The following is a 230,686-nucleotide window of genomic DNA, read 5'->3' as shown; positions in this document are numbered from 1 at the left end:
GGGGATCAAAAGTATCCTCTGTCAGAGGGAATGTTCTATCTAACCGGACCAGGTGTTATGCATCGTCAAGAGGCAGCTGCAGATGAATCCATGGAAGAGTTATGCCTGCATGTTGACATCAAAAAGAGGATCCGGGATGATGCTGATCTTTGGGAGGTTGCGGAAGCTGAGACCTGTGTGGAGAAGCTGAAGTGTTTACCCTTGGTCCCAGCACAAGACTATCACGGGGCTATGAAGTGTTTTCGAGAAGCGTACGAAGCATGCGATGGGAAGTTGACCGGATATTATACTTCAATTAAGCATCTCGTGATCAGTATTTTATTAAAGGCCGTTAGAGCGTATGATTCAGGCGGGATCCGCACGGAGGCGCCGGTTAGAGATATGCTGACTTACCGGTATCAATACGCAATGCAATATATGGAAGCGAATTATTCAGGAACGGTTACCTTAGAAAATGTTGCAGAAAAGCTGAATATTAGTTCAAGACAGCTGCAGCGGGTGTTTAAGCAAGTAAATGCAGAACAATCATTCAGTAGGGCGCTTGAGGACATTCGATTGCAAGCGGTCTGCCGCAAGCTTGAAGAAAGCAATTATCCGATAGAACAAATCGCACAATCGGAAGGGTTCACCAATGCTACCTATTTGCATATTGTCTTCCGCAAGCGGTTAGGCATGACACCGGCAACTTATCGAAACAGTAAACAAATCCATTAGAGGTGAGGGTGAAGGATATGAGTAAGGTTTTTCGTGTAGGGATTATTGGATGTGGTGGTATTGCGAATGGCAAACATCTTCCAAGCTTGAGCAGACAAAGTAAGGTTGAGATCGTGGCTTTTTGTGACATTATTAAAGAACGTGCGGAAGAAGCAGCGGAGAAATACGGAAGTAATAAAGCTACTGTCTATACGGATTACACTGAACTATTAAAAGATCAATCCATTGATATTATTCATGTGCTTACGCCTAATGATGTCCATGCGGAAATATCAATCGCTGCACTAGAAGCCGGAAAACATGTGATGTGCGAAAAACCAATGGCTAAGACAGCGGCAGATGCCAAACGAATGGTTGAAGCAGCGAAACGTACAGGCAAGAAGCTGACCATTGGATATGACAACCGGTACAGAGAGGACAGCTTATATTTGAAAAAAGCCTGTGAGTCCGGAGAGCTTGGTCATATTTATTTTGCAAAAGCACATGCCATCAGACGGAGAGCTGTACCGACCTGGGGAGTATTTCTTGATGAAGAGAAACAAGGCGGCGGTCCGCTTATCGATATCGGAACCCATGCACTGGACCTAACTCTTTGGATGATGGATAACTATAAACCAAAGGTTGTGCTGGGTACTAAATATCATGAGCTTTCACAAAAGGAAGAAGCCGCCAACGCCTGGGGACCGTGGGACCCTAAAAAGTTCACCGTGGAGGATTCAGCCTTTGGAATGGTCGTAATGGAGAATGGTGCAACAATCATGCTGGAAGCGAGCTGGGCTCTGAATTCACTAGACGTACATGAAGCGAAATGCAGCTTAAGTGGGACGGAAGCAGGCGCAGATATGAAGGACGGACTTAGAATTAACGGAGAGAAATTCAGCAAGCTGTACACTAATAAAATTGAGCTTGGGGCAGGCGGCGTTGCCTATTATGAAGGAAAAGCTGAAAGTGCTCCGGATATAGAATTAAGAAAGTGGATTGAAGCGATTGAACAGGATAAGGACCCGGTTGTAACTCCTGAACAGGCTTTTGTTGTTTCGCAAATATTGGAAGCTATTTATGAATCGGCGCAGACCGGCAAAGCTGTGTATCTGGATTAGATTTTGACAACTATAGTGATTTAGAGTAATATCCACTTGTGATTTAATTATAGGGATCTGAGACAAGACTCTCTCTTTACCGGGAGAGTTTTTTTGTTTTTTTACTTGTTTAGACTCTGGGTAATAGGGGTGGAAAAGTGGATACTATTGATCGCAATCATGTGCTTATTGTGGAAGATGACGATAATATTAGACGTTTTATATCTATAAATTTAACGAATAAGGGATTTGTGGTTAGTGAAGCTGCTTGTGGAGAAGAAGCATTGCAGAGCTTTGAGGCGAGCCGTCCAGATGTTATGGTTCTGGATATCATGTTGCCTGATTCTAATGGGTTCGAAATATGCCGAAAGCTAAGAGAGAAAGACGCTGGGGTCATCATCATTTTCTTAACCGCACGTGGACAGGATTTGGACAAAATCAATGGCCTTGAAATGGGTGCTGACGATTATATTGTTAAACCTTTTAATCCATTAGAATTGGTAGCACGTATTAAAGCTATTTTGCGCCGTACAGAATCAGCTCTAAAGCCGCAAAAAACGATACTTCAAGCTGGACCGATTCGGCTGGATCTGAATGCAAACAAGATGTTTAAGCAGGATGACAGCATTGAATTAACTCCGAAGGAATTTCAGATGATGAAGACCTTTCTGGAGCATCCGGATACAGCACTCTCTAGGAATGAATTAATGAATCTTGTCTGGGGAGAGGATTATATTGGAGATCCTAAGACGGTAGATGTTCATGTGCGTAAGTTAAGAGAGAAAATTGAGGTGGATCCATCTAATCCGCTTTGGATTGAGACGGTATGGGGGCTCGGATACCGCTTTAGAAAGGATGGTTGAAGAATGGGGATTCAGAAAAGATTAGTAGGAAGCTATTTTGTAGTCATCTGTCTTACTGTGCTCATTCTTGAAATCATTCTTAATGTATCTGTGCGATATTATTATTTTCATAACATAGAGGAAACCCTGATGAATCAAGCAGAGCTATCGGCTTCTTTTTTTCAGCAATACTTTGGGGACCAGGATTTGGAGGAACAATCGGATAGGTTACTGAAGGGTTTTGCTAGTCATTCCGATGCACAGGTACAGATTATTAATGTTGAAGGCCGGCTGTTGCAGGATTCAAATGGCCTTCAAGGCGATCTAACGATGACTGAGTACATAGATGTGCAATCAGCAATAAAAGGGCAGCCCGGCAGTTGGAAAGGTGCGGACCCTAATACAGGGGAAGCGATTTACGCGGTATCTTATCCTTTACAAGCGAATGGAAACATCGTGGGGGGAGTCAGATTTATCACGTCCTTAACGGAAACTATACATACAGTTAAACAGATTACGGTTTTACTGATCGGGGTGGGGATCATCGTCATTGGCATTGTCACCTTACTTGGATTATTACTGTCTTGGACCATAACCAGATCAATTAAAGATTTGAAGCAGGCAGCAGATCAGATGACCGAAGGTGATTTCAGCATCAGAGTGCATAAGCGCTATCAAGATGAGCTTGGTTCATTGGCAGATACGTTAAATATGATGGCAAGCCGGATTTCCAAGAGTGAACAGCTTAAGAATGATTTTATCGCTTCCGTATCCCATGAACTGCGAACACCCTTGACCTCGATCAAAGGTTGGGCAATTACCTTAAAGGCGAGTGAGGTGAGTAATCAACCTCTGTTTTATGATGGGCTTGATATTATTGAATCCGAAAGTGACAGGTTAACTCATATGGTGGATGAATTGTTGGATTTCTCCAAGTTGGATAACGGAAGAATCGCCGTTCACTTCACATCTGTGGATCTAACAGAACTGCTGCAGCATATCGGCAGACAACTTACCCCTAGAGCGACCCGACAAGGCATCTCACTAGATGTGAAAATAGAAGAAGATCTGCCAGTGATTCAAGCTGACGAGAATCGTGTGAAGCAAGTCATGATTAATCTCATTGATAATTCACTCAAATTTACTGGTTCATCAGGTCGAATCTTTATCACCGCGCATACGGTTCCAGGAAAAGTCGTGGTTTCTGTAGAGGATACAGGCTCAGGCATCGCAGAGACGGATTTAGAGAATGTGCGGCAAAAATTCTACAAAGGGGATCAACAGGCTTCGGGCAGCGGCTTGGGATTATCCATCTCGGAACAGATCATTAAATTGCATCATGGAGAGCTGCGAATAAGCAGCACTTTAGGTAAAGGAACGATTGTTCAATTTGACTTACCGATAGAATAAGAATTCAAATTTAACTATTTCATAACCACTTTCATCTCTTTCACAGATAAAATACTATATATGCGGACAAGCGAGGAGTCGATGATCCAAATGCCGAGCAAATTCATAAAAATAGGTACCCTGTTGACAACTTTATTTTTGCTCGGTGGATGCGGAGTCCCGGCGACACCCGGAGAGCTGATTAAACCTCCATCATCAGAAGCAAACCTGCAGCGAGACAAAACGAACCAGGAATTTATTAAGTGGCTTCCAGACAAAGCTCAATTGATAACTCCGATGAAGGGACAAGAAGATAATGCCATCTCCTTTGGCGATATGGATGGAGACGGAATTGACGAAGCTGTAGTTGTGTATGAGTACAGTAAAAACAAAGGATACACTATAAAAGCAATGTTGTTGAGGCAGGAAAATGAAGCTTGGCAGAAGATTTCCGAGGTTGAGGGGTTTGGGTATGGTCTGGATTATGCCGGATTCTTTGATGTTGATGAAGATGGCCATAACGAGCTTGCACTGGGCTGGTCATTGGGTGAGGCTGGGAATGGTCTGGATATTTATACGCTAAGTGAAGATAAACTTAAGCTGTTATCGAAGAAAGCATATCAGGGCAAATATGATCTGAGGTAATCATTTAACCTAATCATCCGTAGCGCTGCATTGAGAAAAAAGAAGTAAAAGTGCTCAGCGGATTATTTATAATGCCCATTTTCATGTATATATCCCGTACACAACAAGAAAACTACAGAAATTAAATAGAGGTTGTAAATGCTTATCTCTACCAAAATTGCAAAGCTGGACAGATCCGTACTTTTTCTCACCACCTGCTTAGTTGGCATGGGTACTGTTGCTATTTATGAAGCGACTTCGGATACGCGGTTAGACGGTCTTTACATAAGTTATGTGTATTTATTTGCTTTATTTTCCCTACCCATGTTATTCATTGCTTTGGTAGATTATAAGATTCTATTAGGCAGATTAGCGTATCTCTTTTATGGCGTGGGCATAGGTTTACTAGTACTAGTCAAGCTGGTTGGAGAAAACCTCAATGGTGCCGTGCGTTGGTTAAGCATTGGGAGCTTTCAGCTTCAGCCCTCCGAGCTGGCTAAAATATGTACGGTGCTGCTCATTGCTCATCTATTAGGTACACGAGAGGGCCAGCGGCTGCGGTTTTTTCAAGATTTAGTGCCGGTCTGTTTCGTTTTTTTAATTCCTTTCATTTTAATAATGGATCAGCCCGATTTGGGTACAGCACTCGTATTTGCTGGCATATTACTTAGTATGCTGTGGATTGGTAACATCCGTGCTCTATATATGATTCTGATCCTTGGTGTTGTGATTATTTCTATCGGCACGATATTATGGCTGTATTATGCTAACTTCGACTTGTTATCCAAGATTGTCGAGCCCCATCAACTGTCACGAATCCAAGCCTTTTTGGACCCGCAGAGCGATCCTGATAAATCTTGGCATGTGAAAAACGCAATGATAGCCATTGGCTCCGGGGGATTATCGGGCAGTGAGGGTATTTTTTTGCGAAAAGGATATATTCCATATGCGTATTCCGATTCGATCTATGTAGTCATCGGGGGGAAATACGGTTTTATAGGTTCATCCGTGCTGCTGATGCTTTATTTGCTGCTCGTGTACCGAATGATCTTTATTGCGCTGGATAGTAGGGAGCATGCGGGTACCTATATTGTCACCGGGTTTATCGCTATGTTCATCTTTCAAGTTTCCGTTAATCTTGGGATGCATATTGGCTTGCTGCCTCTGACGGGGATTTCATTGCCTTTTATTAGTTATGGAGGCAGCTCATTGCTTACTAATATGATTGCGATTGGCATAGTGCTAAGTGTTAAAGTTCATAAGGATGAAAGCGCTGATTGAATAAGCTATTGGAACTGAGTGGAGGAAATTATGTCTAACAAACGCAAGTGGACAACAACCCGTAAAATTCTGACGAGCATTGGTCTTGTCTTAGGCGCAACTATTATAGCGATTGGAGTATATGCAGGGTATTTATACAAAAAGACGGATGATGCGATACAGCGTATGGCAGCTCCAGTCACCGTCCAACCCACTGCTGCTCCAGAGGAAAAAAAGGAGACCGTATCGGTTGAACCTATGATTTTTCTGCTTGCCGGGGTAGATAGCCGGGACGGTGGCGGTGGGGTAATGAATACCGATGTTCTGATGCTTGTCAGCTTCAATCCGGACACGAAGTCGACGAGTTTCTTATCTTTACCCAGGGATTTGTTGCTAAAACCTAAATCGTTACCTTCCCGTAAAGCCAATTATTATTATGCTTATCATTACATAAAAGACAAAACAGAGGCTATTCCGAATACAAAAGAGTTTTTCAGCAATTTGCTCGGTCTGCCGATTGATCACATGGTTGTGGTGAATTTTGATGTGTTGCAGGAGACCGTGGATTTGCTTGGCGGACTGACTATAGATGTCGATATGGATATGAAATATACCGATACGGCAGATGGTACACACATCGATTTAAAGAAAGGCTTGCAAAAGCTGGATGGCCAACAAGTTCTTGATTTTGTGCGGTACCGTAAATCGAATCAAGGAACGGCTGAATCCTCCGATTTCCAGCGCAATGATCGGCAGCAGCAAGTAATCAAGCAGATTCTGGATAAGCTAGGAAATTTCCAAGGCGTGTCCCAATGGGGAAATATATTGGATATCATTGGTGAAAATGTGAAGACGGATATTCCTCAAGCAGATCTGCAGCAGTGGTTATTCAACTTCCCTAAACTTAAACCAGAGAGTATTAATTCCTTACATGTGGAGTCTCTTTGGAAGAGTCCGTATGTCTATGTGAATAAAGAGGATCTAAAACAAGCACTTACTACTCTGAGTACGGAAGCAGGCGTCAGCTCCGAAAGCTCATTACACTTGGAGAATGTTGGGACGGTGGATTAACATCTATAACCCTGCTCTTAAGAGCAGGTTTTTTTATTTGTTTTACTATAAATCCCGCTAACCAGTAAAGTAATCCGCCAAGAGGTAGAGGCCTGGCTTCCATGCATAGTACCATAAACACAGCGATTATGACGAATCGTATATTGTTTCTGGTTTACTTGAGAGGAGAAGGGGATTTTATGAAATACAGACGGGGGATTATGTTTCTCATCGTACTTACAGGGATGATCTCAATAGCTGCTTTTAATCCGATTATTGGTCCGCTTGCGCGAAATTTGGGGCTGAGTGATTTTCAATCAGGATGTTTAGTATCGGTGGCGGGGTTATGTTGGCTGCTCGGAGGATATTTCTGGGAAAAACAAACGTTTATGAGCCGAAAGTGGCTGCTTGCTTCGATTATGTTCGTCTATATGGCGACACTCATCATTTTTGCACTATTAGCTGATTATGCAGTAAATGCACAGAGTAAAGAGAGTCTGTTTTGGAGTTTCTTTTTACTTCGCGCAATAGCTGGCTTTTTCTTTGGAGGAATTCCGGCATTAGCACAAGCTTATGTTATGGGCTGGAGTACAAAAGAAACCCGTACACAAGGAATGGCATTATTTGGTGCGGCCAACGGTCTTGGTTTCGTAGTAGGACCCGCAATGAGTGGAGGAATGGCTTCACTGGGCCTGACCTCACCAATGTACGCGGCAGCTATTTTATTGTTCACCTTGGCTATATTGTTTCTGGTGTTTATTCCTAAAGAAAAGAATATTGAGATTGAGCGGCAGGCGATTTCACTTTCCCCCAATGATCGACGTATACGCCTCTATTTATGGATTGGACTTTTGCTTTCGTTTGCTCTGAATATCGTGCAGGTTACTATCGGATTTTTTGTGCAGGATAGCTTGGGTTACAGTACTCAGCAAGCCACTCAGTTAATTGGAATGGGGCTGGCGATCTCGGGAATAATGGTAGTGCTCTCGCAAATTGTAATCAGTAAGTATCTCAAATGGCATCCTAAAAAAGTGCTGCTTGTAGGACTCTTATTTGTTGCCTTAGGCTTGCTGGGATTGTTATTGTTCATCAGATTTGCGTATGTAGACTTTACATTCTTGGGTATTGGCATCGGCTTTACACTGCTCGGCTACAGTGCGGGGGCTTCAATGGCGGTTCAAGACCATGAGCAAAGAAGCGTTGCTTCCTTTATTGCTGCCCTGCAAGGTGGCGGGTCATTCATAGGGCCAGTTATAGGTACGGCCTTATACACCGTTAATATGGCGCTTCCTTATTCTATCTGCGTACTGTTGATATGTATTGTAGGTCTCGCTAATATGAAGAAAAGAGCGGCGGATCGTGTGGAGAGTTGTTAAAGAAGAAAGGCTGCTCCTAATAGCAGCTTCAGGCTGTCGAGGGTGACTCGACAGCTTTTTTTGTAGCTTTCTGCTGGCAGTGAGTTTATGTAGAAAATAAGGAGAAAGAGTTTTTTACCTCGTATTGAGCTTCCAGTTAATAGTATAATAAGAACTCGTAGGAGTTATTTCAATATGTTGTAGAGAGGTTATCCAGAATAACTGTATACGATACATACTCATATTTTTTTGAGGAATAAGGAGATGAAAGCATGACTGTAAAAACTACAGCGGAACAAATCCGCATTATCGAATACGATTCTTCTTATGCTGGGGCGGTCGCAGAAATGTGGAACCGCAGCAACGAAAGCTGGGGCGGAGGCACCAATCAGAGAACTGAGGACAGTGTGCGCCGTGAGATGGAGATCTCGTCCAATCTTAATGCCTTTCTTGCCGTTGATGGCAAAGAGGTAGTCGGCTTCTGCAGCTTCGCCCACTACCGTCAAGATGAAGGGGCTTTATATGTCCCGCTATTGAATGTACGCCCCGATTATCACGGATACAAGGTCGGCCGCAATCTGATTCTGAACGCTGTTCGCCAAACAATAGAAGCGGGCTGGCCACGTCTTGATCTGTTTACCTGGGCAGGTAATACGAAAGCCGTACCGATGTATAAGAAATGCGGATTTTTTTGGGAGAAAAATGAAGATTACGTCCATCTGATGAACTTCATTCCAACAGTACTGCAAACGGAAGCACTTGCTCCTTATTTTGAGGAACTGGATTGGTATGCAGACAGTACCCGTGAACTCCCAATCCAGCCAGATGGCCGCCAGGAGCGTGGCTTTGATTTCTTTGATTACACTTGGCAAAAGGGAGAACTCTCCTTGCGGGCGGAATTCGAGAAGACTGGCCGTGGTCTGACCGCTCTTGATACACCAGACTATGAAATCTCTACAGAGATTGATGATCATGATCTAGTGTTTGGTTCGACCTACAAGATCCGCTATCGCATCAAGAATCGTTCGACGTCTGAGCTGGCCATTGAGATCGAAGGCCAGAACGATAAAAATATCCGGTTTGCTCTATCTGATGCGCGAACATTAGCACCAGGTGAAACGGTTATCGTGGAAGGTGATTTTGAGCTTGATTCGGTTAGGGAAGAGCAGAACGATAAGAAGACACACCCCGTTGTTATGAGTAAGTGGATCATCGGTGGCAAGCGTGCTGAATTCCGCATTGGCGTTGCTCCTAAATTCCCACTCAAGATGAAGATAGCGCTGCCACACAGGGAACTGTATCTGGGCCTTCCTTCGGAACTGTACCTTAATGTGGAGAATAATTTTGCTGCAGAAGCAGAATTTTCTTTTGATTTGCCCGAAGACGAATTCCTGATGTGGGCGGATCGTACTGTAAGCTTTACTGTTCCAGCTAAGAGTAAGGCTTCTATTCAAGTACCCTTTACCCTAAATTCATACGGTCTTTATTCACAGGCTATTGAGGTAACGGCCGTTCCGGTTGGAGAGAAGGCAGTCACCTTTATCAGCAAGCTATCCGTTCTAATGAAGGGAACGCATGGCCGCTTTGGTGGGGAAAACGGGGATCAGTGGGTGGCTGTGAATGGCGCCTACTCTATTCATCTTAATAATACAGACAATGGAATGTGGATTGAATATCCCGGCTCGAGCCATAATTTCTGGTTGACCCATCCGAAGTTAGGCAAGCCGTTCGCAGAAGAATTCTCTAAGAAACAGGCCAAAGAAGTAAAGATCTATTCTGAAGGGGAGAGTCAGGTTCTCGAAGCTCTTTACGAGTCGGAAGAATTTCCGGGTCTTGAGATAAAAAGAGTGGCTAAGCTATTTGCTAACGGAATCGCTGAGTTTTATAGCGAGGTCTGCAATACCAATAGTGACATCCTGGAAGAAGACATGTATCTGTTGACGAATTTCGGCTTTTTCGGTAAACAGCTCATCTTGCCATATCAGGGCCAATACGTGGACATGGGCGATGCGTACTCAGGCGATCCAAGTCTTTGGGACAGTGCACAAATTACGGAGAACTGGTTGTTCTGCAAGGAAGAGAACGTCACATGCGGAATCTGCTGGGATTCTTCGCTAAAATTGCTTCGTCCGGAATACCCGCTTGGGCTGGAGCATAATCTTGGCCGAATCTCCGCTGGAGATGTCGTACGGACAAAAACTATGGTTTTTGCTCTTAACACCTTCCTTAAGTGGTCGGAATTCCGCGCCTTTGCCCTAAAACAGCAGAATTCGGTCATACCGGTGTTGGATGACCATCTTGAGCTAACGCTTGGCGGTGGAAATCCGTTTGCGGCAGGGGCACTTCATGCCGAGCTAATCGAACGAAAGATGACACCGCTTGATGGAAGCCTTGAATTGTATGTACAGGCTGATGGAGAAGCGGAGCGAAGTGTCGCAGAGATGGAGTTGCAAAGAGGACAAAACTTGCACTCCGCGGGTTTTGAGCTCTCTACTGAGGATACAGAATCACCAGAACACAACGAATCTGGCCGTAAGGTCCGGGTCGTCTATCGCGGTGAGGACCGCATTCAAGAGCGAACAGGCCTCTGGTTTCCACAATCGGAAACAAGCATTGTTTGTGAGATAGAAGAAGGACCTGCGGGTCCCATTTACACAGTGAGCAACGGTGTTCTATCTATTGCAGCTGCTCCTGATTTCGGCAGCGTTGTGCATTCCTTGAAGCACCAAGGAGAAGAGTGGCTGGACAGCACCTTTCCGAAAGCTGAACCACGTTCCTGGTGGAATCCTTGGCATGGTGGACTCGGTGTGGGTATTTCTGGCATAGGCGGATTTAGCCGGTTGCAGGAGCCAAGAAGCGCAGCTTGGACGGAGCAGATGGATGATCACGGTAACGTCTGGAAGGGACTGAGACTGACCACTTCGATGGAGAAGCAGGAAGCAAACCGGGGGATCACGATCAATCAGCATTACCTCATGCTGCCCGGAGTTCCTGTGCTCTGTGTGTTGATTTCAGTAACCAATGAAAGTGGAATGACGCTGCCGCATTATTCGCTATCCGAGGATAGTTACTTTAAGCCTTCACCAATCTATTCGGAAGGCTGGATGGAGCTCCCAGAGGAAGGCAACTTCCCTATCGGGAAGGTCGAAGCCCATCTGGAATCCAAGGGACTTATCCGAATCGGTGCAACTTCGCGTAAAGACATGCTGCATGTGGTGCATAGTTATCCTAATCAGAGAGCTATGTCTTACGTGAACAATAAGGTATTCACATATGGTGTGAATCACCATCTACTACTTCTGAACGGAGAAACCGCTTGGACACAGCCGACCTTCATGATCATGGGAGAGCTCGCTCTGGATCCAGAGATAGTTCGTAATCTTATGAAGGTGACCTTTGCTAGTGCTTCTGACAAAAAGGAGACTATAAATGCCAATCATTGATATTCACATTCATCTGTCGGACATCGATAGCTTTCATCGGACAGCACTGGACCTCTCCAAAGTTGATTACACAGCTGCTGGGCTCAAAGCGGAGTTTGACAAGAACGACGTTGTTCTCGGCATTGGTATGGGGGTCACGGAGCAGACGAAGGGAGCCTTTCCTGACTCTGCCTCTCCCAATCCGATGGGACTCGACTTGGAAGCCAGTGTGCCGCCATTCTTAATGGAATGCGTGGGCATTAATCCGAATATGCTCGGAGGAAAGGATGCTTTGGATGAGCTGGACCGAATTGAGGCAAGGCTGCAAGCTCCTGAGGTAGCTGGTATTAAGCTCTATGCCGGGTACTATCATCATTACGTTTATGACAAAATCTACTCGCCGATCTATGAGCTGGCGGCCAAGTACGGCATGCCTGTGGTTATTCATACCGGTGATACGTATTCGATGAATGGATTGCTTAAGTATGCGCATCCGCTTACCGTGGACGAACTAGCGTTCCAACGGCGCGACGTGAACTTTATGATCTGCCATCTAGGCGATCCATGGGTGATGGATGCTGCTGAAGTGGTCGCCAAGAATCCGAACGTCTATGCCGATTTGTCTGGTCTCGTTGTTGGTGATCAGCCTCATTTTGAGCGGTTCATGAATGAACCCCTGTTTATGGATCATTTTCGCCGGGCGTTGGTGTACTCTGATCACTATGAAAAAATGTTGTTCGGTACCGATTGGCCACTCGCGCCTATTGATCTCTATGTGGAGTTCGTTCGCCGACTTGTGCCTGAGCAGCACCACGAGAAAGTATTTTATGAGAATGCCTTTGCATTATTTCCACGCATCCAGCAGAGAATTGCAGCGCTCTGAGCGGAGCGGGACAGTATATCTGAAGCGCAGGAAAATAATATAATTACGAACAAGCCATCCTTAGTTAGTATTAAAGGATGGCTTGTTTTTACATTTGTATGATAACCATGCCTATTTTTAGATTGAGTTTCCAAATTTTAATCTTCCTTTTTTTTACTTAACAGATCAGCTAGCTCAACCGAATTCTTATTTCTTAAATCCAGCATCTTTTCGCTATTGCTAGCTTTAATCAGGAAACCATCTTTCGTTGTAAAATCCATATAAAGGCTGAATCCGACCACCTTTGAATTAGCGTAAGTAACAGTCATTCGATAAGTTGGTTCACCTACATCTACAGACCCGCGTACTTTTTTTACAGTTCTTATAGCATCTTCGAAGATTTGAAGGCTTTCACGGTCAGTATAAGTGATTTCTGTTGTTTCGGATACAAGATGGACACTTACGATCTTCTGCGTGGGTCTGACTAATACAAATAATAAAATCAGTAAAATTATCAGTGAAAATGATAGAATACTAAATTTTTTCATAACTGACCTCCTTACTTAAGAATAATGCAGACCCATCACTTAGTTTCCAAAATAGTTATAAATTTCAACTGAGTGTGCGTTGGTTATTTCATTGTTGGAATCTTATAAAAGTTCCTAGGGTTCTATTTATATTTGCTACTGGACTGGTGAAACCTTTATTAAAATAATAAACGTCTAAGAAGGTATACATATTTTAGAAATAATGTGCTTGCTTTTTAATTACACGTTTGTATAATGAATGTATTACACGAATGTATAACAAGGAGAAATAGGGATGAATAACAAAATCAAACGCTTGCCAGATGCTGAACTGGAAATTATGCTGGTGATTTGGCGAGCCGAGAGTTGGGTTAGCTCCACTTATATTTTGAATCAACTGGGGGATAAACGTAACTGGGCGCTTGCAACTTTGATGACAGTGCTGTCACGGCTGGTTGAAAAGGGTTTTCTATCTTGCGAAAAAGAAGGGCGGAGCAACCGTTATCTCGCTGCAATTTCTGAGACAGATTATAAAGAGAGCGAAGGGAAGTCTACGCTTGAAAAGCTGTTTGGCAACTCTGTGCAGGATATGGTAATGTCCTTATACAACGGGAAGGCGATTGATAAAAGCGATCTTGCTGAGTTGCGGGAAATGCTCGATAGAGTAGATAAGGAGGAATCCTGATGATAACAGGTCTTTTTACAGATTTTTTGGTTATTTCTGTGACCCTAAGTTTAGTTATTATCGGCTTGATCACATTAACTCCCTTGTTAAGAAAACATTATTCGGCTAAGCTGAGCTATTGGATATGGTTGATCCTAACCTTGCGATTATTGTTGCCATTCAACTTTTCCTTTACCAATCCTCCTGTGGCGATTCAGCTACCCGAAGGCCAGGCCATAGCAACAGTCTTTCAAGGATCAGCGTCCCAGAATTTGCAGGCGGATGCGCCAGTAATCTCTCAGCCGGTCCAGACAGGGGATGTAATCCATATCCCTTCTATAATTAATATTTTAGCTTACATCTGGGTTATTGGAGCTGTGCTTTTTTTAGGGTATCATTTGCTGAGTTATTTCTTTTTCAGAAAACAGGTATTACGTTGGAGCAGCCCTCTTCAGAGTGAGGATATGTTCTCCAAGCTCAAACAAGTCGCTAAAGAAATGCATGTAACACCCGCCATTCCGGTTCTGATAAGCAGTAAAGTTCCGAATCCGATGCTAATGGGTTTTTACAAGCCAACACTATTCTTGCCGCATGATCAATATAGTGACGAAGAGCTGGAGTTTATCTTAAAACATGAGCTGGTCCATTACAAAAGGCATGACATCATATATAAGCTACTGCTACTGATTGTGCAGGCACTGCATTGGTTTAATCCATTGGTCTGGTTCATGGCACGCGAAGCTGTCCGCGAAATTGAAATTTATTGTGATGACACCGTTGTACGTAAGCAAAATGCAGCATATCGAAAGAAATACTGCGAAGCTATTTTATCGGTTATGCAAAGTAATACTACTCGGCATGTAGCTTTATCAACGAATTTTGCAGGAGGAAAATACTCGATGAAGCAGCGATTCGGCAGTATTTTAAATATGAAAGAAAAACGAAACGGAGTAGGTGCATTTCTTGCGGTCTTAATGGTGGTTGGTGTAACAGCAGTGCTTGCAGCCTGTACCAACCTAACCGGCCAATTTACAGATATCGCGCTCAAACCAGGTACTATCTATTCCTACAGCTCTAGTGGCGAACAAGTTGTTGTGCATGACGCTGGGAATGCGTATTCCATGGACGAGGATGGTAATGTCTCTGTCTCCTATCGGAAAGGGGAGATCCAAGCGCAAACGCCTTTAAAACTTGATACGACTGGAACTGAAATGGGGATGGGTCGAGCGGATACCGGATTTTATATCTCCGAGGACAAAACTGCAATTGTATATGGATTTGCGGATGGTAAAGAATCCCCTCTACATGTATTAATCAGCAATGACATGGGAAAATCATGGAATAACTACAACATTGAAGGTGCAAAGGGTTATGATGCCAAGTTCATCGGGTTTACTGACAAGCAAAATGGTTGGATCGTCTCCGGAGGTTCTGCAGGTGTGGGACGTTCGCTAAATTATGTATACCAGACCTCTGACGGCGGGAAGACATGGATGGAGCTTGGAAATCCTAACGATTTATACGCGGAAAGTTTAGCCGGGGCAGGGTTTTCTAACAAGGATATCGGATTCTTAGGGTTCAGATATTATGAAGATAATGGGCCTGTTATTTATTGGACCAAAGATCAGGGACAGTCAATGGAAAAGCTCGTGGTAGCCCTTCCGGAAACCTTTAACGAATATCAAAAAACGCCGCTTTCTCCTATTTTTAATGGAAAAGAAGGATTGTATCCTATTCTGCTCAGCAAAGAGGGCAATACTGTAGGTACCATCTATCTGTCGAGTAAGGACAACGGCCTGAAGTGGACGTATGATCCAGCATATGATCAAATGGGCGATTCAAAATAGGGGCAAGTGGAGCAGGGGGGGATCTACAAAGATCTCGCCCCTTTTTTATGTGGAGAGCCGTCGAATTTAATATGTATCGGCTTTTAATTGTATTTTGTACAGCTATTTTCGCTCGAAAAACTCGCTCATGAAGATAGTTGTATTTTGTACACCTATTTTTTAGTTTTTTGCCGCTAAAGCTGATAACGGTGATTTTTAATTGTATAGAATACAGTTAAAGTGAGAACTTAGCCTTTTACAGACGAAATAAGTGTATAAAGTGCAGTTATCTCATAGGTTGCATAAAGTTACAGCGATTTTTCTCCGAGGATTGCCCAAAGAAGACCTTAAAGTCGGATAGCTACGATTTATCATTATCTGCTTAAACTTCCGCTACAAACCAAAAACACCAGGCAGAGCTTTTCCAATAATCGGATAATCAATGCCTGGTTGTCTTTTTACTATTTTTTTAATAATGAGACTTTATTTGAATCTATCATCATCTGCATTAGTATAACGCCTCGTCACCGATAAAAGAGGAATACATTACTTTTTCCAGCCTCCACCGCTATGTGAGGAGGACTCTACATAGTCTACGTTGATTTTGCCAGTGCTCGTTCCTACCTCAGTGTTGAAATTATATTGTCGCAGGTTCCAATCATCGAAGGTTCCCTGCCAGTCATTATCTACGATGAAGGCGTAACGTGTTGTAGCGGAATTAGTGCCTCGAATATGAGAGCAGACTGCTCGTGATCCGTAGATACCCATTTTATAGCCTTTGGAATTTTTAGTACTGCTGTCTAGCACTGATTTTATGCCTTGAAAATAAGGCACTATATTGTTTGTGATTTCGGTAGAAGTCATATCGCGGTCTATGGCAAAATAAATCGGAGTGCTGCTGGTTTGTCCCAAATCACTTGCTAAGCCTACAGCCGTTTCAGCATCTTTAACACCATTGGCTTTTGTAAAATGATCGAGTGATTTGCTGATTTGATAAAGGGATATGATATATAATCCCCCATCTGAAATTCGTGTAATCTCAGCTGAGGTGAGACCATCCTGGTAACCTTCAACGCGATTCAAATATCGGCAAACGAATGTGAATTTATTATTTTTAAGTGTAGTTAATCTTGCTGCTGTTACATTTGTAGCTGTATCACAACCTAAAGCCATTGTAATTGCCTTCTTTCAATTATTTTGTTTAAGGTTTGGCGCCAACCTCCTTATCAATATATGAGAAAACTTTCACATATTCTTGGGAGAACAACGAAATGAGAGAAAAAGAGGCAGATTGAGAGGAAGAATAGAAGGAGAGACTTCGATTTTGGAATTTACTATTATTGTTAACTACTAGGAAACTTTGGAATTAAATTACATCTATACTTCGCAGTTATTCGATGCTGTTCAGTTCGATTTTCAGAAGACGCCAAAAGGTCTAATCTATCTAACCGTAACAGATGTTTACGAAGAACCACCTATCAATAATAAATGGTATACGATGATTATTAAGGATGGAATGGTCATTCGCCACGCAAGTGTAGGATACCATCTTCGTTATGGTGACAATGTGAAAATAGCTGGCGATTAGCTCCTGCTTACCGATGGGAAAATATTACGATTGATAGAAGATGGAACAGGGAAGGTAACGGAGACGATTAATCTGAACACTCTAGGTGGTAATTCGGATAATTATTTAGTGGAGGGAATGGACGAGGATTTTCTGCTGATTCGGTCCAATCAGCAAGGTTTCCTCATAATGATAGATCGTAAAACAGGTGCCAAAACATTGTTGTACAAGGCACTTTTTGACGTAGAGCAGCAAAAATATGCCGAAACAAACGACCTTCCTTTTTTTGGAGACAATATCATAGTAAGATTTGATCCCAAGGTTTAAAAACCTTGGTTTTATTGCTAACTAGAATAGTATAAGATCATGCTTAAACGGGTCAATGATTGTCCTGGATTATAATATACATGGGGTTTGTCTGCGTTAAACGTGATAGAATCACCAGATTTTAATAGATATTCATTATCATTAACACGCAAAGACAATTCACCATCAAATACAGTGATTAATTCTTCAGTTCCTTCCATATGCGGATTGGCATCAAGGTATCCACCTTCGTCTATCTCGACTGTATACCCCTCAAATCGTTTGCTTTCATCAAATGGGAAAGATGGATACACCCGATATTTTCCGTTGTCTTCAAGCAATGGTTGAATTTCATTTCTTAATATTAATCTTGTGTCAGGTTTTGGGTAATCTATCAGCGCAGAAAATGAAATTTTTAATCCATTCGCGATCTTCCAAATGGTTGTAATGGTAGGTGCCGATTCGCCTCTTTCGATTTGACCAATCATCGTTTTGCTTACCCCTGTTAATTCTGCGACCTTTTCCAGGCTTAAATCTTTACTTCTTCTAATCTTTTTTACATTCTCCGCAATGATTTGATTTATCTCTTCCACGGTAATCCTCCCATCCCTATTTACTTTATAACGACCAAGATATACAATAAAACGCACGTAAGGACGTTATAACGTCCAATAAATACATTATAACATACAACGAGGTGTAATTCAGTGATTGTTTCTTTGTTTTTATATGCATTTGTGGCTAGCTTTACTCCGGGACCTAATAACATTATGGCAATGACTTTTGCAAACCAGTTTGGTTTACGAAAAACAATGAGATTCAGTTTAGGAGTGGGCACAGGTTTTTTCGTGATTATATTATTATGTTGCTATTTTAATATACTTCTGATTAATTTTATCCCTAAGATTGAATCTAGTATGGCTGTGATAGGCGGAGTCTACATGTTTTATTTAGCATTTAAAATTATTACAAGTAGACATCAAGAAAGTGATGGAAGTGGCGATAAACACAACAGCTTTATTGCGGGTATGCTTTTACAATTTATTAATCCAAAAGGGATATTATATGGAATCACAGTTACATCTACATTTATTCTTACCTCTCATTCTTCCTATTTTAGCTTATTGAGTTACTCTATAGTCTTAGCTTTCATCGGTTTTATGGGCACTTTTAGTTGGTGTTTATGTGGTTCTCTTTTCAAAAAAATGATATCTAAATATAGAAGTCAATTTAATATACTGATGGGATTGTTGTTAGTGTATTGTGGAGTTTCGATAGTGATAGGATGAATGAAGCCTCATGTCAATAACGCCATAACATTGAACCGGCTTGATAACCTGATCCCAATGTCCAAAATAATAAGTTATCGCCACGTTTGATCAAACCATGTTCAATAGCACAATATAAGGCCAGAAAGGGACTGCTTGTGCCTGTATAGCCATATTCGTCGGCTACATAAATAATTTTATGTTGATCCAGGTTCAGCTTAGCTTGAAGTAATTTAATATTAGCCAATGTGAATTGTGAAAAACAATAAACTTGTATATCCTCGAATGTTAGGTGATGTTTGTTCAATAATTCAATAATAGACACTTCCGCAAATCGTACACTGTCTATACCGCTGAATTTCCCCCAGTGTAAGTAGCGGTGTTCAGCCCCGTCACGCAAAGACTTAGCTAATCCTTGAGCAGGGTATACAATTTCCTCTGTAAAACGGCTGTCCGAAAGATACCTTACGTCAATTAACCCACTCTCTGAATGATCTTTTTCTAAAATCAGGGCTACGGCGGCATCGCCAAAAATTGAATATGTTATTGGATGTGAAGGATCAGCCCATAAATTTAAAAAATCCGAACCGATAACCAACGCTCTATCTCTATCAGGATCATCGTATAAAGTACGAGCAGCCTGTTCAACCGCAATAAACATTCCTATACAATTTCCATTTAAGTCATAGCAAAGCGTATCATCTTTACCTTTAATAGCTTTGTGAATAAGCAAGGAATTCGTTGGTGATAAATATTCCGGAGTTGAGCTGGAAAAAAGTATCAGATCTATATCTGCAGATTTTAATGAAGCAGCATCAATGGCTTGTTGAGCGGCATTAATCGCCATCGTCAACGAGTTCTCCTTTGTTCCTTCAATTACATGGCGTTTTTTTCTGCCTGTCTTTTTAAGAATCCGCTTAATATCTATGCCTTGCTTTTGAAAATGGTCAATAAAATATTGGTTGTTAATCACGCTTTCAGGACAATAAATGGAGACTTGTTTTATCGAGATACCTTCTAACATAGCATGATCACTCCTTGTAATAATTTTGAAATCACATTACATTAAGTAATCTAAAAGTATCTGTTTACCTAACAACGCCCGCTCATTTCTATAAGCTTGTTTGTCCAAAACTTATTTGATGTTATCGTTTATTATCTTAGCAAAGCATAACACTAATTAGTAAAAAATTCTATAAATTACTAAAAATGTAACAAAATCAACGTATCTAAAATATCTACTAAGATTAAGTCCACAGCAACCATGTTGCGAGTGGACTTTTTTACTTTTTATATTTTTGTATTAAGGATGAATAAATCAGTGGCACTTTACAGAAACTTTATTCGATTAAGTCACTACTTTGCCAAATCAGGAGGGGTTCTTATTAAACCATTTATCGTAATAGTAGCGCTATTACTCGTTACTGCTTGTTCGGGTAATAATTCGGACAACAACCAAATGACTACTCAACAAACGAAGGTTGACAATCATGCTCGTAAAACTACCTCAACGTCAACTTTAACGCAAGCATCTTCCATTTCCACGGAGAATGCAGGGAATTCAACAATTAAGACTAAACAAGTTCCAGGCGATGTAACGAAATGGCTGGATGGGTTCATTCGGACCAATCCACCTACAGGAAGCACAACAGATCAAACAACGTATCCGCAGCAGTCGGCCAAACCACAATATTCTGCAAATCCGCAACATTCTGCTGTCCCACAGAAATCTGCAAATCCACAACCATCTACCAATACATCTCAATCGGTACAGCAAGTATTGGATCTGGTGAATAAAGAAAGAACGAATGCAGGCTTAAAGCCCCTTAGTTTAAATAGCGAACTTTCGAAAATGGCTTTGGCTAAAGCGCAGGATATGTATGACAATAATTATTTTGACCATCAGTCTCCTACGTATGGATCTCCGTTCGATATGATGAAAGCATTCGGGATCTCATATAACTCAGCAGGGGAAAACATCGCCAAAGGTCAGTCGAGCGCAGAAGAAGTAATGAACCAATGGATGAACAGTCCGGGTCATCGTGCCAACATCCTGAATAGCAGCTTCACAGAAATTGGAATAGGTTATTATAACAGCGAGTGGGTTCAAGAATTTATTGGTTAGCGGCGAGTAACTTAATAACCTTAACAGGGGTGTCCTAATAAGCTAAAAGTGGCTGTTGGGCATCCCTTCTTTGCTTAGTTTGATCCAATAACACTTGAACATACCAAACCCATAGGACACAGCTGATCTTAATCGTGGCATTGGTCCATATTTTGCATCCTCGCGGACTGTATAGCAGCTATTCCCGCAAAAAAAGCAATTATGTAGAGTAATACTTTTGCTGGCGGACTGGATTCAAGAAAAGAAGAAGCCGAAGTCTGCGAAATGAGATAGGGGATATTGAATCCGTTTAGAACGGGTTATTTTTTGTGTTGATTTATATGATAACGAATGAAAGTGACCAACAGAATCAGAAGAAACGGCAGAATGTAAGCTAGGTTAGTGATCAAGGGCCATGTAGTATTCACGATTTCCTCAAGCTCAGACTCCTGTGTGTAAGTCGTTACAGATAACAGCAGGCAGACAAAAGCAAGAGGGAAAACAATTAAGCGTTCATCGTTCAATCTCAGAAGCTCCTTTAGTACTTTAATAAGAATAAGCAGCAAGATAGAAGCCTTGAAATAGAAGCCGATAATGAGTGAAAAACCAATCACGGATTCGATTCTTTCAATGGTTTCCTGAAAATAAATGAGTCTCGCCAACTGATATAATGAATATTTCAAGCTGCCGGACAGTGGTCCCAGTACCAGAATACTGCTAATGACAGAAGCAATTAATGTCAGGGCATTGATGATGAGTGCAAGATACATCTGTTTTCCCAGTTTAGAATTGTCTTCTTTACGCACGAACGGTAAAATCATCGAAAAAACGATAAGCTCGGAATAGGGAAAGCCATAGACTACATATGTTGCACTTAGGATAGGCCTAAATCCATCAGGCATGATGGGCAGTAGGTACTCGGGATGATACAGCCCTGCTACGAGTATCCAGACTAAGATGATAAATCCGAACATTAGTGACATTAGGACGGCTGCCATGCGGGCAATCACTTCGATTCCAGCTAGAGCTGTCATCGCAATCGTTATAAAAAACATGGTATTTACCGCGTAAGTGGGCGTTTCTTTCAACATCGTACTTTTGAAAAAGGTTCCGATCTCAATTACAATTCCTGCGACATTCCAAAATAGCACACAAGTGAAAGGAATCAGGAGGACGAGGGTCAGTCCGTTTCCAAGTACGGAGCGGCTTTGTTCCACAAGCGAAAGATCTGGCGCTCGTCGGTTCAAATATAGAATACCGGAAAGCAGAACCATTCCTATGGCCGAGGCGATTAAGAGGGATATCCAGGCTCCGTTGCCGGCAAAGTTAGTTAGTGACGCAGGAACGATGACGATTGAGGAACCGGTCATAAAGAAGAGAAACAGCATGGACATTTGGATCGAGCTAACACGTTCTTGCTTATTCATACGTTCCTCCTCATTCTTTAAGCTTATGAAATAGCAGGGTTGATCCAATGGACGATATGCTCAGCTGGGGCCGTAAGTAAATTGAAGATGGAGTCTAAATTGGGCCATGGCTTAGCTGCAATAAAGATAAATCCGAGATAAAGTACGGGTAGTAATAATACACCGTAAACTACTCGATCGCGGATGGAGGCTTGCCTAAACCTTGGGAGGTCATGGGCTAACATAGCGGAAGCTAATAACAGGACGCAGATAATTTTTCCCACCATAGCTACTTCTCCTTTGTTCCGAATATTGTACCTGAGTTCATTCCAGTGCTTAATACTTTGACATCAACGTTGATATCGAACTGAGTCTGGGCGAAGGTTTCCTTCCATTGTGGCTCTAGTTGTTTCCACAGCTGCGGATTTTTCCGGTAAATCTGATTGCCAATTCCGAGTGCATCGATCTTTTTTGTTTTCAAAAACTTGGTTGCATGCTTTACCTGTTGCTCAACCTGAGTTATGATACGCTGCTCAAAAAGCTTCATGTCCTTATTGTTTTTTAAATGTGAGCAACGTAATTCTCCGATCATCCCTTCAATAGCAATTTTCACACTGACGGACACAGAACCATTTTTTACGATTGGAGTAAGCGTACTGTTGAAGGTAAGTACTTCAAGTGTTTCTTTTTTTCGCAGCGGTGCTTCGGTCTCATCCGGGCAAGGAAATTCTAGTACTCCATAGATATATCTATCCGTCAGCATCATGAATGCTTCTGTATCCTTCTCCTTTAGAATGTCGATCATTTTCCCGTCATGAATTACAGCCAGCCCAGATATCAATGGTTTATGATCCAAACTGCTCTTATGCAGGTAGGGGATGATAGAAGTATTAGAGGGGCTACACATTTGTATAGCCAGCTCATAAAGAGGAATCTTGGAAGTTTTTGCGGCATATAGAGCACCGCTCGTCTCCATTCTCTTATACTGTTGACCAATGGTCTGCTCGATAAACGGGCTGATATCTAAAAATGGTGCCGCAGATTGCTCAGCGATGAGAGGAAGAACGGTACCACGCGGTTCTTGATCCCTGGAGAAGAAATCAAGTACCTCCCGGATGTTCGAAGTTCTGGCTAGTTGCTCCCCGATTAATATGACGCGCATATGATCCCATTTGGCTTTTCGACCAAATTTTGCCGGGATCTCCCTTATGGCTTCAAAAAAGGTTTCTCCACTAGTAACAATATTAATTCCCTTGGACGCTGGATTCCCTGCTTGTCCCATTTCTATTTTGGTGGAAGGATTATAGAAATGTGTCGTAATCACAAAATGATTGTCTTCGCTTTGGTCAATGGCGACTGCCTGCACATACCCATACTCGTCCAATTCTTTATTATCCCAGCATCCGCTAGTTAGAGTGAGTACAAGAAGGGAAATTAGTATAATAGTAAGCCGCTTCACTATATCTACTTCCTTCCTGAAGTCTTTTTATATAGGTGTCGATTTCGTGGTGAATGAAGCAGCAGTCTTCTCGGAAGTAGAAAAATAGAATCACGTACTCTTTTAAGATCTAGCGGAGCTAACGAATCTAAATACGGTTCTCCTAAAGAGCGCAAGGTAGCCAGATGGAGATAAATTAGAATAAAACCGACCATGATGCCAAGTCCTCCGAACGTTGCCGCGAGAATCATTAAAGGAAACCGTAAAATCCGCAGTGCAATTGCCATATTGTATTGAGGTAGTGCAAATGAGGCAATGCCCGTCAAAGCGACGACAATGACCATGACCGGAGAGGCAATCTGCGATTGAATAGCTGCTTGTCCAATGACCAATGCCCCGACGATACTGACGGCCGATCCAATCGGTCTGGGTAAGCGTATGCCCGCCTCTCTCAATAGCTCAAAGAAAAACTCCATGATCAAAGCTTCAACCATCGCCGGAAAGGGGATTCCTTCGCGTGTGTTTAGAATGGCAAGCAGCAGAACCGTGGGAATTAGTTCGGAATGGAAGTTGGATAAGGCAATATAGGTACTGGGTAACAGCAGGGCGATGATGAAGGCCGCGACCCTAATCATTCTTATCAATGATGAAAAAATGGTCCGGTAGTAATAATCTTCGCTATTCGTAAAAAACTCCATGAAATTCCCGGGACAGATCAGAATGGAAGGACTTCCGTTAACCATAGCAATAATCTTCCCGTCTAGCAGAGCTGTTGTAGCTGTATCCGGTCGTTCTGTATAGCGGACTTGTGGAAATGGTGAGTAGAGCGAATCACCGATCCACTCTTCGAGATAGGAGACGTCAAGAATTTCTTCCTGATCAATGCTCGCTATACGTTGTTTGAATTGATTTAATGTTTCTGGTTTGACTACTCCATCCAGATAACCATAGGACAACGTTCTTTGAACCTGCTTACCAGAGGTAAAGAACTCGAACTTAAGATTGGTAGATTTCAGCAAACTACGAATAACACCCACATTACGCTCCAAGCTTTCTATAAAGCTGACGTGGGGACCTTGAACAGTAGGCTCTGAAATGGGCTCAGAGGTTTGGCGCTGTTCTACATCGAAGGCATAATAGGCAACGGCTTTTTGCCAACCTGTAAAAAAAAGGACAACTTTCCCATCAAGAATCCCCTTAATGGCTTGACCGATATTGTCCATTAATTCAAGCAGCGGTGATGAAACACCATTTTTTTCAAAATAGGAGATTATATCTTCAACGGTCACGTCTAAGGTAGGACCCAGCTCATGCGGAACTAAATTCTGCAAGACATCTTTAAAATAATTTGTAGGGTCAGACTTAGTAAGTGTATTGAAATAGACGGATGAGGCTTCATACTTAAGATCCGGGCCATAATGCCATGGAATAACCTTTAGGTCTGAGCAATTGGCAAAACAGTTATTAATAATCTGCAAGTTGTCTTCGAGAGACGCAGAGATAGCATGGGAAAAAAGATCCTTCATTGAAAGCTCATTTTCGGCTTCGAATTGAGGGTGCACCTTAGGATTAGACGAAGGTGTCTTGGCGTTAAAAAATTTCCGCATGCAATTCTCCTTAAATAAATGAGATGTTAAGTGATTTTTATCTTCTCCCTTATTTAGGAATTTATTCGGAAGAACAATTGGAACTGGCTCATGGAAGAGATGCGATGTTATAATGAACATAATTTTTTCCAGGAGGTGCTCCTTGTGACCCATTCCATTCGTTTATGGTAATCAGTGGTGCAAGACAAGTGGACTCATTCATTTTTTTGAGATAAGGAAATGAGTTTATTTGTGATGCGCCTGTTTCAGTATGCCTATGCTCATGGAATGAGTTTATTTGAGTTTTTAATCAAAGGAGATGACCTTATGCAAATACAATGGAAAAAAGCCTTCGCCCTTATTTTTAGCGGACAGATTTTCTCGATTCTCACGAGTTCGATGGTTCAATTCGCGGTGATCTGGCACTTGACGGAATCGACAGGGTCAGCGGCAGTTTTGATGATTGCTGGGTTGGCAGCGTTTTTGCCGCAAGCGGTCTTGGGTCCTTTTGTAGGGGTCTGGCTGGACCGTTGGAATCGTAAAACAACGATGATTATTGCTGATAGCGCAATAGCGCTTTTCAGTCTGATATTAGGTATTTATTTCATGTGGGGGGAACCGGGACTTGGTTTTGTGTATGTCATTCTGAGCTTGCGTTCAGCGGCTTCGGCCTTTCATGCCCCGGCTTTTCAGGCGGCTGTTCCGTTGATTGCACCTGAAGAAGAATTGACAAGAGTCGCGGGCTGGCAGCAGATGGTGTTCTCTTTCTCGAATGTAATGGGTCCTGCACTTGGGATAGCGGTTTACTCGGCAACTTCGCTTGGGGCAGTATTGCTACTCGATGTGGCCGGGGCTTTGATTGCGAATCTGATGCTGTTCATGGTGAAGATCCATCAGCCTAAAGTGCAGGCTACAATTGCTCCGTCTTTCGTTCAAGAATTCCGTTTGGGTTGGAACGCACTCATTCAAGCGAAACCCATTGTGTTGATTACGGGGGCTACTGCGGTGTTTAGTATCGCATTTATGCCCTTAGCGACACTATTTCCTTATATGACATTGTCTCATTTTGGCCGTGGAGGATACAGTGCCAGCCTGGTGGAAGCGGTGTTCAGCATCGGGATGATTTTAGGCGGTCTGCTATTGTCGATGTTCTCATCTAAATGGAGCGACATTAGCTATATGAGCGTAGGTCTGCTAGTCATCGGTCTTACCTGTGTGATCAGTGGTTTGATTGGGCCAAACGCATTTGTGATCTTTGCCATTCTCTCGTTCTTGATGGGCAGTGCGGCACCCTTCTTCAATGGTCCCTTCATGGCGATGATCCAACGTTCTTTTGAACCCGAGATGCTTGGGCGTGTCATTTCACTTGTGACAAGCATTATGATGTTGTCTTCGCCAATTGGACTGCTGTTGGCAGGACCTGTAGTGGATCGATACGGAGTGCAGCTATGGTTCCTCGGTTCAGGAATTGTGGTGATGCTGACCGCTCTGTTTATTTTCATCCAGTTTCGGCGGCTGGCGTCCGCGATTCCGATGAATTGATTAGGGTAAAAACTTTCCTATGAAAAGAGTTTATTGGCCGGTCCGAGAGGATCGGCTTTTTGGCGTTTCTTCATATTTTTCCAAATTATAATATGATAGAATTACGTTCACTTGGAGGGATACATAATATGAATCTTAACATTGCTATCTGTGACGATCAGAGGCAAGATGCCTCGCGGTTGGAAGAATTACTCATGAAGCAGATGACTAGCCTGCAAGGGATGACCGCCTCTATTGAGATTTATGAATCAGGCCAAACCCTGCTTCAGACAATGACGTCTACCGCATACGATATAGTTTATCTGGATATGGAGATGCCCGAGTATAACGGTATAGAAGTCGCAGAGAAGATCCGGCTCAAAGATGCCAGGGTATTAATTATTTATGTCACCAGCCATACAAGTTATATGAGAAGAAGCTTTGCGGTTCATCCCTTTCGCTATTTACTGAAACCTATTGATGAACATGAACTGCAGACCGCCACAGTCAAAGCCATTCAGCAATGCTTGCAAAGAAACAATGTGCTGACATTCTCAATCCATCATATGAGCTATAATTTAAGGGTAGATGATATTATGTATATCACGGTAGAACGAGGCAAAAAGTTGGTCCTTTATACTGAACAAGAGACTTACTCGTATTATGGCAAACTGGGAGAGTTGGAAGGACAGCTGGGATCACATGATTTCTGTCGCGTACATACGGGATTCCTGGTAAATTGGCTGCATGTTCGTTCTTTAAGCAAGGAACTTATTCAGCTGAAGAACGGGGTGGAACTTCCAGTCAGCCGCAGTAAAAGCTCTGATTCTTTACGGTCTTACCATGCCTTTATAGAAAAGAGGCTCTTAAGATAAATGTCTTTCATCCGGGAGATTAGTCCTTACTTTTTTGGTGTATTTATGCTCATCCTTATCTATGTTCCGCAAGGGGTCACATTTTATATTTTTCTCAAGAAATTTCTAATCCTGAACAGGAGCAAAAAGTCATTTATAGGCTGTCTTATTATCTTTTATATGGTTAAATCGCTTACTGCTGCCAGCTTATCTCTAGTTGATTCGGTCATCCTTCACCTGATTGTGTATAGTCTGATTACTATTTTTTATTTCCGTGGCAGTGTGCTACAAAAGCTGTTCTTTAGCAGTTTCTATACAGTGTTTACGGTGGTTATTGAAATGCTGGTATGGTATGGGATTCAGCATATCCCACTCAATGGAGAGGGAATAGATACAGTTAATTTCTGGTGGTTATCTTTTGCTTTCCTATTAGTTGTTTTGCTAAGCATCATGTTATGTCTGCTATTGCTGCGGTTGTTCAAAGTGGACACCACTACGTTACTGTCGAATCAGGATTGGGCTGTGTTGAATCTTGTTTCGGCGGGTTCTTTGCTTATTATTATTGTGAATCTGAGACATTCCAGTGATAAACCTTTTAATATTCCGCTTGATTGTGTATTCATCCTGCTTGGGATTCTTGTAATTAATGTGGCTGTAATGTTTATATATCAAAAGTTAATGAAACGGATGCAGATCGAATTCCATAATCATGTGCTTCAGCAGCAAGTGAAGGATTACACGAGTAAACTGAAAGATAATCAGGAAGCACAGCGTTTGCGGCATGATCTGAATCATGTGCTGATCCTTATTCATTCTCTGCTGGATGAAGGCGCTTTAGAAGAAGCCAAGCGATATATTGCAGAGGTTGCTTCGACACAGGAGGCGGGAGAAAAGTTTATTTCTTCTGGAAATATTGCTATTGATGCCATTTATAATGAGAAATTCGCAAAAGCTGAGCTACATCAAGTTACAATGCAATCTCATTTTCGCATCCCGCAGGACCTGTCACTTGCAGGCAAAGAGGTTGATATTGCAATTATTCTAGGCAATGCATTAGATAATGCAATTGAAGGGGTTCAGAGATTACCAGAGTCAGAGCAGAATGTTATTGAGCTGGAAGTAATTTATACCGAAGGGTTATTGGTGATTTCTTTAAAGAATCCTGCATCTCTGCTTACAGAGGACGGGCAGGGCTCTTTTTTGTCCAGCAAGCGGAACTTTGGGCGTAGAGGGTTCGGAATCGAAAGCATTGAGTATGCGGTTCAACAGCTTCAAGGAAGTGTCAGTTTCAGATATGAGAATGGGCAGTTCATGATGTTGGCGGTATTACCACTGCCTGAGTAGCAATCCGAAACCAACTACTCCACCTAACCTGCAAGTTACGGTCTCTTCCCGCGGGCAAGCAGCGGTCCATGATATATTGAGGCTGTTCTTATTAAAGGGAGGGTATTCCGTTGACATTGTCATTGCTCATCAGTGCAGTCCTTCAGCTCATCTTATTCAGCATCATTCCCTATACATACTGGTTTTTTACAAGCAGAAAAACATCATCCTTTGCCATGTGGATTGGCTGGAAGAAACCCCAATTGATTTCTAGGAAGCAGTTCATACTATGTTTTATACTTACGATGACTATATTCACCAGTCTGGGAATGCTTACAGCAATCTACATGCTGGATAGGAATACTTTGGCCAGCTCACAGTTTTATGGTACAGGTCTTAAGGGTTTGATTCCGGCATTGATTTATTCTTGGTTGCAGACTAGCTTGTCCGAAGAGATTCTGTTCCGCGGCTTCATTGGAAAACGGTTAAGTTCGAAATTCGGATTCGGAATTGGAAACTGTGCTCAAGCTTTATTATTTGGTGTCGTACATGCTGTGCTGTTATACAGTAGTGCCGGATTTTTGAATTCTGCTGTTGTAATGCTTCTTACGGGTCTTGTGGGTTGGAGTATCGGAATATTGAATGAGAAGTTATCCGGCGGTTCGATCATTCCAGGTTGGGTCCTGCACGGGCTGACTAATCTGATTTCCTCCATTTTTATGATGTATCAATGGATGTAGCGATCAAAGTTTTTAGAGAGTACATTTTAAAAATATGGTAAACTAAAAAAGTCTTAAATTATAAGATTAAAGTTTATATACCATTTTTATTGGGAGGTAGATATTATGAAAAACAATGTCACCTTGCAAAATGATATGGGGAAAACGTTTAACTGATCAAGCGTGTTAGCGTTCCCCACCATTCGAAAGGGGAAAATCATTTGAATCAGGTATTATTAATCATCGATGCACAACAAGAATTAATGGATGGAAACGAAAAGGAAAGTGCGGTATTCAATAAAGAGCAGCTTATCCGGAATATTAATAAAGTGATTGAACAAGCAAAAGAAGCCAATGTCGAAGTTGTGTTTGTTAGGGATCTTGATGTCGCTGAAGGAACAGGTGCAGGCTTTCAAGTGCACAATGAAATCAATAGGTCTGCAAATGCCAAAATCTTTGATAAGCTGGCAACGAATTCTTTTCACGGAACTGAACTGCTACAATATCTGAAAGATCAGCAGATTGAGCATGTGGTCATTATGGGATGTAAAACTCAACACTGCATCGATACTGCGGTTCGGACGGCCACGGTTAGCGGCATGGATGTTACATTGGTCGGAGATGGTCATTCTACAACGGACAATGATGTTTTAAGTGCAGAGCAAATTATCAAGCATCACAATAAAACATTACATGGGCACTACAATGTCGAACACTTTTCTATGGTTAGAAGTTCCGAAGAAGACTTGTTTCGCCCAACGCATGACTCTTATAGATAATAATTCAGAGGCGGCACTTAAATGTGCCGCTTTTTGCTGTATTGCATTACCTCTGATTTTCCTCACCTATTCTGAAAGACATATTCGCCTAAACCATTTCCATCCCATCTTTATGGGATTGTTCTTGCAAGGGATCTACTTATAATTGTTAGTAATTCTTAAACAATATGAGTAGGGACGGGGTCAACATGATAGCAGCAAAAGATATAGAGTTTAAAAGCAGACACGGGCAGCGGCTGGGGATGATGGCGGCTATTTGTATGGGGGCGTTTATTTCCCATTTTACAGCCGGAATTGTGAATGTGTCGCTTCCTTTTATTGTGAATTATTTTCAGACAGAGCTTGGGAAGGGATTATGGATCACAACAGGGTATCTGCTAGTGATTACGGCACTTCTTCCTGTTATGGGGAAACTGGGCGACCGTTATGGTTTTCGCCGGATCCACAATCTTGGATTTGTGATTTTTACTGTGGGTTCTATCCTGGTCGCTTTTTCACCAAATCTGCCAATATTGCTAACGCTCAGAGTTGTACAGGGAGTAGGAGCTGCGATGTTCCAAGCAACTAATATTGCACTCATCACCATTCATATGCCGAAAGAGCAAAGAGGTCGTGCACTCGGAATTTTAAGTACAGCTGTCGCGCTGGGCGGGATGACGGGACCTATAGCGGGAGGTTTGATTGCAGAGTGGCTGAGCTGGAAATGGTTATTTTTAATCCATGTTCCTGTGGCGATTGTGGCTACAATTATGGCATATCGGTACATCCCGAACCGTGTGCAAGAGCGCAAGCCGGGTGCTATCAGCTTCGTGGGGGCCAGCTTGTTTATGTCATTCATCACCTTGGTTCTTCTCGTAATAACAAATGGGAGCAAATGGGGCTGGGTGTCCGTGCGGACAATGACAAGTTTGGTGGGAGTTTTCTTGTTTTTGATTACTTTTCTATTCTGGGAACGGAAGCAAAAAAATCCTTTTCTACCTTTACAAGCATTGAAAATTCCAACTGTAGCGGGAGGCTTGATCGTTAGCTGTGCCTCTTTTATTTTATCTAATACATTGCTTGTCCTCATTCCATTTTATTTGATGGGAGCGTCGGCTCCGTTCTCGTCATCTACGACAGGATATATTATGGCGGCTTATCCCATTGCCTTGGCGTTTGCAGGTCCTCTCGCAGGCTACTGCTCCGACCGTTATGGCTCTCATCGTCTGATGCTTATGGGACTGGGCTGTATGGGAAGCGGGTTTATCTTGTTGCTGGTGTATTTAGACCATATACCGATTTATGGAATCGCGGCGATTCTATCTCTTATAGGCCTTGGTATGGGGCTCATTGCCTCTCCTAATAATAGCTTCATTATGCAGCAGACACCTCGGGAACACGTGGGTTCGATTGGCGGATTAATTGCTTTAACAAGAAATGCGGGGATGGTCTTTGGCTCAGCACTTGGACTTGGTGTGATGAGTGGAGAGACAGGACAAGGGAGTCAGTTGCAGGGGTTCAAATTGGTTTTTGAGATTAATATTTTCATTTGTTTAAGCGTTATTGTATTAATGGTTGTTATAAATAGAAGGACATTTAAATCTGCTTGATCTAAAAAAATGTGTGTGTAATCACAACTCAAGCTTTGGTGTTCTGTTACGTTGGAAGTAACGAATGATTATCTAGATATGGAGGATAACGATATGTTTTGTTACCAATGTGAACAGACACCAAATGGCGGATGCACCGTTGTAGGGGTATGTGGCAAAAATGAAACCATTGCGAGTTTGCAGGATACGATGATTTTTGCATTAAAAGGAATTGCAGCTTATGCGACACATGCCCGGCAGCTAGGATATAGCGATCCCGAGGTGGATCGTATCACCCACGAAGCTTTGTATATGACGTTGACCAATTCCAACTTTAATACGCAGGAACATTTGGAGATGGCGATGAAGGTCGGGGATGCTGCGGTTCGCATCATGGATGTACTGGATCGTGCGCATACGGACCGCTTTGGCATTCCGCAACCGATCACAGTCAGTCAGAACAAAATTGAAGGTCAATGTATTGTTGTAACCGGACATAATTTATATGCGCTGGAGGAATTACTGCAGCAGACAGAGGGGAAAGGCATCAACATTTATACCCACTCAGAAATGTTGCCTGCGCATGGATACCCTGCACTCAAAAAGTATAAGCATCTGAAAGGCAACATCGGCAAAGCATGGTATGATCAGCGTAGATTGTTCGAGCAGTTTCCTGGTGCAATTCTTGCTACCACAAACTGTGTAATGCCGATTAAAGGCACGTATGCAGACCGCTTTTTCTCATATGAAGTAGCGGGGCTGGAAGGTGTAGAGAAAATAACGGGCGACGATTTCTCCCCATTAATTAATCGTGCGTTGTCCCTGCCTGCGGCTGATGTAGAGTCAGATCTGGTACTTACGACCGGATATCATCATGAAACAGTAATCGGGTTAGCACCAGAGATCATTCAAGCTGTCAAAGACGGGCATATCCGCCGGTTTTTCGTCATTGCTGGCTGTGATGCGCCAGGTACTGGCGGGAATTACTACCGTGAGTTGGCGACTTCCTTACCGAACGATACTGTCATTTTAACTACTTCTTGTGGAAAGTTCCGCTTTAATGACGTAGATTATGGCACCGTTGGAGACACCGGTATTCCGCGTTACATTGACCTTGGGCAATGTAATAATTCCGGTTCTACAGTGAAGATTGCCATGGCTCTGGCTGAGGCATTTGAGTGTACGGTGAACGAGCTGCCTGTCAGCATCGTGCTATCTTGGTTTGAGCAAAAAGCAGTAGCCATTTTGCTAGGCTTGTTCAGTCTCGGCATTCAGGACATTCGCATCGGACCAAAGCCACCCGAGTTCATTTCCCCAGGTGTACTGGATGTTCTGGTAGAGCTTTTTGGATTGAAGCTAATTACTACTGCTGAGGAAGATATGAACGCGATGTTGGCATTGTCGTAGAGTAAAAAACAAAGGTTGCCGCCCGGAAGGGTTTGGCAGCCTTTGTTTGATAGGGGATTTAGGTGATACATCATAGTCGAAGCATGGCGATCCGTAATGGATGGTCATGCTTCTTAACTTGCCATTATGAGATGAACTTATCGCGTGCTCGCCACATAATTATAGAGGGTATCTCTCAACTCGAACTCGTACGTCAAACCATTAACAATCCCCACAACATGATCGTTGTCATACAGATCAAGCATGAATCCAGCCATTTCCTTCGCGGTATGATATTTCGGCACAGTCCCCTGATATTCGAATTCGGGGACATCGAAAGAAAGCTTCGCGAATTCTGTTTCTGTTGCGGCAGGTGCCAGCACTTTAGCCTGCATAAGTGCACCTTGACTCTTCAACTCATGAGAGAGTCCTTCAGTAAAGGCACTCACATAGAACTTAGTCGCACAGTACGTAATAGCATTTCCCACAATAGTATAGCCGCCACCGGATGAAACGTTGATTAATTGTGTTCCTTCAACATTGGAGTAATCACGAACGAATAGAGAGGAAAGGATCGTCAATGATTCAATGTTCAGATGCAACATTGCAGAAATTTTATCTAAATCTTGCTTGGCCACTGAAGCGAAATTTCCAAATCCCGCATTGTTGATCCAAGTTTCGATTTCGAACTCTTGTAGATCCTCATAAAGCTTATAAGCATTACTAGAAACGGATAAGTCAGTCACTCGAATAACGACATCTACATCGGGGTAGTTATGATTGATTTCAGATTTTAGCTCCTCCAGTTGCTCCCTTCTGCGTGCTGTAACAATTAAGTTTTTACCACGAGCCGCAAAGGCAAGAGAGGTTTCATAACCTATACCTGAACTGGCGCCTGTAACTACAGTATATTTCATGTGAATTCCTCCGTTTTTACAAGAATATTTAGTGTTTCAGCAACGATGTAATCATAAAGCTTAGAGTTTACTCTAAGTCAAATGTTTTTTATAATTATGGGGACTCTTAAAATCAACATAGATTCGGGGGCTTGTATGTATACGATCAGCGATGTAGCTAAATTACTAGGGATTACCGCATATACACTGAGATATTATGAAAAGGAAAAGATTATTGCTCCGATACGGAATGCGAATGGAGAAAGAATATATGATGACTCCAATCTTGCTTGGCTGCGATTTGTGATGAGGTTGAAACAAACCCAAATGCCGATCTCACAAATTAGAGAATATGCGCAGTTATATTTAGAAGGAGAGCATACGGCCCAAGCCCGCTTGAACCTTCTTGAGAATCATAGTAACTCTATACAGAGCCAAATCAGAAACTTAACAGCCACAGAGAAGATGTTGAAAGACAAAATTGCAGCCTACAAAAATTCCCTTGCGAAATAGACCGGCATTCACTAAGCAGGCGACATAAAAGTATGCTAATGATTAAGATAATTGTGAGATCAAAAAAAGGGCTTTCACGTTTCATTGAAAGACGCTAGTTCCGCACGTATGTTTGCGGAACTAGCGTCTTTTGCTTTTGGGCTAGACTCCGGCAAAATAGCCGTATGCCTCGCTATTCGCATCCTCGTCTCATTCGGCAACACCTTATTGACAGCGCTAGACGTATTCGTTATTGTGTTTAGAAACATGATTCAATTGAGAATGATTATCTCTTGAGAATTTAAAGGGAGTTTGCGAATCAGCTATGGATGTTCTGAAACTTATACAAATATGGAACCAGGTGATTATGAGTGTGCTGGATGTACGGCTAAAGCAGGCCGGAACCGAGAACGATTTGAATCAATACCGTTTGCCGGCAAGCGCATTTTTATTCGCTTTCCAAGGACAAGGCGAGTTGTGGGTTGATGATGAGGTGTGGCTGTGCGATCGTTTTCATGTACTGCACGCCGGCAAAGGCTCTCTGGTGACGGTTCGGAGCCGAGAAGCGCTGAATGTATATATCGTACTCTACAAAGCGTCTCTCCCCGCTTCGGCCTCGCGCGAATTTCATATGATGTTGGAGGAATCCGACCCGTTTCTGGAAAGCTGGGGGTTCCCGCCTGGCGAACCGCTGGCCATGCTCGAGCTGCTTCAAACGATACGCGACGGTTGGCTTAATTCTGACGACGGATTGACCCGGCTGTCGGCCAAGGGAGACTTTATCCACTTCGTTCACGCTGTCCTGAGGGAGCGTCTGTTCGGAGCCGGTGAGCCATCTTTATCGGAGCAAGTTATTCGGCATTTGTCCAGGAATTACCGCCAGCCGATCTCGTTTGAGGAGCTTGCTCGGCAATTGAATTACAGCCAACAATACATTTCGCGAAAATTTAAAGAACAGACGGGACTCAGTCCGCTGGACTACGTCATTCGTTTCCGAATGGAAGATGCGAAGACTCTGCTGGCCGGCACGATAGCAACGCAACAGGAAATAGCATCACATGTCGGTTATCCGGACCTCATTTATTTCAGCCGCATGTTCAAAAAGTATGCCGGCATGACGCCAGGCCAATATCGTAAACGATACGGTCAGTTCGTTTCAGATTATGCAAGGAATAGGTCACAATCGTCCGTTGTTCTAAGCCGGTCATTAAGCTATCCTTTTTATGTGAGTGATATTGATTATCAATTTCAACAGGATGGGGCGAATAAAATGACTAGAGCAACCAGAAGTTTTTATACAGTGATGCTGTTATGTTTGACCGTGACGTTAACAGCTTGTGGTGGGTCGGTGAACAACGGAGGCGCAACGAACAGCCAGGTTGCCGTCAGCACTTCTCCAACCATGATCACCCAAGAGCCAGAGGTTTTGACATCTTCGGAGATGAAGGTAGTCAAGACTGCTTTCGGCGATGTCGAGGTTCCTGCACACCCTCAGCGCGTAGCGGCAATTTCTTATCTCGGTACCGTACTCGCGCTGGAAGTCCAGCCGATCGCAGCCGAATCGTTCTTGATGTCGAGTCCTTATCTTGAGGGAATGCTGGACGTCGTGACGGATGTAGGGGACTCATTAGAGAAGCTGCTGGAGCTCAATCCGGATTTAATCATAACGCATAATCCACAGCCTGAGGTAGTCGATAAATATCAGATGATCGCACCTACGATATCTGTTCCTTACAATCAGTTTGCATCCATTCAGGAGGAAATGCTGTATTTCGGCGACTTGCTGGATAAACGCGAGGAAGCGGAGAAATGGAACGAACAATTCGAGAAGGACATTGCAGACATTCGGGAGAAAGTCCAACAAGCCGTTCCCGAAGGAGAGACGCTTTCGATTATGCAAGAGTACGATGGAAACGTGAGCCTTTTTGGTCCGAAGTCGGGACGAGGCGGCCGGCTAATGTATGAAATAATGGGGCTGAAGCCGCCAACGACGGTTCCAGAATTTATGCTGAAGGAATCCTACTATGAATTTTCGCTGGAGAAACTTTCGGAGTACATGGGGGATTATTTGATTCTGACGACAGAAGACAGCTTGGAATCGCTGCAGGCTGATCCGATCTGGGGGACGCTCGAGCCGATTCGCAACAATCGGGTATTTTTATGGACGGAGAACCAATCCTGGTACCGCGACCCAATCGCCGTGAAAAGACAAATCAACGAATTGACCGACTGGATCATCGAGGCAGCGAGTCGGTAACTGCCCACAGTATGGATTGATCGAACAACGGTAAGTTAAAATCAGAACTTGCCGTTACAGCCAGCGCGCTGAACCGTACCATTAGGGACGACAGGGGATTTTTGAGCGGAAAGTTGGAGAGTGCTGTAATAAGGATGTGGAATAGTTCGACAGAGGGTGTCCTAAACGTCATGAAATGGCGGAGGGATACCCTCCTTTTTTTAAGAGCGGAGTGGGGAAGGGAATAGAGATTGTGCTGAACGGTCAAGGTTAGATCTCTTTCTATGCAAAAGTTATTACCAAAATCCAGGTGAAAAGTAGGTAGACTCAGGACAAGCGATCACTATAATGGAAATATGAGACATTCATAGAACCGATCAATAGGATATAAATAAGAATCCGACTGAGTAAAAAAAAAGCGATTTGAGGAGGCCATTACGTGGGAAGATCATTCGCAAATTTGCATATCAAGTCGAACAACCTTGAGAAGACTGTCAAAGCATTAAGAGAGCTTAGCGAAGGGCATGCCAAAGTATTAGGCCAGTCAAATCATGAGGCTCCAGAGAGCAAAGTTGTCATGTACGTAAGCAAAAGCAACGAGAACTGGATCAGCGTGCTCCACGATTACTTTGTATGGGGTACGGTGAAGGAGGCCGGCAAAACGTTGTCCCAGCTTATCGGAGAGCCAGTGATGACCGCCGGATATATGAATGAGGAAATATTCGAGTTGTCGTTGTTCGAGAATGGAGACATTCAGGCCGAAAAGATCTTTTGTGAGCAGTGGACGAGGGATGAATATGAACAACTCCGGGAAGAGCGTCTCAATGACGACTACCTGCGAAAAGCGTTGGATATCCGTAATGAGGATTTTGACGGCTTCATTGACATAACGAGTCCGGGACAAGCCGTAGATAAGCTGTCAGAACTCGTAAGTATGTCTTTATGGAGTGATTGGGAGTGGATCCCGTACGAAGAAACTCTCAGAAAACGATTTGTGAAATATGAATTTTGAAAATACACGAGCAAATGGCTAAGGACAGCTGAGATGACATTTTAGTGCATGGCGGTGAGCGAAAAGAAATGGATAGATTAATGAACAGCGGATTTTATAAGCTTAGATTCTTCATCAGGCCGGAAGAGTTTGAAAGCGTTTTGAAGCTTTTTGAACATAAGCAAGCGCAATTTCATCTAACCAATTATGCCCAGACAGAGCATGATCTGAATCAGGTGTATGAGGCGTATCAGACCTTTTATCATTATTTTACGGCAGAACAAAAAAGGGATGGGGGTTCCCCTTTCCTTGTTTATTCCATTTCTGTTACGTCTGATAATGAAAGCTCTGGATTTTTTGCGAGAAATGAGAGTGTCTATTTTCCATATTATGGACAATGGGCAGAGGATGAACTGCCGTGTATCTTGCTATCATTTCCTAAAGGCTTTCAAATAGATTTGGAAGATGAAAAAGGGAAGTATTATATTTATGAGGATATTAGGAACCATAAGCCGTTGACATATACGTTTTTCGATGAAATAACGGGTGCTATTAAAAAAATGACAAAGCCGCTTCGTTTCTCGGCGCATGATGCAGATGCTATGAAGGAGCAAAAGCCTTCTGTGCGTATAAGCCATGGTGCGATGCAAGATTTGAGCAAATCGTGGATTTTCAATAAATATGGGCTTGTGATGGGTGGAAAATAGTTCAGGGCAAATTACACCGAGGCATTGGCCAAGCTGGAGAATTCAAAAATTGGGGTTTGATATGTTGCACTCTCTAAAATTTCAGTATTATCTTGGATAAAAAAGCTGCTCAACCTGCAATATTTTAAAGAATTCTCTTATCTGGAAGAGTTGCATGTTGGGGGCAGCAGGAGGAGTATTTATGTACATCGTATCTCGGCCAAAACCGCTGTCTGATGACCAAAACCAAGTACTTGCGAAGGAAGACGGCACTGTTTATCCACCGGGCTACCTCCGGTTTTTGCGGCGATTCGGCGAAGGGACTTACAGAGGGTGGCTGAATGTTCAGTTTCCGGATGTGGAGGTGCTTAAACCTTTTGCAGAGTACGGATTATGGGAGCATGACGAGAATAGCCCCATTACTGAGCAACAGATCGGTGAGTGTATCGTTATAGGTACAACGGTTGACGGAGATTTTCTGGCAGTACATTCCCAGACAGCTGGGCTGCTCTGGCTACCTCGGCATGCGGAGCACGTGAAGGCGATTTTCCTGCAGGTACGGGAGCAGGAAGACGAGGGGATGTACGCTTTGGTGCTGGACGAAATATATCGTCAGGTGTATGGAATCAGTCAAGGGGAGAGTGTCTATTATGAACCGTGGACGGGCACTCGAAGCCATCGCTTTTTGCGCTTGCCACAAGGGAAGGACCAGCTTACACTACCCGAACTGGCCGAATTGTGCCAACATGAATTTCCGCCGGATTTGTCCATTGAGAATGCCTATGTTTGTTTCCTGTTCTACCGGCAGCTGGGAGGCTATGTACGATTGAATTATGCCTACCAGCAAGAGGTGGCGGTCTTCTATGAACAGGATACGGGGCAGGCGTTTGCCGTAATGGAGCGGTGGTTCTTGTCGAAAGGCTGCGAAGCGATTTCAGAAAATAACAGCTGATCTGGGTGCTCCGTAAGTCTGGGAGAGGGAGGTATGCATGAAACTATTTTTTACTTTGGATACACATGGAACGTGTGTGGGTCAATTTGTCAGAGTCAGTTGCTAAATATAATAAGCATGCAGATAAAATGGATGCTCGAAAACAATTGGCTAAATGGAAAGTTAAATCAAGCACGGAAACTACTTTCGCAAGACATGGAGCTTTATGAAGTCAGCCAGAAATTGCAGATACCATTGGAAGAGATTGAGTATATCCTTCTCCGTATGAATGACTATGAGCCAACTGATGTTCATCCTGATAACCTTGTAGTAGAAAAAGCACCGCCATATCATTTCTAGAAGACTGGAGCAAATAGAAGACATCCTGCCTGAGCGGATCCACTAACGGAAAGGAGGAAGCCGATGCAAGAAATAGAGAGGCTGGCGATAGAGATCGCCGATGCTGCTAGAACGTCTTTTCGCACTCTTTTTGAAAATGGCGAACGTTACTATTACTGTACTCTATACACTACTGGCGAGGGACATGCGCCAAGTATCTCCGCCTGGTCGTGGGAAGCTTTGGAGGTAGAATCAGCCAGGCAAGGATTCGAAAGTGACACACCGGCATCGACTATTGCGGAACTTATCCAATGGTCTTATGCGGATTCGCCCTATTGTTGTTTCGGCGATGAGAACTTTGATAATGTTAAACAACGATTTACCGAGCGTTCTTTCATTGCGGATCTTGAGGGTGACGAAGGGAATCGCGAGTTTGATTTGAGGCTGAAGGCCATGGAGCTGGCGATGAAAATACTCGATGATGAAGGTATGTTTGCCTTGAATCAACTGCGAGAGTCAGTATGCGTCCTTGTCGAAGTCATGCCGCCGGATGAGATCAATACTGAAATTGCCCTCCGTTTGAATCGGGCGGAATCTCCAGCTATGCAAGTATGGTTGGCGGAAGCGGCGGAGTAGAAGCCTCCTCTTTCGGAAACCGTCTACTATATTCGGATTTAAAATGGTCGAGATTACGCAAGGGGTAAGCCTTGCGGTATGTGAGAAAATAATAGAAATTTTAAAATGAAGGGAAAAATAATTTATGAGCAATCTTTTCCGATTCATTCCTATTAGCCAACTAGCAGATAAATTTCCCGAAGGATCTTGGTGGGCGAAGTTTTACCAAGATTTTAGTGACGAGCAACTTGCCGCTTACTATGAAGGGGATTTGACGCTGTCTTCTCTTAATTTAGATTGGGAGCAACCTTTCCCGCAACAAAAAGAGGTAATCATCATTTTTATAGAAGGAAATTTTACTGTAGACAATCTTTATAATAAAGAAACGGATGGCGCCATAGGGCTTTTGGTGACCGGTAATATGAGTGCAAAAAATATAGCTGTAGGCGGTCAGGAAATTTATGTTTCGGGCAACCTGATGATTGAGGAAATATTATGCGGCTCCTACAATCATGGGGAAACGATTGTTAAAGGTGATCTCAGCGCTGCGGTTTTAGTTCAGGATGACGAGTACAGTTTCAATGTGGACGGACATAAATCGATCGCCTGCTTAGTAAATGTGTGGGAGGGGGACGGCGTATTTCAGGAGCTTCCTGTGGACATACATGAAGTGTTGATCGATGAAGTTTTTTTAGATATGGAAGAGGAAGAGGAGGACTTTTCCTTTGGCACACTGGTGAACGTAATTAAAGAAGGCCGTTCTGCTCTTAAAAAAATAAATGAATCCCCCACTAGTAAGAACGCAGTTCATTTATATTTCACCCATAACACGATCAATGAAGAAAATATATTGAAGTTGACGCAGTGTATTTTAATGCCAAATGATAAACCTTCTTTTAATTTTCGGGAGCAAGACGTTTTTTTTAAAGTTCAACTGGAGCATATTGATGCTGACGGGGATGAGCGGGATCTTAGCGTTTATATGAATGATAACCGGCATCACTATTATATTTGGCTGGAGCAAGATCATTCTGTCGGTTTGTTGAAAAGAATCATAGAAGAAGGGTCTGAGTGGGAGGACATTACAGAAGAGTCTCAGGAACAACTAGCAGAGATTAGCGATTGCTGGACGATGTTGTTGACCTGCGTTAATATGGCTGAGCTTTATTTACGAAACATTGAGGTACAGTATGTGGAAGACATTTTGCAACACACTGTAATTCAGGAATTATATTCGGAAGTGGAGGAGAATGGCGGGTTCTGGGACGGCTCCAAATGTTACAGCTTCCGTCAAACGCATACGGACGAGGACGGAGACCTTCTACATGGTCGGATTGAAATCAGGACTCCAGATGAAGCGTTTTATTTTTACACAGTGGACAATGGAACTTATGTTTCCCGGCATTATCAGCCGCCCGATCAATATGGCAAGCAGGACATGTCCTATTTGGATCTTAGGCGCTGGGAAGCATCAGAGCGGTATTTTACAAGATTCAAACAATTTATTACTGAGAAGATAGAGTCAGGTGTGAATAGTTAGATCTTGAAATGCATTAGAGGAAAGGATGATAGAAATGCCAAATGATAGCCAAGCTGGTCCTTCAGCTGGTTCTGTTAGAGAAGTTGGTAGTTATCCTATCAATCTGACAGGTCCACTTAGTCATACTCTTGTCCTTAAGCCCGGTGTGGGCAGTCTATCCATGGGTCCGTCGCAATTGGGGAAAAAGGTTGACCTTCATGTCGCGTCTGATGCGCCAATCGATTGGACCGTATTCGATGTCTTTGCCACACCGGCTGGCTCTCCCTGGCCGCGATTTCTGCATTATACAGGCAGTGATTCAGGCTTTTTTGACTGGGCACAGAAACGTCCCATAGAAGAGATGACATGGACTCCGATCCTGTCTGCAGACACGGTGGCGGATGCCAGTCAGTCCAATTTGCATGGCTTGCATGTCGAGTTGGAACCAGCCGGGAGGTCCCTCAGCCTAATACTTCCGAAGCAGCCTTTCCGCCTGAGTGTGTCCGGTGATCTCTCGCGCTTCTCGGCCACAGGCGATATGCCATCTTCTCTTACACTTGCACCGCGCACCGGCCGACGTAAGAATGATCCCCCTTTTTTGCTGCCCGATATGGGGGAGCTGCACCAGGTAACGAGTTTGACGCTACATAACGCACCGCTGGGACAGCCTATCTCGCTAGAGTGTCTAAACCGGTACCCAAACCTTAAATCACTGAGTTTGTGGGGAAACTTCTGCGATTTGAATCTATTGGCTCATCATACCGAGTTAACGAATCTGGAGCTGCGCTTCATGCCTGATCTGGGGGACTTTCCGACCTTGAACGCGTGGCCGTTACTTGACAGATTTATCGCCTACAATGTCGAAGAAAGCGCTGGCAAGCGTCTAAAAAAGCAAATGAAAACTCGTGCTGAAACCCGTCCTTGGACCGACCATGCTTCAGTGAGCCAATTACGAAAGCCAGAGTGGTGGACGACCGAGTTTGGCCGTCCATTCTCCTCCTGGGCTAAACGTCTAGCCAAGCTGGCTAATGAAGCTTACAACGTTGCACAGGTAACCTTGTCCGAGGCCTGTAGCTTTGCTGAGGCCGAGACCGCCATTACCGCTTTCACCGTGCGCTTCAACAATCTTAAGGGCATCGAAACCACCGAACGAGAAGATCTTGGTGAAGCGGTATGGCAACTTAGCCAGTCTGACCACCTGATTGGCCAGCCTATCACAGAGGAGATGGCTCAACGCTGGTTCGATGCAGCGCGCGATTACTAAATGAATTGAAAGTCACACCCCTAGAATAGAAATCGGATTGACCAGAGGATTATCCAATGTCTATTCTAAGGGGTGCACTTCACTATACTGGCGGGGTTTTGTTATACGATCATCCCCATTTCTCGGAGTCTATCTTTAATTTTCTTTAAACGAGCTTCTTTTTCGCTGTCTTCAGTTAATACCTCTACAGATGTTTCGTTATACTTCTTAATGATCCTCTTTAAAGTTAATTCTTTCATTTCTTTTTTACTGTGGATGGGAACATGAGGGAAAGCTGTATAGTTTTCTATGGTCTTGGGATCTGCAGAAATTCGTTCGAGTAAACTAAGTAGAAGCACTAGTCTTTGCTGGCCCAACCTCGGAACTTGGTATAGTTTTTTCCATGTGGAATTTAATAGATGATCAAGGTCTGTATATCCCTTTGAGTATAAAGCATTTATGAGGCCTGTTAAATTTGGACCCCGTTCTTCTGCATGAGCTACAGCAACAATACAAGCAATATTCTTAGAATAAAGATGCGCCGGAAGTGGAAAAAAATGTATTAATGCCGCATTTCCGTCGATGATGTCAATCATGATGATATACCTCCATTAAAATATGTGTTCACTATACACGTTTAGAATTCTGATAAGGTTGTGAGTCAGCAGGGTGAATTTTCCTGACTTGTACAATCGATTGATACACTCTGCCTTATTAAACCCCAGGCTACTGATCATTTTCTGAACACCAGCAAAACCCATTACATAAGCTCGTAGAATATATAGCAGATATGAGTTCGCTGCGCTTCATAATCATTGCTAAGTAATGATATGATATAGGCATCAATTTTGTGGGGTGCACTGATATGGATTTCCGAATCAAAGAACTAGTTAATGCTACACAGCAAACCTATGGATTGGACAACTACTACTTACATACAAATGAAATTTATCGCGAAGTTACGATGCTGGGAGAAACCGACTATTTGCTTAGTATGGAATGGTTTCCTTCTCACATTAAGGAATGGAAGGAAGATTATAATCCGGAAGGAACTGCAGTCATTACGCTTGACTTGCTATCCAATAACTATAAAAGTGTTATTTTTGTTGGAGGGAAATCTTATGCAAATCGAACACCATTCCAAAACATTGAATTAAACAGCGTTATTCAGTGGATGGAAGCTGAAGTAGGGCTTGAATATGGTAAACAATTCTATCTAGTGAAGGTAGAAAGAGGAGAATATCATTTTGCCGAATGTATAGACGGTATACCCATCTCTCTTGGCGGGCGAATGGAGTTACGCTTCGATACGGAAGGTAGAATTATTTTTTATAGTGTATATGGCCAGTTTCCTTCCAGCTCCCTTGTGCAAAAAGAGTATTATTCTCTCACGCTTCAAGCGGTAGAGCCACTGGCGAAAAACCAACTACAGCTTATAGAATATCCAGTGTACGAGATGAAGCATCTCTTGCCGATCTATGGGATAGAAGAAATCTACATTACAAATGATGGAACAACCACAATCCCATTTGAGATGATATCAGGTACGAGAGCACGACTGAATATTGATCAAGTAATGCAATGGGAGCAAGCGGACACGAAACAGTTCGCAAGGACGGAGATTCGTCTGCAAGAGGTGGTTACAATCGAACAGGCAATAGCACGTGAGCCGCACCCAGATTCATTTTCAATCACAGACATAGAACAAGCCCAATGTATAACCGCAGTCGAAGTTGGTTTAAGCCAGCTCTATCCGGATGAGTCCGGACAATGGATATTGAAGACTTTACATCGGGAAAGAGGACATATTCAAGCGACATTGAGGATGAATGCGCCAAGTAATCGTATTTTTCAGCGTAAGCTTTTCCTGTTCATCGATACGAACAATTATAAGGTTATAAATTATATGGATAACAAGCTAATGCTCGATACGTTTGATGAATTCAAGAGCGAAGGGGAAATTGCTGTGAGCCATGACGAAGCTTATGATAAGCTCAAGGGATGGTTCGAATTAACACCCGTCTATGTGTATAATCCTGGGCAGACGAAGTATGTGCTGTGCGGGAAGCTGGATTGTAATTATGCCGTGAAGGCTACTAGCGGAGATGTGGTAGAGTTGGGTAGCTTGGAATGATAGTGAAACCAGATTGATTTAGTCAAAAAGATAACATCCGAAACTCATGTCCAAGAGACATGGGTTTTTCTTTATGTAGTTGGATGCCAAAAATTTAGACTTATGAAAATAATTGTATGGAAATTTGATTTACACGCAGAGAAACTTCGGTGTACAGCGTCAAATAAAAGTAGACGTTAAGAAAAAAGAAAGCTCCGATAGGTAAATTGTATAAATGTGAGACTATAACCGTTTTAAGGATGGTGAATGAGTTGGGTTTCAAAATACGTAAAACCACGGTGCAGTCCGTCTGGATGATGTGGGAAAAAGCTTTTGCGTTGCTTTCACATTTTCGCGGATCGCATAAGTCACGCTTTGGTATATGTACCGTGATGCTAAAAAAGCACCGGGGACAGCCTATTGTATGCCAAGACGCCACGGTCATCAATCAAGGAGAGTGGGTGGGAGAACTCCACCTCGACAATGAAAGAATCCTGAAGTTGATCCGGTCCGAAGGATCGGATCGTGCCGCACTGCAAACGGCTCGCATGCTGCGCAAATCAATGCAGCAAATCAACGAAGCCTTCGAATCGCAGTCCGAGTTCAGGCAGGTCAAGGCTTTATTGGGGATTACACTGCTCCATCGGGGATTAACACACGGTCTTGGTTTTGAACAACAAAACATAAAGTCCGGCGTTTTCGAACGCATCACCACCATCTATCTTCGATTGCTGCTGTCTGCCATGCATCCAGAAGGGAGACAACGAATCAATCGGCGAACAGAGCAACTGGTCCCGATGTTACTGATCCATTCACGCGCCTCACTGAAAAATCGATTCTCACCCGGACAGAACTACTCTGGATAGGACTTAAGCTTGTTATAAGGAGGTGTAATCATACTTACTTATCTGATAGTAGGAATACTATGTGCCGCTACTCTTTACATGTTTATTCCAAGTTTAATTACGCGAGTGAGCGGCTTGGGTGTCTTTCGTAAAGGAACGGTAGAAAAACAGGTGGCATTCACTTTCGATGATGGGCCACATCCGAAATATACACCGGAATTGCTGGATTTATTGAAGTTACATCAAGTGAAGGCTACTTTTTTCGTGCTTGGATCGCGAGCGGAGCAGTATCCAGATCTGATCAGAAGAATGGATCGGGAAGGCCATCAGATTGGCATCCATAATTACTGCCATACCTCTAATTGGCTGATGCTGCCCAGTACTATTAGGCGAGAACACCTGGAACGCTCCGCTGATATTATAGAGTCTATTGTCGGAATCAGACCCAATCATTACCGTCCACCCTGGGGATTAATTAATCTATTTGATTTCTTTCGGCACAAGCAGTATCGAATTGTTTTATGGTCGCTGAAGGCGAGTGACTGGAACGTCCGGGCCTGTCAAACCTGGATGCAGGCCATTCTATTAGGTGGAATCACCGATGGCTCCGTTGTTTTACTTCACGACAGTGGAGAGACTGCGGGCGCGGACCGGCATGCTCCTTATTTTATGCTGCAAGCTTTAGAAGAAGTGCTAAACCAACTGCAGACAAGAAACCTGCAATTTGTTCGGCTTGATGAAATGTCTTAACGTATTCCAGTGATTTGTTATTAAGACTTAAATTGTTTGCGGAAGCAGAGCGGCGAGATGCCCATTATTAATTTGAAGGTTCGTCCAAAGTGGGAGGTGTTATCGAACCCAACCATTCCTGCAATTTCTGTAACATTAAAAGAAGAGCCAACCAGCAAATCACGCGCTTTTTTAATGCGGATGTTATTGATATATTCAATGAAGCTGAACCCGGTGGATTCTTTAAAAGTGCGGCAAAGGTAGGAAGAGCTTATGTCGAATTGCCGTGAAATCTCACAGAGCTTAAGCGGTTCCATATAATGTTGATTTACATAATTAACGATATCCAGGACTTTCTTATGTGTACGATTGGATTCTACAAATGAAGCTACGCGGCTGTCAAATAGTTTGCGATTAAGATAGAGAAGCAGCTCCACCAATAAGATTTGTTGGTACTGTTCATATCCGCGGGCTTGCTTCTTCCCCTCCTGGATCATTTTCTGAAAAAGCTGTTCGATGAAATATTGATCCATCCCGGTCATCTTCAAAGCGCGGTAATCACTTTTGAACAATTCGAGCAGTTCCTCACATTGACTGCCGGTGCAGAAATGCTGCAGGAATTCTTTTTTAAACAGGAGTGTAACCCGTTCATACATATTGCAGCCGGAATTGACCAGTTTGTGCATTTCGTGAACATCCATAAATAACAGTGTTCCGCCCGCAACCTGGTAAGTTCTGTCCCCTATAAAATAATAAAAATCTCCGGATATTAAATACAGAATCTCATATGCATCATGATAGTGTCTTGAAGGCATGCTGGTGTATACCTGTTTCTTGCGGCTGATGTCAAAAAGAGTAGACTCATAAAATACCGGTTTCATTCAGCACCTCCTAAGAGGATTGTAGACTTAATCTAGGGTTTGTAGCAACATATGTATAAAAATTAATATTTACAAGAAAATACGTGCTGTTTGGACAAAGTTTTTGAGATAAGCTTGAATTGAATTACCAAGTGTTGGTAAAAGGAGGACTGTCATGCTCAGATAGGTTAGGGATAAGGTTCACTGCCACTAAAAGTTAAAGCGCTTAAACTATTCAATTAAAGGAGAGATTGCGGTGCTAAATTCAACGAAGAGTAAGGTTTTCAAGAAGATGAAATTTTCATTGATGATTCTGCTCAGTTTTTCAATGATTTTTTCTTATGCCAGTCTGTCCATTTCATCTCAACAGAAAAGTTATGCGGCAGGGAACCCTGATTCTAATTTCTCACCGGCTACACTTCAATTCTTGCGTGACAATACAGGTCTGGATGGTGAGCAGTGGAACAATATTATGATGCTTGTCAACAAACCGGAGCAGGACGATCTGAACTGGATCGATTTTTACGGATATTGTGAAGATATTGATGATGACCGCGGGTATACGATTGGAATATTCGGTGCGACTACAGGCGGCTCAAATGATACTGGTCCCGACGGTCCGGATCTGTTCAAGGCATATGACGCTGCCAAAGGCGCGAGTAATCCTTCGGTTAAAGGCGCATTGGCCCGGATCGGTGTTAAGGGTTCGATGAAAGGGAAGATCCTCGAAATCAATGAAAGCGAAGAGAGCTTCTGCAGAAAAATCGGCAATTTGCAAAATGATCCCGAGTGGAGAGAGGCTATGTGGAAAACGTTCTACAATATCTATATTAAATACAGTGTGGAGCAGGCCCGCAAACGCGGCTTTAACTCGGCATTAACTATTGGTTCCTTCGTGGATGCAGCGCTGAACCATGGAGCTACCGGCGGCTCCGAGACCCTTCAAGGGCTTTTGGGTAAATCCGGAAGCAGCACAGATGAGAAGACTTTTATGACCAAATTTTATAAAGAACGGACCAAGATTGTGGATACTAATGAGTACAACTCTCCACCTAACGGCAAGAACCGTGTGAAGCAGTGGAGCAATTTGCTGAACATGGGAGAGACAGACCTGAAGGGTGCAGATTCGGCAATTCTTCAAGTCACCGACTGGGAACTCCAATAACAGTAGGTAAAGGTAGCAGAACCGCCGTTCTTCTCGGAGACGGCGGTTCGATGATAAGTGAGATTAAGGAAGAGGGAGATGGGCTGAATGGATAACAACCAATCTTATCTCAAAAATAGATTTTACAAGGTAATCAGTCTAATGGTTATAGGTTTGCTGCTTGCCATGGAGTTGACCGGTTTTGTCTCAGCAGGAAGGGAAGAAATTGAGGAAAACCTTGTAAGTGAAGCAACTGCAGTTCAGGAAACGATTGCCCAGTGGATTTTTAAAGACAAAGGCGAAAACGGTGTATTTCCAGCTACAGGCGGGGTATATCAGACGTCTTCATCCATTCGTGATGTAGGAACTAATACGGATGCGTACACCTATGAGTCAAGTGAGAACAGCGTACGTAACCAGGGCTGGCATGAAGGAACGGGCCTAAAATACTGGCTTGCCACGCTTTCGACCAAAGGCTTCGAAGGTATCTTCCTCTCTTCACAGCAAACCTCTTCAAGTACAGGGCCCAGGGATTTTAAGGTGCAATACAGTATAGATCAACAGGAATGGACAGATGTTACGGGCGCCAACCTTGTTCTAGCCCAGAACAATTTTAATTGTTCCAATAATTCCTGCAAATTAACTAACCTCGCTTTACCTGCCGGAACAAACAATCAAGATGTACTCTATATCCGCTGGGTGGTAAACTCTGCGAAAAGCGTAAGCGGGGGAACGGTGTCCAGCTCAGGCTCAAGCAGAATCAAAGATGTGATAATTAAAGGAACACGCAGCAGCGGCGAACCTGGGGACACTCCTACACTTGAGGTAAGCAAAGCTCCCGCTTCAGGGGCTGCAGATGTTTCCCTTAATGCAGAGATCATAGTGAAGTTTAACAAAGCCATCAGCCTCGACAGTAGTTATCAAGTTGTAATTACAGAAAACAATCTTCCTCTTACCAACATTTCTGCTTCACTCCTCGGTCAAGACACAGTCAAAGTCAGCCACCCTAATTTCACTGCCGGCAAAACTTACAACGTGACCGTCCCTAAAGAGCTTGTTAAGGGGACTACGGATGGCCGGACACCTGAGAACGATATTACCTGGAGTTTTAAGACGAAGTCTCCGGATACCGGGATCAAAACACCAACGCTGCTGAATATGACTTTTAATGGAGATCCAAAGACAAGTATTGCCTTTGACTGGTATACAGCCGAAACCGTCAGAGGTACAGTAGTGCAAGTAGTGGAGGCCTCCAATGCGGGAGGAAGCGAGTTCCCGGAACAACTGGCAGCTTCTTATGAGGGCAGCGCAACAGTTATTGAAACCTTAATGACATCAGGAGACAGAAGCTCCAAAAAGTATAAAAAGTTCGCCAGCCACAAGGTTATTGCAAGCGGTCTTAAGCCTGGAACCAAGTATATCTACCGGGCCGGTAACGGTGATGCGGACGGCTGGAGCGAGGCGGGTTCTTTTACCACGGACAAGGCGGATAATCAGGATTTCCATTTCCTCTATGTAACCGACACCCAAGGCTCAAGTAAATCGAATTTCGATCTTTGGCAGGATACTTTTAAGAGAGCTATTGAGAAAACGGTAGATCCCAAGTTTGTTCTTCTTACAGGGGATTTAACGGATGACGGTGATCTGGAGCAGCTGTGGCAGTGGTTCTTAGGTGTGCCAAAAAAAGAATTTGCCAATGTGCCATTTGCACCGATTATCGGCAACCATGAGATAGAGGATTATCCGAATAACAACTTCTATAACCATTTTAATCTTCCAAAAGATGTCGGAACGGGTGCTCACGACGGTTCGGTATATGCTTTCGAATACGGTGATGCCCTGTTTATGCAAATCAATTCCCAGTACGAAGGGGAGGTCAAGCCGTATAAAGCGGATATTCAGTTCACGAAGCAATTGGAATGGATGCGGAATCAAGTGGCAAAGACCGACAAGAAGTGGAAATTCGTCTCGATGCATAAGGGAGCGTATTCTTCAGGGGATAATGCTTCGGCAGAAAGCGACCGGGTAGAATTTTACCGGAAATATCTAATTCCTGTATTTGATGAGCTGGGTGTGGATATGGTGTTTGAGGGACATGACCATATGTATATGAGGTCTTTTCAAATGCTGAACAACGTTCCGATTAAGAATGTTATTACCGATGAGCAAGGAAATGTGCTGAATCCCAAAGGGACCGTGTATCTGATGGGCAACTCGGCCGCTTCGAAATTTTATGCCATTAATCCAGATGCAGACACTTTTTTTGCAGCAAAAAACGATCAGCCCAATAAGAAAATGTTCGTAGATGTTTCCATTACAAGCGACGTGCTGAAATTCACATCCTACACAGCAGTTAAAGATAAACCTCTTGCCGTCTATGATGCTTACAGTATTAAACGGACTGACGTCAAACCCGGCATTGTCGAAAATCCAAGTGCAGTAAGACAGTCAGGGAACCGTGCAGTTCTTTCGTGGAAAGCGCCAGTAAATAGCTCTGAGCCTGTGCGAGGTTATCGGATTTACGAGAAAAATGATAAAGTCAGCACAAATTGGAGCGTGTATGTGCCGACGGTAAGCGGTCAGACGAGTTACAGCTATACATTAAATGGTGTAGATTCTAATAAAGTCTACAATTTCGTTATTAAAGCAGTGGGGATAAGAAATAACTCGCTTCCAGTAGAGGCAGAAATGAAATGAATGATAGAGGAGACGTTGACGGAGCTTGGGCATCCGTTAACGTCTTTTTTTCATAGTTGTTGAAGCTGTCCATTCTTCCTCCGGTAACTCCTCGGAAAGATAACTTCACTTTTTACCAGATCATGATTCTTGCGCATTGGCGTGACTTTTGTCCCTTCAAAGTATAACGGCAGACCTTCGGCCAGAATCGGCAAGAGGGTTTGGGATGGGGCCTACGAAACCTAGAATTGGGATGATAAATTTAAGTGCTATCCATGCATAGACACCAAGTAAGCCGTGAATCAAAAATACGCAGATCCATGAAAGTATAGCTGCAGCTAACATTGTACTACCTAAATACCCGAATGCATGAATTATTCTTTTCATATTCGCTCCTAACATATAAGAAAGTGCCTAATAGTTAGACGAATATAACTGGAAAATTACTTCGACTGCTAACATATCCATGGTTCGACTCGGTGAGTTGGATAATACCACTGTAGGGAAATCTGAAAAACAAACATTTGTGCAACTATATTTGTCTTGTACCGTTCTTTGAAGTTGTTAATAGACTATATCAATCTCAGAGAAGGAGTTGATTTAGTTGGCCAACAGTGATGTACGTCTTGCTCTATGGTCAGGTACTAATTTTACCAATCGCCGGATTCGATTCAGACGTGGAGGAGTTGCGGTTCGTGATCTTGGAGCGTTTCGGTTTAACAACGTTCTTTCGAGTTTCCGACTCAGAAATGTTGTGGAGAGCTCTCAAGTAACGCTTGTACTATTTTCACGAATTAACTTTCAGGGATCGTTCCGTGTGTTCCGTGGCAGCCAAAACGTAGCGAACTTGAATAATTTTAACTTTAATAATGTCACATCTTCGTTGATATTGGTAGGCCGTATCCTTACAAGCTCCGAAATTTCCCAAATTCAAAGCAGGGGTAGAGCACCTCGAGATGTCCTCGTAATAAGACAATAATAATGCAAGGGGGGCCCTTAGGGCCCCCTTTTTTACAAATATCAGTAGCACAGTTCAAGACAAAATATGCATAGAATTTAATATAAAATAAGAGAATAGGTGCTGCTCCCGCAAACAATCCTCCTTTAAACTAGTTACGTACTTAACAAAATCTGCTAGAGGAGGATTCAAATGCGCAAAAAGGTTATCGGGAGAATTTGCAGTACAGTTATGGTTTGCAGTCTGCTTGCAGCAGGCAACGGAACGACCTACGCCGATGGAGTCAATAACTCTGATGCTGCTACCAACAAATCGGTCAAAAACGTAATCCTGTTTATTACGGATGGGATGAGCTTATCCGATGTGAACTTGGCCAGATGGTATCAGGGAGGTCAGGCGCTTGCGATGGATAAATATTTTAGCGGGCTGGTGAGAACTTATTCTACGGATTCACTGACCACAGATTCCGCTGCGGGAGCTACGGCTTATGCCACAGGACATAAGGTTAAGAGTGAGACGGTATCCATACTTCCAGACCGAATAACGATGCCTTTCGTAAGCGCAGTTAAACCAGAGGACATGAACAAACCTCTGCCTACCCTTATGGATGCAGCGAGAATGGCTGGGAAAAGTACAGGAACGGTATTCACTTGTGAATTAACGGATGCGACGCCGGCTACATTTTTAAGTCATGCATATACGCGTGACAATGCGCAGTCTATTGCAGAACAGATGGTGTATAGTGGTGTAGATGTTCTACTTGGGGGCGGTTCGGGGTATTTGGTACCCGGCAAAGAAGACATTAACCGCAAGGACGGAGAAGATTTAACCAAAATCCTGAAATCAAATGGATATGAATACGTAACGGATAAAGCAGGTTTAATGACTTCTAAAACCAATAAAATCTGGGGTCTATTCAACCCCGAAGCACTGGATGCTGATTTTGACCTGAACCCGCAAAAGCAGCCGAGCCTTGCTGAAATGACCAATGTAGCGATAGAGAAGTTGTCACAGAACGAGAATGGTTTTATTCTGATGGTCGAAGCAAGCCAGATTGACTGGTATGGTCATGATAACGATCCAGTGGGGATTATGAGTGAGACCTTAGCGTTTGATAAAGCCTTCAAAGCCGCTGTTGACTTTGCAGAAAAAGACGGAGATACAGCAGTTTTATCGGTTTCGGATCATGCTACCGGCGGGCTCAATATGACGAACTATGATTCTACTAAAGACCTAATCTCCGTGCTGAAGAAAGCGAAGCATACCAGTTATTACATTGAAGGCAGTATTAATGAGAGCAATTTCAAAAAGGTCCTTGCGGATAATTATGGACTAAGTGATCTAACCAAAGAAGAAGCGGATCAAGTCAGATTGGGAATGCAGGATAACCTTTCGCCGGTCATCGGTAAAATTTTGGGGGATAAAATAGGTGTAACCTTCTCTACGGATGATCACACATCGGAGGAAGTTGGCTTATTCGCCTATCATCCGGCTAATTTTAAACCGACCGATTTCATGAACAGCGGTGTAATCCAGAATACGGATGTGAATAAGTATATTCAAGAAGTGACCGGACTCAATCTGGCGCAGCTTCAGGATACATTATACGTATCCAGTGATAAATTCAAGGCCAAAGGAGCTACGATTACCCTAGATAAGACCGATAAGAATAATCCGGTGGTTGTAGTGAAAAAAGCAGGCCAAGTTCTCAAGCTGCCTATAGATAAAAATATCGCCATACAGGATGGCAAAACAACGAAACTAAATGTGCTGACAGTAATGATTAAAGATAAAGTGTGGATTTCGCAGGATGCTTTAGACTTAATTCTCTAATTCTTAAAGTTCATGTTGTGATCTGTTGCCTAAAAGTTAAAGCGCTTAAACTTGAAAACCCCTTTTTAAAAGGGGTTTTTGGGTTGAGATAAGAAATTTCGACTTGAATTGTGCTGAGGAAAGCGAAGCTTTTTATCGTTTTATTGCAGGCTTTGTTCCATAGGTCATCAAGCGCCAAACCTTTTCTAAAGGTCCCATGGAAAAAAACTTGAACCAGATGTTACTAAAAATGATTTGAATAAAATAAATCAGAACTGCGATGTAGAGAATATCTTTTGGTGAAACGACTTCTAGACCTATCATTGAAATGATTGCCGTCCCTATAATGCTTTGTGCCACATAATTTGTAAACGCCATTTGACCCACCCGTGATATGGGCTTCAGGAATTTCACCGTTTGTTTATTTTCTAATAGTAGAAATAATGTTGTTAAGTAGAACAAAGTAGTTGGGAGAGATCCTAAGCCCGTAACTGAATCTACATTGCTGTTCCCATTTTGAGAAGCGTTCCAAATCCATAGTGAAAAACCAATGAACAACAGAAATGATACCATTTGAATCCATCGAATTGGTCTTGATAATTCTTGTATGTGTGTCAGCCAACCTGACTTTGCGGTTAAAAAACCAGCTAAAAACATAATAAAGATTTGTATAGCGTCATTTGAAAAAATATCAAGAATAGATGAGATTGCCCCTTGAGAAGGTAGGAATATTTTTACCACTAAGGAAATGATGTAAATGGATGTCATACCCACAAGCCACTTTTTAAGTGTAGAAACCGTTGTGTGATAAAAAGGGATCAGAAACAATCCGATAATGGCGTATGCGGGCAGAATGGTTCCCCAAAAGATAAATACATGAATGATTCCCAGCAGCAAAAGGATTAGTAAACGTCTAGCCATACGCCATCTGGGTTTATCTCCCCGGCTTTCGGCTCTTGAGGCGAAAATGTATAGACCTACACCAAATAGGAATAAAAAAATAGAAAAGAACTTTTTTTGTACGAAGATGATTATCAAGCTATGGATGATTCCATTAATGCCACTATAGTCTGGTAAAGGATCTCCTTCCATAATAACTTTAAAGGCTCCTACATTTATAAGCAGAATGCCGAAAAGAGCAAGTCCGCGAATGATGTCGAGTGAAATGATTCTTTCTTTTTGCGAGATGGACGGGTTCATTAATAGTGCTCCTTTGAAAATATTTTTATTTGCCTAGGAGTCAGTATAAGTTGCGAACCTTACATTAAATTGATGCCAACATTACAGGATCCTTAAATTTGATAAATTGTTCCAACTCCAGTTGAATTAGAATCAGTTTTATGGTTAATATGAATACTAAATCATTTTGGGGTGTGAACTAGAAATGTCAGCATATACTCAACCGATCTTTGTGGCAGCGATCTTTTTTGTGGTTTTAGCATTTGCCCTTTTTATCCCATGGCTCATTTATACCTATAGAAAATATAATTACCTTCCCTTTTCTACCACGTTAATTTCGTTTTCGTTTATCTTTTACTTTTTAGCAGCGTTATTTTTAGTATTGTTGCCGTTGCCGGAAATACGTAACACTTGTTCGCTACAAAAACCGGGCACACAACATTATTCACTTATGCCATTTCAATTTATAGTGGGCACCTTTGGGAATAGTGGCATCGTGTTATCACAGCCAGCTACGTATAGACTGTTATTTAGCCAACCCTCATTCTATCAAGCATTTTTTAATTTCTTGCTATTATTACCTTTTGGTGTTTATCTGCGATACTTTTTTCAAGATAAAAAATATTGGAAGAAAGCTCTAGGCTTCACCTTCCTATTAACTTTATTTTATGAGATAACACAGGTAACCGGCATTTACGGGATTTATAATTGCCCTTATCGTATTTTTGATGTGGATGATTTATTGTTAAATACTTCTGGCGGAGTACTGGGGTTCTTTATTGCTCCAGCCGTGTTGGCGTTATTCCCATCAAAAAAGAAAATTAAGGAGAAAGCGGAAAGATTATTAGCTCTTGATGAAGTAAGAGGGATGTCTGTGTTACTGGCTGTTCTTATTGATCTATTTATCAGCAACCTGGTAGTTAAAGTTGTGTTGAGTATGACCAACGTTAATATGGTTAGTGAATTTATTGCGAGCACCATTACACTTTCTGTAACCTTTTTTATTATTCCGATGATTTGGAATGGATCGACAATCGGTACGAAAATAATGCGTTATCGCTACGACAGTAAAATAAGTCGAGTGGAAACGAACAAGCGGTTATTTAAACGCTTTGGTGCCATTTACGCGATGTACTTCATTACAGTCATTGCGAAAACGTTGAATAATGTGGAACTATCAATGGATTCACCCTTTTATAAGGCATCTATATTCTTAACGTTAGGTGCAGCATTGACCTCTATCATTTTAACGATCGTGTTGTTCATTCATGTTATATTAGTCGTGTTTGGCAAACAAAAACGCCGCTTTTACTTTGATGAAGCTTCTGATTTATATACAACCAGAAAAAAATGAATGCTATTCATTAGCAAAGGGATACTCCGTAGTCTTAACTGGCTACAGGGTATCCTTTTTTTTGTAGATTTAAGCTTGTTGTAAGGTTGGCATGAATTTGCTGTAAGGTTCGGTGCCTATAGTATAAGTATCAGCAAATTTATGAGGTGAAATGAATGGAACCATTATTAAAAGTAGAAAACGTAAAAAAAGTGTACGGGAAGTTAAGTGCTGCTTACACAGCGTTGGAAAACGTGTCTTTTGACATTCATGCAGGTGAGTTTGTAGGGATTATGGGACCTTCCGGAGCGGGAAAATCAACCTTGCTAAATTTGTTAGCAACCATAGATTCTCCAACAGAAGGAAAGATATATATGAAGAACAAGAGTATTCATGATCTGAAGGAAGCAGCTTTGTCAGACTTCCGGCGTGAACATCTCGGGTTCATCTTTCAAGATTACAATTTACTCGATTCCTTGACGGTAAAGGAGAACATATTGCTTCCCCTGGCGATTGCCAAAATTCCAGCGAAGAAAATTAATCACCTCGTGACTCAGATCTCTAAAGTATTTGGGATTGAAGATTTACTGGGGAAATATCCTTACCAAATCTCTGGGGGTCAAAAGCAAAGAACCGCGGCGGCTAGAGCGCTCGTGACAGAGCCAGCACTGATTTTGGCTGATGAACCAACAGGTGCACTTGACTCCAAATCAGCAACAGATTTATTGGAAAGCTTAAGTACTTTAAATGAAAATAACAATTCGACCATTATGATGGTGACCCATGATGCCTTTGCCGCAAGCTTCTGCCGCCGGATTATTTTCATCAAGGATGGTTCATTTTCAACAGAAATCTATCGTCGTGATCAGACACGCAAAGCCTTCTTCCAAGAGATCTTAGATGTTCATGCGGCCATTGGGGGTGAGGTAGATGACGTTATTTAGTCTAGCAAGAAAAAATATAGCCAGAAACTTCTCACAATATTTTTTATACATTGCATCGATGGTGTTTAGTATCATCATTTACTTTACATTTGTGACCTTAAAATATAGTGATACGATAGCAGAACAGACGGCTTCATCCCAAAAACTGGGTTCCCTAATGAGTGGAGCGGCAGTCATTCTTATCTTTTTCGTGTTCATATTTATAGCTTATTCCAATTCATTTTTTATGAAAAAACGTAAAAAAGAAGTCGCACTGTATGCGTTGCTGGGGGTACGTAATCGTCAAATCGGTTTTATGCTCTTTTTTGAAAATTTATTATTAGGATTATTCTCTTTAATAGTAGGGATTGTATTTGGCTTCCTTTGTTCAAAAGGATTTATGACGATTTTGATTCATTTAATGGGTTATGACGTTGTAGCACCCTTTACATTTTCAATGGCGGCAGCGATGAACACGGCTATCGTATTTCTGGTTATATTCTTAGTGACATCGTTTCAAGGCTACCGTTTGATCTATCAATTTAAGCTGATTGATTTATTTCATGCTTCCAAAAAGGGAGAAGTGGCGCCTAAACCATCTATGATAGTAGCTGTTCTTGGAGTGTTACTTATTGTCTTGGGCTATTGGCTTGCAATGCAGGACCTGTTCACTTCTAAGGTATGGGCAAAAATCGGATTTCTCATGACCGTATTAATTATTTTAACAACGGTAATTGTGGGTACATTTTTATTGTTCCACAGTGTGACTGGCTTTGTGTTAGCAATGATTAAGAAAAATGAAAAGTGGCTGTGGAAAGATCTTCATGTAATAACCATATCTCAGCTGCTCTATCGTATCCGTGGGAATGCACGTACATTAACTGTGATTGCTGTGTTGAGTGCTACAACAGTAACTGCTGGTGGAGCGGTCTATAGCCTGTATTACAATACGAATGACTCGGCAAAAACGATTAATCCAAATACCTTTATGTATCAATCCACAGATGCAGAAATGGATAAACAAGTAAGTGCTGTACTGCCAGCTACAAAATACGATGAAAATATCGAAGCGCTATCCATTACGTTTCATACGAAAGAATTAAACGCGTCATCCTCGTTCGATAGCTCTGATAAAAGAGGGTATACAGTTATCGATGAAAAAACATATAACAACTTAGCCAATGTACAGCATAAAGAAAAATTAAATGTAAAGGATGGCTACGCGGTTATTTTAGATATCGGATATGACAAAAGGTTCTCACCTATGTATACAGGAAAAACTATAACAACAGGCAACGGCCACGCACTCACATTCCAAAGCTTTAAAACACAAACCGTATTAAATGCAGGAACAGCAGGTATAACAGTTGTAATCTCGGATGAACAGTATAAAGGATTACGGAATGATGGAAAAGTGATACGCTATCGTGTTCTTGGGATAGAGGATGCCTCTGTGGATGTATCTGCAAAAATTGCAAACCATTTGCCTGAAGAAGCGCTATTTTCAAGTAGGCCTCAAGATTACCAAACAAGCTTGGAAAGTGTGGGTTCTCTACTGTTTATAGGAAGTTTCCTTGGTCTCGTATTTCTGGCTGCAACAGGCAGTATCATTTACTTTAAAGTTTTAACTGAGGCAGAAGAAGATAAAGCACAGTACAATATGCTGCATAAAATGGGTGTCAGTGCAAAAGAAATGCGGAAATCCATTGCGTCACAGGTATTCGTTATCTTTGTTGTACCGCTTATAGTAGGGTTATTGCATAGTGTAGTGGCTTTAAAAGCATTCTCTAGTCTACTGATGATAGATTTAGCAAAACCTGTGTTGCTCTGGATGATTGCTTATACCGTAATTTATGGGTTGTATTATTTCTTAACCGTGGCTTCATACAATCGTATTATCAAACTAAATAATAGAACAGAAGGATGATTGAGATGAAAAAATTTCTAATTACAATGGGTATTTTGTTTGTTATTGGGGTTGTAGGTGTCTTTGCTCTAGCAAAGATTGATTTCAATCGCATGAATGCCGAAAATTACTATTTACAAATTACAGAGGATGGGGAACCCCATGAATATAAACTGAGTGATGGTACAGTGATGACTTCCTATTCGTATACACTAGAGGCTACAAATGCTAAAGGGAATACAATTCCACTGGAATTTAATGCACAAAAAAATCTTCGTAAAGGCGCCTACTTAAAAATGTATGTAAAAAAAGGTGATCAAGTCTCCTCATATGATGAAGTGAAAGTAGAGGATATTCCGCTAAAAGCAATAAAAAACTAATAAATTGAAGAAGGGCTGTCTCCAATAATGGTAATGGAGCACAGCCCTTTTCTCTGCCTAATGAGTAAGTAAGGCATTTGTATTATAAAAGTATAGTAATGGTTGTTCCAATATTTTCAGCGCTCGTCAAATCGAGTTTCCCCTCATGAGCCCAAATAATGTCTCTTGCGATGGCCATTCCTAACCCAGTACCATGCTTGCTGGCTGTATTTGTACCCCGATAGTAGCGTTCGAAAATCTGTTCCAGATCTTTAGCCGAAATACCCTGGCCATTATCAGAAATCGAAATTTGGGTATGAGATTCGGGACTTGTGTCCACTCGAATCTTCACCACGACATTTTCATCGTTATGCACCAGCGCGTTGTAGATCAAGTTAAGGATCGCTCGTTTTAGTAACTTCTTATCTACTTTATACATTGCTTTAGCCACATTCGCCTCAAACTCAATCTGCCGTTCACCAAAGGTCGGGTCATTTAAAAGTTCAATCGTCATTTCTCGTAGAAACTGAACGAGATTCACCTCTTCAAATTGCAGGGATAGCTGGTGATTACGCAAACGTGTCGTTAGATTGAGGTCATCTAACAGATCTTTCATATACATCGATTTACTTTTGATAATTGACGTGTATTCCTGTAATTCTTGGGCTGTTAAATCTGTGGCACTGTCGTTAATAAATTCTGCATAACCTTGAATAGAAGCAAGTGGTGTTTTCATGTCATGTGAAACATTGCTAATCCATTCCTCACGCATTTTATCGAGATGTTTACGTTCCTCTTCATGCCGATCGAGCTTTTCAGATAGCTCATTCATATTACGAAAAACATCTTCATAAACACCTTTGGGAGTAGGCATTTTCTTAAAACGTCGTTCCCTGAGCTGTTGAATACCCTCTATTAATGTATGAAGGGGTGCAGTTAACTTTTTCCCGAATATAAATCCAATGAGGATTACAATAAGCACATCAACGATTAAAAAAATGGAAAGAAAAACATTAACATCTTTGAAAATTTTAGCGTAGTCATAGGTCATTACATACCGGCCTATTTTAGGATTATTAACCCCTAAAAAGTAACTGAAATTTTGGGCTTCGCTGACAAAAACCGTCGTGCGTGCATCTAATTCTTTATATTTATACATTTGGACAATTTCAATAGGAGAATACTCTGTTTTCAATTCTTCAGGGGTATAAAAGGCTGCTGCTTGCTCCCCTTGGTCATTCAAGAATTGTACCCAGGCGCTCATTTCTTGTAGTTTTTTGAGACCTTCTTCGTTCACAACAGGTTTGCCAGCCTGTAATTCTACGTATTGTGAAAAGGTTCGGCTAAAGGTTTCTGCAGATGCTTCTTCAGTGCCAAAGTTATTATTGTTTACCTTTATAAAGAATAAGGAAAGGAACAAAATCGCGTTTACAATACCAACGATCACAACAATAGTCATAACCGATCTTAAAAAGCGGAGTGTCAATTTCCATTTCAACTAGTCTCACTCCTTGGTATGTAATTTATAACCTAACCCTTTAACCGTCAAAATAAAGGAAGGATTTGAAGGGTCGGCCTCAATTTTTTCGCGTAAGCGCCGAATATGTACCATCACTGTATTATCGGAACCAAAAAAGTCCTCACCCCACACCTGTCCAAACAAGGTTTCTTTGCTTAGAATCTGATTGGGATGATGCATAAAACAGCTCATTAAACCGACTTCTTTGGCGGTTAACACGAGGACCTCGCCATTTTTTTTTAATTCTGTCTCATTGGCACTAAGCTCAAAGGGGCCAGCTTGCAAACTTTTCGGAGCCTTTTTTTCTTCTGTAAAGCCAGCTCTTCTCAGTTGTGCCTTTACCCGATAAGCGACTTCTTTCGGACTGAACGGTTTAGTAATATAATCATCGCCACCTATCGCCAGTCCTAACAGCTTATTAATTTCCTCGTCTTTTGCAGACATAAATAAAATGGGTGCATTTGATGTTTCCCGAATTTTTCTGCATAAGTCATATCCTTCTCCATCTGGGAGCATAATATCTAGCAATATAAGCTCAGGATTATACTCCTGAAACTTGTCCCAACCCTCTGCAACGGTCCCGGCAGTTACAACGTCTGGAACACCTTCTTTATGTAAAACAGCCTTCATCAGACGCGCTAAATCATCTTCATCGTCTATGATTAATACCCATTTACGACTTGCCATTTATTTCCCTCCAAATCCGTCTTTATGTACATTATTACATTATAAAGGACTCTTTATTTCTTGCGCAAAAAATTGCAAAAGAAAGGCTTGCATGAAGATGGGTATTACTTAGACGAACATAGCAAAGCAATATTTGGTGATTTATTAAAATTCATTCTAGATAGATCCAAATCAGGTAAGGAGTTTGGAATGCCGTTAGATGACAGCGACTTGCAAGGAGTGCAAGCAGCCTTAACAGGAACAACTGCAACCAATGCTGATTTGCAGAATATTTCACAGGATGACTTTGTACGTACAGCCGTGATTATGCTGGTCGGAATCATAATTGTGCTAATAGTCATTACGCGCTCTGTGTCCAGCTCTCTGTTTATTATTGCTTCCTTGTTGCTAGAGTACTTACTTCTCTTGCAGTGAAATCTTGAGCTGGATCGTTCCATTTTTCAGCTTCATTATGATTGCAGCCCTGGGCGTTGATTACAGCATATTCCTGATGATGCGGTATAACGAACTTGAAGGGGATGTTGGATCATCTGCGCCGCGTTGATTCCTTCGGGCGTAATGACACTTTTACAGGTAGCATTCGTAATAATCATTGCACTATGATTACTAAGTGTAGCGGCCATGCCGATGTTCTTGACTGCATTAAAGCAGCTTGCTAGCCAATTAAATGGTTCAAGCACCGGTGCTACATCAAAGAATGTAGTTGACAAATTGAGTCATATTTAGGCGGCAGTAAAATTTAAAAATACATGCGTATTACGTATGCTGAGAACAATAGAAAGAATCTTTGGGGACCTTTGTGGTCCCTTGTTTCACCATATCAGAAAGTATATAATTATCGACTATACCTTACAACTTTATTACGCTATAATCAACGTAAAGTCATCATATGACCTAAGAGTAGGATGATTTTAATAGATTAATTAATATTAGCTTTTGATATGCCGAAACGTATTTTGTTATTGAAATAGGTTGTTTATATTGTTTATGATATTATTAAAGGTGTTAATTAAATCTAGAGTAGGTAGATTATGAGTCTAAATGACAACGTATTAATTAAAATTCGTGATATGCGAGAGAGTTTTACACCAGTTGAACGATTGGTCGGAGATTACATTTTAGAAAATACGGAAGAGATCCCTCATTTGTCGATAAAGGAATTGGCTCAATCGAGTAAGACAAGCGATGCATCTGTCCTTCGCTTCTGTAAGACGATGGGTTACAGCGGATACCGCAATTTTATTGTCAGTATATCGGCATCTTTGGGTTCTCGTGATGAGGATTCAAAGGCTCAATATACAGATATTCAGCCGGGTGATGATCTCTCGACAATTATATCAAATATTTCATTGAATAATTGCAAGTCCATTGAGGATACGCTTAGTGTTATTGATCGAAAAGAAATTACAAGAGCTGTAGAATTACTATGTCATAGTAAGCGAATTGTTTTTTTTGGAATAGGTGCTTCGGGACTCGTTTGTATGGACGGGGAACAGAAGTTCTCGCGAATTAATAAGATGTGTCATGCCTATACAGATGGTCATAGTCAGCTCACGGCAGCAACTTTACTTGAGAAAGATGATGTTGCCATTTTCATTTCTAACTCTGGAGCAACTAGTGATATTATTGATGCACTGGAAATTGCCCAAAAGAATAGAGCGAAATGTATTGCGATTACGAAGTACAATAAAAGTGAGCTTGCGGAGCGGGCGGATATTGTACTGAGCATATCCACACCTGAAATAACAATCCGCAGTGGGGCTATGGGCTCGCGTATTGCAATGCTTACGATCATCGACATATTATTTGCTGGTGTCGCAAGTGCAGAATATGAAGAAGTAAAAACCTACTTAACAAAAACGCATAATATATTAAAGAAAAAACTTAGAAATTAGGTTCTGATAGAATGAATGTGGAGGAAAGCATTGATCATGGATCAATGCTTTCTTTTTTTTGTATTTCATTCACTTATTCGTGTACTAAAATGTACTACTTATCAATCCATGTCAGATTATCTACATGATGAATACGTTAATCTAATGAATATAATAAGTAGTTTAATTCAATAATTAATAGCTTGGCACACAATTATGAGGAAGAAAATGAATGGAATCGAAGACGAAACATCATCCGGTTGAACACGGATGATGTAACTTTATGTTTCGTTTGGAGCGATAATCAGCAAATAATACATTTTTTTAAATCGCTTTAACCTTAGAGCCATAGCGATCAAAGCATTTGGTAAAAATTTAAATTGTATCTTGTAAGCGCTTTATAAATGTGGTATAACATAGTATGTAAGAGATGAAATAAAACATCAGAATTTAATTTCTTTATGAAATTATATTTCAAAATCTATTGACGAAGCGATGGTGTTGTATTAGTATAAGAACATAATAATTGTAAGTTAATATAACATGTTTTGTTAATTCTATGACAGATTAAGGCTGGGAAGAAGGAGGATGGCTATGAATGACTACCTTGCGGGATTGACAACAGAGGCTGTGAATCCAGACACATTAATGATTGATGAATGTACTACGGAAGAAATGATCCAGTTAATGAATCAACAAGATGCACTGGTCCCCAGAGCTATAGCTGAGGAGATTCCGCAGATTGCAAAGGCGGTAGATATTCTACATCATAGGTTGTCTAATGGTGGAAGAATGTTTTACATAGGAGCTGGCTCATCAGGAAGATTAGGTGTTCTGGATGCTTCCGAATGTCCCCCTACCTTTGGTACAGATCCTACCTTGGTGCAGGGCTATATTGCTGGTGGTGATATTGCTTTGCGTACTGCGGTTGAAGGCTGTGAAGACGATATGGATGAAGGGATCGCATTAATCGAAAGCATTGGTGTAACAAACAAAGATGTACTTATTGGGATTTCGGCAAGCGGTAGTGCAAACTACGTTATTGCAGCTTTAGCGAAAGCAAAGGAACTTGGAGCAGCCACTATCGGTGTTTGTAATAACAGAGGCTCAAAGTTCGAACCCATTGTAGATGTTTGTATAACACCTGTTGTAGGACCTGAGGTCATTAGCGGTTCGACTCGATTAAAGGCAGGAACTGCTCAGAAGTTGGTGCTTAATATGCTGACAACATGCACAATGGTCAAGTTAGGAAAAACGTACAACAACTTGATGGTTGATCTGAAGGCTAGTAATTTTAAGCTCGTAGATCGCTCGATTCGTATCATCATGAACACGACTGGTGTAGATACATCAACCGCCGAAGAAACACTTGAAAAAGCATCTATGAACTGTAAGCTGGCAATTATGATGATTAAATCGGGGTTAGATGCAAAAGAAGCAGAACAAGTACTTAACGCAAACGGAGGACGCTTGAAACAGGCAATCGCATCATTGGTTTAGGTGAGAAAAGTGGAATAACAGGATGGATGCTATTAATAATTGAGGAGGCTGTTTTCGATGAAAAAAAGATCACGTGGATTAACTCTGTTTTTGTCAGGAATCATGATGGTATCACTATTATCGGCTTGCGGAGGAAACGGAAATAACGCTCCAGCTTCTACAGATTCCGGTAACACAGGATCTAGTAACGGTGGTTCTGAGCCTAAAAAGGATACGATTACAGCACTTTTACCTCCGATATCAGCGAACTATCAAACACGTTTTGCTGATATGGAAAAAGAATTTAATACACTACATCCTAACTTGACTTTGAAAATCGAGCCAGCGAGCTGGGAAGATATGACACAAAAACTTGATACTCAAGTAAATGCAGGTTCTCCTCCAGATATTGCTTTTATCGGTGCTTCAGGAATTTCGAAATATGCAGCACTTAATGTACTAATCGACCTTAACGGTGCCCTTTCTGATGAAGCCAAGGCAGATTATGACGAAGTTCCATTGAAATATTTCCAACTAGGTGACGCTCAATACGGCCTACCAGCGTATATGGAAATCCACACTATCGGTGGTAATAAACAATTCCTTGAAGAAGCCGGAATTGATTGGAAAAGCATTCAACAAAACGGTTGGACTTATGAAGAGTTCCGTAATGCAATTTCTAAAGGCGTAGTGAAAAATGATAAAGGTGAAACTACTCGTTATGGTTTCGTGTTCGCAACATCTGGTGTAGCATCTAAAGACTATCTAGCTATTCTTGCTAAAACTGCTGGTTTACCAGATTACTTCGATAAAGATCTTAAATATACGTATACAAGCAAAAACTTCTTGGGGCTACTTACATCTATTCGCGAAATGATCAACGATGGTTCTATGCCTAAAGAGCTAAGCTCTATCGATGCAGGTAAACGGTGGAACATGTTCCTAACGGGTCAAACGATGATCACAGGTAAAGGTTTATCTGCATTTGAAAACTCTGCTCGTCTAAACAATGAGAAGATTAAAGCGAACGATGGTTCAGCTGTTGCAGATTCTATTGAAGTTGATTATATTTCACTTCCAGTCCCAACATTCAACGGTGCCGATTATGTCCCTACTTCAATCGTTGATGGTTATATCGCACTTCGTGGTAAAAAAGCTCCATCTGAAGAGCACATCAAAAATATTGCCCTAGCAACGAATTTCTTGTCTTCTGGTTCAATTGCTGCTAACTACAGTAATGAGCTGTTCTTATCACCAATTACTGAATCTGCACGTAATGCGGAAGTACTTGAAAAATTCCCTCGTAACGAAGATAACGTTGCTGCAGGTAAAGCTATGATGGCAAAAGCGCTTCCGGCTCGTACAGATATTCCTACTGATCTGGCTGCTGAAGCATTGAAAATTGAAACAGAAGTTATTATTCCTAAACTACAAGCCTTACTTGCAAATGAGATTGCTCCACAAGAAATGTATGATGCAGTTAAAGCAGCTGCAATTAAATCTTTCGGTAAAGATGGTATTGTAGTTGACTAGTCTGTCGTAGGCTGACATGTGAAAGCTGTGCGTAGCTAGAACGTACAGCTTTCCTTCTAAATTAGCTAGAGTTTGTACTGTTTTTAGAAGAGAGGTGCGACCCAATGAATCAAACGTTGACTAAAAGAAAAAAATTGAAACTCGAAAGTGACTCAGGTTGGGGATACGCGTTTATCGCAGTAGCACTTATTGCGTTTTCTTTATTTACCGCATATCCAGTCATCAATGCTTTTATTATCAGCTTACAAAAATATGGTCCATTAGGATCCACTTTTGTCGGCATGGATAACTTCGTTAACTCGTTTTCAGATGAACTTTTCTGGAAAGCGCTGAAAAACACGTTAGTATATACGCTATTAACTGTTCCGTTTAATATTCTTCTATCATTTTTAATTTCAATTTTGATTATTCCTTTCAAGAAAAAAACACAAACGATCTTTAAGGCACTATATTACTTGCCAGCCGTAGCATCTGGTGTAGCGCTTTCTGTTGTGTGGCTGTGGATCTTCGATCCGTTAAAATCAGGTATTGCCAATAAGCTCGTAAGTTTTTTAGGTATTGAAAATCAAAACTGGCTTGGTTCCAGCGCAACTGCAATGTTCTCACTTGTGTTAATGTCATGGTTATCAAGTCATGGTACAGCAATTATTATTTATATAGCCGCATTACTCGCTATTGATAACAGCTATTATGAAGCAGCTGAAATTGATGGCGCGTCTTTCCTGCAAAAGCTTTGGTTTATCGTTGTCCCTTTCCTTAAGCCAACAACGCTATTCCTACTTGTTACTGGTGTTATCGGTTCCTTCCAAGTATTCCAAAACGCTTATCTTATGACAGGCGGTGGACCAGACCATGCAACAACAATGGTAGGTTTGTTAATCTTTAACAATGCGTTCACATATTTTGAGTTTGGTGAGGCAGCGGCACAATCATTAGTTCTAGCAGCGATTATCGGATTTATCTCATTCCTTCAATTCAAGTTTATAGGTAAAGATGTAGAATACTAGGAAAAGGAGCAGAATACTATGGGTTTGTACAACAATAGCTTAAGAAGCAAAGGGTATCTGTTTATGCGTAATGGTGCAAACATTACGTTCCTTATCCTATTTGCCGCAGCTACCATATTCCCGATATACTTTATGGTCATCTCCTCGTTCGGTGATCCGGTAGAAGCTGGTGCAATGAGCTATTCTATCCTACCAACGAAGATTTCATTTGAATCTTATAAATTCTTCTTTAACTTCAGCCCACATACATGGGACTGGTTATTGAACTCCTTTATAGTGGCAGCGTGTATCACGGTATCTAACGTATTTTTTGCTACACTTGCTGGATATGCGTTTTCAAAAATGAAATTTAAAGGGAAAAACATTTTGTTCGCTATTTTGCTGGGATCTATGATGATTCCTGTTCAAGTTACTCAGGTTCCACTATATATTTTGATCGTAAATATTTTTGAATTACAAAATACGTACACAGCGTTGATTATGCCGAGCATAGTAACGGTATACAATATCTTCTTGGTTAAGCAGTTCATGTCCTCTATTCCAGGTGAAATTATTGAATCTGCTAAAATCGAAGGTTGTTCCCAGCCTAAAATCTTCTGGTATATCATTATGCCTCTGTCTAAAACAATTATGGCAGTACTAGCAATCCTAACGTTCATGGCGGCATGGAATGACTTTTTCTGGCCGTTCCTAGTAACGAATACGATGGATATGCAAACCATTCAGGTCGGCTTGAAAAACTTTCGCTTTGCGAATACAACTTACTTTGCACCGATGATGGCGGGGGCAACCATTTCAGCAGTTCCAATGTTTATTTTGTTCTTCAGTTTACAAAAATACTTCCTTGAAGGGGTAACAGTTGGAGCGGTGAAAGGTTAATGGACAAACAATCAAAAGTTGATGCAACATACTTAGTTGGCTTGATGTCAGGTACATCAGTAGATGGTATTGATGCAGCAGTAGTTAAGCTTTTCCCATCAGCCGAAAAAGAGCATGGAGTAGAGATTGAATTACTGGCTTTTGAAAACACACCTTTTGAGGTGCAAGTTAGAAACTCCATATTTGAGCTTTTTGATCCCGCTAGCGCTACGATTGATAAGGTTGGCGCAATGAATATGTGGCTTGGCGAATTATACGCCCAAGCCACATTATCCGTTATAGGGAAATGCGGCCTTTCGCCTTCGCAAATATTCGCAGTAGGATCGCATGGTCAAACAATCTATCATGCTCCGGATGAGAATGTTATGGGCGGTTATAATCTGCATTGTACCGTTCAGATTGGGGATGGTGCAGTTATCGCCAATCGCACAGGAATTCCTTGCGTATCAGACTTTCGAGTTGCTGACATGGCAATGGGTGGACAAGGAGCTCCGTTAGTACCATTTACCGAATACTTATTGTTTAACAATCCAAAGAAAACACTTCTGATGCAAAATATTGGCGGAATAGGCAATGTGACTGTTTTGCCTGTAAATGCCTCACCGGATGAGGTATTTGCTTTTGATACGGGTCCTGGAAATATGATTATCGATGGCCTTGTATCGCAATTATTTGCACCAATGACAATGGATGTTAATGGCGAAATTGGTGCGGGCGGTCAAGTGATTGATGAGCTAATGAAATGGATGCAGCAGGATAATTATTATACGATGCCGTTACCAAAATCGACAGGCAGAGAACGGTTTGGCCAACAATACGTGGCACAAATTATTGAAATGATGAAGGTTAATCACTGGAAAGCAGAAGATGTTGTTGCAACAGCTACGTACTTAACTGCCTGGAGCATCGTCGATAGCTATGAACGGTATATTGCACCGCAGCACCAGGCTGAGCAATTGTTAATTGGCGGCGGTGGAAGCTATAACAAGACGCTTTTGCGTGATTTACAGCACTTATTTGCACCGCATAACGTGCAGGTGCTGACGCAGGAGGATATCGGTGGTAATAGTGATGCTAAGGAAGCAATTGCTTTTGCTCTGCTAGCGTGTTACACGATGGAGCGCTTACCAAACAATATCCCGCTAGTAACTGGAGCTTCACAGCCAGTAGTAATGGGCAAAATTTCCTGGCCCTATATTGGACGTTCACAGGAGGCTTAAATGTTGCAAATCAGACCCTTTTCAATTGAAGATCACTCTGCAGTTGTAGAGCTTTGGAATCGTGAGGCTACAAAATATGATTATAAGCCATTTACAGAGCGAGAGTTTCAAGATACATTCATCGACCATCCTTATTTTGACGCTGACTGTATATGGGTAGGCTGTGACGAAAAAGGGATTGTTGGTTTTGCAGCTGGCTGCTGCGGTGACGATCTCCCTCTTGGAGATGTGGCCGGTTATATTACGAGTGTTATTATAGATACCCATGTGGCTTCTCTGGAGCTTTACGATGCTTTTCTATTGCGTTTAGAAAAAAGATTCCAAGAACTTGGGAAAAGACAAGCTGATGTATTGTTTTTCAACCCTGTTAAGCTGAAGTGGAGTATACCAAGTGCACCTCAGCATGAGCATAATAATGCCCCGGGCATCAGTAAGGACCAGCCATTATATGAAGCTTTAATGGCTAGAGGCTACGAAGATCGAGCGACGCAATGCGGCATGTATTTAAAACTCGGAAGCTTTATTGTTCCCGAAGATATTTTAGACAAGGAAACCAAAGCAAATAGCAAGGACTATAACATTGGGCGCTATGTCCCTGATTTACATACAGGGCTTGAAGCAACGCTTGCTGCCCTGCAAAATCCGCAGTGGAAGAAGGATATTGTTACTTATGTGAAGGTTGGCGCACCCCTTGTAGTAGCTGTGTACGGCAACGAGGTTGTGGGCTTTGCAGGTCCAATTATTTCGCAGCCTGATGGAAGAGCATTTTTTTGCGGTATCGGAGTGCACCCAGAGCATGAGGGTCATGGCCTTGGCAGTGTATTATTTTTCAGAATGGTTGAAGCTTTTCAAAATGTGGGCTGTCAATATATCTCTCTATTCACTGGAAATAATAATCCGGCTCTTCGAATCTATCAAAAAGCGGGCTTTACTATTGAAAAACAATTTTCTATATTGCGGAGGGAACTTTAAAGATGAGCGAAAAATTCACAGTATTAGCAATTGGAGCGCATGTTGGTGATGTGGAGCTAGCTTCTGGTGGTGTGCTCGCTAGTCATAGTTTAAAGGGAGATCGCATTGTGACACTAGCGTTAACTGCGGGTGAACGAGGGGTCCCGGCAGGACAGGATATGAAGGAATATCGTCAGCAAAAAGTGAAAGAGGCACAGGTTTTTGCGGATATGCTAGGCGGTGAAGCCATTGTATTCGATGATTATTGTGACGGAGAGTTGCCTGACAATCAAGAAATTCGTATGGAGGTTTGTGATGTAATTCGTCGCGTGAAGCCTAATATTATTATTACACACTGGAAAAACAGTATGCATAAGGATCACGCGCTAACGCATCATATCGTAAATGATGCCCGTTTCTTCGCAAGTCTATCATCCTTTGAACGAGCGCTCCCCGCGCACTTTGCAGCAAGATTATATTACTCCGAAAACTGGGAGGATGCGGTTGATTATGTCCCTTACGTATATGTGGATTTCGATCAAGCGGCATTTGATCTATGGATAGATGCATTAAGCAAGCATTGGTTTGTGACGAATAGCAAATCTTTCAAATACATGGATTACTATAAAGCACTAGCAGTTGTTCGCGGCTGTGAAGCAAGAAAGACATATGCAGAAGCATTTATGGTGCCTGCTGAAACGGTGAAGGTTAGGCAGTCTAGTCTTTGGTAACTATTAAACTAGCTCTAAGAGGGAGTGTTTCTATGTATAGCAGGAAACATTCCCTTGTTCTATCCATTTATGCGAAAAAGCAGCTAGGAGGCAGCTTCATATGGTGTTAAATGGGATTGATTCTATAACGAATTATCGTTATTTGTTCGAAGGTAAGCGCGTAGGATTGATTACAGCGCCGACAGGTCTTACGAAGGATTTTGCATCAACGATTACTATATTACATGAAAATTTTAATCTTGCTGCGATGTTTTCACCAGAGCATGGCGTGCGCGGAGATTTGGATGCAGGGGCAGTAGTAGACACTTACATGGATCCTTTTACGAATGTTCCAGTCTATAGCTTGTACCGTAAAGACTCCAAGCGTTTAACAAAAGAAATGCTGAATGAAGTAGACATCATTGTATACGATATTCAAGATGTTGGTGTACGCTATTACACATTTATTTATACGATGCTGTATGCACTTGAAGATTGTGCAAATGCAGGTGTAGAATTTGTTGTTCTTGATCGTGTTAATCCGCTTAACGGGGTAACGGTAGAAGGGAATGTCTTGAAGCCCGGCTTCAAATCATTTGTTGGAAATTACGAGCTAGCCGTGCGATACGGCTTAACAGCAGGTGAGGTAGCAACGATGGCAAATGATCAAATGAATTGGAATGCATCGCTGCATGTCGTTCGTTTGGAAGGCTGGGAACGGAGCATGTCCTTCCCGGATACAGGATTAACTTGGGTTCATCCTTCACTTGGAATGCCACGATATGAAACAGCGTTATTATATACAGGAACATGTTTATTTGAAGGCACGAACTGCTCGGAAGGACGAGGCACAACGTTCCCGTTTGAAATGATTGGTGCTCCGTTCATTCAAGCGCAGCAATTGGCAGATGAGATGAATGCAAAAGGTATCCCGGGTGTGCTTTTTCGTCCAGTTCATTTCAAGCCAACGTCATCTAAACATTGTGGCGAGCTATGCGGCGGGGTACAAATTTACATTACAGATCTCCAAGTGCTGAGGCCTTTAGAAGTTGGGGTAACCTTATTATTTACGATAAGAGATTTGTACGAGCAATTTTCATTCCTGCCTCCTGTGAAGGAGGGCTCTCGTCCATTTATCGATTTGCTGGGGGGAGACAACATGTATCGTACGGAAAATATGCAAGCCAAGCAGCTGCTTGAACAGTTTGCAGCGGAAAGCAAGCAATTTGCAGAAATAACACAGCAGTATCATTTATATCGCTAGAGGAAGGTGAATAATTGATGAGAACAATAGAACATATGAGCTTGCGCGAAAAGATTGGACAAATGTTCGTAACAGGCTTCCCTTCAACCGAGATCACTCCTGAGCTGAAGGAAGTTATTGAGCATTATAAAGTCGGCAATATTATTTTATTCTCACATAATATCGACAATAAATATCAATTAGGCGAGCTTGTTACTGAGCTGCAGCAATGGTACACGACACATACTGGTATCCCGGGTTTTATTACGATTGACCAAGAAGGCGGTCGAGTCACTCGTATGCCTAAAGACGCGACCAATGTTGCTGGAGCCATGGCAATTGCTTCTTCAGGACGACCTGAAAATGCGTATGCAGCAGGCAGAATGACTGCCAGAGAATTGAAAGCATTAGGTATTAATTTTAATCTAGCTCCAGTTATGGACGTTAACAATAATGCATTGAATCCAGTCATAAATGTTCGTTCCTATGGTGATTCTGTTGCAACAGTATCCCAGTATGGAATTCAAATGATGAAAGGATTGCTCGATGGAGGCGTCATGTCCTCACTTAAGCATTTTCCAGGTCATGGTGATACAAATGTCGATTCACATATTGGCTTGCCTACCATTGAAAAAACTCTTGAGGAATTAGAGCAGCTTGAGCTGCTGCCGTTTAAGGACGCAATTGAGCAAGGCGCTCAAGCGATTATGAGTGCACATATTTTATTTCCGAAAATTGAAAAATCCGGTGTGCCCGGAACTATGTCTCATACCATTATTACAGAGATATTAAAAGGAAAATTAGGATATAAAGGGTTAGTTGTATCGGATTGTTTAGAAATGGACGCGATCAAACGATACTATGATACGGCAAAAGGAGCGTTAGGAGCTGTTAAAGCAGGTATTGATTTGGTATTCATTAGTCATACTCCTGAGACAGTGAAGGAAGCGATTCATTTGATCGAAGAAGCTGTAGCCACCGGTGATTTGGATGAAGCGCTAATTGATGCAGCTGTTACAAAAATTTTAGCTTATAAAGCACAATATGCGACGATTGAGGAGCTAGATTATGAACTAGTTGGCTGCGATGTACATCGCCGAGCAAATGAGCTAATGCGTACGGAAACGATCTGCCTCATTAAAGGTGAGCTCCAGTCCATTCATACCGGTGACGAGCAAGTGTTATTTATGGGTTCCTATTCATACCGCACCGATCTTGCGTCCAGCAGCTTGAATCAAGCTCTTAGCTTTCCGCAATATATGGGGGAGCATTTTAATACAGCTTATGAGATTATCGACATTGACCCGAGCGAGGAGCAAATCAACGCTGCGCTGCCAAAGGTACAAGGCTACAAGCATATTGTTATCGGCTTGTTCAATGCGCGTGAAAACAAAGGTCAGCTTGCGCTTGTTCAGAAGCTGCTGGCAGCAGGCTGCAAAGTAACGGCCATTACATTAGGTCGCCCGTATGATTTACCGTTAATCGAAGGCGAGTTCTGCGGAATTGCGGCATTTGAGTATACACTTGATGCATTCAAATCACTCCTTCCAATCCTAAATGGTGAGGTTGTACCCACCGCCAAGATTACGATACAGATGTAGAAAAAAAGTACAACAAGGGGACATAGGTATGGCATTTATCGTTGGAATTGATGGGGGTGGCACGAAAACAGCTGTCACCATTACGCATGACCAGGAAGACGCTTTATTCACCTTTACTGTAGGGCCTATTAATTATAACGGTGGTGATACTGATGCTATTGCCGCCTCCTTTGAGGAAGTTTTTAGTCAAACGAAGCTCTACTGCGGTAATTTACAAGAAGTTGCTCATATATGTATAGGTGCGGCAGGAGTAAGTAATCCGCTGGTCATCAATTTTTTGGAGCAGCATGTGAGAAATAACGGTTATATCGGGCCATTAACGATTACTGGCGATCAAGAAACCGCATTATACGGGGCACAGAATGCAATGCAAGGCATCATTCTCATTGCTGGTACAGGATCGATTTGCTTTGGGGTCAATGAAAAAGGAGAGCGGCATCGCACAGGAGGCTTTGGTCATCTGATTGATGACGAGGGAAGCGGTTATAGCATTGGGCGCGATCTATTATCCGTATTAGTTCAAGTGGAGGACGGAAGAATAACCGATACGGTCATCCCAGCGATGGTGTATGAGCAGCTTGGATTAAGCACTGTGAAAGAGATTATTGGCTTTGTTTATGATAAAAATACGACGAAAAAAGATATTGCGCAGCTCGCACCGATTATGACGATCGCATACGAGAAGGGCGATGCACATGCAATAGCGTTAGCGGAGAAATGTGCAGCCAATCTATATGAGCTTGTTGTGCCTGTTATTGAACGGCTTAAGCTATATGAAAGTCCGATTGCGATTGCAGGAAGTGTGCTGCAAAAGTCTCGCTTTGTGAAAGAAGCCCTGGAGCGAAAACTTGCACAGAGCTACCCGCAAACAAAGCTGATTTTGCCGATTAAGGATGCAGCCTACGGTGCTGTCCTGTTAGGAAGATCAAAAATGAACAACGACTAGTTTTTGTCGCTATGGAAAAATAAGGGTGTGTCATAAGTCCGAGCAGTTGGACTTGCGACACACCCTTATTTTAAAATGGTAGGAATCAAAAATGGCTTAAAATTTATCGGTCAAATAAAAAACGGCTTGTTGTTTCGGAAATAGAGCTTGAAGGATGTTAGCGTGCTCAGTACTGTCCTTTGCTGCGCCTGCTTCATTATAGCCGAACATGATATAAGTCATTAGCTCGCGTTCATCTACTTCTATTGAAGTATAGGGATTGGTATGATTACTAGCATCGGAAACAGAAAGCCGCTTTTGCTTATAATCCAAGTAGATACAGTCCTCATTGCTGCGAAGTGCAATATGCAGCTCCTGGTCTGCAATGATGTTGCTACGGTTTAGGCGATCTTCTAATTCAGGCTGAAGCTTATGGAAAGTTGAACTGAGATTGATCATTTTCCACATCGCCATATTGATTTGAATTGAATTTGCTTGATGCTGTTGGTAATAGGAATATAGCTTATGGTCCTCTGGGAGCATCGCTAATATTTGCTTTGCATTTTGGCGCAGCTGACATAAGGCATGAAACAAAGCTTCAACGCCGTTTTCGGCTTCGTTCAAATACAATAATTCATTAATAAATACTTGTTCAGTATCTTTCTTTTCAATGATGCCATAAGCGACGATTTTTCCATTTCTGCGAAGGAGCAAGCAGTCAACTTTCTTCCATTCCGGCCAGGTCAATAAATCATTCCAATACGTTCTACTTCGGATCACGGTGTAGGTACGATTCTTATTGAATTGTTCATAGATGAAACGGATATCATCGAGATAACAGGCTTCAAAAGGGATGATTTCATCACTGTTTTGCTGCTGCTCCAAACTTGCTGGTTTTTCAATTGCGAAAGCAGTCTCCGGAATAAGTCTCCAGCCAGCCTTTTCATAAAACGCATGCTTGCTAGCCAAAAGCAAGCTTATATCATAATCGGTTTCTTTCATATAGTTGGTCTGCGCATGAAGAATTTTGTGTGCAAGCCCCAGCCCGCGGTAATTTAGATCTGTACCGACACTCCCCATTGCACCCGTTTTCAAGATCGCTTGACCGACTCTAATATGAAACGGAAAAATTTGTACATTGGATGCAATCTTACCGTCTACCATCGCAAACCAGGTTGTATCTGGATCATATGTGGTGTCGAGGTCTAATCTTTCTTGGAAAAAAGCTCGGCCTACGGAAAAGCATTCATCTAAAATATCGTAAATCTTTTCAAGCTGCTCTCTAGTTGGATGGTTCATTACGATGATGTTTGGTGTCGTCGTCATCTTTCATTTCCTCCTGCGCCGTAATGTTGGGATAAATTTAATAAATGAAAAAAATGTTTTTTGAAATTTAATTTCTTACATATAGTTTAATATTGAAAAAAAAATTCGTCAATAATGGAACGTGTGGAATCATAGATAAACCGTTCAAGAACTTTTTGTGAAAAATCGGAAATATTTTCATACCAATGATTCCTGCATTTGTTGGAGCGGGTTTAATTGCGGGGAAGTTTGATTTCGCAAATTGAGCTAGACTTAAATGAATTGCCAGAATCAGAGAAAAAAGTAGCGGAGTACATTCTTGCAAATGCTAAAGAAGTGCTGCATATGACCATACATGATTTAGCAACGAAAGCGGAGGCAAGCAGTGCGGCGGTTGTTCGTTTTTGCAGGTCGCTAGGAATAGGTGATTTCCCTGCACTGAAAATCCGATTATCAGCGGAAGTAGAAAATACGCCGTATGTTGGCTATTTTGATGTTGAATCGAATGAAACGGTGCATTCTATCATTGATAGTGGATGAAATGAAGCGTCCGATTTATCGAGCGATTGTAGAGAAATATCTTAATGGAACAAACCTGAGCAAGTACTATTTTAATCATGGAAGGACTTATTTATACTCTGACGCAGTAATCCACACCATTGCAGATACGCGGCGAGTCCTTTACCTTCACAGAATTTCAAACAGATGTACTTGCCATAATTCAGTTGTCAGATGAGTAGCACTGCGTAGCAAAAAAACTGGATAAATTGTTAATTTGACCCCTATAGTCACTAAAATCTATTATAATAAAATTTATGTTCAAGTCGATTACCTATCCTAAGTTAATAGGATAATCATACGCAAAAAGGCATAGTGATGAATCGCCTATGCTATAAGGGTTACAGAGTTTTCAAATACACACTTATGTATAAGAGGAGGCGAATGATATGACGATAATGCCTGTTATAGTAATGATCTTAGTATTTGTACCTGCCATTGTACTCATGGTAAGCATGCCTTATTTAACAAGAGAGACGATTAGTTTTGGGGTCACCGTCAGCCCTGTACAATTCCATAGTGAGCCTCTGCGCCAGATGCGGAAGTCATATGCTAGGATTAGTGCTACCTTACATACCATCCTATTCATTGTTTGTATCCTCTGTCTAATATACGGTGATGAACATTCCAAGCAACCATGTTGGATCATTGTCACTTATTCACTCGCCATGGTCGTAATCTCCCTAGTCATAAACATTAGCTATCATTTCAAAATGAAAAGTTTACTACCTATGCTGCCTATTGCTCTGGAACCATCGATCATGGCAGTGGACACTGGATTTCGGAAAAGAAACATTGGCTTGTCTAATAAATGGTTCCTCATTCATGTTTTAATTATTGTTGTTACTATTGTAAATGTGCTACGCAACTACGATCAGATTCCTGATCAGATTCCGATCCATTACAACAGCAGTTGGAACGTAGACGGCTATGCGGCTAAATCTTATAGTTCTGTGTTTATGCCTACGATCATGCAAGTGTTCATAACACTTTTGTTCATATTTGAGAATTGGAGTATTCGCAGAGTAAAGCAGCAGGTTCAACCCAATGATCCTAACCGTTCCATCAGACAAGACGCAACTTACCGCCGTACTTGGTCATATTTTATGCTTACAGCAAGCTTCTTAATAGTTATCCTGTTTTCTGTTGTGCAACTAAACATGATATCTCTGCTTAACATGAGTTTCGCTATCCCTATTATCCTAATCATAATAGCCCTTATCATCCTATACGCCTTGGCCTTAACGTTCTGGGCTGGTCAGGGCGAAAGCCGCTTGGAGCGATCTGCCGATAGCTCCAATGCCAGACCTGTCCATGATGATGATAAATGGCTATTAGGTATGATTTATTTCAATCGCAAAGATCCAAACCTAATCGTCAAGAAAAGGCTCGGAGTCGGCTGGGGATTAAATTTCGGTCACCCAGTAAGCTGGCTGTTCTGGCTCGGAATTATTGTACTGTTAGTTGTGGTGCGGTAACAAGGCTTGGAGGTTAATACTCGCCGGAGTATTGGCGAAGTTAGAGTTTCGAAACAGAATATTTACCGAGAAAAACGCCTAAAGGGCGTTTTTTATTATCTTTAAGGTTCTTAGTAATATCTTTTTTGAATTAAATCGCATATTAAAGAGTATTTCTCGTATTAATAACCCTTTGTTACAATCAGATTGTTATCTAAAGGAGGGTATAAAATGAACTATCGCAAATTAGGAACGAGTGGCTTACATCTAAGTGAAATTGCTTATGGTAATTGGATTACACATGGTGCTCAAGTGGACAATGATACTGCCCATGCTTGTGTTCGCGCTGCATTGGATGTAGGGATCACAACATTTGATACTGCGGATGTATATTCCGATACGAAAGCTGAGATGGTGCTGGGTCAAGCATTAAAAGGAGTGCACAGAGCTGATATCGAATTGTGTACCAAGGTGTGCCATCCCACAGGGACGGGACGTAACGCAAGAGGTCTGTCTCGCAAGCATATTATGGAGGCGTGCCATGCTTCGCTGAACAGATTACAGACGGATTATATTGATATCTATTATGCGCATCGCTTTGACGCAACAGTATCCCTTGAAGAGACCTTTTTGGCCTTTTCGGATCTGGTGCGTCAAGGTAAGGTTCTCTATGTCGGGATAAGTGAGTGGACGGCGGATCAGATAGCAGAAGGTGCTATTTTGGCGAGGGAATTGAAGGTGCCATTGGTGGCTAGTCAACCTCAATATTCGATGTTATGGCGTGTGATGGAGACGGAGGTGGTTCAAGCTTGTGAGCGGGAAGGGATTGGACAGGTGGTCTGGTCACCGCTTGCTCAAGGGATTCTTTCAGGTAAATATATGCCAGGGCAACCATTGCCAGAGGGTTCTCGTGCTTCAACCGCTGCGGGCTCACCATTTATGAATAAATTGGCGGGTCAGTGGCTTCGGACTGAGGTGCTTGCGGCGGTCTCGAATCTCTCTTCCATCGCCAGTGAAGTTGGGTTGACGCTTCCACAGTTGGCTATAGCATGGGTGTTGCAAAATCCACAAGTCTCCTCTGCAATTATTGGGGCATCCAAGCCTGAGCAGGTTATAGAAAATGCCAAAGCTGCAGGAGTTCGTCTGGATAGGGAAGTGATGTTGGAAATCGATAGGGTGCTAGAAGGACTCATTGAACGTGATCCTAGAAAAACGGGCTGAATATTATATTATTCACCATTAATAGCTTCTGAACTCATTTGTCCTATGATCTCTAGTAACGCGGATAAGGAGGCACGTTCGCAATCGGTTCTCCAAGCGGCATAAAGGGGAATCGATGGTGTGCTTTCTTCAAAGGGACGAAATGCGATACCTTCACGCTGGAAAATAGCAACTGAAGAGGGCACAATGGAAACTCCAAGATTTGCAGCTACCAAATTTACAATGGTGTACATCTGAATAGCTTCCTGTACAACATTCGGATACATGTCGTGTTGGGCGCAGAAGCTCATAATGAGGTCATGAAAAGGAGCTCCTAAATGACGTGGGAACGATATAAACGGCTCTAAAGCTAAAGAGCGAATGGATAACACCGGTAATTGAGCTAGGTGATGCTGTTCTGGCAAAACGGCAATAAGCGATTCATTGACTAAGGGACGATGGTCGATATGCTTACCCGACTCTGTATAACGTACAAATCCAATGTGAATCGTTCCTTCATGTAAAGCCTGCCACTGCTGAGCAGACGTCATCTCATGTAATGAGAGTTGTACTTGTGGATAACGTTCCCGAAACATTTTTAACATATTAACCAATACTCCACCAGCTGCAGAATCTATAAATCCAATGTTCAAATGTCCGATAATTCCTTGATCGACTAATTGTGTTGTTTTAATAGAGCGTTCCAGTTGAGATAAAATGGATTTAGCTTCCTCTAGAAATACCGCCCCCGCTGGCGTTAGACGAACTTGTCTTTTGTTCCGTTCTAATAGTTTCACACCAATCTCATTCTCCAGAGCTTGAATTTGCTGGCTTAAGGGAGGCTGCGTCATATTCAGCTTCTCTGCTGCACGGTTAAAATGCAGTTCCTCTGCTACTGCGATAAAGTATTGTAACTTTTTTATGTCCATACTGTTCAATCTCCCTTGAAATGTTTCTCCAAGCAAGTATAAGGATCTTTAAAGAAAAATGAAAGGAATGACATGTCCTCTGAGGTGTTTTATTCGAGTGCCAAATGCGCTAGACTTGGAATGGGTACCCAGAACAATGATGTACTGTTTGATTGGTCAAAGGGGGAGAACGACGATGATAAGAGGATTAACAACAGCAGGTTTGGGTGAGATTAGTTCCAATGAAGAATACATCAGACTTGCGAGCCAATTCGGGTTTAGGTCCATAGACGTCAATCCATTAGAGTTGGTACAGCAGCATGGCAAGGGTGGGGCAGTTCAATTGTTGGAAAGTCATGGCGTCATGCTAGGATCTTTTGGTTTAGAGGTAGATTGGCGCACGACAGAGGATAGCTTTAGGGAGAGCCTGAAATCGCTTACCCAGATGGCTGAGGCCGCTGCTGACTTAAAGTGCACCACATGCTGCACATATATTTTACCTTCGACAGATCTTCCGGTCGCACCGTTTATGATTGCAGCCACTAGACGTTTAAGACTATGTGCAGAAATATTAGGCGCTTATGGTATTTCGCTAGCCTTAGAGTTCGTTGGCCCTCATCACTTACGTACACAATGGGCAAATCCGCTGATCTGGACGATGCAAGATACGTTGAACTGGATGGACACCATTCAAGTGAGAAATATCGGCTTGTTGCTGGATTCCTATCATTGGCATACAAATGGATTAACAAGCGAGGATCTGCTGAAATTACAACCGCATCAAATCGCGTATGTCCATATCAATGATGCTAAACCTCTGCCCATAGAAGAATTGCTTGATTTTGATCGATTGTATCCAGGGGAAGGGGCTATTGATCTAACAGGCTTCCTGGGAAGCCTTACAAAGATCGGGTATACCGGCGTTATCGCCCAAGAAGTGCTGGCACCAGCCTCCGCACACAGTTCATCTGAATTATTTTCCCGTTCCAAAGCAGGTTTCGATAAAGTATTCTCATTGCTAGAAATCTAAACACATCGAACCCTACATTAGAAGAAGCGTTAAGGAAGGAATCAACTATCTGCTCTATGGGATAGTTGATTTTTTTCCTCTAAACATAGGATTACATACGTCTATAGGCCTCTTAATATAGTATAATCATACTGTATTGCTCAAAGTTGAAGATAGGGATATAGCACTATTAAATACTATTTGCGAATGAGGAGTCTATGAGAACTTCGGAGAATAAAATTAAGTTAAGTCATATGTTGTACATAGTAGTATTCATCTGCCTGCTGATTGCAATACGCTGGAGCTGGTACAATCATTTTACTCTGTCTAATCCTCCTGTAGTGGAGCAAGGTGTGCTCGATTTGCGGGGAGTAGACCTTGAATCACTAAGCTCCTTTCCACTGGATGGAGAATGGGAGTTTTATCCTGAACAATGGGTGAATGCCGCCAATATGGATCGTATTTTAAAAGGTCGGATGCTTCAGGTGCCGGGTAATTGGAGTACCGCATTTAATCCTTCAGAGCAAAAGAAGGCATATGGATACGGAACTTATCATTTGCGGATTCTGCTAGATCGCCCCTTGTCTGAGCCGCTTAGCTTTTGGTTCCAATCCATCTATACTTCTTCTGAAGTGGAGATTAATGGAACAATTCTCTCACGGTTTGGAGTGTTATCTGACGAGAAGGAAGAGCATGTTTATGTGACGAAAGCATTCTTAATCAGTTATACACCTACAGATCAGAAGCATCTGGATCTATTTGTCCGGACGTCAAACTATGAGTCTCCACTAAAAGGGGGCATAATTCGGTCCGTGGAGTTTGGCATTCAACATGAAGTAGACACTATATACTGGAATTCCATTGGCTTGCAGCTAGTCGTAGGGGTCATGCTTCTTCTACATGGGTTGTATTTATTGATTATCTATCTGATGGATGTACGAAAAACAGAGCTGATTATTTTTTTCCTAATGATGGTCGCTGCGGCTGTATCCATTGGGGTTGAACATAATGGACTAATGTTCCGGTTTCTTCATGTTGATTTTGCCTGGATGTTGAGGTTAAAGGTTCTTTCGTATATAGGGTTTTGTCTGTTCCTTTTATTGATGGGAAGAGAACTATTGGGGAATCGACGGAAAGGCAAGGCGTTTTATAGTTACATCCTGTCAGTTCTCATTTTTACTTTATTTATTATTGTAGGTCCTGAAGAGGCAGTGTTATATATCATCGGAAAAGGGTATTACATGATCCTGTATTACGTTCCAGTGTGTTGGACGGTATATTATTTTTGGAAGATGGTATCCTTACGAGCTGAAGGTGCTCTATTTTTATTGTTTTCAGTGTTAGCAGTACTAAATAATATGTTGTGGGGGGCTGTCTACTATGCCGGTAGCTCACAATTTATGTTTTATCCCGTAGATTTAATAGCTGCCCTTGCCGCATTTTCCGCTTATTGGTTTAGGAGATATTTTCATCAATCCCATCAAAATGTGTTACTGAACGCTCAATTGGCGGAATCCAATAAATTAAAGGACCGTTTTCTAGCCAATACATCACATGAGCTGCGCACTCCACTGCATGGGATTATGAATATTGCCCAAAGTGTGTTAACAAGAAAAAAACATGTGCTGGATGAAGAGAGCCAGCGTGACATGGAATTGCTAATTATGGTCAGTCGCCGGATGTCGCTTATGCTGAATGACTTGCTTGATGTTGTGCGATTGCAGGATAAGCGGATTGTGATGAATATAAAGGTCTTGCAAGTGAGGTCATTGGCTGAAGGTGTACTGGATATGTTACGCTTCTTAACCGGTGGGACGAAGGTAGAGCTTCGAATGTCTATAGATGAGAAACTGCCTCGTGTTTATGCGGATGAGGAGCGATTGGTGCAGATTCTGATTAATTTAGTTCATAACGCACTAAAGTACACCGAACAGGGAAGTGTTGAACTGGCCGCAGAACAAGTGGGTGGGGATGTATGGATACATGTTACGGACACAGGAGTAGGTATGGATGAAGCTTTGAAAAAGCGTGTTTTTATGCGCTATGAACAAGGGGCTTACGGTCAAGGCGGCATTGGGCTGGGACTTAGCATCTGTAAGGAGCTGGTCGAACTGCATGGCAGTGAATTATTGCTGCAATCGCAGCCGGGTCAGGGAAGTAAGTTCAGCTTCAAATTACCTGTAGCCAAAGGGAGCCTGCAGTCATCTATTCCAGATGTTCATACAGAAAAAGATTCGGATCCATTGTCACCATTCAGCACGTGGATAACTGCTGAGAAATCAGCTATGGTGGCTGCCACCTATAATACAAAGGAAGTAGAGGCACTCTCGAAGCTCGATACAGACGCTGACATCATACATGTGCTGGCGGTTGATGATGATTCGGTCAATTTAAAAGTTCTGCAAAATATTTTATCAGATGGAGCTTATCGGATTGATACAACGACTTCAGCCCGTGAGGCGCTGGATATGTTGCATCATGAGCAGTTTGATTTGGTTATCGCTGATGTGATGATGCCTGGCATGTCTGGTTATGAATTGACAAGATTGATACGCGAGCGGTTTACGATGTATGAACTTCCTATTATTCTATTGACCGCCCGCAGTGAACAGGAGGATGTCTACGCAGGTTTCTTGGCTGGCGCTAATGACTATGTAACTAAGCCAGTAGATGCCATAGAATTGAAGTATCGTGCTTCGTCGCTCACGTCAATGAAGCAAGCAGTCAATGATCGTTTGAGAATGGAGGCTGCTTATTTACAAGCGCAGATCCATCCACATTTTCTCTTTAATACATTAAATTCGATTATGTCCTTGAGTGATTTTGACACTGTCAAAATGAAAGATCTTTCAGATGCGTTCACTACTTATCTGCGGATCAGCTTTGACTTCTTAAATGCAGGCAAACTTGTTTCGCTGTCGCAAGAGCTGGAGCTGGTCGAGAATTATGTATATATCCAGCAGCAACGTTTTGAGGAGAGGCTGCAAGTTGAATGGGAGGTAGACGCGAATCTCCAGCTTCTAATTCCTCCGCTGACGATTCAGCCACTGGTCGAGAACGCCGTCCGGCATGGGATCTTAAGTCGGGCAAAAGGTGGAACCTTGCGCATTCACATCGAGACACATGCGGAGGCTGTTCATTTTATCATTGCAGATACGGGGATTGGAATGGATGAAGCTCAAGTCAGTAAGTTATTGCAGCCAAAAAGCCTTAAGGATCAAGGAATTGGGCTCCTTAATACAGATCGGAGATTAACACAATTATATGGACAAGGCTTGAAGATTCAAAGTATTCCTGGGGTGGGAACTACAGTGTCTTTCATTATTCCTGATTAGGATGGTTGTAAAACCATCCTTTTCTGTCCAGCTGTAATTGAGTGGATGTGATTTGGATGATCAATTCTTCCACGGCGGATAAGGTTGCAATTATACAGACAATGGTTGTCCAAATGGTGTGGGTACTATGGGAAAGCCATAAAGGAGTTATAAATAAGAGGAGCCCGGTGAGTTTATTACCGTAGGTATGGATGCTTGCGTAAGTTTTGAATTTCCGGAGGGCGATCCCTATCGATGTTATGCGGATGACCGCGATCAAGAAGATCCATAAGATAAATTCGAGTGTAAGACCCAGAAACGGATACAAAGTAAATAAGCAGATCCCGATTAGTATCGTGTCGGCAGCAGAATCCAGCTTTGCTCCGAGATGACTTGTTGTGCCTGATTTTCGGGCAATTGGACCATCTATCAGATCGGTGACTCCGCAAAGGATATAAATTACAAGAAAGGCCGAACTTAGGGGCTCGAAGAATAACAGCATGATTGCCAAAATAATTCTGCCAAGTGTAATACAATTAGGTATAACTTTCAACTTCAATCCCACCTTTGTTCATGACCTCATTTAATTTTATTGTACCAGAGGCAGAGTATATGCTATATGCTATATGCTATTTGGAAAAGGATTATAAGATAGTATTGAAGAAGTAGTGAAGTAGAAGTGTAGATTAGGATTCTAGTGGTAATTTAGGAGGGATTTTATGAAGCAGAATACAAATTTAAAGGTACATCCATTAGCTGATATCGAACATCTGAAAATTCACGGCAGAACAACAGGTTTACTTTCTCCACTAACGTTATTTTGGACAGGAAGTGCGGTCGAATTAAATGTTAAAAGTTCTGAGCTATGGCTTGAAGTAGAAGCAGATTATGATGTTTATGAACCTTGGATTAGCATCCTGATCAACTCTGTTCCTGTTAGCAGACAAATGTTAGTAGCAGGCCGGTATTGGATTTGTGTATTTAGAGGCATGAATGAACGTGTTGTGAAAAATGTACGTATTGTAAAAGATGTGCAGGCAATGAGTGGAGACCCTGGCTGCTCTTTGCAGATACATGCGGTGAAGATGGATGGGAAATTTCTGCCGGTTGCGGACAAACCCCACAAGATAGAGTTCATAGGTGACAGTATAACATCCGGTGAAGGAAGTATAGGTGCCAAGGCTGAAGAAGACTGGATTCCAATGTGGTTTAGTGCCATTAACAACTATACTAGCATGACGGCAGATGCTTTAAATGCAGAATATAGAGTTATTTCTCAAAGTGGCTGGGGCGTCCTTACTAGCTGGGATAATAATCCGCACGGTAATATCCCTGATGGTTATGAACAGGTTTGTGGTCTTCTAACTGGAGCAAAAAACGAAGCTTTAGGAGCTTTTCAAGCACATTCTTTTGAATCCTGGCAGCCAGATGTTGTGGTAGTTAATCTAGGAACAAATGATGGGGGCGCTTTTCATTCGCCAGAATGGAAAGATGAGGTAACAGGGGAAAGCCATAAACAACGCTTAAATGAAGACGGGACCTATCATGAGGATGATATACAAGCTTTTGTCGATGCCGCCGAGAAATTTCTGATGAAGCTTAGAAAAAATAATCAACATGCACATCTCGTATGGGCATACGGGATGCTTGGTATCCCTATGATGCCAGCGATCTACCGAGCGGTCGATGCTTATAGCAAGAAAACAGGGGACAAGCAGGTTTCTGTGTTGCAGCTTCCGAATATGACAGATGAGACCATAGGGGCAAGAAGTCATCCGGGAGCAATAGCTCATGAACAAGCGGCAAAAGAGTTGACGGGGTATTTGAAACGGATTCTAGCGGGCGAAAGTTAATGAGGAATTCATAAAAAAACAAGCCGGAGCGAAAGGAACACGCTCCGGCTTGTTTTATTTACTTTAGTCTATTTGGTGGATACAGACTTGAACCATTCGTTAACTTCTTTGGTGATTTGATCCCCACCATTTGCTTTCCAGTTGGAAACAAAGGAGTCAAAGGCATCTACTGGAAGCTTGCCGTAAATGATTTTGTTGAAGGTTTCCATTTCGGATTGACGAAGCAGATTCCATTTCGATACCATCGTTGGTGTCGCAGCGCCAGTGAAATAGTTCTGTCTACGAATGTCTATTTGTGACATAACAACTTTTGCAGCGGCCCAGTTTTCCGGTTTACGGAACTCAGCCATTTGTTTTTCATAAGGAGTTACAGGGGTTTCACCATCAGCAAGTTTAACCAATGTCTTCATGAACAGATCAGGAATACGAGCCGGTCCAGTTAAGAAAGGAAACTCATTGGAGAAGTCTTTAATCTTCTCTTTATCACTAGTAGGCTTTCCATCAATCATGTCCCAATCGTAGCCTTTAGCAAAGCCATATTCAAATTCACTACCAGCTGCAGGATTAGCTAGGTTATCAAGCAAGTAGTTGTAGTATAAGAAAATTGCTTCAGGGTGCTTCGCATCTTTGTTAATCATGATACTAGCGTTTACCCCAGAGTTCTGCCATTTGGTACCGATGAGTCCGTCTGGACCTGCTGGAACCGGATAAGCTTTGATCTTCGCTCCAGGTACATTTTTCATAAGATCGGGAGCCGGCCAGTCTGGAACCCAGTTTGCCCCTGGTAGAATACCTGCAGCACCTTTTGTCCAGCTTTCAGCAGATTTACCTTCATCCCAAAGTGCGGAGTCTGTGTGAATATAACCTTTTTCCATCCATTCACTAAGCTTAGCAAGGGCTTGTTTAGCTCCTGGATTAATGGAACCGTATTCTAGATTGCCGTCGGCATCTTTATTCCATTGTTCCTCAATCGTACCATAAGCACCGAATAACCAGTCGAGTTGGCCCATCCAGGTGTTGGTATTATTTTTCAAAGAAATCGCAAGTGGGAAAACATCTTTAGGTGCTAGACCGTCAGGGTTTTCGTTCTTAAATTTGTCCATGATATTCTCAAGATCGGCGATTGTTTTTGGAGCCTGAAGGTTCAGCTTTTCCATCCAATCTTCACGTAACCAGAGAAGGGTATCGTCATTATCAGTATATTCAAGGATCGGCATATTGTATTTCTTACCGTCTTTTGTGAATGGATACCAAAGTTCTGGGTGTGCTGCAGCATGATCTTTTAGAATTTTATTAGCATATTTGTCGAACAACTCATCAATAGCAATGAACTGACCGGAATCAATCAGTTGATTGGTCAATACTGCATTTGTTGGTACAGAAACGAAGTCAGGCAGCTTTTCGCCAGAAGCAATGGCAAGCTGAAGCTTTTGTCTGTATTGATCGTCATTGGCAGGATACCAAGTATCTTTATGCTTCATACCCAGTGTTTCCAGCATCCAGCGATCGTGAACATTGTTTTCTTTGGTATCGCCTTGAACATATTTCTTCGGCATCAATACCGAACTGAACTCGATGGGTGGATCGTATTTACCTTTTTCAAAAGCAGCATCTGCTTCAGATAAACTAGTCTCAGACGATGTGGTATTGTTTTGTTTGGCGTTTTCATTATTTCCGCCGCCACTGCCACAGGCTGTGAGTGTGATAAGTGCTGTGACCGTTAACAACGACCACATTTTTTTGAACTTGATCATTCTTTAATTCCCCCTACTGTGTATGATCTTTACAAGTGTAACTTTAACAACTAGTCGGGGATGGCATCTATATGAGATTTTTAGTTTCGATAGGACTCTATCATGCTATTTATTATTGTCTCGATATTCCTGCGGTGTTACTCCGAACTGTCGTTTGAATACTTTTATAAAATAAGCAGGGTCCATATAGCCAATCTCCATGCTGATTTCATAGACTTTTTTAGAGGTAGTCTTCAGCTTATGACAGGCGCGATCCATACGCAGGCGCGAGATATAATCGCTTATTCCTTCACCCGTTTCAATCTTATAAATTTTTGATAAATGAGTCGGATGGAGGTTTACATGGTCAGCCAGAACCCGTAATGAAACATCTAAATGCAGGTTTTTGTCTGTGAAATCTTGAATCTTTTTCACATATTCAGATCTGATGTCTTTAATTTCGTTGGACGTTCCTTCTTTCAATTTGCTCAGGATGCTGAGGGACCATTTTCTAAGTTTACCGATGGTAGAGAACGCTTCACCGCTTTGCAACCAACCGAGATCGTCTCCCACTAAGTTAGCTAGAGTATGCCCATTTCGGTGTGCGAGATTCGTGAAGGATGCAGTGATTAAAAAACCGGCCTCCATGCAATGCTCCCACGATTCAGACCATTTCTCATCCAGCTCCGCGCAGACAGCAAGTAGTTTCTCTTCCGCAGCATCCCAATGCCCACTTTCAAGCAGGTGAATTAGTGTCGGCGGGGTGTAAAGGGCATCCAAAGGACCTTGGGTAGTGGAAGGTTCAAATTCGCTGACCCGCATTACGAATTCGCGCTCGTCTCCCACGATCTGCCGGAAATAAGCTGTAGCCTGACGGAAACGGCTCGACACCTTCTCGGGAAACTGGAACCACTCGGTGATTACTATGGACAGGGAACCTTTCAGAAATTGCTTAACCTTATACTGAAGCTGTAAGGAAAGCTTTTCTAGGATGGTTTCTTTGCCGATGTCGGATCCTTTCTCTTTAAGCTGAAGCAGAAACACAAGATATCCATGTTCTTCTTTAACGCCCCAGACCTGCATGAATTCACCCATAATCTCTTCAGCCATATTGATGATGGCATATTCAATTAAGGTTTGATCATTATTGTTATAATGGCTAAATTCTTCTTCCATGCGTACAAGCATCAAAGCGCAATCGCCAGAATGGAAGGGCAAATCATAATTTACGAGCTTCCGTTCCCATTCGCCAGCTTGAAATTGATGACCTTGCAAGGCATCAAGCAGCAGTTGACCACGTAAAAGCGGCAGATTTTCCCGTAGGGTAAACTGGGTTCGTTTAAGCGAACTGATAAGTTCCCATTCTGTGTTCAATTGCTCGATGGCAGTTTTGACTGCACCGATGATTTCATCATCGGTAGGTGGCTTAAGCAAATAATCGACTGCATTATGCTGGAGTGCTTTTTTGGCATAATCGAACTCCGAATGGCCTGATAAAATAATGCATTTAATCTTTTTATCACGTTTTCTTATCCGCTCTATTAATTCAATTCCCGTCATTTCGGGCATTTGGATATCCGAGATCACAATATCAATCGGGTTGGTATCGATAATTTGTAGCGCCTCACGTGCCGAATACGCTTTATGCACCTGTTCAATTCCTAGCGTATGCCAGGGTTTAGTCATGGCAAGATTATCTACCCAGTGCGCTTCATCGTCTACTATAATCATTTGCATGTTGTTATTCTCCTTGATGATTCTTAAATTTAGAATATTCATCCTCAGTAGGGATTTCCCAGATAATCTCTGTTCGGAAACCTCCAAGAGGGGATGGTTTAAAGGTTAGACAGGATTGATTACCGAACAGGTGCATGATCCGCTGATTCGTATTCCAGAGCCCACAGCCCATTTCTTCCTGCAATGGCTCCTGCATTTTACGATTCAAAGCTTCTAACTGCTCCGGATTCAAGCCAGGCCCGTCGTCATCAATATAAATCTTGCAGAAGCCGTTCGAAATCTCACCACTAATGCTAATCTCACCCGATGAATACGATTTGGCCACTCCGTGAATGACTGAGTTCTCCACAATAGGCTGAAGCATTAGACGTGGCACAGACTGGCTTAACATGTTCTCAGGGATTTCGATATGATAATCAATTCTGGCATTGCGCAGCTTTTGAATATCCAAATAGTTGACGAGCAGCTTGATTTCTTCATCCAGTGACGCGGTTTCCCGTTCCATTCGGGTAGTATAACGATAGTAAGCACTTAAATTATAAGCCATTGAGACAACAGCGTCCTCATCCTTCATCTGGGCCATATTGATAATATAACCAAGGCAGTTATAGAGGAAATGCGGATTGATTTGCGCCTGCAGCTGCTTAAGTGTAGCTTCGCGGGCACGGATTTTCTCATTGAACACATTCTCTATCAGGTCTTGAATTTGATGGGACATATCATTAAAGCGATGGAATAGAAACGAAAACTCGTTCCGGCCCTCGTTATGAAGACGTACAGAATAATCTCCACGCTGCACGCGCCGTAAGCCTTTAATTAGCTTTTTGATAGGGTACTGAACATTTCTGTATAGTAATATGGAAGCGGAAATTCCCATAACAAACAGCAAAATCATCGAGATATAGAACAAATCCTGACTGAGCGAAATGGGTTTTAGGATTTGATATAGAGGGACAACATCTATTAAATTCCAATCCAAATAGGAGGACTTCACAGAGCTGACCAGGTAGTTCTTGCCATTGAGTTTGACTACATCCTGCGTAGTGTTCTCAGGTGAGTGTTTATCCAGGTAACGAATGAGTTCTTCAGATAACTGCTTGTCCGCACTGCGATTCAGAATTGGAGAGTTCCCTTTATGATAGAGAAAAGGATCACCTTGCCCACCTTCTTTGTACGTATCCAGCATGTTCTGAATATTCTCATAACTGAAGCTGGCTTCAATCACCAAGTTGCTTCCCGTCAACATCCCCGGCTGAGCTAAGGAATCTGTATAGAACCAGTAGAAGGATTTTAGCTCGTCTTTAGATTCCAAGCTGTGATCACCATACGTCCATTTTCCACTCATATTTCTTTTTAAGTAATCCTCATCATACCCAAATGCTCGATTGTAGTTGGAGATGACATCTTTATTTTGCTGTGAATGTACGGCATATCTGGCAGGCCAAATATCTGCAACCCCGGATTGAAGCACCATCTTTTCCTGAATGACATACCGGGTCTGCATCTGATCATATCGATCCGCCCAAATGTTTAATCCGTTGAAGGCTCTGACATTGGGATCTCTAGAAAGGATAAGGGTGAAGTCCATCATCTGATTAATACGCGAATCAATTTGACTGGACAGAAAAGTGAGCTGCTTCGTATTGGACACCTGCAGCTCTTTGCTTACAACATCGTATGTGACGTTATTTGAAAAGGTATACATGATAATAATGGGGATGAACAAGAGTATGATCAGGCAGTTTATTTTGGCAAACAAACTAAACCGGGATTGTATTAATTCTCTCAGGGATGTAAAGCGCTTCCATATATTCATAAATGTACCCTCCAGATGATGTCCTAATAAAACCATATCAAGCCTAACAATGTTATATAGTCAAACCTGAGAAACGCCTGATACTATTTATAGCAGAGATCCCCATCACACACAAAATATTTTTTTTGGGAACAGGAGAGAGCTATGGAGGCTAATTCAATACAGCAGGTAGGCCTGGAAAATAAACCAAGTATAAAAAGAAAAAGAAAAAAAGGCTATAAACAACCATGGGTGCTCCACTTCATGGTATTACCGGCGGCAATTATGGTTTTTATTTTTTCTTATATCCCCATGTCAGGAATACTCATGGCATTTCAGGATTATAAGCCTGCATTAGGATTTTTTGATTCCGAATGGGTCGGACTTAAGCATTTTAGGTACATGTGGGAGAACGATTATTTCCTGCAAATTACCTGGAATACACTGTTTTTTGCTTGCTCCAAAATTGTTTTGAACCTGATTATTCCTTTTATATTCGCCTTGTTGCTCAATGAGGTAAGGAATATGGGTCTTAAAAGATCTATTCAAACACTCGTCTATCTACCGCATTTCTTGTCTTGGGTTACCCTTTCAGGAATTCTGATCGATATCCTAGCACAAACAGGGATCGTCAATCAGTTTATTTCGTCCGTTTTCGGCATAAAACCGATCTTTTTTCTAGGAGACGGCAACTGGTTCCGATTTACCATCATAGCCAGTGATGTTTGGAAAGAATTTGGTTTCAACACGATCATTTTCCTAGCTGCGCTATCCGGCATTAATCCATCACTTTATGAAGCTGCTGAAGTGGATGGGGCAGGTCGCTGGAAGCAAACGATGTATATTACCATACCAGCACTTATTCCAATTGCTATTGTAATTGCGACCTTGGCACTGGGCAATGTATTGAACGCCAACTTTGACCAGGTATTTAATCTATATAGTCCTTTGATCTATCAACAAGGGGATATCATTGATACCTTTGTGTACAGAGAAGGTCTTCTCAGCGGACAATTCAGCTTTGCGACCGCAGTTAATCTTTTTAAATCGGCAATTAGTTTAATTCTAATCGTTATTTCATACCGACTTGCCTATAGATTTGCAGGGTACAGAATTTTCTAGAAAGGATGACAACAAATGTACCATAAAACCCTTCCATATCGAATATTTAGCATATTCAACAATGTGCTCCTAACTATCCTTTCGGTGCTCTGCTTGCTGCCATTGTATCACTTACTTATGGTATCTCTTAGTGCGTCCGCCCCAGCCAATGCTGGATTGGTCACCTTTTGGCCAATTGGCTTCACTTTGGAGGCCTATGCAAAAACTTTTAACAACACTAATTTTCTTACATCCCTGTGGGTGTCGGTAGAGCGGACGATCCTAGGAACAGCACTTGCACTGGTTGTAAATACGGTTGCAGCCTATGCTCTTTCTAAGGAAACTAGAGTTTTCCGGGCGCGTAATATCTATCTTTGGTATTTTGTCGTAACCATGCTGTTCAGTGGGGGTCTGATTCCGGGGTATATCCTGATTCTAAAGCTCGGGCTGATGAATTCTTTGATGGCACTTATCCTACCTGGATTGGTAGCCGTATTTAACATCATTTTGCTGCTGAACTTCTTCCGTGGTGTACCTAAGGACCTTGAAGAAGCAGCCTTTATTGATGGAGCGGGACATTTTAAGACCTTTTTGAAAATATATTTACCAGTCTCCTTACCAGTCATTGCAACGGTATCCCTATTCATGATGGTGGGTCATTGGAACTCTTATTTTGACGGTATAATCTATATCAGAGATTCGGATAAGCTGCCGCTGGCGACGTTTATGCAGACCATTATCGTTCAGGCAGATATGTCCAAGCTTGATCCGTCAGCTGTAGCTAACTTGTCTCAACGGACCATACGGGCTTCACAGATTTTCATAAGTGCACTACCGATATTGTTGGTTTATCCATTCCTGCAACGTTATTTTGTGACAGGGATCGTAGTCGGCGCTGTAAAAGAATAGTCAAAAAAGAGGGAGTTACTGGACTAGTCCATGTAGCTCCCTTTTTTTGTAGGTATGGCATGCAAAATAGTGCTGATGTTTTCTAATCGCTATCCTTAAGTGCAGTGCATTAAGCGTGGTATTGTGTAAATGATGTTAGTATGAGGGCGGGTCAACTATGAACCTGGCGATAATCTTTGGGTGTCATCTCATAAGCAGATCTGAATTTTTGATAAAAAGAATTCAAATTACTTATCTGAACCTTTTCTGCAATATCTTGAATTGATAACGAGGTATTAACTAAGTAGTAACAAGCTAACTTTAATTTTAAAGAAACTTGAAGCTCTTTGAAATTCTTTCCGGTTTTTTCTTTGATAAGATAAGAAAGATATTTGGGATGGTATCCAAATTGTCTGGCCAAGGACGTTAATGTGCACTGCAGGTATTCCTTTTCAATGTAACGCAGAATATCAACAATTTTGCCTGAAGCATCATTGGATAACTGAATTTTATGATAGACAGAATCATCCTGATAAATGCGCAGCAGCTCTGTAAATATAATCACCAGATAAGAATTGATAATCTCGGATGAATACATCCGTAAATTATAATACTCACAAAGTAGGTCGGCAAACAAACGTTTGATTTTTTGATTTGCTTTTGTACGGAAGATCAAGAAATTATCATGATTTTGGCTATTAGATATTGCGGAAAGAATTAAGTTGGAGACAATGCTTTGGCTAGCTAGTCGGCTTAGGAAGTTGGTTGATAAAAAATTATCACTCATACTTATATTCATCACGATGTCATTCTCACCGATCTTGTTCTTCATACGTATTACGTCTTTATCAAAAATACAAACATCCCCCTCCCTTAAAGTAAGGGTTTTATCATCCACCACATAGGTACATTCCCCTGAATAGATGTAATTCATATTAACATTGGAATGAATGTAAGGAGGCACACTTGTAAAACGGGAATCCTTGCTAATGACGATTCCGGTTTCATTTACACTTAATGGTTTGAGGCGATAGACTTTGTGACCTCTTATATTGACTTGACTCATTTTTTCGTAGATCGAGCTTACTGTATCCGGATGAGTAAGGTATTTTTTTTCACTATCCGTGTATGATTTTAGAAAATGCTCTAATTGGTTATAATCCATATCATTCACCTTACTTTTTGTTATAGTATAGCTTTCTTTATGTTATTGTTACCGCTTCCAAATCGTTCTACAATCTAATTGTAGCATTAGTTATACTTTTTTCACAAATTGAAAAGTGATATTACATCAAGAACAGGGGGAAAGACAATGGATTATAAAGGCGCAGCAAATACCTTAATAGAAGAGGTTGGAGGAAGAGGAAATGTCGACCAGTTAACGCACTGCGCTACAAGATTACGATTCACACTTAAAGATTCAGAAAAAGCAGATCAACAGAAAATTAAGGCGATACCGGGTATCCTCGGGGTTGTTAACAGCGGCGGACAATTTCAGGTGATTGTGGGACAAGATGTGGTTCGAATTTACAATGAGGTCGTTCCCTTACTAAACGAAAATACTTCTGATCACAAAGAGACCAAGAAAGTAGTTTCAGATGTTCCTGAAAAAAAGGAGTCCGTAATTTCGCGATTACTCGGTACGATTTCAGGAATTTTTACTCCCATATTACCTGCAATCACTGGGGCAGCGATGCTCAAAACGCTCCTCATTATTTTAACAATGACCCATATTATGTCCAAAGAAACACAGACATACGCCATACTAAACTTTGTATCGGATGCGGCATTTTATTTCCTGCCTGTTATGCTGGCATTCTCCGCAGCAAACAAATTCAAGATGAATCCAATGATGGCTGTATCATTAGGCGGCGTTCTGTTGCATCCGAGTTTTACAGCTATGGTAGCGGCCAAGGAGCCTGTTCACTTTCTAGGAATGCCTGTATCTTTAGTAGCCTATGGTTCCACCGTTATTCCGATTATTTTAGTGATATGGATAGCTTCTTATGTTGAACGGTTTGCTGATCGGGTAACGCCAAAATCAGTGCGCTTCTTTATGAAACCGTTAATAACGTTACTTGTAATGGCACCTGTTGCATTAATTTTTATAGCCCCGCTGGGTAATATTGTAGGGACTTATGTTGCACTGGGAATCGAATTTTTAAATAACCATCTCTTATGGGGGTTACCTTTGATATTTGGTATCTTCGGCCCGGTATTTATCATGCTGGGCATGCATTACGCAGTTACCATACCCATTGTAATTCAGTCTCTTACATCCTATGGGTTCGATATGATTGGTGCTGGTTTCCTGGTTGCCAACGTTGCACAAGGAGCGGCAGCTTTTGCGGTGGCAAGACAAGTCAAAAATGATCCGGATTTTAAAGTTTTGGCTAACTCTGCAGCTTTCACAGCTCTTTTGGGTGTGACGGAACCTGCGATATACGGAGTTAACCTAAAACTGAAAAAGCCATTTTATGCAGTGATGGTTGCCGGAGGAATTGGTGGATTATTTGTTGGCCTAATGGGAGTAAAAAGATTGGCGCTTGCTCCTACCGGCTTACTGACGTTACCAATTTTTGCGGATCCGAATAATACAATGAATATTATTTACGCAATTATTGGAGCTGCTATCAGTTTTGTTCTGGCCTATGTGTTAACAACCGTACTATTGAAAAAATCAAAAAATTAATAAAAAAGGCTTGAATCATCAAGACTCTGTCTATCTCGATTCAAGCCTTTTTATCATTTGTAGATATTAACCTTACTTTTTGTTATATTCTCTTGATCTTTTGACATTGTTGGAACCCCTCTTACCTTTATATGATTAGAATGAAGGTTCTACTTAGACCTTTTTGAAAAATAGAAAAATGTAAAGAATTGATTGGAGGATAAAAAAATGAAAACAGGATTCCCGGAAAATTTCTTATGGGGCGGAGCTATTTCAGCATCCCAAGCGGACGGAGCTTATAATGTAGGTGGAAAGGGTCTGGATACACAAGACTTACGTTATTTTGACAGTAACTGGACAAAAGAGGAGCGGGACCATAATCGGAACATCAACATGACAGGCGAGCGGTTCAAGCAAGCTTTAACGGACACGAATATGACTCATTACCCTTTTCGCAGGGGAATTGATTTTTACCACAATTATAAAGAGGATTTGAAATTGATGGAAGAACTAGGATTAAAAATTTTTCGGACATCCATCAACTGGGCGCGGATCTTTCCGAATGGTGATGATGCAGAGCCAAATGAGGCAGGTATTCAGTTTTATATAGATTTGTTTGATGAATGCCATAAAAGAGGAATGAAGGTCTTTGCAACGATCCTGCATTATAACATTCCTGTTAATCTGGTTACAAAATACGATGGCTGGAAAAACCGTAAGTTAATCGATTTTTACTTGCGTTACGCTGAGGTATTGTTTAAGAGACTAGGAGAACGGGTAGATTTTTGGTTACCCTTCAATGAGATTAATGCCGGAAAATTCAACCCATATAACGGCGTCTGCTTGATTAAGGATCAGGAAGAAGATTATGAGTCTGCAATCTACCAATGCCTCCATCATCAATTTATAGCTAATGCCCTGACCATTAAGCTGGCGCACGAGATCATTCCAGGCTCTAAAGTAGGCGGTATGATTGCCCGGTTCACAACTTACCCGGCCACGTGTAAGCCTGAAGATGTAATGCAGTCTATTTTAGACGAACAATATGCCAACTACTTCTATACAGATATCATGGCACGAGGCAAGTATCCCGCTTATATGGAACGTTATCTTAATGACAACAACATCAATATCCATAAAGAAGCTGGTGACGACAATGTTCTGCGGGAACACACCGTTGATTTCCTGAGTTTCTCTTACTATATGTCCATGGTGGCGACAACCGATAAAGATTGGGAAAGAACTGGTGGAAATTTGGTAACAGGCAATAAAAATCCGTATCTCAAAGCCAGTGAATGGGGCTGGCAAATCGATCCGGTTGGTCTGCGGGTATCCTTAAACCAAATGTATGATCGTTATCAACTCCCTATCTTCATTGCAGAGAATGGAATAGGTGCTCTTGATGAATGCACTGAAGGCAAGATTCATGATCCTTACCGGATTGACTATCTCAAGGAACATTTTAAACAAATGAAAGAGGCAATTATTGACGGAGTTGAATTGATCGGATATACCATGTGGGGAATTATTGATATTGTTTCCTGTGGCACGATCGAAATGAAAAAACGCTACGGTGTAATTTATGTTGACGGAGATGACCGCGGACAGGGAACGAATCAGCGTTACAAAAAGGACTCTTTTTATTGGTATCAGAATTGTATTCAGACTAACGGAGAGAATTTGGAAGAGCAAGTGAAATGATGAGAATCGGCACAATAGGGACGGGAAGTATTGTTAATACCTTTCTTTCCGCTCTACAAGAAATTGAAGATGCTTCCTGCGTTGCGATGTATTCTCGTAAAGAGAGCACGGCGAGACCGTTTGCTGATAAGTACAACATCCCAAATATATATACAGATTTGAATGAAATGCTGAAGGACCCATCCATTGATTGCATTTATATCGCTTCTCCCAATAGTTATCACTATGAACATGCTTTTAAAGCCCTCTGTTCGAACAAACATGTCATTTGCGAGAAACCTTTTACATCGAACGTACGTGAACTTGAAGACCTAATGGGATTGGCAAAAGAAAAACAGCGGTTGTTATTTGAAGCCATTACTACCATTCACTTACCCAATTACAACTTAGTAAAGGAAAATATAAAGAAGCTTGGGCAAATCAAGTTTATCCAGTGCAGTTACAGCCAATACTCCAGTAGATACAATGATCTACTTAACGGGACAACACCGAATGTATTTAATCCAGCTTTTTCGGGTGGTGCGCTGGCAGATATAAATATTTACAATTTGCATTTTGTGATGAATGCATTTGGATCACCTCTGTCGGTCAATTACACTGCTAACAAGCACATAAACGGGATTGATACCTCTGGCATATTGGTATTAAAGTATGATCATTTCATCGCCCAGTGTGTTGGTTGTAAAGATACAAAAAGTATGAACTTTGTACTTGTACAAGGTGAGCAGGGATATCTCCATGTTGAACATGGGGCAAATGGTTGCCGAAAGATAAGGATTCATATCGATGATCAGCAAGTGGAGCTGAATGCTCAAATAACGGATCATAAAATATACTATGAGCTGATGGCATTTATAAAAATATACAATGAAAATGATCTAAAGGCTTGTTATGAATTATTAGACTATAGCCATTCAGTTATGAAGGTGTTGGATGCAGCAAGAGAAGTGGCGGGAATTGTGTTTGAATCCGATAATAGAGCCTTATTGCAGCGTACCAGTACCTAGGTTCTAATTGTTGAAAATCTAAATATGCGGAGGATATACTATGTTTGGATTTAAAAAGAAGGCAGGAGCAGAACTTATACTGGAGATTAATTCTCCAATTCAAGGCATACTCCATTCGCTAGATGAGGTGGAAGACGAAGCCTTTTCCAGCAGAGCGATGGGGGACGGATTCGCAGTTGATCCTATCGAAGGGAAAGTAACAGCACCGTTCTCTGGAACGATCGCGCATATCATGGAAAAGAGTAAGCATGCGCTTATTCTTGAGCATGAATCCGGAATTCAGATTCTAATTCATGTCGGAATGAATACGGTATCTCTAAAAGGTGAAGGGTTCACTGCTCACGTAAAAACCGGAGACCTTGTTGAACAAGGACAATTGCTGCTGGAGTTTGACATGACATTAATACGGACAGCCGGTTACTCCCTGTTAACGCCAGTTATTGTACCAAACGGCCAAGACATCGTGAAAGAGGTCCGAGTACGGATTGTATCTGATGAGCCGAATGCAGCGATTAAGGTTGTTTATTGAGACAACCCGAGATGAATTGCGCCTTCTAAAATACGGTGCTATACTTTTGGCATGAAATATGCTCGGAGGTGGTACAGTGCTAATGTTGAAATGCCCATTAGCTAGAAGTTCCTCACGCAAAGCCTAATATAGGGCGATACTTTGCGTGAGGTGCGATGGATGGATATATCGCCCAACTTAATTTTATCGTTTCTATAAATGGGCTTTGCACCTTATGAACTTTTAATATAAATAAGGGGCTGAAAAGCGATGTGTACACCATTTATTAGAAACCATCAATATAACTTAATTAAGAAACAAACGAAATTTGTTCTGCATACCCTGCGAACCGTTGCGGATCGCAGAGTCTTGGAGACTGTAAGATATAGTGCTGCTACGAACATTATTGAGGCATTTCCTTTTCTTACGGAGAATCACAAGCAGATACTGGAACAAATATCGACCTTCGAAACTGCAGAAGATTTCCAGAGATATCTTAGTGAATTAGAACCATACCTAGAGTCATATCCGACGATTACGCTGAAGCAGATTCAGAAGCTATTCCCTAAGAATAAGAAACTGAAAGTACCTGATCTACAACTCATCGACTATCGCAACATAACGTATTTGAGTTGGATAGATATTGCCAGTAATAAATTATTCATTATCTATCCGTACGAAGGACAGTTCATAGGTATTGAGGGTAGAATCACACCAACGCACAAAAAAGGGTACTGCATGTTCTGCAATCGGCATCAAGAGCTTGCATTCTTTTATGTTAAGACCAAGAATGTGAACGTTTCGCCGGATAATATTTCTGCTGTGGGTCAATACGTATGTCTGGATAATCAGGAATGTAATCGGAGCATAACCGATACAGCTAAGCTTGAGAGGTTCATTCTCTCTGTCCGTAAATAATGTTTAGAAAAGGCTCCCTTAGTGGGAGCCTTTTTGTTAAAAATATCGTCAGGATATAGATAATTCGTTTCATTGAAACAATGAGGCACGACATTAGTGGATATCATGAGATTCAAGAGCTGAATGAATAATATAAGCGTTTACAAACAGAAAATTTGAGTAGTTATAAGAATAGTCAGAAAATTTCCATATGACGTGCTTTGTTACTTAAGCTATAATGAGGTCTAAAAAAGAAAACGGGGCGTTATAATGAATCAAATTAAGGGTAACAAAAATCTTCTCTCGGAGAAGGAGGAACGCTTCTCTTCCGCGGGCTTTATTTTTGCCGCCATCGGCAGCTCGGTTGGACTAGGAAATATGTGGAAGTTTCCTTATATTACAGGGGAAAATGGGGGGGCAGCTTTTTTCCTTCTTTTCATCGTCTGTTTGGTGCTGATAGGGTTACCGGTGCTGTTGGCAGAACTGGCTATCGGACGCAGCGGGCGTGGTAGCGCGGCGACCTCTTTTATGCGGGCTGGAGGCGGGAAGAGTTGGTTTGCAGCTGGAATGTTGCAGGTACTTGCGCCGTTTCTAATTCTCTCCTTTTATATTATTGTTGCTGGCTGGACGCTGAACTATTCGATGATTGCTTTTAATGGACAACTATTCAGCACTACTGATTATGCAGGCGAATTCAATTCGTTTGTCTCCGGATATATGCCGATCGTTTGGCAGGGGATAGCCATTCTGATTACGGCGGGTGTAGTCATCCTTGGTGTATCAGGCGGGATTGAGAAATTTAACAAAGTATTAATTCCTGGTATGGTCGTACTCCTTGTAGTGTTAATGATTCGCGCGGTAACCTTACCGGGTGCATCCGCAGGGGTTTCCTTTTTCCTAAAACCTGACTTTTCAGTGTTGACAGCGGAATCTGCGCTAGTTGCATTGGGACATGCCTTCTTTTCATTATCGCTCGGGATGGGGATTCTCCTGACATACGGATCTTATGTTGATAAAAAACAATCGCTAGGTACCGCTGCCATCGCAATCGGTGCGGGAGATTTGTTATATGCTTTTATCGCAGGCTTGATTATTTTTCCGACGACGTTCTCATTTGGTATTGCTCCTGATCAGGGGCCTTCGCTGATTTTTATCGCTTTGCCAGCCGCTTTCTCGGCTATGCCTTTTGGTGCGCTCTTCGGCGGTTTGTTCTTTATCTTGCTGGCGATTGCTGCTCTAACCTCAGCTGTATCGCTGCTTGAAGTGCCTGTATCCTTCACAATGGAGCGCTGGAATTGGAGCCGGAAACGTTCGGTTTGGATTTTGACGCTGATCTGTTTCCTTCTTAGTATTCCTTTAGCGATGTCACTGGGAATGTTCCCGGAGCTAACGATTGGTGGCAAATCTCTATTTGACGGGCTGGATTTTATCACCTCTAACATTATGCTGCCGCTTGGAGGTCTGCTGATTACCATCTTCGCCGGTTATTTCTGGAAAGGTGCAGCGGAAGCCGCTGGACTACAGGCGCGCTGGTTCCGTGTTTGGCTGTTTATGCTCCGTTATGTGGCGCCGATCCTAGTGTTCCTAGTGCTGCTCCATACCTCGGGGATTATTTCCTTCTAATTCTGAAATTTATTTATCCAAAAATAGCTCTACGACCCTTGTTGGTTGTAGGGTTTTTTTGTGTTGAAAAGAGGGGATTAAATTGAATTTTAATTCCTACTTGACTAGGTGGAATAATTGGAATATAGTATAAAAAAGCTTGAACGGTATGGAAGGGAATGTAACTAACTAATCCATTCTTAACTAATAATTGTATACAATTATACAAATATATTATTGGGGTTCGGACCCCACAGATTAACGATGAGGAGCAGTATAGAAATGGCGATACGATCACGAAGGTTATCCAAGGATAATACCTACTATGAATTAAAACAAAAAATTATTGATAGCGAGTTTGAACCGAATCAACCTGTAAATGAAGAAAATTTGGCGGCCTTGCTCGGAGTCAGCCGCACACCTCTAAGAGAGGCGATACAGAGATTGGAGAACGAGGATTTTCTGGTTCGACAGCCAAATGGAAGACTGCGGGTAGCTTCAGTAACCCTTAAAGAGGTTGAAGAAATATTTCTTATTCGCAGCATGCTTGAAGGCTATATTGCAAGAAATGCAGCTAAGCATGCCACAGAGAAAGATATTGTGAATTTAACGACGATGATTACAAAAATGAAACACTCGTTCCAGCTTGGTGATAATCAGAATTTTGTTACATATGGATTTGAGTTCCATGATTATTTATCAGAAATCAGCGAACTAAAAACCTTCGAGAAGGTTCTGAATCAATTAAGAGATCATTCGCTTCGTTATTGTCGATTCGTCTCTATGCATGGGGATTGGAACACACAAGCGGATGAAGAACATGATCTTATTTTACAAATGATCGCTGCTAAAAATGAAGATGGTGCTGAAAAAGCCATGCAAGATCATATTTTAAGCAGTCTATCGACTGCGCTTGATCGCATCAAAGGGATTGAAGAAAAGCTGGAAGCATAACGAAAGGGGAGTACGTCACCTATGAAACCACTAAATGAGGTTGAGCAAGCTTTAGCTAATCAATTAATAGAGGTTCGCAGAAACCTGCATCGTGAGCCTGAATTAGCGTATGAAGAGTTTAAAACCACAACAAAATTACGGGAATGGCTGACCCAAGCCAATATTCACATCCTTGACTTGCCTCTACAAACCGGACTCATCGCAGAGATTGGGCAGGGTCACGGACCCATAGTGGCCATTCGTTGTGATATTGATGCACTTCCCATAGAGGAACAAACTGAATTGTCCTTTGCCTCAGAGATCCCAGGAAAAATGCATGCCTGTGGTCACGATTTTCACACGGCTACTATTTTAGGTGCTGCATTATTATTAAAGGCTCGTGAAAGTGAATTACCTGGAAAGGTTAGAGTATTGTTTCAACCCGCGGAAGAAACAGGGCATGGGGCGGAAAGTGTCTTAGCCTCGGGAGGACTCCAGGATGTGGCGGCTATATTTGGTCTCCATAATTCACCTGACTTACCTACGGGAGCTTTTGGAACAAGAACAGGAGCTTTAACAGCCGGTGTTGACCGGTTTGAAATTACAATAAAAGGTGTCGGCGCTCATGCTGCTTATCCTGAAAAAGGTGTGGATACGATTGTAACTGCGGCTCAAATCATTACCGCACTACAAACCATCGTAAGTCGTCAAAACAGCACCACGGAACCAGTTGTGCTAAGTGTTACCCGAATTAATGGAGGCTTCACATGGAATGTATTGCCGGAAAAAGTCGAATTAGAAGGTACAGTAAGAACTTATAATGAAGAGATTCGCCGTAATATTCCAATACAAATGACTCGTCTTATCGAAGGAATTGCGGCGGGAGCTGGGGCAGAGGCACAGTTACATTGGTATCCAGGTCCACCCGCAACGATAAATCATGGGGAATGGGCGGACTTTACCAAAAAGATCGCCTCAGATTTCGGCTATGAAGTACATGATATTCCTCCACAGATGGGTGGAGAAGATTTCTCTTTTTATTTACAACAGATACCGGGTGCTTTTGTGAATATAGGATCAGGTCCAGCCTATCCCTTACATCACCCTCGTTTCGATGTTGATGAAGCTGCGATATTACCAGCTGCTAAGTATTTCGCTTTATTGGCAGAACAAGCGCTGGTGAAGCTGCAAGAGGAAGCTTAATCCTATATATGATTGAGGGGAATGGAAATGATTGAATTAAAGAATGTTTACAAATCGTTCACTCGGAAAGGGATCACTATTGATGCTCTTAAAGGAATCGATTTAAAGGTCGAAAAAGGCGATATATTCGGGGTTATCGGCTATAGCGGTGCTGGGAAAAGTACATTAATTCGTTTAGTCAATTATTTGGAAAGACCCACCAAAGGACAAGTTATGGTCGATGGACGTGATTTGGGAACATACAACGATAAAGAGTTGCGTACCGCTAAGAAAAATATCGGAATGATATTTCAACATTTTAATCTATTAGAATCTAAAAAAGTATTTGATAATGTGGCGATCCCTCTAGTTCTCCTAAAAAAGAATAAAAATGAAATCCGCCAGCGGGTAATGGAGCTGCTAGAGTTTGTTGGATTAAGTGACAAAGCGGGGAGTTACCCGAGTGAGTTATCAGGTGGTCAGAAGCAACGTGTCGGGATTGCCAGAGCGCTTGCCTCGAATCCGTCTATCCTTTTATGTGACGAAGCGACCTCTGCCTTAGATCCACAGACCACACATTCTATCTTACAGCTATTAAAAAAAATCAATGCTGAATACAACATTACCGTGATGATCATTACACATGAAATGTCCGTGATTCAAGAGATTTGTAACAAGGTAGCGGTCATGGAAGAAGGCCGGATTATTGAGCAAGGAAGTGTTCTAGATGTATTCGGAAGTCCAAAACATCTGACCACGCAAAATTTCGTGAAGACGGTTATTCAAAATAGCATGACCTCTAGCGTGCGGAAATCTATCAAAACAGAACCCGGAAGTCAGCTGTACAAGCTTAATTTTGTGGGAGCAAGTGCCTCTGAGCCTATCTTATTTGAAATGATTCGCTCCTGCGATATAAAGGTCAATATTTTATTTGCGAATACGACGGAGATTCAAGAAACAACACTGGGAACAGTGATCATTCAATTCGATGGTGAGGCAGCAGAGATTAACAATGCATTATCTTTCTTAACAAGAAATGGAGTCGGTGTAGAGGAGGTAGAATCTAATGTTTTCGACCACAGTAACAGGTGATCAATTTCTGCAGGCGATTATAGAAACCATTCAAATGGTAGGGTTCTCCTTGTTTGTTGGCTCCCTGATTGGGATCCCATTTGGGATATTGCTTGTCATCACTCGTCCGGGTGGGGTTTTGGAGAACAAAGCGCTTTACGCCGTACTAAATCCGATTATCAACATCATTCGCTCATTGCCTTTTATTATTTTACTGGTTGCGATTGTGCCTTTCACACGATTGATTGTTCATACTTCAATTGGGACAAGCGCAGCGATCGTACCCTTGATTATCTATATCGCACCTTATATAGGGCGGTTGGTAGAGAACTCACTGCTTGAAGTGAATCCGGGAATTCTTGAAGCCGCTGAGGCGATGGGAGCCACTCCTTTTCAAGTCATTTGGTACTTTTTATTGCCAGAGGCGGTTGGATCCTTAATCCTGTCTCTTACAACAGCGACGATTGGTCTGATAGGTGCAACTGCAATGGCTGGAACGGTAGGGGGAGGCGGCGTGGGAGACTTGGCGATCGTATATGGATACCAACGCTTTGACACTGTTGTCGTAGTAGCCACCGTGATTATCCTCATTATTTTAGTGCAAGGGATTCAATCTTTAGGCAACACGCTAGCAAGAAAAATTCGCCGTTACTAGTTACTACATATTCTGGGAGGGACTCGACAGATGAGTGAATGGAGTAAGCAAGATCGTTTTAACGCATTATTATCAGGAGAACGGGCGGATCGTCCAATCGGAAGTGGTTGGCGCCATTTTATCGACAAAGAACAAACTGCAGATGATTTAGCAGAAACTACGATTTCTTTTACGAAAAAATATGATTGGGATTGGGTCAAGATTAATCCAAGAGCGACTTATCTGGCGGAAGCTTGGGGGAATCAATACGATTTTACGGATTATCAGACCGTATTTCCGAGACAGCAAACGACGGCAATTCCAACAGCGGCTAGTCTGTGGGACATCGATGTCAAAAAGGCAGTCCAGTCAGCCCCTTTGGCAGAGCATTTAGATGCGGTTAGAAAAATTCGTCAAGGGTTACCAGACACCCCGTTAATCCAAACGGTATTTTCACCATTAACAGTGTTGCTATTTATTGTAGGGCGTTCTGCTTACGTTACTAAAACGGTGTTTGGTATCGAGCACCCGGTAACTTTGGAATCCTTGTTTAAAGAACATCGAGCGGCAGCACATCATGCGCTACATGCGATTTCCTTAACCTTAGCCGATTATGTACAAGAGTTACAGCAAGCGGGCTCTGACGGTTTGTTCTACGCAGTGACGGGCACAGCTCACCCAGGATTATTTGATGAAGCTATGTTTGACGAACTGTCCAGACCTTATGATTCTATTGTTTTAGAAGCAGCAAGCTATGGAAAAAACATTCTTCATACTTGTGGAGCTTACGCTCAGCCTGAGAAGTTCAACGATTATCGGATTGACGGGATCAGTTGGGATACGATAGCCGAGGGGAATCCAGGGTTAGAGGCAAATCTCAAAGCTACTAAAGTGGGTGGAGTCGATCATGGGTTGTTTGCGGTAAACGATATTGCCCAAATCAAGCAGCAGGCTGAAGATGCATTAAAGTTAATGAAAGACCAGCCGTTTATTCTATCTCCAAATTGCGCAATCCCACTCAATGTGACGGATGAGGCGTTGGCACAATTTAAAAAATCTATATTGGAATAGGGGAAGTAAGTATGAAAAAGTTAATGTTAGTGATGATGATAGGTGTTCTTGCAGTGTTGACGGCTTGTGGCAATAAAGAGGCGGGGGATTCTGGAGATAAGAAAAAGCTTACCGTTGGATTTGGTGTTGGAACCTATGAGGAACAATTCCGCCAATCGATCCTACCGATTCTAGAGAAACAAGGGTATTCCGTTGACATTAAAACCTTCTCGCAAAACATGCAGGTCAATCCAGCAATGAAGGAAGGCTCCATTGACGCAAGCATATTCCAAAGTACAGCTTATATGGAGGCCATTAACGAAGAAATCAATGCAGATATGGTCGGAATTGCTTATGTTCCAGGTGCTCCACAAGGTCTTTATTCTGTAAATCATACCACGCTAGACGATGTTAAAGACGGTACAACCGTAGCTGTTCCGAACGATCCGGTAAACCAAGAGCGTGCACTGCGTATTCTGGAAGAATTGGGCTGGGTCAAAATTAAAGAAGGGGCGGGCGTAGCGGATTTTAATATTAATAGTATGGAACCGGATAAATATAATATTGATATTAAAATATTGGACCCCGCTCAAATCCTTGTCTCTCTTCAAGATGTTGATTATGGCGTTGTAAATGGTAATTATATTGCCAATTCGGACAGAAAGATTACGGATGCTTTGAAAATAGAAAACACACCTATGGAACACAGAATTATCGTATCGGTTAATAAAAAGGATGAAAATTCTCAGTGGGCTAAAGATTTGAAAGCTGCTTATGAATCCAAAGAGTTTGAAGAATATATTCTTGGATTAGAAAAATATGATGGTTTCATTCTACCTGAAGCTTGGGACAACAATTAATTAAGGAAGTGAATGGTGTGACCAAAGAAAAGATTCATTTTATTGGTGGCGGACAGATGGCCGAAGCGATCATCCGCGCATGTATAGCGAATAACACCTTGTCTGTAAATCAAATTAGTGTATCGGATATTAATGAAGCGCGTCTGCAGTTTTTGAATACCAAATACGGTGTAGATACGGAGAATTCGCAAGAGCATAAGCTGTCTACAGCAGATGTGATTGTAGTGGCAGTTCGCCCACAGGATGATTTAACTACCCTTGGTCAAAACGTACAACAATTCGCTACAGCTTCTGCCGCAATCGTATCGATTGTAGCAGGTGTGACGAATGATCAATTAGCTGGGTATTTTGGAGCTGAACGGTCCATTATCCGGGTTATCCCCAATACTTTAACCGATACAGGATATGGCTATAGTGGTGTAGCGTTAAATGCATATGCTACTCGTGATCAAGTGGAGCATTTCTTACTCGGCTTTGGAAAAGTACAATATCTGGATGAGGCGTTAATGGATGTTTTCACTGGATTTGGTGTGGCGGGTCCTAACTATATCTATTATTTCATTGAATCTCTCGTGGATGCAGGTGTACTCGCCGGACTGCCGCGTGAGCAAGCCTGGAAGGTTGCACTGGAGAATCTGATGGGATCGGTAGCAATGCTGCAACAAACAGGGCTGCATCCACGACAGCTGCTGGATATTAATAATTCACCTGGCGGTGTCGGCATGCATGGCTTGTACGAATTAAACAACAGTGATTTCGCAGCGGGCCTGCAAAGAAGTGTTCTGGCAGCCGTAAAACGTACTACTGAGCTGGGAGTGAAGTAAGCATGGCAACGATGAAATGGGATCATTTAGTTCACTATGTCAATGATTTGGCCAAACCGGTTGAGATCTTTGGAGCTCATGGATTGCTTGCTTTTAAAGGAGGATCTCATAAAGATTGGGGAACCTATAATGCCTTAAGTTACTTTGGGCTAACCTATCTCGAGTTTCTGGGCATTGAGAATCTTGAGCTGGCAAAGGCAACTGAACATAATCTAGTGGTGAAAGATGCAGTTGAACTTTTACCAGAACATGAAGTTCTAAGTAGAGTAGTTATCCGGACGGATGATATTGAAGAAGTAGCGGCTTCCCTGAAAGCAGCAGGCTTATCATTATCTCCAATTATCGATGGTAAGCGTCTAGATAACGAGGGCAGATTAATAGAGTGGCGGATGATGACCATTGCTGGTGACTTTGGGGGACTGGTCTATCCGTTCATCATTCAATGGAGCGGAACGGATACAGAGCGAGTGGAAAGATTAACATCATCTGGAGTCATTAAACCTCATCCTGCGGGAGAAGTCGAAATCGTCCGTGCTGTATTTCATGTCTCCGATCCTGAAGCTGCAGCCAACCATTGGGAAACGATATTCGGACTGCCTGTTACGAAGCCAGAGGATGATACCTTCAGCCTTAAGATTGGCGATAGATCATTTGTTTTCGTACAAGGAGACGAGAACCAATTCAAGCAGGTGGTTTTTGAAACGGATTCGTTAGAGCTGAAAGGGAAGACGATTCGGATTGGTGATGGGGAGTATGTTTTCGTTTAAGGGACTAGTAACGTTATAACTTTAGAAATAAAGACTTACTTGAAGGGAGTGATACCTCGAGTAAGTCTTTTTGCTGTTCATCGAAGGAACTAGTGAGGCTGGGATTTTTTTGTTTTAATCAATTTGTAAGACTTATTGAATTCCATTATATGGTACGATATCCATGGTATAAAAGGAATGAAGATAATTTCTCTTGCTTGGCACTATGGATTTTGATAAACATAATGGATAAATTTAAATATTACATATGGAGGTAATTACGGATGAAAACTCACTATTACTTAGATTGGTTTTATGATAAGGGTTTTTCTGAGAAGTTAGTCAATGTGTTGCATGAGGATATAACAGACAGAAAATCGCTCGTTATGATTAGCGCTGAATCGTCTGATTTTAGTGATGAACAAGTTAATATTGATAGTGTTTTTGAAAGGACATGGTTTAATCAGGCTAACATTTATTTTGATGAATATCATTTCATTGATGACCGCACGCAGAAGGAAGATGCCCAGCGATTAATTCAAAACGCCTCTGTCGTTTTTTTATGTGGTGGAACCGCTCGGAACCAAAAGCACCTTTTGACGGAATATGAATTATCGGATTTGATTAAAAAAAGCAATGCTGTTGTAATGGGAACAAGTGCTGGTGGGATGAACATGTCTGATGAATATGTGGATGAATGCACTGTTTGTGAAGGTATGGCTCTTAATCACTTTTCTTTTGAAGCTCATTTTGATCATGATAACACCGCGATGATTGGGGAGCGTTTCCCTTTATCGAATAAAATGGATATTTATGTGGCGGCAGACAAAGATGGTGCTGTTCGTGTGAAGGACAGCAAAATCGACATTATAGGCAATGTATATTTAATTTCCCACTCAAAGATTCAGAAATTGGCTGAGACGCTCTAATTATGGTTGAGTGGTTGTGACACTGACGGTTAACTGAATGGTATTTGTTTTGAGTCCCTATTTGACAGCACCTTACGAGCAAATCGAGTTGATTACTATTTTGAATTAATATCATTCCAGATCCACGTAAAGTTATCGGATTCCGCGATGGTAAGGATATGAAGTTTTAAGTGAAGAAGCGTTTGATACACTGAGAGGAGAAATCAAGTCTCTTTTCTTATATACGGGGTCTAGAAAGGAGTGAATAAGCAATGGAGTGGAAAGGCTATGCAAATGCCAATAAAATAAGAGAGTCTCAGTTCACTGAGGAACTATCGGAGTCACAATTATCGGCTTTAGAATATGTTACGGATTACGCGCGAACTAGAAAAAGTGAAGCAGTTCAGACCATCCATGAAATTCTTCAAATGTCTAATGTGGATCGGGAAGAGTTTGAAGATGCTATGGTCAAAATAATGTCACATGCGAAGATTGCTCTTCATTTCCATCCAGATCGACTAGATCCGGTAAAGAAAAGTGTTGCAGAGGCGCTATTGGAGCAAGGCGTGTACAAGAGCCAATTTGAGACCTTGTTATCCAGTGGTAGTGTATCAGCCTATCCTGGCGGTCCACGTGATTTGTGGGAGGAAAGACTATTTGGAGGGGCGTACCAACAAGAGAGTGCTTCGAATAGCGAACGCCCTAAATATGGCGCTCTTGATTTGATGCTTCATTCGGATGGGCCAGCTCCGCGCTTTGGCTCCTGCTATTTCCTCCTGTCCCCTGAGGTTTCTTATCGCAGTACATACACCTATATGGATTCGCATCAAAACCCTGTACCGAAAGGCACATATGCAGAATTTGATGATATGATGGCGGCATTATTAGAGGAGATTTTCTTAAGAGATTCCGCTCTAGGGGAAAAAGATCTTCAATCACAAAAATTAGTCGACCATCTTCAGGTCAACCTCACAATGCCGTTTTCAGACCCTTCAAAGTGTGAAGCTAAACGTAATCTTAACCATTATATTGAAGCGCAAGTTCATGGAAACATCCGTCTAAAGGAAGATGTGGAAATTTTAGTTGCCGATCCTTCATTCAAGGGTACTCCAACAGGGCGAGTCCTGGAGCAAATATGTTTACAGTATGCCATCCAACTCTATTGGCACAAGGGATTCGCGATGTGGGTAGACGAAGTACCTTCAGATTTTAGAGGGCCTACGATGCCCTCCTTGGCTAAGCGTATTGCTCATCACGGTTATATCGATGCGAGCATGATTGGATCTGCTGCTATGCACTTAAAGCATGATCCTTCAGCATGGCGGGACCGAGGAACCGAAAAAGATGTACTTCAAGAATTAAAACTCTTATGGCATGTTTTGGTACGGTACGGAAAGCCGCTCCGAAACTTTAAGTTGTAAGAAGAGTTGGTACGCTTGAAGTGAGGGGGATTTAGGTAAAAGAAACAAAAAAACCGAATTTCCCTCCGTATGGGATATTCGACCTGTCATTGATGAGATGTTCGTGTGAATCAATTATTATTAGAGCTTCTGCTGAAAAAACGGCAGAAGCCTTTTTATCGGTAACTAACTTTATACAACATCCTTAAATGTTCTATAATAAGACTATCTTATAGAAATATGGTTTTTATGGAGGTTAGTTCCTTGTTGGATGCTAGAACCGTACTTAGGTATTTTATTGAATATGAGAAAAAGACAGCGTTAATGGAAAATTCGCTTTCTAAGGTGGAAGGTGAACTCTTTAGTGATGATCATTTGAGTAATACCAGTACTTTAAAAGAACATTCTTTCGATAAGAAAGTTTTCACTATATTCAAAAAGCTTACGGATTACAAGGATATAAAAGATCAGCTTAAGAAAGGAAAGTACAACGACGATGAGCTTAGATCAAGTATTAAACTTGTTGTCTCAGGAGAAATGGAGGTAGCCGATTTTTTATCCTGGATATCCTTCGTATATACGGATAATAGAGCAAATACTGAAGAATTTATAAAAAGTTTACTAGTAGATACCACAACAATTTGCTATCCACTTTTAAAGAAAAAAACGAAACAAGAGACAACGATAAAGCCCTTGATTACTTTTATGTGCAGATTTGAGGATCAAAACCTTAAGGTAGATAGTTTTTTTATCAATCGGGAAAGCTTAGAGATCATTATCGCTAAGCTCACAAATTGTGCAACATCTGAGATTGCTGAGCTTGAAAAAAATAATTTACAGGAATTGCTAAGTGCAAATGACTATGCACAACAAACGAATATGTTTGAAATCATAAATATTCTGAATAGAGAGTTATCGTCAAGATACGGGAAAACCCTTGAACACTTTAAATCTTATGAAGGCTGGCAGAAACTCAATCAGGCGTTTATTACATTCGAAACATTGGAGGAGATGACAAGACCGATTTTTCAAAAGGAGATTCAACGTATTATTGAATTAGTTTCAGAGAAAGTAAAGTTTCCGGAGTTGTTGTCGACTTATTTAATAGGGGGACAGTCCACTGTAGAGTATAACAACTCAGAAGATGGCAAGTTATTTCATTATGGAAGTTATACTGGTTCTTATCCGATCAATGAGAAGCAATGGCATACGCTTGATGCAGCTCAAAACTACACTCTTCTATCGGTAAACGGTCCCCCAGGTACAGGGAAAAGTACACTGCTCAAAGAAATTTTTGCCGATAATATGGTGAAAAAAGCAAGGGGCCTGATTGAGGTATGGGAGCAGCCATGGGAGCGGTTTAAGGAAAGAAGTAGCGAACTATATCGTTATCCGATCACTGGTAGTGGACGAACTTACTCGATGGTTCTAACTAGCACCAACAATAAAGCCGTGGATAATATTGGGTTAGAGCTGCTTAAAGAAGTGGCATACTTTTCTCGATTTGTAACAAACGAAGAAGAAAATGAGCAAATTAACGGCTTCTTTTGCGCAAGATTAGGAAATGCCACTAATAAAGAGTCATTCATGAAGAAATTTGTTCCAATGTTTCTTAAAGGGCTGGAAACTGAGTACAACCAATATCCCCTGCCTGAAGTGAGAACTCAATTTAATGATACATATAACAAACTTGAAAATATCTATGGTGATATAGAGCGATTCATTGAAGTAAGAGAGGAGACAGTTCGTTTCTATACTGACAATAAAATAACATCTATAAGCACCGCTGAAGATAGATCGAGATTTATAAGCGAAAGGGAGGAGTCCGAAAAAAGGGTTGTTGAACTCGAAATTTTAATGAATGCTTTGAAGGATAGACATACAGACTCCGAACAGAAAATCAGAAATTTGGAAAAGAAAGTGGAAGAAACCAAGTTGCGATTGCGAGTCATACCCGAAGAGATCAAGGAAGGCTACAGCATTTTAGAGAAATATCTAAGGTGGAAGAAGAGTAGTTGGTTTGGTTGGCTTATTCCAAAAAGAAAAAAATTTTTTAAGGTATATCCCTCTGAAACTTATATTGAAAATCGTTTGATCAAGAATAAAGAAGCCGAGGAACAAGAATTACTAGATAAGCGATTACCATCCTGCATAAACGATCTTAATGTTCAGAAATCGATTGTATTAGAGATTCAGGAACAACTTGCTGATCAAAAAAAAGAACAACTGGCTTTGAACCGGAAATTGCAATTTCTTTATAAGGTGATTGAATTGTTGGAATTACAGATGTTAAAGGAACAGGAACTCTGTGATAAGTGGGAGTTTGAAGAAATCTCATTAAACAGCAGATTTGACTTTTCGTGCAATCCTATTATTCTAAAAAACCGTCACGAGCTGTATTTACTCTCCTTGAGAGTGACAGAACAGTACATTTTACAACATGCAGAAGAAATAATACATAACTTGAATTTGATATGTGAAGGCAGCTGGTTCAATCCTTTTTTCAATGAAGGAAACAAAAGAGACATTCAATATGCAAAAGGGATTCAGAGTCTCTGGGACACAATGTTTCTTTGTTTTCCAGTCGCCACTTCTACCTTACATTCCCTCGGGGAGAGAACCTTTCATTTGTTGCCGCAACTAATTGACACCTTACTTGTTGATGAAGCAGGGCAGATTATGCCGCATTATTTGAGCAGTCCTTTGTTTCGATCCAGAAGAGCTATAATAGTGGGGGACATTGAGCAATTGGAGCCTATAAGGCTCTTAAAAAGCAATGTGATTGAGCAATTTCAGCCTATACCGGAGACATATCATGATACGCTCTGTGTGCAGCGCAATAGTGCACAAAGTTACGTTGATCTTAATTCTAATATATACGAATACGATTACCAAGGAAAAAGAAAAGGAATGATCTTAACCGAGCATCGCCGATGCGAGGAAAGTATAATGTTATTTTCGAATCAATATGTTTATGGAAACATACTTTCTATCATTAATAAAGACAACCATGACAAATTGTTTAAACGAAATTTGGTAGCAATAGACGTGCGAGGTTTAAAGGATCGCAGAGCCCACTTTAACCTTTCAGAGGTGCAGGTGTGTAAGAATTTAGTAGATGCTTATGTGAAGGAGTACGGCGAAGATGCTAAAGAACAAATCGGAATTATAACTCCATTCAGTAAACAAAAGGAAAAGTTGCAAGCAGCTATTGCTGGAGTAGATATCGGTACTGTACATACCTTTCAAGGGCAGGAAAAGAAGTATATAATTTTCAGCTCAGTCATCGATAGTAATATTTCTAAAAAACAAGGACTTACTGCATTTATTGGTGGTCGGTCTAATATGCTAAATGTAGCTTTATCCCGTGCCAAAGAACAGTTTGTGTTGGTTGGGAACCTTGATATTATTTCCAATCTCGAACATAATTATTTGCATCATGTTCTTAGGATTATTATGGAAAAGGGCGTAGGCATTAGCCCCTATGACGAACAATTTCATACTGTAAGTCCAGATATGAAAGCTATTTCTTTTGCGTTGTTTACTACTCCAACTGATAAGATGGAGAATGAAAATGATGTATTTTCAGCATATATTCGTGAGCATATACCGCAACATCTAATTATAACACCAGAAGAGCACTATCAGGTATTAATAGAAGCAATGCGTTATGCCACGAAGTCAATAGTAATCTTCTCCCCTTGGATCATGCCGTACGTGGTTAATGAAGAGTTTATTGACATTGTTGAGGCGGCGATAGCTAAAAGCGTGGAGATCCGAATTGGTTTTGGATATAGAGGGGGGAAAGGGATCGATATCCATGATATTAATAGTATTGTTATGAAGGATTATGCATTTGGAAGAAAATCAGATATTGAACTATCAATTTCAAAGCTGAAAGAGGTAATGGGGGAAGCACTTCAATATATTCCTCCTATTCATTCTAAAATTTTGTTAGTTGATGATAAGTATTTGTTTATAGGTTCTCATAACTGGTTATCCAAGATTGGGAAAGTTAGCAAACGTGATGAAGTAAGTTGTTTGATCGTTGAAGATAGTATGATTCAGTATTTAAAAGAAAGATATATTCATATTAAATTGAAATAAGAATGTATTCTGAATTTCACTGAAGTATTTGAAAAAAGCGGACCGGGAATTCATTCAAAATAACTTGAAATAAAAACAAGCCGGAGTATAAGTGGTCATGCGCTCCGGCTTATTTTATTGTGTTAAGTTTCCGGCCTGTCTTGTGTGGAATGGAAGAGGTATGTCCATTTTGGACTTCGGCTTGGGCGTTTTTGCGGATGATTTCGGCAACATGCTTATGAAAATGAAACTGTCTTAACACTTTGCCGGATGGCTGATTAATTTCTTAAACTACATACTCATATTTCTTCATGGGACTCCTTCAAAATTTTACAGTTCTCATTTTCGATAATGTGTCATCAAAAAATGCTCAACATTCTACTTGGAAGGCGGCAAAATCCTCCTAATAAATATTGGTGGGAGTTTTTTTGCATGTGGAAATTTTCTCGATTTGATAGATTTACAAAATATGGAATATATGCTATCTTATCTATGAAAGCGCATCCAAGAGATGGTATATTGAACTTTTATTTACCATATATAACATAGGGAGGAAAGGTGGAAATGAAAAATTTGCTCAAGAAGGCAATCATAATGATGCTGGCATTTACTCTGCTACTTGGATTGATGACAGCGCCGGCCGTTCATGCAGACAACGCACTTTTCACAATTGAAAGCGAAAACGCTCAGCTCACCTCCGATCTTCAAGTGACGACCCAAATTTACGGACAGCCCAAACCCGGATACTCTGGAAGCGGATTTGTCTGGATGCAGAATTCCGGTACAATTTCCTTCACAGTGACTGTCCCAGAAACCGGCATGTATACGATCTCCACACGTTATATGCAGGAGCTCAGTGCTGACGGCAGGCTTCAATCTTTAGCCGTTAACGGCGTTACGAAGGGTTCGTATATGCTGCCCTATACGACCACATGGTCGAATTTCGATTTTGGCTATCACAAGCTGAATCAAGGCAGCAACACTATTCAACTGAAGGCTGGCTGGGGTTTCGCTTATTTTGATACCTTCACTGTGGATTATGCCGATCTTGATCCCCTGGATGTGCAACCTGTCCTTAGCGATACTCAAGCCACTCCGGAAACTCAGCTTCTGATGAATTATTTAACGGACGTTTACGGCAATCATATGATTTCCGGCCAGCAGGAGATTTACGGAGGCGGAAATGACGGCAATTCTGAGCTGGAGTTTGATTGGATTCACAATTTAACAGGAAAGTATCCGGCGATCCGCGGATTTGATCTGATGAATTACAATCCGCTTTACGGCTGGGAGGATGGTACGACCGCCCGGATGATCGATTGGGTGAATAACCGGGGCGGGATCGCGACAAACAGCTGGCATATCACTGTGCCCCGAGATTTCACCGCCTATCAGCTCGGGGAATTTGTAGATTGGAAGAAAGCCACCTACAAGCCGACAGAAACCAATTTTAATACAGCCAATGCGGTAGTTCCAGGTACGAAAGAATACCAATATGTACAACTGGCCATTGGGGATTTGGCGGAGCAACTGCAGATTCTGCAAAATAACAATGTGCCGGTTATCTTCAGACCCTTCCATGAGGCGGAGGGCAACGGCGGATTGAATGGAGAAGGTGCATGGTTCTGGTGGGCTTCGGCAGGCTCGGAGGTGTACAAGCAGTTGTGGGACCTGCTCTATACCGAACTTACAGAAACGTACGGTCTGCACAATTTGATCTGGACCTACAACAGCTACGTCTACAGCACTTCTCCCGCATGGTATCCCGGCGATGATCAGGTGGATATTGTAGGCTATGATAAATACAACACGATCTATAACCGCTATGACGGTTTGTCTGGTGTTCCCAATGAGGACGCGATTACCTCGATTTTCTATCAGCTTGTTGATTTAACGGGCGGTAAGAAAATGGTAGCCATGACGGAGAACGACACCGTTCCAAGCGTTCAGAATCTGACAGAGGAAAAATCAAGCTGGCTCTATTTCTTACCGTGGTATGGTGAGCATCTCATGAGTTCCGCCTTTAATTATCCGGCCACCTTAACAACGCTGTACCAAAGCAATTATGTAATCACGCTCGATGAGCTGCCTGATTTGAAGGTTAACAATCCAATTCCAAGTGCGTCTATCACACCTGCAAACATCGAATTTGATAAAAATGCCTCCAATCAGAGTGACAAAGCCATCACCGTGAATTCAAACGGCAATACGCTAACCGCTCTCCGGGCAGGCGCAAATACATTAATAGAGACTCAGGAATATACCTTGAGTGGAAATACGCTGCTGCTCAAAAAAGCATTTCTGGCGACACTGCCGGTTGGCGAGCATTCGATCATCTTTGATTTTAATAAAGGACAAGATCCCGTATTAAAAGTGAAAATTATCGATTCCACGCCAAGCGCATCCATTGCACCCGTGAGTGCTGCATTTGATAAAGCGGCGAATCTAGCCCAGGATATTTCCGTAGCCCTTAACTTAAATGGACACCAGCTTGCAAGTATCACAAATGGAAATTCCACACTTTTAGCGAGTCAGGATTATACGGCATCAAGCGCTGCTGTTGTTCTGAAAAAATCCTATCTTTCCACGCTGCCGCTGGGACAGAATACCCTAACCTTTCATTTTAATGGGGGAAATAATGCTGTTCTTACAGTGAACGTAACGGATAGCAGTGTTCCAGTACCCACTGGAGATTTGACGGTCCAAGCTTTTAATGGCAACACAAGTGCCTCCACCAACGGGATTTCACCCAAAATCAAAGTAGTCAATACCGGTGATTCAGCGATTCAACTAAGTGATGTGAAGGTCCGGTATTACTATACGATTGATGGCGAGAAAGATCAGAGTTTCTGGATCGACTGGGCCAGCATCGGAAATGCGAATGTAACCGGCAATTTCGTTAAGCTGGCGACTCCTGTTGCCAGTGCAGATTATGTTTTGGAAATTGGTTTCACGAGTTCGGCTGGAACACTTAATCCAGGTCAGAGCGCAGAAATTCAAACCCGTTTCTCCAAAACCGACTGGTCCAATTACAACCAGGCTAATGATTATTCGTTCAAGGCATCCAGCAGTCAGTTCATCAACAATGAACAGGTCACCGGGTATATGAATGGTCAGCTTGTGTGGGGGATTGAGCCGTAAGCTTTTAATGAAAAAAGGTATCTTTGTGTAATACAAAGATACCTTTTTTCATTTTGGGAAGAAGCAGGGACTGCAATGGGAGAACCATTTCTGAAGTAGCCAGATTGCTCGATGATCAGTTTCTGGAGAAGGAAAAGCTAGAATTGAGCGAGATTACCATCGACTTTGTTGGCTATTTTCAGAACAGGAGCAAAGAAATTATGTTGAAATTAGGGAATTGGGTGCTTGTGTGGAATTTTTGTAGTCAGTTGCGGTTCTCCTGAGTCGTTCCTATGGTGTGCAATGTCGCATTAATCCGGCTGCAATGTCGCAAAAGTACATGGAAATAGAGTATGAAGATAGATTATACTCGCTTTATTGATCTGACAATGAAAATCATTATCATACATAAGGGGGAGTCAGCTTGAAAAGAACAAAGAAGAGGCAAGCAACCGGTAGAAAGGTAGATGCTGCCCAAAAAGCAGGACTATTAATGATATGGATGATGGCACTGGTACTTGTGCTAACGGCTTGCGGTACTGGAGGTGGAGCAAATGCGGGCACTGCCGCACTGCCATCTGCTACAGCCGAGCCGTCACCTACATCTGAGACACAGGCTCAGACTGCAGCCTTCCCGGTTACCATCTCGCATATGAAGGGTGAATATACGCTGACTGAGAAGCCGAAGGTCATCGCCGCGCTTGATGTGAAATTCGTCGATCAATTGTTAGCGATAGGCGAGCATCCGGCAGGCAGCGTTGTGGCTGGAGCGAAAGATGCAAAGTTTCCAGAATATTTAAGTGAACAATTGGGTGATGTGAAGGTCCTGGGCACACGCGATGAGCCCAATCTTGAAGCTATTGTAGCGATGAATCCGGATCTTATATTGATGACCGACTTTCAGGAGCAGGTGTATGACAGCGTCAGTAAAATAGCGCCCACAATAGTACTCGACTTCTATGAAGATTGGCGGGATACATCGGCTACCATCGGTATGATAACGGGTAAGCAGGCGGAGGCGAAGGTAGTGCGTCAAGCCTACGAGGACAAAATCGTCGGACTGCGGGAACAGCTGTCGGCGAAGCTGGGTGACGAAACGGTAGCTCTGATTCGCCCAAGACCGGAAGGTATTCGCGTACACGGTCCCGAACATCGGAACGGAAGCATTCTTTATGAGGATTTGGGATTGAATATCCCTGCATTCGTTCAGGAGATCAAAGATGATACCTCCGTTGAAATTTCGATGGAGACCATCGCTGATATCGGAGCAGATCACTATTTCCTGTTATCGGATGAATTGTTTGCCAAAGAGGCAGAGGCAATGGCGAACAGTCCGGTCTGGAAATCTCATGATGCCGTTAAAAATAACCGCGTATACAATGTGAATTCAACGCTCTGGATCGCTTATTATGGCCCAATTGCCCTCAACATTATTGTAGATCAAACGGCGGAAGCGTTGTTGGGATCACATTAAAATGGACAACTATCTGTCGTCTGCCTCTTGGAAGCAAATGGCGGAGGAATATCGTCTGTGGGTAGGTGAACCGCCTGAAGGCAACGTTCGGACAATTGCTCTTAGCCAGTTGCACGAAGAAGCTGCATGCCGCGAGTATGTAAGCTGGCTTAAGGGTTATATCGGTGCGCCTGATATGCAGGTTGCCGCTTCCATGCTGGCCAAGCGGATCGGTTATCTGTGGATCGCGCCGATGCTGACCGCTATGACCCTTCATAACCGGGAAGTCTCCATCCCGCTGGAGAACTGCTTCCTCTATCATCCGGCTTCCCCAGCTTTTAAAGGGGATACGCGTTTTCCTTTCCTTGCGCTGAACGGGCTTCGAGCGACGGCGGCACCCGAAGACAGGGAAGCGTGGCGAGAAGAGATCGTAGAGGAAATTTTCGCGGTACGTCTTGCGCCGATGCTGCACACACTTGCTGCAATTGGTCCCGTCTCCATGGCAGTACTTTGGGAGAATATTATGGTACGCATTGCCCCGTTGTATTCTCCTGGAACAGATGAATTTGGGCAAGAAAGGCAACGAATGCAAGCCGATTTTGCCTTCCTGACCCGGATAGCTCCCGGACAGTTGTTCGGCGCAAGACGCAATCCGTTTACCCGGTTCACAGAGAACAATGACTTGGCTCCGGTTGCAAAAAACAAGCGTATCACCTGCTGTTTTTATTACAGGATGTCGGCGGAATATTGCGGAAAATGTCCGAAAATTGACAATGAGAATGAATCTCAATTAAAATGACAACAGCAACGCACTCACTTATGTTGCGGACGCGCTTTCTCTAAAGCATGTAATCCTATTCAAGTGCGCCCGTTAAACAGAGGATGCTTTTGTCAGGAGATGAGAGAAATGCCGCTCAAAGAACAGGAAAGTTTATGGAGTGAGACAACGATCAAGATGCTTGATGTGCGCAGCGGTACTTTGCCACCCGGCGGCGTTATGAGCGAAACCGGATTAACAGCCAATGTGTTGCTGCTGGCAGGCGGCGGGGAAGGTAGGCTTGTGATGAATGGCGAAATTTGCCATATCCAGGCCTATTTCGTTTGTCACGCAGTCAAGGGATCAGCATTTACTTTGACTGCTGGATCAGAATCCATTCATTATACCGTTATTATGTACAAGGCTTTTCCAATGTTGGGGGCTGCCCATGTTCTGTTTCCGCAGCGCAATCACCCATTACGAACTTCATTTGTTCACCGTCCTGTGCTCCTGGCTGAACTGCATCAGACTGCGGAACAAATCGAAGCCAAATGGAGCCGGGGCGAAGGGCTGGAGCGTTTCCATGCGAATGCGCTACTGCAAGGAATGCTTTACGAGCTTATTATGGAGTATGAATGTGGTCAGAAAGGCACAGAGGCGGATATGGTGGATGTTGTCGCTGCCTATATAGCGGGGCATTATCGTCAGGAGCTGGAGCTTAAGGAGCTGGCAGCGCTTGCCGGATGCAGTACAAGACAGTTACAGCGGCGATTCAAACAGGAGAAGTTACTAGGACCGATGGAATATGTAATCCAGCTGCGGATGGAGAGTGCTGAGCGGATGTTGCGTCATACGGATGCTCCCATCGGCGAAATTGCAGAAAAAACGGGCTATCGCGACATGTATTACTTTAGCAGGGCATTTAAGAAATATCATGGAGTTCCCCCGCAGATCTACAGGCGCACTGCCGCTTCAGGGATCGGTGCTCTCTCAGCATATTCTGGGTTGCAGGATCGTCTGGCCTCATCGTACGAGTCGCTGCAAGGCCCGGTAATTTGTCATATGCGAGGCGAATATTGCGTCACCGCTTCTCCGAGGCGTATCGCCGTACTCGACGTTCAATATGCAGACCATTTGCTTGCGCTTGGGATATCTCCGGCAGGGAGTGTAGGAACGGGCAGTGCAGTGTTGAAATTCCCCCAATATATCAGGGAAAGGCTTAAGACAACGGAAATGCTCGGAACTTATGAGTACCCGGACCTGCAAGCTGTCGAACGGCTGCGGCCGGATTTGATTGTCTGTACTGAGGTGCATGCCCAGCATTATGAACGGTTAAGCCGGATTGCGCCAACCCTAATGTTTCAACGGAATGAGAGCTGGCAGACGATTTTGAGCCTGTTCGGTGAATTGACGGATAAGCGGACAGAGGTGGAGCGTATGATTGCGGATTACCTGCGCCGAACAGCATTGCTGTCTGAGCAGCTTGCAACGGCGCTGGCGGGTCAGAGCGTGGCCTTGATCCGTCCGCGTGAGTCGCTGGTACGGGTACATACTGCCTCCCATCGCACAGGCGCCGTGCTGTACCGTGATCTTGGTCTGCCTGCTCCTCTATTTGTCGCAGACACTTCCGACACGGCTTATCATATTACAGTTGATAGACTGCCAGCTGTGCATGCCAGCCATTATTTTTTACTTAGTAACGAGATGATGCAGGAGGGGGTATCTGCGACAGAGCAAAGCGTCCGAGGGATGTTGGATTCCGATGAGCGGCCGTATATATACCCGGTAGATGCCGCTACATGGATCGGCTGCTACGGACCGACAGGTATCAATTACATTGTGGATCAGGTAGCCCGTACCTTGCTGGCCTGAGCGGTATTTAAGAGCATCCCCTAATTTCAGGCTGTTTTTAGCCTAAACGTGAACAGCTCCTGTGATTATCACAGGAGCTTGTTTGTGCTGCGGATTATTTTTTGTTGGGATAGCGCTTAGAACTATCTGTTGGCTCATGCAGGTGCTAAGGGCAGGGCCTCCTTTATGTTATTCCAAACCATTGACAATTATTGTAAAGATGGTGTATTGTAAGTAGTAAGTAGTAAGTAGTAAGTAGTAAGTAGTAAGTAGTAAGTAGTAAGTAGTAAGTAGTAAGTAGTAAGTAGTAAGTAAATCAAACGCTCACCATACGGAATAAATATCATCCTGTTAATAGGAATTAATGGATAGGGGTGGATGGTTATGATGGATCTTAAATTAGCACCAAGTTTTTCATTGATCGCGCTTAATGCACAGAGAAGTCTTCAGATGACTACTGTTAAGAAAGTGTCTTTGCGCTGCATGGCAGCAGCGGTTATATTGGAGCTTTACTTAGAGGGATGTTTTACACAATCAGAGAACAAGTTAACTTTGCAAAAGGAAGCACTTGATCAATCTTATTCAACACTCTATAGAGAAACTGTTCTACAACCCTTACTTCATAATAGTGCTGAGGTAACGGGTGACCTAAATTGGTGGTTAAAGAAGGCTTCGAGGAAGTCTAACCATCAATTAAAAAAGTTCGAAACCGCGATTTCAGATTATCTTCAAGCCATGAATTTGCTTGAAGATATACCAAGCCTGATAGGGAGCGACATGTATTTTGATTCTGCTGAAGTTGAAATTAGAGCCTATCGCAGTAATATGGAGGCGTACACGAGCATTACAGAGAATATGCGTGCAGAGATTTTGGAAGAGGGACCAGTTACGGATGAGGTCATTTGTATGCTATGGCTACTTCGTGAATGTGGATGTATGCAAGATTTCTTCTCACTGAACGAATTAGAACAGGTGAATATCAAATTACATGATCTATACCAAAGTAACTTATGGGCAAAGGCATTGTTTCCTATACAAATCCGCCAGGGAGTTGAGTTAGGCATCAAACGTTTTTTAGCATTGAAGACAAAGTTTGCGAAGACCTTTATCGGCAGCAGTCTCAATCTTATCTTCCCTGCCCTAGAGCGATCACGAGCTGTCTTTATAGAAACAGAGTCTTGGTTTGATAATTCTAATCAAAGGTTAGACGCAGTTATTACAAGATTAATGTCCTATGGACATGAAGTTAAGGTGCTGGAGAGAGGATCGATTGCGACTCTTAAAATTGATAATTTGCTCTACGATGCGATCCCACATTTTGTAATGATGAAAGTGCCAATTCAAGGTGTGCGTCTTATTCCGAAGCGCCCGCTGTAAAGGAGTTGGTTATCAATGTCTAGACAACGATCCATGGAGAATATTATGGCGTCAGAATATGTATCGATAGGGGAATTAGTAAGAATCACAAATGCTCGTTATAGTACACTCAAACATTACACAGAAGAAGGCATGCTGCCCTTTGAACAGGCAGAGGAGAACTTAACACGCAGATATAAAAGAGAAGAAACCGTCGCGCGCATTCTTTGGATCAAAGAAATGAAAGCAAACGGTTTATCTATCCCACAAATTAAAGAAGCTTTAGGAATGAATTAAATATTTCTTCACCTTGCTGTCAAATCTAAACCTAACTCCGCGGGAGCTTCCCCCCATACTGCGCGCGCATTTGCTGCAATTTATCCAGCTTGCTTAGACTACTGTCCCTGTTCGCTAATCCCACTCCAAGGATCAGATTCTCAATAATATAGGTGGGGCCAACCATGGAGTGGAACTCCCAAACCTCACCTCTCCCGGCATAAAGCACGATATCTGCATCTTGGGACCGCGGGTAGACGAGTCTATCTGTGATCAGGATGACCTGGTAATTTACTTCGCGTGCATGGTTCAGTATGACTTCAATCTCAGGCAGTATTTGCACAAATCCAAAGACAAGCAAGACATCTTGTTTGTCAGCATGCATTAAGGTCTCTAGCAGCTCATGGCCGCTGGGGGCCATTTTTTTCATTTGAAGACCAAAACGCGCCATTCGATAGATCATTAGCTCGGCTAATCCGGCGCAAGGGCCAGGGCTGTATACATAAATAATCCGAGCTGTAGATATTGCATCTACTGCACGCTTTAGTACATCGTCGCTTAAATAGCGGCGTGTTTCTTGCAAATGATGTGAGCAATTGTCCAGCAGCAGTTGAGGGAGTGAGGTATCGTCTGATCGCTGCATGGCATCACGCATTTTTACAGAAGGTGTGGATTCAAAGCGGAAACGGAGCCGGTTTTTAAAATCTTTGGCATGTTTGTACCCCGCAGCTTTCCAGAAACGTGAAACAGAGGCGATGCTCAAATGCAGCTCGTCTGCCATTTCTTGTTCGGTCATATAGACCACACGTTGCTCATTTTTTTGAATAAAGTCGGCAATTATCCGTTGATTAGGCGAAAAAGCGCGATGGTTCCAATCTTTATACAATCTCTCAATCCTCCTATGATGATGCGATAGATAGAATATAACGTGCGAATATGTTGTAAATATTTTTACAACGTTAAAAATATTGAAAAAAATATTACTCTCATTTAACAAATGAAAAAAGCTGTGATGACATGGCCTTCTTATAATGAAGATAAATTCTTATTGGGAGGCCAAATATTTCATGAGCACGATAAAAACGCGTTACACACTGACTCAGTCACAAAAAATGATGATTTTTGTACTGTCGATGTCGCTTTACGGGTTGTCCAATATGTTTACCGAGCTAGTGCCTGGGATCAAACTGGGCCCGATTGAATTATCCATTGAATATTTCGCTTTTATTCCTTTGACATTATGTATGTTGTTTCACCCCTTATATGCGGCGGTCGGAGCAGCTGTTGGTGAGGTAATCTTCGGGGAATTGATGTTAGGCCAATTTGGAGGTTTAGGGGAGCTGGAGAAATTCATTACCTTCTCACTGGCGATGTATACCGCAGGCCGCATGGTATCTGATCCGAAGAATCGTAGACAGGTTGGAGTGGCTGCGATTACCGGCGTGGCGATTCACCAGTTTTTTAGCTCCGTTATAGATATTGTGAAGGTATGGGTAGGGGTAGAAGAGCTAGAGGCTGTTAAAGGGCTGGCAGAAAGTATCGTTGTAATTGAGGGAGTAGGGTTCCTGAATGATGTCCTCTTCTCCGGCATTTTGTTCGCGCTGATTCCTACCATGTATCTGGTTCCGCGTTTATATGGAAAAATTGAACCATTGCTCGGCATGAAGCCACGTGAGCGGAATATGAAATATGCAACAGGAGCATGGCTATCTCCTAAGCTGGTCATTGCCGGAACCTTTCTAGTAATGGTAGCGGTGGGGTCAGAATTGTTATCGGAATCGGGCTGGAACTTCGGTGATTTTGAGCTTGCAGGGGCGGAATCGAATGAAAAGACCTTGATTTGGCTCAGTATGTTGGTAGCGGCTGTAGTAGCGGCAACGGCGATTATTGCACTGCTTCGGCGTTCGGCACGAAAAAGACAGGAAGCGGGTCAAGCAGATGCGTAATACAATTCTTGAATTGAACAAAATTAACTTTACGTATCCGGGAGCTGAACAACCAGTACTGCAAGACGTAGACTTACGACTGGGAGAAGGGGATTTTATTGCGATCATCGGCAGTAATGGCTCCGGGAAATCTACTCTCTGCAAATGCTTTAATGGCTTAATTCCTCATTATTACACGGGTGATTTCAGTGGAGAGGTGACAGTTTGCGGCCAATCTGCGGATGGAAAAAGTGTAGCAGAGCTGTCCAAACGTATCGGTTATGTTTATCAGGATTTCGAGAATCAATTGGTACGGCCGACGGTACTTGATGATGTGTCTTTTACACCTCTGAATTATGGATTTACGGATTACAAGGAACGGGGAGAGCGTGCGCTGGCGTTAACCGGACTTAGTGACTTGAGGCATGAATTTATTTGGCAGTTAAGTGGTGGGCAAAAACACCTGCTCGCTCTGGCCGGAGCATTAGCTATGGATCCGGAAATTCTGGTGATCGACGAACCCGTAGCCCAGCTGGATCCGCAGCATGCCCGTCATATCTATGATATTTTGCAGCGTTTGAATGAAGAGCATGGAAAGACCATTGTAGTGATTGAGCATCATGCGGAATTTATTGCGGATTATTGTAAAAATGTTGTCCTGATGGATCAGGGTAAAATGCGCTGGCAGAAGCCTGTGCGTGAAGCTTTGTCATCTGTAGAAGAATTGCTAGAGCTGGGCATTTACCCACCGGATGTGACCCGGGCGGCTTGGCTGTTACAGCCTGATGATCAGAAGTCAAAGCTGCTTCCCTTAAATGCTGAGGAAGGCAGTACCCGCATGATGCTTCGTCAGGATGCCAATGTGGAAACACTTCCAATCGGACGTATTCAAGAGCAGCTCCCCATAGCAGCAAAAGAAGAAAGTTCTATCGTTCAGCTGGAGAATGTCCACCTCTCTTACCGTACGATTCATAAGGTGCTGCATCCTGTACTGAATGGAATTCAGCTAGAACTGCGGCAGGGAGAGTCCATTGCTCTTATTGGCAACAACGGAGCAGGTAAATCTTCATTAATGAAGCTGATTGCTGGTATTGTCAGACCTACAGCTGGAACCGTAAAGGTTAAAGAAATGACGGTGAACGGGTTGCCGCCTGAACGTCTCTCCGGTACGGTAGCTTACGTATTCCAGAATCCGGAGGAAATGTTTATCGAGGATTCTGTGCGTAAGGAAATTGCCTATTATCTGAAGGCGCGGAAACTACCAGATACGGATGAAAGAGTGGATGAGATGCTAAAGGCGTTTCGCTTAAGCGAGCTGGCTGAACGGGATGCCCGACTGTTAAGTGGAGGGCAGCAGCGCCGGGTATCCTTGGCAATTGGTGCCGCGTTTAAACCCGCCATCATGCTGCTTGATGAACCGACAGCTAATCTGGACATTTCGACCAAACAAGAAATGGTACATGTGCTGGAAACGCTTCGTAATCATGTGAAGACGGTCGTCATCGCAACTCATGATATGCAGCTTGTCTCTGAATGGGCCAGCAGAATAATTGTAATGCATCAAGGACGGATAATTGCGGATGGAACGAAGGATGAAATTTTCGCTGACGGCCTTCTTTTACGGCGTGCGGGTCTGGCTCAGACCCAATTGATGGAGCTAAGTCGTATGCTCGGTCTCCCAAGAATTTGTAGTAGCTTAGAAGAGTTTGTGAGTTTAGTGGAAAAGAAGGAGGTAGCTGCAATCCATGGAAGCCGTTAAACGGGCACTTGACCGTATATCTGTAGAACAAATCAAATTGGAGTTACTCGGGACCGCATATAACAGCAGCAGCACTTTTCTGGGCAGGCTGGACCCGCGAACCCTGCTGCTCTGGTATCTCTTTTTTGCCATCGTGCCTTGGTTTGTACATAACCGGACAATCCTGTTAGGGATGTTCGTGCTTATGGTTTTAACGACCGTCCTCTCCCGGGTCAGCCCCTATATTATTTTTATATTATGTCTCGGCTTAATCAGCCAGATTGGCTGGATGTTTATATTGTCGCTCTTTTTCGGCGGGGGAATTGAATCCTTGCTGCCTATGCTGACACTGACGCTTAAGCTTTCGGTGATTTCGCTGGCGAGTATAACGGTTTTCTCTAGTCTTGATCCGGAACGACTTAGTGACGGCTTACTGTCTTTAGGAATCCCTGATACCTTTGCGTTCAGCTTATCTTATGGCTATCGTATTTTGCCTACTTTACTAGAGGAATTCCATCAGATTCTACTTTCCTTTAGATTGAGAGGGCAACGACCACTTCAACATGGAATTTTCTATTGGCGAACAATAACGTATTATTTGCGAATCGTGATTCTGGCATTTTACCCGCTTATGTTGAACACAGCTAAACGTTCTCGAACAACGATTGAAGCTCTTGAGACTCGGGGATTTAGCTACGGGCTTAATAATAAGAAAGTGAAGAAGATTAAGCTATCTTATTTGAAAATGAAGCGGTCCGACTGGTACTTTTTATCCGGGTCCACTGCTTATGTCATCTTTATATTCTGTATTGGTTATCTCTACCCTGAACTGGTGTATTAACATAACTTACAAGCTCAAAGGAGACGAATTAGACATGATGAATATTGATCTGCATACCCATGGTAAATTATCTAAAAAATCTACGTTTTCCCCCGAATATTTTGCGGAGATGATGTTCGAAGCCAAGGCAAATGGATTACAGGCTGTAGCATTGACCGAGCATTTTAATACTTCTAATTTCTTTGCGATGTATGATGCGCTGGATCAGACTTATCCCTATAACGGGCATTATTACGATGTGAACGGACTTAAACTGTTTCCAGGCATGGAAGTGGATATCGCGGAGACAGGTCACATCCTGTTGATCGGACTAAGGGAGAATGTTCTAGCTGTCCGCGCTTTACTAGATGAGCATACGCAGGAGGGGAATTTCATACCTTTTAAGCAGTTGCTTGATATGGCCGACGAACATAATCTTTGGAAAATCGGAGCCCATCCCTTCCGAACTTCTACACCTTTACATCAACTGGATCCGGCATTACTTCAGCGATTAGACGCTTTTGATTTCAACGCTAAGGATATTTACATGCAGGGGGTGGAGACCTATAAAAACCTGATCACGCCCTTTGCTGAGAAGCTGGGTGTGCCTGTGATTGCTGGCAGTGACAGTCATCAGTGTTTGCAATATGGCAGTGTTGTGAATCGTCTGCAAGACTCCTGCTCAACTGTGGAAGAATTGAAGGAAGCTATCAAACAAGGGAACTATGAAATAGAGGTTTCTCCGTGTCTTCATACCAAAGTAAAAGCTTCGGTAATGATGAAGAAACTATTGAAGCAGTTAATTGGCGAAGCCCCCTCCAGAGATGAAGCGGAGTTAGGATATATGGCGTAGAAAATAGAAGAGGGTTGTTCCATAAGCCATGAAATGATGAAATGGCTACTGGGACAACCCTTTTTGTTGTTCGCTGGATTTCATTACTTTTGCATGTACAAGGATACAATCGGACACAGATGATCTTAAACGCAGTTTTATTCCGCATTTGGGATGCTAACGGACCGCATAGCCACTAATGGCACGAATAACACCGTATATGAACCTCATTCTACAGAATAACGGCTCTGGAGTCCGAAACTCTGCTCAAAAGGCTGGGAATTTGCCAATAACGTCATCTGGGTCCTCAAATCTTAGAATGTATGAATTATCGTTTGTCTTTCGAATCTTTATTGCTGACACGGGTGGGTCTGGTCACCCAATTCGTGCGATTCATCGGTTTTACAGTATCAATTCTTGAATTGGAAGGTTCCTTCGAAGGTTCTGTGGATTCAGTTTCAGTAGAAGCTGTACCCTCTTGATCTCCGGTTTTTTTCCTCGATAGTCCTGTACCATCATGTTTGCCTCTGTTCCATACTCTTCCCTTACTCATACATACACTCCATTTCTATACGCTTATTCATAAACCATATCATATAAGGACAAGTTAAGGAAGAAAGACATAGCACAGATCGAAGAATTTTTCAAGTTATAAAGGTTACTGGAGATTTCATTTTATGGTGGCTATAATAGTACTGATATTGAAAGGAGAGTACTTATATTATGGCAATCAAGATCATAACAGACAGCGGTTCAGACCTGCCCCTTGACTACATGGAGAAGTATAATGTTTCCGTGATCCACCTACCGGTTCATTTTGGGCATGAGTTAATGCCGGCAGATACGGACACGAAAAGCTTTTATGCTCAAATGCGCGAATCCAAGGAGCTGCCTACCACAGCTAGTCCAAGTCCCAACGAGTTCCTTGAGAAGTTCAAGCAAGTGGAGGAGGGAACTGACATTATGGTCATTTGTATGTCCTCTAATATTAGTAGCACTTATCAGACGGCTATGATTGCTATGGAAATGTATAAGGATGAAGGACATACCAATGCAATAGAGGTTATAGATTCCAAAAACTTCTCAGGTGGGCTGTCATTGATTGTCGGCCTGGCGGCGCAGTGGTCCTTAACTTGTTCAAGCTTGCAAGAGCTTAAGGAAAAGGTACTTCAGCAGATAGAGGAAGTTAACGCTTATTTTACGCTGGACACTCTGGAGAATGTAATGAAAGGCGGACGTCTAAGTCGGCTTTCGGGAGCCGTAGCGTCTGTACTCAATATAAAGTTGCTGCTCAAAATCAGCGAAGAAGGCACTGTCGAAGTAGTGGAGAAGACCCGGGGTCTTCCAAAAGCACTGAATCGTCTGCTTGCGCATTTGGATGAGAAGCAGCATGATTACGAGAAAGCGGTTATCGCTATTGTACACAGTAATTGTGAGAAGCTGGCACTCGAGATTAAAGAACGCATTTTACTAAAGCATCCCTTCAAAGAAGTCTTACTCTCAAGCATGGGTCCGGTAATGGGAACCTATGCTGGGGAAGGCGGAATTGGCGTAGCTTTTTAAAGTAGTGATCCTCACAATCCAGACAAATTACGATCGTACATGGGACGGTTTCCCGTGTGCGATTTTTATTTTATTCCTATGTGATAATTTAGCTATTCTTTAGATTGTGTTTAGGCTCTGTTAATAATCACAGAATATAGTTAGATGGGGGGATTATCATGTATACAATATTGATCGCTGATGATGAAGCAGAAATTGTGGAATTGCTAAGATTATATTTAGAGAAAGAGTACAACATTTTGGAAGCGAACAGTGGAACTGAAGCCTTAACGCAGGTGCAGAACCATAAGGTTGATTTGGCAATACTAGATATTATGATGCCGGGTCTGGATGGACTGCAATTATTGAAAAAGATCCGCGAGGTGCATCATTTTCCAGTGTTATTTTTATCCGCAAAAAGTGAACATCATGACAAGATTCTGGGTCTTGAACTAGGAGCCGACGATTATATTTCGAAACCGTTTAATCCATTAGAAATAGTAGCCCGTGTTGGAGCACTGCTGCGGCGTGTACATCATTTCGATGCGCAAGTCGTTGAGGAAAAAGAAGCTGAGCAGATCGTATTAGGTGAATTAATGCTGGATCAAAGCCAGTGTCTGCTCTATCGATCAGGTGAACCTGTGGTGCTTACTTCTACCGAGTACAAAATTTTGGAACTAATGATGAAGCAGCCTGGACGAGTCTTTACACGCAAAAAAATATATGAGGCCGTGTGGGAAGATTTCTATGTGTACGAAGATAATAGTATCATGGTACATATCAGCAATATCCGGGAAAAAATTGAGGAAGACTCCAAAAAGCCAGTATATTTAAAGACTATTAGAGGGCTGGGATACAAAATTGAAGCGCCTATGGAGCAATAGAGATCAACGACCTTTACAATCATCGCTGACGCTGGATTTTTTGTTGTTTATCTGTATTTTGTTTTTTCTTGTGATTGTATATTATTTGTTTATTAATCTTGATGTGACCCATATTTTCGAAAAAAATAAAATCGCTGATCCTGATTTGAAGGTGGAAGCTAGTGCTTATCGAGAAAATCTGGAGCATGGGGTAGAAACCAAACGTCTTCTGCGTAGCGGGGGATGGATCGAGGTCTTGGATCAAGACATGAAGGTCACCAAGGTTGTTGGAGAAAAAAAAGACGGTGTAACCCAATATACCAGTAACCAGCTTTTAAAAAGTTTGGAAAATGGAGAAGATCAAGCTTACTTTTACTCGTTGACCACGCTAAATGCTCAGAGCGAATCGGAGTGGCTGCTGCTGAAGCTGCCGCGGGAAGCTATCACCATCACCATTAATAGTGATCCCTTCGTGGCCTACTTTAATCATTCGCTTTCATACTACGTCTTTTTGGGTGTGGGAATGATTCTTTTGCTAATTATCGTGTACAGCTATTGGGTAGCGCGGCGAATCAGGAAGCCACTGCGTATCATCACGCTTGGGTTGAAGCAGATGATTCAGGGGAATTATGATACTCGAATCGCTTTATATGCAGAGAAGGAATTTTCGCAAATTGGAGAGACTTTTAATTATATGGCAGATGTAATTGAAAAGACGACCAAAGAAAAACGTCAGGCAGAGGAAAGTAAGAAACGGATGATGGTTGATCTGTCCCATGATCTGAAGACGCCGATAACGAGTATACAGGGCTTTGCACAGGCGCTTGTGGAAGGTAGAGGCGAGGATGAAGAGCGCCAAAAAAGATATCTAAGCTATATTTATAATAAATCCTCACAAGTTACTAAGCTGATTCAGAACATGCTGGAGCTGTTAAAGATAGATTCACCGGATTTCTTGCTACGAATGGAGCGTCAAGAACTGGGCGAATTTATTCGTGAAATCATTGCAGATACCTACGGAGAGATTGAACAAAAGAACTTTGTTTTGCATCTAAATGTTCCCGAAGAGGATGTGTTCTTGAACTTTGATGCGGAGCTGCTCTCGAGTGTGGTTCATAATTTGATCTCCAATGCACTGATCTATAATCCTCCAGGTACACATTTGCGTGTGGAGGTGATCCCTTTGGAGAAAGAAGTCACGATTGAAATCGCTGATACTGGAGTGGGTATTCCAGAAGAGCTGTGGTCCACAATGTTTGATCCGTTTGTTCGGGGAGATAAAGCGCGGACAGCTTCGGGAGGAACAGGGCTAGGTCTCTCGATAGCTATGAAAAATACAGAGAAAATGGGTGGTACACTTCATCTCAGTCGCCGAAAGAAGGAACCTACGGTATTCACCATCCGGATTCCGAAATAACGAGCTGGAAGACATCCAAATCAGAAGACGGGAGAGAAACTATGGCTAAACTGAACAATTTCATCAGAGTTTGTCTAGCGATCCTTTTAGTGTTAGGCATTGTATTTTTAGGCTCACGCGTAGATTTTTTATTCACACCGATCCTGTCTTTGTTCAGTGTCATTATAGTGCCTTTAATGCTGGCGGGTTTCTTTTATTACCTGCTGCGGCCACTGATCGATACCTTGGAGAAATATAAGCTGAATCGTTCTTTGGCGATTATCATCGTATATGTAGTTATTTTAGTGCTTCTGTTTGCTTTTATTATCGGCGTTTGGCCTTCACTTCGCACACAATTAGTTAATTTCGTCGATAATATGCCAAATCTCATTGCCTCCTTGAATCAACAGCTATTGAAACTAGAAGATAATGAATTTCTGTCTGCGTTGATCCCTGCTGATGCGAATCCAGCCTCCACATTGACGGATTATTTGAATAAAGGGTTTACGCTGTTAACGAATTATGTTTCAGGATTGTTCTCTTTTGTTTCGAATTTCGCGATCATTTTATTTACCTTTCCGATTATGTTATTCTACATGCTTAAGGAAGGTGGGAAATTCGGACGTAAGATTGTAAGTTTCTTCCCAAAGAAGTATCGTGAAGAAGGAACTACAATGATGACTGAAATCGACAGTGCGCTTAGTGGCTTTATCGTGGGCCGGGTGCTTGTTAATTTAGCCTTAGGTGTACTGATGTATATTGGTTTCCTTATTATCGGCCTGCAATATGCATTGCTGTTGACTGTAATCGCAGTTGTGATGAACTTCGTGCCTTTTATTGGTGCGATACTGTCTAGTATCCCTATTTTCATCATCGGATTCATTCAATCCCCGTCTATAGCCGTCTGGTCCATCATCATTGTTCTGGTAGCGCAGCAGATACAGGATAATTTAATCGCTCCCTACATCTTTGGGAAAAAGCTCGATATTCATCCACTGACAACGATTATCCTGGTATTGGTTGGCGGTGATTTAGGCGGGATCATAGCGATATTGCTGATTATTCCACTGTATATGATTGTTAAAATCGTCTTGACCAAGGCCTATTATTTGTTTGTCAAGCAACGCCGGGTAGAGATAGAGGTAGAGGAGAGTCCGGATATCTCTTAAGTTAATAAATCATTATGGAGGGATTTCTATGAATGAAGGAACGGAGCAAGGACTGATTCATATTTCAGATGATGTGGTGACTTCGATCGTCGGGCAAGTGGTTCTGGACACACCGGGTATTGCCGGCATGTCAGGAAGCAGTATCTCGGACAACTGGGCTAAACGTCTAAGCGGTAAAAATGTAAAAAAAGGAATGTCCGTTGAAGTAAAAGAAGTGGATGTTGCCATCGATCTTCAGGTCATAGTTAATTACGGATGTGTGATTCAAGAGGTCTGCTATATGCTGCAGCAAAATGTAAGAAATGCTGTTGAAAATATGATGGGACTGTCTCTAGTTTCCGTAAATGTTAAGGTTGAGAAGGTCGCTCTGCCATTCTAAGAATAGCCCATTTAATAGGCACCGTAATCTAGGCTTCTGCATAGAATGGAGCAAATCCATTTACGGAGGTCAGAACATCCATGTCGACATTTAACACTGGGCAGCAACAGAATGTGATTTATCAGGCCGATCCTGCTGTGATCCGGCACCTGCACGGTGTCCGTGATTCCCTACATCAATCTTGCAAGCCATACCTTAACCATAAGGTGAACGTACAGACAATAGATGGCTTTGTACATGAAGGCGTTATAGCCGGAGTAGATAATAAACACTTGTATCTGAACGTTGCAGCTAATGGGCAAATGCCCCGCGGGTTTTACAACCCTCATCAGCCTTATCATCCTCATCCGGGCCCCGGACCTGGCCCATATCCAGGACCATATCCAGGACCTTATCCAGGTCCCCCATACAATAATAATGTGATTTTACCGCTTGTGTTGTTTGAACTGCTTGCTATCTCTTTAATCTAGTGCTTGGGTTTAATTGAAGAAGGACATGTGCAGGATTTGTGGTCATACGTTGACGCATCCCGCCAGGTCCTTTTTTTGTAGGCGTAAAGTATGTGTTAGAAGGAGGTGTTCTCATTATCACTTTAGGGATATAATGGGTACAAACTCTGGGAGGTGGCATATGATTAGATACCCTTTTTTGAAAAAGAATGCGACGATAGGCGTTACAGCACCTTCATCTGGAGTAGGCATTCAAAATGCAGAACTTCTTACACTGGCCTCCAGCCGGTTGAAGTCGCAAGGATTTAATGTCATTATCGGCGAAACGGCATGGAAGCAAGATAAGGCTAAATCTGCACCAGCCAATGTTCGTGGTCATGAGTTTAATGAGATGATCAATGATGACGGAATCGATGCCCTTATTCCGCCTTGGGGCGGGGAATTGTTAATTGAAGCTCTGGAATATATTGATTTTGATGCTTTGCAGGACAAATGGATCGTGGGATATTCAGATATAAGCGACTTGCTGCTTGCTGTCACGCTGACAACCGGTCTGGCTACTGCCCACGGAGCGAATCTCATTGATTTACGGGGAGAGTATTCAGATGATACTACAGCCCTCTGGCAGGCGGTTCTAGAGACATCAGTGGGTGAGTCCATTATCCAGCATTCATCTCTTAAATATCAGCGGGAATGGCAGCATGATGTGCCTTCGCCATGCGTTTTTCATTTGACAGAGGAGACTTATTGGAAGTCTCTAACTACAGATGCTGTAACGATGAAAGGACGTCTGTTGGGTGGCTGTATAGATGTAATTAGGCATTTGATCGGCACACCTTATGGAAAGCTCCAGCATTTTCAGCAAGAAATGATTCATGACGAACCTATAGTTTGGTATTTGGAAAATTGTGAATTGAATACAGCGGATTTACGCAGATCTTTAGTGCAGATGAAGCTGGCAGGGTGGTTTGAGAATTGTTCGGGGATTATGTTTGGCAGAAGCCCAGCTAATCGGCCTGTGGATAACTATACTGCCGAGGATATCTATGCTGAACTATCTGAAGAGCTTAAGGTACCGATCGTTTATGATATCGATTGTGGTCATGTCCCGCCGCAGGTTACTTTTATTAATGGAGCTTATGCAGAAATTGAAGTGGCAGATGGAGTAGGGACGGTAAAGCAATATTTCTATGAATAGCGTTATATCAAAAAGGACAACCCCTTGGGTTGTCCTTTTTACTATCATTAGTTCCCTGTATTTACAATCGCTGTGATTTCCTCATCCAGGTCCAGTCTCACATCTTCACGATAGGCACGAACACCATATTCGCTGAGCATGTAACGCAGGATCGCTTCAATCATATTGGACTCTACTAGAAATTGACTGCGGCCCTGTACCCAAACCTCTGCAGAGTAACCGGTATCTTCTTCCCAGCTCAGTTCCACCTGAACATCCTCTGGGCGAACAGCCTTTCGTTCCGCCATGTGCAGACAGAGGGCATTGATGATCTCATCCATGCTTAGAACGATTGTAGACATTAGTAACGACCATCCTGTTCTTCTAAGCGGCGACGTTCTTTTCTACGACGGAAGAAGGACATCACGAGCATAACCAGTACATAGATAGCTAGCATATTAACGGCAAAGCCTAGGAAGTCACCAAAAGCTCCCATTCCACCAAACATTCCACCGAATAATAATCCGGCCAAACCACCGATCATCATGCCCTTCATTAAGCTGCCGCCGCTGAAGAAGCCACGTTTCGTATTAGCAGCAGATCCTGCTGTGGAGCTTTTAGTGCTGTCACTTTTTTTGATGTTATTTGTTGTTGTTGATTTTTTTGGAGTTGTTGAATAGCTGCGAGTGCCGGATTTGAAACCGCCGCCACCTCGACGTGCATCGGCAAAGTCTGGAGCAGCCACTGCAAAAAATAGAGTGAAGGCCATTAGAATCATCATTACGCGTTTCATTGGTTTCATTTAGTACGAAAACCCTCCTGTGAGCATGAATTTTTGTGTATGGTCGGTAATACGCAGACATGCCCCACAAGGTTTCAATTTTATTTATCATAATTTATACTTTTATGCACAAAAAAAGCGTGGATCCAGGATCCACGCAAACAGCAGTTAGAGAGTCGTCATTCGTTACTTATACCCGTCAGCGACAAGCTCAAGCGCTCCGGTTGCCGGATCGATGATCATGCCATGGATAGGTACATTAGGGGGAAGCAGTGGATGACGTTTAATCAGGTCCACAGTCTGAATTACCCCTTCTTCGACATTGTCAAACCCACGCAGCCATTTTGTAAGTTTGATTCCGGAATTCTCCAGTGTAGACAGCACTTCTTCAGATACGCCACGTTCTTTAATGGAATTGATCATATGGTCCGCATTGAGGGATGCCATACCGCATTCATAGTGTCCAACCACGATTACTTCTTCAGCATCTAGTTCATACAGAGCTACCATTACACTACGCATAACACTACCAAAAGGCTGAGAAATAACCGCACCAGCATTTTTGATGATTTTGACATCACCGTTTTTGAAATTCATGGCTTTCGGCAATAATTCAACGAGTCTAGTGTCCATACAGGTGATGATCAGCATTTTTTTGTCGGGATAACGACTGGTTAGATAGGCTTCATAGTCCTTATTCTCTACAAAACTTTTATTAAAGTTAATAATTTCTGATACGTGGCTCATATTAGCTTCCTCCCTTAAAATCCTTGAATTGTACTTACGTTGCGCATATCTCTTACCATGATATTGTTGCCATAAATCTGAGAATCACTGACCAGCTTATAGGAAGAGAAACGTTCCTCTGCATCGAGTCGCATCTTGTCTTCATAAAAGATTTCCTGTTGCCGGCTTACGATAAAGGGGAGAGAATTCGTCTCTATCCTAGAATCGCCTTCCTCCACTTCAGAAACAATTAGTAATACATTAATTCCGTCACACCCGCAGCCTACCGTATCATAAAAGAGCTTGAAAAATCCTGGCTGATCTCCAAGCCTTTCCTTCAACTTCCTTTCTGCGAGAGGTGTAACTTGAATCATCATAGCCCTGTTCACGCTCCTTAATTTTTGTTCGAAGCAAGCTCTGCTTCTTATGTAACTCATTAAATATTTCAAATTAGAGATGTAATCTCTGAAGTTGATTATACTCATTCAAAAAAGTATCATCAAGAGGAGTCTGTAAAACAGAGAAAGCAGGTGGAGTAGAATGGAACAACAAGTAAAGGAACGATGGGAACAATTCAGTGAGTTATTAGCAAAAATTAGTGGATATTCAGAGGCCATAGAATTAATGCACTGGGATTTGCGCACAGGTGCACCGCGTAAGGGAGTAGAAGTTCGTTCCGGTACGATTGGGATGCTGAGTGGAGAATTGTTCAGACTTGAGATTTCACAGGAGATGGGTGACTTCACAGCATTTTTCAGCCGTCCAGAAGTGTTGAGCCAGCTTACAGCTAATCAACAAAAAATCGTCAACGATTGCCGCAAAGAGTATGAGCGCAGTAAGAGTATTCCTTCCAAAAGATTTGAAGAGTACGCTGTCCTGTCTGCTCATTCTCAAACGATCTGGGAAGAAGCTAAGGAGAATAATGATTTCGCTACATTTGAACCTTATTTGAGCAAAATCGTAGCTCTGAAACAAGAGTTCATCGATTATTGGGGTGTAAATGGCACACGTTACGATACGCTACTAGATATGTATGAGCCTGATCTCACGGTAGAGAAGGTGGATGAAGTGTTCAGTCGCCTCCGCAGCCGCTTGGTTCCGTTAGTGGAAGCTATCGCTGCTTCACCTAATAAACCAGATACCCGCTTCTTGCAGCAGATTTTCCCTAAAGAGCAGCAACAAAAGTTTGGTAACTTTATTCTGAAGCAAATGGGCTATGACTTCGACGCAGGCCGCTTGGATGAGAGTGTGCATCCTTTTGCTACAGGGCTGAATCCAGGTGACGTTCGTATTACGACCGCTTATTTACTTGATAACGTGACTAGCGCCGTCTTCAGCTCACTGCATGAAGGTGGACATGCGCTTTACGAACAAAATATCAGCCAAGATTTAGTGGGAACACCACTGGCTCAAGGCGCATCGATGGGGATTCATGAATCTCAGTCGAGACTATGGGAGAATATGATCGGCCGCAGCCGTGCGTTCTGGCAACGTTATTACGGTGATCTGCAGCAGCATTTCCCAGAGCAGCTTGCTAATGTAGATGTAGAGGATTTCTACCGGGCTATTAACAGTGTGGAAAATTCATTCATCCGAATTGAAGCAGATGAGCTTACATACAATCTGCACATTATTGTGCGTTACGAGATCGAAAAGCTTATTTTTAATGAAGGTCTATCTGTCAAAGATCTGCCTCAGGTATGGAATGCTAAATATCAAGAATATTTAGGTATTACACCGCCTAATGATGCGCTTGGTGTATTGCAGGACGTGCACTGGTCCGGTGGAGACTTCGGATATTTTGCATCCTACTCTTTGGGAAATATGTATGCTGCCCAAATCTTGAATACACTCCGCAAGGATCTGCCGAACTACGATGAATTGATTGCTGCGGGAAATCTTTTGCCGATTAAAGAATGGTTAACAGAAAAAATCTACCGTTTCGGAAAAAGTCTGACCCCTTCGCAAATTATCGAACAAGTAACAGGTGAGCCGCTCAGTCCAGATTATCTGGCTGATTATTTGGAGGAGAAATACACGGAGATTTACAAACTGTAATCCAGTGAGGTCCGCGTGGTATAATAGAAAGAAAGCTTAGACGGAAGGATATGGATATGGCAAATACTCACACCTACACCCGGAGAGAAGAAGTCGCGAATGCGATTACGCACGGGATCGGAGCTGTATTAAGCGTTGCTGCACTTGTCCTGCTTGTTGTTTTTGCAAGTCTGAAAGGAACGGCATGGCATGTAGTCAGCTTCTCCATTTATGGAACGACAATGCTGCTTCTGTATCTCAATTCAACACTTGTGCATAGTCTCAAAGAGGGCAAGGCGAAGGATTTGTTCGAATTTTTCGATCACTCCTCTATTTATCTGTTTATCGCAGGCACGTATACACCCTTTTTGCTAGTAGCTATTCGGGGAACACTTGGCTGGAGTTTATTTGGTGTTATATGGGGAATCGCAGTATTTGGCGTTTTCTTCAAAGCGTTTTTTGTTAAAAAGTTCTTGTTCATGTCTACGGTATTCTACATTGCTATGGGGTGGCTGATTGTTATCGCCTGGAATCCTCTTTCGGCAGTTGTAGCGGACGGTGGTATGATTCTGCTTATGGCTGGCGGAGTGCTTTATACTTTAGGTACAGTTTTTTATGTATGGAGAGGGTTTCCGTTCCATCACGCAATCTGGCATGTATTTGTTCTTGCAGGCAGTGTCACACATTTCTTCGCCATATTGATTTATGTACTGCCAATCCAATAATTTCAAGCGGATTTATCGCGGAAAATATGGATTTTTAATAAAGAAAGAGATGACAAGCAAAAGTGCTTGACATCTCTCTTTCTTTTAGGTATCATAAGGGACGTTGTGAAGGTGTAAAGTGTTTTTCCTTGACGAAGGGGTTGTCCTTAATGAGTCAGGAGAATAGGCTCGAGAAAACGAATCGTATCAATTTGCTTTTTGCCTTCTATGAACGACTGCTTACAGATAAGCAGCAAACGTTTCTTAAATATTATTTTCACGATGATTTTTCCTTGGGAGAAATCGCCGCTGAATTTGAAATCAGCCGCCAAGCTGTTTATGAGCATATTAAGCGGGCTGAGCAAGTCCTTGAGAATTATGAAGAAAAACTTGGACTATTAGTGAAACATGAGAGTCGTACTAAATATTTAGAAGAGCTGCGCAGACTGCCGGAGAATGGGATGCTGCCTGAGCAATATAAACTTCGGTTCGCGGAGATCGTGGATCGCTTGCAGAGGTTAGAGTAGCACGAAGGGAGAAATCTGCATATGGCGTTTGAGGGTTTAACCGGAAGATTGCAGAATGTGTTCAGCAAGCTACGCGGTAAAGGTAAAGTATCCGAAGAAGACGTAAACGAAGCTATGCGTGAAGTGCGGTTAGCCCTTCTGGAAGCCGATGTTAACTTCAAGGTAGTTAAAGAATTCGTAGCTAAGGTGAAAGAAAAGTCCATCGGCAAGGAAGTCATGGACAGCTTTACGCCTGGCATGGTAATTATCGACATCGTCAACAAGGAACTAACCGAGCTGATGGGCGGAAGCCAAGCGAAGCTGGCCAAGTCGAACAAGCCACCGACCGTCATTATGATGGCGGGTCTACAAGGGGCTGGTAAGACAACCACTTCGGGTAAGCTAGCTAAGCTGTTACAGAAGGGCAATCATCGTCCGCTCCTGGTTGCGGGAGATATTTACCGGCCTGCTGCTATCAAGCAGCTGCAAGTGCTGGGAGAACAGATTAAGGTTCCTGTATTCTCGCTGGGTGATCAGACTAGTCCGGTAGAAATTGCCAGACAAGCTGTACAACATGCGAAGGATAACGGACTGGATTATGTTATTATCGATACTGCAGGCCGCCTGCATATTGATGAAGAACTAATGGAAGAACTCAAGCAGATTCACAATGTTGTAAATCCTGATGAAGTACTTCTTGTAGTAGATGCTATGACGGGTCAAGACGCCGTGAATGTAGCCGAGAGCTTTAATAAGCAGCTTGAGCTTACAGGGGTCGTATTGACGAAACTCGACGGCGACAGCCGTGGTGGTGCTGCACTGTCAGTAAAAGCTGTTACCGGTTGCCCGATCAAATTCGCCGCTTTAGGGGAGAAGATCGACGCGCTGGAGCCGTTCCATCCGGAACGTATGGCTTCGCGGATTCTGGGTATGGGCGACATGCTGTCGCTGATTGAGAAAGCCCAGGCGAACATTGATACTGACAAGGCTAAAGAAATGGAACGTAAGATGCGTAATGCAGAGTTTACGTTTGATGATTTCCTTGAGCAAATGGATCAGGTGAAGAAGCTAGGCCCTATCGATCAAATTCTTGATATGCTTCCGGGTATGAACAAAGCCAAGGGCATTAAAGATTTAAAGGTCGACGATAAGCAAATGGGACGCGTTGAAGCCATAGTTCATTCTATGACTAAGGCGGAGAAGCAACAGCCTGAGATCATTAACCATAACCGCCGCAAGCGTATCGCAACCGGCAGCGGAACCTCAGTCGCTGAGGTCAACCGCCTCATCAAACAATTTGATGAGATGCGTAAGATGATGAAGCAATTCTCCGGCATGATGGGCGGAGGCGGCAAAGCCTCCAAGAAAAATGCCATGAAGCAGCTTAAAGGTCTTGGTGGTGGAAAAGGGCTGAAATTCCCTTTTAAATGATCTTGAATGTCTGTCCAACTAATGTTGGAAACTATTATAAGGAGGTGATTTTTCGTGGCAGTACGTATTCGTCTAAAAAGAATGGGAGCGCATAAAGCGCCTTTCTATCGTGTAGTGGTTTCCGATTCCCGGTCCCCTCGTGACGGTCGTTTTATCGAGGAAATCGGTTATTATAATCCGATTGAACAACCGGCAGTAGTTAAGATCGATGAGGAAAAAGCTCTTAAATGGCTTCAAACAGGTGCGCAAGCATCTGATACCGTCCGCAACTTGCTTTCCAAAGCAGGCGTGATGAAGAAGTTTCATGAGCTTAAGCAACAGAAATAATGACTGATTGCGAGGGTCCTCTATGGAAGAATTAGTTGGAGTAATTGCTAAGGCTTTAGTGGATCATCCAGAAGATGTGACGGTACGGGCTGTGGAGAAAGAACACTTGATTGTCTATGAGCTGTCCGTACATCCAGATGATGTAGGAAAGGTCATCGGCAAGCAAGGCAGGATCGCCAAGGCGCTCCGTACAGTAGTCACATCTGCAGCAGTCAAGAGCGATAAACGCGTAACTGTAGATATTTTATCTTAAATAATGCGTACAATGAGGGGCTAGGGATAGTATATCCCGGCTCCTTTTTGTTCAAATATATAGATGAAGCTTGTAGAGGAGAGGGTTATATGACGGAAGAATTAACCGTAGGCCGGCTTGTGAATACACATGGAATTCGCGGGGAGATTAAAGTATTATCCCATACCGATTTTCCTGAGGTTCGTTTCGCTAAAGACAAGAAGCTGTTCGTCATCCCTGCGGATGGCAGTGCAAAATTCGAAGTGACTGTAGAATCCGCTCGAGAGCATAAGGGTATGTTTATCGTTAAGCTTAAGGGATATACCAATATTAACGAAGTGGAAAAATATAAGGGAAGTTTGCTTAAGGTGCCAAGTAATGATCTGGTTGATCTGCCAGAGAACGAATATTACTTCCATCAAATCGTTGGCTGTGAAGTTTATACGGATGATGCTGGTAGTGAACCGCTTGGCACAATTACGGAAATTTTACAGCCAGGTGCAAATGACGTTTGGGTTGTTAAGCCTGCTAAAGGTCAAGACATCCTTATCCCTGTAATTAACGATGTAGTGCTGAACGTCGACATTGAGGCCAAACGAATTACTGTTCACTTGATGGAAGGACTATTGCCATGATCAGAATTGATGTGCTAACGCTCTTTCCGGAGATGTGCGAAGGCGTATTTAGCACAAGTATTCTTGGTAAGGCACGCGAAAAAGGGATTGTATCTTTGAATACTGTGAACTTTCGTGATTTCTCAGGCAATAAGCACAACAGTGTGGATGATACACCGTATGGCGGGGGCGGGGGCATGGTACTGAAGCCTGACCCGATCTTTGCAGCGGTAGAACATGTATTGGGGATCGAGGCTAGTCCTTTGGAGAAGGGTTCTGAATCTGCAGTCCCGACGCCTTCCTCTGTGAAGCCGCGCATCATTCTTATGTGCCCGCAAGGAAAGACGTATAATCAGAAGATTGCTGAGGAACTGGCACAAGAGCAGCATCTAATCTTTATATGTGGTCATTATGAGGGCTACGATGAGCGGATACGGGAGCATCTGGTTACAGATGAACTGTCGATTGGCGATTACGTGTTAACAGGTGGAGAATTACCGGCACTGACGGTTATTGATTCAGTAGTTCGGCTACAGCCAGGAGCGCTTGGAAATGAAACCTCTGCGATCACGGATTCGTTCAGTACAGGGCTGTTGGAATATCCTCACTACACTCGACCCGCTGAATTTCGCGGCTGGAAGGTACCAGATATGTTGCTGAGTGGCCATCATGCCAACATCGAAGTATGGCGGAGAGAGCAAGCGTTACAGCGTACACTTGAACGTAGACCTGATTTGCTCGAAAGTGCAGAACTAACGTTGAAAGACAAGAAAACACTGGAACGTCTGAAAAATGAAATCAAGCCGGAGTAAAATTTTAATAAAACAGGCATATTTTACGTCTTTTTAACGTATCTTACGTTAAGGAGGCGTTTTTGTTATGTTTACTTAAATATAAGAAGGGCTATAATCTCGTATTTTTTTGCGTAATTTCCAAAACAAATGAGCATAGGTGCGTTGAACTCTTCTATTTGGGGTAATAGATAGAGGTGGCGTAATACTATATGCAGCTTACGATGCAGCAAGCTTAACTATTGAAAGGAATGAACTGAAGTGACTACGAAGACGCGTGAAGAATTCAAGCCTAGCGTGGACACGATCCACAAAGATGCGGAGCCGCTCCGCACCGTGAATGATATTATCGATTATTATACAAATCGCAAATCGTAATTCCCATTCGCCCTTTAAAGCTTGAACATATAAGATTAATAATTAAGTATGAATAAGCAAGTCCAATAAAACCATTAGAGCGTAGCGAACGAAAGTTCACTACATCTAATGGTTTTATTGTTCCTACTAAGAGAGGTCAAACCCTGTAACTCTGATCAGAATGTAAACACCCCCTCTTCAAGGAGAATTAAAAACTCTTAGGAAAGGGGGTGTTTGGTTAACTATAAAAATTCGTGGAGGCGCATTCTACTCTTTGCGAAAGAGGCGATATACTCCTGTAAGTAGAGCGTAAAGCGCAAAACATACGAGAACAGTAACTGCCCATGCATAGTTGCGAACGGTATAGGTAAGCGATGATAAAATAATAAAGATGGTAATACGCAGTACGCCTTCCTTAATAAACTGTTTACGTGCTACATTCATTCGATTGGCCTCCTTGAATGGATAGGATGGTACGGATAACAAGCCGGAAATATGTCTTTCCTTATATATAACCTTTGGGAATACAAAAAATGCAGGGAACGGAAAGTAAATATCGGTCCAAACAAATGACCTATGTAACTTAGCCGTTACCGACCTGTACTCCTCACCATAGAGTATATCATTACGAATGAGGAGGAGTACACTAGTGGAGGCTTATTATAATTGCTTACGTTGTAAGAATAGAAGGGTACGTATCCTGACTACTGATGGCAGACAGCATGAAGGTGTGATTACAGATGTGGACAGATATAATGTTTACTTAAGAACAGGATCCAATGGACCTGTGCAGACTTCTGCATTTTTTGGTTACCCTTATGCTGCTGACAATATTTTAACTCTCAGCTTGTTCACGCTGTTGGCTATTGCATTAATCTGATATGATGATGTAAAAACAGACCGTCCGCTAATCCGGACGGTCTGTTTTTAGTGGTTGGTTACTCTACAGTAATTGCACCTATATCTGAGCTTAAGGACAACAAAGGACCTCCTCCGTTAACATCACGTTTGCCACCCTCAACCCCGGTGATCTGGCCTAGATCACTTTTAGCCACCAAGCTACATTTCACGCCATCGGCTAGAACAGCATTGAGGCTACCTACATTTGTTGTCGCTTTAAGACGGCTATCACTCTTCATTCCGGCTATATCCATGCGTATACTTCCTGTATTAGACTCTAGAGTGGATTTACCGGTGATGTTAGCTCCTTCGATATCAATAGCTCCAACGTTGCTGACGATGCGGTAGTTTCCGTCCAGATTGCGGAGACGAATTTGCCCGACATTATTGGTGATTTGATATTCAGCCATACGGGTGGGGATCTCAATGGTATAGTTAATGCTAAAATCTGAATAACCGTATTTGTCTTGAGCCCAAGTCCATAAATCCTTTTTCGGATTTGATTTGGAACTTGTAGATACCTTCAGAGTATCGCCATTAACGTCTATTGAAATTTCAGCGTCATCCAAGATTTTCTGGCGGTCAGCTTTATGAGCGGAGCCGTTATGGGCTAAGATTGTCGCACTCACATTAATTTGATCACCCGTAGTTGATGTAACCTCTATTTCTCCCACTGCATTGTTCATGCTAAGCACTGAAGCAGAGCCGATCTCTTTAGATAAGGATAGTTCTTTGCTAATGCTGTTTGCTTTAACTTCGTCGGCCACCTTGGTAGCTGTATCCTGAACGGCTTGCTCCACGCTTGCAGCGGCTTTACCCAGCTCTTGCTTCACTGCCTCACCAATATTTTGCTGCACATCTTCAGTAATATTCTTTCCTAGGTCATTATTAGCGGATTGCCTACCCGGTAACTCTGTGCATCCTGCCAGAAGTACGATGGACAAGACGGCTACAGCTGCCATTACGCTAGTTGTATTACTCTTTTTCATTGAATAAAATCCTCCTTATTTTTGGGTATATGTGTTCTTCCCTAAGCGCTACGTTATGTACGTACTCCTGTAAGTATAGCCTATGGGGATTTATTGTAAAAACGGCTGTAGGCGGGTTAATATACTGGACCAAAGACTAGGTATTTAAAAAGTGTTCACTACACTTCAAATTTCAATTGTGCTAAAATGAAATATAGATCTTATGCTCACATTAAAATGGGTAAGGGTACATATAAAAAGAGCAAAGATGCTCTCATATATAATCTTCAGCAGCTACTGAAAAGCGCTTTTTATAGTGAGATGTGCTAAGGCTAGTTTGCGAATACGATATAGACCGTTGCCTTACTTGCATCACAGGGCGGTCTTTTTATTTTCTTACCTCAATTAAATCATGAAGAGCGGAGGGAGCCAGATGCAATATGTAGTTATTTTGCTTGTCTTGCTAGCGCTGGGTGTTGGGTATTATATCGTTCAAAAAAAGAAAACAAGCAGCTCAAGCAATCCTTTGCGCACTACTAGCAGTAATGTGATCTCAATGGACAGTCATCGCAAAGCCAAACAGAGTCCAGGAGAGCAACCTTGCTCTTCTTGCAAGAAGAAGAATGGAAAGTTGATCTTCTATGCTCAAGATAATGGAACCGTGGTCGGCTTGTGCAAAGATTGCCAGTCTAAGGCAAAAAAAAGAGATATGTTACCGTTATGAAATAGAAAAATAAGTTGTATTAGCCCGTCCTTTATGATATTATTAACTCTGTTGTGTGGAATACGGTGGTCCGCTGCGGATAATGAGGGAGAGCTCAGATCTCTCCGGAAGAGGCAAGAACACCTGTACGGAAGGAGGAAGTCCTTAATGAATATCCTACAAGCTATTACGCAAGAGCAACTTCGTAAAGATATCCCTAGTTTTCGTCCGGGTGACACTTTGAAGGTGCATGTAAAAGTTATCGAGGGAACTCGTGAGCGTATCCAGTTGTTCGAAGGCGTTGTAATCAAACGTCGTGGCGGTGGAATCAGTGAGACTTTTACGGTTCGTAAAATTTCTTACGGTGTTGGTGTGGAAAGAACATTCCCAATCAACTCGCCTAAACTCGAAAAAATCGAAGTGGCTCGTCGTGGTAAAGTGCGTCGTGCTAAGCTTTATTACCTTCGTGAACTACGTGGTAAAGCAGCGAGAATTAAAGAAATTCGTCGCTAGAATAGTGACAGAGGAGAGGGGCTTGAGTTCAAGCCCCTTTCGCTTTATTTTTTTTTGAAAATATAAGAAAAGCATAAGTTTTACGTTATACATTATTCTTATATTTCTCGCATAAACGCTTACCGTCCTTAAAAGGACGCTGAGGGCGTTTTAGCTTGGTATACAATGCGTGTGACATATACGCTTGGGGATAAGCTTCTCCGAAAAGGCCTCCTGAAGGAGTATCTGTGGAGGGGTTTTTGGCAGGAGTTTTTTTGTGTTGTATAGTAAGAGTAGTATTAAGAGAGGACGGTGAACTATGCAGCAGGAACAAAGCGAAACTTTGGAATCAAGCGAGCAGAACCCACGTAAACAGAAAAATGAAGTGCTGGAATGGGTCAAGGCCATTGCGATTGCTTTAGTTCTGGTTATACTGATTCGCTGGCTTTTATTCAAGCCTTTTATTGTAGATGGACCTTCCATGCAGCCTAATTTCCATACGGGAGAACGTGTTATCGTTAATGAAATTTTATACGATATAAGATCTCCGCAGCGGGGTGAGGTTATTGTATTCCACGTGCCATCTGAAGGCAGAGATTTTATTAAACGTGTAATTGGTGTGGCTGGAGATACTGTGAAAGTAGAAGGAGATGTAGTTACAGTTAACGGTGAGGTTGTTAACGAGACTTACATCCAAGGCGCTATTGATGCTGCGCATAGTAACAACGCTCTGTATAATAATAAAGATTTCCCAAATGAAAAATTCACGGATGGTACTGTACCAGAAGGACATATTTTCGTTATGGGGGATAATCGCTCGGATAGTACAGACAGCCGGATGATTGGCTATGTGCCGCTGGGTGATATTGTGGGTCGTGCAGATTTAATCTTCTGGCCGATAAAAGATATTACACTGATTAACCATTAAGTTGACAGAAGTCAAAGGAGGTGACGGCAATGGCCATTCATTGGTTTCCTGGTCATATGACGAAGGCTAGGCGGCAAATCGAGGATAAGCTGAAGCTGATTGATGTTGTTATAGAGTTGCTCGATTCCCGTCTGCCGCTTTCCAGCCGCAATCCGATGATTGACGATATTTTGCGGGACAAGCCGAGATTAATTATTTTGAACAAAGCGGATCTGGCGGATCCGGAAATTACTCGGAAGTGGCTGGCGTACTTTAAGGAACAGGGGCATGTTGCCCATCCTGTGGACGCATCTACTGGAACAGGTGTTAAGGACATTCCGGAGCAGGTCAAGCTGCTGTTGAAGGAAAAAATTGATCGGCAGATCGCAAGGGGAATGAACCCACGGGCTATGCGCGCATTGATCGTCGGTATTCCTAACGTCGGTAAATCAACGCTGATTAATCGAATGGCTGGTAAGAGTATCGCTGCTACGGGTGATCGCCCGGGGGTTACTAAGGGCCAGCAGTGGATTAAAACAGGAGGTAATCTGGAGCTTCTGGATACTCCTGGTATCTTATGGCCGAAGTTTGAGGATCAAGACGTGGGATACCGCTTGGCCGTGACGGGTGCGATCAAAGAAGAAATCCTGAACATTGAGGACATTGCTTTTTATGCAGTGAAGTATTTGGTCAAGGATTATGGTTCCAGATTTCAAGAACGCTTTGGTATTGAGAAGCTTCCTGAGGATCTTGAGAACCCTGATGAGATCGTCGCAGTTATGGAAGCCGTGGGCCGCAAACGCGGTTGTCTGATTAGCGGTGGACGTGTTGATCTGGAAAAAGCTTCACGTGCTTTGCTGCATGAGCTGCGGGCAGGTAAGCTTGGTCGTTTTACGCTGGAAACACCTTAAAGGCGTTTAAATGAATGGGTATGGAAGAGCCATCCGGAAATTTTCGGGGGCTCTTTTTTTTGCTGATTTGGATCAAATTGGAGTGGTTATTTGTACATGACCATGTGAGCTTTACTATGGTAAGCTGACTTATGTAGTTTATAGAATAATTTATAATTGGCGGTGACAGATCGTGAGTACGATAGATATGTTGAGTTATGAAAAAGAGGGCTGGGAACAGTCTTATCGCCGTATAGCCGGCGTAGATGAAGTAGGCAGAGGTTGTTTGTTTGGGGATGTTGTTGCAGCAGCGGTGATTTTGCCGCAAGGGCTTATTATTGATGGCGTCAACGACTCTAAGAAGCTTACAGCGAAAAAAAGAGATTCCTTATTCGAGATTATTATGGAGCAGGCGATAGCTATTGGTGTAGGTTATGTGGATTCCCGCATGATTGATGAAATTAATATTAAACAGGCTTCTCGTCTGGCGATGAAAAAAGCGGTAGAAGGTCTTAGTCATACCCCGGACTATATGTTAATCGATGCTGAAAAAGTTGATCTTCCGTTGCCGCAGCAGGCGATCATAAAAGGGGATGCTAACAGCCAGTCTATTGCGGCAGCTTCGATTATAGCTAAAGTAACAAGAGATAGACTGTGTGAAGGGGTGTGGGAGGAATTATACCCTGATTATGGGATTGCGATACATAAAGGTTATGCGACCAAGCTTCACAGGGAACAAATTACGGCGTTAGGTCCGACACCTATGCATCGGCGCAGCTTTATTGGGAAGATTCTTGCTGAACAGCAAACCCTTTTTTAGAAATAACAGAATATAAAAGATGCCAAAGGCGTTTAAGCTTGGATAAATTCACCGCTCAAAAAAGTCGGATTAATACCGATATAGTAAGAAGAGAGAAAATGGAGGGAGGAGAAACGGTATGAATATCGGAACATTGATCCGTGGATTGCTCGGGGATAATAAAGCGGGAGCGGCCAAGTCTTTGGAATTGAAGGAAGGGCAGGTTGTACGTGGTGTTGTTTTGTCTGTATCGGATTCGGGAAAAGAAGCCGTTGTGCAGATTCAAGGTACACCTGTTCGTGCGGAGTTGGAAACACCACTACTGCCAGGAGAGACCCTGAACTTGCAGGTTGGAGCACCCGGAGAAGGCGGATTGCCCGTATTGAAGCCGGTCTCCCTCGGCGAAACGGTGTTAGCCACCCCGCAAAACATGGGAGAGGCGTTGGAATCGCTTGGGCTTACTGACTCCAAAGCGGGTCGGGAAATTGTGTTGGCGATGCAGTCGGGTGGTATTCCGCTTACCAAAGAGACAGCGGCGATTCTGGATGCTGTAATGAGTGCGAAACCTGCGGGCGTGCCGACCTCAGAGTGGCTTGATGCAGCGGTCATTTCTGTAAAGCGGGGCCTGCCGGTTACCCCTGAAAGTGTGAAAGGATTGCAGCAGGCGGTTTTTGGTCCGCAGCTTCATCAGCTTTTGTCAGCGCTCGAAGAACAGATTACAATTTGGGCAGGTCAAGTCGCCGGTGAAGAAACAACAGCTGAAGCTAAAACTGGAATGGGTACCCCAACCGGAAAGCTGAATGCTCCTGTAACGACAGGTACGGGCGCTGTGATTAACGGGGAAGTGGTATCAGCAGGTGATGCTGATGCGGAAATGGACCAGGTGGCGGTTAAAGGAACTGGACAACCTGTAAGTAAACCTGCTGAAGGTAGTGCTGGTGTTACTACTACAAGCGGAAGTGCTGCTGCAACAGGAGGGGCAACGGGAGCCGGAGTTATTTCTGACGAACCTACAATTCCTTTGAATTCAGTGAAATCAGAAATATCGGGAAGTGCAGCTGCGAGTACAGCTCAAGCTCCTGAGAATGAAACCGGTATTGTAACTGCCAAGCCAGTGGTCCCCGAAGAGGCTGGTGAGGTAGTTCAGCTCTCGAAGAGTGGAAATACTGGTGAACCTTTGACTGGGAAAATAACTTCTACGCTTGCTTCAGGACCTCAGAGTAGTGCTGCTAACACGCAAGGGGACGGAATTGTAAGCAATCAAAATAGTTCTAATGGGAGCGAAACTCATGGCAATGAAATGAGTCTAAATAAAGATAGAGCGCAGGGGAGTGTCAGTGGCGCGAATATAAGCGCCACTGGATCAGCTGGTGCAGATAGTCAAGCTGCTGCGGGAAGCCAAGCTGGTGCAGCAAGCCAAGCTGCTGCACCTAGCGGGGCTGCCCTGCTCGTGAAGCTGCAGGGCGTGCTCACCGAGCTGCGCGGCAGCATGCCGCAGCTCGCGAATGTCCCGCCCGCTGACGCGGCGGGACAAGATCCTGCCCCCGCGCCGGCAGTGCCGCGCGGGGAGACAATGGCTGCTGCGGCTTCGCCGGTGCAGCCAGATACCGCCCCACCCGCGGATGCGGAGTCGTGGGTGGGGCGGGTGTTGAAGCTGCTCGGTGCGGAGCACGAGCAGCAGGCCGTGCGCGGCGCTTTGCCGGCCGCGGAGACGGCGCGAGCGGCAGCGGGGACAGCTGCAGCCGCGCTAGGCAGTGTCGGCGGGGAGCAAGCTGCCGACACGTTGAAGGGCGTGCTGCTGCAGCTTATGAGCAGCAGCGAGGTGCCGCCCGCGGTAAAAGATGTCGCGAGCGGGCTAGTGCAGCAGCTGACAGGCCAACAGCTGCTGCTGAATACAGACCGGACTGCTCCCTTCGCGCAGGTTACACTGTTTTTGCCGCTGCAAGGTCCAGATGGGCAGGAAACTGCATCGGTTCATATCCAGTCCAGGCGGGGCCGCAAAGGGGAGCTGGATGCAGCTAACTGTCGATTATGGTTCGATTTGGACATGAAGCAGCTAGGGCAGACATTGGTAGATGTGCAGGTTGTAGATCGAATCGTTAGTCTTAAGCTTCATAATGATCATCCGTGGGTGCTTGAGCTGCTGGAGACGCGGCGTGAAGATATAAAAACTGCAGTGGAATCCATCGGTTATCAATTATCAGGTTTAAGAACCGAACCCTTGCCAGAATTGAATTTGCCTAAAGAGCTTGCTGGCTCCAATACTAATAAGTTTGTTGATTATGTTCCTGAGGCTTACAAAGGAGTGGATTACCGTATATGAATGAGCCTGTACAGCCAATTTCACAAGGGCTCAAAAAAGCGGTCGCTCTCAAATATAGTCCCGGACAAAACGAGGCTCCTGTCGTAGTAGCCAAGGGACAAGGCGCGATAGCAGACCTTATTCTGCAAAAGGCTAAGGAGAGCGGGGTTGCTGTTCAGGAAGATGCAGCCCTCGTGGAGGTTCTTTCAAAGCTTGATCTGGACCAACAGATTCCGTCTGAGCTCTATCAGCTGGTGGCGGAAATCCTCAGCTTTGTGTATCAAAGCGATCGTTCTGCTGGTGAACGGGGACAAGAATGAAAGAGCCATATGCAAGAAAACACTATAACCGCAAAGAGAAAGGAGCTGCTGCAGAGAACGGAGCTGTGCAGTACCTATCTTCTAGCGGGTATATGATATTGGAACGGAATTGGCGTTGTCGTACTGGAGAGCTTGATATCATTGCGGAGCGTGAAGACTGTATTGTTGTTGTCGAAGTTCGTAGCCGCAGTGGAGAGCTGCTTCAGGGAACTCCAGAAGAATCGGTGAATGCTCGCAAAATAAACCAGGTTCGGAATACAACACAGGTTTATTTGCATATGAAGGGTTATGAGGAACGGCGGGTTTCTTTTGATGTAATTAGCGTCTTGTTAAATGACGATCTTAGCCTAGCTTCACTTAGTCATATTCGCGAGGCGTTTTAAGAGTAACTCTATTTTCTCATGCGATTCTTTATGAATTTGCTGCTGATCTGATAAAAAAGTCTTTACATACCTTCCGCACTGTGGGTCATTTCTCAAAAGAAATGGGTAAACATTAGGAGTAACTTTTTAATGTCATCATGAGGAGGGCTGTCTAGTGAAGAATAAACCTTCTGAAATGCAGGTTAGTTTTACATGCCAATATTGCCAGCAGAAGATTGAAGTGAAATTTAAAGCAGAGCCAATATCTGTCGTCTGTTGCGATAATTGCAATAAGACCTTCACGGTAATGCGGCCCACTATAGCGGAGGAAATATTAATAGATTGGGAAAATGAAGCGTTATTTCAAAAAATCCGGGCTGAAAAGTCGCAAAACAGCAATAGCAGTCTCTTAGCGCTTGTAATTAGAGTTATTGAACTGCTTACATGGCGTGACAAAGGCAATGGACAGGTGGAAGCGATCAAGGAGATGCGTGGCTGGCTCATTGACAATGAGGAGGCGCCTCCTTTAGCTGAACTGATTCAGAGTGATGTTAATAAACGTTCGAGTAAGCGGCGCGACTGGGAAAAGTAACATTAACAATAAAGAGGTATTCCGTCATCGCCTCATGACATAGAATGATACGTATAATTTCGTGAGAAATTAGGCGGAAAAGTCCTCGGGGCTCCGAATTTCCTAGGGTTTATGGGTAGTCGGAGCTTTTTTCATACATACTGTCATTAGAATAGGAACAAAAGGAGGGTGCACATGGCTAAGGTTTTTTTCACATCAGATCATCATTTTGGGCATAAGTTGATCATTGATTTTGAATCCAGACCCTTCAACGATGTAGAGCAGATGAATGAAGTTATGATTGAAAGTTGGAATTCGGTAGTGAATCCGGAAGACAAAGTATTTCATTTGGGAGACTTTTCTTTTCTGAATAAGGAGGCGACTCGTGCGATTGTGGCCAGGCTGCATGGATACAAAATCCTGATTCTTGGCAATCATGATCGCGGCCGCAGCCGAAGCTGGTGGCTTGATGCAGGTTTTGATGAGGTTAGTGAATATCCTTTGATTTATAAGGATTTCTTTTTCCTCTCACATGAGCCTATGTACATGAATAAACATATGCCTTACGTAAATGTGCACGGCCATATTCATGGGCAAAAATATGAGGGAAACAATCATTTTAACATTTGTGTAGAGCATTGGAACTATAAACCGTTGACTTTTGAGCAGATTAGGGACTCGGTCGTAGTTAAAGAAGGAGATTGATGTAGGTCTTTAGAGATGTGCTTTCGCTTTTATGTAAAACTTGAATTTCTTATTCTAAAGATAAATTGCTCACAGATTGCGTTAGGACACAACTTCTATAATGTACTTAACAGCTAATATATATTTGGAAAATAAGGAAGCACCTTTTTTCTTGAAGCTATGACACCCCAAAATTAGGGTGTAATTCAGGAGATGAGGTGTTTTTTATTATGTATGGGAAAATGTTTAGCGCGTGTCTGTATGGGATTGAAGGGGTAATGATTGGTGTGGAAATCGATCTTGCAAATGGACTGCCGCAGACGAATATCATTGGCTTACCTGATTCAGCGATTCGTGAGGCTGTTGAACGAGTTAGGGCTGCTGTTAAAAATTGCGGTTACCGCTATCCACAGCAGCGTATTACGATCAATCTTGCTCCAGCTGACCTGCGTAAAGAAGGTTCTGCTTTTGATCTAGCGATTGCTTTAGGGATACTGATAACTAGTGGCCAGTTGATTATGCCTTCAGCTCAAGAGATGCTTTTGATTGGAGAGCTTGCGCTCGACGGCAGTCTGCGTCCGGTATCGGGTGTGCTGCCGATGGTTGAAGCAGCGCGTAAAAGCGGGTTTAAAGCCGTTCTGCTCCCGCAGGGCAATGCGGCAGAAGCCGCTTTAATCAGTGGCATAAAGGTTTATACCATCGACCATTTGCAAACGTTAGCGAATGCTGCTGAACCTGTGGCCAGCTTTGGTCCGATTATAGATAGTCTAGTTCCTCTAGAAGAATCTGAAGGATCACCACTTCCTTTTCCTGTATCCGTGAGCATGGGGACGGGGCCAAAAGAACAACCTCCGGTGCTTGTTCTTTCTGTAGAGCATCTCAGATATATCCCTATATATTCTGAGGCTGCTTCTTCCGAAACGAATGAAATAATGGATGATTACAGTGATGTGCTTGGACAGCAACATGTGAAAAGAGCACTAACTATCGCGGCTGCAGGGATGCATAATATTATGCTCATCGGTCCACCTGGCACAGGCAAGACGATGCTGATCAAACGCCTTCCCAGTATCCTTCCGCAATTGTCGGACAGTGAGGCACTTGAGGTAACCAAAATTTTTAGTGCGGCTGGAAATTTGAAGGATGCACACAACGGTTTGCTGCGAAGACGTCCATTTCGTTCTCCACACCACACGATATCTTCTGCCGGATTAATTGGAGGGGGCGGTATTCCCAAGCCAGGTGAGGTAAGTCTTGCGCATCGAGGTATTCTGTTTCTGGATGAATTGCCTGAATTCTCCCGGAATGTGCTTGAAGTGCTGCGACAGCCCCTCGAAGATGGGGTGGTTACTATAAGTCGTGCCCGGGCTTCCTTTACTTTTCCTGCCAAATTCATGCTCGCTGCATCGATGAATCCGTGCAGCTGCGGCTTTTTTGGAAGCGGTATCTCCCAGCAAAATTGTACCTGCAGTCCCGCAAGGATTGCCCAATATCGAGCCAAAATATCCGGTCCTTTATTGGATCGGATCGACTTACAGGTTGATGTTCCCCGCCCGAAGGAATGGGATCGGCAGGGACATGTTTTATCGTCAGCTGATATGCGTGCGGAGGTGTTGGCTGCTCAGGCCATCCAAGCTAAACGTTACAAACGACTGGCGATTTCATGGAACAGTGAGCTTTCCGGTGCTTCCCTTCGGAAATATGCAAGCCTAAACCGAGAGAGTGCTCAAATGCTGTATGACATTTTGGAGAATTTAGGTCTAAGCATGCGAGCGCATGATCGGATTATTAAGCTATCCCGTACCATAGCTGATCTGGAGGGTGCACAGGATATTTCTTCTGCACATCTCGCGGAAGCTGTGCAATACCGTAATCTGGATCGACAGGTATTAACGGAGGAATAAAGAAAAAAGAGCAGCGATTCCCGTTAATGAGAATCGCTGCTCTATACTATGGACCGGTAGTGACGAACACCGCCGAACCATTATTATGCTCTGATGCTTACGGAACGGACCTAGAGGACTTTATTTGCAAGTTTTTAGCCCTTGGAGCGTAGATTCGGACTCTGGAGACGCTATTCCTTTGGAAGAAGGTTATACTGGGTGGTTTTCATTCCAATAGCTGCTATGAGGTCCGATAACATCTCAAATATGGGATTAAGTTGCGTTTAAGATCAACTGTGTCCGATAGCGACTTCGAATGTGAGATGCCACGTATTCAAAGAAGGTTAGATCGTTTAGCAAATTTAATATACATTTTTCTCTATAATTTCTTATAGTACATTCAGTTCTACTTCGATATTGCCACGAGTAGCACGGGAGTAAGGACATGCGCCGTGGGCAGCTTCTACCAAAGATGCTGCGGTTTCTCTGTCAACGCCTTTAACCAGCACGTCAAGCTTAACCGCAATGCCAAATCCGCCATCTTCAACTTTACCAAAGCTTACAGTAGCCGTAACTTCACTGCCTTCAATCTTCACTTTGCCAAGACGAGCAACCATGTTCAGAGCACTGTCAAAACAAGCGGAGTAGCCAGCTGCGAATAATTGCTCAGGATTAGTGCCTTCACCACCGGCACCACCCATTTCGCGTGGTGTACTGATCATAAGGTTGAGTTTAGGGCTTTCTGATTCTATATAACCGTTTCTTCCCCCAACAGCTTTAACTGTGGTTTCATACATCTTTTGTTGAATTGTCATCATAATAAATCTCTCCTATTCATTAATTAGTTTGTGTACAATCTAATTTATCACAATTAATATAAAAGTCAAATTAATTTTTTGCTATTATTATGATGTATGAGTAAATTATGATAAAATAAAGAGATAAGGCGGGTGAATAAATATGAAAATGAGTGAAGAAGATATGCAGAAAATGACAACAACCCCAGAGCTGCTGATCGAGAATCAGCTCTGTTTTACCATTTATGCTTGCTCGCGTGAGATTACAAAGCTGTACCAACCTTATTTGGATAAGATCGGTTTAACTTACTCCCAATACTTAGTAATGCTTGTGTTATGGGAACGGCAGCAATGTACAGTGAAAGAGATTGGTGAGGCGTTATTTTTGGATTCAGGAACGCTGACTCCGCTATTGAAACGCTTGCAAGCTGCAGGCCTAATTATACGTGAACGCTCGATGCAGGATGAGCGAAAAGTATTAATCTCACTAACGAAACAAGGCTGGGCACTCCAAAGTGATGCCGTGTGTATTCCCGGCAAAATGATGGAAGAAACGACACTGACAAATAATGAATCCATAGAGCTACTTGATCAGTTTAAAGACTTACTGAATCGTGTTCACGAAGCTAATATCCAAGATAGTAAAAAGTAAGCGTAGTAAGGAGTCAATGCGATCGTTCGCATTCCGGCATGAAATCAAGCGAAAAAATGTGTACAAATCATGAATATATTTAAGGTAAGCGTTTTAAAAACATGTTACACTATTCTGGGTTCCTTTGTATGGCATATAGGTAAATATAAGCTTAGTCTTATAGATTTACACAATGTCTCTTGCAGAAATAATGCCATTCTTTTTACGAGTGGTAGATCAGTTTCTGCTGGTTCCGGAATAGTGCTGCATGTATAACATCAGCCTATCCCTAACCCCGCGGCAATCAAAACGGAAAGCGAGATGACAACAGGCTGCCTGTTTAGTCACCACGCTACTTTAGGAGGCTACCGCTATGAATATCCACGAGTATCAGGGAAAAGAAGTGCTTAAGAAGTACGGTGTAGCCGTACCGAATGGAAAAGTAGCTTATACAGTGGAGGAAGCGGTAGAAGCCGCAGAGTCACTGAGCACACCGGTTGTTGTAGTTAAAGCTCAGATTCACGCAGGTGGACGCGGTAAAGCTGGAGGAGTAAAGGTTGCTAAGAATATCGATGAGGTGCGTAGTTACGCAACTGAGATTCTGGGTAAGACTCTAGTAACTCACCAGACTGGACCGGAGGGTAAGGTAGTAAAAAGACTGCTCATTGAAGAGGGTTGTCAAATTGTTAAGGAGTATTATATTGGTATCGTAGTTGACAGAGGTACTGGCCGAGTGGTCATGATGGCTTCTGAAGAAGGCGGTACTGAGATTGAAGAAGTAGCTGCAACACATCCGGAGAAAATTTTTAAAGAGATCATTGATCCGGCAGTGGGTTTGCAGACTTTCCAAGCGCGTAAGCTGGCTTATAGTATCTCTATTCCTAATGAGCTGGTAGGCAAAACTGTGAAATTCATGCAAGCGCTATATTTAGCTTTCGTGGATAAAGATTGCTCTATTGCCGAAATTAACCCATTGGTAGTGACTGCGGATGGGAATGTGATGGCACTGGATGCCAAACTGAATTTTGATTCCAATGCCTTGTTCCGTCATAAGGATATTCTAGAGCTGCGGGATTTGGATGAAGAGGATTTAAAGGAAATCGAAGCCTCGAAGTATGACCTTAGTTACATTGCACTTGATGGCAATATTGGGTGCATGGTAAACGGTGCAGGTCTCGCGATGGCGACTATGGATATTATTAAGTATTATGGGGGCGAACCCGCCAACTTCCTGGATGTAGGGGGCGGTGCAACGACCGAGAAGGTAACAGAAGCCTTTAAAATCATTTTATCCGATGAAAAGGTGAACGGAATTTTTGTTAACATTTTCGGTGGTATTATGCGCTGTGATGTTATCGCTAACGGTGTTGTAGAAGCGGCTAGTCAACTGGGTTTGACCAAACCGCTGGTTGTGCGTCTTGAGGGAACAAATGTTGGATTGGGCAAGCAGATTTTGGCTGGATCGGGACTTAATATTGTTGCTGCTGATTCTATGGCGGACGGTGCCCGTAAGATTGTGTCTCTTGTGCAATAATGGCCTGATTTAGCAAGCCAGTTATCGTATTTGACAATATAAGTAGGGATGTGACTTAAGGCATGAGCATTCTTGTAGATAAAAATACGAAAGTTATCACGCAGGGAATTACAGGATCAACGGGTTTGTTCCATACTAAAGGTGCGCTGGATTATGGAACACAGATGGTTGGAGGGGTAACACCGGGTAAAGGTGGAACATCTGTCAACATCACGCTTGAAAATGGCAGTGAGGTTAGCCTTCCGGTATTCGATACTGTTGTAGCTGCTAAGGCGGCTACAGGCGCAACCGCTAGTGTAATCTATGTACCGCCAGCATTCGCAGCAGACTCTATAATGGAAGCCGTGGATGCAGAACTCGACCTGGTGATTTGTATTACCGAAGGGATTCCAGTACTTGATATGGTAAAAGTATCCCGTTATATGGAGGGGCGCTCTACTGTATTGATCGGACCCAACTGTCCGGGAGTTATCACTCCTGGTGAGTGCAAAATAGGAATTATGCCAGGTTATATTCATATGCCAGGGTATGTAGGTGTTGTCTCGCGCAGCGGAACTCTAACCTATGAGGCTGTTCATCAGCTGACCACGCGTGGAATCGGGCAATCTTCAGCTGTAGGTATTGGCGGAGACCCTGTTAAAGGCTCAGAGTTTATTGATATTCTGAAGCTTTTTAATGAGGATCCGGGTACAAAGGCAGTCATCATGATTGGTGAAATTGGCGGAACCGCAGAGGAAGAAGCAGCAGAGTGGATTCGTGACCATATGACTAAGCCGGTTGTAGGGTTTATTGGCGGTGCTACTGCCCCTCCTGGCAAACGTATGGGGCATGCGGGTGCTATTATTTCCGGAGGCAAAGGCACAGCGAGTGAGAAAATTGCCGTACTTGAATCATGCGGAATCAAGGTTGCTCCTACACCTGCCGAAATGGGCTCAACACTAGTGAGTGTACTTGAAGAACGCGGTATTCTTAGCGCTTTTACAACGCATTAATTATTTTATTTACTTGAAGGAATTCACTCTACGCGAGTGGGCTTCTTTCGTGTATAATTATTTCAGAGGTAAGCAACCTTTTGTTCCTATCCAAGGGATAAAAGGTTGCTTTTTTTTGTTTTTTAACATAGAAAAATATTGAATTAAAAGAAAATATTGCATTCCTCTAATTCATGTTACAAAATAGGGAAGGCTAACCCTTCCACTAAAGGAGAATAAGCTTATATGGAAGAAAAAGATCTGCTGTTTGGTTTTAATGAAGTGGAGGGGATTGGCTGGAAGAGTATCGACAAGATTCGAAGAGCAGGCTTAATGTCAGAACGAGCATTTTCCTGTAGTGCAAAAGATTGGGAAACGATCGGATTGAACGGAAAGCTGTCGACTTATCTTGCTTCCATATATACGTTAGAGTGGATCACCAAAAGACGCTTATTAATGGAAGAAAGTGCAGTGAAGATGGTCACTGTGTTTGATGCGGCTTATCCTGTTTTGTTGAAGGAGACGGCACAGCCACCGTGGATCCTTTATTATCGGGGGCGTTTGGAACTGTTATCAACACCTAGCGTGGCGATGGTTGGCACTCGTGTGCCAACAGCTTATGGACGAAAGGTAGGAGAGATTCTCACGGAGGAGCTTAGTGCAGCAGGTCTAACGGTGGTTAGCGGACTTGCGAGGGGGATCGATAGCATTTGTCATGAAGCGGCGCTAAGAAGCGGTGGAGGGACCATAGCAGTAGTGGCAACAGGATTGGACAAAGTCTATCCAACTGAGAATATTGAACTGGAACGGCGTATCTCTCAGGAAGGGCTTGTCATCACAGAGTATCCTCTTGGAACTAAAAGTCATCCTGGATTATTTCCACAGCGTAATCGGATCATAGCAGGTTTATCACGGGGGACAGTGGTCGTGGAGGCTGACAGCCGCAGTGGATCACTTATTACAGCCGATGCTGCCTTGGAAGCTGGGAGGGATGTCTTCGCAGTTCCCGGACCTATTACATCACCTAAGAGCAGAGGGGCGTTAGAGCTTATCAAGCAGGGGGCAAAGCTGGTAACCAGTGGAGTAGATATTATAGAAGAATATACTTCTTATTTGCCGGCAAACGTAATAAAAACAGGGAATAATAGCACTACCGAACAGACAGCAGACGACTTTATGATTGAAAAGAAATTGACAAATGAGGAGTCTCACCTATACCATATACTGCATCAAGGCCCTTTTATATTGGACGATCTGCTTGTAAGAACAGGATGGGATTTTGGACATTTGCATTCAGTTCTGTTATCTTTAATCATAAAAAAAGCGGTAACACAATTACCAGGAGCTATTTATAAGGTAATTTAATATAGAGGTGCGAGTGTTAACGAGGAGGAAGAGTCTATGGCAGATGCATTAGTTATTGTCGAGTCGCCTGCAAAAGCGAAGACAATTGGCAAATATCTAGGTAGTAAATATATTGTAAAGGCATCAATGGGACATATTAGAGATCTACCGAAGAGTCAAATTGGTGTTGAGGTGGAGAATGATTTCAGTCCCAAATATATTACTATCCGCGGTAAAGGATCTATATTGAAGGAATTGAAAGACGCTAGTAAAAAAGTTAAAAAAGTTTATCTCGCAGCTGACCCCGACCGCGAAGGGGAAGCAATTGCTTGGCATTTGGCGCATGCGCTGGATTTAGATAATACACAAGAATGCAGAGTTGTTTTTAATGAGATCACCAAACAAGCGGTAAAAGATGCTTTTAAGACACCGCGTAAGATTAATATGGATCTCGTGAATGCACAGCAGGCTAGACGTATTCTGGATCGACTGGTAGGGTACAAGATTAGTCCTCTATTATGGAAGAAAGTCAAAAAAGGTTTATCTGCTGGACGTGTACAATCCGTTGCTGTGAAGATCATTATGGATCGTGAGAATGAAATCTCCGCTTTTGTACCCACCGAATATTGGAGCATAACAGCGAAGCTTGGAATCCGGGATTCCGTCTTTGAAGCTAAGTTTCATAAGCTGAATGGTGTGAAAAAAGAACTGAATCAGGAAAGTGATGTTCAGGAGGTTCTTGAAGCTATTAAGAACGCATCTTTTAAGGTGAGTGATGTGAAGGAGAAGGAAAGACAACGTCATCCTTCGGCTCCTTTTACCACCAGCTCCCTACAACAGGAAGCAGCCCGTAAGCTTGGATTCCGTGCCGCTAAGACAATGTCTGTTGCACAGCAGCTATACGAAGGTGTGGAACTCGGTAAAGAAGGTACCGTAGGTTTGATCACTTATATGCGTACTGACTCCACGCGTCTCTCTGTCACCGCTCAGGATGAAGCTAAAGAGCTTATAACAGCTAAGTATGGTGAGAAGTTCTTGCCAGAATCCCCACGACAGTATTCTAAAAAGGCAGCTGGAGCACAGGAAGCGCATGAAGCGATTCGTCCAACCTCGGCATTACGCGAACCTGAAATGGTCAAAGAGTTCTTGAGCCGTGATCAATTCCGTCTCTACAAGCTAGTGTGGGAGCGATTCGTATCAAGTCAGATGTCTTCTGCCCTGCTGGATACGCTTTCGGTGGATATAGCTGCAGGTACTGCTACATTCAGAGCTGTTGGTTCGAAGGTTTCATTCCCCGGATTCATGAAGGTTTACGTAGAAGGCAACGATGACGGAACTACAGATGAAGACAAGTATTTGCCGCCACTTCAAGCGGGAGATGCTTTAAATAAGCAGGAGATCGAGCCTAAGCAGCACTTTACACAACCGCCTCCACGATATACGGAAGCAAGACTTGTAAAGACGCTTGAGGAGCTGGGTATAGGCCGTCCAAGTACATATGCCCCAACGCTGGAAACCATCCAGAAGCGTGGTTATGTGGCTATTGAAGAGAAAAAATTCATGCCAACCGAACTTGGCGAGCTTGTTATAGAGCAGATGGAGCAATTTTTCCCGGAAATCCTAAACGTTGAATTCACCGCGAACATGGAAGGCGATCTTGACCATGTGGAAGAGGGCTCAGAAGACTGGGTAAAGGTTCTTGCAGAGTTTTACGAATCGTTTGAGAAGCGTTTGGTATTCGCGGAAGAAGAGATGAAAGAAATTGAGATTGAAGATGAAGTTTCTGATGAGATCTGTGAGAAATGCGGCAAACCTCTCGTGTATAAGCTGGGTCGCTTTGGGAAATTCCTAGCATGCTCTGGCTTTCCGGATTGCCGAAACACGAAACCGATTATCAAGGATATTGGCGTAACTTGCCCTAAATGTCATGAAGGTAAGGTTGTGGAGCGACGCAGCAAAAAAGGGCGTGTTTTCTATGGCTGCGACCAGTACCCTGGTTGTGATTTCGTTTCATGGGATAGACCTTCTATAAAACCATGTCCATCATGTGGATCTTGGATGATTGAGAAACGTAATAAGCAAGGAACCAAGCTACAATGTACGTCTTGTGATCATACAGAGGCGGTTCTAGACAACGAAGAAGAATTAGCAGATTAATAGTCTCTATGGGAGGAAAAAAGACAGTGTCAGATACAGCAAAAGTAACAGTAATTGGAGCGGGTCTCGCAGGAAGCGAAGCCGCTTGGCAAATAGCATCACTAGGAGTACCGGTAAGATTATATGAGATGAGACCTGTAGTAAAGACACCAGCCCATCACACGAATCAATTTGCTGAACTGGTATGCAGCAACTCCTTGCGTGCGAATGGATTAGGGAATGCTGTAGGTGTATTGAAGGAAGAAATGCGGCGTTTGAACTCTCTTGTATTAGGTGCTGCTGACCGACACGCGGTACCCGCAGGAGGAGCACTCGCCGTAGATCGTGATGGATTCTCAGGTGAGATCACCCATACTTTGCATAATCATCCGCTCGTTGAAGTCATAAATGAAGAACTTACGCATATACCGGAGGAAGGGATTGTTGTTATTGCAACGGGTCCCCTAACTTCACCGGCATTATCCGCTGAAATAAAAGGGCTGCTGGGTGAAGAGTATTTCTACTTCTATGATGCAGCAGCACCGATTGTTGAGAAAGACACCATTGATATGAACAAGGTGTATTTGGCTTCCCGTTATGATAAGGGAGAAGCGGCTTATCTCAACTGTCCGATGACAGAAGAGGAGTTCGACGTGTTTTATGATGCGTTGATTTCTGCTGAGACAGCAGCACTCAAAGATTTTGAGAAAGAAATATACTTTGAGGGCTGTATGCCTATCGAAATCATGATGAAACGCGGCAAGCAAACAGCGTTATTTGGCCCAATGAAGCCAGTAGGACTTATCAATCCGCATACAGGTAAACTTCCTTACGCGGTTGTGCAACTTCGTCAGGATAATGCTGCCGGCACACTTTACAATCTTGTTGGTTTTCAGACCCATTTGAAATGGGGCGAGCAGAAGCGTGTATTCTCGCTGATCCCAGGTCTTGAGAATGCTGAATATGTTCGTTATGGTGTGATGCACAGAAACACATTTATTAATTCTCCTAAACTTCTGCACCCTACCTATCAGATGAAAGGCAAGGAAAGACTCTTTTTTGCTGGACAGATGACAGGTGTAGAAGGTTATGTTGAATCAGCTGCTTCCGGGCTCATAGCTGGTATTAATGCTGCACGGGCAGCACTCGGTCAGGAAGGACTGATCTTCCCGCAGGATACTGTTCTAGGCAGCATGCCAGCTTATATTACTTCTGCCGATCCAGAGCATTTTCAGCCGATGAATGCCAATTTCGGTCTGTTGCCGAAGGTAGAGAAGAAAATCCGCAATAAGAAGGAAAAGAATGAAATGTTAGCTCATCGCGCTCTGGACAGTCTTGCCGAGTATGCCAACCGCACAGGACTCGCTTATTCGGAGCCGGAGGTTGTCGATAGCGAACAAAGCCCATCTTAAGGAGGTAACTTACAATCATGGTACCCAGCTTTCATGCGACTACAATTTGTGCTGTAAGACATAACGGACAGGCAGCTATAGCAGGTGATGGACAGGTTACATTCGGAGAGAGTGTTATTATGAAGACGACGGCCAGAAAAGTCCGTCGCCTGTACAGAGGACAAGTAATAGCAGGTTTTGCGGGGTCCGTTGCGGATGCTATTACCCTATTCGAAAAATTCGAGGGCAAGCTGGAGGAGCATCATGGGAACCTGCAGCGGGCTGCAGTTGAATTAGCGAAGGACTGGCGTCAAGATCGTATTCTTCGAAAGCTTGAAGCTTTGATGATTGTTATGGATAAGGAAGGAATGCTCCTGATCTCCGGAAATGGTGAAATTATCGAACCGGATGATGACGTTCTTGCGATTGGTTCCGGTGGTAATTTTGCGCTGGCTTCAGGCCGAGCACTCAAACGTCATGCACCCAATCTTTCCGCTGCGGATATTGCTAGAGAATCGCTTCAGGTAGCATCTGAAATTTGTGTGTACACTAATTCCAACATTATTGTTGAACAATTATAGACTCAGTGCCATAGAGACAAGGAGGAATTCACGATGGTGAATCAATCGCTTACACCCCGTCAAATTGTTGCCGAATTGGATAAATATATCGTAGGTCAGAAGCAAGCCAAGAAATCGGTAGCTGTTGCGCTTCGTAATCGGTATCGGCGCAGTCTGCTAGCAGAGGAACTGCGTGATGAAGTTGTTCCTAAGAACATCTTAATGATCGGACCTACAGGTGTGGGAAAGACAGAGATCGCCCGGCGTCTAGCAAAGCTTGTTAATGCACCGTTCATCAAAGTGGAGGCTACTAAATTCACTGAGGTCGGTTATGTAGGTCGAGATGTGGAATCTATGGTTCGTGATCTGGTAGAGACTTCTATTCGTATGGTCAAGCTTGAGCGTACGGAGAAGGTTAAGGATCGTGCGGAAGAGCTGGCTAATGAGCGGATCGTTTCTATATTGGTCCCTTCCTCTTCCAAAAACAAATCACAAAAGAATCCTTTCGAGATGATTTTTGGAGGGAATTCTGCACAAGAGGACTCTAAAGAAGACACTGAGCAGGATGGAAGCCTAAGTGAACGTCGGCGTGGGGTTAGATTTAAGCTGTTAGCTGGTCAGCTGGAAGATGACATCATTGAAATTGATGTTGAGGATACAGCGCCAACTATGATGGATATGTTTGCAGGTCAAGGAAACGACCAGATGGGTATGAATATGCAAGAGATGTTCGGCAGTTTGCTGCCTAAGCGGACGAAGAAACGTAAGCTTCCTATTCGCGAAGCGCGCAAGGTACTCATTCAGGATGAGGCGGCCAAGCTGATTGATATGGATGATGTGATTCAGGAATCCGTGACTCGGGCTGAACAATCAGGCATTATTTTTATCGATGAAATCGATAAAGTAGCAAGTCAGGGAAAAGGGTCTGGACCGGATGTGTCGCGTGAAGGCGTGCAACGGGATATTTTGCCGATTGTAGAGGGCTCGACCATTATGACGAAATACGGTCCTGTGAAGACGGACTATGTACTCTTTATGGCTGCCGGAGCTTTCCATATTGCTAAGCCTTCGGATTTGATTCCAGAACTTCAAGGACGTTTTCCGATTCGCGTAGAGCTGAGCAGTTTAACGTTAGAGGACTTCGTTTCTATTTTGACGGAACCAGAGAATGCTTTAACTAAACAATATGTGAATCTGCTTAAAACTGAAAATTTAGAAGTGGAATTCCAGAAGGATGCTATACATGAGATCGCCAAAATAGCGGCTTCAGTGAATCAAAATATGGAGAATATAGGTGCACGGCGTCTTCATACTATTTTGGAGAAGTTGTTAGAGGATCTTTCTTTTGAAGCACCTGAGCTGACTTTGGAGAAAATGGTTATTACCCCAGAGTATGTGCGCGAGAAATTGGCAAGTATAGCTCAGGATCGTGATTTAAGTCAGTATATTCTTTAAAGCGACAAAAAAACAAAAAATCTATGTATTTTGAATTTGGGCATAACGGATTAGATAAATTACAAATTGGTGTCGTGAAAACGTAAAAATATGTCAAAACATGCAATTAAAAAGAAAAAATTGAGTTAAAAATGTAAATAAATAGTAATAAAGTGCTAAAAGCCCTGTCTTTTCTAAAAAGATAGGGCTTATTTCTTATTGTAATAATATACAAATTAAATGAAAATCAATGTATGTGAAAATGCTAAGTGTTATTCATTGCGACAGCGTTCGACGGAATACCGTAAATTTAGAGTATTTTTTCTTTATTTGTCGAAAGCAAGCAGGTTTTTTGATGGAAGTTGTGGAATTCTTTTCATTATGATAGCTTTGAAAGGAGGAATTGTCTTGGGATTGCTGAATAGTGTCAGTTTTCAACGATTGCAGGGAGGCATTGATGCTGCCTATAAACGACAAAGTGCTCTAGCAAATAATGTGGCTAATCAAGATACGCCAAATTTCAAACGTTCTGATGTTTCATTCGAAAGTATCCTGCAACAACAGGAAAGTGGAATCCAATCTACACTTAGAGCGAAAGTTTCGGATACCCGGCATTATCAATTTGGCAGCAACACAATTGTTCCCGCTGCTGTTGAAAATACTGATGAAACTACCTCTATGAACAATAACGACAACAATGTGGATGTAGATCGCGAAATGGCATTAAGCGCAGAGAACCAGCTTAGGTATAGTTCTTATGTTGAACAGATTAACAGCCAGATTTCGATGATGCGAGCCGTAATTCAAGGAGGATAAGAGAGTATGAACTTTGGTAGTAGTTTTGGGATCAGTGCATCTGCATTAACGGCTCAACGGTTGCGGATGGATGTAATTTCTTCCAACGTAGCCAATGCTGAAACTACAAGAGCATCCGTGGTGGATGGCAAGGCTGTTCCTTACCGACGTAAGTTAGTTGTTTTGGAAACGAACGAAAGTAATAAATTCTCGAATATACTAAATTCGAAAATGAATAATAGCAATGAAGGGGTTAAGGTGCAGTCGATCATAGAAGATACTTCACCATTGAAGCCGGTATACAATCCGAGCCATCCTGATGCGGATGCTGAAGGATATGTCTATATGCCAAACGTAGACATTACCAAAGAAATGGTTGATATGTTATCTGCATCTCGCTCTTATGATGCCAACGTTACGATGCTTAATGCATCCAAAGCTATGGTAAGCAAGGCACTCGAAATCGGTAGATAAATGAATGTTAATTAACTTAAGGGGGGGAAACAGTTGATACAGAATATATCTAATGGGGTTCAGGCTGTACAGCAGCTTGCTATGAAACCGACATCTTCCGAAGTTTCATCCACTCCTGCTAATTCGATGGAGAGCTTTGGCTCTTATCTTGAGGATGCGCTCAATAAAGTGGCTGATCAGGAACAACAAGCTAAGGATATGAGTAATAAATTTGTATTGGGAGAAGTGAACATTGACGAAGTGATGATTTCTTCCCAACAGGCTCTACTGAGTTTACAGTTGACTACACAAGTCCGGAACAAAGTGATTGAAGCCTATCAAGAAATTATGAGAACTCAAATATAATAAATCCTAGCTTAGTTTCGGATGGGGTGACACTGTGAATGAAAGATTTGCCCAATATCGGGAGAAGGTTCTCTTGTATTGGAACAGATTTAGTGGTAAACAGAAGATTTTATTCTTTTCAACATTGTTTATCATTCTAATAATAATCGTAGTTATGACCATGCAGCTTTCAAAAACAGAATATGAAGTAGCATTTCAAGATTTGGACAGTACGGATTCGGCTGGAGTAATGAAAGCCTTAGATTCAGCAGGTGTTTCATACCGATTAAGTCAAGATGGAAAGAGTATTTCTGTACCTAGTACAGAAGCAGCTCGGGTCAAGGTGGATATCGGTTCTCAGGGGATTGTTCAAGGTGGCTCTATCGGATATAAAGTCTTTGACGAAAATTCGTCAATGATAGGTACAACAGATAGCGAGTTTAACGTGAAGTACAATAATGCATTGAACGGTGAAGTTGAACAGTTAATGAGACGCATGCAAGGGATTAAAGATGCAAAAGTGCTGATTAATTTGCCTAAAGAGACAGTTTTTGCCTCACAGGCTGATCAGGAGCAGGCATCTGCATCCGTTGTGCTTTCATTTGATCCAGGATTTAGACCTACCCAAGACAATATTGACGGGTATTTCAATCTTGTGAAAACTGCTGTGCCTAATTTACCAATTGACAACATTACCATTGCAAATAATGAAATTGAATTAATGCCAACAGCTAAAGGTGGACAGGCTGGTGTCACTAACCAAGTTGAAGAAAACTTCGCTCTTCAGAAGAAATTCGAAGAAGAAGTAAAGAAAAATGTGAAACAATTCCTTAGCACTCTTACCGGTCCTGATAAAGTGGATGTTCTTGTGTTCTCAAAGTTGAACTTTGACAAGGAAAACCGGAAGGAAGATCTTGTTACCCCTGTGGATACAGAGAACATGAAGGGGATTGAGATCAGTTCACAAATAATTAGTAATTCGTATTCGGGTCAAGGTAACACGACTGGCGGAGTGGCTGGCACTGGTTCTCAAGATGTTACGGGCTATCCTTCTAATGCGGGTGCGGATACTTCTACCTCGGAGGAATCTTCAGAAACGAGGAACTTCGAAGTTAACCGAATTACTAAAGATGTTATTGCTAGTCCGTATACTGTTAAAGACTTAACCATAAATGTTGCAGTTGAACCACCTTCAGGAGAAAAAAGTTTAGATGATGCAACATCAGCTGCAATTCAAAATATTTTGGTGAATATTGTTCGCGCTTCTCTTGCAGATTCAGGTACTACATATACAGACGCTGATTTGACCAAAAAGGTTTCGGTCTACTCGCAACAATTTGGTGGCACCGATGCCAACACCGTTAAAGGTGGTCTCGCTTCTTGGATGATATGGGCTATCGGAGCAGCAGCATTGCTGGTTGGAGCAGGTGGAGGATATCTAATCTACCGGAGTCGTAAACAGACTGTGGAAGAGGAAGATGAAGACATTCCATTGCAGGTTCCTACTGAATTTCCTTCTATTAACTTGGAGAGCGTGACGAATGAAAGTCAAGTTCGTAAGCAATTGGAAAGTTTGGCCAAGAAGAAGCCAGACGAATTCGTAAATCTGCTGCGTACATGGCTTGCAGACGAACAGAGGTGAACTAATGGCAAAGGCTAGCCAGCAGGGACTTAGTGGCCGTCAAAAAGCTGCGATCCTGCTTATCACACTAGGGCCCGAGGTATCGGCGCAAATTTTTAAACATTTAAGAGACGAGGAGATTGAACAGCTGACTCTTGAAATTGCTAATGTTCGCAAAGTGGACAGCGGTGAAAAAGAGTCGATCATGTCTGAATTCCATCAGATATGCCTCGCCCAGGAATATATATCACAAGGCGGTATTAACTACGCTAAGGAAATTCTGGAGAAAGCGCTTGGGTCAACAAAAGCAATGGAGGTCATTAATCGTCTGACTGCAACATTGCAAGTAAGACCTTTCGATTTTGCACGAAAAGCGGATCCTAATCAGATTCTCAACTTTATCCAGAATGAAAATGTACAGACTATTGCACTTGTATTGTCTTATCTGCAATTTGAACAAGCTGCTGCAATCCTTTCCTCGCTTCCTCAAGAGAAACAGGCAGAGGTGGCTAGAAGAATTGCTGTGATGGACAGTACCTCTCCAGAGGTAATTACGCAAATTGAACGTGTGCTGGAGCAGAAGCTTTCCGCTACAGTAACCCAGGATTATACAAATGCTGGTGGTATCGAATCAATTGTACAAATCTTGAATGGGGTTGACCGGGGGACAGAGCGTACGATTCTGGATTCTCTCGAAATTCAAGATCCAGAGCTTGCCGAAGAGATCAAAAAACGGATGTTCGTATTTGAAGATATTGTTAATGTGGACAATCGTTCAATACAGCGCATTGTTCGTGATATCGATAATGCGGATTTACAGCTTGCACTCAAGGTTGCCAGCGAAGAAGTACGGGATGTTATTTTCAGAAATATGTCCAAGCGTATGGCAGAAACGTTCCGAGAAGAAATGGAATACATGGGTCCTGTGCGGCTGCGTGATGTTGAAGAAGCACAGACTCGTATTGTAGGCACGATCCGCAGACTCGAAGAGTCTGGTGAAATTATCATCGCTCGTGGCGGAGGAGATGACATCATTGTCTAAGCTGATCAAACACTCCCAGTATGTTCCGGTTGATGTCTTTAAAAGATTGGAACAGGCCCGGCAATATGCGGGCCTAACTGAGGAGCCCGTTCCCGAGGAGACTTTAAGCGAGACTGACTATCATGATCCCGCACGTGAAGAGGCAGAAGAGACGCGTAAGCAAATGCTTAAGGACGCTCAGGATTTTGCTGAAGAGCAGGTTCGGAATGCATCTCTTGAAGCGGAACAGATTGTAGAGTCCTCGAAAGCGGAGGCTGAAGAGTGGTGGAAACAACGGCGTGAGCAGGATGAACATCTGATCGAAGCTATCAAAGCTGAAGCTCATCAGCAAGGTTATGAGGAAGGTGTTTCTCAGGCTGAGGAAGAGATGAAGCATAAGATCGCAGAGATGATGGAAGAAGCGCGTGCTGTTTTGACTGAGGCGTATAAAGCAAGAGAAGTGATTATTCAGGAAGCGGAGCCTTTTTTAGTAGAGTTAAGCTGTGATATTGCAGAGAAAATTGTGGACAAGCAGTTAACGGTAGAACCACAATTCGCAATGGACTTAATCCGCAAAAATCTGGCTCGTAAGCGAGAACAGGGTTTGATCTCACTTTGTGTATCCCCAGCGCAGTTCGCTTTTGTGAATGCTGCCCGGGAAGAATTATCACTAGCTGTTGATTCACAGGCTGAACTGCAAATCTTGCCCGACTCAACGGTAAAAGACCAAGGATGTGTTATCCGCTCTTCCTTTGGCAGCATTGATGCTCGAATCGACACTCAGCTCGCAGAGATCAAGAAAGAGCTGGTAAGAATTGCGCTGGACACCGATGAGCAGAGAAATGGGGAAGACGATGCTTAATAGCAACCGTTATAAGGAGCAACTTCGTAATCTCGATCCGGTGAGGATCAATGGGAAAGTGACGCAGGTAATCGGTCTAATGGTTGAATCGGAAGGCCCTGACGCAAGTATAGGTGATGTATGCTACATCTACCCTTCCAAAGGAAACAAACCGCTGCAAGCTGAGGTCGTTGGTTTCCGTGATAACAAGGTACTATTGATGCCACTTGGTGAACTGCAGGCGATTGGACCTGGTTGTGATGTAGTGGGCACTGGTAAGCCGCTTAGCGTGCAAGTAGGTTCTGAATTATTAGGAAAAGTACTGGATGGTCTGGGGCAGCCGCTTGATGGCTCTCTCATTCCAGCACGAATGCCACATAGCTCTACCTTTAATATTCCTTCCAATCCACTTAATAGACCGCGGGTGCAGGAACCCATCAGTATTGGTGTGAGAGCGATTGACGGTTTGCTAACGATTGGCAAGGGACAGCGGGTCGGTATTTTTGCTGGCTCGGGGGTCGGCAAGAGTACTTTGATGGGGATGATTGCCCGGAATACATCGGCTGATGTAAATGTTATTGCTCTGATTGGTGAGCGTGGCAGAGAAGTATTGGATTTCATTGAACGAGATTTAGGACCAGAGGGCTTGCAGCGATCCGTAGTAATTGTTGCTACCTCAGACCAACCTGCTTTGATTCGCATAAAAGGTGCGCTTATCGCTACAACGATTGCCGAGTATTTCCGCGATCGTGGCCTTAATGTAATGCTGATGATGGATTCGGTCACCCGTTATGCCATGGCCCAACGTGAAGTTGGACTTGCAGTTGGAGAGCCGCCAGCCATGCGGGGATATACACCTTCGGTGTTTGCCAGCTTACCCAAACTGCTGGAACGTGCCGGTACAGGTCCTACAGGCTCTATAACAGCCTTCTACACGGTACTGGTTGATGGTGATGACATGAACGAGCCCATCGCAGATGCAGTCAGAGGAATACTTGACGGACATATCGTACTCAATCGAAATATTGCGAACAAAGGACACTTTCCAGCAATAGATGTTCTTTCCAGCATAAGCCGAGTGATGAAGGATATTGCTCCAGAAGAACAGATTGCAGCAGCGGAGAATGTGAAGCGCCTTATGGCCGTTTACAAGGATTCAGAGGATTTGATTAATATTGGAGCTTATCAGAGAGGCTCTAATGCTCAAATCGACGAGTCGATGGAATTTATCGACAGTATATGGGATTTCACCAAACAAAAGGTGAATGAAAAAGTTACGCTGGCTGAAGTTCAACAGTCTTTAATTTCACAGTTCTCAAGGAGTTGATTCGGTATTATGAGGTTTCATTATACTTTTCAAAAAGTCGTTGACTTGAAGGGCAATGAGAAGACACAGGCAGAATGGATGCTCTCAAGCGCGCTTGGAGAATTGCAGGCACAGGAAAGAAGCCTGGATGAACTCATCTTTCAGCGGAGTGCTATCATGCTATCCTTACAAAATGCCGCAGAGCAAAAGACACCTATGGTTAAGATTCGTGAAATGCAAGAGTATGTGGAATATCTGGATAAATGCATTGCCCGTAAGCATACGGACATTAGCCGTGCACATCAAGAAGTCCAGAAGAAACAAGATCAGTTAAGTACTAAGGTTTTAGATGAAAAAGTATGGTTGAAGGCAAAAGACAAGGCTGAGACATTGTTTCAGCAAAGTATGATTTTACGGGAACAAAACGAACTGGATGAGATGGCAACCGTCCGCTTCGCGATGAAATCCCTCTAACCCGGGAGGTTTCCGCTAGTGGCTAATATTGATAATGATATGGAACTTGAAAATGAAGGGTCAGCGGGGAAATTTGAGCGGTTCTTATTCTTAATGATACCGATTATCTTCACGCTAGTACTGCTTGGAGTACTGTTGACGCTTTTTAATATGGACATTCGTAATAATGTGCTTGAAGTTGCGAATAAAATTCCTATCCTGGAAAAATGGGTTCCTGATCCGCCTGCAGATCCTTCCAAACCGAAGGAAGAAAGCAAAAAGCAGGAAGTGAGCTCAGCGACAACGATTAAGGAGCTTAAGGCTCAGCTCGCCCAGCAGGAAGAAAACCTGAAGAAGGTTACAGATGAAAAAACAGCCCAGGATACCAAGGTTCAGGCGCTAGAGTCACAGATTGAGGGTATGAAGAAGGAAGCTGAAACCGCAGAGGCAAGCACAGATGAAACAGAAGATCCTTATCAGAAACAGGTTTCTGATTTGGCTAAGCTGTATGCGGGCATGAAAGCTTCGAAGGCTGCACCGATCATGGAGAATTTAACTACAGAAGAAATGGTACAGATCTTCAGTGTCATGAATAAAGCGAGTAAAACTGCAATTTTGGAAAAAATGGATCCGCAAAAGGCTGCAGATGTAACGATTAAGTTAAAAGAAACTACATCTTCGAGTGACATGGCGATCGCAGCCCTTCAATCTAGATTGAAGAAAGATGCCGGCACAACAGCAACAGCAACAACCAGTAAGAATTTGGATAAGGAAAAGTTGAATCAGACCTTCAGCACAATGACTCCTGCTAATGCAGCATCGTTACTGGGAGAAATGTACAAGATTAGCCCTGATAAGGTCGTGACGATTATGAATACCGTAAGTGATAGTGTTCGTTCATCTATTTTGGGAGAAATGACTAAAAATGATAGCGCGCAAACTGCGAAAATTGTTAATCGTCTGATGGGTGCTAAATAGATAGGGAAAGGAGGTGAAAAATAAATGAGTTTAGTCGTTCAATCGCTTGTGAGTGCAAACGCAACGGCAGTAAACGGGAGTTCGTCGACTACAACTGGTACAACAACGACGGGTGCACCATTTGCTCAAACCCTGGTACAAACCATGGGAGGCAATGCCAACACCTCGTCGACTCCAGCTGAACCCCTATTGGGAAATCTAGCTTCTTTGCTGCAAGGCCTGTTAAAGGAAGTGCAGCCGACTGGAGAAGAGCAAGCAGGGCAAGACACTCAGAAGGGTGAGCTTCTTGAAAAACTTGCTGCTGATGTTGAGAAGCTGGATGAAAGTATCAGTAGTGATCCAGCTCTGTTGGTAGCCTTGCAAGCTTGGATTCTTCAGGTATCTGCACTTCTATCTGGAAGCCATGCTGCAGAGGATGGTACTACTACAACGGAAGCAGAAGTGGCTGGAAGCTTGTCACCATTGGCACAGAATGCTGATACATTAAGATTTGCAGTTCAAGATGACTTGCAAAGTTTAGTTTCTATGATTCAAGAAGCTGCAGTGAGTGGCAATGAGGAAGTTGCAACAAAGGGAATCAGTTTATTGAATAATTTCACAGCGCTTTTAGAAGAGTCCTCCTCTAACACTAATAAGGGGAAGGGAAAGACCAGCAATGTGAGTGTTAATTCTGATGCTTCCTTACAACAGCCCGTTATTACTGAAAGCAAAAATAATCAAACGGATAAAACAATTCAGAATGTGAGCAGTCGTTCCGGAGAAGCTGTTGTAGTGAAAAATGATACGGTTGTAAGCTCGCCTGTGATATCAGGAACTGTGCAAGAAGCTGAAGCAGAGACTGCGAACACGCCGTTAATCAAGACAGGCGTAACCGGGGAAACGAAGACAACAGAATCTGCTCAAGATTCCACGCTGGGAATTACAGCTAACGAAGGGGATCATGAGGTTGTTACTGCGGGGCAATTATCTCTGCGCGGAGGAATTACTGCACCGCTGAAGGCTGAAGTGCCAGCAGCACCTGTTCCGGTTCAGCAATTTGCTCAGGAAATGACAGGTTTCATTACAGGCAAATTAGAGATTGTGCAAAAAGGTGGGATCGCTGAAGCGACTATATCCCTTTTTCCAGAAAATCTCGGACAAGTTGATGTTAAGATCACAATGCAAAATGGTCATTTAGTTGCCCAGTTCATGACTGAACATACCGGCGCTAAAGATATGCTGGAACAACAAATGAACCAGCTTCGCGCTGCATTGCAATCTCAAGGTCTTCAAGTGGAGAAGCTGGAAGTTACGCAAAATAATACCCCACTCAATTCGCAATGGGGGCAGGAAGGACGCCAACCTAATTCCGGAAGTGGGCAGCAGGGTAGACGTTCCAAAGAAAGCAGAGAGGAAGCCAGTGATGCTGTTCTAGCCGCAGAGCTGAATGGTGAATGGAAGGACTGGGTTTCAAATGCGGGACAAGAAGATCAGTCCCAAGGTGGATCATTTTCTGCTAAGGCTTAACTTTAATAACAAAGGAAAGAGAGGTGAGTGGTTATGGCGACAACAGTTCCGGTCTCTACTAAAGATCAGTGGAATTATACAACTCCCGACTCTAGTGCACGGACAACAGGTAATTCTACTTTAGGTAAGGATCAGTTTTTGAAGATTTTGATTACTCAGCTGCAAAATCAAGATCCGATGCAACCGATGGAAGATAAAGAATTTATTGCGCAAATGGCCCAGTTTACATCCGTGGAGCAATTGATGAATATCTCTACTCAGCTTAATGCTATGAATCAATCCCTTGGATCTGTATCCGGGTTGATTGGTAAAGATATTACTTGGACAGACACCGCCACAAAGCTGCCTAAGACAGGTAATGTTGAATCTATCGTTGTTAGCAATGGTATTCAATATGCGGTTGTGGGAAAAGACAGAATTGCTTTAACCGATATTACACAAATTCAGAATGCCGCAGCAACGCCAGAAAGCGGTTCTGGTACAGATAGTAATACTCCGGAGAATAGCGGAGGAAGCGGGGCGAGCATATGAGTGACAGGCTTACTATAGGCCAACTGTATCCTGCGTCCCTGCATTCTACAACGTTACAACGATCTTCGCTGCCTAAGCAGTCTGTGGCGGGGGAAGCTTCTTTTGAGAGTTTACTGCAACAGAAACTATTAAAATTCAGCAATCATGCTGCTAAGCGCCTAGAACAAAGAGGGATAGAGCTTGGAAGCGGTCAGCTGGATCAAATTTCATCTGCTGTGGACAAAGCTGCTGCTAAGGGAAGTAAAGAATCCTTGATATTAATGAAGGATTTGGCGTTCATCGTTAGCGTTCCTAATCGCACAGTAGTTACTGCTATGGATGGTAACTCGATCAAAGATAATGTATTTACACAAATCGATAGTGCAATAGTGATTTCATAATAGGCTGGTCCTAACGGAAAGCCGAGGCGGCCGCTGACCGACTGACGCGGTCCCAATTCACTTGGAAAGTTATTAGGACTCTATAATCTGGGAGGACATTAAACATGTTAAGATCAATGTATTCAGGGGTTTCAGGAATGAGAGGCTTTCAAACTAAGCTTGATGTAATCGGTAATAATATTGCTAACGTAAACACTATCGGGTTTAAATCCGGACGTGTTATGTTCAAGGATATTATGAGCCAAACCGTTTCTGGTGTTACTGCACCGGGCGAGGATGGTCAAGGTGGGGTAAATGCGAAACAAGTTGGACTAGGTGTTAGTATTGCTTCTATAGATACCCTACATTTGGCTGGTAGTGCTCAAACCACCAACAACCCAACAGATTTACGGATCGATGGAGATGGTTTTTTCCTGGTTAAGCTAACTGAGGATCAAGAAACTGCGTTTTTGACCCGCGCCGGAGATTTCCACATTGACGCTGCGCGTAATCTTGTTACTGCTGATGGACTTCATGTTTTAGATTCCGACGGTGGGCTCATTCAATTAGGTGACGATGTAACGGCGTTTTCTATCTCTAATGATGGAACAATTGTACAGACCATGGCGGATGGAACGACTGAAGCTGGGGTGAAGATTGGTGTAGCCAAGGTTACTAACCCATCTGGTCTGGAGAAAATCGGAGGCAATCTGTATCGTATGACACTTAATGCGAATGCAGAAGGCGAGCTAGTTCCGACTACAGCGAACAATACAGAAGATGGCACCGGGGCAATCATCTCTGGACAGCTGGAAATGTCCAATGTGGATCTTACCAATGAATTTACAGAAATGATCGTATCACAGCGTGGATTCCAGGCGAATTCCCGTATCATCACAACTTCTGATGAAGTGCTGCAGGAAGTAGTAAACCTGAAGCGTTAATTTAATCAATAAATTCTATATTTTTTTAAATGGTTCATGCGGAGTCGTGGGGGAGTTACTCCTCCCCCTATTTTGTTAGGAGGCCTGTTATGATATCGGTAACAAGATTAAATGGAACACCGATGTGGATCAATGCCCTACTGGTCGAAATGGTAGAAGAAAGCCCGGATACATATATTACGCTCGTAACCGGAAAAAGACTGATCGTTCTCGAAAAAGCCGATGAGGTTATTACGAAGATCCGGGATTATAACAGGGACATAGGCACATATGCTGCCACCATTAAAATCCAGTCAATGGAGGAGCTAACATGAAAAAGATGATGCCGTGGCTCATCACGATATTACTAGCGATTACTCTGATCGTGGTCGCCGCATTTTTACTAATGGACAGGATCTTTCCGAAAGATACGAACGAGGTAAGTGCTGCTGTTCAAAATGTGGAAACAAAACATTTAACTGCAGATGAAATCGTCGAATTGACGGCAGAGATCATTGATATCAAAACAAATCTTGCTGATCCCGATTTTATCCTTCAAGTAGATTTCGCCTTCCAACTGAGTTCTGCGAAATCAAAGGAAGAATTCGAAAAAATAAAAGAGATCAAAATCAAACCAATAATTATCAAGACGCTTGCAGATACCAAACCTGAGGACCTTAATGGAGCGAATGGAAAAGATCAGCTTAGCAGTAAGCTTATTAATCTGATCAATAAGACATTGACTGAGGGCCAAATTACTCAGATCGAAATCACCAAATTCCTTTTGGCTTCTGTGTAGCTTTATTCCTGATAATTCTTTGATGGGGGGGTGATTGAATTGGTTGATGTACTATCACAAAACGAAATTGATGCTCTACTTGCTGCACTTTCTTCAGGTGAGATGGACGCCGATGAACTTAAAAAGGAAGAAACTCAGAAGAAAATCCGCTCTTATGACTTTAAACGGGCTGTCCGCTTTTCCAAAGATCATATCCGCAGTCTTACACGGATACATGACAATTTCGCCCGTTATCTTACAACGTATTTTTCAGCCCAATTGCGCACCTTCGTTCAGATTAATGTCGTTCAAGTAGAGCAGCTCCCTTATGATGAATTTATTCGCTCCATACCGAAAATGACGATATTGAACATTTTTGAAGCAGAACCTTTAGAGGGCCGCATGGTAATGGAAGTTCATCCTAACATTGCTTTTGCTATGCTGGACAGGTTGCTTGGAGGCTTTGGAACTGCACCTTCTAAGATTAATGCGCTAACTGAGATCGAAACAACGATTATGGAGCGTATCTTTAGTAGATGTTTTGAGAGTCTGCAGGAGGCTTGGAAAACGGTGCTGGATATTCATCCGCGGATGGAAGCTCTTGAGACGAACCCGCAGTTCATGCAGATTGTATCGCCCAATGAGACCATTGCATTAATCTCTCTAAGTACCAAAATTGGAGATACAACAGGCATGATCAATCTTTGTATACCGCATGTCGTTTTAGAGCCTATCATGTCCAGACTTTCTGTTCACCAATGGTTTGTGACAGAGAAGAAGACGCGGGATGAAGATGAGCTACTGGCCATTAGAGCTAGAGTTCATAAAGCGAAGCTGCCGATTGTTGCTGAACTTGGAGAATCGAGCTTATCCATATCTGAATTCCTAGGGCTTAGCGTCGGTGACGTGATTTCTCTCAACAGAAACGTAGATTCTGGACTGTCGATTAAGGTAGGGGAGAAGCTTAAGTTCATCGGAAGTCCCGGAATGGTTAAAGATCGGGTAGCCGTGCAAATAGACGAAATTGTCAATGAAGGAGTTGAAGAATTTGACGAGTAAAGATTATTTATCCCAAGAAGAAATCGACGCCCTTCTGAGACAATCTGCGGAGGGCTCATTAGCTCCTACGGAGAAAACGGTAGATGACTATCTAACACCGTTTGAACAGGATGCTTTGGGCGAAATTGGTAATATAACGTTTGGCAGTGCAGCAACAGCACTTTCCACTTTACTAGGGAAAAAAGTAGATATTACAACCCCTCAAGTTTCGATCATTACACGCGGGGAGTTTGAAATTGCTTTTCCTAAACCGCATGTAGCTGTTCACGTTCAATATGTGGATGGGTTTCAAGGGATTAACTCACTTGTTATTAAGATTAGGGATGCACAGGTCATTGCCGATCTAATGCTTGGCGGTGCTGGCGAACCTAAGGATGAAGAGTTGAATGAAATTCATATTAGCGCTGTGCAAGAAGCTATGAATCAAATGATGGGTTCTTCTGCTACATCGATGTCTACGATTTTTAATCGTTTTGTTAATATCTCGCCTCCGGGTATAGACATTTTGAATATGTCCAGCGGAGAAGGCGTAGGCAGTCTACCAGACGATGAGACCCTAATTCGTATTTCGTTCCGGCTTAAAATTGGTGATTTGATAGATTCTACTATTATGCAGCTCTTGCCTGTTCAGTTCGCAAAAGATATGGTATCCATGCTTCTTGGTGATGTTAGTCCAGCAGAGGAGGAGGCAGCGGTCACAATGGCTGAAACACCTGCCATGACTAATTCTGCTGAGACACCACCTCCAGCACCTCCAGTGCAACAGGCGCCCTCACAGCCTGCAGGAGGAACGCAACCACCATATCCACCGCAGGGTATGCCAGCGTATCCAGGGATGCCAGAAGGCGGGTATTATTACCCTCCAGCGGGTATGCCAGCATACGGAATGCCTGGGATGCCACCATACGGTATGCCACCGCAAGGGATGCCATATGGACAGACACCACCGCTTAATTCTGAGGCAAATCGCAATGTAAATGTACAGCCTGTGCAATTTGCAAATCTGAATGGTGGGGCTTTTGGTCATATTGATGAAAATAATTTAAATTTATTGATGGACATACCGCTTAGAGTAACCGTAGAATTAGGAAGGACCCAGAAGCAGATCAAAGATATTTTAGAAATGTCACAAGGCTCAATTATTGAGCTGGACAAGCTCGCAGGTGAGCCTGTAGATATTTTGGTTAACAACAAGCTTATTGCCAAAGGTGAAGTCGTTGTTATCGATGAAAACTTTGGCGTACGCGTTACGGATATCGTCAGCCAGTGGGACCGAATTCAGAAATTACAATAAGCATACTTAGGGAGGATTTTGTAAAAATGGCTAACCGAATTCTAATCGTGGACGATGCAGCATTTATGAGAATGATGATCCGTGACATTTTGTCGAAAAACGGATTTGAAGTAGTGGGCGAAGCTCAGGACGGTTCTCAAGCGATAGAAAAATTCAAGGAACTGCGTCCGGACCTCATCACGATGGATATTACTATGCCTGAGATGGACGGAATCGCCGCCCTGAAAGAAATCAAAAAAGTAGATCCGGCTGCAAAGGTTATTATGTGTTCTGCCATGGGCCAGCAGGCTATGGTTATCGATGCAATCCAAGCAGGAGCTAAAGACTTTATTGTGAAGCCTTTCCAAGCTGACCGGGTTATCGAAGCTATTAACAAAACGTTGGGCGCGTAGGATAAAGTCATGTTATATTCCGAAACGCTCGGAAGCAGTAACACCCTGCTGAATTTGTTTAAAGTTATTATTGTCCTGGCGATAATCATTGTACTTATAGTGGTGCTGATTCGTTTTCTTGGACGGCGTAATCAGACCTTTATGAGCAACCGTTCTATAAGAACGCTTGGTGCAATAGGGCTTGGACCTAATAAGTCGATGCAGGTTATCGAACTGGGAAGCAGTCTTTACTTAATCGGGATTGGTGAAAATATATCTATTTTGGATAAAGTCACCGATCCGGATGAGGTAGCATTGATCATTGCGGCATTTGAGGATCAGTCCTCTAACCAGAATAATTTCCTCGCACCGCTTATTGCCAAGGTAAAGGTAAAGCTGCGTGGGGAGGTTCCATCTCAGGAAATTGAACTTAGTGAAACATCATCTTTTTACGAGACTCTGCAATCCAAGCTTCGTTCTGCACCAGAGCGTAAAGAGAAAATGGAAGAGCTGCTTCGGGATGATGTTACTAAGGATGAGTCGAGGAATATATGAAAAAGAAGCTAATTCTTGCTATTCTGCTGTTCGGTATTATCAGTGTGGTTATGATGACGCCGATACATGCTGATCCTATACCTAATGTTAATATTCAGGTCGGTAATGAAGGTTCAAGCAGTGGTACCAGTTCCATATCAATTCTTCTTCTTGTTACGGTTCTGAGTATTGCTCCGGCGTTTCTGGTTCTTATGACTAGCTTTACTAGAATTGTAATCGTATTAGGTTTTGTGAGAACCTCGCTGGGTACTCAGGCTATGCCTCCGAACCAGGTGCTGGTAGGACTTGCTCTGTTTCTGACCCTGTTCATTATGTCACCAACGCTGGCCACAGTGAATGAAAATGCGTTGCAGCCGTATATGAAGGGGACAATCACCCAGACCGAGGCTTTTGATAAAGCTGCTGATCCGATGAAAGAATTTATGTTTAAACAGACGAACACCAAAGATCTTCTGTTATTTATGAAATACACCGGTTATACCGGATCTACTAAACCGGCTACATACAGTGATATTCCACTGACGGTGATGGTGCCAGCTTTTGCAATTGGCGAATTGAAAAAAGCTTTTACAATGGGCTTCTTAATTTTCATACCATTCCTGATTATTGATATTGTTGTGGCGAGCACACTGATGGCCATGGGGATGATGATGCTTCCCCCGGTTATGATTTCATTACCTTTTAAAATAATGCTCTTTGTACTGGTAGACGGCTGGTACTTAGTCATTAAATCACTACTTCTTAGTTTTAACACCTGACCTAAAGAGGAGGCATGAGGGATGAGTACGGAGTTTATCATCGGGCTAGCAAGCCAAGCCGTATATTTAGTGCTGGAAGTCAGCGCACCCATGCTGATTCTTGGTCTGGTGGTAGGGCTAATAATCAGTATTTTTCAGGCTACGACACAGATTCAGGAACAGACGCTAGCGTTTGTTCCCAAAATCGTCGCAGTGCTGCTGGCTTTATTGCTATTTGGTCCGTGGATCATCACGAAGCTGATTGACTTTACAAGCCAAATTTTGGGTAATCTCTATATGTATATTGGTTAATCAATGAACATGGAGACCATACTGCAAAGTTTACCCGTCTTTTTGCTTATTTTTTGTCGAATAACCGCTTTTTTTGTTGTCGTTCCTGTATTTTCTTCACAAGGGGTCCCGACAACCTTTAAGATTGGCATTTCTTTTTTTGTAGCATTGGTTGTCTTTAGTGCTAATGGAACAGGGCTTACGATCCCGCAGGATTTCAGTTATATTTTGCTGATTGCCAGAGAGGTATTAATCGGATTGTTGCTAGGTTTCGTTGGATATTTGATGTTTATGGCGATTCAGACAGCAGGTTCATTTATTGATATTCAGATTGGCTTCGGTATTGCTAATGTTATCGATCCTATGACTGGAACGTCTGCACCAATTCTTGGTAATTTCAAATATATGATAGCCCTGCTAATGTTTCTGAGCATGAATGGTCATCACCATCTGCTAGATGCTATTGTGTACAGTTATAAATGGGTTCCTATGAATAATGATTTATTTCTAGGCATGATTGACGGTAGTTTGTCAGAGTTTCTGGTTCGAACATTTGCTCAGTCCTTTGTACTCGCTTTTCAAATGTCGGCTCCTTTAGTAACTGCGCTGTTTCTGACTGATGTTGGCCTTGCTTTTTTGGCGAGAACGGCTCCGCAATATAATGTATTTGTTATTGGGGTTCCGCTCAAAATCATTATAGGTCTTGCACTGCTTTTAGTGCTGATGCCTGGTCTGGCTGTGCTGTTTCAGAATCTCTTCGATATCATGTTCGAATCCATGGAGAATTTATTGAATCTCATGGGGAAGAGTCCGTAGGTGACCGTAAGGGGAGCGTATTATGCCTAAGACGAAGCGGTATAGACTGGATCTTCAACAATTCGCCGGTGAAAAGACGGAAAAAGCAACCCCGAAGAAACGGCAAGATGCTCGTAAAAAGGGTCAAGTAGCCAAAAGTGCTGAGCTATCCGGTGCAGTTGTATTGTTATCAGCAGTAGTTAGCTTGATGATGTTTGGTGGTTTTATGAAAGAGCGCTTCATGAAGCTATATATGGACGTATTTCAGAATCAGATGACACTGGAGGTTACTCCGGAGAATATAACACTGCTATTTAATCAATATGGACTACAAATACTGATTTTGCTAGCTCCATTACTTGGAATAGTTTTTGTTATGGCGCTGGTAAGCAATCTGGCGCAGGTGGGCTTTATGACCACGGGAGAAGGGATCACCCCTAAATTCAGCAAGCTTAATCCGATAAAAGGGTTCAAAAATATTTTCTCCATGCGTTCGTTTGTCGAGTTCCTGAAATCCATATTTAAGCTTCTAATTATCGCTTATCTGGTATATAGCACTTTATGGGGAGAAAAGAAGAACTTTGCATCCCTGTCGCATATCAGTGCGGAGGGGATTTTTAAATTTGCGGCCAAGCTGACGATGAGTCTTGGTTTGAAAATCGGGGCTGCCCTATTGGCTATGGCTTTTCTGGACTACATGTATCAGAAGTACGAGCATGAAAAAAGCCTGAAAATGTCCAAGCAGGATATCAAGGATGAATACAAAAAAATGGAGGGTGACCCTCTAATCAAAGGTAAGATCAGGGAACGCCAACGTAGAATGGCCATGCAGCGTATGATGCAGGAAGTTCCAAATGCGGATGTAATCATTACGAATCCTACACACTTTGCGGTTGCGCTTAAATATGACGGTACCAAGATGGAAGCACCGCAGATTATAGCAAAAGGGCAGGATTATGTAGCACTTCGCATCCGGGAGCTGGCTAAAGAGCACGGCGTCGTGACTATGGAAAACAAACCGCTGGCACGGGCATTATTCCAAAGGGCAGAGATTGGAGATGTCGTTCCAAATGATCTGTTCCAGGCTGTGGCTGAAGTGCTGGCATATGTATATAAGCTTAAAGGTAAGAGGAGATAAGGCGGGGGGGTTAGGACATTGAAAGCTAAAGATTTAACAGTTTTGCTAGGCATCATCGGGATCGTGCTTATGATGATTCTGCCTATCCCGTCCTGGCTATTGGACGTTTTGCTTGTTATTAATATCTCAATTGCATTAATTATCATTCTGGTTGCTATGAATACGAAAAATGCACTCGAATTTTCAATTTTCCCTTCATTGCTCCTAGTAACCACACTGTTTCGTCTGTCACTTAACATCTCGACTACAAAACTGATCCTGACTTACGGAGATGCCGGTTCAGTGGTATCTACTTTCGGTAGCTGGATCGCTGGCGGACAAATTGCTGTTGGGTTTATCGTGTTTCTGATCTTGGTAGTCGTTCAGTTTATTGTTATCACCAAAGGTTCAGAGCGCGTAGCTGAGGTAGGCGCTAGATTTACCTTGGATGCGATGCCCGGTAAGCAAATGAGTATTGATGCCGATCTTAACGCAGGCATGATTAACGAAACCCAGGCACGTGAGCGCCGGCGTAACGTAGAACGTGAAGCGGATTTTTTCGGAGCCATGGACGGTGCGAGTAAATTCGTTAAAGGAGACGCGATTGCGAGTATTATCATCTTGCTGATCAATCTCATCGGTGGATTTATCATCGGTATGATGGTTCACGGGATGGACTTTGCTACTGCGTTATCCACGTATTCTGTATTGACCATCGGGGACGGTCTCGTCAGTCAAATTCCAGCTTTGCTGATTTCGACAGCAGCCGGCTTGATTGTTACTAGAGCTTCTTCGGAAGGTAATCTTGCAGAAGAACTGACAGGACAATTGTTGTCCTATCCGAAATTGTTGTATATTGTCGCAGTTACGGTAGCTTTTCTTGGACTCTTTACACCCATACATATGATTACAACGCTCCCATTGGCCGGATTGCTGGCTTTTGCAGCCTACCGTATGGGACAAAATTTAAATAAGAAACAGATTGCCGAAGAGCAACTTGTTGAAGAGAAGCAGATTGAAGAGGTACGAAGTCCGGAAAGTGTCATTAATTTGCTGTCAGTTGATCCCATTGAATTCGAGTTTGGTTATGGTCTTATTCCTTTGGCGGATACAGGTCAGGGTGGCGATCTGCTAGATCGTATCATCATGATTCGACGGCAATGTGCCCTAGAAATGGGTCTTGTAGTACCTGTTATTCGCATTCGCGACAATATTCAACTAAAACCGAATGAATATGTCATAAAAATTAAAGGAAATACAGTCGGCGGTGGTGAATTATTACTTAATCATTACCTTGCAATGAGTCCAGGATATGATGATGAATCTATAAATGGTATTGAGACCATTGAACCATCCTTTGGGCTTCCAGCATTATGGATTGATGAATCGGTTAAAGAGCGGGCTGAATTGTCCGGCTATACTGTAGTAGACCCTCCATCTGTTGTCGCAACACATCTGACGGAGTTAATCAAACGTCATGGACATGAGCTGATAGGAAGACAAGAAACTAAGATGCTGGTGGACAACCTTAGGGATAATTATCCAGTGCTCGTCGACGATCTTATTCCTTCCGTATTGGCGATTGGGGATGTGCAGAAGGTTCTTGCTAAGCTGCTTCGTGAAAAAATATCGATCAGAGATTTGGTTACGATTTTTGAGACATTGGCGGATTATGGGACATACACCAAGGATCCGGATATTCTCACTGAATATGTTCGTCAGTCCTTGTCCAGACAGATTACTCAGCAATTCTCACAAGTAGGGGAGACATTGAAAGTCATCACGGTTGGACCTAATCTTGAAAAGAAAATTTCCGAGAGTGTGCAGCAATCTGAACAGGGAAGTTATTTGGCCCTAGATCCAACTTCGACACAAACGATCTATCAGCGGTTAAGTGAACAGATTAATCGATTGCTGCAGACAGGGCAACAGCCAATAGTGCTCACATCACCAACCATTCGTATGTATTTGCGGCAGGTGATTGAACGAACGATGCAGGATATTCCTGTACTGTCTTATAGCGAGCTAGAGCCTAACATTGAAATACAAAGCGTCGGAGTGGTGAATTTATGAGAGTGAAGCGTTACGTGGTCGATTCGATGCCTGACGCCATGCTTTCCATTCGCAACGAGCTTGGGAGCGAGGCCGTCATTTTAAGTACAAAGGAAATCAAAATCGGCGGATTTTTAGGGTTATTTAAGAAGAAGAAAATAGAAGTTGTAGCAGCAGTAGAAAAGGCAGAGAAGAATAATGTTCCAAAAAAGCCGGCTGCGCCAGCGATGAACATTCCACGGAGTGCAGTACCACAGGCTTATCAAAAAGCGTCATCTGCTTCAACTACATCTTCTATAGCTTCCGTACCTTCTGTTTCATTAGAAAAGCCAGAAGAGTCACGGACGTTTGCGGAGATTGCCGCAGCCTTATCGGAAGCTATCAATGTACAAGAATCGATAGCCAAGCATCCGGAGCCAGAGCCTGAGCAAAAACTTCCTGAATTAAATCTGGAAGATGCACCTTCTATATCAGCGTTGTATGAATCATTGGGATTAGAACAATCGCCAGAGGTTGCCACCGCCCTCGAAAATGATGTTCTTCGAGAGATTAGGGATATGAAGCTCTGGATGGAGCGAATTGCCAGACAATCCTCAGGTGGAAGAGAATTGCCGGACAGTCTGCAGGAGCTACGGGATCTTTTATTAGAGCAAGAAATGGATGCTGTGCTTGTTGAGGAATGGATCAGTAACATCTCGGAACGTTGGGTAGAGGAAGGGCGCACTTGGGGACCAGAGAAGTTTATGGGATCTCTTAAAGAACAGATTGACGGTTTCCTGACAGGACGAATTGCTGATGGAATTGCCCGGGATACTCAAATAGTATATATTGCCGGACCCACTGGAGTTGGAAAGACCACAACCATAGCTAAGCTTGCGGCAGAACAGCTATTTAAGCACGGACGCAAGGTAGGTTTTATCACCTCCGATACGTATAGAATCTCAGCTGTTGAACAGTTGCGAACCTACGCTGCTATCCTCAATGTTCCACTGGAGGTTGTCCAATCGCCAGGAGATTTGCAAAGAGCACTCTTTCGTTTGGAGAGTTGTGATCTAGTATTAATGGATACAGCTGGCCGAAATTATCGCAATGATATGTTAGTTGCAGAACTGCAAAGCTTGCTTGCGAAGGAATTGAGGAGTGAAACCTATCTTGTGCTTAGTTTGACCTCCAAAAGCCGTGATATGAAACTTATTGCAGAGCATTTCGGCAGATATAGACTGGATAAGGTTATTTTCACAAAGCTGGATGAGACGGGGAGTTACGGCCCGCTCTTTAATGTCCTGAATGACTTCCCACTTACCTTGTCTTATATGACCGATGGTCAAAATGTACCTGATGACCTGCTTATGGCTACCAAAGAACAGCTGAGTGAGTTGCTTCTTGGAACAGGTGAAACATGATGGATCAGGCACAATCCTTAAGACAGCTTGTATCCAGTCAGGATTCTAAAGTAGCTGTAAGAGGGGGATCATCCGCCAGGATCATTACGGTGTGTAGTGGTAAAGGGGGCGTTGGTAAGTCGAATTTTACACTTAACTTCGCTTTAACTTTAAAGGCTATGGGCAAACGGGTTTTGCTGTTCGATGCAGATATCGGCATGGCTAATATAGATGTGTTGATGGGCGTATCAGCGAGATATAATCTTTATCATTTGTTAAAAAGAGAGGCGGATATCGAGCAGATTATTCAATACGGTCCGAATTCGCTCCCTTTTATAGCAGGTGGCTCTGGACTGGATGAGCTATTTACTCTTTCAGAGTCTGATCTTGATTATTTCACAAATCAAATAGCACTTATCGCGGACAGCATGGATTATATTTTGTTCGATACTGGTGCTGGATTATCTAAGGAAACGATGAAGTTTATAACTTCTGCCGACGATTGCCTAGTGGTTACTACACCAGAACCAACAGCTATCACAGATGCATACGCATTAATGAAGGTTGTGAATCGTTCCTATCCTGAGACTTCCTTTAAATTGATTGTGAACCAGGCAGGTGATGAAAGGGAAGCCATAGCGACAAGCGACAAGATCCGAATGGCCGCCAGTCGTTTTTTGCAATTAGATATTTCTTATCTTGGTCACATAAGCTCAGATGCCCATGTAGTGCAGGCTGTCAAAAGGCAAACGCCATTCACATTGGCTTTTCCAAACAGTATTGCTGCAAAGGATATACATCGGCTTGCCCTAAGTTATTTGACCATTGATTCTCAAAAGACCACAAAAGTCCAAGGGATTAAAGGCTTTATCCATAAATGGTTAAAGCGAAGTAAATAGTTGTTCTGAATTTGGGACAGAGGTGGAAATGATATGAAGCCATATAAAGTATTGGTTGTTGATGATTCGGCATTTATGCGCAAGATCATTTCCGATTTAATTGAAAATGACGCTGACTTTCAGGTGACGGCAACAGCAAAAAACGGTCGTGAGGCTATCGAAAAAATCAATGAGCTTCGTCCTGATCTGGTTACTATGGATGTAGAAATGCCAGAAATGAACGGCCTGGAAGCGCTGAAAATAATAATGGCCTCAGACCCTCTGCCAGTGATTATGCTGTCAGGGATCAATGAAGAGGGCATGAAGGAAACCATTCTTGCACTGGAATGGGGCGCTTTTGACTTTATTCGTAAACCTTCGATTACCAACTCTCAGGATATCATGGGAGTGGGAGAATCCTTAAGGGAACAAATGAAAGAGGCTATGATGGCCCGGGAGCAGCGCGAAGCACGTGCTTCTGCATTTAAGTTGCCAGACATACCGCCAGTAGAAGTCGCACCGCCAACTGTACCGAGAGTGATAACCGGCAAACCCAAGGTAGAACCTAAAGCTTCACTCAAAAATGAAGTGACCAAAAAACCGCGGGTGAAGCAGCCGTTAGATCATACTGTTCCTAAAAGAGCAGCAAAACCATTAATCTCTACTCCACCACCTTTATCAGAAAAGAGTAATGCAAGGTCAAGAGTGGAGAATAACGCTACCCCACCAAAACCGTTGCCTAAACCTAAAGTGGAAGTGTCTTCTGACGCTCCTGCAAATCCTCAGGTCCGGAAGTATGGGAGTAATGATCTACAAAAGTTGGTTGCCGTAGGGTGCTCTACTGGTGGACCACGTGCTCTAAAGGTATTTCTGGAGAAGATTCCTGCGGATTTTCCAGCACCTATTGTTATTGTGCAGCATATGCCGCCTAACTTTACCAAATCACTGGCCCAGCGACTGAATACCTTTAGCCCGCTAGAAGTGATTGAAGCTGAGCAGGGGATGATATTGCAAAAAGGTACTGCTTATATAGCACCTGGAGGCTATCATTTACAAGTTGTCCCATCCTCTAGAGGGCAATATGCGGTTGTACTCACAAAGGAGGAGGCTCGTAATGGCCATCGACCTTCTGTGGATGTTTTATTTGAATCATTGCTGCCGCTCACATCGTTAGAACGTCATTTGTTACTAATGACAGGGATGGGTAGTGATGGGGCAAGAATGATGAAATCCTTATACGACTCTGGGGTAACCTCAACCTTTGCTGAAAGCGAAGAAACTTGTGTCGTATATGGAATGCCGCGATCTGCGGTGGAATTACAGTGCGTCCAGCACGTACTGCCTTTGCAAGAAATTGCTCCAAGGCTGGTGCAAGCTGTTAAATAACAGAAAAGCGAACTCAAAGGGGAGGTGCTCACTGATGGACATGAACCAATATTTATCCATGTTTATTGATGAGTCGAACGATCATCTGCAGTCATTGAACGAGAGCATGATGGGGCTGGAAGCGAATCCTGAGGACATTAGTATTGTGCAGGTAATATTCCGCTCTGCGCATACCTTAAAAGGTATGGCAGCAACTATGGGCTTTGAAGATTTGGCTTCACTCACACACCAAATGGAAAATGTTCTTGATTTGGTACGCAACAACAAACTGCGCATGCAGGATTTCATTTTTGATACGTTGTTCAAAAGTTTGGATGCCTTGGAGTCTATGGTTGAGGATATTACGGGAGGAGGCGAGGGTAAAGCGGATGTTTCGTCTATCGTCTCCTCCTTACAGGCTATAGTCCGGGGAGAGATTCCTGTTGCGGGTGGTGAGGCAGCTTCTGGCTCAGGACCTGCTGCACAAGCGGTTGAAACCCCGATTCATTTAGATGAGTTTCAATTTTCTGTTCTAGAACAGTCGATTCAAGAAGGACATCAAGTATTATATGTGGACGTAACCATTCGCAAGGATTGTCAGCTTAAGGCAGTACGTGCATATATGGTGTTTGATCTTTTGGAGCGTTCAGGTGAAGTGGTTAAATCCTTCCCATCCGTTCAGGATATTGAACAAGAGAAATTTGATCAAAGCTTCTCTCTCTATTACATAACTCAAAAAAGTGCTGATCAAATTCAGGCTATGATACTAAATCTGTCTGAGATTGATAAGGTATCGGCAGTAGCATTGGATCAAGACTCTCTGCAACAGCTGGGTCAAGAAACAGCAGCAGCTGCCTCTGAAGTGGCTGCCACGACTACTGAGGCTCCAGCAGCAGCTGCACCTGCGGCTTCTGCCGCTAAACCCCTGCCAACCAAAGAAGAGGGCAACAAACCTGCAGTTCACAAAACAGGTGGGGCACCATCACGTACCATTCGTGTGGATATTGAACGTTTGGACGTGTTGATGAATTTATTCAGTGAACTTCTTATCGACCGTGTCCGATTGGAACAGCTGGCTTCTGAGGTTCAAAATGGTGATCTTACAGAAACGGTTGAGCATATGGGCCGGGTAAGCGGAGATCTCCAGAATATTGTAATGAAGCTGCGGATGGTTCCGGTAGATACAGTATTTAACCGATTCCCACGTATGATCCGTGATCTAGCCAAGTCACTAGATAAAAAAGTAGATCTTATCATCACAGGAGCAGAAACTGAGCTAGACCGAACGGTCATTGACGAAATCGGGGATCCGCTGGTGCATTTATTGCGTAATGCTGTTGACCATGGGATCGAATCTATTGCGGATCGTGTTGCTGCTGGTAAGCCCGAGACCGGAACGGTCTATTTGCGGGCTTTCCACAGTGGTAATCACGTCTTCATTGAGATCGAAGAAGATGGAACAGGGATTTATCCGGAAAAGGTTCTGAAATCTGCTGTGAAGAAGGGTGTTATAACACAAGAGCAGGCAGCCAGTATGTCGGACGATGAAGCTTTTCAGTTGTTATTTGCCCCAGGCTTCAGTACAGCAGAGGTCATTTCTGATGTTTCAGGCCGCGGGGTAGGGCTGGATGTAGTGAAATCTAAGATTTCTTCTTTAGGCGGCAATGTAACGATTTATTCTGCTCCAGGTAAAGGAACAAATTTCTCAGTGCAGTTGCCTCTAACTCTATCAATCATTGCTGCAATGCTTATCCGATTAGGTTCCGAGAAGTATGCCATTCCTTTGACCTCTATAGTGGAGACGGGAATCGTGAAGCAATCTCAGATCCGTACAATCCATGGAAATAAAATGGTAGAATTCCGTGATTCGCATATTCCTCTGATTTCTCTAAGTCGCCTCTTTTCTGTACCGGATTATGATGAGAGTACTGAAGAAGAAACAGAAATCGTAGTTGTGCGCAAGGGAGAAAGATTAGTTGCCTTAGCAGTACAGGATTTTATTGGCCAGAACGAGGTTGTGATTAAGAATCTGGGTAAATATTTGCCTGATGTACAAGGAATATCTGGTGCAACCATTCTTGGTGATGGTCAAGTAGCACTTATTATTGATCCGAACGCTTTTATTAAATAACTAGGATAGAACAGGGAGGTTCATTCCATGGCTGAAGATATTAAAGTGATAGTGTTTAAATTAGGCGTAGAGGAATATGGAATTGAAGTTGAAAAGGTACAAACTATTGAGCGCATGATGCCCATTACTCGTGTACCTAAGACCTATTCATTTATTAAAGGTGTAATTAATTTACGTGGTGTTGTTATTCCTGTAATTGATCTACGGGGCCGTTTCGGCATCGAAGAGGCTGAACACACCGATCAGACAAGAATCATCATCGTGTCTGTTAATGAAATGGAAGTAGGCTTCATTGTAGACTCTGCAAATGATGTTATAGATTTGAACAGAGATTCTATTGATACACCTCCTGATGTTGTTGGCGGCATCAAGGCAAAGTATTTGGATGGGGTGGCCAAGATTGGAGACGAGCGCTTACTGATTATGCTTAACTTGTCAGAAGTGCTTAACAAAAGCGAAATCGTTCAATTAGAAAGCCTAGAGGGCTAACCTGTGGAACTATTTAAGCACTATAAGGATTTCAAAATGGATGTGCTTAAGGAAGTTGGGAACATTGGAGCTGGAAATGCAGCCACCGCATTATCACAGCTCTTGAATAAGCCGATAGATATGGCTGTTCCTAAGGTACAGCTCCTTAACTTTGAAGAAATAACAGATAAAGTTGGCGGAGCCGAAGAACTTGTATATGCGGTGTTTCTACGTGTGGAGGGTGAAGCTCCAGGTAACCTGTTTTTCATTCTGTCACCAGAAGCGGCTATGAACTTGCTTAGTCGTATTGCAGGCATTGAGCTATCGAGTGATGAAGAGCTTGGAGAAATGGAGCTTTCTGCACTAAGCGAAATTGGTAATATTTTGGCAGGATCGTATCTTTCTTCTCTAGCAGACTTCACCGCACTTTCTATGTATCCAACCGTGCCGGCCCTTGCTATGGACATGGCTGGCGCTATCCTTAGCTACGGTCTGCTGCAATTCGGGCAGATGGGGGACGATGCTTTGTTGATCGACACTACCTTCTTTGAAGGGAAAAACGAAATTGAAGGGCAATTTTTCCTTATTCCCGATCCGGAATCATTCCCGAAAATCTTCAAATCGCTAGGAGTTCCTTTTGAAAATGATTGAAGAACAAAGCATTATTAAAGTAGGGATGGCGGATCTTAACGTTGGAAGCCAAGACAGTTTAATTCGTACCACAGGTCTTGGCTCTTGCGTGGGATTAACATTGTTTGACCCTGGAAAAAAGCTCGCAGGGATGGCGCATGTGATGCTCCCATCATCTGAGATTGCTAGGGAAGGGCAGTTAAACATCGCTAAGTTTGCAGATACTGCAGTGCCGGAGCTCTTATCCCGTCTGCTAGAGCTTGGGGCGGTTCGGAGCCGGATCGTAGCCAAGATGGCCGGAGGTTCACAAATGTTTGCCTTTGCCGGGGGGAGCGACACCATGAGGATCGGGCCTCGTAATGTTGAATCTTGTAAACTAGCACTTGAAAATTTAAAAATTCCGTTAATCGCAGAAGACACAGGCGGCAATTATGGCCGTACGATAGAAATAGCCTGCAACACTGGTATATTGTTTATTCGCAGTGTGCAAAAAGGCGCTAAGGAACTATAATTATGAATATGATTGGAAACATTTTGATAAACTTGGTGTCGGGTTTGGTAGGTTTCATATTTACCTTTTTTGTAACCTACAGTAACAATGTATTGGGTACTAGTTTATTAAGAAGCCTAATTGCATTTATCATCTGGTTTCTGCTTGCTTTCCTCTTAAGATGGGTATTGGGTTTTATTATGATTCAAACATCGCCTCCAGATGAAGTGGATACTGGTGGTGAAGAACTAGGGGCGAAGCTGGACATCAGCACCCCTAATGAGGATGAAGAATTAATCAATCTACTAAAACCGAAGCCAGGACAAGGAAACGAAAATAGCGAGGGGTTTAAGCCTCTTACACCTCCTAAGCTAGTTTCGATGAAGGATCCTGAAGAATTGGCCAAGGCCGTTCGTCACCTGAAAGAAGAATAAGTGAGGGCTGAGGCGGAATCGGTGATCTTATTGGAAGGTACATTTCGCCGCGAATGCTCGCTGACTAAACTTTGGGAAGGGTGAAAGCTATTGAACGAGCGTAAAGCTTCTCAATTGGAAACTGACGAGCTATGGGAACAGTGGAAAGAACACAGAGACCCTGATGCCAAAAAGAAGCTGATAGAGAGTTATCTCCATATTGTTGATTATGTATCCAGTCGTTTGGCTGTGGGATTACCCAAGAATGTATCCAAAGATGATTTAGCCAGCAATGGGGTTATGGGACTAATTGATGCGATTGAGAAATTCGACTACAAACGAGGATTGCAATTTCAGACCTATGCGTCCTGGCGTGTGCGTGGTGCGATATTAGATTCATTACGCCAAAGTGATTGGGTACCTAGATCCGTTAGGGAAAAAGCTAAAAAAATTGAGGACGCTTATCAGCAGCTGGAGCAGAAGCACTTAAGGTCAGTTAGTGACGAGGAAATGAGCCAATACCTTAATATTAGTGAACTGGAATTTCAAAATATGTTGCAGGATGTGGCTGTGATGTCACTTTGCTCACTGGAAGACCCGATTCGTGAAGAGGAATCAGAGACCCGAATGTCCATACTGGTGGACGATAAAGCTAAGAATCCGGATAGCAAGGTAAATGAATTCTACTTGCGCGAAGCGCTCACCAAAGGTATTGAGAAATTAACGGTGAAAGAAAGGACCGTTGTGTCCCTTTTATATTATGAAGATTTATCTTTAAGTGAGATTGCTGAGGTCATGTCGTTATCTCCTTCAAGAATTTCGCAGTTGCATTCCAAAGCTATTTTGCGGCTGAGGGGAACGCTCGAGAAGAACCGTGATCTCCTTATGCAGAACGATTAACCGTTAGCGGTGACAAGGGGGAGCAAAATTTGATCGGTCAATATGCTTTGAATCAGTACTTGAGTATAACTTTTTCGGAGGACAAAGGGATCGCGTATTTGCAGTTCTCCAAAAAAGATGAGAATTTTTCCTGCTCATCTACAGAACTGGAAGCCTTCCTGCACAGTCACAATATTCGCTACGGTATCAAGAGTGATGTTGTTGAACGTATTTGTAGTCATCCTGAGGAGTTTTTTTGGAGTAAAGTTCCGATTGCTGCAGGTTATCCTGCTGTGCATGGCACGGATGGACGAGTCATGCTTACAGTTGATCTGGAAGAGGACCGCAAACCGCTTGAAAAAGCGGATGGTAAGGTCGACTATAAGGACTTGGTCCGGCTTCAGAATGTGCTTAAAGGAAAGTTAATAGCTAAAATTATCCCTGCCCAGCCTGGAAAGTTAGGGATGACTGTAACTGGCGATGAGCTTGCTTTCAAGGCTGGAAAGGAAGCTCATTTTAAAATCGGGAAAAATGTACTCATTGATAATGAGGGCACTTCAATGTACGCAGCGATTGATGGGCTGGTCACGTTAACTGATAACGGGAAAATCAATGTGTTTCCTGTATATGAAGTGAATGGTGATGTGGATTACAGCACTGGAAATATTGATTTTGTAGGTACGGTCGTCATACGTGGGAATGTCCTTTCAGGCTTCACTGTAAAGTCTGCCGGTGATATTCGGGTTGTAGGCGGCGTTGAAGGTGCAGAGTTAATCTCTGGGGGCTCCATTGAAATTACTGGTGGAATTATCGGATATAACAAAGGCCAAGTTACCGCTGGAAAAAGTGTGAAGGTTTCTTTCATTCAAGATGGAAACGTAACCGCTGGGGAAGATGTAATTGTTTCTCAGAGTATTATGCATTCCAATATACGTGCGGGTAGAGATGTTATCTGTAACGGCTCTAAAGGTTTGATTGTGGGTGGAATCGTTCAGTCTGGAGAAAGAGTTGTAGCAAGAACTATAGGTAACACCATGTCCACTGCGACTGTGATTGAGGTAGGCGTGGTTCCAGAGCTTAGAAATGAGATTAACGAGCTTCGTCAAGAGCTGCGGCAGCTGCTGGAGAACGAGGATAAAACCTCTAAAGCTTTGTATCTATTAAATCAATTGGCTACTAACGGTCAGCTCCCTGCGGATAAAGTGGCGCTTCGCGTCAAATTAAATGCTACTAAACAATCCCATCAACGTGAAGAAAAAAGAATTAAAGAACGGGTACTAGAGATAGAAAGAATGTTAGAAGATACAGGTAGAGCGAGAGTTGAGGTTATCAAAACCATTTATGGCGGTTCAAAGATCATGATCGGCAGATATACCCGATTTGTTAAGGATGCTACGGAACGGGTTGTGTTTATTTATAGTGATGGGGATATATCTTTAACGCCGTACAATTAATCGGGCGGGCAGCATTAGCGGCCGGCCATTACTTGTGAGAGAAGGGTTAAGATGAGCCTAAAACCGGTGGAACTGCAAATTGCTTTGCCTCGCACCACGGAGGCGGGCAAGCTTCAGAATGAATCTCAGCAACGTCCTGCTATCGACCAACATCAATTGGCTGGGCAAAATGTAAAACAAAGTCAGGAATTGGCCATGCGAAGCACAGAAGTGGATGAGTCTTCTGAATCTGCTTTACGTGATGGCGGTGAAAAAAGCAATCAGCATTCAGGTGGCAATTCTTCTTCAGATAAACACTCGAACACGCCTGCAACCCGTGATGCCGAGCATCCTTACAAAGGACAACGAATTGATCTAAGTCTTTAATAAGAATCTACATGAATCTACATCTGATATGTAAAAGGAGATAAGGCACTTGCAACCATGGGTTTATATTGTGCTAGTAGGTGTCGCCGCTATTCTTTATGCCCTTTTACTTCCCGCACGTGTAAAGGAAGGAAAAGCTAATCAGCAAAGCCTCAAAGAAACAGAGGCTGCGCTCGAGCTATATATGGCAGACATAGAGCGCGAGAATGAGGAACTGGTACAATTAGTTAGTAGTATTAAACAACAATCGCAAACTAATCATAATGTACTGCAGGGACAGGTTAATGAATTACAGCGTCAAGTGGTAGAGTTGCAGAACAACTCTTTAAAGCTAGAAGCACGAGTGGCCGAGGAAGAGAAGGGTTTGAAAGAACTTGCAGTGTCAGTTGAACAAAGTTCTAAGGTTAAAGTTGGTGTTAACGAAGACCCGTCTCTCCCAGCAGAGATGAGTTCAGTGTCGCCAGATGTGAAAGCGAAACCTATTAGTTCGATAAAATTACGTTACCCAAGATTGTTTGAACTGCATGAGCAGGGCAAATCGATAGACTCCATTGCCAAGACGGCTGGACTTCAGCGAGGGGAAGTGCAACTGATTCTGCAACTTGCCAAACAGGAGGAATCGGTATGATTAAGAACCGTTCATTCTTGTTCGGGCTAGGCACAGGACTAATTACTGGCGCTTTATTACTTCAATTAATGATCTCCGGTGGAGCGGCTCCACTTACCAAAGAACAAGTTCTACAGGGTGCGGAGAAATTGAATATGAAAGTCATCGATGAAGCTGCAGAACCTTCCTCGGTGGAAGCTGAGAATGATAATAAAGAGCAAATCACAGAGACCGGGGGGCCGACCGCAGAAAGCAAGGAGAACGTCAGCCCCTCTGCGCCGGCTGCTGCAGCCTCCCCCACGCCGGCAATGTCACCTACAACGCCTGAGAGCTCTGAAAAAGCCATTGCGCCAAACAAGCCATCTACGCCTACTGACGGGAAGGTTGAGCAGCCAAAGATCACTCCAAAAGCTAGTGCCGCTCCAACCGCTGTAGCACCTGTAACGCCTAAAGTCACAGCAAATGCTAGTGTTTCTGTTCGAATTCCATCTGGCAGCACATTGACCGCAACAACAGATATTTTAGCGAAGGCTGGCGTCATTAAAGATAAATCTACTTTTCTAGAGGCTGCAAACAAACGTAAGATTAATACCAAAATTCAATCCGGTTCTTATAGCTTTAATAAGGGAGAGAGTATTGACTCCATAATAGAGAAATTAATAACTTTAAAGTGATCGTTGCATACAATGAGATAATATGGTATAGTAATTGACGGTGTTAAAACACACGCCGGTTGATTTCGACAAGGGGTGCTTTCTTCTGAAGAAAGTCTTGCTGAAAGATGACGCATGGCGGAGGAGACACACAATAAACCAAACTTAGGAGGTGTGTGAAGATGGCAGTAATCTCCATGAAACAGCTTCTAGAAGCTGGGGTACACTTCGGTCACCAGACTCGTCGTTGGAACCCGAAGATGGATCGTTATATCTTCACTGAAAGAAACGGAATTTACATTATTGACTTGCAAAAAACAGTCAAAAAGGTAGAGGAAGCTTACAACTTTGTAAAAAGCGTCGCTGGTGACAACGGCACAATCCTATTCGTAGGAACAAAGAAACAAGCTCAAGATTCCGTAAAAGAAGAAGCAGAACGTTCCGGTATGTTCTTCATTAACCAACGTTGGTTGGGCGGAACTCTTACCAACTTCCAAACTATTCAAAAGCGTATTGATCGCTTGAAGAAATTGGAATCTTGGGAAGAAGACGGTACTTTTGAAGTACTACCTAAGAAAGAAGTTATCCTTCTTCGCAAAGAAAAAGATCGTCTTGAAAAATTCTTGGGCGGTATCAAGAACATGAAAGGTCTTCCAAGCGCGCTGTTCATCATTGACCCGCGTAAAGAGCGTATTGCAGTTGCAGAAGCTCGCAAATTGGGTATTCCAATCGTAGCTATCGTTGATACTAACTGTGATCCAGACGAAATCGACTACGTAATTCCAGGTAACGACGACGCTATCCGCGCTGTTAAATTGTTGACTGGTAAAATGGCAGACGCTGTTGTTGAAGCTCACCAAGGCGAAGACACAACTACTGCTTAAGTAGCGACTAACACATACAAGAACTTAAATGAAAAGGGTGGTTGGCAGGTGGATAACCTCTCACTGCCCTTTTTTTAGGATAAAGGCCTTGAATAATGTAAGAAAACGACAATTACCTGGAGGGAATAAACAATGGCAGTTGATGCAAAAGCAGTAAAAGAACTTCGTGAAAGAACAGGCGCTGGTATGCTTGATTGTAAAAAAGCGCTTGAAGAAGCTAATAACGATATCACAAAAGCAGCAGAATTGCTTCGTGAAAAAGGTCTGTCCGCAGCAGCAAACAAAGCAGGACGCATTGCTACTGAAGGCGTTGTAGAATCTTACATCCACGCTGGTGGCCGTATTGGTGTACTTGTAGAAATCAACTGCGAAACTGACTTTGTTGGTAAAACAGATTCCTTCAAGGAATTTGCTCGCGATATCGCTATGCAAATCGCTGCAGCAAATCCGCGTTATGTTCGTCGTGAAGAAGTTCCACAAGAAGATGTTGAGAAAGAAAAAGAAATCCTGAAAGCTCAAGCTTTGAACGAAGGTAAGCCTGAGAAAATCATTGAAAAAATGGTTGAAGGACGTATTGGTAAATATTACGAAGAATATTGCTTGCTTGAGCAAACTTTCGTTAAAGACCCTGACAAAACAATCTCCCAATTGTTGAATGAAAAAATCAGCACAATCGGAGAAAACATCTCGATCCGTCGTTTTGCTCGTTTTGAACTAGGCGAAGGTTTGGAAAAGAAAGTGGATAACTTTGTTGAAGAAGTTATGGCACAAGTTAATCAATAATAGTTTGATCATAAGTGTGAAGAATTGAATAAAGGCAAGCATCAGAAGAGCGGAACACGTACACGTAGTGTTCCGTCTTTTGCAGAAAGTGAGGGTATACATTTGGAACAGCCGGTATTTAAGAGAGTAGTCCTTAAGGTAAGTGGAGAGTCTTTGGCAGGACAAAACGGATATGGTATTGATGCCGACATGATTATTTCCATCGCTGAACAGATCAAGGAAGTTGTAGAGCTTGGCGTTCAGGTTGCGATTGTTTGTGGCGGGGGGAACATTTGGCGCGGGATCGCGGGCAGCGCAAGCGGCATAGATCGCGCTACTGCAGATTATATGGGCATGCTAGCAACAGTAATGAACTCACTTGCACTGCAGGATGCATTGGAGCAAATCGATGTGCCAACAAGAGTACAGACTTCGATCTCGATGCAGCAAATTGCTGAACCATACATTCGTCGTCGTGCGATTCGCCACTTGGAGAAGGGCCGTGTTGTTATTTTTGCAGCAGGCACAGGTAATCCATTCTTCTCAACAGATACTACTGCAGCACTTAGAGCGGCAGAGATCGAAGCAGAAGTTATTCTGATGGCGAAAAATAAGGTTGATGGAGTATATTCTGCTGATCCGTTCAAAGATAGTACAGCTGAGAAATTCGAACAGCTTACTTATATGGATGTTCTGAACAAAAACCTCGGTGTTATGGATTCAACAGCTTCATCTTTATGCATGGATAACAATATACCGCTCATTGTATTTGCCATTACAGAACAAGGCAATATCAAACGTGTCGTTCTCGGTGAGAAGATCGGAACGATTGTTAAAGGGAGTGTAGATTAATGCCACAATCGGTCAAAAAAAATGCTGAAGAGCGTATGGAAAAAGCGATTTCATCGCTAAAACGTGACTTGGCGACATTACGTGCAGGACGTGCAACAACATCACTTCTCGATCGTATTCAAGTTGAATATTACGGGGCACCTACTCCAATTAATCAGCTGGCCAACATTAGTACTCCGGATTCCCGGACACTGTTGATTCAGCCGTGGGACAAAACATCGATGTCTGATATTGAACGGGCGATCATGAAATCCGATATCGGATTGACACCTGCCAATGACGGCACCATTATTCGTCTTTCTATCCCTCCGCTGACTGAAGAGCGTCGGACGGACTTGGTTAAGCTGACTAAGAAGTTTGGTGAAGAAGCGAAAGTAGCGATCCGCAATATTCGCCGTGATGCCAACGATGATATTAAAAAGATGGAGAAAAACGGTATCTCTGAAGATGAGTCCCGTGGCCATCAGGAAGACATTCAAAAAACAACGGATAAGTTCATAGCCGAAGTTGACAAAGTGCTTGTTTCCAAAGAAAAAGAGATTATGGAAGTTTAATGATATTCAAGAGACTTAAGGCCCCTCCGTTAATGGTGGGGTTTGTCTCTTTCTGATAAGAGCTTGGAGGAAACGGAAATGATCAAACGGATTCAAGCGTGGCTGAGCCGTAAAGACAGGCAACAGTCAGTCGAGATTTCACCGGATAACATTCCCCGGCATGTGGCTGTGATAATGGATGGTAATGGACGCTGGGCTAAACGGCGCGGCTTACCGCGCGTTATGGGTCATCAGAACGGCATGAAGGCTGTCAAACGTGCTACGATCGCTGCAGACGAATTGGGTATTAAATACTTAACGATGTATGCGTTCTCGACAGAAAACTGGATACGCCCGAAAGAAGAAGTCGATTACTTGATGCGTTTGCCTGGGGAGTTTCTGGCGATTGAGCTTGATGAGCTAATCGAAAAGAATGTTCAAGTACGCATGATGGGTGACGCTGATGCTTTACCTTCATATACCCGTAAGGCTATGGAAGAGGCGGTAGCTCGAACAAAAGAGAATACTGGATTGATCTTGAATTTTGCTCTTAACTATGGTGGACGCAATGAAATAGAAGGCTGTATGCGCAGTTTAGGGAAAGATATCCAAGCTGGTATATTGTCGCCAGAAGAAATTACATCAGAGTTGATTAGCAACAGACTATTAACTGCTGGTTTACCCGATCCTGATTTGCTGATACGTACAAGCGGAGAAATTCGGCTTAGCAATTTTATGTTATGGCAGATTGCCTATAGTGAACTGTGGTTTACTGATGTGTACTGGCCTGAGTTCGACAAAGAGCATTTGCATCAGGCCGTTGCTGAATATCAACGACGAACACGCCGTTATGGTGGACTGAAGTAGCTTGTTAGGAGATGGAACCTTTGAAGCAGCGATTGATTACCGGAATTGTTGCCGGAGTATTATTTTTAGGGTTATGTGTACTGGGAAACTGGCCGTATCAGGTTCTGCTTATTGCTATGGCTCTTATAGGTTTTTATGAATTTGTCAAAATGATAGGTATTCCTACGCTTTCCGGTACTACTGTTCTGGGTTACGCAGCTATTCTAAGCTTCATGATCCCATGGAATTTGCTTGGTGTTTCTGAGCCGTTATCCTGGGAGCAAGGGATTTGGATTCTGCTGTTATTGTTCCTTCTGGTCACCGTTTTTACTAAGAATAAATTAGATATTCGAGTAACAGCGTTGCTGTTTACTGGTATAGTATACATTGGAATGGGCTTCTCTTATATGGCCGTGGCTCGTGCATCGGATGACGGACATGGTTTGTTCTGGACTTTTTTGCTCCTGTTCTGCATTTGGGGCAGTGATGCGGGAGCATATTTTGTAGGCAGAAGCTTTGGTAAGAACAAGCTCTGGCCGGCCATCAGTCCTAACAAAACGGTGGAAGGTGCTGTTGGCGGGGTACTGATCTCGATGCTTATTTCTATCGTGTTTGCGCTGCTTGCTCCTGAACACTTGACGATAGGACGAGCATTGCTTATTGGGCTTTCTTGTGCGATATTAGGACAGCTTGGAGATCTTGTGCAGTCAGCTTATAAACGTGCGTATGGCATTAAAGACTCAGGTACACTTTTGCCAGGGCATGGCGGTATTCTTGATCGATGTGACAGCTGGATTATCGTATTTCCATTCGTACATATTGTAATGCTTATGCCTTACTATTAAACGAAGGGAGAGAGTATAACTATGAAAAAAATAAGTGTTCTAGGTTCGACGGGTTCGATCGGCACTCAGACTCTAGATGTCATCGCAATGCACCCAGACTCTTTTGAAGTAGATGGCTTGGCGGCCGGAACAAATACAGCATTATTACTGGAGCAAGTTCGTCGTTTTAACCCGCGTAGAGTCTCTGTGGCAACGAAAGAGCTGGCAGATGAGATTAGATCCAGCCTACCTTCTGGTATAGAGCTTTACAGTGGGAATGAAGGGCTTGTGGAAGTGGCGGCTGGCGGCGATGCTGAAATGGTCGTAACGGCTGTTATGGGAAGCGTAGGGCTTCAATCAACACTAGCGGCAATTGAAGCCGGCAAACATATTGGACTCGCCAATAAGGAGACATTAGTAACGGCCGGACATTTGGTCACTGATCTTGCGAATCGTAAGGGAGTTAAGCTGTTGCCGATTGATAGTGAGCATTCAGCTATTTACCAATGTCTCAATGGTGAGAATATCTCTGATATTGCCTACATCACTTTAACAGCATCCGGCGGCTCATTCCGTGACTTTACGCGTGATCAGCTTAAGGATGTGACGGTAGAAGATGCGCTTCGTCATCCGAATTGGAGCATGGGCGCGAAAATAACGATAGATTCTGCTACAATGGTGAACAAGGGCCTAGAGGTTATTGAAGCACATTGGTTATTCGGTCTTCCGTATGAACAAGTGAATGTGCTGCTGCACCCGGAGAGCATCATTCACTCTTATGTTGAATTCCGTGACAGCAGTATTATTGCCCAGCTTGGCAATCCCGATATGCGTGTCCCGATTCAATATGCACTTACTTATCCAGATCGTTGGGAATCTCCGGCACAGCGTTTATCGTTAGCTGAGATAGGACGTTTGACCTTCCGTGAAATGGACTTTGAACGTTACCCTGCACTGAAGCTAGCGATAGATTGTGGAAAAGCTGGTGGAACGGCGACTACGGCTTTCAATGCTGCAAACGAAATAGCTGTTGCTCGATTCTTGAGTCATGAGATCTCGTTTCTGCGTATTGAGGAGATTATCGGAGAAGTGCTAGATCGTCATAATAACGATCATAATCCGAATCTGGAACAAATTGAATCCTGTGATAGACGTGTTCGAGAACTGGCAGCTACGCTGTAGAACGTAGAAAGATCTCCTTTTAAAAATATAAGAAAGTATAAGTTTCACTTTATACATTATCCTTATATTTCTCGCGTAAACGCGTACCGTCTCCTTAAGGGACACCGATGGCGTTATTGCTTGACTGGAAATACTTACTTTGCCCTAAAAATAGGTTGGGACAGTTGATTCTCTTGTGCCTGATCGGAGAATAATGATAAATTAAGAGGACATACTTCGGTCTTACACCTAAAGGGGGATGATACGTTTGGAAATGGTTCAGGTCGTTTTTTTAACGGTGCTCATGTTTTTTGTACTTGTGACTGTACACGAATGGGGTCACTATTATTTTGCCAAACGCGCCGGTATTCTCGTGAGGGAATTTGCTATCGGTTTCGGTCCGAAACTGTTTTCTTATAAACGGAATGAGACTCAGTTCACTCTTCGCTTACTGCCTTTTGGCGGTTATGCCCGAATGGCTGGTGAAGATCCTGAGATTGTTGAGATTGGTTCTGGACAGACCATTGCGGTAAGGCTCGGACAAGACAATAAAGTTAAAAACATTTATCTGGATGCACTAGACACCCGTAGAAATGTTATCCGTGGTGAGGCGTTGAATACCGATCTCGAAGATAAATTGCAGATTACCTTAGATGTGGACGGAGAAGTTACTACTTATGATGTTCATCCGCAAGCGATGATGATTAAAGGGACGCAACAGACACAAATTGCACCTAAAGATCGTCAATTCGGCAGCAAGACCGTGGGTCAGCGTGCGTTGGCTATCGTTGCGGGTCCTGTGATGAACTTTCTGTTAGCCTTTGTACTCTTCGCCATCCATTTGCAAATGGTCGGTATTCAAGTTGAAAATCCTACTTTTGTTAAGATTGGCGACGTCTCCGAAGGAATGCCTGCACAAGAAGCAGGACTCCAAAAGGGCGACATCATTGTCTCCATCAATGGTGAGAAAATCGGTGCTGATTACCAAAAAATGATTAGCTTGACCTCGGAGTCCAAAGGTAAAGAAATGAACTGGACGCTGCAACGGGGAGAGGAAACCCTTAACGTCACGCTAGTTCCTCGTAGTATGGAAGGACAAGAAGGCGGTAAAATAGGTATTACTCCTGAGCTGCCTACTCGTAAAGCTGGTTTTGGCGAGACGATAACAGGTTCAGGAAAAGCTATGGTCGATACAACAGAAGCTATCTTTTTGGGCTTTAAACAATTGATCAATAAATTCAATATGGATGATATTGGAGGTCCGGTCCGTACGTTTGAGGTAACCGGTCAAATTGCTCAACAAGGTATTCAGTATCTTACCTACTGGGCCGCTATTTTGAGTCTATATCTGGGGATATTTAACCTCTTGCCGATTCCGGCACTCGATGGAAGCCGTCTGGCATTCCTAGGTGTAGAGGCACTGCGTGGCAAACCTGTGGATCCGGGTCATGAAGGCATGGTTCACTTTGTAGGTTTTGCACTGCTATTTTTATTAATGATTGCTGTTACGTATAATGATATTTTACGTTTGATCAGCGGCTAATTTTCTTCGGGAGGCATTCCATTACATGGCTAAAGATAAACAATTCGTTACGGAAATCACGCCGCAAAGCGAGGATTTCTCACGCTGGTATATTGATGTTATTAAAAAAGGAGACTTGATGGATTACTCTCCTGTTCGTGGCTGTATTGTATTTAAGCCAGAAGGCTATGAAATATGGGAGCATATTCAGGAGGAAATGAACCGTCGCCTCAAGGAAACTGGACATCGGAACGCTTATTTTCCGGTGTTCATTCCGGAGAGTTTCTTTCAGAAGGAAAAGGATCACATTGAAGGCTTTAATCCAGAGCTGCCATGGGTAACAGAAGCGGGTGGTGACGTACTTGAGGAACGTCTCGCAGTTCGTCCTACTTCAGAGACCATGTTCGGCCACATGTACTCCAAATGGATTCAATCCTATCGTGACCTTCCTGTACTTATCAATCAATGGGCGAACGTGGTTCGTTGGGAGAAACGTACATTACCATTTATCCGCACGACTGAGTTTCTTTGGCAAGAAGGGCATACCGCACATGAGAATGAAGCGGAAGCTCGTGAAGAAACTATGCGGATGCTGGATAACTACCGTGATTTTGTCGAGACCTATCTTGCCATTCCGGTAATTACCGGACAAAAGACACCTTCCGAGCGTTTTGCCGGTGCGGTAGATACGTATTCTATTGAAGCGATGATGAAGGATGGACGCGCTGTTCAGGCTGCTACTTCACATTACCTCGGCACCAAGTTTGCCACAGCTTTTGAGATTCAATATTTAAGCCGTGACAATAATTTGGAGTATGTACACACTACTTCATGGGGCTCAACGACTCGTTTGATTGGCTCCTTGATTATGGTACATGGAGATGATCGCGGTCTTGTTCTGCCGCCTAAGGTAGCTCCAACGCAAGTTATTATGATTCCTATCGGACCTCCTAAGACCCGCGAAGCTGTGATTGGGCGGACGGACGAGCTGTTCAAGGAATTGAAGAATGCTGGCGTTCGTGTACGTGTAGATGATCGCTCAGATGTTACTCCAGGCTGGAAGTTTAATGAATATGAAATGCGTGGAGTGCCAGTACGTTTGGAGCTTGGACCACGCGATATGGAGAATGGCGTCTGCGTTCTCGTCTCACGTGTCACCGGTGAGAAGAAGGTTATTCAACAGGAAAACCTCGTAGAAGAGGTTCAAACAATGCTTGAACAGGTTCACAACGAAATGTTCGAACGTGCCCTGAAATTCCGCGAGGACCACTTCTATTCTGTGGATTCCTTGGAGGAAATGAAGGCTTCGATGGATGAAAAACGTGGATTTGCTCTAGCTGGGTGGTGTGGTTCCGAAGAATGCGAGTCCAAAGTTAAGGAAGAGACAGGTGCGGGTAGCCGCAATATTCCTTTTGATCCAGCGGAGACTAAGCAAGTCTGCATTTGCTGTGGCCAACCAGCCAAGCATACTGTGGTTTTTGCAAAGGCATATTAATCTTTAGGCACCGATCAACAGTCTTGTAGTATTTTAATTTAGCTTCTGGAGAGAGGAGTCGGCGGGCCGTAAGAACCCAATGCTTTTTGAACCCAGAAGCTTTTTAAAATATAAGAATTTATAGGCTTTCGCTATAAATTATCCTTATATTTTTACGAGAAACAGTTGTCGTCTTTAAAAGATGAAAACATTGTTTCTTCTTATCATATTGTACTTTCACTGTATATCATGGATAGTTTTAACTGGGTTATTAAAGGTGGGAGGAAAGCATGGAACAAAACCAGGAGAGAAGAAAAAGGTTCGAGCTCTTGATGAAGCAGGGTGAAATACCGCCTGCAATCATGGATCCCTACTTTTTAGACGGGTATATAGAACGTGTTGAGATCAGTCGCGGCAACCGAGACTGGCAAATCGTTATTACGAAAGAAAGTCTGGTTCCAGCACAGGTATATCGGACATTTTGCCTTAGAATGCGCGAGAAGCTACAGCATATAGCTAAAGTAAGCTTTTTGTTCCTATACGATGAGAAGGTTAGTAGAGCAGAGCTTGTCCAAGAATATTGGGGACTGTTTCTGGAGTGGGTGCATCGGGAGATTCCATCGGTAAACGGCTGGCTGACCCGCTCCTCACAGGAGCTTAAAGAGGACACTTTAATGTTAACGATGAGTGATTCCACCTCGATGGAGCTGGCTCGCAAAAAAGGCATCGATGGTGCAATTATTAAATTTTATGATAAATATTTCGGTCTCTCCTTAAAAGTTAAATTACTAATGGCGGAGAACGAAAATAATAATGTTGAAGCATTCGAAGAATTTCAGCAAAAGCTTCAGCAAGAACAACGCGAGATTGTTGAGCAGATGATGACTGCTGTGGAAACAGAAGCTCCTGCTGATGATAGCGATCCTAATGAAGTAATTAAGCTTCAAGTGGGGTATGAAATTAAGGAACAAGCCGTGCCGATTCTTGAAATTCAAGATGAAGAGAAGAAAATTACAATTCAGGGTACCATTTTTGGTCTGGATCGTAAGGAGCTTCGCAATGGCAGTACCTTGTTCACTTTCAGTCTGACCGATTTTACGGATTCTTTACAAATGAAGATGTTCGCGAAGACTAAAGATGATCTGAAGGTTATGAGTCAGCTAGCTAATGGCAAATGGGTAAGAGCACGCGGGAAAGTTGAATATGACCGTTTTATGCAGATTCCTGAGCTCGTGATGATCCCTTCGGATTTAACGGAAGTTAAGGCACCGCCTGCGCGTAAAGATACTGCTCCTAAGAAACGGGTGGAATTCCACCTTCACACTACGATGAGTACGATGGATGCAGTCACTCCGATCACTACCTATGTCAAAACAGCTGCCCAGTGGGGTCATCCTGCGATTGCTATTTCTGATCACGGCGGCGTTCAGGCTTTTCCTGATGCAAACCATGCAGCTCATAAGCATAAGATAAAAATGATTTATGGTGTGGAAGCTAATGTTGTGAATGATTCTGTGAATATTGTCGAGAACGCTCAGCCTTTGGACTTGAAGACAGCTACCTATGTAGTGTTTGATATAGAAACCACGGGTTTATCGATTACCCGCAATAATATTACGGAGCTGGCGGCCATTAAAATGTGCGAAGGCAAAGAAGTAGACCGTTATTCTACTTTTGTGAATCCGCATGAGAAAATTCCTTATCATATTCAGCAATTGACCAATATTACGGATGAAATGGTTAAGGATGCTCCTGATCTTGAGCCAGTGCTGCGTAAGTTTGTTGAATTTGTGGGTGACAGTATCCTTGTAGCTCATAACGCCAGATTTGATATGGGTTTTATTCAGGCCTCGTTACGTAAAATAGGTGAACCTGATCTTCCGAATCCATCTCTTGATACGCTTGAGCTCGCACGGTTACTATATCCAAGCATGAAGAATCACAGGCTGAACACATTAGCCGATAAATATAAAGTTCTTCTGGAAAGCCATCACCGAGCGATTGATGATACCATAGCACTCGGCGGTATATTAACAGGATTGCTCGCAGATGCTGAAAAGATGAAGGGCATGACCCGCCTTGATCGACTAAATGATTATGTGGGTAATGATCTTTCGAACACAAGACCGTTCCACTGTAATATTTATGCACTTAATCAAATAGGCAAAAAAAATCTCTATAAGCTCATTTCCATGTCACATACGGAATATTTCAAGCGTGTACCTTGTATTCCGAAATCCAAGCTGGAAGAGCATAGAGATGGACTACTAGTGATTTCCGGTTGTGAACGTGGAGAGTTTTTTGAAGCAGTACTCAACAAAACGACTGAGGAAGCCATGGAGGTTGCTCATTTTTATGATGTGCTGGAGATTCAGCCATTGACCATGTACATGCACTTGGTGGACAAGGGCTTTGTAGCAGGTCCTGATGAGCTTCGCGATGTAGTCCGGAAGGTTTGCGAAATAGGGGAACAGTTGAATAAACCTGTTATCGCAACTGGGAATGTGCATTATCTTGAACCCCGGGACAAGCTGTATCGTGATATTACGATTAATGGGATCACAGGCTTTAGTCCGCTTAAAGACCAACGCAAACCGGATGCACACTTCCGCACAACGGATGAAATGCTGTCTGAATTCGAATTTCTCGGTGCTGAAAAAGCGATGGAAGTCGTTGTCACAAATACAGTTGAGCTGGCGGAGCGTTTTGAAGAACTGGAGCTATTTCCAGATAAGCTATTTACACCAATTATTGACGGTGCGGACGAAGAAATTCGCGAGACCTGCTACAATACTGCCAAATCCATTTACGGTGAAGAGCTGCCTGAGGTAGTTATTGCCCGTTTGGAGAAAGAGCTTGCACCGATTATTAAATACGGGTTCTCTGCCAACTATTTGATTTCTGAACGTCTCGTTAAAAAGTCAAATCAGGATGGGTATCTCGTAGGCTCGCGGGGTTCCGTAGGTTCTTCTGTAGTCGCTACATTTCTTGGGATTTCAGAAGTTAATCCTTTGCCTGCGCATTATATTTGCCTAGACCCCAAGTGTCGCCATAGTGAATGGTTCCTGGACGGTAGTGTGCGGAGCGGATTCGATTTACCAGATAAAGTCTGCCCGGATTGCGGTCAGAAGCTCAAAGGTGAAGGCCAGGATATTCCGTTCGAGACCTTCCTTGGATTTAAAGGGGATAAAGTTCCCGATATCGACTTGAACTTCTCAGGGGAATATCAGCCGAATGCACATAACTTTACTAAAGAAATGTTTGGTGAAAAAAATGTATTCCGTGCCGGAACGATTGGTACCGTAGCTGAAAAGACTGCCTTCGGATTTGCAAAAAAATACGAAGAACTGCACCAGAAACGTTGGCGTGGAGCTGAAGTTGGCCGTCTGGCGGCTGGCTGTACAGGCGTTAAACGTAGTACGGGACAGCATCCGGGTGGTATAGTCGTTGTTCCAGACTATATGGAGGTAGAAGATATTACGCCAGTACAATTCCCGGCGGATGATGTCAATGCTGAATGGAAGACCACACACTTTGATTATCACGCTTTTGACGCGAATTTGCTGAAGCTTGATATTCTGGGTCATGATGATCCGACGATGATGCGGATGCTTCAGGATTTGACAGGTGTTGATCCTACTTCTATCCCGATGAATGATCCGAAAGTAATGAGCATGTTTAACTCTACAGATGCACTTGGAGTGAGACCAGACGAGATCAGATCACCGGTTGCGACCTATGGTGTGCCCGAAATGGGTACCAAGTTCGTACGTCAAATGCTTATTGAGTCGAAGCCGTCCAGCTTTGCTGACTTACTGCAAATATCAGGTTTGTCTCATGGGACTGGAGTTTGGCTTGGTAACGCTCAAGAGCTTATAAAGAATAACACTTGTAACATTAAGACCGTTATCGGTTGTCGTGATGACATCATGCTCTTCTTAATTTATAAAGCGGGAATGGATGCGAGCTTGGCCTTTAAAATTACCGAGAGTGTTCGTAAAGGTAAAGGTTTATCTGACGAATGGATCGAGGAAATGAAAAAGTGCAAGGTCCCACAATGGTATATTGATTCTTGTCTGAAGATTCAATACATGTTCCCGAAGGCACATGCTGCTGCATACGTAATTTCTGCAGTACGTACCGCCTACTTCAAGCTGTATCATCCTATTGAATATTATGCGACTTATTTCTCTGTACGTGCAGCGGATTTTGATATTGAATTGTGCTGTAAAGGGTATGAAGCCATCAGCCGTCAGATCGTAGAAATTGAGCAAAAAGGATTTCAGGCTTTGCCCAAGGAAAAGGCTATGTTGCCTGTCCTTGAGATGGCTTTGGAGATGACAGCACGTGGGTTTACATTCAAGAACATTGATCTTTACCGCTCAGAAGCGAATAAGTTTATTGTTGATGACAAGAGTTTGATTCCTCCGTTTTCTGCTTTAGCGGGAATTGGTGAGAATGCTGCTATCAACATAGCTGCTGCGAAAGATGCTGGCGAGTTCCTGTCTATTGAAGATTTCCAGCAGAAATCAAAGGCAAGTAAGACGGTTATTGAGCTGCTGACCGGCATGGGCTGCTTCCGCGGTTTACCGGAAAGCAATCAACTTTCCCTATTTTAAAGGCTTTAACAACCCTTATTTCATGGCTAGAAAAGAGTGCTCCAAAGGGGGAGTCAAGGGCTAGCACTTGTCAGTCCAGTTTCCCTATGGTATAATTTCTTTGGTAATAATGAGATAAGTCCGTTGTGTAAAGAGTGGGGAAACCCACTCTTTATCTTTGGTATATAGCAAAAGACAAGTTCGTGGAGGTAATTTTCTTTTGAGCACACCCAAATCTAAAATTAAACAAACGGTAGAGCAGATGCTCGGGCCCTATCTCGACGACAATGGTTTCGAACTGGTGGACGTTGAATACGTGAAGGAAGGCTCCAATTGGTTTCTGCGTATATTCGTAGATAAAGAAGGCGGCATTGATATTGATGACTGCGGGATCATTAGCGAATATTTCAGTCAGAAGTTAGATGAGAATGATCCTATTCCTGAGGCATATTTCCTTGAGGTATCCTCGCCGGGAGCAGAGCGTCCTCTCAAAAAAGCTGCGGATGTAGCTAAAGCGGTAGGTAAGGACGTGTATGTGACTGTTTATGAGCCGATTCAAGGACTCAAAGAATTTGAAGGTCGTTTGCTCTCGTTCGAGAACGAGGAACTGCTCATCTCCGCGGGCAAAAAAGAACATGTAGTACCGTACGCCAAGGTCGCAAGTGCGAGATTGGCCATTATTTTTTAACGTCTTGAAAGGGGGGCCGGAAATTCATGAGTATGGAGTTTATTGAAGCAATGAATGAGCTGGAGAGGGAGAGAGGCATCAGTAAAGATGTGCTGTTTGAAGCGATTGAAGCGGCGCTGATCTCTAGTTATAAACGTAATTTCAATGCAGCACAGAACGTGCGTGTTGACATGAATCGCAATACAGGTGTCATTAAAGTGTTTGCCCGCAAGTTAATTGTTGAGGAGGTCCTGGATACAAGGACTGAAATCTCATTGCCGGCAGCCAGAGAAATTAACCCGCATTTCCAGCTGGAAGATATCGCTGAGCTTGAAGTGACACCTCGTGATTTTGGACGTATTGCCGCACAGACTGCTAAGCAGGTTGTAACTCAACGGATTCGCGAAGCAGAGCGTGGACTTATCTATAATGCTTTTATCGACAAAGAAGATGATATCGTTACTGGACTAGTTCAACGTCAAGATATGCGGAACATTTACATTGATCTTGGTAAAATCGAAGCGGTTCTTCCGCTTAGCGAATTGATGCCAGGTGAAAAGTTCAAACAAAGCGAACGCATCAAGGCTTATATCACAAAAGTTGAGAATACAACAAAAGGTCCGCAGATTATGCTCTCCCGCAGTCATCCAGGATTACTTAAGCGTCTGTTCGAGCTTGAAGTTCCTGAAATATTTGACGGTGTAGTTGAGATTCGTTCTGTAGCTCGTGAAGCTGGCTTCCGCTCGAAGATTGCTGTGTATTCCCGCAATCCAGAAGTAGATCCCGTTGGTTCTTGCGTAGGTCCAAGAGGCACACGCGTTCAGACCATCGTTACTGAGCTTCGCGGTGAGAAGATCGATATCGTCCGTTATTCTGATCTGGTGCAGGAATATGTTGCGAATGCACTTAGCCCTTCAAAGGTTCTTGAAGTTCAAGTCTTTGAAGCGGAGAAGATGGCGAGAGTTATCGTTCCTGACTATCAATTGTCATTGGCTATCGGTATTAAAGGGCAAAATGCACGTCTTGCCGCTAAACTTACCGGCTGGAAAATTGATATCAAGAGTGAAACTCAAGCGGAGCAGGAATACGGCAGACCGAAATCTTCTATTGATGAAATGCATCAGGATTCCGTCTCCATAGATTAATTAACCTGCTTGACGGGAGGCGTTTGTTATGAAACAAAAAAAAGTGCCGCTGCGTAAATGCGTTGCTACCCAAGAGATGATGCCTAAAAAAGAGCTGATTCGTGTGGTGAGAACGCCTGAAGGTGAAGTGCTGATTGATCTGACGGGTAAGAAGTCAGGCCGTGGTGCTTACATATGCGGCAAGCTTGAATGCTTTCAGCTGGCACAAAAGAACAAAGCACTTGACCGGGCATTGAAATGTCAAGTGAGTCCTGAAATCTACGCCCAGCTAGCCCGGGAGTTTACTTCCGTGGAAGAGCAGTTTCTAGCAGCAAAGGATAGTGAGGATAATGAGTAAGGCGCTTTCTTATTTAGGGCTTGCCATGAGAGCAGGCAAGATAGTCACCGGTGACGAGGCTGTACTCAAAGCTGTACGGTCTTCAGAGGCGAAGCTGGTCGTTCTGGCAGGTGACGCTTCAGATAATACCCAAAAAAAGTTCCGTGATAAATGCGGAACTTACGATATTCCACTAGTAATCGCATTTCACCGGGATGAACTCGGTGCAAGTATTGGTAAAGACCAGCGTGTAGTACTGGCCATTACGGATAAAGGATTCGCGGAAATGATCTCCAAGCAACTCGGAGATACTGTCGGAGGTGGATTTATTGACTAAAGAAGAGAACAAAGATAAATTGCGCGTGTACGAATACGCAAAGTCACTAAACATGAGCAGTAAAGAAATTATTACTATTCTGAAGCGTTTGAATGTCCCCGTGAATAATCATATGAGTGTCATGGAGAATGGATCCGTGAACAAAGTTGAACAGTTCTTTAAGGATATCAAATCAAACGCTGCAGCCAAGCGGGATACCGGCACCAGCAGCCGGCCGGTAACAACCGGTGCGGTAACAGCCGAACCTCAAAGTGCTCAGAATGCCAACAAAAATCAACAGGAAAAGCAGGTAGGTATGAACAGTAACCAAAACAACAACCAATCGACGACGTCCCCAAGGCCCCAAAGCGGACAAGATTCCCGCAGAACACAAACAGGTTCAACGCAGAATGCACGTCCGCAACAAAGCGGTGCTCCACGTACTAACAGTACTAGCAGTACTAGTAGCAGCCGCCCGCAAGGCAGCACTACTGGCGGCAATCGCCCACAAGGTAGCAACACAAGTGGCAGCCGTCCGCAAAGCAGTAATACTGGCGGTAACCGTCCACAAGGTAGCAATACCGGTGGCAGCCGTCCGCAAGGCAGCAATACTGGTGGTAGCCGCCCACAAGGCAGCAACACTGGTGGAAGCCGTCCACAAGGCAGCAACACAAGTGGCAGCCGTCCGCAAGGACAAAGCAGTGCACCGCGCACTGACAGCCGTCCACAAGGTCAATCTGGCACAGGCGGAGGTTTCACCCGCGGTGATGACAGAGGTCCCAAAAAGAACACAACTGGTGGCAGACCGAATAATAATCAAAGACGTTTCGATGATGGTAAAGGTGGTAACTACCGCGGTCGTGGTGGTAAGAATGGTCGTGGCAAGAACCAACCAATGGTACACCGCGAGAAGATCGATAACACACCTAAGAAAATCATTGTTCGTGGCAGCATGACCGTTGGTGAAACAGCGAAATTGCTTCACAAGGATGCTTCTGAAGTAATCAAAAAGCTGATTTCGATGGGTGTTATGGCTACCATCAACCAAGAACTTGATATCGACACCATTTTGCTGCTCGCTGCTGAATTTGGCGTAGAAGTAGAAGTGAAGATTCCTGTTGACGAGGACAGCTTCGAAACAGTGGAAGAGAATGACAATGAAGAGGATCTTCAGACTCGTCCTCCAGTAGTTACTATTATGGGTCACGTTGACCATGGTAAAACTACACTGCTTGATGCTATTCGTTCGACCAATGTGACGCTAGGCGAAGCTGGCGGAATCACTCAGCACATCGGTGCTTATCAAGTCGAGATCAACCAAAAGAAAATCACGTTCCTTGATACACCTGGTCACGAAGCATTTACTGCTATGCGTGCTCGTGGTGCACAGGTTACGGATATGACAATTATCGTAGTAGCTGCTGATGACGGTGTTATGCCTCAGACCGTCGAAGCTATTGCACACGCTAAGGCTGCTGGACTTCCGATTATTGTCGCTGTTAATAAAATCGACAAACCGGGTGCAGATCCTGATAAGGTGAAGCAAGAGCTTACAAGTTATGAACTTGTTCCTGAAGAGTGGGGTGGAGATACCATCTTCGTTAACCTCTCTGCGAAACAACGTATTAACTTGGAAGAACTGCTGGAAATGATCCTGCTCGTAGCTGAAGTTAATGAGTACAAAGCGAACCCTGACAAACGGGCACGCGGTACTGTTATAGAAGCTGAGCTTGATAAATCCCGTGGACCAGTTGCTCGTATACTCGTTCAAAACGGTACGTTGAAAGTCGGCGATGCTTTTGTAGCAGGTAACTGCTTCGGACGTGTACGTGCGATGGTCAATGATAAAGGTCGTAAGATCAAAGAAGCTGGACCATCTACTCCAGTAGAAATTACTGGTTTGACTGAGGTGCCACAAGCTGGCGATCCGTTTATGGCTTTCGAAGACGAGCGTAAAGCGCGTGCGATTGCTGATAGACGTTCCACTTCCCAACGTCAATCTGAACTGAATACGAACACCCGTGTAACTTTGGATGATCTGTTCCAGCACATTAAAGATGGCGAGATCAAAGACCTTAACGTGATCATCAAGGCTGACGTTCAAGGTTCAGTCGAGGCGCTTAAAGGATCCTTGGCTAAGATCGAAGTGGAAGGCGTACGCGTGAAGATCATTCACAGCGGTGCTGGTGCGATTACTGAATCCGATATTACGCTTGCAGCAGCATCTAATGCTATCGTTATCGGCTTTAACGTTCGTCCAGACGCACAGACCAAAGCAGCTGCTGAGCAAGAAAAAGTAGATGTTCGTCTGCACAACATTATCTACAATGTAATTGAAGAAATCGAAAGTGCCATGAAAGGTATGCTCGATCCTATCTATAAAGAGAATGTTATCGGTCACGCCGAAGTTCGTAGCGTGTTCAAAATCAGCAAAGTGGGTACCATTGCAGGATGTATGGTTACTTCCGGTAAAATTACCCGTAATGCTGAAATGCGCTTGATCCGTAGCGGAATCGTAGTGTTCACAGGTAAGGTTGATACTTTGAAACGTTTCAAAGATGATGCCAAAGAAGTGGCGCAAGGTTATGAATGTGGCATAACTTTGGAACGCTATAATGACGTCCAAGAGGGCGACATTATCGAAGCGTTTCTTATGGAAACTGTAGAGCGCTAAGCGAAGAGGTGAATATAGATGTCTAAAATTAGAGCAGGACGAGTGGGCGAGCAGATCAAGAAAGAGCTTAGTCAACTTATCCAAAGCGGTCTGAAAGACCCTCGAATCGGTTTTGTAACTGTAACTGGCGTAGACGTGACTAACGATCTATCGCAAGCCAAGGTATACCTAAGCGTGTTCGGGGATGAAGAGCAGAAGTCAGACTCACTTAAAGCGATTGAGAAAGCCAATGGTTTTCTTCGCTCAGAGCTTGGCAAGGCCATTCGCCTTCGGCATACACCGGAGCTGATCTTCAAGATCGACGAATCTGTCGCTTATGGCAGTCATATTGAGAAGCTTCTTGGAGAGCTTCATAAGAACGATTAGAAATAAGTGATTAAAGTGGGGTTCAAAATAGCGTTATGCTATTTTGAACAACCTTTAAAAAGGAGACGGCGAATGCAGAGCTATGAACAAAGTCTCCAGCAGACCCGTGAGTTTCTGCTGGAACACGACGATTACCTTGTAGTGTCGCATGTTCAGCCGGACGGAGATGCAGTCAGCTCCACCCTTGCGGTGGGCTGGCTTCTCTCATGTCTGGGCAAAAAATACACTATGCTGAATGAAGGACCAATCCCGAAGCGAATGGAATACCTATGGCATTCGGATGAAATCATCAATATGGCCTCTAGTGAACCGCCCCGTCAATACAGCAACGTCATCTGTGTGGATTGTGCGGATTTTCAGCGAGTAGGGCTGACAAATCGCTATTTTGCGAATGAGGCTCTTATCCTGAATATTGATCACCATCCAACAAATAACGGTTATGGATTAGTTAATTTAATCAAACCGGATGCAGCTGCGACAGCGGAAATTTTGTTCGACCTGCTGAAGACATTCGAGATCGAATGGGATATTGATATCGCCACAGCTATATATACGGGTCTGTTAACAGATACCGGTGGTTTTCGTTATACCAACACATCACCAAAAGTAATGGCAGCTGTATCTGAGCTATTATCCCTTGGAGTTAACGGTCCTGAACTCGCTGAGACCTTGCTTGAAGAAATGACGCTGCCACAGGTTAAAATATTAAATAAAGCCTTAAATACGCTGGAATTATCTCCTGAAGGAGATATTGCCTGGCTATATGTTACACCCGAGCATATGATCGAATGTGCTGCTGCTAATGAAGATTTGGAAGGAATCGTGAACTACCCTCGTAATATTCGGGGCGTGGAAGTAGGCATTCTTTTTAAAGTTATTCACGAACATGCGGTCAAGGTTAGCCTACGTTCTGCCGGTAAAGTAGACGTGGCTGCATTGGCGCAAACGTTTGGAGGCGGCGGTCATACCCGTGCTGCAGGTGCGCGTATAGAAGCTACGTTTGAAGAGGCAATAGCTCAGGTGCTTGAGGAGGTAAGACGTCATTTATGAGTGAATTAGAAGGTGTTCTGGCGGTTTATAAACCGGCAGGCTTCACTTCACATGATGTTGTAGCCAAGGCACGTCGTATTCTCGGCATGAAACGGATTGGTCATACGGGGACACTAGATCCCCAAGTGACGGGTGTATTGCCGCTTTGTCTGGGACGTGCGACTCGCGTTGTGGAGTATATTCAGGAGCTGCCCAAAGAATATGTGGCAACACTGAGACTGGGGATGTCCAGTGATACTGAAGACTTAACTGGAACCATTACGGAAACTGTAGATGAGGTTCATGTAACTGAGGAAGAGATTCTTGCAGTGCTTGCCTCTTTTAAAGGCGTAATTTCTCAGGTTCCTCCCATGTACTCTGCGGTGAAAGTAGACGGCAAACGTCTTTATGAATTGGCTAGAGAAGGCAAAACCGTTGAACGGAAAAGTCGTGAAGTAGAGATTTATGAAATCGAAATGACGGATATGACTTGGGAAGGTAATCATCCCGACATCACTTTCCGGGTATTATGCTCCAAAGGCACGTATATTCGTACACTTTGTGTTGATATCGGTCGTGCGCTTGGGCTGCCGGGTGTAATGGTGAAGCTGGAGAGAACAATGTCGGCAGGAATTTCTGCCAGCCATTGTTTATCCCTTGAGGATATTGCCGCGCACAAGGAAGCCGGAACATTGAAAGATCATTTAATCGCTGCAGATGAGGCAATCTCGCATTTGCCAAAGCATACCGTTATGGATGAGAAGAAGAAGGCAGCACTGCAGGGTCAACGTTTGTCTTCGCGGTTCATTGCTCCAGAAGTGAAGACAGCAGGTCAAATTCGGCTATACGATCTTCAGGGATTGTTTCTTGGCATTTATGAGCTGGAAGAGACAGGTGCTATTGCCCCAGTAAAAGTGTTTGCACAAGCTTAAATCAATTTTACCAAGTGAATTGTAGGTGAGAAACAGCGTGAGAACCGTAACGTTAACCTATCCGATGTCGCCGGAGACTGCTGCCGAATGGGCACAACCTCAAGTGGCTGCTCTAGGGCAGTTTGACGGCCTGCATCGTGGACATGCCAGCGTCATTACATCCGCTGTGGCCTTAGCCCGTAAACAAGGTGTGCCGGCTGCAGTCCTTACATTTCATCCTCATCCCAAAGATGTTATGGGTAAGGGGGATTATGAAGGGTACTTGACGCCACCCTTTGAAAAGCAAGAGATTCTTGCCAGCATGGGTGTAGATATCCTGTATGTTATTGAATTTAATGAGCAGCTTTCCCGGGTTAGTCCACAGAATTTTGTCTCTGTTATGCTTTTGCCGCTACATATTGTAACTGCAGTTGTTGGCTTTGACTTTCGCTTTGGCTACCAAGGTGAAGGCGATGTTGAGATGCTTCGCAAGCTGGGTAAAGGTGTTATGAATGTGGAAGTTGCTCCTCCTTTTCTGCTTGAAGGTGAAAAGGTTAGCAGCTCCGGCATTCGCAAAAGTCTCCAAAATGGAGATCTGGGACTGGCAAACTCCTGGTTCGGACGTTGCTATCATCTGCGTGGTGAAGTGGGGCATGGTGAGAAGAGAGGCCGCACAATTGGTTTTCCAACTGCCAATTTGAAGCTCAGTGATCATTTTGTCATTCCGACCAAAGGTGTATATGCGGTCCGAGTCTTTTATAAGGATAAAGTTCTGTACGGGGTTATGAACGTGGGTGTTAAACCAACCTTTCATGAGGGTGTGTTGACTCCGAGCTTTGAGGTTCATCTGTTTGACTTCGAGGGTGACCTGTATGATCAAGAGCTTAAGGTAGAATTGGTATCTTACATTCGTCCAGAACGGAAGTTTGACTCCATTGGGGCATTGATTACTCAGATTGGCGAGGATGCAGAAACCGCAAAGAAGATTCTGGAGTATAATTTATAGTCATCCCGGACAAGCCGTTTACTTTTGTTAATGGAGATGCTATACTAAGTAACGTTGCTGGCTTACAGCATCATAACCTTAGCTTGGTTGCACGTTCTCACCGACGGTGACGAGGCTAGTGGCGATTATATTGAAGGAGGTGAACAGGATGGCATTAACTCAAGAACGTAAACATCAATTGATCGACGAGCACAAAACTCACGAATCCGATACTGGATCCCCTGAGGTGCAAGTTGCTATCCTAACGGAGAACATCGTTAATTTGACTGACCACTTGCGTACGCACAAGAAAGATCATCACTCCCGTCGTGGATTGTTGAAAATGGTTGGACAACGTCGTAAACTTCTGGCGTATTTGAAAAACAAAGACATCAGACGTTACAGCGCCCTGATCGAAAGACTGGGATTGCGTCGTTAATTTTCCATAAGATTACTCTTAAAGCAGCCTGGTTGTATACCGTATGTCCTTCTCGGAGCGACAGCGGGACAGCTGGGTTGCTTTTTGAAAATTTAGGGAAAACTAAATATTAGGATCGATGAGATTATTCGCAAAAACGGCGACTTTACTTTTCAGTAAGGCCCAGCCGTTTCTTCTTATATGCATACAGAATAGGCAGACTCCCATTGGGACAAGCCTTTCCGATTCATTTAGATCGATATGTGAACCTGCTATTTTAGACTGCGGGTCTACTACTATTCAAGGAGGTATTTATGGAAAAACGTGTAGAAATGCAGCTGGGTGGAAGACGCCTTGTGCTGGAAACGGGCCGCCTGGCTAAACAAGCAAACGCAGCCGTTATGGTTCGTTACGGAGATACAGCGGTGCTATGTACAGTTACAGCTTCAACTGAGCCGAAGGATTTGGATTTTTTCCCACTAACAGTCAACTACGAGGAAAGATTATATGCAGTAGGTAAAATTCCTGGTGGTTTCATTAAACGTGAAGGCAGACCTAGTGAAAAAGCAATTCTGTCCAGCCGTTTGACTGACCGTCCAATTCGCCCGCTGTTCCCGGAAGGATTCCGTAATGATGTACAAGTACTTAATCTGGTAATGAGTGTGGATCAAGATTGCACACCGGAAATTGCCGCTATGATTGGTACCTCGGCAGCACTTAGTATTTCTGATGTGCCGTTTGACGGCCCTATCGGAGGCGTGAATGTAGGCCGGATCAACGGTGAATTTATCATTAACCCTGATATTGCACAGCAGGCTATAAGTGATATTTTTCTGACAGTTGCTGGTACTAAGGACGCTATTATGATGGTTGAAGCGGAAGCTAATGAAGTTCCGGAAGAAGTTATGCTGGAAGCGATCATGTTCGGGCATGCAGAAATCCGCAATATCGTAGCTACGATTGAAGAATTGGTTGCAATCGCTGGTAAAGAAAAAATGGCAGTGAAGCTGCATGCAGTTAATGCTGAAGTGAACACTGAGGTTCGTGCATTTGCACAAGCCCGTTTGGTAGATGCAGTTAAGATTGCTGAGAAGCATGCTCGCCAAGAAGCTATTGATGAAGTTAATAATGAGACAGTTACGTATTTCGCTGAGAAATACATAGAAACACCAGAACTTCTGAAGGATGTTAAGGAAGTATTACACGATATCGTGAAGGAAGAAGTTAGACGTCTGATTACGCATGACAAGGTGCGTCCGGATGGTCGTAAGCTGGATGAAATTCGTCCGATCGATTGTGATACAAACCTGTTGCCACGTACGCATGGATCTGGATTGTTTACTCGTGGACAAACGCAAGCACTTAGCGTATGTACGCTTGGCGCACTCGGCGATGTACAAATTCTTGACGGTATTGATCTAACTGAAACTAAACGGTTTATGCACCATTACAATTTTCCTCCGTTCAGCGTAGGTGAAGCACGTCCGCTAAGAGCACCAGGTCGTCGTGAGATTGGTCACGGAGCATTGGGTGAACGCGCATTGTCTAAGGTTATCCCAAGTGAAACAGAATTCCCGTACACTATTCGTCTTGTGTCTGAGGTGATTGAGTCTAACGGTTCGACTTCACAAGCAAGTATCTGTGCAAGTACACTGGCTATGATGGATGCTGGGGTTCCGATCAAAGCGCCAGTAGCAGGTGTGGCTATGGGTCTGATCAAAGATGGCGACCATGTGTCTATTTTGACAGATATTCAAGGCATGGAAGATCATCTTGGCGATATGGACTTTAAAGTAGCAGGTACAGCAGCTGGTGTAACTGCGATCCAAATGGACATCAAGATCGATGGTATTAGCCGTCAAATTCTTCATGAAGCGCTACAACAGGCTAAGGAAGGCCGGATGCACATCTTGGGTAAAATGATGGAAGCTATCTCTGAGCCTAGAGCTAACCTGTCCAAATATGCTCCAAAAATTATTATCATCAACATCAATCCGGACAAAATCCGTGATGTTATTGGTGCTGGCGGTAAAATCATCAACAAAATTATCGAAGAAACCGGCGTAAAAATCGACATCGAACAAGATGGACGTGTCTTTATCGGCTCTTCGGATGAAGAAATGATCCAAAAAGCTCGTTCGATCATCGAAGGCATTGTGCGTGAAGTACAAGTCGGCGAAATCTACGTAGGTACAGTTAGACGGATTGAGAAATTCGGAGCATTTGTTGAACTTATTCCGGGTAAAGACGGATTGGTACACATTTCCCAATTGTCCACTGAGCGTGTGGCTAAGGTTGAAGATGTTGTAGCTGTCGGGGATACAATTACCGTTAAAGTTACCGAAATCGACCAACAAGGCCGGGTTAACCTGTCGCGTAAAGCGGTATTGACTTCGGAAACTGGAGCTAAAGCTTAAGTTTCGATTGTAGAGGTACCTTTTCTTTGGTACCTAATAGCATAATAAAAGGAGACAGAAGCGATTGCGTTCTGGCTCTTTTTTTATATGAATGGAAATAGACAAATACTATCACGCCTCTTGCCTCTGTTCTTATGACATAAATTCCTCTCTTGTCTCATAGATTGGGACAAAGTGTCTTTGTATTCGTGTGGAACGGACTACAAGTCGTTTCTACCGGGGAGGAAGTCGTCATGAAGACGGAAAAAGTGGCTTTAGTGGTTGCTTGTATTGCGATCGTGATAGGAATTGGCAGCACTCAGGGACCGGTAAAGGACATGCTTGCGCAATTGAAGCCGCAGGATGACCTAGCTGTGTGGAAGGATATTTCTAAGGCGGAGAACAATGATCTTCGGACACAGATTGAGACCGCCGCAGCCAAGCTAAATGCCCCTCCAGTGAATGCTGTGGTTGATCGGGTATGGAAGGCGATTCCGGGTTATAACGGGCTTGAAATTGATGTAGAGAGTACATATCGGAATGCTCTTTTGGCACCAAAAGAACCTATAAAATTTGTGTATCGGCAGATCGAACCACAGATATCCCTGAATCAACTGGGAGCTGAACCCATATATCGTGGGAATCCGGCTAAGCCGATGGTATCGCTGATGATTAATGTGGCGTGGGGAAATGAGTACATTGTGCCAATGTTGGATATTTTGGACGAAGAGAACGTTAAAGTTACGTTTTTTCTGGATGGGAGCTGGCTGAGTAAAAACCCGGAGCTGGCTAAAGAAATGCTAAAACGCGGTCATGAGATGGAGAATCATGCTTATACTCACCCTAATATGAGTACTTTAAGTCGTGCACGAGCTACTGTAGAAATTGAAAAGACACAAAAGCTGTTAAAGGAATCGCTTGGAGTCACTAATAAATGGTTCGCCCCCCCTTCTGGTGATTTCGATCAGGAGACAGTAGAAATTGCAGGCAGTTTAGGGCTCAAAACCGTACTATGGACCGTGGATACCGTAGATTGGCGTAATCCGTCTCCTGATTCTGTGGTTGCCAAAATCACAAGCAAAGCGGAACCAGGCACTTTAGTTCTAATGCATCCCACAGCCGCATCCTCCAAAGCTCTGAAGGCCATGATACGTGGAATCAAAGCAAAAGGGTTACAGCTAGGCACAGTTAGTCAAACGCTCTCAGCAGAGCGGCTAATCCCCTCTAATGTTGAGTGAGAGATGTATTTCTGGTAGGATTATAGGCACGTGTAATTAAATTAGATAGAACATGGCTATTTGCCAGGAGGACTTGAAGTGGAAAAAATAGTGTTATCCAATGGTTTACGAGTGGTAATGGAAAAAATCCCGACCGGTCGGTCTGTTTCTTTCGGAATCTGGGTAAAGACAGGCTCTCGGAATGAACATCCTGGAAACAACGGGATATCCCATTTTGTAGAACATATGCTTTTTAAAGGTACGGATCGGTACAGCGCCAAGGATATTGCTGAGCAGTTTGACGCTATCGGCGGCAATGTAAATGCGTTTACCTCAAAGGAATATACATGTTATTATGCTAAAGTATTGGATGAGCATCTGCCCATCGCTGTAGATGTGTTAGCGGATATGTTCTTCCGTTCACGTATGGATGCTGAAGAGCTGGAGAAAGAAAAGAATGTCATCCTTGAGGAAATTTCCATGTGCGAGGACACGCCGGATGATCTTGTGCATGATTTGATGTGTGCTGCTGCCTACAAGGACCATCCGCTTGCGTATTCCATCCTTGGCTTGAAGGAACGGTTAATGGAGATGAAGCCGGATGATCTTCGGGCGTATATGAAGGAACAATACACGATTGAGAATACGGTTATAAGCGTTGCCGGCAACATTAGTGATGGATTGATTGAACTGCTGGAACAGCATTTTGGTTCTTTTGATAATCACGGTACAAGTGCGCCGCTGACTCCACCAGATTACTATGGAGAGCTCTTATTTCACCGCAAGAAAACAGAGCAGAATCACATCTGTCTTTCCTTACTAGGTGTCCGTTCTGGCGATCCCCTGCAGTATGCTATGGTGCTGATTAATAATGCCGTAGGCGGAGGGATGAGCTCCCGCATGTTCCAGGAAATTCGTGAAAAGCGCGGATTAGCTTATTCGGTGTATTCCTATCACAGCTCCCAGGCAGATTCTGGTCTGTTTACGGTGTATGCTGGAACAGCGCCCAAGCAAACAAAGGATGTCATGGAGTTAATCAAGGAAATGATGTACGAACTTGCTACCAACGGCCTCAGTGAAGATGAGCTGAGAAAAGGTAAGGAGCAGCTTAAAGGCAGCCTCATTCTTAGTCTCGAAAGCACTAGCAGCCGAATGAACCGTATCGGAAAAAATGAACTTATGCTCGGAAGACATAATACATTGGACGATATGATCGCCAAAATTCAGCTAGTGACGATGGACAATATCAACAGTGTACTGGACCATATGTTCGCGCAGCCGCTTTCTTTAGCGATGGTAGGCTCATCAGATAAAGCTATTGCAAATGTTAGGAGAGATGATCTTGTCTTATTACGTACAAATCAATAAACTTGCTGGAAACGAGGATGTAAATCTTCCTTGTAAAATGTCGGAGCAAGCTTCCGGTTATGATCTTTATGCTGCCGTTGCGGGTGAAATTGTACTTGCACCAGGAGAGCGGGCATTAATTCCAACAGGGATCTCACTGGCTATGCCAGAGGGGCTTGAAGCGCAGATCCGTCCGCGTAGTGGACTGGCCTTGAAGCACGGGATTACCTGCTTGAATACACCTGGAACTATAGACGCTGATTACCGCGGAGAGATCAAAGTGCTCTTGATCAATCTGGGGCAGGAGCCTTTTGCTATCGCTCGCAATGAGCGGATTGCCCAAATGGTATTTCAAGCCGTTCCAGTGGTTAATTTGGTGGAAGTGGAAGAGTTGTCCGAAACTCAACGCGGAGCCGGAGGCTTTGGCCATACTGGCAAATAAGATTGTTGATACAATTCGTTTAAAAAGCTTACGAATTTATGCCCAAGGCATGATTCGTGAGCTTTTTTGTTATGCAGAGTTAATTATCCAACAAAATTTTAATTTCTTCGATTGTTAAGCAGATAGCATTTTATAAAGTGCTATCTGCTACTCCGACTAACTCCGATTTCCCCATCGAAAAAACTGAGCATTTTCATTGGCTCTCTGCCACAACTCTAACCCTACCGTCAAAGTAAAGACGAAGCCCCTATCGGACCCCAGCGCTCTTATTTATATCAATGCTGCTTAATTCGGCTGTTTTCGGACCCCAGTGTCACTATTTGATCAAAAACACCTGATATCGAACCTGTTTATATCGAATAAGAGCTCCCCAGTCCGAAACTCCGCCTAAAAGGCAAAAAATACACAAATAGTTGCATCTCGGTCCGTAACTCATCAGCCGCAAGCCTTAAGCCATTAGTTCATCAGTCATCTGCTCATCAGCCATGCGTACCGGGGATTTCATTTCCGCTCTTCACCCATTAACAATGCCCAGCATAAGATGCTTTATAGTCGATAGTGTATGTTGAAAGGAGCGTCATCCCTATGCTTACTGGCGTCAGGATCGTGTTCCTGGGCGGGGACGCGAGACAGCTTGAAGTGATTCGGAAATGTGTGGAATTGGATGCGACGGTAAGCGCTGCCGGGTTCGATAAGTGGGAGACCCCTAGCCCAGGGGTGAGCCTGGAACAATTGACGGTAGAGCTGCTGAGTAATGCTGATGTATTAGTGTTGCCTACGGTAGGCTGTGATGATGAAGGAAATATTAGTGCTCTATTTTCTTCTGAGCGTTTAACGATTCTGGAGGAGCATTTCACTGCGCTGCCATCCGATTGTTTGGTCTATACCGGTATGGCTAAAAGTTACTTGCGCGGGATGTGTACCAAGCACTCACTGAAGTTAGTCGAACTGCTTAATCGTGATGATGTGGCTATTTATAACTCTATCCCGACAGCGGAGGGAGCGCTGGTAATGGCCATTCAGAACACGGATTTTACGATTCACAGCTCGAAGTCAATGGTGCTTGGTTTAGGTAGAACTGGATTTACAATGGCTCGAAGTCTACAGGGGCTGGGGGCTAGTGTAAAGGTTGGTGTCAGAAAACAAGAACATTATGCACGTGCTGAGGAAATGGGCTGGAAGCCTTTTATGACCAATGAGCTGCTGCTTCACGTACCGGATGTGGATCTTATATTTAACACGATACCAAGTATGATCATCACCGCGCAGGTGCTCTCGCGGCTTGCGCCGCATTGCGTAATTATTGATCTGGCATCTGCACCAGGCGGCTGTGACTTTCGTTATGCTGAGAAACGTGGGATTAAGGCGATGCTGGCTCCAGGACTCCCTGGCATTGTAGCTCCAAAAAGCGCTGGGATTATTATGGCAAATGCGCTGGTACAGTCGATTTCGGACGAGGCTTTAATCAAGGGGGACGAATAAAATGGATTGGCACGGAAAAACAGTAGGGTATGCGATCACTGGATCTCATTGCACTTTTGCTGAGGTAATGCCACAAATTCAGCGCTTCGTAGACGGGGGAGCAAACGTAGTACCTATAGTTTCTGCATCTGTATTAGGAACAGACACCCGCTTTGGGACATCGCAAAATTGGTTAAAACAGTTGAAAGATATAACAGGGAATGATATCATTTCTACAATTGTTGAAGCGGAGCCGCTGGGTCCTTCCAAGCTGCTGGATGTGCTGACAATAGCACCTTGCACAGGAAATACAACGAGTAAACTGGCTAATGCCATGACGGATAGTCCCGTGCTAATGGCAGCTAAATCGCAGATGCGCAACGGACGTCCACTAGTTCTAGCGATATCTACAAATGATGGATTGGGCCTAAATGCCGCAAATATTGCTAAGCTTCTGGTGGCTAAACATATTTATTTTGTACCATTCGGTCAAGATAACCCTGAGGGTAAACCTAACTCGCTCGTGGCACGCATGGATCTTATCCCGGAAGCTTGCTATGCCGCTTTGCAAGGTAAACAACTACAGCCGATGATCATCGAACGGTTTCATTCAGCTTAGAAAATTAACAGAGCTCGGCTGATTTTGTTGTGGAGAATAAAAGGGG

General features: G+C 43.1%; 218 protein-coding genes (1 of these 218 cut by a window edge). 189 read left to right on the top strand and 29 right to left on the bottom strand.

Translation table 11 applies throughout. The features are described 5' to 3' along the window. From MKZ09_RS22045 to MKZ09_RS22000, 10 genes are all read left to right on the top strand, one after another. A protein-coding gene (locus tag MKZ09_RS22045) for an AraC family transcriptional regulator (RefSeq protein ID WP_248548564.1) crosses the window boundary here: on the top strand, positions 1-714 show its 3' portion. It extends 204 nt beyond the left edge of the window; the window shows 714 of its 918 coding nt (coding positions 205-918); the start codon falls outside the window, past its left edge; its stop codon occupies positions 712-714. A gap of 17 nt (positions 715-731) precedes the next feature. After that, positions 732-1,814 (top strand): Gfo/Idh/MocA family protein, encoded by a 1,083-nt coding sequence (locus MKZ09_RS22040; RefSeq protein WP_076201535.1) that lies wholly within the window; start codon positions 732-734, stop codon positions 1,812-1,814. Positions 1,815-1,951: 137 nt separating this feature from the next. Continuing rightward, positions 1,952-2,656: a response regulator transcription factor gene (locus tag MKZ09_RS22035; RefSeq protein WP_076134388.1), complete on the top strand. Its 705-nt coding sequence runs from the start codon at positions 1,952-1,954 to the stop codon at positions 2,654-2,656. Between the two features lie 3 nt (positions 2,657-2,659). After that, positions 2,660-4,045 carry a sensor histidine kinase gene (locus MKZ09_RS22030; protein WP_076134389.1) on the top strand — a complete coding sequence of 462 codons (1,386 nt, stop codon included), beginning with the start codon at positions 2,660-2,662 and terminating at the stop codon, positions 4,043-4,045. Positions 4,046-4,135: 90 nt separating this feature from the next. Then, positions 4,136-4,669: a hypothetical protein gene (locus tag MKZ09_RS22025; protein ID WP_076201538.1), complete on the top strand. Its 534-nt coding sequence runs from the start codon at positions 4,136-4,138 to the stop codon at positions 4,667-4,669. 138 nt (positions 4,670-4,807) lie between these two features. After that, complete coding sequence (locus tag MKZ09_RS22020; protein WP_076201541.1) at positions 4,808-5,929, top strand: FtsW/RodA/SpoVE family cell cycle protein; 1,122 nt, start codon at positions 4,808-4,810, stop codon at positions 5,927-5,929. Between the two features lie 30 nt (positions 5,930-5,959). Beyond that, positions 5,960-6,979: an LCP family protein gene (locus MKZ09_RS22015; protein WP_076201544.1), complete on the top strand. Its 1,020-nt coding sequence runs from the start codon at positions 5,960-5,962 to the stop codon at positions 6,977-6,979. Between the two features lie 179 nt (positions 6,980-7,158). Continuing rightward, positions 7,159-8,334, top strand: coding sequence for an MFS transporter (locus MKZ09_RS22010; protein WP_076201547.1), 1,176 nt, complete (start codon positions 7,159-7,161; stop codon positions 8,332-8,334). Between the two features lie 251 nt (positions 8,335-8,585). Beyond that, a complete protein-coding gene (locus tag MKZ09_RS22005) occupies positions 8,586-11,756 on the top strand; it encodes a GNAT family N-acetyltransferase (protein WP_076201550.1) in 3,171 nt (1,056 codons plus the stop codon). Next, positions 11,743-12,618 (top strand): amidohydrolase family protein, encoded by an 876-nt coding sequence (locus MKZ09_RS22000; protein WP_076201554.1) that lies wholly within the window; start codon positions 11,743-11,745, stop codon positions 12,616-12,618. The genes MKZ09_RS22005 and MKZ09_RS22000 overlap by 14 nt, the downstream gene beginning before the upstream one ends. A 137-nt stretch (positions 12,619-12,755) precedes the next feature. Here MKZ09_RS22000 and MKZ09_RS21995 read toward each other — a convergent pair whose 3' ends face one another. Continuing rightward, positions 12,756-13,145 (bottom strand): hypothetical protein, encoded by a 390-nt coding sequence (locus tag MKZ09_RS21995; RefSeq protein WP_076201555.1) that lies wholly within the window; start codon positions 13,143-13,145, stop codon positions 12,756-12,758. A gap of 274 nt (positions 13,146-13,419) precedes the next feature. Here MKZ09_RS21995 and MKZ09_RS21990 point away from each other — a divergent pair, with 274 nt between their 5' ends. Both MKZ09_RS21990 and MKZ09_RS21985 read left to right on the top strand, forming a co-directional pair. Then, a complete protein-coding gene (locus MKZ09_RS21990; RefSeq protein ID WP_076134397.1) occupies positions 13,420-13,809 on the top strand; it encodes a BlaI/MecI/CopY family transcriptional regulator in 390 nt (129 codons plus the stop codon). After that, entirely contained in the window at positions 13,809-15,635 is a 1,827-nt protein-coding gene (locus tag MKZ09_RS21985; RefSeq protein WP_076201556.1) for a M56 family metallopeptidase, read from the top strand. The genes MKZ09_RS21990 and MKZ09_RS21985 overlap by 1 nt, the downstream gene beginning before the upstream one ends. A gap of 525 nt (positions 15,636-16,160) precedes the next feature. Here the strand turns inward: MKZ09_RS21985 and MKZ09_RS21980 are convergent. After that, positions 16,161-16,787 (bottom strand): glycoside hydrolase domain-containing protein, encoded by a 627-nt coding sequence (locus MKZ09_RS21980; RefSeq protein ID WP_076201557.1) that lies wholly within the window; start codon positions 16,785-16,787, stop codon positions 16,161-16,163. 187 nt (positions 16,788-16,974) lie between these two features. Between MKZ09_RS21980 and MKZ09_RS21975 the strand changes: the two genes are divergently transcribed. Both MKZ09_RS21975 and MKZ09_RS21970 read left to right on the top strand, forming a co-directional pair. Further along, positions 16,975-17,202 carry a hypothetical protein gene (locus tag MKZ09_RS21975; RefSeq protein WP_076201558.1) on the top strand — a complete coding sequence of 76 codons (228 nt, stop codon included), beginning with the start codon at positions 16,975-16,977 and terminating at the stop codon, positions 17,200-17,202. 30 nt (positions 17,203-17,232) lie between these two features. After that, a complete protein-coding gene (locus MKZ09_RS21970; RefSeq protein ID WP_076201559.1) occupies positions 17,233-17,508 on the top strand; it encodes a hypothetical protein in 276 nt (91 codons plus the stop codon). A gap of 17 nt (positions 17,509-17,525) precedes the next feature. On the opposite strand, the gene MKZ09_RS21965 is transcribed toward MKZ09_RS21970, so the two are convergent. Next, the gene (locus MKZ09_RS21965) at positions 17,526-18,080 is read right to left on the bottom strand and encodes a helix-turn-helix domain-containing protein (protein WP_076201560.1); all 555 of its coding nucleotides are present in this window, start codon (positions 18,078-18,080) and stop codon (positions 17,526-17,528) included. A gap of 114 nt (positions 18,081-18,194) precedes the next feature. Here MKZ09_RS21965 and MKZ09_RS21960 point away from each other — a divergent pair, with 114 nt between their 5' ends. Then, entirely contained in the window at positions 18,195-18,776 is a 582-nt protein-coding gene (locus MKZ09_RS21960) for a LysE family transporter (RefSeq protein ID WP_076134401.1), read from the top strand. 13 nt (positions 18,777-18,789) lie between these two features. Here MKZ09_RS21960 and MKZ09_RS21955 read toward each other — a convergent pair whose 3' ends face one another. Then, entirely contained in the window at positions 18,790-19,779 is a 990-nt protein-coding gene (locus MKZ09_RS21955) for a ketoacyl-ACP synthase III (protein WP_076201562.1), read from the bottom strand. 297 nt (positions 19,780-20,076) lie between these two features. Here MKZ09_RS21955 and MKZ09_RS21950 point away from each other — a divergent pair, with 297 nt between their 5' ends. After that, complete coding sequence (locus MKZ09_RS21950; protein WP_256719144.1) at positions 20,077-20,880, top strand: CAP domain-containing protein; 804 nt, start codon at positions 20,077-20,079, stop codon at positions 20,878-20,880. A gap of 299 nt (positions 20,881-21,179) precedes the next feature. Here the strand turns inward: MKZ09_RS21950 and MKZ09_RS21945 are convergent, their stop codons facing one another. From MKZ09_RS21945 to MKZ09_RS21935, 3 genes are all read right to left on the bottom strand, one after another. Beyond that, a complete protein-coding gene (locus MKZ09_RS21945; protein WP_076201564.1) occupies positions 21,180-22,286 on the bottom strand; it encodes a GerAB/ArcD/ProY family transporter in 1,107 nt (368 codons plus the stop codon). Between the two features lie 268 nt (positions 22,287-22,554). Next, on the bottom strand, positions 22,555-23,724 hold the full coding sequence (locus MKZ09_RS21940; RefSeq protein WP_179089507.1) for a Ger(x)C family spore germination protein: 1,170 nt from the start codon (positions 23,722-23,724) through the stop codon (positions 22,555-22,557). A 5-nt stretch (positions 23,725-23,729) separates the two neighbouring features. Then, positions 23,730-25,310 carry a spore germination protein gene (locus MKZ09_RS21935; protein WP_256719145.1) on the bottom strand — a complete coding sequence of 527 codons (1,581 nt, stop codon included), beginning with the start codon at positions 25,308-25,310 and terminating at the stop codon, positions 23,730-23,732. Between the two features lie 306 nt (positions 25,311-25,616). Here MKZ09_RS21935 and MKZ09_RS21930 point away from each other — a divergent pair, with 306 nt between their 5' ends. The 7 genes from MKZ09_RS21930 (at position 25,617) to hcp (ending at position 33,460) form a co-directional block, all read left to right on the top strand. Beyond that, a complete protein-coding gene (locus MKZ09_RS21930) occupies positions 25,617-26,831 on the top strand; it encodes an MFS transporter (RefSeq protein WP_076201842.1) in 1,215 nt (404 codons plus the stop codon). Positions 26,832-26,959: 128 nt separating this feature from the next. After that, positions 26,960-27,685 (top strand): LytR/AlgR family response regulator transcription factor, encoded by a 726-nt coding sequence (locus tag MKZ09_RS21925; RefSeq protein WP_076201573.1) that lies wholly within the window; start codon positions 26,960-26,962, stop codon positions 27,683-27,685. Beyond that, entirely contained in the window at positions 27,686-29,008 is a 1,323-nt protein-coding gene (locus MKZ09_RS21920; RefSeq protein ID WP_076201574.1) for a sensor histidine kinase, read from the top strand. 110 nt (positions 29,009-29,118) lie between these two features. Beyond that, the gene (locus MKZ09_RS21915; RefSeq protein WP_076201575.1) at positions 29,119-29,727 is read left to right on the top strand and encodes a CPBP family intramembrane glutamic endopeptidase; all 609 of its coding nucleotides are present in this window, start codon (positions 29,119-29,121) and stop codon (positions 29,725-29,727) included. A gap of 200 nt (positions 29,728-29,927) precedes the next feature. After that, entirely contained in the window at positions 29,928-30,485 is a 558-nt protein-coding gene (locus MKZ09_RS21910) for a cysteine hydrolase family protein (protein WP_076141041.1), read from the top strand. 188 nt (positions 30,486-30,673) lie between these two features. Next, entirely contained in the window at positions 30,674-32,074 is a 1,401-nt protein-coding gene (locus MKZ09_RS21905) for an MFS transporter (RefSeq protein WP_143767284.1), read from the top strand. A gap of 93 nt (positions 32,075-32,167) precedes the next feature. After that, complete coding sequence (hcp, locus tag MKZ09_RS21900) at positions 32,168-33,460, top strand: hydroxylamine reductase (RefSeq protein WP_076201580.1); 1,293 nt, start codon at positions 32,168-32,170, stop codon at positions 33,458-33,460. Positions 33,461-33,597: 137 nt separating this feature from the next. On the opposite strand, the gene MKZ09_RS21895 is transcribed toward hcp, so the two are convergent. Next, entirely contained in the window at positions 33,598-34,356 is a 759-nt protein-coding gene (locus MKZ09_RS21895; RefSeq protein ID WP_076134410.1) for an SDR family NAD(P)-dependent oxidoreductase, read from the bottom strand. Positions 34,357-34,491: 135 nt separating this feature from the next. Between MKZ09_RS21895 and MKZ09_RS21890 the strand changes: the two genes are divergently transcribed. The 9 genes from MKZ09_RS21890 to MKZ09_RS21850 all read left to right on the top strand — a co-directional run bounded on the left by MKZ09_RS21890 (position 34,492) and on the right by MKZ09_RS21850 (position 43,408). Further along, the gene (locus tag MKZ09_RS21890; protein WP_076134411.1) at positions 34,492-34,848 is read left to right on the top strand and encodes a MerR family transcriptional regulator; all 357 of its coding nucleotides are present in this window, start codon (positions 34,492-34,494) and stop codon (positions 34,846-34,848) included. Between the two features lie 304 nt (positions 34,849-35,152). After that, the gene (locus tag MKZ09_RS21885) at positions 35,153-37,084 is read left to right on the top strand and encodes an AraC family transcriptional regulator (RefSeq protein WP_076134412.1); all 1,932 of its coding nucleotides are present in this window, start codon (positions 35,153-35,155) and stop codon (positions 37,082-37,084) included. Positions 37,085-37,502: 418 nt separating this feature from the next. Further along, positions 37,503-38,075: a hypothetical protein gene (locus MKZ09_RS21880; RefSeq protein ID WP_076201583.1), complete on the top strand. Its 573-nt coding sequence runs from the start codon at positions 37,503-37,505 to the stop codon at positions 38,073-38,075. A gap of 68 nt (positions 38,076-38,143) precedes the next feature. Beyond that, positions 38,144-38,761, top strand: a complete 618-nt coding sequence (locus MKZ09_RS21875) for a hypothetical protein (protein WP_076201847.1) — start codon at positions 38,144-38,146, stop codon at positions 38,759-38,761. A gap of 181 nt (positions 38,762-38,942) precedes the next feature. Next, on the top strand, positions 38,943-39,692 hold the full coding sequence (locus MKZ09_RS21870; protein WP_076134414.1) for a hypothetical protein: 750 nt from the start codon (positions 38,943-38,945) through the stop codon (positions 39,690-39,692). Positions 39,693-39,725: 33 nt separating this feature from the next. Then, positions 39,726-40,031, top strand: coding sequence for a hypothetical protein (locus tag MKZ09_RS21865; RefSeq protein WP_076201585.1), 306 nt, complete (start codon positions 39,726-39,728; stop codon positions 40,029-40,031). A gap of 63 nt (positions 40,032-40,094) precedes the next feature. After that, the gene (locus MKZ09_RS21860) at positions 40,095-40,646 is read left to right on the top strand and encodes a DUF4303 domain-containing protein (RefSeq protein WP_076201588.1); all 552 of its coding nucleotides are present in this window, start codon (positions 40,095-40,097) and stop codon (positions 40,644-40,646) included. Between the two features lie 124 nt (positions 40,647-40,770). Further along, positions 40,771-42,165, top strand: coding sequence for a hypothetical protein (locus MKZ09_RS21855; RefSeq protein WP_076201590.1), 1,395 nt, complete (start codon positions 40,771-40,773; stop codon positions 42,163-42,165). A 34-nt stretch (positions 42,166-42,199) separates the two neighbouring features. Next, on the top strand, positions 42,200-43,408 hold the full coding sequence (locus MKZ09_RS21850; RefSeq protein ID WP_076201593.1) for a hypothetical protein: 1,209 nt from the start codon (positions 42,200-42,202) through the stop codon (positions 43,406-43,408). 101 nt (positions 43,409-43,509) lie between these two features. Here the strand turns inward: MKZ09_RS21850 and MKZ09_RS21845 are convergent, their stop codons facing one another. After that, positions 43,510-43,983: a hypothetical protein gene (locus MKZ09_RS21845; RefSeq protein WP_076134418.1), complete on the bottom strand. Its 474-nt coding sequence runs from the start codon at positions 43,981-43,983 to the stop codon at positions 43,510-43,512. A gap of 269 nt (positions 43,984-44,252) precedes the next feature. Between MKZ09_RS21845 and MKZ09_RS21840 the strand changes: the two genes are divergently transcribed. The 3 genes from MKZ09_RS21840 (at position 44,253) to MKZ09_RS21830 (ending at position 47,095) form a co-directional block, all read left to right on the top strand. Beyond that, positions 44,253-45,521: a hypothetical protein gene (locus tag MKZ09_RS21840; RefSeq protein WP_076201596.1), complete on the top strand. Its 1,269-nt coding sequence runs from the start codon at positions 44,253-44,255 to the stop codon at positions 45,519-45,521. A 239-nt stretch (positions 45,522-45,760) separates the two neighbouring features. Further along, a complete protein-coding gene (locus MKZ09_RS21835) occupies positions 45,761-46,366 on the top strand; it encodes a YkoP family protein (RefSeq protein WP_081388925.1) in 606 nt (201 codons plus the stop codon). A 78-nt stretch (positions 46,367-46,444) separates the two neighbouring features. Beyond that, the gene (locus MKZ09_RS21830) at positions 46,445-47,095 is read left to right on the top strand and encodes a polysaccharide deacetylase family protein (RefSeq protein ID WP_256719147.1); all 651 of its coding nucleotides are present in this window, start codon (positions 46,445-46,447) and stop codon (positions 47,093-47,095) included. Positions 47,096-47,115: 20 nt separating this feature from the next. Here MKZ09_RS21830 and MKZ09_RS21825 read toward each other — a convergent pair whose 3' ends face one another. Beyond that, entirely contained in the window at positions 47,116-47,955 is an 840-nt protein-coding gene (locus MKZ09_RS21825; protein WP_076134421.1) for an AraC family transcriptional regulator, read from the bottom strand. Positions 47,956-48,190: 235 nt separating this feature from the next. Here MKZ09_RS21825 and MKZ09_RS21820 point away from each other — a divergent pair, with 235 nt between their 5' ends. The 4 genes from MKZ09_RS21820 (at position 48,191) to MKZ09_RS21805 (ending at position 54,545) form a co-directional block, all read left to right on the top strand. Further along, complete coding sequence (locus MKZ09_RS21820; RefSeq protein WP_341041266.1) at positions 48,191-49,099, top strand: chitosanase; 909 nt, start codon at positions 48,191-48,193, stop codon at positions 49,097-49,099. 87 nt (positions 49,100-49,186) lie between these two features. Further along, positions 49,187-51,775, top strand: a complete 2,589-nt coding sequence (locus MKZ09_RS21815) for a metallophosphoesterase (RefSeq protein WP_076201601.1) — start codon at positions 49,187-49,189, stop codon at positions 51,773-51,775. A gap of 583 nt (positions 51,776-52,358) precedes the next feature. Continuing rightward, positions 52,359-52,733, top strand: coding sequence for a hypothetical protein (locus tag MKZ09_RS21810; RefSeq protein WP_076201604.1), 375 nt, complete (start codon positions 52,359-52,361; stop codon positions 52,731-52,733). A 171-nt stretch (positions 52,734-52,904) separates the two neighbouring features. Then, positions 52,905-54,545, top strand: coding sequence for an alkaline phosphatase (locus tag MKZ09_RS21805; protein ID WP_076201607.1), 1,641 nt, complete (start codon positions 52,905-52,907; stop codon positions 54,543-54,545). A 132-nt stretch (positions 54,546-54,677) separates the two neighbouring features. Here the strand turns inward: MKZ09_RS21805 and MKZ09_RS21800 are convergent, their stop codons facing one another. Then, positions 54,678-55,724 (bottom strand): DUF418 domain-containing protein, encoded by a 1,047-nt coding sequence (locus tag MKZ09_RS21800; protein ID WP_076201610.1) that lies wholly within the window; start codon positions 55,722-55,724, stop codon positions 54,678-54,680. Between the two features lie 184 nt (positions 55,725-55,908). On the opposite strand from MKZ09_RS21800, the gene MKZ09_RS21795 reads away from it, so the two are divergent. The 4 genes from MKZ09_RS21795 (at position 55,909) to MKZ09_RS21780 (ending at position 60,245) form a co-directional block, all read left to right on the top strand. Next, positions 55,909-57,057: a VanZ family protein gene (locus MKZ09_RS21795; protein ID WP_076201612.1), complete on the top strand. Its 1,149-nt coding sequence runs from the start codon at positions 55,909-55,911 to the stop codon at positions 57,055-57,057. 155 nt (positions 57,058-57,212) lie between these two features. Then, positions 57,213-57,980, top strand: a complete 768-nt coding sequence (locus MKZ09_RS21790; RefSeq protein ID WP_076134427.1) for an ABC transporter ATP-binding protein — start codon at positions 57,213-57,215, stop codon at positions 57,978-57,980. Further along, positions 57,967-59,886 (top strand): ABC transporter permease, encoded by a 1,920-nt coding sequence (locus tag MKZ09_RS21785; RefSeq protein WP_076201614.1) that lies wholly within the window; start codon positions 57,967-57,969, stop codon positions 59,884-59,886. Before MKZ09_RS21790 ends, MKZ09_RS21785 begins: the two co-directional genes overlap by 14 nt. A 5-nt stretch (positions 59,887-59,891) precedes the next feature. Next, the gene (locus tag MKZ09_RS21780) at positions 59,892-60,245 is read left to right on the top strand and encodes a YxeA family protein (RefSeq protein WP_036688737.1); all 354 of its coding nucleotides are present in this window, start codon (positions 59,892-59,894) and stop codon (positions 60,243-60,245) included. 82 nt (positions 60,246-60,327) lie between these two features. On the opposite strand, the gene MKZ09_RS21775 is transcribed toward MKZ09_RS21780, so the two are convergent. Together MKZ09_RS21775 and MKZ09_RS21770 are read right to left on the bottom strand one after the other, a co-directional pair. Beyond that, a complete protein-coding gene (locus MKZ09_RS21775; protein ID WP_076201617.1) occupies positions 60,328-61,722 on the bottom strand; it encodes a sensor histidine kinase in 1,395 nt (464 codons plus the stop codon). 6 nt (positions 61,723-61,728) lie between these two features. Continuing rightward, positions 61,729-62,430: a response regulator transcription factor gene (locus MKZ09_RS21770; protein ID WP_036688733.1), complete on the bottom strand. Its 702-nt coding sequence runs from the start codon at positions 62,428-62,430 to the stop codon at positions 61,729-61,731. A gap of 189 nt (positions 62,431-62,619) precedes the next feature. Here MKZ09_RS21770 and MKZ09_RS34520 point away from each other — a divergent pair, with 189 nt between their 5' ends. From MKZ09_RS34520 to MKZ09_RS21710, 13 genes are all read left to right on the top strand, one after another. Further along, the gene (locus MKZ09_RS34520; RefSeq protein ID WP_076134430.1) at positions 62,620-62,844 is read left to right on the top strand and encodes an MMPL family transporter; all 225 of its coding nucleotides are present in this window, start codon (positions 62,620-62,622) and stop codon (positions 62,842-62,844) included. Positions 62,845-62,881: 37 nt separating this feature from the next. Beyond that, the gene (locus MKZ09_RS34515) at positions 62,882-62,974 is read left to right on the top strand and encodes a hypothetical protein (RefSeq protein ID WP_370511153.1); all 93 of its coding nucleotides are present in this window, start codon (positions 62,882-62,884) and stop codon (positions 62,972-62,974) included. 487 nt (positions 62,975-63,461) lie between these two features. Then, the gene (locus MKZ09_RS21760; RefSeq protein ID WP_042129113.1) at positions 63,462-64,325 is read left to right on the top strand and encodes a MurR/RpiR family transcriptional regulator; all 864 of its coding nucleotides are present in this window, start codon (positions 63,462-63,464) and stop codon (positions 64,323-64,325) included. Between the two features lie 573 nt (positions 64,326-64,898). Further along, positions 64,899-65,804, top strand: a complete 906-nt coding sequence (murQ, locus tag MKZ09_RS21755; protein ID WP_076201622.1) for an N-acetylmuramic acid 6-phosphate etherase — start codon at positions 64,899-64,901, stop codon at positions 65,802-65,804. 57 nt (positions 65,805-65,861) lie between these two features. Continuing rightward, the gene (locus MKZ09_RS21750) at positions 65,862-67,316 is read left to right on the top strand and encodes an ABC transporter substrate-binding protein (RefSeq protein ID WP_076134432.1); all 1,455 of its coding nucleotides are present in this window, start codon (positions 65,862-65,864) and stop codon (positions 67,314-67,316) included. A 104-nt stretch (positions 67,317-67,420) separates the two neighbouring features. After that, positions 67,421-68,323, top strand: coding sequence for a carbohydrate ABC transporter permease (locus MKZ09_RS21745; RefSeq protein ID WP_060622964.1), 903 nt, complete (start codon positions 67,421-67,423; stop codon positions 68,321-68,323). A gap of 18 nt (positions 68,324-68,341) precedes the next feature. After that, complete coding sequence (locus tag MKZ09_RS21740; protein ID WP_076134433.1) at positions 68,342-69,202, top strand: carbohydrate ABC transporter permease; 861 nt, start codon at positions 68,342-68,344, stop codon at positions 69,200-69,202. Then, a complete protein-coding gene (locus MKZ09_RS21735; protein ID WP_076134434.1) occupies positions 69,202-70,422 on the top strand; it encodes an anhydro-N-acetylmuramic acid kinase in 1,221 nt (406 codons plus the stop codon). The genes MKZ09_RS21740 and MKZ09_RS21735 overlap by 1 nt, the downstream gene beginning before the upstream one ends. Beyond that, complete coding sequence (locus MKZ09_RS21730; protein ID WP_076134435.1) at positions 70,423-71,394, top strand: GNAT family N-acetyltransferase; 972 nt, start codon at positions 70,423-70,425, stop codon at positions 71,392-71,394. Positions 71,395-71,396: 2 nt separating this feature from the next. Beyond that, entirely contained in the window at positions 71,397-72,104 is a 708-nt protein-coding gene (locus MKZ09_RS21725; RefSeq protein WP_076106428.1) for a PIG-L deacetylase family protein, read from the top strand. 100 nt (positions 72,105-72,204) lie between these two features. Next, positions 72,205-73,347 carry an exo-beta-N-acetylmuramidase NamZ family protein gene (locus tag MKZ09_RS21720; protein WP_076141025.1) on the top strand — a complete coding sequence of 381 codons (1,143 nt, stop codon included), beginning with the start codon at positions 72,205-72,207 and terminating at the stop codon, positions 73,345-73,347. A 17-nt stretch (positions 73,348-73,364) separates the two neighbouring features. Beyond that, positions 73,365-74,927, top strand: a complete 1,563-nt coding sequence (locus MKZ09_RS21715) for a glycoside hydrolase family 3 protein (RefSeq protein WP_076201624.1) — start codon at positions 73,365-73,367, stop codon at positions 74,925-74,927. A 28-nt stretch (positions 74,928-74,955) separates the two neighbouring features. After that, positions 74,956-75,873: an N-acetylglucosamine kinase gene (locus MKZ09_RS21710; RefSeq protein ID WP_076201627.1), complete on the top strand. Its 918-nt coding sequence runs from the start codon at positions 74,956-74,958 to the stop codon at positions 75,871-75,873. A 96-nt stretch (positions 75,874-75,969) separates the two neighbouring features. Here MKZ09_RS21710 and MKZ09_RS21705 read toward each other — a convergent pair whose 3' ends face one another. Next, entirely contained in the window at positions 75,970-77,178 is a 1,209-nt protein-coding gene (locus tag MKZ09_RS21705; RefSeq protein ID WP_076201630.1) for a GNAT family N-acetyltransferase, read from the bottom strand. A gap of 216 nt (positions 77,179-77,394) precedes the next feature. Here MKZ09_RS21705 and MKZ09_RS21700 point away from each other — a divergent pair, with 216 nt between their 5' ends. The 3 genes from MKZ09_RS21700 (at position 77,395) to MKZ09_RS21690 (ending at position 80,393) form a co-directional block, all read left to right on the top strand. Continuing rightward, the gene (locus tag MKZ09_RS21700) at positions 77,395-77,697 is read left to right on the top strand and encodes a MurR/RpiR family transcriptional regulator (protein ID WP_076134440.1); all 303 of its coding nucleotides are present in this window, start codon (positions 77,395-77,397) and stop codon (positions 77,695-77,697) included. A 407-nt stretch (positions 77,698-78,104) separates the two neighbouring features. Next, positions 78,105-79,193: a DUF1648 domain-containing protein gene (locus MKZ09_RS21695; protein ID WP_076201633.1), complete on the top strand. Its 1,089-nt coding sequence runs from the start codon at positions 78,105-78,107 to the stop codon at positions 79,191-79,193. A 210-nt stretch (positions 79,194-79,403) separates the two neighbouring features. Further along, positions 79,404-80,393 carry an aldo/keto reductase family protein gene (locus MKZ09_RS21690; RefSeq protein WP_076201635.1) on the top strand — a complete coding sequence of 330 codons (990 nt, stop codon included), beginning with the start codon at positions 79,404-79,406 and terminating at the stop codon, positions 80,391-80,393. Between the two features lie 8 nt (positions 80,394-80,401). Here the strand turns inward: MKZ09_RS21690 and MKZ09_RS21685 are convergent, their stop codons facing one another. Then, positions 80,402-81,301: a LysR family transcriptional regulator gene (locus MKZ09_RS21685; protein WP_076134443.1), complete on the bottom strand. Its 900-nt coding sequence runs from the start codon at positions 81,299-81,301 to the stop codon at positions 80,402-80,404. A 175-nt stretch (positions 81,302-81,476) separates the two neighbouring features. Between MKZ09_RS21685 and MKZ09_RS21680 the strand changes: the two genes are divergently transcribed. After that, positions 81,477-82,310 carry a sugar phosphate isomerase/epimerase family protein gene (locus MKZ09_RS21680; RefSeq protein WP_076201638.1) on the top strand — a complete coding sequence of 278 codons (834 nt, stop codon included), beginning with the start codon at positions 81,477-81,479 and terminating at the stop codon, positions 82,308-82,310. A gap of 197 nt (positions 82,311-82,507) precedes the next feature. After that, entirely contained in the window at positions 82,508-85,624 is a 3,117-nt protein-coding gene (locus tag MKZ09_RS21675; protein ID WP_076201640.1) for an ATP-binding response regulator, read from the top strand. On the opposite strand, the gene MKZ09_RS21670 is transcribed toward MKZ09_RS21675, so the two are convergent. Continuing rightward, positions 85,611-86,156, bottom strand: coding sequence for a CDP-alcohol phosphatidyltransferase family protein (locus MKZ09_RS21670; RefSeq protein WP_076134446.1), 546 nt, complete (start codon positions 86,154-86,156; stop codon positions 85,611-85,613). The two genes, MKZ09_RS21675 and MKZ09_RS21670, sit on opposite strands and share 14 nt — an antisense overlap. 166 nt (positions 86,157-86,322) lie before the next feature. On the opposite strand from MKZ09_RS21670, the gene MKZ09_RS21665 reads away from it, so the two are divergent. Next, positions 86,323-87,456 carry an SGNH/GDSL hydrolase family protein gene (locus MKZ09_RS21665; protein WP_076201643.1) on the top strand — a complete coding sequence of 378 codons (1,134 nt, stop codon included), beginning with the start codon at positions 86,323-86,325 and terminating at the stop codon, positions 87,454-87,456. A 68-nt stretch (positions 87,457-87,524) separates the two neighbouring features. Here MKZ09_RS21665 and MKZ09_RS21660 read toward each other — a convergent pair whose 3' ends face one another. The 3 genes from MKZ09_RS21660 to MKZ09_RS21650 form a co-directional block, all read right to left on the bottom strand. Next, positions 87,525-89,210, bottom strand: coding sequence for an ABC transporter substrate-binding protein (locus MKZ09_RS21660; protein WP_076134448.1), 1,686 nt, complete (start codon positions 89,208-89,210; stop codon positions 87,525-87,527). Positions 89,211-89,315: 105 nt separating this feature from the next. Continuing rightward, positions 89,316-90,926 carry a response regulator transcription factor gene (locus tag MKZ09_RS21655; RefSeq protein ID WP_036688687.1) on the bottom strand — a complete coding sequence of 537 codons (1,611 nt, stop codon included), beginning with the start codon at positions 90,924-90,926 and terminating at the stop codon, positions 89,316-89,318. A 4-nt stretch (positions 90,927-90,930) separates the two neighbouring features. Beyond that, the gene (locus MKZ09_RS21650; protein WP_076134449.1) at positions 90,931-92,742 is read right to left on the bottom strand and encodes a sensor histidine kinase; all 1,812 of its coding nucleotides are present in this window, start codon (positions 92,740-92,742) and stop codon (positions 90,931-90,933) included. A gap of 144 nt (positions 92,743-92,886) precedes the next feature. On the opposite strand from MKZ09_RS21650, the gene MKZ09_RS21645 reads away from it, so the two are divergent. Continuing rightward, positions 92,887-93,843 (top strand): ABC transporter permease, encoded by a 957-nt coding sequence (locus tag MKZ09_RS21645; RefSeq protein ID WP_036688682.1) that lies wholly within the window; start codon positions 92,887-92,889, stop codon positions 93,841-93,843. A 15-nt stretch (positions 93,844-93,858) separates the two neighbouring features. Then, positions 93,859-94,731, top strand: coding sequence for a carbohydrate ABC transporter permease (locus MKZ09_RS21640; protein WP_036688680.1), 873 nt, complete (start codon positions 93,859-93,861; stop codon positions 94,729-94,731). Positions 94,732-94,882: 151 nt separating this feature from the next. Here MKZ09_RS21640 and MKZ09_RS21635 read toward each other — a convergent pair whose 3' ends face one another. Further along, positions 94,883-95,875: an AraC family transcriptional regulator gene (locus MKZ09_RS21635; protein ID WP_076201646.1), complete on the bottom strand. Its 993-nt coding sequence runs from the start codon at positions 95,873-95,875 to the stop codon at positions 94,883-94,885. A 147-nt stretch (positions 95,876-96,022) separates the two neighbouring features. Between MKZ09_RS21635 and MKZ09_RS21630 the strand changes: the two genes are divergently transcribed. The 23 genes from MKZ09_RS21630 to MKZ09_RS21520 all read left to right on the top strand — a co-directional run bounded on the left by MKZ09_RS21630 (position 96,023) and on the right by MKZ09_RS21520 (position 125,624). After that, entirely contained in the window at positions 96,023-97,402 is a 1,380-nt protein-coding gene (locus tag MKZ09_RS21630; protein ID WP_076201648.1) for a PTS transporter subunit EIIC, read from the top strand. Positions 97,403-97,609: 207 nt separating this feature from the next. Further along, complete coding sequence (locus MKZ09_RS21625; protein ID WP_076201651.1) at positions 97,610-99,082, top strand: glycoside hydrolase family 1 protein; 1,473 nt, start codon at positions 97,610-97,612, stop codon at positions 99,080-99,082. Beyond that, entirely contained in the window at positions 99,082-100,089 is a 1,008-nt protein-coding gene (locus MKZ09_RS21620; RefSeq protein WP_076201850.1) for a Gfo/Idh/MocA family protein, read from the top strand. The genes MKZ09_RS21625 and MKZ09_RS21620 overlap by 1 nt, the downstream gene beginning before the upstream one ends. A 40-nt stretch (positions 100,090-100,129) precedes the next feature. Beyond that, positions 100,130-100,618: a PTS sugar transporter subunit IIA gene (locus MKZ09_RS21615; RefSeq protein WP_076201654.1), complete on the top strand. Its 489-nt coding sequence runs from the start codon at positions 100,130-100,132 to the stop codon at positions 100,616-100,618. 249 nt (positions 100,619-100,867) lie between these two features. Continuing rightward, the gene (locus tag MKZ09_RS21610) at positions 100,868-101,515 is read left to right on the top strand and encodes a FusB/FusC family EF-G-binding protein (protein WP_076201656.1); all 648 of its coding nucleotides are present in this window, start codon (positions 100,868-100,870) and stop codon (positions 101,513-101,515) included. A gap of 249 nt (positions 101,516-101,764) precedes the next feature. Next, a complete protein-coding gene (locus MKZ09_RS21605; protein WP_036688675.1) occupies positions 101,765-103,117 on the top strand; it encodes a sodium-dependent transporter in 1,353 nt (450 codons plus the stop codon). A 261-nt stretch (positions 103,118-103,378) separates the two neighbouring features. Further along, positions 103,379-104,050 carry a GntR family transcriptional regulator gene (locus tag MKZ09_RS21600; protein ID WP_076201659.1) on the top strand — a complete coding sequence of 224 codons (672 nt, stop codon included), beginning with the start codon at positions 103,379-103,381 and terminating at the stop codon, positions 104,048-104,050. A gap of 21 nt (positions 104,051-104,071) precedes the next feature. Then, positions 104,072-105,232 carry an amidohydrolase gene (locus MKZ09_RS21595; RefSeq protein ID WP_036688672.1) on the top strand — a complete coding sequence of 387 codons (1,161 nt, stop codon included), beginning with the start codon at positions 104,072-104,074 and terminating at the stop codon, positions 105,230-105,232. A gap of 27 nt (positions 105,233-105,259) precedes the next feature. Continuing rightward, on the top strand, positions 105,260-106,303 hold the full coding sequence (locus MKZ09_RS21590; RefSeq protein WP_076201661.1) for a methionine ABC transporter ATP-binding protein: 1,044 nt from the start codon (positions 105,260-105,262) through the stop codon (positions 106,301-106,303). Continuing rightward, positions 106,278-106,937 carry a methionine ABC transporter permease gene (locus MKZ09_RS21585; RefSeq protein WP_036688669.1) on the top strand — a complete coding sequence of 220 codons (660 nt, stop codon included), beginning with the start codon at positions 106,278-106,280 and terminating at the stop codon, positions 106,935-106,937. Before MKZ09_RS21590 ends, MKZ09_RS21585 begins: the two co-directional genes overlap by 26 nt. A gap of 30 nt (positions 106,938-106,967) precedes the next feature. Continuing rightward, positions 106,968-107,987 carry a uroporphyrinogen decarboxylase family protein gene (locus MKZ09_RS21580; RefSeq protein WP_036688667.1) on the top strand — a complete coding sequence of 340 codons (1,020 nt, stop codon included), beginning with the start codon at positions 106,968-106,970 and terminating at the stop codon, positions 107,985-107,987. A gap of 11 nt (positions 107,988-107,998) precedes the next feature. After that, the gene (locus MKZ09_RS21575; RefSeq protein WP_076141012.1) at positions 107,999-108,826 is read left to right on the top strand and encodes a MetQ/NlpA family ABC transporter substrate-binding protein; all 828 of its coding nucleotides are present in this window, start codon (positions 107,999-108,001) and stop codon (positions 108,824-108,826) included. A 17-nt stretch (positions 108,827-108,843) separates the two neighbouring features. After that, positions 108,844-109,650 carry a pyrroline-5-carboxylate reductase gene (gene proC, locus MKZ09_RS21570; RefSeq protein ID WP_076201663.1) on the top strand — a complete coding sequence of 269 codons (807 nt, stop codon included), beginning with the start codon at positions 108,844-108,846 and terminating at the stop codon, positions 109,648-109,650. A gap of 2 nt (positions 109,651-109,652) precedes the next feature. Continuing rightward, positions 109,653-110,417 (top strand): VOC family protein, encoded by a 765-nt coding sequence (locus tag MKZ09_RS21565; protein ID WP_076201665.1) that lies wholly within the window; start codon positions 109,653-109,655, stop codon positions 110,415-110,417. A gap of 263 nt (positions 110,418-110,680) precedes the next feature. Then, positions 110,681-111,325 (top strand): Type 1 glutamine amidotransferase-like domain-containing protein, encoded by a 645-nt coding sequence (locus MKZ09_RS21560; RefSeq protein WP_076201667.1) that lies wholly within the window; start codon positions 110,681-110,683, stop codon positions 111,323-111,325. Positions 111,326-111,576: 251 nt separating this feature from the next. Next, complete coding sequence (locus tag MKZ09_RS21555; RefSeq protein WP_076201669.1) at positions 111,577-112,725, top strand: DUF3626 domain-containing protein; 1,149 nt, start codon at positions 111,577-111,579, stop codon at positions 112,723-112,725. Between the two features lie 243 nt (positions 112,726-112,968). Then, positions 112,969-116,811 (top strand): AAA domain-containing protein, encoded by a 3,843-nt coding sequence (locus tag MKZ09_RS21550; RefSeq protein WP_076134457.1) that lies wholly within the window; start codon positions 112,969-112,971, stop codon positions 116,809-116,811. A gap of 543 nt (positions 116,812-117,354) precedes the next feature. Beyond that, complete coding sequence (locus tag MKZ09_RS21545) at positions 117,355-119,931, top strand: glycosyl hydrolase (protein ID WP_076201671.1); 2,577 nt, start codon at positions 117,355-117,357, stop codon at positions 119,929-119,931. 403 nt (positions 119,932-120,334) lie between these two features. Beyond that, positions 120,335-121,384 (top strand): ABC transporter substrate-binding protein, encoded by a 1,050-nt coding sequence (locus MKZ09_RS21540; RefSeq protein ID WP_076201673.1) that lies wholly within the window; start codon positions 120,335-120,337, stop codon positions 121,382-121,384. 1 nt (position 121,385) lies between these two features. Beyond that, on the top strand, positions 121,386-122,162 hold the full coding sequence (locus MKZ09_RS21535; RefSeq protein ID WP_076201675.1) for an IucA/IucC family C-terminal-domain containing protein: 777 nt from the start codon (positions 121,386-121,388) through the stop codon (positions 122,160-122,162). Positions 122,163-122,270: 108 nt separating this feature from the next. Further along, positions 122,271-123,992: a helix-turn-helix domain-containing protein gene (locus MKZ09_RS21530; RefSeq protein ID WP_076201677.1), complete on the top strand. Its 1,722-nt coding sequence runs from the start codon at positions 122,271-122,273 to the stop codon at positions 123,990-123,992. A gap of 363 nt (positions 123,993-124,355) precedes the next feature. Next, positions 124,356-125,348 (top strand): hypothetical protein, encoded by a 993-nt coding sequence (locus MKZ09_RS21525; RefSeq protein ID WP_076201679.1) that lies wholly within the window; start codon positions 124,356-124,358, stop codon positions 125,346-125,348. 15 nt (positions 125,349-125,363) lie between these two features. After that, positions 125,364-125,624: a helix-turn-helix domain-containing protein gene (locus tag MKZ09_RS21520; RefSeq protein ID WP_036688642.1), complete on the top strand. Its 261-nt coding sequence runs from the start codon at positions 125,364-125,366 to the stop codon at positions 125,622-125,624. 31 nt (positions 125,625-125,655) lie between these two features. Here MKZ09_RS21520 and MKZ09_RS21515 read toward each other — a convergent pair whose 3' ends face one another. Beyond that, positions 125,656-126,489, bottom strand: a complete 834-nt coding sequence (locus MKZ09_RS21515) for a MurR/RpiR family transcriptional regulator (protein WP_076201681.1) — start codon at positions 126,487-126,489, stop codon at positions 125,656-125,658. Between the two features lie 181 nt (positions 126,490-126,670). Between MKZ09_RS21515 and MKZ09_RS21510 the strand changes: the two genes are divergently transcribed. From MKZ09_RS21510 to MKZ09_RS21495, 4 genes are read left to right on the top strand one after another with little or no spacing between them, the layout of a single operon-like run. Then, positions 126,671-127,549 carry a cell division protein FtsQ gene (locus MKZ09_RS21510; RefSeq protein ID WP_076127114.1) on the top strand — a complete coding sequence of 293 codons (879 nt, stop codon included), beginning with the start codon at positions 126,671-126,673 and terminating at the stop codon, positions 127,547-127,549. Beyond that, positions 127,542-129,287 carry an ABC transporter ATP-binding protein gene (locus MKZ09_RS21505; protein WP_076201683.1) on the top strand — a complete coding sequence of 582 codons (1,746 nt, stop codon included), beginning with the start codon at positions 127,542-127,544 and terminating at the stop codon, positions 129,285-129,287. Before MKZ09_RS21510 ends, MKZ09_RS21505 begins: the two co-directional genes overlap by 8 nt. After that, positions 129,274-130,107, top strand: coding sequence for an energy-coupling factor transporter transmembrane component T family protein (locus MKZ09_RS21500; RefSeq protein ID WP_076201685.1), 834 nt, complete (start codon positions 129,274-129,276; stop codon positions 130,105-130,107). The genes MKZ09_RS21505 and MKZ09_RS21500 overlap by 14 nt, the downstream gene beginning before the upstream one ends. Before the next feature lie 34 nt (positions 130,108-130,141). Then, entirely contained in the window at positions 130,142-130,939 is a 798-nt protein-coding gene (locus MKZ09_RS21495; protein ID WP_305953753.1) for a PHP domain-containing protein, read from the top strand. A 307-nt stretch (positions 130,940-131,246) separates the two neighbouring features. Here MKZ09_RS21495 and MKZ09_RS21490 read toward each other — a convergent pair whose 3' ends face one another. Next, on the bottom strand, positions 131,247-131,471 hold the full coding sequence (locus tag MKZ09_RS21490) for a hypothetical protein (protein WP_076136360.1): 225 nt from the start codon (positions 131,469-131,471) through the stop codon (positions 131,247-131,249). 170 nt (positions 131,472-131,641) lie between these two features. On the opposite strand from MKZ09_RS21490, the gene MKZ09_RS21485 reads away from it, so the two are divergent. The 7 genes from MKZ09_RS21485 to MKZ09_RS21455 all read left to right on the top strand — a co-directional run bounded on the left by MKZ09_RS21485 (position 131,642) and on the right by MKZ09_RS21455 (position 137,914). After that, the gene (locus MKZ09_RS21485; RefSeq protein WP_036688632.1) at positions 131,642-132,481 is read left to right on the top strand and encodes a DegV family protein; all 840 of its coding nucleotides are present in this window, start codon (positions 131,642-131,644) and stop codon (positions 132,479-132,481) included. A gap of 155 nt (positions 132,482-132,636) precedes the next feature. Further along, positions 132,637-133,344, top strand: coding sequence for a response regulator transcription factor (locus MKZ09_RS21480; RefSeq protein ID WP_170914177.1), 708 nt, complete (start codon positions 132,637-132,639; stop codon positions 133,342-133,344). Continuing rightward, positions 133,322-134,740 carry a sensor histidine kinase gene (locus MKZ09_RS21475; protein ID WP_076136362.1) on the top strand — a complete coding sequence of 473 codons (1,419 nt, stop codon included), beginning with the start codon at positions 133,322-133,324 and terminating at the stop codon, positions 134,738-134,740. The genes MKZ09_RS21480 and MKZ09_RS21475 overlap by 23 nt, the downstream gene beginning before the upstream one ends. A 41-nt stretch (positions 134,741-134,781) precedes the next feature. Beyond that, on the top strand, positions 134,782-135,888 hold the full coding sequence (locus tag MKZ09_RS21470) for an AI-2E family transporter (RefSeq protein WP_036688627.1): 1,107 nt from the start codon (positions 134,782-134,784) through the stop codon (positions 135,886-135,888). A 28-nt stretch (positions 135,889-135,916) separates the two neighbouring features. After that, positions 135,917-136,267 carry an Asp23/Gls24 family envelope stress response protein gene (locus MKZ09_RS21465; RefSeq protein ID WP_036688625.1) on the top strand — a complete coding sequence of 117 codons (351 nt, stop codon included), beginning with the start codon at positions 135,917-135,919 and terminating at the stop codon, positions 136,265-136,267. Between the two features lie 80 nt (positions 136,268-136,347). Beyond that, positions 136,348-136,737 carry a hypothetical protein gene (locus MKZ09_RS21460; RefSeq protein ID WP_076100355.1) on the top strand — a complete coding sequence of 130 codons (390 nt, stop codon included), beginning with the start codon at positions 136,348-136,350 and terminating at the stop codon, positions 136,735-136,737. Positions 136,738-136,897: 160 nt separating this feature from the next. Further along, positions 136,898-137,914, top strand: a complete 1,017-nt coding sequence (locus MKZ09_RS21455; RefSeq protein ID WP_076201687.1) for a S66 family peptidase — start codon at positions 136,898-136,900, stop codon at positions 137,912-137,914. Positions 137,915-137,961: 47 nt separating this feature from the next. On the opposite strand, the gene MKZ09_RS21450 is transcribed toward MKZ09_RS21455, so the two are convergent. From MKZ09_RS21450 to MKZ09_RS21435, 4 genes are all read right to left on the bottom strand, one after another. After that, on the bottom strand, positions 137,962-138,246 hold the full coding sequence (locus MKZ09_RS21450) for a YxcD family protein (RefSeq protein ID WP_036689115.1): 285 nt from the start codon (positions 138,244-138,246) through the stop codon (positions 137,962-137,964). Between the two features lie 8 nt (positions 138,247-138,254). Next, the gene (locus MKZ09_RS21445; RefSeq protein WP_076100426.1) at positions 138,255-138,686 is read right to left on the bottom strand and encodes a hypothetical protein; all 432 of its coding nucleotides are present in this window, start codon (positions 138,684-138,686) and stop codon (positions 138,255-138,257) included. A gap of 174 nt (positions 138,687-138,860) precedes the next feature. Then, complete coding sequence (locus tag MKZ09_RS21440) at positions 138,861-139,421, bottom strand: beta-class carbonic anhydrase (RefSeq protein ID WP_036688619.1); 561 nt, start codon at positions 139,419-139,421, stop codon at positions 138,861-138,863. A gap of 14 nt (positions 139,422-139,435) precedes the next feature. Next, positions 139,436-139,777, bottom strand: a complete 342-nt coding sequence (locus MKZ09_RS21435) for an iron-sulfur cluster biosynthesis family protein (protein WP_076136365.1) — start codon at positions 139,775-139,777, stop codon at positions 139,436-139,438. A 163-nt stretch (positions 139,778-139,940) separates the two neighbouring features. Here MKZ09_RS21435 and MKZ09_RS21430 point away from each other — a divergent pair, with 163 nt between their 5' ends. From MKZ09_RS21430 to trmD, 8 genes are all read left to right on the top strand, one after another. Further along, complete coding sequence (locus MKZ09_RS21430; protein WP_076136367.1) at positions 139,941-141,458, top strand: carboxypeptidase M32; 1,518 nt, start codon at positions 139,941-139,943, stop codon at positions 141,456-141,458. A gap of 56 nt (positions 141,459-141,514) precedes the next feature. Beyond that, positions 141,515-142,162 carry a PAQR family membrane homeostasis protein TrhA gene (gene trhA / locus MKZ09_RS21425; RefSeq protein WP_036688612.1) on the top strand — a complete coding sequence of 216 codons (648 nt, stop codon included), beginning with the start codon at positions 141,515-141,517 and terminating at the stop codon, positions 142,160-142,162. Between the two features lie 149 nt (positions 142,163-142,311). Beyond that, on the top strand, positions 142,312-142,668 hold the full coding sequence (ylxM, locus tag MKZ09_RS21420) for a YlxM family DNA-binding protein (RefSeq protein ID WP_036688609.1): 357 nt from the start codon (positions 142,312-142,314) through the stop codon (positions 142,666-142,668). Positions 142,669-142,689: 21 nt separating this feature from the next. Continuing rightward, on the top strand, positions 142,690-144,078 hold the full coding sequence (gene ffh, locus MKZ09_RS21415; RefSeq protein ID WP_036688607.1) for a signal recognition particle protein: 1,389 nt from the start codon (positions 142,690-142,692) through the stop codon (positions 144,076-144,078). A gap of 54 nt (positions 144,079-144,132) precedes the next feature. Next, positions 144,133-144,405 (top strand): 30S ribosomal protein S16, encoded by a 273-nt coding sequence (gene rpsP / locus MKZ09_RS21410; protein ID WP_036688604.1) that lies wholly within the window; start codon positions 144,133-144,135, stop codon positions 144,403-144,405. 22 nt (positions 144,406-144,427) lie between these two features. Further along, entirely contained in the window at positions 144,428-144,658 is a 231-nt protein-coding gene (locus MKZ09_RS21405; protein WP_036688600.1) for a KH domain-containing protein, read from the top strand. A gap of 89 nt (positions 144,659-144,747) precedes the next feature. After that, complete coding sequence (gene rimM, locus MKZ09_RS21400; RefSeq protein WP_036688599.1) at positions 144,748-145,272, top strand: ribosome maturation factor RimM; 525 nt, start codon at positions 144,748-144,750, stop codon at positions 145,270-145,272. After that, positions 145,272-146,063 (top strand): tRNA (guanosine(37)-N1)-methyltransferase TrmD, encoded by a 792-nt coding sequence (trmD, locus tag MKZ09_RS21395; protein WP_076201855.1) that lies wholly within the window; start codon positions 145,272-145,274, stop codon positions 146,061-146,063. The genes rimM and trmD overlap by 1 nt, the downstream gene beginning before the upstream one ends. Before the next feature lie 603 nt (positions 146,064-146,666). Here the strand turns inward: trmD and MKZ09_RS21390 are convergent. Then, the gene (locus MKZ09_RS21390) at positions 146,667-146,843 is read right to left on the bottom strand and encodes a hypothetical protein (RefSeq protein WP_155288145.1); all 177 of its coding nucleotides are present in this window, start codon (positions 146,841-146,843) and stop codon (positions 146,667-146,669) included. A gap of 205 nt (positions 146,844-147,048) precedes the next feature. On the opposite strand from MKZ09_RS21390, the gene MKZ09_RS21385 reads away from it, so the two are divergent. Then, positions 147,049-147,279 (top strand): hypothetical protein, encoded by a 231-nt coding sequence (locus MKZ09_RS21385; RefSeq protein ID WP_036688596.1) that lies wholly within the window; start codon positions 147,049-147,051, stop codon positions 147,277-147,279. 58 nt (positions 147,280-147,337) lie between these two features. On the opposite strand, the gene MKZ09_RS21380 is transcribed toward MKZ09_RS21385, so the two are convergent. Then, positions 147,338-148,288, bottom strand: a complete 951-nt coding sequence (locus MKZ09_RS21380; RefSeq protein ID WP_076201689.1) for a hypothetical protein — start codon at positions 148,286-148,288, stop codon at positions 147,338-147,340. 412 nt (positions 148,289-148,700) lie between these two features. Between MKZ09_RS21380 and MKZ09_RS21375 the strand changes: the two genes are divergently transcribed. The 11 genes from MKZ09_RS21375 (at position 148,701) to MKZ09_RS21325 (ending at position 158,201) form a co-directional block, all read left to right on the top strand. Then, on the top strand, positions 148,701-148,991 hold the full coding sequence (locus MKZ09_RS21375; protein ID WP_076136371.1) for a hypothetical protein: 291 nt from the start codon (positions 148,701-148,703) through the stop codon (positions 148,989-148,991). A gap of 147 nt (positions 148,992-149,138) precedes the next feature. Continuing rightward, the gene (gene rplS, locus MKZ09_RS21370; RefSeq protein WP_036688590.1) at positions 149,139-149,483 is read left to right on the top strand and encodes a 50S ribosomal protein L19; all 345 of its coding nucleotides are present in this window, start codon (positions 149,139-149,141) and stop codon (positions 149,481-149,483) included. A 298-nt stretch (positions 149,484-149,781) separates the two neighbouring features. After that, positions 149,782-150,390: a signal peptidase I gene (gene lepB / locus MKZ09_RS21365; protein WP_036688589.1), complete on the top strand. Its 609-nt coding sequence runs from the start codon at positions 149,782-149,784 to the stop codon at positions 150,388-150,390. A 29-nt stretch (positions 150,391-150,419) separates the two neighbouring features. Next, positions 150,420-151,280 (top strand): ribosome biogenesis GTPase YlqF, encoded by an 861-nt coding sequence (gene ylqF / locus MKZ09_RS21360; RefSeq protein ID WP_076201691.1) that lies wholly within the window; start codon positions 150,420-150,422, stop codon positions 151,278-151,280. 187 nt (positions 151,281-151,467) lie between these two features. Then, complete coding sequence (locus MKZ09_RS21355) at positions 151,468-152,079, top strand: ribonuclease HII (RefSeq protein ID WP_076201858.1); 612 nt, start codon at positions 151,468-151,470, stop codon at positions 152,077-152,079. Positions 152,080-152,197: 118 nt separating this feature from the next. Further along, positions 152,198-154,381, top strand: coding sequence for a hypothetical protein (locus MKZ09_RS21350; RefSeq protein ID WP_076201693.1), 2,184 nt, complete (start codon positions 152,198-152,200; stop codon positions 154,379-154,381). Beyond that, the gene (locus MKZ09_RS21345) at positions 154,378-154,680 is read left to right on the top strand and encodes an EscU/YscU/HrcU family type III secretion system export apparatus switch protein (RefSeq protein WP_038571992.1); all 303 of its coding nucleotides are present in this window, start codon (positions 154,378-154,380) and stop codon (positions 154,678-154,680) included. Before MKZ09_RS21350 ends, MKZ09_RS21345 begins: the two co-directional genes overlap by 4 nt. Beyond that, positions 154,677-155,063: a YraN family protein gene (locus tag MKZ09_RS21340; RefSeq protein ID WP_076136375.1), complete on the top strand. Its 387-nt coding sequence runs from the start codon at positions 154,677-154,679 to the stop codon at positions 155,061-155,063. Before MKZ09_RS21345 ends, MKZ09_RS21340 begins: the two co-directional genes overlap by 4 nt. Positions 155,064-155,217: 154 nt before the next feature. Further along, on the top strand, positions 155,218-155,634 hold the full coding sequence (locus MKZ09_RS21335) for a hypothetical protein (RefSeq protein WP_051491578.1): 417 nt from the start codon (positions 155,218-155,220) through the stop codon (positions 155,632-155,634). 174 nt (positions 155,635-155,808) lie between these two features. After that, on the top strand, positions 155,809-156,318 hold the full coding sequence (locus tag MKZ09_RS21330) for a metallophosphoesterase (RefSeq protein WP_076127089.1): 510 nt from the start codon (positions 155,809-155,811) through the stop codon (positions 156,316-156,318). Positions 156,319-156,527: 209 nt separating this feature from the next. Next, a complete protein-coding gene (locus tag MKZ09_RS21325) occupies positions 156,528-158,201 on the top strand; it encodes a YifB family Mg chelatase-like AAA ATPase (RefSeq protein WP_076201695.1) in 1,674 nt (557 codons plus the stop codon). Between the two features lie 368 nt (positions 158,202-158,569). Here MKZ09_RS21325 and MKZ09_RS21320 read toward each other — a convergent pair whose 3' ends face one another. Continuing rightward, positions 158,570-158,998 carry an organic hydroperoxide resistance protein gene (locus tag MKZ09_RS21320; protein WP_076201697.1) on the bottom strand — a complete coding sequence of 143 codons (429 nt, stop codon included), beginning with the start codon at positions 158,996-158,998 and terminating at the stop codon, positions 158,570-158,572. A 142-nt stretch (positions 158,999-159,140) separates the two neighbouring features. On the opposite strand from MKZ09_RS21320, the gene MKZ09_RS21315 reads away from it, so the two are divergent. From MKZ09_RS21315 to MKZ09_RS20965, 71 genes are all read left to right on the top strand, one after another. Next, the gene (locus MKZ09_RS21315; protein WP_235219564.1) at positions 159,141-159,629 is read left to right on the top strand and encodes a MarR family winged helix-turn-helix transcriptional regulator; all 489 of its coding nucleotides are present in this window, start codon (positions 159,141-159,143) and stop codon (positions 159,627-159,629) included. Between the two features lie 352 nt (positions 159,630-159,981). Beyond that, complete coding sequence (gene sucC / locus MKZ09_RS21310) at positions 159,982-161,142, top strand: ADP-forming succinate--CoA ligase subunit beta (protein ID WP_038571984.1); 1,161 nt, start codon at positions 159,982-159,984, stop codon at positions 161,140-161,142. 62 nt (positions 161,143-161,204) lie between these two features. Continuing rightward, a complete protein-coding gene (gene sucD / locus MKZ09_RS21305; RefSeq protein WP_076136383.1) occupies positions 161,205-162,134 on the top strand; it encodes a succinate--CoA ligase subunit alpha in 930 nt (309 codons plus the stop codon). A 225-nt stretch (positions 162,135-162,359) separates the two neighbouring features. Next, complete coding sequence (gene dprA / locus MKZ09_RS21300) at positions 162,360-163,478, top strand: DNA-processing protein DprA (protein ID WP_076201699.1); 1,119 nt, start codon at positions 162,360-162,362, stop codon at positions 163,476-163,478. 36 nt (positions 163,479-163,514) lie between these two features. Continuing rightward, on the top strand, positions 163,515-165,614 hold the full coding sequence (gene topA, locus MKZ09_RS21295; RefSeq protein WP_036688567.1) for a type I DNA topoisomerase: 2,100 nt from the start codon (positions 163,515-163,517) through the stop codon (positions 165,612-165,614). Positions 165,615-165,622: 8 nt separating this feature from the next. After that, the gene (trmFO, locus tag MKZ09_RS21290) at positions 165,623-167,005 is read left to right on the top strand and encodes an FADH(2)-oxidizing methylenetetrahydrofolate--tRNA-(uracil(54)-C(5))-methyltransferase TrmFO (RefSeq protein ID WP_076100371.1); all 1,383 of its coding nucleotides are present in this window, start codon (positions 165,623-165,625) and stop codon (positions 167,003-167,005) included. A 17-nt stretch (positions 167,006-167,022) separates the two neighbouring features. Continuing rightward, positions 167,023-167,565 carry an ATP-dependent protease subunit HslV gene (gene hslV, locus MKZ09_RS21285; RefSeq protein WP_036688562.1) on the top strand — a complete coding sequence of 181 codons (543 nt, stop codon included), beginning with the start codon at positions 167,023-167,025 and terminating at the stop codon, positions 167,563-167,565. 33 nt (positions 167,566-167,598) lie between these two features. Beyond that, positions 167,599-168,999, top strand: coding sequence for an ATP-dependent protease ATPase subunit HslU (gene hslU / locus MKZ09_RS21280; protein WP_038571978.1), 1,401 nt, complete (start codon positions 167,599-167,601; stop codon positions 168,997-168,999). Positions 169,000-169,386: 387 nt separating this feature from the next. After that, positions 169,387-169,794 (top strand): flagellar basal body rod protein FlgB, encoded by a 408-nt coding sequence (gene flgB / locus MKZ09_RS21275; protein WP_038571975.1) that lies wholly within the window; start codon positions 169,387-169,389, stop codon positions 169,792-169,794. 6 nt (positions 169,795-169,800) lie between these two features. Then, a complete protein-coding gene (gene flgC / locus MKZ09_RS21270; RefSeq protein WP_036688555.1) occupies positions 169,801-170,247 on the top strand; it encodes a flagellar basal body rod protein FlgC in 447 nt (148 codons plus the stop codon). A 33-nt stretch (positions 170,248-170,280) separates the two neighbouring features. After that, positions 170,281-170,592 carry a flagellar hook-basal body complex protein FliE gene (gene fliE, locus MKZ09_RS21265; RefSeq protein ID WP_036688553.1) on the top strand — a complete coding sequence of 104 codons (312 nt, stop codon included), beginning with the start codon at positions 170,281-170,283 and terminating at the stop codon, positions 170,590-170,592. Positions 170,593-170,626: 34 nt separating this feature from the next. Next, positions 170,627-172,213 (top strand): flagellar basal-body MS-ring/collar protein FliF, encoded by a 1,587-nt coding sequence (fliF, locus tag MKZ09_RS21260; protein WP_076127802.1) that lies wholly within the window; start codon positions 170,627-170,629, stop codon positions 172,211-172,213. Between the two features lie 4 nt (positions 172,214-172,217). Then, positions 172,218-173,234 carry a flagellar motor switch protein FliG gene (gene fliG, locus MKZ09_RS21255; RefSeq protein WP_036688550.1) on the top strand — a complete coding sequence of 339 codons (1,017 nt, stop codon included), beginning with the start codon at positions 172,218-172,220 and terminating at the stop codon, positions 173,232-173,234. After that, complete coding sequence (locus MKZ09_RS21250; RefSeq protein ID WP_036688548.1) at positions 173,227-174,075, top strand: FliH/SctL family protein; 849 nt, start codon at positions 173,227-173,229, stop codon at positions 174,073-174,075. The genes fliG and MKZ09_RS21250 overlap by 8 nt, the downstream gene beginning before the upstream one ends. Continuing rightward, positions 174,068-175,381, top strand: a complete 1,314-nt coding sequence (fliI, locus tag MKZ09_RS21245; protein WP_036688546.1) for a flagellar protein export ATPase FliI — start codon at positions 174,068-174,070, stop codon at positions 175,379-175,381. The genes MKZ09_RS21250 and fliI overlap by 8 nt, the downstream gene beginning before the upstream one ends. A 9-nt stretch (positions 175,382-175,390) precedes the next feature. Then, on the top strand, positions 175,391-175,834 hold the full coding sequence (gene fliJ / locus MKZ09_RS21240) for a flagellar export protein FliJ (protein WP_038571963.1): 444 nt from the start codon (positions 175,391-175,393) through the stop codon (positions 175,832-175,834). Positions 175,835-175,873: 39 nt separating this feature from the next. Then, a complete protein-coding gene (locus MKZ09_RS21235; RefSeq protein WP_076136473.1) occupies positions 175,874-176,791 on the top strand; it encodes a MotE family protein in 918 nt (305 codons plus the stop codon). A 24-nt stretch (positions 176,792-176,815) separates the two neighbouring features. Next, on the top strand, positions 176,816-178,297 hold the full coding sequence (locus tag MKZ09_RS21230; protein ID WP_076201701.1) for a flagellar hook-length control protein FliK: 1,482 nt from the start codon (positions 176,816-176,818) through the stop codon (positions 178,295-178,297). Positions 178,298-178,330: 33 nt separating this feature from the next. After that, a complete protein-coding gene (locus MKZ09_RS21225) occupies positions 178,331-178,828 on the top strand; it encodes a flagellar hook capping FlgD N-terminal domain-containing protein (protein WP_036688543.1) in 498 nt (165 codons plus the stop codon). Then, a complete protein-coding gene (locus MKZ09_RS21220) occupies positions 178,825-179,208 on the top strand; it encodes a TIGR02530 family flagellar biosynthesis protein (protein ID WP_036688541.1) in 384 nt (127 codons plus the stop codon). Before MKZ09_RS21225 ends, MKZ09_RS21220 begins: the two co-directional genes overlap by 4 nt. Before the next feature lie 104 nt (positions 179,209-179,312). Further along, on the top strand, positions 179,313-180,131 hold the full coding sequence (gene flgG / locus MKZ09_RS21215; RefSeq protein ID WP_076127808.1) for a flagellar basal body rod protein FlgG: 819 nt from the start codon (positions 179,313-179,315) through the stop codon (positions 180,129-180,131). Between the two features lie 89 nt (positions 180,132-180,220). Further along, entirely contained in the window at positions 180,221-180,445 is a 225-nt protein-coding gene (locus MKZ09_RS21210) for a flagellar FlbD family protein (RefSeq protein ID WP_036688535.1), read from the top strand. Next, a complete protein-coding gene (locus MKZ09_RS21205) occupies positions 180,442-180,909 on the top strand; it encodes a flagellar basal body-associated FliL family protein (protein WP_076100380.1) in 468 nt (155 codons plus the stop codon). The genes MKZ09_RS21210 and MKZ09_RS21205 overlap by 4 nt, the downstream gene beginning before the upstream one ends. 39 nt (positions 180,910-180,948) lie before the next feature. Next, positions 180,949-181,947 carry a flagellar motor switch protein FliM gene (gene fliM, locus MKZ09_RS21200; RefSeq protein WP_036688529.1) on the top strand — a complete coding sequence of 333 codons (999 nt, stop codon included), beginning with the start codon at positions 180,949-180,951 and terminating at the stop codon, positions 181,945-181,947. Further along, the gene (gene fliY, locus MKZ09_RS21195) at positions 181,937-183,241 is read left to right on the top strand and encodes a flagellar motor switch phosphatase FliY (RefSeq protein WP_036688526.1); all 1,305 of its coding nucleotides are present in this window, start codon (positions 181,937-181,939) and stop codon (positions 183,239-183,241) included. The genes fliM and fliY overlap by 11 nt, the downstream gene beginning before the upstream one ends. A gap of 26 nt (positions 183,242-183,267) precedes the next feature. After that, the gene (locus MKZ09_RS21190; protein WP_076127811.1) at positions 183,268-183,633 is read left to right on the top strand and encodes a response regulator; all 366 of its coding nucleotides are present in this window, start codon (positions 183,268-183,270) and stop codon (positions 183,631-183,633) included. Positions 183,634-183,642: 9 nt separating this feature from the next. Beyond that, positions 183,643-184,167: a flagellar biosynthetic protein FliO gene (locus MKZ09_RS21185; protein ID WP_036688521.1), complete on the top strand. Its 525-nt coding sequence runs from the start codon at positions 183,643-183,645 to the stop codon at positions 184,165-184,167. Beyond that, on the top strand, positions 184,164-184,925 hold the full coding sequence (gene fliP, locus MKZ09_RS21180; protein WP_036688518.1) for a flagellar type III secretion system pore protein FliP: 762 nt from the start codon (positions 184,164-184,166) through the stop codon (positions 184,923-184,925). Before MKZ09_RS21185 ends, fliP begins: the two co-directional genes overlap by 4 nt. Before the next feature lie 21 nt (positions 184,926-184,946). Next, positions 184,947-185,216, top strand: coding sequence for a flagellar biosynthesis protein FliQ (gene fliQ, locus MKZ09_RS21175; RefSeq protein WP_036688516.1), 270 nt, complete (start codon positions 184,947-184,949; stop codon positions 185,214-185,216). Between the two features lie 9 nt (positions 185,217-185,225). Further along, positions 185,226-186,011, top strand: a complete 786-nt coding sequence (gene fliR, locus MKZ09_RS21170; RefSeq protein WP_036688514.1) for a flagellar biosynthetic protein FliR — start codon at positions 185,226-185,228, stop codon at positions 186,009-186,011. Positions 186,012-186,033: 22 nt separating this feature from the next. Beyond that, complete coding sequence (flhB, locus tag MKZ09_RS21165; protein ID WP_036688512.1) at positions 186,034-187,128, top strand: flagellar biosynthesis protein FlhB; 1,095 nt, start codon at positions 186,034-186,036, stop codon at positions 187,126-187,128. An 18-nt stretch (positions 187,129-187,146) separates the two neighbouring features. Continuing rightward, a complete protein-coding gene (flhA, locus tag MKZ09_RS21160; protein WP_036688509.1) occupies positions 187,147-189,180 on the top strand; it encodes a flagellar biosynthesis protein FlhA in 2,034 nt (677 codons plus the stop codon). After that, positions 189,177-190,562 carry a flagellar biosynthesis protein FlhF gene (gene flhF / locus MKZ09_RS21155; protein ID WP_076201703.1) on the top strand — a complete coding sequence of 462 codons (1,386 nt, stop codon included), beginning with the start codon at positions 189,177-189,179 and terminating at the stop codon, positions 190,560-190,562. Before flhA ends, flhF begins: the two co-directional genes overlap by 4 nt. After that, positions 190,559-191,440 (top strand): MinD/ParA family protein, encoded by an 882-nt coding sequence (locus MKZ09_RS21150; RefSeq protein WP_076201706.1) that lies wholly within the window; start codon positions 190,559-190,561, stop codon positions 191,438-191,440. The genes flhF and MKZ09_RS21150 overlap by 4 nt, the downstream gene beginning before the upstream one ends. Before the next feature lie 33 nt (positions 191,441-191,473). After that, on the top strand, positions 191,474-192,805 hold the full coding sequence (locus MKZ09_RS21145) for a protein-glutamate methylesterase/protein-glutamine glutaminase (RefSeq protein WP_076201708.1): 1,332 nt from the start codon (positions 191,474-191,476) through the stop codon (positions 192,803-192,805). Between the two features lie 34 nt (positions 192,806-192,839). Then, entirely contained in the window at positions 192,840-194,915 is a 2,076-nt protein-coding gene (locus MKZ09_RS21140) for a chemotaxis protein CheA (protein WP_076201710.1), read from the top strand. Between the two features lie 27 nt (positions 194,916-194,942). Then, positions 194,943-195,404, top strand: coding sequence for a chemotaxis protein CheW (locus MKZ09_RS21135; RefSeq protein ID WP_036688501.1), 462 nt, complete (start codon positions 194,943-194,945; stop codon positions 195,402-195,404). Between the two features lie 36 nt (positions 195,405-195,440). Then, entirely contained in the window at positions 195,441-196,034 is a 594-nt protein-coding gene (locus MKZ09_RS21130; protein ID WP_370511156.1) for a chemotaxis protein CheC, read from the top strand. Further along, a complete protein-coding gene (locus MKZ09_RS21125) occupies positions 196,027-196,524 on the top strand; it encodes a chemotaxis protein CheD (protein ID WP_036688499.1) in 498 nt (165 codons plus the stop codon). The genes MKZ09_RS21130 and MKZ09_RS21125 overlap by 8 nt, the downstream gene beginning before the upstream one ends. Positions 196,525-196,526: 2 nt before the next feature. Then, complete coding sequence (locus MKZ09_RS21120; protein ID WP_370510564.1) at positions 196,527-196,937, top strand: hypothetical protein; 411 nt, start codon at positions 196,527-196,529, stop codon at positions 196,935-196,937. A gap of 90 nt (positions 196,938-197,027) precedes the next feature. Continuing rightward, complete coding sequence (locus tag MKZ09_RS21115) at positions 197,028-197,816, top strand: FliA/WhiG family RNA polymerase sigma factor (protein ID WP_076127824.1); 789 nt, start codon at positions 197,028-197,030, stop codon at positions 197,814-197,816. A 29-nt stretch (positions 197,817-197,845) separates the two neighbouring features. Further along, complete coding sequence (locus MKZ09_RS21110) at positions 197,846-199,249, top strand: DUF342 domain-containing protein (protein WP_076136402.1); 1,404 nt, start codon at positions 197,846-197,848, stop codon at positions 199,247-199,249. A gap of 51 nt (positions 199,250-199,300) precedes the next feature. Beyond that, a complete protein-coding gene (locus MKZ09_RS21105) occupies positions 199,301-199,615 on the top strand; it encodes a hypothetical protein (protein WP_076201712.1) in 315 nt (104 codons plus the stop codon). A gap of 49 nt (positions 199,616-199,664) precedes the next feature. Further along, on the top strand, positions 199,665-200,243 hold the full coding sequence (locus MKZ09_RS21100) for a hypothetical protein (protein WP_076201715.1): 579 nt from the start codon (positions 199,665-199,667) through the stop codon (positions 200,241-200,243). Further along, positions 200,240-200,896, top strand: a complete 657-nt coding sequence (locus MKZ09_RS21095; protein WP_076201717.1) for an endolytic transglycosylase MltG — start codon at positions 200,240-200,242, stop codon at positions 200,894-200,896. Before MKZ09_RS21100 ends, MKZ09_RS21095 begins: the two co-directional genes overlap by 4 nt. Positions 200,897-201,057: 161 nt before the next feature. Continuing rightward, positions 201,058-201,759, top strand: coding sequence for a 30S ribosomal protein S2 (gene rpsB / locus MKZ09_RS21090; protein WP_036688493.1), 702 nt, complete (start codon positions 201,058-201,060; stop codon positions 201,757-201,759). 132 nt (positions 201,760-201,891) lie between these two features. Continuing rightward, a complete protein-coding gene (gene tsf, locus MKZ09_RS21085; RefSeq protein ID WP_036688492.1) occupies positions 201,892-202,542 on the top strand; it encodes a translation elongation factor Ts in 651 nt (216 codons plus the stop codon). Positions 202,543-202,644: 102 nt separating this feature from the next. Continuing rightward, positions 202,645-203,373 (top strand): UMP kinase, encoded by a 729-nt coding sequence (gene pyrH / locus MKZ09_RS21080; protein WP_036688491.1) that lies wholly within the window; start codon positions 202,645-202,647, stop codon positions 203,371-203,373. Further along, positions 203,373-203,927: a ribosome recycling factor gene (gene frr / locus MKZ09_RS21075; RefSeq protein WP_076127832.1), complete on the top strand. Its 555-nt coding sequence runs from the start codon at positions 203,373-203,375 to the stop codon at positions 203,925-203,927. The genes pyrH and frr overlap by 1 nt, the downstream gene beginning before the upstream one ends. 78 nt (positions 203,928-204,005) lie before the next feature. Then, positions 204,006-204,773, top strand: coding sequence for an isoprenyl transferase (locus tag MKZ09_RS21070; protein ID WP_076136409.1), 768 nt, complete (start codon positions 204,006-204,008; stop codon positions 204,771-204,773). Between the two features lie 20 nt (positions 204,774-204,793). Further along, positions 204,794-205,597: a phosphatidate cytidylyltransferase gene (locus MKZ09_RS21065; protein ID WP_076136410.1), complete on the top strand. Its 804-nt coding sequence runs from the start codon at positions 204,794-204,796 to the stop codon at positions 205,595-205,597. A 21-nt stretch (positions 205,598-205,618) separates the two neighbouring features. Continuing rightward, positions 205,619-206,758: a 1-deoxy-D-xylulose-5-phosphate reductoisomerase gene (locus MKZ09_RS21060; protein WP_076136412.1), complete on the top strand. Its 1,140-nt coding sequence runs from the start codon at positions 205,619-205,621 to the stop codon at positions 206,756-206,758. A gap of 247 nt (positions 206,759-207,005) precedes the next feature. Beyond that, positions 207,006-208,280, top strand: coding sequence for an RIP metalloprotease RseP (rseP, locus tag MKZ09_RS21055; RefSeq protein ID WP_076127839.1), 1,275 nt, complete (start codon positions 207,006-207,008; stop codon positions 208,278-208,280). A 25-nt stretch (positions 208,281-208,305) separates the two neighbouring features. Beyond that, the gene (gene proS, locus MKZ09_RS21050) at positions 208,306-209,754 is read left to right on the top strand and encodes a proline--tRNA ligase (RefSeq protein ID WP_036688477.1); all 1,449 of its coding nucleotides are present in this window, start codon (positions 208,306-208,308) and stop codon (positions 209,752-209,754) included. Positions 209,755-210,023: 269 nt separating this feature from the next. Beyond that, positions 210,024-214,352, top strand: coding sequence for a PolC-type DNA polymerase III (locus MKZ09_RS21045; protein WP_076201719.1), 4,329 nt, complete (start codon positions 210,024-210,026; stop codon positions 214,350-214,352). A 199-nt stretch (positions 214,353-214,551) separates the two neighbouring features. Continuing rightward, a complete protein-coding gene (gene rimP, locus MKZ09_RS21040) occupies positions 214,552-215,019 on the top strand; it encodes a ribosome maturation factor RimP (RefSeq protein ID WP_076127842.1) in 468 nt (155 codons plus the stop codon). Between the two features lie 26 nt (positions 215,020-215,045). Then, positions 215,046-216,143 (top strand): transcription termination factor NusA, encoded by a 1,098-nt coding sequence (gene nusA, locus MKZ09_RS21035; protein WP_036688470.1) that lies wholly within the window; start codon positions 215,046-215,048, stop codon positions 216,141-216,143. A gap of 28 nt (positions 216,144-216,171) precedes the next feature. After that, complete coding sequence (gene rnpM / locus MKZ09_RS21030; protein ID WP_036688467.1) at positions 216,172-216,480, top strand: RNase P modulator RnpM; 309 nt, start codon at positions 216,172-216,174, stop codon at positions 216,478-216,480. Further along, the gene (locus tag MKZ09_RS21025; RefSeq protein ID WP_036688466.1) at positions 216,473-216,796 is read left to right on the top strand and encodes a YlxQ family RNA-binding protein; all 324 of its coding nucleotides are present in this window, start codon (positions 216,473-216,475) and stop codon (positions 216,794-216,796) included. Before rnpM ends, MKZ09_RS21025 begins: the two co-directional genes overlap by 8 nt. After that, positions 216,789-219,449 carry a translation initiation factor IF-2 gene (infB, locus tag MKZ09_RS21020; RefSeq protein WP_076201721.1) on the top strand — a complete coding sequence of 887 codons (2,661 nt, stop codon included), beginning with the start codon at positions 216,789-216,791 and terminating at the stop codon, positions 219,447-219,449. The genes MKZ09_RS21025 and infB overlap by 8 nt, the downstream gene beginning before the upstream one ends. A gap of 18 nt (positions 219,450-219,467) precedes the next feature. Further along, entirely contained in the window at positions 219,468-219,815 is a 348-nt protein-coding gene (rbfA, locus tag MKZ09_RS21015) for a 30S ribosome-binding factor RbfA (protein WP_076136417.1), read from the top strand. Between the two features lie 72 nt (positions 219,816-219,887). Continuing rightward, positions 219,888-220,865 carry a DHH family phosphoesterase gene (locus tag MKZ09_RS21010; protein WP_076201724.1) on the top strand — a complete coding sequence of 326 codons (978 nt, stop codon included), beginning with the start codon at positions 219,888-219,890 and terminating at the stop codon, positions 220,863-220,865. Further along, positions 220,862-221,776, top strand: coding sequence for a tRNA pseudouridine(55) synthase TruB (truB, locus tag MKZ09_RS21005; RefSeq protein ID WP_076136419.1), 915 nt, complete (start codon positions 220,862-220,864; stop codon positions 221,774-221,776). Before MKZ09_RS21010 ends, truB begins: the two co-directional genes overlap by 4 nt. 37 nt (positions 221,777-221,813) lie before the next feature. Continuing rightward, entirely contained in the window at positions 221,814-222,761 is a 948-nt protein-coding gene (locus MKZ09_RS21000) for a bifunctional riboflavin kinase/FAD synthetase (RefSeq protein WP_076201726.1), read from the top strand. A gap of 148 nt (positions 222,762-222,909) precedes the next feature. Then, entirely contained in the window at positions 222,910-223,179 is a 270-nt protein-coding gene (gene rpsO / locus MKZ09_RS20995) for a 30S ribosomal protein S15 (RefSeq protein ID WP_036656390.1), read from the top strand. Positions 223,180-223,472: 293 nt separating this feature from the next. Further along, positions 223,473-225,575, top strand: a complete 2,103-nt coding sequence (gene pnp, locus MKZ09_RS20990) for a polyribonucleotide nucleotidyltransferase (protein ID WP_076136420.1) — start codon at positions 223,473-223,475, stop codon at positions 225,573-225,575. Positions 225,576-225,808: 233 nt separating this feature from the next. Continuing rightward, entirely contained in the window at positions 225,809-226,792 is a 984-nt protein-coding gene (locus MKZ09_RS20985; RefSeq protein ID WP_076201729.1) for a polysaccharide deacetylase family protein, read from the top strand. 78 nt (positions 226,793-226,870) lie between these two features. Then, positions 226,871-228,139, top strand: coding sequence for a M16 family metallopeptidase (locus MKZ09_RS20980; protein ID WP_076201732.1), 1,269 nt, complete (start codon positions 226,871-226,873; stop codon positions 228,137-228,139). Beyond that, positions 228,114-228,560 carry a dUTP diphosphatase gene (dut, locus tag MKZ09_RS20975; RefSeq protein ID WP_172628834.1) on the top strand — a complete coding sequence of 149 codons (447 nt, stop codon included), beginning with the start codon at positions 228,114-228,116 and terminating at the stop codon, positions 228,558-228,560. The genes MKZ09_RS20980 and dut overlap by 26 nt, the downstream gene beginning before the upstream one ends. A 585-nt stretch (positions 228,561-229,145) precedes the next feature. Continuing rightward, positions 229,146-230,042: a dipicolinate synthase subunit DpsA gene (dpsA, locus tag MKZ09_RS20970; protein WP_076136425.1), complete on the top strand. Its 897-nt coding sequence runs from the start codon at positions 229,146-229,148 to the stop codon at positions 230,040-230,042. 1 nt (position 230,043) lies between these two features. Next, the gene (locus MKZ09_RS20965; protein WP_036688443.1) at positions 230,044-230,640 is read left to right on the top strand and encodes a dipicolinate synthase subunit B; all 597 of its coding nucleotides are present in this window, start codon (positions 230,044-230,046) and stop codon (positions 230,638-230,640) included. Positions 230,641-230,686 lie beyond the last annotated feature (46 nt).

Source organism: Paenibacillus sp. FSL R5-0908 (assembly GCF_038006245.1).
Classification (GTDB): Bacteria; Bacillota; Bacilli; order Paenibacillales; family Paenibacillaceae; genus Paenibacillus_AQ; species Paenibacillus_AQ odorifer.
Note: the sequence above shows the minus strand (reverse complement) of the source record. Positions and strands in the feature narration are given on the sequence as shown.

Coding starts and splice junctions, on each gene's coding strand:
- MKZ09_RS21045 (WP_076201719.1), top strand. CDS start 210,024: ATGGAACAAAACCAGGAGAGAAGAAAAAGGTTCGAGCTCTTGATGAAG.
- dpsA (WP_076136425.1), top strand. CDS start 229,146: ATGCTTACTGGCGTCAGGATCGTGTTCCTGGGCGGGGACGCGAGACAG.
- MKZ09_RS21485 (WP_036688632.1), top strand. CDS start 131,642: ATGGCAATCAAGATCATAACAGACAGCGGTTCAGACCTGCCCCTTGAC.
- hslU (WP_038571978.1), top strand. CDS start 167,599: ATGGTGAATCAATCGCTTACACCCCGTCAAATTGTTGCCGAATTGGAT.
- MKZ09_RS21640 (WP_036688680.1), top strand. CDS start 93,859: ATGTACCATAAAACCCTTCCATATCGAATATTTAGCATATTCAACAAT.
- MKZ09_RS21605 (WP_036688675.1), top strand. CDS start 101,765: ATGAATCAAATTAAGGGTAACAAAAATCTTCTCTCGGAGAAGGAGGAA.
- MKZ09_RS21495 (WP_305953753.1), top strand. CDS start 130,142: ATGATGAATATTGATCTGCATACCCATGGTAAATTATCTAAAAAATCT.
- MKZ09_RS21390 (WP_155288145.1), bottom strand. CDS start 146,843: ATGAATGTAGCACGTAAACAGTTTATTAAGGAAGGCGTACTGCGTATT.
- MKZ09_RS21220 (WP_036688541.1), top strand. CDS start 178,825: ATGAGTGACAGGCTTACTATAGGCCAACTGTATCCTGCGTCCCTGCAT.
- MKZ09_RS21105 (WP_076201712.1), top strand. CDS start 199,301: ATGAGCCTAAAACCGGTGGAACTGCAAATTGCTTTGCCTCGCACCACG.
- MKZ09_RS21430 (WP_076136367.1), top strand. CDS start 139,941: ATGGAACAACAAGTAAAGGAACGATGGGAACAATTCAGTGAGTTATTA.
- MKZ09_RS21955 (WP_076201562.1), bottom strand. CDS start 19,779: ATGTTAGAAGGTATCTCGATAAAACAAGTCTCCATTTATTGTCCTGAA.
- MKZ09_RS21095 (WP_076201717.1), top strand. CDS start 200,240: ATGATTAAGAACCGTTCATTCTTGTTCGGGCTAGGCACAGGACTAATT.
- MKZ09_RS21625 (WP_076201651.1), top strand. CDS start 97,610: ATGAAAACAGGATTCCCGGAAAATTTCTTATGGGGCGGAGCTATTTCA.
- MKZ09_RS21470 (WP_036688627.1), top strand. CDS start 134,782: ATGGCTAAACTGAACAATTTCATCAGAGTTTGTCTAGCGATCCTTTTA.
- MKZ09_RS21610 (WP_076201656.1), top strand. CDS start 100,868: ATGTGTACACCATTTATTAGAAACCATCAATATAACTTAATTAAGAAA.
- MKZ09_RS21205 (WP_076100380.1), top strand. CDS start 180,442: ATGAAAAAGATGATGCCGTGGCTCATCACGATATTACTAGCGATTACT.
- MKZ09_RS21750 (WP_076134432.1), top strand. CDS start 65,862: ATGAAAAAAAGATCACGTGGATTAACTCTGTTTTTGTCAGGAATCATG.
- MKZ09_RS21555 (WP_076201669.1), top strand. CDS start 111,577: ATGGAGTGGAAAGGCTATGCAAATGCCAATAAAATAAGAGAGTCTCAG.
- rimM (WP_036688599.1), top strand. CDS start 144,748: ATGACGGAAGAATTAACCGTAGGCCGGCTTGTGAATACACATGGAATT.
- trhA (WP_036688612.1), top strand. CDS start 141,515: ATGGCAAATACTCACACCTACACCCGGAGAGAAGAAGTCGCGAATGCG.
- MKZ09_RS21840 (WP_076201596.1), top strand. CDS start 44,253: ATGGATTTCCGAATCAAAGAACTAGTTAATGCTACACAGCAAACCTAT.
- MKZ09_RS21545 (WP_076201671.1), top strand. CDS start 117,355: ATGAAAAATTTGCTCAAGAAGGCAATCATAATGATGCTGGCATTTACT.
- MKZ09_RS21945 (WP_076201564.1), bottom strand. CDS start 22,286: ATGAATAAGCAAGAACGTGTTAGCTCGATCCAAATGTCCATGCTGTTT.
- MKZ09_RS21345 (WP_038571992.1), top strand. CDS start 154,378: ATGAATGAGCCTGTACAGCCAATTTCACAAGGGCTCAAAAAAGCGGTC.
- MKZ09_RS21715 (WP_076201624.1), top strand. CDS start 73,365: ATGAGAACAATAGAACATATGAGCTTGCGCGAAAAGATTGGACAAATG.
- MKZ09_RS21855 (WP_076201590.1), top strand. CDS start 40,771: ATGAGCAATCTTTTCCGATTCATTCCTATTAGCCAACTAGCAGATAAA.
- MKZ09_RS22015 (WP_076201544.1), top strand. CDS start 5,960: ATGTCTAACAAACGCAAGTGGACAACAACCCGTAAAATTCTGACGAGC.
- MKZ09_RS21130 (WP_370511156.1), top strand. CDS start 195,441: ATGGATGTGCTTAAGGAAGTTGGGAACATTGGAGCTGGAAATGCAGCC.
- MKZ09_RS21885 (WP_076134412.1), top strand. CDS start 35,153: ATGGATGTTCTGAAACTTATACAAATATGGAACCAGGTGATTATGAGT.
- MKZ09_RS21630 (WP_076201648.1), top strand. CDS start 96,023: ATGGATTATAAAGGCGCAGCAAATACCTTAATAGAAGAGGTTGGAGGA.
- MKZ09_RS21595 (WP_036688672.1), top strand. CDS start 104,072: ATGAAACCACTAAATGAGGTTGAGCAAGCTTTAGCTAATCAATTAATA.
- MKZ09_RS21510 (WP_076127114.1), top strand. CDS start 126,671: ATGAGCACGATAAAAACGCGTTACACACTGACTCAGTCACAAAAAATG.
- MKZ09_RS21770 (WP_036688733.1), bottom strand. CDS start 62,430: ATGGCAAGTCGTAAATGGGTATTAATCATAGACGATGAAGATGATTTA.
- MKZ09_RS21070 (WP_076136409.1), top strand. CDS start 204,006: ATGATCAAACGGATTCAAGCGTGGCTGAGCCGTAAAGACAGGCAACAG.
- MKZ09_RS21990 (WP_076134397.1), top strand. CDS start 13,420: ATGAATAACAAAATCAAACGCTTGCCAGATGCTGAACTGGAAATTATG.
- MKZ09_RS21530 (WP_076201677.1), top strand. CDS start 122,271: ATGCCGCTCAAAGAACAGGAAAGTTTATGGAGTGAGACAACGATCAAG.
- MKZ09_RS34515 (WP_370511153.1), top strand. CDS start 62,882: ATGATTGCAGCCCTGGGCGTTGATTACAGCATATTCCTGATGATGCGG.
- flhF (WP_076201703.1), top strand. CDS start 189,177: ATGAGAGTGAAGCGTTACGTGGTCGATTCGATGCCTGACGCCATGCTT.
- MKZ09_RS21210 (WP_036688535.1), top strand. CDS start 180,221: ATGATATCGGTAACAAGATTAAATGGAACACCGATGTGGATCAATGCC.
- MKZ09_RS21795 (WP_076201612.1), top strand. CDS start 55,909: ATGTCAGCATATACTCAACCGATCTTTGTGGCAGCGATCTTTTTTGTG.
- MKZ09_RS21785 (WP_076201614.1), top strand. CDS start 57,967: ATGACGTTATTTAGTCTAGCAAGAAAAAATATAGCCAGAAACTTCTCA.
- flgC (WP_036688555.1), top strand. CDS start 169,801: ATGAACTTTGGTAGTAGTTTTGGGATCAGTGCATCTGCATTAACGGCT.
- MKZ09_RS21850 (WP_076201593.1), top strand. CDS start 42,200: ATGCCAAATGATAGCCAAGCTGGTCCTTCAGCTGGTTCTGTTAGAGAA.
- MKZ09_RS21140 (WP_076201710.1), top strand. CDS start 192,840: ATGGACATGAACCAATATTTATCCATGTTTATTGATGAGTCGAACGAT.
- MKZ09_RS22005 (WP_076201550.1), top strand. CDS start 8,586: ATGACTGTAAAAACTACAGCGGAACAAATCCGCATTATCGAATACGAT.
- fliQ (WP_036688516.1), top strand. CDS start 184,947: ATGAGTACGGAGTTTATCATCGGGCTAGCAAGCCAAGCCGTATATTTA.
- pnp (WP_076136420.1), top strand. CDS start 223,473: ATGGAAAAACGTGTAGAAATGCAGCTGGGTGGAAGACGCCTTGTGCTG.
- frr (WP_076127832.1), top strand. CDS start 203,373: ATGCCACAATCGGTCAAAAAAAATGCTGAAGAGCGTATGGAAAAAGCG.
- MKZ09_RS21500 (WP_076201685.1), top strand. CDS start 129,274: ATGGAAGCCGTTAAACGGGCACTTGACCGTATATCTGTAGAACAAATC.
- MKZ09_RS21325 (WP_076201695.1), top strand. CDS start 156,528: ATGTATGGGAAAATGTTTAGCGCGTGTCTGTATGGGATTGAAGGGGTA.
- MKZ09_RS21725 (WP_076106428.1), top strand. CDS start 71,397: ATGAGCGAAAAATTCACAGTATTAGCAATTGGAGCGCATGTTGGTGAT.
- MKZ09_RS21665 (WP_076201643.1), top strand. CDS start 86,323: ATGAAGCAGAATACAAATTTAAAGGTACATCCATTAGCTGATATCGAA.
- truB (WP_076136419.1), top strand. CDS start 220,862: ATGAGTGAATTAGAAGGTGTTCTGGCGGTTTATAAACCGGCAGGCTTC.
- MKZ09_RS21440 (WP_036688619.1), bottom strand. CDS start 139,421: ATGAGCCACGTATCAGAAATTATTAACTTTAATAAAAGTTTTGTAGAG.
- fliI (WP_036688546.1), top strand. CDS start 174,068: ATGCTTAATAGCAACCGTTATAAGGAGCAACTTCGTAATCTCGATCCG.
- MKZ09_RS21025 (WP_036688466.1), top strand. CDS start 216,473: ATGAGTAAGGCGCTTTCTTATTTAGGGCTTGCCATGAGAGCAGGCAAG.
- MKZ09_RS21525 (WP_076201679.1), top strand. CDS start 124,356: ATGATGGATCTTAAATTAGCACCAAGTTTTTCATTGATCGCGCTTAAT.
- fliP (WP_036688518.1), top strand. CDS start 184,164: ATGAAAAAGAAGCTAATTCTTGCTATTCTGCTGTTCGGTATTATCAGT.
- MKZ09_RS21535 (WP_076201675.1), top strand. CDS start 121,386: ATGGACAACTATCTGTCGTCTGCCTCTTGGAAGCAAATGGCGGAGGAA.
- MKZ09_RS21460 (WP_076100355.1), top strand. CDS start 136,348: ATGTCGACATTTAACACTGGGCAGCAACAGAATGTGATTTATCAGGCC.
- topA (WP_036688567.1), top strand. CDS start 163,515: ATGGCAGATGCATTAGTTATTGTCGAGTCGCCTGCAAAAGCGAAGACA.
- MKZ09_RS21825 (WP_076134421.1), bottom strand. CDS start 47,955: ATGAAACCGGTATTTTATGAGTCTACTCTTTTTGACATCAGCCGCAAG.
- sucC (WP_038571984.1), top strand. CDS start 159,982: ATGAATATCCACGAGTATCAGGGAAAAGAAGTGCTTAAGAAGTACGGT.
- MKZ09_RS21435 (WP_076136365.1), bottom strand. CDS start 139,777: ATGATGATTCAAGTTACACCTCTCGCAGAAAGGAAGTTGAAGGAAAGG.
- MKZ09_RS21720 (WP_076141025.1), top strand. CDS start 72,205: ATGGTGTTAAATGGGATTGATTCTATAACGAATTATCGTTATTTGTTC.
- MKZ09_RS21745 (WP_060622964.1), top strand. CDS start 67,421: ATGAATCAAACGTTGACTAAAAGAAAAAAATTGAAACTCGAAAGTGAC.
- fliG (WP_036688550.1), top strand. CDS start 172,218: ATGGCAAAGGCTAGCCAGCAGGGACTTAGTGGCCGTCAAAAAGCTGCG.
- MKZ09_RS21445 (WP_076100426.1), bottom strand. CDS start 138,686: ATGAAACGCGTAATGATGATTCTAATGGCCTTCACTCTATTTTTTGCA.
- MKZ09_RS21780 (WP_036688737.1), top strand. CDS start 59,892: ATGAAAAAATTTCTAATTACAATGGGTATTTTGTTTGTTATTGGGGTT.
- murQ (WP_076201622.1), top strand. CDS start 64,899: ATGAATGACTACCTTGCGGGATTGACAACAGAGGCTGTGAATCCAGAC.
- MKZ09_RS21145 (WP_076201708.1), top strand. CDS start 191,474: ATGAAGCCATATAAAGTATTGGTTGTTGATGATTCGGCATTTATGCGC.
- MKZ09_RS21845 (WP_076134418.1), bottom strand. CDS start 43,983: ATGATTGACATCATCGACGGAAATGCGGCATTAATACATTTTTTTCCA.
- MKZ09_RS21875 (WP_076201847.1), top strand. CDS start 38,144: ATGGATAGATTAATGAACAGCGGATTTTATAAGCTTAGATTCTTCATC.
- MKZ09_RS21355 (WP_076201858.1), top strand. CDS start 151,468: ATGTTGAGTTATGAAAAAGAGGGCTGGGAACAGTCTTATCGCCGTATA.
- MKZ09_RS21350 (WP_076201693.1), top strand. CDS start 152,198: ATGAATATCGGAACATTGATCCGTGGATTGCTCGGGGATAATAAAGCG.
- MKZ09_RS21490 (WP_076136360.1), bottom strand. CDS start 131,471: ATGAGTAAGGGAAGAGTATGGAACAGAGGCAAACATGATGGTACAGGA.
- MKZ09_RS20985 (WP_076201729.1), top strand. CDS start 225,809: ATGAAGACGGAAAAAGTGGCTTTAGTGGTTGCTTGTATTGCGATCGTG.
- MKZ09_RS21225 (WP_036688543.1), top strand. CDS start 178,331: ATGGCGACAACAGTTCCGGTCTCTACTAAAGATCAGTGGAATTATACA.
- MKZ09_RS21125 (WP_036688499.1), top strand. CDS start 196,027: ATGATTGAAGAACAAAGCATTATTAAAGTAGGGATGGCGGATCTTAAC.
- MKZ09_RS21190 (WP_076127811.1), top strand. CDS start 183,268: ATGGCTAACCGAATTCTAATCGTGGACGATGCAGCATTTATGAGAATG.
- trmFO (WP_076100371.1), top strand. CDS start 165,623: ATGGGAGGAAAAAAGACAGTGTCAGATACAGCAAAAGTAACAGTAATT.
- MKZ09_RS21150 (WP_076201706.1), top strand. CDS start 190,559: ATGATGGATCAGGCACAATCCTTAAGACAGCTTGTATCCAGTCAGGAT.
- ffh (WP_036688607.1), top strand. CDS start 142,690: ATGGCGTTTGAGGGTTTAACCGGAAGATTGCAGAATGTGTTCAGCAAG.
- MKZ09_RS21590 (WP_076201661.1), top strand. CDS start 105,260: ATGATTGAATTAAAGAATGTTTACAAATCGTTCACTCGGAAAGGGATC.
- MKZ09_RS22040 (WP_076201535.1), top strand. CDS start 732: ATGAGTAAGGTTTTTCGTGTAGGGATTATTGGATGTGGTGGTATTGCG.
- MKZ09_RS21930 (WP_076201842.1), top strand. CDS start 25,617: ATGCAAATACAATGGAAAAAAGCCTTCGCCCTTATTTTTAGCGGACAG.
- MKZ09_RS21315 (WP_235219564.1), top strand. CDS start 159,141: ATGAAAATGAGTGAAGAAGATATGCAGAAAATGACAACAACCCCAGAG.
- MKZ09_RS21865 (WP_076201585.1), top strand. CDS start 39,726: ATGCATGAAACTATTTTTTACTTTGGATACACATGGAACGTGTGTGGG.
- MKZ09_RS21235 (WP_076136473.1), top strand. CDS start 175,874: ATGGAACTTGAAAATGAAGGGTCAGCGGGGAAATTTGAGCGGTTCTTA.
- rplS (WP_036688590.1), top strand. CDS start 149,139: ATGAATATCCTACAAGCTATTACGCAAGAGCAACTTCGTAAAGATATC.
- MKZ09_RS21615 (WP_076201654.1), top strand. CDS start 100,130: ATGTTTGGATTTAAAAAGAAGGCAGGAGCAGAACTTATACTGGAGATT.
- MKZ09_RS21120 (WP_370510564.1), top strand. CDS start 196,527: ATGAATATGATTGGAAACATTTTGATAAACTTGGTGTCGGGTTTGGTA.
- MKZ09_RS22025 (WP_076201538.1), top strand. CDS start 4,136: ATGCCGAGCAAATTCATAAAAATAGGTACCCTGTTGACAACTTTATTT.
- MKZ09_RS21870 (WP_076134414.1), top strand. CDS start 38,943: ATGTACATCGTATCTCGGCCAAAACCGCTGTCTGATGACCAAAACCAA.
- tsf (WP_036688492.1), top strand. CDS start 201,892: ATGGCAGTTGATGCAAAAGCAGTAAAAGAACTTCGTGAAAGAACAGGC.
- MKZ09_RS21505 (WP_076201683.1), top strand. CDS start 127,542: ATGCGTAATACAATTCTTGAATTGAACAAAATTAACTTTACGTATCCG.
- MKZ09_RS20965 (WP_036688443.1), top strand. CDS start 230,044: ATGGATTGGCACGGAAAAACAGTAGGGTATGCGATCACTGGATCTCAT.
- MKZ09_RS21815 (WP_076201601.1), top strand. CDS start 49,187: ATGGATAACAACCAATCTTATCTCAAAAATAGATTTTACAAGGTAATC.
- MKZ09_RS21685 (WP_076134443.1), bottom strand. CDS start 81,301: ATGGACATAAAAAAGTTACAATACTTTATCGCAGTAGCAGAGGAACTG.
- fliR (WP_036688514.1), top strand. CDS start 185,226: ATGGAGACCATACTGCAAAGTTTACCCGTCTTTTTGCTTATTTTTTGT.
- MKZ09_RS21650 (WP_076134449.1), bottom strand. CDS start 92,742: ATGAATATATGGAAGCGCTTTACATCCCTGAGAGAATTAATACAATCC.
- MKZ09_RS21620 (WP_076201850.1), top strand. CDS start 99,082: ATGAGAATCGGCACAATAGGGACGGGAAGTATTGTTAATACCTTTCTT.
- MKZ09_RS22020 (WP_076201541.1), top strand. CDS start 4,808: ATGCTTATCTCTACCAAAATTGCAAAGCTGGACAGATCCGTACTTTTT.
- MKZ09_RS21710 (WP_076201627.1), top strand. CDS start 74,956: ATGGCATTTATCGTTGGAATTGATGGGGGTGGCACGAAAACAGCTGTC.
- MKZ09_RS21380 (WP_076201689.1), bottom strand. CDS start 148,288: ATGAAAAAGAGTAATACAACTAGCGTAATGGCAGCTGTAGCCGTCTTG.
- MKZ09_RS21635 (WP_076201646.1), bottom strand. CDS start 95,875: ATGGATTATAACCAATTAGAGCATTTTCTAAAATCATACACGGATAGT.
- flgG (WP_076127808.1), top strand. CDS start 179,313: ATGTTAAGATCAATGTATTCAGGGGTTTCAGGAATGAGAGGCTTTCAA.
- MKZ09_RS21660 (WP_076134448.1), bottom strand. CDS start 89,210: ATGATCAAGTTCAAAAAAATGTGGTCGTTGTTAACGGTCACAGCACTT.
- MKZ09_RS21330 (WP_076127089.1), top strand. CDS start 155,809: ATGGCTAAGGTTTTTTTCACATCAGATCATCATTTTGGGCATAAGTTG.
- MKZ09_RS21565 (WP_076201665.1), top strand. CDS start 109,653: ATGGCAACGATGAAATGGGATCATTTAGTTCACTATGTCAATGATTTG.
- MKZ09_RS21585 (WP_036688669.1), top strand. CDS start 106,278: ATGTTTTCGACCACAGTAACAGGTGATCAATTTCTGCAGGCGATTATA.
- hslV (WP_036688562.1), top strand. CDS start 167,023: ATGGTACCCAGCTTTCATGCGACTACAATTTGTGCTGTAAGACATAAC.
- rpsO (WP_036656390.1), top strand. CDS start 222,910: ATGGCATTAACTCAAGAACGTAAACATCAATTGATCGACGAGCACAAA.
- ylxM (WP_036688609.1), top strand. CDS start 142,312: ATGAGTCAGGAGAATAGGCTCGAGAAAACGAATCGTATCAATTTGCTT.
- MKZ09_RS21675 (WP_076201640.1), top strand. CDS start 82,508: ATGAGAACTTCGGAGAATAAAATTAAGTTAAGTCATATGTTGTACATA.
- MKZ09_RS21405 (WP_036688600.1), top strand. CDS start 144,428: ATGGAAGAATTAGTTGGAGTAATTGCTAAGGCTTTAGTGGATCATCCA.
- rbfA (WP_076136417.1), top strand. CDS start 219,468: ATGTCTAAAATTAGAGCAGGACGAGTGGGCGAGCAGATCAAGAAAGAG.
- MKZ09_RS21135 (WP_036688501.1), top strand. CDS start 194,943: ATGGCTGAAGATATTAAAGTGATAGTGTTTAAATTAGGCGTAGAGGAA.
- fliJ (WP_038571963.1), top strand. CDS start 175,391: ATGAGGTTTCATTATACTTTTCAAAAAGTCGTTGACTTGAAGGGCAAT.
- MKZ09_RS21580 (WP_036688667.1), top strand. CDS start 106,968: ATGAGTGAATGGAGTAAGCAAGATCGTTTTAACGCATTATTATCAGGA.
- MKZ09_RS21465 (WP_036688625.1), top strand. CDS start 135,917: ATGAATGAAGGAACGGAGCAAGGACTGATTCATATTTCAGATGATGTG.
- MKZ09_RS21320 (WP_076201697.1), bottom strand. CDS start 158,998: ATGATGACAATTCAACAAAAGATGTATGAAACCACAGTTAAAGCTGTT.
- MKZ09_RS21455 (WP_076201687.1), top strand. CDS start 136,898: ATGATTAGATACCCTTTTTTGAAAAAGAATGCGACGATAGGCGTTACA.
- MKZ09_RS21860 (WP_076201588.1), top strand. CDS start 40,095: ATGCAAGAAATAGAGAGGCTGGCGATAGAGATCGCCGATGCTGCTAGA.
- MKZ09_RS21655 (WP_036688687.1), bottom strand. CDS start 90,926: ATGCAAATGATTATAGTAGACGATGAAGCGCACTGGGTAGATAATCTT.
- MKZ09_RS21920 (WP_076201574.1), top strand. CDS start 27,686: ATGTCTTTCATCCGGGAGATTAGTCCTTACTTTTTTGGTGTATTTATG.
- proS (WP_036688477.1), top strand. CDS start 208,306: ATGGCTAAAGATAAACAATTCGTTACGGAAATCACGCCGCAAAGCGAG.
- MKZ09_RS21760 (WP_042129113.1), top strand. CDS start 63,462: ATGAGTCTAAATGACAACGTATTAATTAAAATTCGTGATATGCGAGAG.
- MKZ09_RS21705 (WP_076201630.1), bottom strand. CDS start 77,178: ATGACGACGACACCAAACATCATCGTAATGAACCATCCAACTAGAGAG.
- MKZ09_RS22010 (WP_076201547.1), top strand. CDS start 7,159: ATGAAATACAGACGGGGGATTATGTTTCTCATCGTACTTACAGGGATG.
- hcp (WP_076201580.1), top strand. CDS start 32,168: ATGTTTTGTTACCAATGTGAACAGACACCAAATGGCGGATGCACCGTT.
- ylqF (WP_076201691.1), top strand. CDS start 150,420: ATGGCCATTCATTGGTTTCCTGGTCATATGACGAAGGCTAGGCGGCAA.
- MKZ09_RS21980 (WP_076201557.1), bottom strand. CDS start 16,787: ATGGCTTTAGGTTGTGATACAGCTACAAATGTAACAGCAGCAAGATTA.
- MKZ09_RS21995 (WP_076201555.1), bottom strand. CDS start 13,145: ATGAAAAAATTTAGTATTCTATCATTTTCACTGATAATTTTACTGATT.
- MKZ09_RS21985 (WP_076201556.1), top strand. CDS start 13,809: ATGATAACAGGTCTTTTTACAGATTTTTTGGTTATTTCTGTGACCCTA.
- MKZ09_RS21600 (WP_076201659.1), top strand. CDS start 103,379: ATGGCGATACGATCACGAAGGTTATCCAAGGATAATACCTACTATGAA.
- dprA (WP_076201699.1), top strand. CDS start 162,360: ATGGAAGAAAAAGATCTGCTGTTTGGTTTTAATGAAGTGGAGGGGATT.
- rpsB (WP_036688493.1), top strand. CDS start 201,058: ATGGCAGTAATCTCCATGAAACAGCTTCTAGAAGCTGGGGTACACTTC.
- MKZ09_RS21890 (WP_076134411.1), top strand. CDS start 34,492: ATGTATACGATCAGCGATGTAGCTAAATTACTAGGGATTACCGCATAT.
- MKZ09_RS21230 (WP_076201701.1), top strand. CDS start 176,816: ATGAGTTTAGTCGTTCAATCGCTTGTGAGTGCAAACGCAACGGCAGTA.
- MKZ09_RS21645 (WP_036688682.1), top strand. CDS start 92,887: ATGGAGGCTAATTCAATACAGCAGGTAGGCCTGGAAAATAAACCAAGT.
- MKZ09_RS21185 (WP_036688521.1), top strand. CDS start 183,643: ATGTTATATTCCGAAACGCTCGGAAGCAGTAACACCCTGCTGAATTTG.
- MKZ09_RS21835 (WP_081388925.1), top strand. CDS start 45,761: ATGGTGAATGAGTTGGGTTTCAAAATACGTAAAACCACGGTGCAGTCC.
- MKZ09_RS21560 (WP_076201667.1), top strand. CDS start 110,681: ATGAAAACTCACTATTACTTAGATTGGTTTTATGATAAGGGTTTTTCT.
- MKZ09_RS34520 (WP_076134430.1), top strand. CDS start 62,620: ATGCCGTTAGATGACAGCGACTTGCAAGGAGTGCAAGCAGCCTTAACA.
- MKZ09_RS21375 (WP_076136371.1), top strand. CDS start 148,701: ATGCAATATGTAGTTATTTTGCTTGTCTTGCTAGCGCTGGGTGTTGGG.
- lepB (WP_036688589.1), top strand. CDS start 149,782: ATGCAGCAGGAACAAAGCGAAACTTTGGAATCAAGCGAGCAGAACCCA.
- MKZ09_RS21935 (WP_256719145.1), bottom strand. CDS start 25,310: ATGCGGAAATTTTTTAACGCCAAGACACCTTCGTCTAATCCTAAGGTG.
- MKZ09_RS21520 (WP_036688642.1), top strand. CDS start 125,364: ATGTCTAGACAACGATCCATGGAGAATATTATGGCGTCAGAATATGTA.
- MKZ09_RS22030 (WP_076134389.1), top strand. CDS start 2,660: ATGGGGATTCAGAAAAGATTAGTAGGAAGCTATTTTGTAGTCATCTGT.
- MKZ09_RS21830 (WP_256719147.1), top strand. CDS start 46,445: ATGTTTATTCCAAGTTTAATTACGCGAGTGAGCGGCTTGGGTGTCTTT.
- MKZ09_RS21730 (WP_076134435.1), top strand. CDS start 70,423: ATGTTGCAAATCAGACCCTTTTCAATTGAAGATCACTCTGCAGTTGTA.
- MKZ09_RS22000 (WP_076201554.1), top strand. CDS start 11,743: ATGCCAATCATTGATATTCACATTCATCTGTCGGACATCGATAGCTTT.
- MKZ09_RS21340 (WP_076136375.1), top strand. CDS start 154,677: ATGAAAGAGCCATATGCAAGAAAACACTATAACCGCAAAGAGAAAGGA.
- MKZ09_RS21805 (WP_076201607.1), top strand. CDS start 52,905: ATGCGCAAAAAGGTTATCGGGAGAATTTGCAGTACAGTTATGGTTTGC.
- MKZ09_RS21575 (WP_076141012.1), top strand. CDS start 107,999: ATGAAAAAGTTAATGTTAGTGATGATGATAGGTGTTCTTGCAGTGTTG.
- MKZ09_RS21735 (WP_076134434.1), top strand. CDS start 69,202: ATGGACAAACAATCAAAAGTTGATGCAACATACTTAGTTGGCTTGATG.
- MKZ09_RS21790 (WP_076134427.1), top strand. CDS start 57,213: ATGGAACCATTATTAAAAGTAGAAAACGTAAAAAAAGTGTACGGGAAG.
- MKZ09_RS21740 (WP_076134433.1), top strand. CDS start 68,342: ATGGGTTTGTACAACAATAGCTTAAGAAGCAAAGGGTATCTGTTTATG.
- MKZ09_RS21895 (WP_076134410.1), bottom strand. CDS start 34,356: ATGAAATATACTGTAGTTACAGGCGCCAGTTCAGGTATAGGTTATGAA.
- MKZ09_RS21905 (WP_143767284.1), top strand. CDS start 30,674: ATGATAGCAGCAAAAGATATAGAGTTTAAAAGCAGACACGGGCAGCGG.
- flhB (WP_036688512.1), top strand. CDS start 186,034: ATGCCTAAGACGAAGCGGTATAGACTGGATCTTCAACAATTCGCCGGT.
- MKZ09_RS21680 (WP_076201638.1), top strand. CDS start 81,477: ATGATAAGAGGATTAACAACAGCAGGTTTGGGTGAGATTAGTTCCAAT.
- MKZ09_RS21695 (WP_076201633.1), top strand. CDS start 78,105: ATGACGATAATGCCTGTTATAGTAATGATCTTAGTATTTGTACCTGCC.
- nusA (WP_036688470.1), top strand. CDS start 215,046: ATGAGTATGGAGTTTATTGAAGCAATGAATGAGCTGGAGAGGGAGAGA.
- MKZ09_RS21800 (WP_076201610.1), bottom strand. CDS start 55,724: ATGAACCCGTCCATCTCGCAAAAAGAAAGAATCATTTCACTCGACATC.
- sucD (WP_076136383.1), top strand. CDS start 161,205: ATGAGCATTCTTGTAGATAAAAATACGAAAGTTATCACGCAGGGAATT.
- MKZ09_RS21010 (WP_076201724.1), top strand. CDS start 219,888: ATGCAGAGCTATGAACAAAGTCTCCAGCAGACCCGTGAGTTTCTGCTG.
- rnpM (WP_036688467.1), top strand. CDS start 216,172: ATGAAACAAAAAAAAGTGCCGCTGCGTAAATGCGTTGCTACCCAAGAG.
- MKZ09_RS21690 (WP_076201635.1), top strand. CDS start 79,404: ATGAACTATCGCAAATTAGGAACGAGTGGCTTACATCTAAGTGAAATT.
- MKZ09_RS21925 (WP_076201573.1), top strand. CDS start 26,960: ATGAATCTTAACATTGCTATCTGTGACGATCAGAGGCAAGATGCCTCG.
- MKZ09_RS21060 (WP_076136412.1), top strand. CDS start 205,619: ATGAAAAAAATAAGTGTTCTAGGTTCGACGGGTTCGATCGGCACTCAG.